Raw genomic sequence first — 230,686 nt, 5'->3', positions numbered from 1 at the left:
TGGCCGCCGATGTGGCCGGCGACGACGTGGCCGGAGGCGACACCGATGCCGGCGTCCAACTCCAACCCGTCGAGCTCCTGGCGCAGTTCACGGGCCGCCGTGAGGGCGTGGGAGGTGGAGTCGGTGACGGCGAGTGGTGCACCGAAGACGGCGAGGGCGGCGTCGCCCTCGAATTTGTTGATCACGCCTTTGTTCCGGTGGACGACATCGACGACGATCTCAAAGAATTCGTTGAGGGCGTCGACGACTTCCTCCGGAGTGTGGTTCACCGCGAAGTTGGTCGAGCCGATGACGTCGATGAACACGACCGCGACCTTTCGGTCCTCGCCGCCCAGCTCCGGCTGCTCCTCGAGGGCCTTCTGGGCGACTTCGCTGCCGACGTACTGGCCGAAGATGTCGCGGACGCGCTGGCGCTCGTTCAGGCCGCGCATCATCTCGTTGAAGCCGGCCTGCAGGACGCCGAGCTCGGAGGCGTCGTAGATATCCACCTGGGTGTCGGTCTCGCCGCGGCGGACGCGGTTGATGGCTTCCTGCAGCTCCTTGATGGGGTCGACGACGCTCATGGTGGCGAAGGCGGTGCCGGCCATGCCGGTCACGATGGCGGTGAGCGCTAGCGCGGACACCGACGGCATGAGCTCGCCCGCAGTGTCACCGAAAAAGCCGTTGCTCTGCGCCGCGAGGAGGAACAGAATGCCGATCAGCGGCACACCGGAAGACATGAACCACGTCATGTACAGGCGCTGCTTGATCGGCGGCTCGAGTGTCGTGTCCGCGAAGCGCTTGGACAAGGTGTTCGCCGCGACGGGGCGGACGAGACGTTCGGCCTGGACATAGGTGAGCACGCAGGTGACCAGGCCAGCCATGAGCGTGGACACGGCGACGACCAGGGCGAGCCTGCCGTTGACGCGTGACGCGGCGGCGGTGGCGATGAGGATGCCGATGAACCAGATGATGGCCACGATGAGCGTCTGCAGTGCCGGGATGCGCAGCACGAGGTTGCGCACCACGTACGGGTCGAAGTCGTCGGGCCTGCGCTGGTAGAGCAGCACAGACCTGAAGAGCAGGTACGACACGAGGCCGCCGATGAAGACCGCGAAGACCAGGTAGAGGATGCCCACCGGGGCGAAACCGGCGGCGACTTTGCCGAGTTCGCGCGCTTCCGGCATGGGGATGAGATAGCGGACGAAGGCCATGATCGCGATGGCGCTCGCCACGTTGGTGAACAGCAGCACGGATGCGTACAGGGGCCATGGGGTTCCCATGAGCCACCGGAGTCCGTGCCAGAAGTTCTTCACGTTGCACTACTCTACGTTGCCTGCTGTCGCAATAGTCTCAATAGTCGCAATGCGTGATGCCCGACCTGTTTTCCGCCGCGTGCGCCGTGGTCGGGGTGCCCCACTAGGCTAGGACGCGTGACTGCGCCGACGACCCCCTCAGACCCCGCCGGGAACACGCCTTTCCGCAGCGTGTCCGACCGGCTCGCGGACATTCCCACGGTCCGTTCCGTGATCATGGCGGCGGCTGCCGCGGCCCGCGGGGTGGAGGGCTCCGACCCGCACGCGATGACCCATTCGTGGCTGTTCACGGGTCCGCCGGGGGCGGGGCGCTCTACGTCAGCGCTCGCGTTCGCCGCGGCGCTCATGTGCACCGACCCCGACGAGATCGGGTGCGGGCGCTGCCAGGCGTGCCGCGATGCGCTGTCGGGCTCGCACACGGATGTCGTCCACATCGTTCCGCAGGAGTTGGGCATCAAGGTGGAGACGGTGCGCGGGATCATCCAGCAGGCCGCCCGGTTGCCGTCAGTGGCGAAGTGGCGGGTCGTGGTCATCGACGACGCGGACCGCTTTTCGACGGCTGCGGCCGACGCCTTCCTCAAAACCGTCGAAGAGCCTCCCGAATCCACCGTGATCATTATGTGCGCCCCCTCCACAGATCCGGAGGATTTCTCAACCACACTGAGGTCGAGGTGCAGGCATGTGTATGTGCCGGCACCGTCGACAAGCGAAATTGTGCGTTTGTTGATGAGCGAGGAAGGCGCCTCCGAAGCTGATGCGCGTCTGGCGGCCGCGACGTCGCTGCACCATGTCGGGCGTGCGCGACGGCTGGTGCGCAGCGAGGCAGCGCAGCGCAGGCGTGCGAGCGCGATCAACCTCGCAGAGCTCGTCTTCCACGGCGACCAGGCATTTCAAGCCGTCGCCGCCCTGGTGAAATCCGCTGACGCCGAAGCGAAAGACGCCTACGCCGAAGCCGACGAGGAAGAGCGCGTCAAACTCGAAAACGCCCTCGGCATGGGCGCGAAAGGCAAGGGTGCGGCGCGTGCGCTGAAGGGCGCGTCCGGGTCGCTGAAGGAGCTCGAAGCCAAGCAAAAAGCCCGCGGCACGCGCCGGCTCCGCGACGTTTTAGACCTCACTCTCGTTGACCTCGCCGGCATCTACCGCGACGCGATGGTCATCGGCGCTGAGAGCGGGCTTGAACTCATCCACCCGGACTACGAGGGTCTGTCGCGGGAGATCGCCGGCCGCGTCGACCTTGCTGGCCTCACCGAATGCCTCGACGCCATCGCGCAGTGCCGCGAGCGCCTCGACCAGTCCGTGCTGCCCGTCATCGCGTTCAACGGCATGCTCGGCCGCATCCGCAGGGCCTGCGACGTCAGCTGACCGTAACAGTATTCCTATCCGCGGTTTTTGCTGCGGCGCGCTCGTCGATTAAGCTATCCCCTCGGAACTAGACGCGTCCTAAGATGTGCGCTGGTCCGGCCGCCTTAGCTCAGTCGGTAGAGCATCTCACTCGTAATGAGAAGGTCGCGAGTTCGATTCTCGCAGGCGGCTCCACCGAAACCCCAACTCACCAGAGCTGGGGTTAATTCTTTTGGTTCAGGCGGTAGTACACCTGGCGCCGCACGTGCGCGACCGTGTCGCCTTCTTCGTCGACGATGTCGACGTCGAACCAGTGGAGGTACTTCTCGCCGCCGGCGGTCTTCTCCTTGATGAGCTCGTAGGTCTCGTTAGGGATGCGCATGTCGGCGGTGAGTGTGCCGCGGCCGGGCTTCACAAATTGGATTTCGCCGGCGGTGTCCCAGATCTTGTAGTCCTTGCCCAACCGGTGCATGGAGGCGAGCATGAAGAACGGGTCGGTCATGGCGGACATGGTGCCGCCGAAGGCGACGCCCATGGCGTTTTTGGTCAGCATGTTCGGCTTGTGGGTGACCACGACGCGGGTGCCGTCGTCGGTGAATTCCTTGATTTTCACGCCGGCGCCGAAAAGCGGGGGCCAGAACTGCATGAAATTCTTCAGCTGGCGGGCAGAGAAGTGGGCCACTGTCGGGTGCTCCTTTGCGTATGGGGCAAGTGTGCTCTAGTTCACGAACTTCCCAAACTATACGCTGCCCCCCGCCGCCGAACCCGCGGGCAGCTCAGCTGGTTGCGGCTAGTTGCCGCGGCGGGATTCGGGGAGGAACCGCGGCATGATTTTGCCGGTTGGGTTGCGGGGCAGGAAGTCGACGAAATTGACGTCGCGGGGGATGGAGTGGTGGGCGAGTTTGTCGCGGATCCAGTCGCGAACAGCATCGGCGGTGAGCGAGCGGCCGGCGGCGTCGTCGGAGCGGACGACCCAGACGGCGATGCGTTTGAAGGTGTCTTCGTCGGCGACGCCGCCCGCGTAGACATCGGCGACGCCGGGCATCGGTTCGAGGGTCTCGGTGACGGACTGGGGGTGGACGTTCTCGCCGCCGATGATGAGCATGTCGTCGTTGCGGCCGAGCACGTGGAGGCGCCCGAGTTCGTCGAAGTAGCCGCGGTCGCCCATTTCGATCAGGCCGTCGATCATGACTAGGGGAGTCTCGGGGTTGGAGTAACCCTTCAGCGCGGTCTCGTTGTTGAGGAAGATGCGGCCGGGTTCGCCTTGGGGGACTTCGTTGCCGGAGTCGTCGTAAAGCTTGATTGTGCTGCCGGGTACGACACGGCCCGCGGCGGTGGGGTGCGCGACGATATCGTCGGCGGTGGCCACGGTGGCGAGCGAGAGTTCGGTGGAGCCGTAAATATTCGCCAGGATGGGGCCGAAGCGTTCGTGGACGCGCGCGACGACATCGGGGGTCAGTGCGTTGCCGGACGAGGCGATCCACTTGAGCGTCGAGGTGTCCCACTGCTCGTTTTCGGGCAGATCGAGCATCTGCTTGTAGAAGATCGGGGACGAGATGAGCCCGTCGACGCGGAAGTCCTGGATCTGCTTCATTGCGGTCGCCGGGTCGAATTCACGCTGCGTGACAATCGTGGAGCGTGAACCAAGCCCCACCAGCAGCGTCGCCCAGCCCCACGTGTGGAACATCGACGCGGATTGCAGCACCGTCTGGTTCGCGTACCACGGCACGGCGGATAGCAGCCCGGTCAGCACGAACGGCATCTTCGGCTCATTGCGCAAAATGCCCTTCGGCACGCCGGTCGTGCCCGAGGACATCAGGACGATGTCGCCTTGAGTCGGGAGGAGCGGAAGTGTCGGCAGGTCAGCATCAGAGGCAAGCAGCTTATCGACGCTTCCCTCACTTTCCCCTCCATACCCCCACACCACAGCCACACCGTCCATGGCCGGGTGATCGGCCGGGAGGCGGTCGGCGAATTCGGCGTCGACGAACAAGACGTTGATGTCGTTTTCCTCGATGCAGCCCGCGAGCTGTTCCGGGGAGGAGCCGATGTTGAGCAGGAAGGCGGCGCCGCCGGCGTAGCTCTTGGCTGCGAAAGGAATGACGAAGTGGCGGCCGTTGCGCGCCATGATGCCGATGCGCAGCTCACGCAGGCTAGCGTCGCGCTTGTGCTTGAGCAGCCACCGGGCCAGCTTGCGGGAGGTGTCGCGGAGTTGCTGGTAGGTGAGGAGGCCAGAGTCGTCGATAAGCGCGGTGCGTTCCGGGCAGCAGCGTGCGCCTTGCTCGACCTCGCGGGCGGCGGTGATGCCCCAGCGCGGCAGATCGCCGAAGCCACGGAGGAAAACGCCCGGGCCACCCTCGAAGCTGACGATGCGGCGCTGCACGATCAGCGACGCCAGCTCTGCGAAGGCGCCCACGCGCTGGATGGGGGAGTAGCTGCTTTGATTCGCCATGGTTGCGTGTGTGTCCTTCGCTGTCGGGGTCGGGCGGCGGCCGCGGAAAACGTGCTCCGCTCAATTCCTGGTGCTAGGGGTATCACACTGTTATCGTTTTGACAGGGATATTTTGTTAGACCCAACCCAAAAACTAGTGAACAGAGTTAACAATGAGGTTATTGCGGCCTGTGTGGTAATTGGTTGTGTAACATACACTTCGGAAAATCCGACCACTTAACTGTGAGGCCATTTGCGCCGCCTGTGAAAAACACCTCCCGTCAACCACACCGACCAGCAGAAAGTAGATGGATGATGCTCACCCACACCCGCCGCCGCGTCACCGCCTTCGTTGTCGCCGCCTTGATGGGCGTCGGAATCGTCGCCGGGCCGGCCACCCCGAATGCTCACGCCGACAACGGCAACATGGTTATCTTCGGCGATTCCGTCGTCGCCGACGCCCCGTCGCTCGAATACCTCAGCGCCCGCGTCGGCACGCACCCGAACGGTAAGTCCGACCCGGCACGCTGGTGCCCCACGAGCGGCAACAACTTCGGCAAGCAGGCCGCCCGCCGCCTCGGTCTCCAGCCCCGCGACTTCTCCTGCCCGGGTGCTGTGACCATCTCCCGCGGCCCGAACGTGGTCACCCAGATCGACCGCGCTGTGCGCGAGCGCGGCCTCGACAGAAACACCAAGCGCGTCGTCCTGCAGGTCGGCTTCAACGACACCTACAATCACCGCGGCGAAGACCCGAAGAAGATCCGCCGCGACTACGTCAACTTCATGCGCCCGCAGGTGGACAAGATCCGCCGCGCTGCGCCGAACGCGCGCATCCAGATCGTCGGCTACCCGACGATCACCGGCGGCGACCGCGTCTGCCTCTTCCACGTCGGCCCGAACATGTACGATGCCACCCCGATCCCGGAGGTGCGCTACTGGGAGGATCTCGCGCAGTGGATGAACGTGGACCTCGCGAAAGCCACCGGCACCCAGTTCGTCGACTTCAAGCCGGGCACCCGCAACAACGGCATGTGCGCGCGCGACGAGGACCGCGAATTCGCCGGTCTCATCGACTTCTACGCTGGCCCCGGCAACATGCCGATCCACGTGACGCAGCGCGGCCACGCCCGCCTGGCAGGCCTCCTCGCAGCGTCCTAGCGCAGATTTCCCTACGCTCGGAGGCATGACGAATAGCGAGCAGCAAACCGAGCAAACAGTCAAGGGCGTCATCGCCCGCGAGAAGGGCGCCGAGGTGGAGATCGCGGATATCGTGATCCCCGCCCCGGGTCCCAACGATGTCGTTGTGAAGGTCCAGGCCACCGGTGTGTGCCACACGGACCTGGCGTACCGCGACGGCGATATCGAGGACGCGTACCCGTTCCTCCTCGGCCACGAAACCGCCGGCACCGTCGAGACAGTCGGAGAAGACGTCACGCACGTCGCCCCCGGCGATTTCGTCGTGCTCAACTGGCGTGCGGTGTGCGGCGAATGCCGCGCGTGCCGCAAGGGCGACACGAAGAACTGCTTTGCCACCCACAACGCCTCGCAGAGCATGACGCTTGGCGACGGCACGCCCCTCACACCCGCCCTCGGCATCGGCTCCTTCGCTGAGAAAACCCTCGTGCACGAAAAGCAGTGCACCAAGGTGAACCCCGATGAAGACCCCGCCGCCGCAGGGCTTCTGGGCTGCGGCATCATGGCGGGCCTCGGCGCCGCGGTGAATACCGGCGACATCCAGCGTGGCGAGACTGTCGCCGTCTTCGGCCTCGGGGGAGTCGGCTTGGCCGCCGTCGCCGGCGCCGCTCTGGCGGGGGCGCGGAAGGTGGTGGCGGTGGACGTCGACAAGCGCAAATGCGATGCCGCCACTGAGCGTTTCGGTGCCACCGACGCGCTCTGCAGTAAAGACATGAGCGAAGACGAGGTCATCGACCGCGTCCGCGAACTCACCGGCGGCTACGGCCCCGATGTCACCATCGATGCCGTCGGCATCCAGCCCACCTGGCGGCAAGCGTTCTACTCCCGCGACCTCGCCGGGCGCATGGTCATGGTCGGCGTGCCCAACCAGACCGACCACGTGGACATCCCCGCTATCGACCTCTACGCGCGCGGCGGCTCCATCAAGCCCGCCTGGTACGGCGACTGCCTGCCCGAACGCGACTTCCCCACCTACGTCGACCTCCACCTCGACGGAAGGTTCCCGCTCGGGGAATTCGTCTCCGAACGCATCGGCCTCGGCGACATCGAATCCGCCTTCACCAAAATGAAGCAGGGCGACGTGCTGCGCTCTGTCGTCGAACTCTAAGGAGCACCATGAAGATCGAGAACGTAGTCACCTCCGGCCTGTTCAAGCTCGACGGCGGCGAATGGGAAGTGGACAACAACGTCTGGATCGTCGGCGACGACTCCGAGGTCCTCATCATCGACGCCGCGCACGACGCCGAAGCAATCGCGAAAGCCGTAGGGGACCGGAAGGTCACAGGCATCGTCGCCACCCACGGCCACAACGACCATGTCGACGCCGCGCCGCTTTTGAGCAAGCTTGTCGACGCCCCCGTCTACCTCCACCCCGGCGACGACATGCTCTGGGGCGAGGCGAACCCGCAAGAACCTTTCGAGCCGCTTTCCGACGGCCAGATCTTCACCATCGCCGGCACCGAACTCAAAGTTCTGTCCACCCCCGGCCACTCGCCGGGCTCCGTGGTGCTCTACGCCGAGGAAGCCGGTGAACTCTTCTCCGGCGACACCCTGTTCCAAGGCGGCCCCGGTGCGACTGGACGGAGCTTCTCCTCCTTCGACACCATCATCGAATCACTGCAGAAGTCGGTTCTCGACCTGCCGCCCGAGACCCGAGTGCGCACCGGCCACGGCGACAGCACCACCGTCGGTGCGGAGGCGCCCCACCTCGAGGAGTGGATCCGGCGCGGCTACTAGGCGCCGATACTAGCCGCAGTTCCTAGCTCTGGACCGTCTTCTTCAGCTCGCTGTTGATGACCTTGCGGAAGTCCTCGATCGGCAGCGCGCCGCCGATGAACTCGTTGTTGACGATGAAGCCCGGTGTCCCCGTGATGCCCAGGCCCTGCGCGTAGTCGAGGGCTTCGTCGAGCGCCTTGTCGTATTTGTCGCTGGTGGCGTCGGCGCGGAATTTCTCGATGTCCGGCACACCCGCCGCTTCGGCGAAGCCCACGAAGTCCTCGATGTCGTAGCCCGGGTGGCCGTCCACCTTGCCCGCTTCGGCGAAGTACGCCTCCTTGTACTCTGCGAATTTGCCCTGTTCGGCGGCCGCACGGCCGGCCCGTGCGGCAGCTTCCGCCGAGTCGCCGTTGATCGGCATGTCGTTCCACTCGATGCGCACGTAGCCCTTATCGACGTACTCCTTCATCAGTTCCGGCTCCGTCTGGACCGTGTGGCGGATGCAGAAAGGGCAGTCCCAGTCCGTGAACTCGGCGATGACCACCGGGGCGTCCACAGCGCCGACTGCGAACGGGTCGTTCGGGTCGCGGCGGGCAGAATTGGAAATATCCTTGCGCGAGGTGACCTCCGCGCCCGGGCCGTGAATCATGGCGGCTTCTTCGTTGGCCTGTGCCTCGGTGAATTCGGTGCCCGGCTTGGCATCCTCCGGGATCTCGGTGACTGGCGCGGACGCGTCATCGGCTAAGTGCTGTCCGGAGGCGATCTCGTTCGTGGCACGCTCGTGGCCCTGGTGGTCGCCGATGATGTAGCCGCCCACACCGGTGCCCAGTGCCAGAACGGCGGTGAAAGCCCACATCACAGGGGGCACCTTCGACCCGCCGCGGCTGTTCTTGTTGTCCTCGCTCGAGTTCGTGCTCATGGGCACCAAGCTTAGTCGGCTGTTGCGTTAATTTTGCTGCGGCCCCTGCGAACGCGCATCCAGGGTACCCTGGGTGTCTTGGGTGCCTTGGGGGCCTTGAGCACCTTGCGCACCCTGTGCCCCCGGAAGCGGTGCCGGGGCGGCCGGCGGCACCGCGTTCTGCAGGGCTACCGCCCGGGCGAGGCGCGCGTAGCGGAGCTCCTGCTCGCGGAATCGCACCCACGTGGACATCGTGGTGAAGAAGAACGCGATGATCAGCGTGTACAGCATCAGGTCGGTGCCGCGGTCGACTCCGAGCCATTGCGCCAGGATGGTCAGGTCGTCGGGTCGCAGAATCGCCCACACCGCGGCGATCACCAGGACGAGGAAGCCGAGTTTCACCCACGCCTTCACGTTGGCCTTTTTGCGGTTGGTGAAGAAGTACAGGACTAATACTGTCGCGGCGATCAGCAAGAGAATCTGGATCATGGGAGCCTCCTGGCGACGAGTCCGTCGGCGAGAATATTCACGCCGTTGACCAGCGACTGCCCCTTGGACATGGAGTAGTCGGTGTAGAGGATGTCCACGGGTTCCTCGGCGACGCGCCAGTTCTGTTTGTCCATCATGGTGACGATCTCGGAGGCGTGGGACATGCCGTTCATGCGGATATTCATCTCGGATGCCACTTTGGAGTTGAAGGCGCGGAGACCGTTGTGGGCGTCGGTGAGCCCGAGCTTGCGGTTGCGCGGGGACAGGAACACGACGGTTTTGAGCACGATGCGCTTGATCCAGGGGACGTTGTCGGTGCCGGAGCCGTCGGCGAAACGCGTGCCGACGATGATGTCCACCGGTTCCGTCCTGAGCCTCTCCACCATGCGCACGACGTCGTGCACCTGGTGCTGCCCGTCGGCGTCGAAGGTGACGAAGTATTTCGCTCCCGGCTGCGCCCGCGCGTACTCGACACCTGTCTGGATCGCCGCGCCCTGGCCGAGGTTGACTGGGTGGTTGACCAGGTGCGCGCCAGCGGCGTGGATGTCGGCGGCGGAGTTGTCGGCGGAGCCGTCGTTGACGGCGACGATATTGGGGAAGGTCTGCAGGGCGTTCCGCAGCACATCCCCGATGACGGGTCCTTCGTTGTAGCAGGGTACGACGAGCCATGTGTCGTCGAAGGGGCGCTGCTGGGTCATGAACGGAACTCTAGTCCCCGCGGTGGAATAAGCGGGAGTAAACGCGCCGCATCGCGCTCAAGGGGAGGGCGCGGTAGAGGTTGCGGGCGAGGTAGTTCGCGGCGGCGCGCGGCTGCGAGATGAGCCCATAGCTGATGAGCGCGCGTTGCATTTCGCGTTCGGCGCGCCGCGTTTCGGGGGTGGTGCGGCGTTTGAGCTGGGCGTCGTTCACGCGGAAGTAGGTGAGGGGTTCAGGTAGGTTGTGGAGTTTCTTGCCGCCGGCGATGAGGCGCGCCCACAGGTCGTAGTCCTCCATGTTGTGCATGGGGCGGTAGCCCCCGACGTCGCGGATGTCGGCGACGCGCATGAGCACCGACGGGTGGTTCATGGGCGAGTTGATTTTCACGTACCGCGCGATCGCGTCGTTGTTTTCGGGGAGGCGGCGCACGCCGCCGAAGGAGTCGCCGTCGAATTCCTGCATGGCGGTTCCGAGCACGGAGATCTCGGGGTGCGCGGCCATGAAGGCCAGTTGCTTTTCCAGCCTCTCGGGGAAGGCGGCGTCGTCCGAGTCGAGCCGGGCGACGTATTCCGTGTCCACGTCCGCCAGTCCCGCGCGCAGCGCGATGCCGAGTCCGCGGTTGTCGGGCAGCGTCACGGTGTCCACGGACGACAGCAGCTTATCGACGTCCCCTTCCACCGGCCCGTCCTTCACCACCAGCACCCTCTCCGGCGGGCGTGTCTGGGCGGCAATGCTGTCCAGGGCGTGGGCGAGCTCCTCGGCCGTGGTGTTGCGGTAGACCGACATGAGGACGGTGACGGCACCGGAGCGGAGCTCACTCCGGTCGTTGTGCTCGGGTTGGTTGTTCACGTTCACTCCCGTGCTGCGTCGATGAGGTAGTGGCCGTAGCCGGATTTGAACATCGGCTCGGCGAGGTCTTCCAGGGCGGCGGCGTCGATGAAGCCTTGGCGGTAGGCGGCGACTTCGGGTGAGCCGATGACGGTGCCGGTGCGCTTCTGGATCACTTCGACGTACGAGCTGGCTTCACTCATGGAGTCGATGGTGCCGGTATCCAACCACACGTCGCCGCGGTGGAGCCGGTGGACCTTGAGGTCGCCGCGGCGCAGGTAGGTCTCGTTGACGCTGGTGATCTCGAGCTCGCCGCGCTCCGACGGGGTGATGGTCTTGGCGATGTCGACCACGTCGTTGTCGTAGAAGTACAGGCCCACCACCGCGAAATTGGATTTCGGTTCGGCAGGTTTTTCCTCGATGGCGGTTGCGGTGCCGTGCTCGTCGAAGCTGACCACACCGTAACGTTCAGGGTCGGAGACTTCGTAGGCGAAGATGGCGCCGCCGTCCGGGTCGTAAGCGTCGCCCATGAGGCGGGACAGTTCAGCACCATCGAAGATGTTGTCGCCGAGCACGAGGGCGACGGAGTCCCCGCCGATGAAGTCCTCCCCGATGATGAAGGCCTGGGCGAGGCCGTCGGGGGAGGGTTGGACGGCGTAGTCGAGCATGAGGCCCCAGGAGGAGCCGTCGCCGAGCAGGCGTTTGAACGCGTCCTGGTCCTCCGGGGTGGTGATGATCAGGATCTCCCGGATCCCCGCGCTGATCAGTGTAGACAGCGGGTAGTAGATCATCGGCTTGTCGTAGATGGGCATGAGCTGCTTCGAGATGCCCTTGGTGATCGGGTACAGCCGAGTGCCCGACCCGCCGGCGAGAATGATGCCCTTCATGGTTGGGATTCTAGCGGGGCCAGCAGCCTAACCGATGTACAAGGCGAGTGCCACGCGCCAGTTCGTCGGGGTGAACCCGGTGGCTTCGATCTTGTCCAGCGTCAGCGTGGACTCGGCCGGCCGCGGTGCTTCGGGGCCGAACTCGGCCTGGTAGTCGGCGGAGCTGACGGGGTGGACGTCGGCCGGGTCGGCACCGGTGGCGACGTACACGGCCATGGCGATCTCGTCGCGCGTGGCGGCATCGCCGGAGGAGGTGATGTTGTAGATGCCGTACTCCGCACCCGTCTCGAGGAGGTGCACGATCCCGCGTGCGAGGTCCTCCGCCCATGTCGGGCGGCCGCGCTGGTCGTTGACCACCTTCGGCGAGACACCCTCGCGCGCGAGCCGAGCCATCGTGGCCATGAAATTGCCGCCGTCGCCGAAGACCCAGCTCGTACGCACAATGTAGTGCTTGCGTGCCGCCGCAGCTGCGGCTTCGCCCGCGCTTTTCGACGCCCCGTACACCCCCAACGGACTCGGCACCTCAGCTTCGGTGTGTTCGGCCGCCGTGCCGTCGAAGACGTAGTCGGTGGAAACATTCACCAATGTCAGGTCGAACCGGTTTGCGACCTGCGCCAGCTTCGCCGGCCCAAGGGCATTGACCTCCCACGCAGCAGTCCTGCCCTCAGCGGTCTCAGCCCCGTTGACATCATTGAAAGCCGCTGCGTTGATGATCGCCGAGTACTGCGACCAATCGCGTGCCTGGAGCATCTTCTCCGCTGGCCAGGTCAGGTCGAAGTCCGTGTGCCCGCAGAAATCCGCGTCGGGCAGCAGCGCCCGCAAAGCGCGGCCCAACTGACCGTCCGCCCCGAGGATGAGGGGACGGCGGGGAGGGACAGGGGAGGCGTCGATAAGCGGCGGATGGGTGAGATCCTTGGGCGAAACTTCTGTGGGCTCGAGCGGCCAGTCGATCTCCTTGTACGAGCAGAACGCGTAACGAGCATCCGGCGACCAGCGCGCATTGCACAGGTAGATGTACGTCGTGGAGTCCTCGAGCGCCTGGAAGCCGTTCGCCACCCCGCGCGGCACGAAGACCGCCGTATCCGGGCCGATCTCGCAACCGAATGTCGCACCGTACGTCTCCGAACCCTCGCGCATGTCCACCCACGCGCCGTACACGCGCCCCGTGGCTACCGACACGTACTTATCCCACGGCTCCGCGTGCATCCCCCGCGTCGCTCCCCGCGACGCGTTGAAGCTCACGTTGTTCTGCTCCACCCGCAGCGTTGGTGTGCCCGCCCAATTCTCCTTGAACCACCCGCGGTTGTCGCTGTGGAGTTCAAGACGGTGGACTGTGAGGCCGTCGATAGGCGTGCTTGTGTCCGGCATGCCCAACACTCTACTGGCCGCGCGCGGCGTAGCCCTGCTCAACAGCATCCTTCGCGCCGCGCCACCACGCCTCGTTGTCGCGGTACCACGCGATCGTCTGCTCCAGGCCCTCGCGCATCGAGCGCGTCCGCGGCCGCCACCCGAGCTCCCGCGTAAGCTTCGACGCGTCCATCGCGTACCGCTGGTCGTGCCCCGGACGGTCGGCTACGTGCTCGTACTCGCCGCCCATCAGCTCGCAGATGAGCTCGATGATCTCCTTGTTCGAATGCTCCCCGTCGGCGCCGATGTTGTACGTCGCCCCTTTGCGGCCGCGGTTCAGGATCGTCAGGACCGCGTCGTTGTGGTCGTCGACGTGGATCCAGTCGCGCACCTGCTCGCCCGTGCCGTACAGCTTCGCCGGACGCCCCGTGAGCAGGTTCGTGATCTGCCGCGGAATGAATTTCTCCACGTGCTGGTACGGCCCGTAGTTATTCGAGCAATTCGAGATCGTCGCGTTGATCCCGAACGAGCGCACCCACGCCCGCACCAGGTGGTCCGACCCTGCTTTCGTCGCGGAATACGGCGACGACGGACGGTACGGGGTCTCCTCTGTGAACCGCGCTGGGTCGTCGACGGAGAGGTCGCCGAAAACTTCGTCCGTGGAGACGTGGTGGAACCGGTTGCCGTGCTTGCGTGCGGCCTCCAGCAGCGTGAATGTGCCCACCAGGTTCGTCTGCACGAACGGGGAGGGGTCGCGCAGCGAGTTGTCGTTGTGCGATTCCGCCGCGAAATGCACGACCGTGTCCGCCTCCGCGCACAGCTTATCGACGAGCCCCCCGTCCTCCACGCGTCCCTCCACCAGCTCCACAGTGCCCGTGTCTGGGCCTGGGCCCGTGCCGGTGCCGGCGAGTCCTGCGAGGTTGTCCGCGTTTCCCGCGTAGGTGAGGGCGTCGAGCACCACGATCTTCGTTTCCGGCTGTCGGTCGGCGACCATGCGCACGAAATTCGCGCCGATGAAGCCGGCGCCGCCGGTGACGAGCATGGTGGAGGACTGCGGATGCTGCGGGCACTTCGGGGGCTGGGTCATAGGGGTCATCGTAGTTGGGGGGGCTCTGTCAGGCATGGCGCGCTGCGCCCGCGAGCCCCGCCAGGTGGACTGCCGCGCCGACGAGAGGCCCGACAGTGAGCGCAAGGATCACAGTGGCGGTCACCCCTGTGCCGAGCGTTGCAGGCAGCGCGAAGAGAAGGCCGAAGGCGGCGGCCGCGCCGGTGACCCAGCCGGCGACGTACCAGGTGTGCTGTTCCAGCGCCAACACCGCTGTGCCCGTGATGATGAGGGCACCCATGATCGCGGAGGCGAAGGTCAGCAGCCCGAGGGGGACACCGGGGACGAACAGCTCGGGCGGGAAGAAGGCCCGCAGGATCCACGGCCCCACCAGCCACGCAGCCACGAAGCCGACCGAGCCGACGCTGAGGATCGCGCCGATGGGGACGGCCAGCGATGAATAGATGCGGCTGCGCTGTTCCACGAAACGCACCACGAGCGCGGACTGGAAGCGCTGCAGCGGGACGAGCACCGGGGCGCGGGTCAGCAGGACGGCCTGGTTGACGGCGGCGACTGCGGCACCAGTGACAGAGCCTGTGCCCGCGTCTGCGCCTACGCCCGAGCCCATGTCTGCCCCGGCACCGGCGGCGAACGCCGCGGTGGTCATGGCGGGGAAACCCGTGATCAGTAGGGCGGAGGCACCGGTGGCCAGGACGGCGGATAGGACGCGGCGGACGAAGACCGCACGGTCGACGTCGAGGGCTGCGCGGATCTGGCCGCGGGCCTGCCCCGACGAAGCCAGGACCGCCACCCACGAAGCCGCGCCGATCACAGTGATGGCCAAGAACGCGGGCAGACCCCAACCGGCGGCCCAGGCGACGCACGCGAGCACGAGACGGATCCCGGAGTCGAGGGCGACGAGGCCGGCGTACTGGTTCCACAGACCTGCGCCGCTCAGGATGCCGGAGAGGACAGCCTGAAAAACATAGCTGCCCAGGCCGAACACCAGCAGGGCGGTGGCCAGGCGGGGAGTCGGCGGAACAAGGTGCCCCATCGCGGCGACGCCGGCAGCCAGAGTCAACGCGGCGACCGCCGCAGCAGCGATCCCGGCGAGGAGCCACGGGCTCGCCGACCCGCGCACCCCGCGTTCGCGTGCGGAAGCGACAGCGCGGGTGGTCTCCTGCGTGATGCCGTCGATGAAGCCGGCCGACGCGAAGAATAAGCTCCAGTACGCCTGGAACAGCGGCATCTGGGTGCCCGCGTCGAGGGACCAGGATGCGACCCAGAGCACCACGAAGCCGGACAGCGCGGCGAACAGGGTCGCGAAGGAAAGCGATTTCATCGAGGGGTAACTCTACCCGCGCGCGCCGAAGAGGTCCTGCCCCCAGTATTCGCCGTCGGCGGTGCCGTGGGGGACGGCGAAGACGGCGGAGCCGATGTGGGTGATCCATTCGTTGAGCCGGTCAGCGCTATCGAGCCTTTGCTGAATGGAGTTGAACTGGGTGCGCGGGTCTTTTTGGAAGCAGATGAACATCTGACCCGCGTTGGACGTGCCGCGGGAATCGGGGCCCGGCGGCATGTCGTAGTTGTACGGGCGGCGGAAGATCCGCTCGGTGGGGTCGGCGGACTTGGCGCGCGCCATGTGCGAGTTGGGGTCGATGACGGGCAAGCCGTACTCGTCGCGCGCCTCCAAGTCGGGCGCGTCGAATTCGTCGGTGCCGCCCAGCGGGGCGCCGTTGTCGAGGCGCCGCCCGGAGACGACCTCGCGGGAGGGGCGGTCGAGGATGTCCCATTCGTCGAGAAGCATTGCTATTCGACGCACCACCATCGCCGTCCCGCCCTTCACCCACGCGGGGCCGTCGTCGATCCAGACGACGTCGTCGAATTCCTCGATGCTCGGGTTGCCGGTTCCGTCGAGTTGGCCGAAGAGGTTGCGCGGCGTTTCGCCTTGCTGGATGGAGCCGCGGGCGTGGAGGAAGCCGTCTTGAACCCATGCGACGTCCGTGTAGCTGCGCGCGCCTTTGACCATGAAGCGTGCAGCGTGGGCGACGGTGAAGCGGTCGTCGGCGCAGATCTGCAGGCAGATATCGCCGCCGGACCATTCATCGCGGAGTTCGTCGCGGCTGTATTCGGGCAGGTCCGCGAGCCATTCGGGCGCATCGCCCGTGAGGCCGAGCTTGTCGAGCAGGCTGCGGCCGTACCCGACGGTGATGGTGAGGTTCGCGGTCGAGCGCAGGTTCTCCGGCTCGAGGTCGGCGAGCCCTGCGCGGCCGCCGCACATGCGTCGTGCGTCGTCGGTCCACAGGCGCATGAGGCGCACCATGTCTTCCCGCGTGTTCTTACCGTCCTTGACGGTGAACGCGATGAGCTTGCAGAACGACTGCTCCGGCGTCGCAATTCCCGCCTGGTGCTCACCGTCGAACGCGACCGTCGCATTGTCGTCCGCGGTTCCTTGTCCGGGCCACGCGTCAGCAGGCTTATCGACGCCACCCTCATCCCCGCAAGCGCTCGCCCCCGCCGCAACCGCGGTCGCTGCGCCGGCGACTCCGACGCCGCGCAGGAACTGGCGGCGGGTGGGAGAGGGCGTGCCGGGGTCGAGGCGGCTAGTTGTGCTGCCCGTGGGAATCGTGCTCACCGCCTGCGTAGTCCTCTTCACCGGACGGCTGCTCGCGCACCGGGAAGTCGGCGGTGAAGTCAGAACCGTCGCCCAGGGAGAGGTTGAACGTCAACGTGTCGCCGGCCTGGATCGGGTCGGCGTAGTTCATGATCATCAGGTGTTCGCCGCCGGGGGCGAGCTCGAAAGAGCCGTTCGCCGGGATGGTGAAGCCACCTTCCTTCTGGCGCATTTTGCCGTCGATGACTTCGTGGAGCTCGGTGCTGGCGCCCTTCAGGTCGGGGGCGGTGAAGTACTCGACGGTGATCTCGGCCGCCGATGAGTTGGTCAGGGTGCCGAAGCAGGCCGTCATGTCGGAGTTATCCTCTTTTGCGCGGCAGTAGCCGTCGGCGAGCGCGATGGAAGAGGACTCGCGTTCGGGCTTCATCGCCTGCCCGGTGCTGGCGGCGCTGTCGGCGCTGCCGGAACCGTTGGCGGCGTCGGAGCTGTCAGAGCTGTCGGCGCTGTCGCTGGAGCAGCCCGCCAATCCGAGAACGCCTGCGCACAGGACTGCAGCGAGGGCCGTGATCTTTTTGTTCATGTTGTGTCCTTTTGTGTCCGTTCCCAGCTAATCCCAGAATTTCTTTTGTTTCAGGGGTAGTCGGAAGTTGGTGGTGATTAGTTCCCTGTGAGCTACCGAGCATCGCCGATGCGTGCGTCGAGCCAGCTGTAAATGAGGGATTCGACGCGGGCGACCTGCTCGTTGTCGGCGGCGCCGGCGTGGCCTCCGGCGGTGTTCTCGAAATAGTCGACCGGCTGGCCTGCCTTCGCCAAAGCGAGCGCGAAAGTTCGGGCATGGGCAGGGTGGACGCGGTCGTCGCGCGTGGAGGTGGTCACCAGCGCCGGCGGGTACTCGACGGCGGAGAAGTCCGCGATGTTGTGCAGAGGCGACCACTTTTCAATGGCAGCGCGCTCCTCAGGCACGTCGGGGTCGCCGTACTCGGCCATCCAGGACGCACCGGCGGAAAGTGTGTGGTAGCGCAGCATGTCGGTGAGGGGCACCTGAATCACCGCGGCACCGAAGAGCTCCGGGTACTGGACGAGGGCACCAGATGTGAGTAGCCCGCCGTTGGATCCGCCGCGAATGCCCAAGTGCTCCGGTGTGCTGTACCCGCGGGCCACGACGTCGTCGAGGACCGCGCGGTGGTCCTCCCACACCTTGTGGCGGTTCGTCTTCACCGCCTGGGAGTGCCACTCAGGCCCGAACTCGCCCCCGCCCCGCAGGTTGGGCTGCACGTAGAAATATCCTCGCTCCAACCACGCGGCGCCGCGGACAGCGGAATACGCGGGAGTCAGGGAGACTTCGAAACCGCCGTACCCGCCGACGAGGGTCGGGCGCGGGCCGCGTGAGAAGTCGCCGGTGATGAAGTACGGGATCGCGGTGCCGTCGGCGGAGGTGGCCCAGTGCTGGCGGGTTTCGAGGCGGGAGGCGTCGAAAAGCGCTGGTGCGCGGCGCACGACCTCGCCGTTGCGCAACAACGTCGCCGGGGTGGTGAACGACGACGCGTTGATCCAGACCTCGTCGCCGTCGAGGGGGCTGGTGCTCACAACGTGGGCGGTGGCGGCATCGGGCAGGTCAAGCTCCGTGCGCTCCCACGTGCCCAGGTCGAAAGAGCTGATGCGCGTCGTGACATCGTCGAGTGTGGTCACGAGCAGCGACGACGCGGTGAATGACAGATCCTCCACCGTCGTGCCGCTCACGAGGGTGCGCACGTCACGGTCGCCGGCGAGGAAACGCTCGAGCTCGATCACGCCGAGTTCACCGCCGGCCAGCCCCGCGAAATCGGTGCGCGGAAGCAGGAAGAGCCACTGGCGGTGGGGGATGGGGGTGCAGTCGGTGGGGACGTCGATAAGCGTGCCGTCGATGTATGTGCGCTGGTTGTAGAAATCGAGCGCGCGCGTGAAGATGGTGCGCTCGAAGCCCGGCGTGGGGTCGAAATGCGCTCCGACCGCGACGTCGCTGCGCTCGCCCCGGAATTGGACATCGGCGTCCCGTAGCTCGGTCCCGCGCCGCCAGAGACGCACCTCCGCCGGGTAGCCGGACGTGGTCAGCGAGTCGCCGCCGAGGTCCGTGCCGACGAAGAGTGTGTCGCGGTCGACCCAGCTGACCTCCGATTTTGCTTCCGCGAGCTCGAAGCCGCCGAATTCACGCGTGGCCAGGTCGAACACGCGCACGACCACAGCATCCGCGCCGCCACGGGAGAGTCGGACGAGCGCGCGGTCGCAGGCGATGGGGCGCACGGACGCACCCTTGAACACCCAGTCCTCGTCCTCGTCGGCGGCGAGCTTATCGACGTCGACAAGCACCTCCCACCCCTTGCCCCCCAAATAATCCTCGGTGGTGGTGCGTCGCCACAACCCGCGCGGATGCTCCCGGTCGCGCCAGAAGTTGTACAGGTAATCGCCGCGGCGCGAAACGTACGGAATGCGGTCGTCCGTGTCCAGAATGTCGCGGATACGCCCCGCGAGAGAAACTGTGCCGTGTTCCACGGCCGTGCGTTCCTCCGTCTCGCGCGACCAGCTCGTGGCCCAGTCGAGGGCCGCGCCGCCAGTGATGTCGTCGAGCAGATGCGGGTCGATAGTGAGGTCAGGCATACCCGAAAGCCTAACCCCGGGGTTTTACATATTGAAGGCGGGCTTCAACGTGCTGAACCAGGAAGTCTCCAGGTCCTTGCGCCACACCGGCCAAGAGTGGGTGCCCACGTTGCGGAACTCGTAGTGCGCCGGGATGTTCAGGCTGTTCAGCTTCGCCTGCAGGTCATGGTTGCAGCCATTGATGGCGGCCTCGATCACGCCACCCTCGGCTTGCAAAGTCAAAGCTGTGCCATATGCCTGACCCTGGGTTGCGCCCTTGCCGACGATGTAGCTGACCATGTCCTCCTTGGCGGCCAGGCCGGTCGCCGTGGAGACGTAGAGCTTGGTGCCGCGCAGCTTATTCGCGTTGACCAGCGCGTCGTTCGAGCGGTTGTACGGGCTGCCCATCGGGCCCCACATCTGCTCCGGGGTGACCGTCTGGAAATTCGCGGCCACGCCGGCGCCGCGGTTCACCGTCAGGCGTGCGAAGTTGTACGGCGCCGGGGTGGAGGTCGCCGCGCAGCCCGAGAAGGACGCGGCCGCGTCGTAGAAGCCCTGCGCCTTTGTCGGCAGCACCAGAGCCGAGGTTCCCGACATGGAAAAGCCGACGATCGCGCGGCGGTTATCCGCGCCGAGACGCTTCTCGATCGGACCCGGCAGCTCCTTCGTCAGGAACGTCTCCCACTTCTGCGGGCCCTTGAAGTAGGCGGCCTTTGGAGTGTTCAGCCAGTCGGTGTAGTAGGAGAACGCGCCCTCCATCGGGATGACCACGTTGACGCCCTTGTCCTTGTAGAAATTCGCCGTCTCCGCGTACGTCAGCCAGTCCGCATTCTGCTCCGCACCGCCAGCGCCGTTGAGGAGGTAGATCGTCGGGGCGTTCTTCACCAGCTCGCCCTTGCCATTGCGCGCCGGGATGACAGCGACCGGGATGTCGCGGCCCATCGAGGGGGAATTCACCCAGAACGCCCACACGTTCTTGTGGTCCACCTGGCCGACCCACTTGGCGGTCTCGCCTGTGGTCACGGCGGTGGGGGCGGGATGCGCGTTCCAGTTCTTCACGGTGCCCACCGGTGCATTGCCCGCGACTTGGGCCGCGGTGACCGGGGCGGCGTCCGCGGTGAGGGCCGGGACAGTGCTGAAAGCGAGTGCCGTTGCGGTGGTGAGTGCGGCGACTGTGCGGACGAGCTTCATGACGACATTCCTTAAGTTTGGTCTGGGAGCAGGGTCGCGCCGTGCGCCCCGGCGTTATGGTTCCATTCCGGTTTTTCGCTGAAAGTCAGCGTTGTGTTACCCGGGTGGGAGGCTGAGAGCAAACTTGACTCTATCGGTGGGAGCGCTGACCCACAACCGTTCATTCTGTTTCGGTTGTGAATCGAGTTAACCATGTTACGATCCGTCCTGCGAGTATTGTCGTCGGAAGTGCCGTGGGCGTCGCTGCCGAACGCCGCGGACGTAACGCGACCGCCCGCACTCCCGAAAAACCCCGTGAACAATTAAACAAGCACGACCAAGCGTCGCTGACCGGCCTTCCCCGCTGGAAAACCGGCAGGGGCATAATTCACAATCAGAAGCGCACGTGCACTAAAAGGAAGGAATATCCCACCATGCCGAACTACGGTCTTCACCCCGTCGAGCAGTTCCAGGTTGCCATCAACGAGTTCCTCGGCGGCATGCTGCACGGCCTGTCTTCGACCTCTTCCAACATCGCTCTCGGCCTGGGCATGTTCTAAACGCCTCTCTCGTTGATCACGAAATGATCAATCGCTGATTGCTCCAAGATGTTTCAAGATGCTTCAAGGTTCTTCCTGAGCTCTTGAGACAGCGATAGCGGGAATTCCACGTCGGCTCGTGCAGCCGGTTTTCGCATTCTTAGGGCATATACTTCCGAAATTCACCAAGGTCAGAGACCGGAAATCGTCAATTCCGGACACACATTTTGACCTTTATCCCGGACATGACGCATCTGGCGCAGACGGGCGCCGTTCGTTAGGCATGCTGAAGTGGGCCATCCCGCGTGGGTTTTGTGCGGGATCGCCTTGGTCAGCTTGTGGCCCTCCGGTCGGTGCAGCTAGAGCCAGTGACGGAACCGAGTTCGGTTTCGGAACCGGGGCCGGGGTGTGGGGGTTATTGGTTGAACAGTTGGTGCATGGCTCCGTAGGGGTGGCGGTCGTTTTTCACTGCTGCCCCGCCTGGGGAGACCCAGGTCGGGGTCGCACCCCTGATTGCTATTCGCCCCCTGTGCCTGTGTTTCGGGTCGTCGTCGTTGGTGCGGTTGTGGTACCTGCACAACACCGACAGGTTGGCCATGTTGGTTTCCCCGCCGTGTGCCCAGGCGGTGATGTGGTGGACCTCGCAGTTATCAGCGCCGTGCCGACACCCCGGTACCGGGCATGTTGTGAGCATCATGCGGGCAAGGTCGCGTTGCTTAGCGTTCGCGAAACGCCGCTCCCGGTACAGGTTGACCGCACCTTCCACCGCGTCGAACAGGCCGACACCGAGTTGTGCGCCGTGGACTTCGTTGAGGTACTGCGCCCCTGTCATCGTCGTGCCATCGGTAAGCCCCAGCACGACATCATCACCGTTACCGGCAAGGATTGTGGTGTAGTCGTCAAGGGCGATCAGCACCATCGGCCGGGCCACAGAGGCCCCCACACCACCACCGCCACTGCCGTCGTTGTCGGTGTCGGCTGTGATCAGGTCGACGAATGCTTCATACATCTGCGGGCCCGCCGGACGATCCGGGCTAAGACCGCGCCGCAGTGCGTACTCGAGGGCGGCCATGGTGTGCTCATCACCAGTAATGGTGCATGTGCGCATGTTTGTGCGTGACCCGGTAAACCGGACTGTGGCAGCCGGGGCGGGCCTGTCGTCACGATCCGGCACGATCTGACGTGCCTTACGCTTCAACGCCTCGTAGTCACCCCGGACCGATAGCAGGGCTAGACGTAGCGTCCATTTCTCGGCCGGGTCGGTGATCTTCTTCGTCCGGTCTTCAATCAGTGCGAGTTGGTCGAAGGTCTTTGCCGTTTCCCGAGCGATTGCCACAGCCTGGCGTTGCTTCTTCGTGAACCGGGTGGGCCCGAAGTAGGTCTTGTAGAGGGTGTCCCATTCGGTGATGGTGGCGGGTTTGATTCCGGCACGCATAGCTGCCTGACGGTCAAAGCCCGCCAGGATCATCAAAGGGTCAGCCAACGTAGAAATGAATGCATCGAAATCGTTCATGGCTTTGAGAGTAAAACCATGAAACGATCCCGGACGCCCCACCACCTCAAACCTGTGGATAAACAAAAGTTATCCACAAGGCAGATACGAGCGCGGGTGCGGGAAAGTGGCGTTGACGTGGGAAAAGGGGCCGGTTCCACGGTGCGCAAAAAAAGTTTTGCCGGGCGGGAAGAAAGCGCGAACACCGCCGCCGAACCAACTCGCGGCGCGCGAAGGGTTGGCAAAACGCCACGGCTAGGCAAAAGAAAAACCGCCCGCTTTCAGTCGTTCAGTGCAGTCGCTGCGTGGACCTAATTGCTAGATCCGTTCCACGTGAGGCGCACGGGGAGATCTTTGCCTCGTTCGGCCGGCACGAAGTTCTCGCCGACAAGGGCCGGGCCGAACGTGGTGTCCCAGGAGCGGTACATGTCGTCAGCCCAGAGTGCCCATGCGTGGGTGCCGGTCTTGCGGAGCTCGTAGTGGGCCGGAATGTTCTCGCTGTTCAGCTTGGCACGCAGGTCGTGGGTGCACGAGTTGGTCGCTGCCTCGATGACGCCGCCTTCGACGGTGGCGGTGAATGCGTCGTAGATGGCCGTGGACGAGCTCTGGCCATTCGCAACGCGGAAGCCGACCATGTCCGTCTGGGAGCTGGTGCCGGATCCATTAGAGATGTAGATGGCTTTGCCGCGCAGCTTCTCGGCGTTGACGGGGGCATCGTTGTAGCGGTTGTACGGGCTGCCCCTCGGGCCCCAGATGTGGGCCGGGGTGATGGATGCGTAGTTGGGCTCCTTCGCGGCGCGATTCACGGTCAATGCGGCGAATGCCCACGGTAACGGGGTGGAAGTGGCGGCGCAGCCGGAGAAGGATCCGACGGCGTCGAACTTGTCGGGGTAGTGCTCCGCGAGCAGGAGTGACGAGGTGCCTGACATGGAGAACCCGAGGGTGCGACGCTTGTCGTTCGCGCCGAGTTCCTTTTCGACGGCCGGAGGAAGTTCTTTGCCCAGGAACGTGGACCACTTCTGCTTGCCCTTGAAGTAGTCGGACTTCTCCTTCATGGTGTCCCCGTCGGTGAGGCAATCGACGTAGTAGGAAAAAGCGCCCTCCATTGGGATGACGATGTTGATGCCCTTGTAGAACTTCTCCGCCTCACCGACGGAAATCCAGTCTCCGCTCTGCTCGGAGCCGCCAGCGCCGTTGAGCATGTGAAGGGTGGGCGCGTTGTCGACCAGATTGCCCTCCTCATCAGTAGCGCGGACGAGAGCGACCGGGATGTCGCGGTCCATGGACTTGGAGTAGACGTACAAGCCCTCGACACTCTTGGTGCCGTACCAGGACTGTGGTGAATTACGGTCGCCCCACCGCTTCTTCGGAGCCTTCTCCCGGGCGGATGATCTTGCTCATCTTCGCGACCGTTTCCGGGGCGGTGCTGGGGTCCGGCACACTTGGGCACGAGCCGCGATCTCAGGATCCACGTCTTCCTGACCCTGTTGGGCGAGGCCGTTTACGAGCGCGTTGATGTCAGAGGCGGCCTGACCGGCGTCCGTTTTGGTGCCGATCTCATCCGCACCCTGAGGCGGGGCTGCAGCATCAGCACCCTCTGCGTCCGCAGCCGTGTCGGCAGCGGGGGTATCAGATGCCTCCGGGGCGGCAACCTCTGCAGGGGCGTCCTCATCGCTGAGGGGGCGGACTCGCCGACGATGGGGTCGTTTGCGCCGTCAATAAGCGTGCTCGGCGCTGTGGCCGTGTCGTTGTCCTGGGCGTTGACGACGGTGAACGACCCGGCGGCGATAGCGATCGCGGCGACGGACGTGAGAGCGGGGCGGGACAGCTTCATGCGTAGGGTTCCTTCGCTGATGAAGGAACGGAGACTGGGCACATCATGCTAAAAGAGCGTCGAACTTTGAAGCGGAAAGCACCCCCGCAGCGAGTTTGCGCAAGCGCACGTATCCTAGGGGTCGTGGCTAATGAACATTTTGACGTTGTAGTACTCGGCGCTGGCCCTGGCGGCTACGTCGCCGCAATTCGCGCAGCCCAGTTGGGCAAGAAGGTCGCGGTTGTAGAGAAGCAGTATTGGGGCGGTGTGTGCCTGAACGTGGGCTGCATCCCCTCGAAGTCGTTGATCAAGAATGCTGAAGTGGCGCACATTTTCAACCACGAGGCGAAGACGTTCGGCATCAAGGGCGATGTCTCCTTCGAGTACGGAGACGCGCACAAGCGCTCCCGCAAGGTCTCGGAGAAGATCGTCGGCGGCGTCCACTACTTGATGAAGAAGAACAAGATCACCGAGATCAATGGTCTCGGCACGTTCAAGGATGCGAAGACCCTGGAGATCACCGAGGGTGATGACAAGGGCAAGACCGTCACGTTCGACGATTGCATCATCGCCACGGGTTCTGTGGTGAAGACCCTGCCGGGCATCGAGCTTTCGGAGAATGTGGTCTCCTTCGAGGAGCAGATCCTCAACCCAGAGGCACCGGAGAAGATGGTCATCGTCGGTGCGGGCGCGATCGGCATGGAGTTCGCGTACGTGCTGTCCAACTATGGCGTGGACGTCACGGTCGTGGAGTTCATGGACCGTGTCCTGCCGAACGAGGACAAGGACGTTTCCAAGGAGATCGCCAAGGCGTACAAGAAGCTCGGCGTGAAGCTCCTGACGGGCCACGCGACGACGGCTGTACGCGACAACGGCAGCTCCGTCGAGGTGGACATCCAGAAGAAGGGCTCCGACGACACGGAGACGCTCACCGTGGACCGTGTCATGGTCGCTGTCGGCTTCCAGCCGCGCACCGAGGGCTACGGCTTGGAGAACACCGGCGTGAAGCTGACGGACCGCGGCGCGATCGACGTGGACGAGCGCATGCGCACCAACGTCGACGGCATCTACGCCATCGGCGACGTCACCGCCAAGCTGCAGCTCGCCCACGTGGCTGAGGCACAGGGCATTGTCGCGGCTGAGACCATCGCGGACGCGGAGACGATGGAGCTGGGCGACTACCAAATGATGCCACGCGCGACGTTCTGCAACCCGCAGGTCGCGTCCATGGGCTACACCGAGGAGCAGGCGCGCGAGAAGTTCGCGGACAAGGACATCAAGGTCGCCACCTTCCCGTTCTCGGCGAACGGCAAGGCGCTGGGTCTGGCGGAGTCGCAGGGCTTCGGCAAACTCGTCGTGGAAGGCGAGTACGGCGAGATCCTCGGTGCCCACCTGGTTGGCGCGAATGTGTCCGAGCTGCTGCCGGAGATCAACCTGGCGCAGCGCTTCGACCTCACCGCGGGTGAGATCGCGCGTAGCGTGCACATCCACCCGACGTTGTCGGAGGTGCTCAAGGAGATCGCGCACGGCGTTGAAGGCCACATGATCAACTTGTAGCCTCCCGCTTATCGACGGATGGGAAACGCCCCGAGCCCCTGCTCGGGGCGTTTTTCTGTGGTCTCCCGGCGGGTGGTTGGGGTATTGATTTTGAGAGGATAGCACGACGAAAGTTCATTTCGTCGTTAAAGTAAAGCGCAGCCAGTCTTTAAGGCGCATAGATCTGATCCGAAGCTCTCTCCAATAAAGGGGAGCCGATAACAAGGACGCTTCAAACGGTTACGGTCAGCAGGGCTACGACCAGCAGGGCTACGGCCAGCAAGGGTTTCAGCAAATGGGGGTGCCGTATGGCCAAGGTGGCCAGCAGAACGGCTCGGGCGGTGGCTCCGGCAAAGTGATCGGCATCATCGCCGGCATCGTCCTTGTTCTCGCGCTGCTCGGCGGTTTGCTCTATTTCCTTCTCAGCGGTGGCGACGAAGAGGGCTCCGGCGGGGGTGGCGGCGAAACCTCGACGGCGCCGACATCGGGCGCGGCCCCTAGTAGCGGCGGCGATACCGGCAACGGCAAAGGCAAGGACAAGGGCAAGGGGCAGGGTTCCTCCCGTGAAAACCCGTTGCCTGTCGGATCGTCGGTGGAGAACAAGGATTGGAAAATCACCCTGAACACCGTCAATCTGAACGCCAATGACGACGTGAAGAAGGCCAACGAGTACAACGATCCGCCGGAAGCGGGCAAGAAGTACATGATGATCAATGTGACGGCCGAGTATTTGGGCGACGACGCGCAGGGAAGTTCTCCGCTGCTCCAGGTTGAGTACATTTCTCCCGACGGGCAGACTGCGCGGGAGTACGACGCTCTCGTGCTGATCGACGATGACTTTGAGAGCGGCAAGACCCTCTATTCGGGTGCTTCGACGACCGGAAACATCGTCATCCCGATTCCGGAAGCAGACGGCGACAAGGGCACGATTTCCATCCAGCCGGCTGTGAGCAAGGAGAAGACGTTCTTCGCGGTTAAATAAGGAATAAGTGCCGCCAGCCATGCGCTGGAAAGCGAACCGTGAAAAGCGCCCCGCACTTTCCCGATTGGGAAGTGGTGCGGGGCGCTTTCGCTATAGGGGGCAGGAGTTCAGTTTCTGGCTCTTAGCCCTTCTGGGTGGGGTTGTCGGTGCCGTCGACAGCTGCGGCGAGCGCGGCGAGGGACTCTTCCATCGCTGCGTCGTCGAAGTTCTCGGACATCTTGCGGACCTCGTCGGACTCGATCTCGCTGCGGTCGTAGGTGAGTGTGACGGAGGTGCGGTCAGCGCCCTCGGAAGACAGCTCGTAGAGCCACTTCGCTCCGACCTCGACGTCGGCAGTGAGGTTCTTCAGGTTCTTCCAGCCGATGACCTTGTTCTCCTGGAAAGCGAAAACCTCGTTACGGGTCTGGTAATCGCCGTCCTCCTTGGTCATGTTCATGACGAAAATGTCGCCGACCTTCTCCAGCTTCGCGTCGGTGTCGGTGGAGACGACCATGCCGGAATTGTCGGTCTCGGCGTGGCGGGAGGGATCGGACAGGAGCGCGAAAATGTCGTTGGCGGATGCGTCGATGATTCGGGTTGCAGAATTCGTATCAGTCATGGGCCCCACTGTAACGAAGACTGCGGAGCTTCACCGCCGCGGAGATAAGGGACAGCTAACAAACCAAAGTTCGACACCCTTCGGGGTATTCAATGTGTAGTAGCCCGCTGAAAACGGGTGTGGGTGCGCTAATTCACATTTCCAGGTGAGGGGTGGGCGTCGAAAAGCTGGTGCTCATGTGAACTGCGATGTTGGCCGCGCGGCTGTGGGCGTGCGTCCAAAGTGGCGTCTGCGCCCCCTGTGGGTGGGGGTGACGGGCGGCTCCGACTAGTGGGGAACCTTCGGTTAATCGTAAAGTTGAATCGACACTGGAGGTGCCATGACTGTTCAACATGTAGATCGTGACGCAATACGTCACGGCAAGATCACTGAGGAGCCGCTGCGCGAGCGGCCCGGGGTGCCTACGTGGGCGCTCAAACTCACAATGGCTGTGACAGGCCTGTTCTTCTTCTTGTTCGTCATCGGCCACATGGTCGGCAACCTGAAGATCTTCATGCCCGACCACGGCCGTACCGCTGCCATCGATGAATACGGCGAGTTCCTGCGCGAGATGGGCCAGCCACTGTTCCCCGGTAGCTCGCTGCTGTGGATTATCCGCATCGTCCTGCTCGTCTGCCTCGTGCTGCACGTCTGGGGCGCACTCGCGCTGAAGGCGCGCTCGAAGCAATCCCGCGGCAAGTTCCGCCGCACCAACCTGATGGGCGGACTGCAGTCCACCGCGGCTCGCGCGATGATCGCTACCGGCATCATCCTGCTGCTCTTCATCATCTTCCACCTGCTCGACCTGACCATTGGTGAGGTCGTCGCATCCGACGCCTTCGTCGCAGGCGCGGTGAAGAACAATCTGCTGGCCACCTTCGCGCCGGCACGCTGGCCGGTGACCCTCTTCTACGTCATCGCGATGATCGCCTTGTTCTTGCACCTCACCCACGGCGTGTACTTGGCGGTGTCCGACCTTGGCTGGCTGGGTAAGCGTGGCAGCGCCATCATGGTCGTGCTCGCGTACTGGATCCCGGCCATCGTAGTGATCGGCAACATCGTGATGCCGCTGGCCATCGCATTCGGAATGGTGTCTTAGGAACGGCTGGAGGAACGTCAATGACTACTGCACACAACGCGGGCAACAACAAGCCCGGGAAGGCACCCGCACAACGCGTCGACGGCAAGGAGCCGACGCGCACCCAGGTCGCCCCGAACAGCGCCGACGCGAAGCCGATGAGCGATCAGGCCACCAAGGACCGTCCGGCCGAGGCTAAGGGTGCGACCAACACCCCGGCGGCCAAGAAGGACGAGAACAAGGACTTCACCAACCCGAAGTCCAAGGCCGCTGGCGTCACCCCGGGCAATATCCTTGAGAGCAACGAGCCCAAGGGTGTCCCGATGCGCGACATGTGGACCTACCAGAAGGACCACATGGAGCTCGTCTCCCCGCTGAACCGCCGCAAGTTCACCGTCATCGTTGTCGGCACCGGCCTCTCTGGCGGCGCGGCCGCAGCCGCCCTCGGCGAGCTGGGCTACAACGTGAAGAACTTCACCTACCACGACGCACCCCGTCGCGCGCACTCCATTGCCGCGCAGGGCGGCGTCAACTCCGCCCGCGGCAAGAAGATGGACAACGACGGCGCGTACCGCCACACCAAGGACACCGTCAAGGGCGGCGACTACCGCTGCCGCGAGTCCGACTGCTGGCGCCTCGCTGTCGAGTCGGTCCGCGTGATCGACCACATGAACGCCATCGGTGCGCCGTTTGCGCGCGAGTACGGAGGCGCACTGGCCACTCGCTCTTTCGGTGGTGTCCAGGTGTCCCGCACCTACTACACCCGCGGCCAGACAGGCCAGCAGCTCCAGCTGTCCACGGCATCGGCGCTGCAGCGCCAGATCCACCTGGGCAACGTGGAGATCTTCACGCACAACGACCTGGTCGACTTCATCATCACCGAGAAGGACGGCAAGAAGCGCTGCGAGGGCATCGTCACCCGCAACCTGATCACCGGCGAGCTCGTGCCGTTCACCGGCCACGCCGTGGTTCTGGCCACCGGCGGGTACGGCAACGTGTACCACAAGACCACCCTGGCGAAGAACTCCAACGCTTCGGCCATGATGCGCGCTTACGAGCACGGCGCATATTTGGCTTCCCCGGCGTTCGTGCAGTTCCACCCGACGGGTCTGCCGGTCAACGCCAAGTGGCAGGCGAAGACGACGCTGATGTCGGAGTCCCTGCGTAACGACGGCCGCATCTGGGTCCCCGAGAAACAGGGCGACGACCGCAACCCGGCCGACATCCCGGAGGAGGAGCGCGACTACTTCCTGGAGCGCCGCTACCCGGCATTCGGCAACCTGGTTCCGCGTGACGTGGCTTCCCGCGCGATCTCCAAGGAGATCAACGCCGGCCGCGGCATCGGCCCGCTCAACAACGCCGCGTACCTGGACTTCTCCGACGCTATCGAGCGCCTGGGCAAGGACACTATCCGCGAGCGCTACTCGAACCTGTTCGAGATGTACGAGGACTCTATCGGAGAGGACCCGTACGAGGTGCCGATGCGCATCGCCCCGACCGTCCACTTCACCATGGGCGGCCTGTGGACCGATTTCAACGAGATGACCTCCATCGACGGCCTGTTCGCCGCCGGCGAGTGCTCCTGGACCTACCACGGCGCTAACCGCCTCGGCGCGAACTCACTGTTGTCCGCTTCGGTCGACGGCTGGTTCACCCTGCCGTTCACCGTCCCGAACTACCTGGCCGGCCACCTCAACGAGGAGGTCCTGAGCCTGGAGTCCGCCGAGGTCAGCGCCGCTGTCAACCGCTCGCAGGAGCTCATCGACCGCTTGATGAACGTCAACGGCACCGACCCGCACGGACCGGACTACTTCCACGAGAAGCTCGGCGCGATTCTCTACGAATGCTGCGGTGTGTCCCGTAACGTCGAGCTCATGGAGAAGGGCCTCAAGGCTGTCCGCGAGCTGCGCCGTGACTTCTGGGCCAACGTGAACATCCCGGGCGAGGCGATGGACATGAACCAGACCCTGGAGAACGCGATCCGCGTCGCGGACTACATCAACCTGGGTGAGCTCATGATCATCGACGCTCTCGACCGCGACGAGTCCTGTGGCGCCCACTACCGCGAGGACCACCTCTCCGAGGACGGCGAGGCGGAGCGCGACGACGAGAACTGGTGCTTCGTCTCCGCATGGGAGCCGGGCGGCGATGACAAATTCATCCGCCACGCCGAGCCCCTGTACTTCGATTCGATCCCGCTGATGACAAGGAACTACAAGTAATGAAACTGACACTTGAGATCTGGCGTCAGGCCGGACCCGACTCCGAGGGCAACTTCGAGACCGTTCAGGTCGACGACGCTGTCGAGCAGATGTCGATCCTGGAGTTGCTGGACCACGTCAACAACAACCGCGTCGAGGCTGGCGAGGAGCCGTTCACGTTCGCGTCCGACTGCCGCGAAGGCATCTGCGGCACCTGTGGCGTGTCCGTCAACGGACGCCCGCACGGCGCCGGCCAGAACACCACGGCCTGCCTGCAGCGCCTGTTCAACTACAAGGACGGCGACACTCTGCGCATCGAGCCGTTCCGCTCCGCGGCGTTCCCGGTGATCAAGGACCTCACCGTGGACCGCTCGGCGCTGGACCGCGTGATGCAGCAGGGCGGCTACGTCTCCATCCAGGCCGGCACGGCTCCGGATGCCGACACCCTGCACGTCAACCACCAGACCGCGGAGAAGGCGCTTGACTTTGCTGCCTGCATCGGCTGCGGCGCGTGCGTCGCTGCCTGCCCGAACGGTGCTGCGCACCTGTTCACCGGCGCGAAGCTGACCCACCTGAAGCTCCTTCCGTTGGGACAGGAGGAGCGCGGTAGGCGCGCACGCCAGATGGTGGACGAGTTGGAGACCAACTTCGGCCACTGCACGCTTTACGGCGAGTGCGCGGATGTCTGCCCGGCGGGAATTCCGCTGGAGGCGGTCGGCGCCATCAACAAGGAGCGCGCACGCGCGGCCTTCCGCGGCAAGGACAATTAGCTCTTAGCCGGAGTCCGCGCGCGCATGAGAGCTCGCGCGACGCTGGGCAGGCTGGGACCGGGTTCGCGCCCGGCCGAGCGTGCCTATAATGAGAGGCGAGTCCGCGAAAGCGGAGGGCCACCACCGCCACGGGCACCCCGGTACAAGGATTAAGGAAAGAGAGACAGTTCCATGAGTGGACATGCAGGACCCGCACCTGTTGCGGATATTTCGGCCGAGAGCTTCCCGGAGTACGGCACGAGCATCCAGGACGGCTACCTCAACGGTTACGACCCGGTGTCGCTGGGTGCGCCGCACTCGTCGCTGGTCAAGAACATCACTTGGGTCGGCATGGCGCTTATCCTGGCGTCACTGGCTGGTATCGGCACCCTGGTGTACGGTGCGGCCACCTCAATCTGGGGTCACGGTGCCAGCGACGACATTACGCAGATCGTCCTCATCATCGGTGCTGTGCTGACCGCGGTGACGCTGATCGGTGGGTTCATCACTATCCGCGTCGGCCGTTCCGGTTACCGCCAGTACCGTAAGGCGACCGGCCGCCGTAACTAACCCCTTGTCCTTGAATTAGGGGCCCGCACTAGCCTCCTGCCCGCGCGCGAGCGTGAGTGGGAGGCTTTTTTGCGCTTTAATCGGCGTATGGGAAAGCACGATTTGGGGGAGAGGGAGGCGTCGGTAAGCGATCGGCTCGCCGTGCCCGGGCCCTCCCCGGAAGTGGAGGCGGAGCGCCGGCGCTCGCTGCGGATGCATAAGACGTGGGTGACGGGCCTGCTGGTGCTTGCGGCGCTCATTTATATCGCATGCGAGTGGTGGATCACGCGCGGCGCGGCTCCTGGCTGGGTGCCGTACGTGCGCGCGGCGTCGGAGGCCGGCATGGTCGGCGGGCTGGCGGACTGGTTCGCGGTGACAGCGCTGTTCCGCTACCCGATGGGTGTTCCGATTCCGCACACGGCGCTGGTGCCCAAGAAGAAGGACCAGATCGGCGGGGCGCTCAGCGAGTTCGTGGGCGAGAACTTCCTCAACGCGGAGCTGATCACGGAGAAGGTCGCGGAGGCGAATCTGCCGGAACGCACGGGCGCGTGGCTGTCGCAGCCGGATAACGCGGAGAAGGTCTCTGAGCAGGTAGGCCGTTTCACCGGCAACGCGATCGCGGCGATCGACCCGGAGGATGCGGAGGCCCTGATCAACCACCAGGTGCTTGACCGTCTCGCGGAGCCGGCGTGGGGGCCGCCTTTGGGGCGCATGTTCGACGGGTTGATCGCGGACGGCAAGGTGGAGCCTGTCGTGGAGGACATCATCTCCTGGGGGCGCGCGAAGGTGGGCACGATGGAGGAGTCGGTGGTCACGATGATCGATGAACGGATGCCCAGCTGGGCACCGCGTTTCGCGAAGGAGCTCGTGGGGGAGCGCGTTTACCGCGAGTTGGTGGAGTTCATGCGCGAGATTGACTCCGACCCGGACCACGAGGCGCGCCAGGCGATCCGCCGCACAATCGCGCAGTTCGCGTCCGATCTGCAGTTCGACCCCGAGATGATCACGCGCGTTGAGTCCATCAAGGGCGACATCATGGGATCCACGGCCGCTAAGTCCGTTGCGGGGGAAATGTGGGGCACCGTCTCGCAATCGGTTATCGACGCCTCCTTCGACCCCTCGTCGCCCCTTCGCCGCCGGGTCGCCGAATTGGCGCAGGAATGGGGCGGGCGCATCGCCACCGATGCTGAACTCCGCGCTTCGCTGGATCGCCGGATCCAGGGCGCGGCCCGTTTCATCGCGGACAACTATGCCTCCGACATCACCGCGATCATCTCCGACACCATCGAGCGGTGGGACGGGCGTGAAGCCGCCGACAAGATCGAGCTCATGGTGGGCAAAGATCTGCAGTACATCCGCGTCAACGGAACGATTGTCGGTGCGCTGGCGGGCCTGCTTATTTACACTGTGACGCAGATACTGTTCTAGATTCCGCCGCGCTTCACACCACCGAGGAGACGACACCGTGACCGATAATTCCGCCGCCGACGACAAGCGGCATGACGACGACAGCCTCATGAACTCCCTCAAGGGGGCAGGTGAAGCGTCCCTGAACGCATGGTCGCGTCTCGGGGACCTGGCTGGCGAGTTCGGCCGCAATTTCCGCGCGGACCGCGACGCAGAGACGACCGGCGGTGCGCACGCCGCCGACACTGAGGACCTGACCGACGACCACGCCGGATTCGGCGACCAGTTCAAGGCCGCTATCGCGAATGCCCGCGAGGCGTACGACGGTGAGGAGAACGACCGTGATTTCCGCGCCGCTTCCGCCTCACTGACCGGCGACGCCGGGTCGATCCTCCGCGACTTCGCTGGCAGTGTGACACGCGCCGCCGACACCGCCCGTGAGTCTGACGAGGCCGACAAGATGAAGTCCGCCCTGCGCGACGCCGCCGACGAGGTCCGCGGGACCTTCAGCGCAGCCGTCAACACGGTCCGCAACCGCGGAGACGAGGCTGACCGCTCGGACGCCTCCGATATCATCGACGGCGAGGTTGTCGGGGACAAGGATTCCGGCAACACCGACACGACCAACGACAAGTAGAACCCGGGCTCGGCGGTGACCGAGCTTTTTGGAAGGCAGGCACGATTCCGCGATGACGCTCATGAATCTGCAAAACATGTCACTGCAGGGCTGGATTATGCTCCTGCCGTCTCTGGTGCAGGCGGTGCTGCTGATGGCGGTGGGCGTTGCGGGGATCGTCGGTGCTGTGATGGCGGGCGTGACCCGGGCCGACGCCTTCGAGGCTGGCGACCGGATGCCGAAGTTGGTGTGGGTGGCCATCCTCCTCGTCAGCTCGATCGCGTGCCTGGTGGGTTTCCAGTTCCTGGCTTTGATCGGGTGCATTTTCATCGGTCTGTACTTCTTTGACGTGCGCCCGCAGCTGAACAATATCCTGCGCGGCAATTACGGCTGGTAACAGCTAGTAACGGGCGGTGACTTGAGCAGTGGCGGACAATCCACACACACCGGCGGGAGGCGGTGACGGCGACCTGTCGTGGCTCACGAGCCGCATCGGCCGAGCGGACTATACATGCCTGGGATGCCGCAGCGGTGGGGCTGAATCGCCTGACGCGGACTTCGCAGCACTCATCGCGGAAGCCGGCGCCGGCACCGTGTGCGAACCGACGCGTGTGGCGGAGGCCAGGCGCGCAGCCGGACCGCACGGGCGGGTCATTGCGCTGATCGGGTGGCCGACGGGGCGGCACCACAGCCTCATCAAGGCCGCCGAGGCGCGCATGGCGGTAGAAGACGGCGCCGATGAAGTGTGGGTGGCTGTCGACGCAGAAGCGCTCGCGGGGGAGCCGGGGCGCGACTCAGAAGCCGCCACCACAACCACCACAGCCGCTGTGAACGCAGCTCTCGCCGACATCATCGCGGTGAACCAGATGGTGGACGAGCCGACCCGATTCGGTGTCACCTGCCCGGACACTGTGGGGGAGCGCGCCCTGCAGGAGCTGGCTGACGCGGCGGTGAAGGTGGGGGTGGATGTGGTGGCGGTGGGCGTCGAAAAGCGGGATGCTGCCGCGCTGCCCGCCGTGGCGGAGAGATGCTCCCTGGCGGTGCACGGGCGGATCGATTCGCTCGACGCGGCGGCCGACGCGCTGCTGGAGGGGGCGGAGCGCGTGTACCCGGCGGGCTAGACCGGCAGCTGCTTCATGTGGACGTTCTCACCGGCAACGGTGATGCGGAAGCCGTTGTCCACGACCTGGAACTGCTGAATCTGCATTGGGCCGACGACGTCCTCGTTGAGGCCGTTCTCGAGGGCACTGCTCACAGCCTCGGAGAAGAAGTCCGGCAGGTCGCGCCCCAGGATCTGGGTGGATTCGGCGGCGAAGGTCATTTTGCCGTCGCTGACCTCCGGGCGCAGCTCCACGCCGAACGCGCCGTTGGAGAAGGTCACGTTGAACGTGCCCACTGCCGGGTTGGTGCGCACATCGGATACGGTGAGGATCCCGTCGTACTCGGCGAAGCGGCCGTTCTGAGCCTCGTCGAGGGAGCGGTGCAGCTCCTGCTGGAGCATGTCGCGCACCAGGGCCTGCGGCAACTCCGTGTGGAGGATGAGGGAGTCGGCGCTGGGGTCGTCCTGGTCGAGGACGAAGCCGGTCGCGTCGATGGTGGCCGGCGGGTTGCCCACGATCTCGTCGCTGTCGGGGACGAGGGTGGAGGGCACGTCGATGTTGATGTGCTGGAGTTTCCCGCGCGCGAGCCCGAGGAGGACGGGGGAGGCGCCGAAGTGGACGGAAGCGTCTTCGCGCATGTCCGCGGACTCAGGTGCGGAGTCGCGCACGCTCGCCCGGATCTGCTGCGCGATGAGGCCGCGAACGGCCACTTCGGCTACGAACAGCAGAATGACCAGGCCTGCGATGATGCCCAGGGCGATTTTCCAGCCCCGGCCAGTGGAAGAGCGCGTCATAAACGCCCATTGTGCGTGACAGCGCTTATGTTTGACAACCTCGACTATAAGCCTGCGCGGTGGAAATTAGCTGGTAGGCGCCACCGCGGTCCAATCCACAGTCAACGTGTTGTCGCGTATGCGGCGGCGCACAGGTTCAAGGGGCCATCCGGAGTCGATGAGTATCTGGTGGGCGTGGCGCCAGCGGACGCGCGGCCCGTGGGGCGCCCAGCCGGAGGAGCGCTCCCACGCGTCATCGGCGGCGGCGAGAAGCTCGTGGATCGGCTCGCCGGGGACGTTGCGGTGGATCAGTGCCTTCGGCAGGCGTTCGGCGACATCGCTCGGCTTGTCGACGTCATCCGGTGCCCACGCCAAGGTGAGGGTGCGGGGGCGGGCGGTGGCGTCGATAAGCAGCCATGCGGCGCGGCGGCCGAGTTCGTCGCAGGTGCCCTCGATGAAAAGCCCGCCGGGGGCGAGGCGCGCGGCGACGGTCTCCCACGCCACGGCGACCTCGGCCACGTCGTACTGGCGCAGGACGTTGAACGCGCGCACGAGGTGCGGCCGGTAGCCGGCGAGCTCGAAACCGCCGAGCTCGAAGGTCACGCCGTCGCGCGGCGGCAGGACACGGTCGGGGTGGATCTCCAGGCCCACCACACGTGTGCGCGGGTTGATCTGCCTCAGCCACCGCGCCCATTCGACGGTGGTGGTGTGGGAGGCGCCGTAGCCGAGGTCGATGGCTAATGGCCTGTCGGCGCCGCGCAGCAGTTCCTGCACATCGGGGTTGTAGCGGGTCCAGCGGTCGGAGCGCCGCAGCCGGTTGTAGCCGGTGGTGCCGCGGGTGATAACGCCGTACGGCCGGCCATTCCCGCCCTGCGAGCGCAGGTTGTGGGCATGATCGGCCATAGCTGAAAGGGGGGGTCGAGTTTAGAAGTTCTCAGTGATCCACTTGTCGGTGAGCTCGCCCTCCTGGGTGAACAGGTCCTCGAGCGCCTCGGCGACCTTCGGCTCGATGGCTGGGCCCATGAACGGGATGTTCACGGAGGTCTCGGTCTCGTAAGCCAGCTTGGTGGTCTCGCCCTCGCCGGTGAGCTTGATGGAGCCGCCGAAGTCGACCGGGGTGCCCTTGACATCCGCGGTGAAGGAGATGTCGGCGTTGCCGCCCTCGAGTGCACCGATCTTGATGACGCGCTTGACCTTCAGCGCCTGGGAGACCATGGCGCGCACGGCCTCGGGCAGGAGAGTCTGCGGGAGGACCTCGTAAAGGGTGACGGAGTTGTCGGTGAATTCGTTGACCTCGCCCGGCTCGGGGGAGAGGTGCGCGGCGATGTACTCCCAGTATTCGCGGGTGGAGTACGCCTTGTGCACCTTGTCGGCGGGCTGGTTGACGGTAACGGTGTTGTCGCTATGAGTAGCCATGCCACACAGACTACCGTTGTTGTCGTGGCTGAAACATCTGCGACTCAACTGGATTTGGAGCCCTTAAAGGGCGTGCGGCTGAAGGATTTGACGACGTTGCGCGTGGGCGGAACACCGCGTGCGGCGTGGCGCGCCCGTACCGCGTCGGAGCTGGCTTCGGCAGTGTCGCTTCTCGACGCCTCCCGCGAGCCCCTCCTCATCCTCGGCGGGGGGTCCAACCTCGTGGTGGCCGACGGCGACCTCGACCTGACGGTCGTGGTGGCGGGCAACGACGATATTTCCGTCCGCCCCGACGGTGTCGTGCGTGCCGGCGCCGGTGCCGTGTGGGACGACGTGGTCGCGGCGGCGGTGGGTGCGGGACTGTCGGGAATTGAGACCCTGTCCGGCATTCCGGGCTCCGCCGGTGCGACGCCGGTGCAGAATGTCGGTGCTTACGGTGCCGAGGTCGCCGATGTGCTCACCCGCGTGCGGCTGCACAACCGCGAGACAGGCGCTGACGAGTGGGTGCCGGCCAGGGACTTGGATCTGGCGTACCGCTACTCCAACCTGAAATTCACCGGCCGGGCCGTGGTGCTGGAGATCGAGCTGCAGCTCACCCCGTCCGAGTTGTCCATCCCTCTCCGGCACCTGGGCGGGAAACAGCTGCCTTTGGCTCAGGCCCGCGAGGAGATCCTGCGAGTGCGTGCCGCCAAGGGCATGGTGCTCGACCCGGAAGACCACGACACCTGGTCGGCGGGATCCTTCTTCACCAATCCCGTCGTCGCGCCCGAGCTGGCCGACCATATCGCCCGCACTGTCGAGGCGGAGCGGCCCGGTGAAGGGGAGACCATGCCCCGCTACCCGCAGGCCGACGGGAAGGTGAAGCTGTCCGCGGCGTGGCTCATTGAGCGCGCCGGGTTCAGCAAGGGATACCCGGACGAAACCGCCCCCGCACGTTTGTCCACCAAGCACACGTTGGCGTTGACGAACCGTGGAGGGGCGGCGGCGGGGGACGTCGTCACGCTTGCGCGCACGGTGCGTGACGGTGTGCGCGAGTGTTTCGACGTCGAGCTCGTGCCCGAACCCGTGTGGATCGGGCTGACTCTCGACTAGTTAGTTCTCCTCGTCGAGGCGGTGGCGGCCGGCATCGCCTTCGGTGGCATCAGCCTCGGCGTTGGCGCCGTCAGCCTCGGCCCCGGCGGAGTCCTCCGGTGCCTTCTCCAGCGACCAGCCGTTCTCCTTCGCGCCCTTTTCGATCTGCTCCTCGGTCGGCTCCTCCGGCGAGCCATCGGCATTCTCGCCGTCGGCAGCCGTGCCCGCGTTGAGGCGGTCGATGAGCGACTGCTGCACCTCGCGGCGGCGGATCTTGCCCGTCATGTCGCGCTGCAGCTCCTCGAAGTGGTAGAAAGTGCGCGGCACCTTGTACGGGGTGAGGCGCTCGCGGGCGAAATCCTGCAAGCCCTGCGGATCCAGCGCTGCACCTTCCTCGAGGGTGACACAGGCGACGACATCCTCGGAACCGTCCTCGCGCGGGCGGCCCACAACTGCGATGTCGGCGATGTCGCGGTGCGCGCGCATCACGTTCTCGACCTCGTCCGGATAGACGTTGAAGCCACCGGTGATGATCATCTCCTTGATGCGCGAGACCAGACGGATCCAGCCGTCTTCCTCCATGACACCCATGTCGCCGGTGCGGAAGTAACCGTCGACGAACGCCTTCTCGTTGGCTTCAGGCTTGTTCAGGTAGCCCTTCATCACCTGCGGGCCCTTGACCACGAGCTCGCCCGGCTCACCGTCCGGCATGAGTTCCGTCGGGTTGTCCGGGTCGACGATGCGCACGAGCGTGTTCGGGAACGGCACGCCGATGTAGCCCGGGCGGCGGCTGCCGTCCATCGGGTTCGCGGTGACGATCGGCGCGGTCTCGGTCAGGCCGTAGCCCTCCACCAGCTTGCCGCCGGTGATCTTCTCCCACGCCTCGACAGTGGAGACCGGAAGCGTCGACGCGCCGGAGAAGGAATTGCGGATCGAAGACAGCTTCTGGCCCTTCTCCGCCGCCGACGCGGCAATGCGCTGGTACAGGGTGGGCACGCCCGGGACGAAGGTGGGCGGATTGCGCTTCAGAGCGTCCTGGATCAGGTCCGGCTCCGGCGCCGGAAGCAGGGTGATCTCCGCGCCGACCAGTAGGCCCAGACCCAAGTTCAGGGCGAGACCGTAGACGTGGAACAGCGGCAAGATCGCCAGGACCTTCTCCTCTTCCTTGCCCAGGTCCTTCATCCAGGCGCGGCCGGCCTTCATCTGGTGGTTGAAGTTGCCGTGGGTGATCTGCGCACCCTTCGGTTCACCGGTGGTGCCTGAGGTGTACAGGATGACCGCGGTGGTGTCCTGCGTGATCTCCGGGGTTTCAAGGTTGTGGCCCTCACCGCCGAATGCGGCGGACAGGAGAGTCTCGAACGGGATGGTGTCCGGAGCCGGTCCGGAGAGCTTCTTGCGGGATTCGCGCAGTTTCTTCAGCGGCACGTACTTCAGCGCCAGCTCCATGTACTTCGGCATGGCCTTGGTCATGTCGACGGAGACGATGGTCTCCAGCGGAGTGTCGTTGCGCAGGGAGGCGAGTGCTTCGACCGACTTGTCCCACATGACGGCGACGCGGGCGCCGTGATCGTTGAACTGGCCGCGCAGCTCGTGCGCGGTGTACAGCGGGTTGTGCGCCACGACGGAAGCGCCGAGGCGCAGCGCCGCCAGGAAGGTGATCGCGAACTGGGGGCAGTTCGGCAGGACAATCGCCACACGGTCGCCCGGGCGGACACCGAATGCTTTCAGGCCGGCGGCGCAGCTGCGGACCTGCTTGTCCAGCTCGGAATATGTGATCGTGCGGCCGAAGAACCACATGGCGTTCTTGTAGGAATGCTTCGAAAGGGTGTCCTCATAGAGGTCCAGCAGGGTGTCGTCGCCCAGTTCGACCTCCGGCGGGGTCCACTCTGCGTAGCTTGACAGCCAGGCCTTTTCTTCGAATGCCGACAATGTTCTGCCCTCCGTTGAAGTGTCTCGTCGGTTGATCGTTCGGTGTTCAGTAAATTCCCCATTGATTTACTTCGACAAAGTATATAAGTGATTTGAGTGGGATGTCAGATAATTTATGATCTCGGTCACGAAATGGGGGTAATGAGGGGCGTTTCGCACCCGCGCGCCATGCAATGCGCACTGAAGTAGACATCGCTGGCCCCACAGGCGGTGCCCGCCCACGTAATGTCACGGAGTGAGTCACTCATCAGCGAGATGCCTTGGGGGAGGAAGACGTGACTGACATTCAATACCGCAGGTACGCCAACACCGGCCTCGGGGAGTGGGTGCCGGAAATGGGGGTGGGCCTGCACCGTGCGCCGGAGCAGGCGCACGCGGCGGTGCAGGCGCAAGCGCCTGGCCTCGAACCCGAGGCAGGGCCGGCACAGTCGGTTCAATCAACACTGCCAGTACCGCCAGCTCAGCCACCCCAGCTAGCGCCGCCGGCGCAACAGGCGCCCTTCCCGTCGCTGGAGCACATCGACATTGTGCGACCGGTCAAGGCGCCGCCGCGGCAGGGGTGGCGCAAGCTCGTGTACGGGGCGACGGGCGGGAAGGTGAACCCTGGGCAGTCGCGCCGGGAGGAGCGGCGGGCGCGGGTGACTGAGGCGATCCGGACGCCGCTGCGCGGGGACTACCGCATTGCGGTGATGTCGCTGAAAGGCGGAGTGGGCAAGACCACGACGACGGTGGCGTTGGGATCGGTGCTGGCGCAAACGCGCGGGGACCGGGTGATCGCGATCGACGCGAACCCGGACTTCGGCACCCTCGCCCAGCGCGTGGCGGCACCGGGGCCGGCGACGATCCGTGACCTGCTCACGGCGGAGGACACGGCGCGGTACGCACAGATCAAGGCGTTCACGACGCAGGGCGCTTCCCGGTTGGAGGTGATCGGCAGCGAGCGAGACCCGGCGGTGTCCGAGGCCTTTAGCGAATCGGACTACCGGCGCGCGGTGGATATCCTGCAGCACCACTACAACCTCATCCTGACTGACTGCGGAACCGGGTTGATGCACTCGGCCATGGCGGGGGTGCTCGACTTGGCCAACACACTGGTGCTGGTCAGCTCGCCGGCACTCGACGGGGCACAGTCGGCGGCGGCGACGCTGGATTGGCTGGAGCTGCACGGCTACGGCCGGTTGGCGGCGCATGCGGTGGTCGTGGTGTCGGCCCCGTCGTCGCCGAAACCGGCGGTCGACATGGATGCCGTAGTCGCGCATTTCGCGGCGCGGACCCGCGCGGTGCACGTGGTGCCGTACGACCCCCACCTGGCGGCGGGGGCGGTGGTGGACATTGACAGGCTGCGTCCCAACACGTTGCGGGCCTACCGGAATTTGGCGGCGACGATCGCGGCGGACTTCGGGGAGTGGCACAAGCACGCGCGCTGACCCCGGGGGAAGGTTCCTAGACTGTGTGTATGCGCGTCGCGATGATCTCCATGCACACCTCTCCGCTCGAGCAACCAGGTTCCGGTGACGCGGGCGGAATGAATGTCTATGTCCTCAATATTGCGCGGGAGCTCGCCGCCGCCGGGGTGGAGGTGGATGTGTTCACGCGCGCCACCCGCCCGAGCCAGGGCGAGGTCGTGCAGGTCACGGACAAGCTGCGGGTGGTCAATATTGTCGCTGGCCCGTACGAGGGGTTGGCGAAGGAGGAGCTGCCCACCCAACTCGCGGCATTCGCGGGCGGCATCGTGCAATTCACGCGCGACGAGGGGTGCAGTTACGACCTGATCCACTCGCATTATTGGCTCTCGGGCCAAGTGGGGTGGCTCTTGCGCGACCTTGTGCGGGTGCCGCTCATCCACACCGGCCACACGTGGGCGGCGGTGAAAAACGCTGCGCAGAAGAAGGTGGGCGGGGAATCGCCGGAAACGGAGGCGCGCCGGATCTGCGAGCAGCAGCTCGTGGACAACGCGGATGTTCTGGTGGTCAACACCGAGGACGAGATCGAGCAGTTGAGCTGGCATTACGACGTCGATCCGTGCCGCATCCGCGTGGTCACCCCGGGTGCGGACACGCGTTTGTACACCCCAGGGACGAACCGCAACACGGAGCGCACCCGCCGCCACCTGGGCATTCCGGTGGATAGCGAGGTCGTTGCGTTCGTGGGCCGACTGCAGGAGTTCAAGGGGCCGCAGGTGCTGCTGCGGGCGGTCGCGGAGATGGTGGAGCGGGACCCGGGGAGGAATCTGCGGGTGATTCTGTGCGGTGGGGCGTCGGGAAGCGATGCGTCGGTGGACTATTACCGTTCGTTCGCGCACAAGCTGGGGTTGAGCCGCACGGTGCGTTTCTTGGGGCCGCGTCCGCCGGAGGAGCTGGTGGCGGTTTATCAGGCGGCGGATATTGTGGCGGTGCCCAGCTACAACGAGTCTTTCGGATTGGTGGCGGTGGAGGCGCAGGCCACGGGCACGCCGGTGGTCGCGGCGCGCGTGGGCGGGTTGCCGCTGGCTGTCGCGGACGGGGAGACGGGGGTGCTGGTCGACGGGCACGATCCGGCGGCGTGGGCGGAGGCGCTCGGAGCTTTGCTTGACGACGACGCCCGCCGCATCTCCATGGCCGAAGCCGCCGTCGAGCGCGCCGCGAAGTTCAGCTGGTCCGAATCCGCGGCTTCGCTGACGCGGGTGTACGAAGAGGCCCGCGACGGGTTCGAACCCGCGACCGAGCGGCGCCACGCCACTGGCGACTAACCGCGCGACTGGCGCGCGGCCCGAGCACGACTAGTCCGCGGCGGGCGGCCGGCGGGCAGGCTAGTTGTAGCCGAATTCGTCCAGGGCCCAATTCAGACCCGCGGCCGCGACATTGTCCGCGTGGGCGGAAGCGTAGGCGCCCACGGCGTTGCCGAAGTGGTTGGCGGCCTCGCCGACTTCCTCTGGGCTGGCGGCACCCGTGGCCACTGCGACTGCGGCGCTGGCGGCGAAAGTCTGGGTGTCGCCGGCGATGGCCGCGGCGTCTCGCTGGGCCGCGCCGACCGCCGTGTCGAACTGCTGCTTCGGGGTGGGCGGAGTGAGCTGTTCTGCGGGGATGGAAGGGTTGTTGTCCACCAGGTACTGCTGGACTTCCTGCGTCTCCTCGTCGGAGGTGACAAAGTCGGCGCGCTTTTCTGCCGGTGCAGCCGGGGTGAATTTCTCGTTGACCTGGCCGTCGGCGATGCCGTAGCCCTCTTCGAGGGCGCGGTCGGCGCGCTGCGCGGTCCCCAACGGGCCGAGAGCCATTGACGTCATGCCGACGATCTCGCCCGACTTCGGGTCGTAGTTGACACCGCCAGAATCGCCCGGCGCGTAGTCGAGACCCCAGCTCCACACCGAGTCGGAGGTGTAGAGGATCTGGAAACCGCACTTACGCGCCCCCACGTCACCGTCTTTGCACAGCGGCTGACCGAAGTTGTCTAGGCGGAACTGGCCGGGCACCAGGGTGGGGTAGTCGCGCACACCGGTCAGAGGAACGGGGCTGCTGGCGTTGCCGCCGAAGCGGTCGCGGGAGGCGGAAGCGCCGTCAGCTTCGGCGGCGGGATCCAGCACCACGATGCCCCAGTCGGTGGAGTTGCGGGCCTTGCGGGCGGCCGTCGATAAGCTGTCGTACCCGCTGGGAACGTTGACAGTGCGCACCATTCCGGTCGTGCCCACGCGCTCGTACCCGCCGCGGACCGGGGCGTAGACGTCCTGGCCCATGATCACGCCGAAGTCGGACTCGCCCGAGACGCAGTGCCCCGCCGTGAGCATGACGCGCTGCTTCCCGCCGTTGTCGAGCGCGACCTCGCCGACCGGCCCCTGCGAGCACGACCGCGTGTACATCTCCGGGTGGGTGTGCACTCCCGTGAGCTCGTAGGTGTCCGGCTGATCCGGCCCGTACGGGTGCTCCACGTCGAACGGGCGCACACGCATGGGTGCACCCGGAGCTGCGATTGCGGCGGCAACCTGCTCAGCACCTCTCTCCGGAGCCGCCTGGGCGATCGGAGTGAGGCTCAGCGCGAGGCCGAGAATGGCAAATGGAGCAATAGTACGACGCGAAATCACACAAGTGAATGTAGAACACTTTCGTCCCTTCCGTGGCGCATCTCGTCTGTGAGTTCTGTTGCTCCTGTTGAACGCGTTCCACAGCGGACCAGAGACGAAACTGGCATGCTGGAACCATGAGCAACGGAAAGCTAATCCTTGTCCGCCACGGACAGAGCCAGTGGAACGAATCCAACCAATTCACCGGCTGGGTCGACGTCGACCTGACCGAAAAAGGCGAAGCTGAAGCCGTCAACGCCGGCAAGCTGATGAAGGAGAAGGGGATCCTCCCCGACGTCGTCTTCACCTCGCTTCTGCGCCGCGCCATCCGCACCGCCAATATCGCGCTGAACGAGGCGGACCGGCACTGGATCCCCGTCGAGCGCAACTGGCGCCTCAACGAGCGCCACTACGGCAAGCTGCAGGGCCTGAACAAGACTGAGATCCGCGAGGAATTCGGTGAGGAGCAGTTCATGGAGTGGCGCCGCTCCTACGACACTCCGCCGCCGGAGATCGACCCGGACAACGAGTACGCGCAGACCGACGACCCGCGCTACTCCTTCCTGCCCGAGGTGCCACGCACCGAGTGCCTGAAGGACGTCGTCGAGCGCTTCACGCCGTACTACATCGACTCTGTGCTGCCGGAGGTGCTCGCCGGCAAGTACGTCATGCTCGCCGCGCACGGCAACTCCCTGCGCGCGCTGGTGAAGTACCTCGACAACATCTCCGACGAGGAGATCGCCGGCCTGAACATCCCGACGGGCATGCCGCTGGTCTACGAGTTCGACGCCGACGGCAACGTCACCAACCCGGGCGGCACCTACCTCGACCCCGAGGCCGCCGCGGCCGGCGCAGCCGCCGTCGCCAACCAGGGGAATAAGTAGACCACTCCGTGAGTGCTGTCTACGCCTTCCTCGCGGGAGCGTTGGTGGCCGGCTTCGCCGCCGCCGGAACCGCCAAGTTCCGGCGGCAGCGGGGGCGCAGCCGTGCGCAGGCCGGCCCTGAAGAAACGAAGGTCCGCACGGTCAGCCAAATCCTGCACTTGGTCATCCAGGGTTCGCCGACGGGCATCACCGTCGTCGGGCGCAAGGGTGAAGTGATCCTGTCGAACGCCGCGGCGCACCACATGTCCATCGTCCACGACCGCACCTTGAACCCGGAGGTGCGGGGTGTGGGCAAGAAGGTCTTCGAGGACAAAGAAGCCCGCGTGCTGGAGATGGACCTGAAGCACCGGTCGACCGGTAGCCGCGTCAACAACGTCAGCGCTGTGGTGCAGCCGTTGACGTTGTCGGAGACCGACTACATCATTGTCTACTCCACGGACGAGTCGGAAAACGTGCGCATGGAATCGGCGCGCCGCGATTTCGTCGCTAACGTCTCCCACGAGTTGAAGACCCCGGTGGGCGGCATGTCGCTGCTCGCCGAGGCGCTGCTCGAGGACCCTGACGATCCGGAGCTGGTCACCTACTTCGGTGAGAAGCTGCTGGGGGAAGCGCACCGCATGGGCGCGATGATCGCGGATCTGATCAACCTGTCCAAGCTGCAGGGGGCCGAAGCACTCCCAGAGATGGCGCCGGTGCGCGTCGACGACATCATCGACGAGGCAGTGGAGCGCAACCAGCTCGCCGCCGAGGGGCAGGAGATCGAGCTCACCCGCGGGGAGCGCCACGACACCCACGTCATGGGCGACAAGTCCATGTTGGTCACCGCGCTGTCCAATCTGATTTCCAACGCGGTGAACTATTCGCCGAAGGGCAAGCCGGTCACCGTGACCCAGAAAGTCGTCCGCGATTCGGTGGTGCTGATCCGCGTCACCGACCGCGGCATCGGCATTGCCCCGGAAGACCAGAAGCGGGTCTTCGAGCGTTTCTTCCGCGTCGATAAGGCGCGTTCGCGGCAAACCGGGGGCACGGGGCTCGGATTGGCCATCGTGAAGCATGTGGTGGCAAACCATGGCGGTAATATCAAACTATGGTCGCGGCTCGGAACAGGCTCGACGTTCACGATCGAACTGCCGGTCTTCGCCCCAGAGAAGCTAGCTTCTGCGGTGGTACCGGCGGAGATCGCCGATCTCGGCAACCCCTCGAGCGGGGACGGTTCCGAAACGCAGCCGAACAAGTCGTTCCCGGTGGGACGCGTCGTGGCGCGCATCAGGGATAAAGAAGGCTAGAGAAGGTTAAGGACACGAACATGACATCGACCATCCTGATCGTCGAGGATGAGGAATCGCTGGCAGATCCGCTTGCTTACCTCCTACAGAAAGAGGGCTTCGAGGCGCTCATCGCCGCCGATGGCCAGGCCGCACTTTCTGAATTCGCCGCGAACGACATCGACCTCGTCCTTCTTGACCTGATGCTGCCCGGCATGTCCGGAACCGACGTGTGCAAGAAGCTGCGCGCGACATCCGACGTCCCGATCATCATGGTCACGGCGCGCGACTCGGAGATCGACAAGGTCGTTGGCCTCGAACTTGGCGCGGACGACTACGTGACCAAGCCGTACTCCACGCGCGAACTCATCGCCCGTATCCGCGCGGTGCTGCGCCGCCGCTCCGACGTGTCCGAGCCGGAGGCCGAGGCACAGTCGGAGAATGTTCTGGAGGGCGGCCGCGTCCGCCTCGATGCCGAGCGCCACACCGTCTTCGTCGACGGCACGCCCGTGCCGATGCCGCTCAAGGAATTCGACCTGCTCGAGTACCTGATGCGCAACGCGGGGCGCGTGCTCACCCGCAGCCAGCTCATCGACCGCGTCTGGGGCTCCGACTATGTCGGCGACACCAAGACGCTCGATGTGCACGTCAAGCGCCTGCGCACCAAGATCGAGCAGGAGCCGTCGCGCCCAGAGCAGCTGATTACCGTCCGCGGCCTGGGCTACAAATTCGAGGCCTAAACCCCGTCTGCGGCATCTTTTGCCGCAGTCGCGGGATGCACGGACTTTGCTTCCGTCGGCACCGCCGCGCGCGCTTCGCAATGCTTTGCGACGATCGCGTATGGTTTCTCGCCGATCAGCTGAACCAGCTCGTCCCGCATTGATTGCCACACCGGTGTGCTGTTGCCGGAATGGCAGGCGGGGTCGTTGGTGCACCACCAGTCGAAGTCCTCGCCACCGTCGCCCCACTGCCGGCGGTCGTATTCGCCGATGGTGGTGCGCAGGATCTCTTGGCCGTCGCTACGCTCCTGCCATTCGTCCTCGCGGGAGAACGGCACCTGCCAGCACACCTCCGGCTTCGAGCCGATAATGTTGCGCCCCTCCGCCATCGCCCACTGGTGCAGCGCGCACCCGGGTCCGGTGGAGTGGCCGTGGCGGTTGGCGAAGATGCATGCTCCGTCGACCACCGCGGTCTTCAGCGAGGGTTCCTCTTCATCGTCGTCCCACTCCAGCCACGGCTCGAGTTCCACTGGGTCGGCGGCGGCGATGTAGCTGTCGACGTCGTCGGGGCGCAGCTGCCAGAACTTCGCCGGCATTTCAGCCACAGCGTTGTAGAGGTCGTCGCGGTCGTGCTCGTCGGAAAGATAGGCACCGTGGATGCAGCAGCCGACGACAGGAAGGTCCTCGGAGATGCCGTGGCACTGCGCGGTGCCGAAGCGGCATGACCAGGTCGATTCCAGCCACGTCAGATCGATGCTGAAATAGTGGTGCGGGTCGTCGGGGTGGATGAATTCGAACCATTCGCGCGGAAAATCCGGCGGCAATTCACGTCCGGCGCGGATCGATTTTCCGGCGGGAGAATTCTTCGGAAACCCCAGAAACACAGGTTGATTCACACTGCACCACGGTAGACGGTCTAGGGTTGAGCCTGTGCGACTAGGTGTATTGGACGTGGGCAGCAATACTGTCCACCTCGTGGCAGTTGATGCCCGCAGCGGTGGACGTCCGACCCCCATGAGCGACTGGAAACAGCCCCTGCGGCTCGTCGAGATGCTGGACAAGAACGGAGCGATCGACGACAAAGGTGTCAAGAAACTGACCGACGCCGTGCAGGAGGCGGCCGATCTGGCCGACAACCTGAAGTGCGAGGAGTTCCTCGCCTTCGCAACTTCCGCAGTGCGCTCAGCCGCGAATTCGGACGACGTGCTCGACCATGTGGAGAAGAAGACGGGTGTCCGCCTGAAGGTGCTGTCCGGCAAGGACGAGGCGCACCTGACGTTCCTCGCTGCGCGCCGCTGGTACGGCTGGTCCGCGGGCCGCATCACGAACCTGGATATCGGCGGCGGCTCGCTGGAAATGTCCACGGGCACCGACGAGGTCCCCGACGTGGCAGTCTCGCTCGATCTGGGTGCGGGACGCCTCACCCACGAGTGGTTCGACACCGATCCTCCCGAAAAGAAGAAGGTCAACGCTCTGCGCGATTACATTGATGCCGAGCTCTCCACCGCCGCGGACGATTTCCTCGCCCAGGGCGAAGCCGGCCTCGCCGTGGGCACCTCGAAGACGTTCCGCACGTTGGCGCGCCTGACCGGTTCGGCGCCGTCGTCGGCTGGCCCGCACGTGAAGCGCACGCTGACCGCACCGGGTCTGCGCCAGCTGATCGCATTCATCACCCGCATGACCGCGTCGGACCGCGCCGAGCTTGAAGGCGTCAGCTCGGACCGCTCCCACCAGATCGTGGCGGGTGCCCTCGTTGCGGAAGCAGCGATGCGTGCACTTAATCTTGATAAGTTAGAAATCTGTCCGTGGGCTTTGCGCGAGGGCGTAATTCTCAGGCAGATCGATAAAGGGCAGAACTAAGGAGACGACGAGATGGCCGATAAGCAGCTGACTGTGGCCGAGTTGATGGCCCGGGCTCAGAAGGAGAACCCGGAACCCCAACCCCGGCGCCGTCGCCGCCGCAGCCTCGACGAGGGCGGCATCTCCGTCGCCGAGCTCACCGGCTCGCTCAAGGCTGTCGACGCCCGCCCCGCCGAGGTGAAGCACTCCTCCGTCCCGATCGATGAGGAGCCGGAGAAATCCGACACGCCCAAGACGCCTGCCCAGCCTAAGCCTGCCGAAACGGCCAAGAAGCCTGCTGTCACACCCGCAAAGCCTGCTGCAGCGGCCAAGCCCACCGAGGCCACCGCGAAGCCCGAGTCTGAACCCGAGGCGAAGCAGTCCACCTCCGTGAAGGTGGAGCCCGCCGCGCCCAAGCCCGCGACCACCTCCGCACCGAAGTCCGAGCCGAAGACTGAGTCGAAGCCGAAGGCACCGGTAAAGCCGGAGATGCCGGTGCAGAAAAAGCAGCCGAAGCCACAGGCCGAGGCCGCGACCCGCAGCAGCTTCACGGCGGTTGCCCCGCAGCCGAAGAAGACGGAGCAGACCGGCCCGATCACCCGTGTGGTCGACTTCGGTGACCGCCCGGACCGTGAAGTGAAGGAGGAGCGGGAGGACATCGATAAGCGTGCCGCCGCTGAGCCTTCCGACATCGAAGCGACGCAGGAAACCCCTGTCGTGCGCGACGAACACCTGCTGGAGGAAACCGTTCGCGCAGACGACGTGCACGAGGAGTACGAGGAAGACAACAGCGTCAACCCGATCATGCTGGTGCTGCTCGTCTTTGCCGGCCTGGTTGTCGGTGTGCTGGTGTTCCTGGGCTTCCAGTACCTGTGGACGTCGCTGAACCCGCTGCTTGTGGGTGTTCTGGCGCTCGCCGTGACGGGTGGCGTGGTGCTGCTCGTGCGCGCGATGAAGACCGGCCGTGACGCGCTGACGATGACGCTCGCTGCGCTCGCCGGCGCTGCCATGACCTTCGGGCCCGCACTCGTCTCGGTCGTCTAAACCTCTCCGCCCCAGTGGCCCGCTGCGGGGCTGCTGTGGCACTCTTGGGTGCATGAGCACCTCAATCGCAGTAATCGGTGCCGGAAACATCGGGGAAGCCCTGATTTCCGGCCTTGTTTCTTCTGGCGTCAACCCGGAGACCATCACGGCGACGAACCGCACGGAGGCCCGCCGTGAGGAGCTCGCGCAGCGCTACGGCATCATCACCACCGACGATAACGTCGAGGCGGTCACGGACGCGGAGGTTTGCTTCCTGTGCGTCAAGCCGTACGCGATCGCGGAGATGATCGAGGAATTGTCGGAGGCCATCGCGGCGAACGACACCTCGACGGTGCTCGTGTCCATGGCGGCGGGTGTGACGCTCGCGGCCATGTCGGACGCGGTGCACAGCGCGGGCACTCCGCTCGCGCGCGTCATGCCGAACACCCCGATGCAGGTGGGTAAGGGCGTGTGCGTGGTCTCTTTCGGCCGCTTCGTGGAGGAGGACCAGCAGGAGCTGGTCACGGATCTGCTGGGAGCGACCGGAGAGGTCGTCGTCGTGCCCGAGAAGCTTATCGACGCCGCCTCCGCCATCTCCGGCTCCGGCCCCGCCTATTTCTTCCTCATAGCTGAGGCCCTGGTTGACTCCGCGGTGAGTCTGGGCCTGCCGCGCGAGACCGCGACGGTGCTGGCATCCGCGACCGCGGAAGGTGCCGGAGCAATGCTGGCCCACTCCGGCAAGATGCCGGTGGAGCTGCGTGCCGGGGTGAGCTCCCCGGCCGGAACGACGGTCAAGGCGATCCGCGAACTCGAAGAGTCCGGTGTGCGCGGCGCGTTCTACCGGGCGACAGAGGCGGCGGCGAACCGCGCAGCGGAGATGGGCAAGTAGGCAGCGGCCCGAACGCGCCCACTCGCTAGAGCCGGGGCCGCAGCACCTTGTTGCGGCGTTGCGGCGGGCAATGAAATTTTTCTTCCCCACGGCCTCCTACGAGGTGTGTGGGGACATTTTTGCTGGCAGCGGAACTAGCGACACTAGGGGACCGAGAAAGACCTGTGAACAAAGTTAAAGTTTTCCAGCTTTTGAGTCGCATGTGGCACGGGTTTCACGCTAGGCTGTTCAAGGCACGTGCGTGTTCGTCCTGTGGGAGGGGAAGCCTACAGCGCGCCACAGTGCTGGAGGTAGATAAAACACATGGCAAATGAAGATAAAGGCAAGTTCCTGACCGTGGCCGAAGTTGCGGAAATCATGCGTGTTTCCAAGATGACGGTCTACCGCCTCGTCCACTCCGGTGAGCTGCCGGCAGTGCGCGTGGGCCGTTCGTTCCGCGTGAACGAGTCGGCTGTCAGCGAGTACCTGGAGTCCTCCGTCTACGACGTGGGATAACTTCACGGCCGTCCGGCCGAAAGGCGGCGGTCCGCGCCGACTCCTGAAGAAGTCGCTCAGCCCTTGCGGTAGCACTTTGCGCAAGTGCAGGTTGCGGGGTTTCCCGGATAAGACCGCGGGGAGTGCGACCGATTTTTTCAAGGCATCTGGTGCGGACCGCCGCTTGTGCATGTTCTGGGGCCGTGCCGGCGGGGTGGGAAGGGGCCGCTTTTTGGTTTCGCCTAGCCAGGCCGGTAGAATTTTCCAGGTATTCGTGCCGCGCACCGAGTGTTCCGCTCGGTCCTGCCCCGGGAGTGCACCCCAGGGCGCGCCCCTGAACAACATGTTGCAGGTGGCGGATGCGGTAGGGAACTGTACGTACGACAGACGAAAAGTGAGGAAACCTGATGGGTTCTGTGATCAAGAAGCGCCGTAAGCGCATGTCCAAGAAGAAGCACCGCAAGATGCTGCGTCGCACCCGCGTTCAGCGTCGCAAGCTGGGCAAGTAAAGCACGCCCACAGCTTCACTCAGCGCCCGCTCCGCCCAAGCCCCCGATACGGGAGATGGGGGTGAGAGCGGGCGCTTTGCGTTGTTCCGGTGTCAGCCGCGGCGCTTTTTGCGGCGCCACACGAAGGCTCCCGCGCCGGCCGCCGCGATGCCGGCGGGCGCGAGCCAGCTGAACAGCAGGCGGCGGACTGGGCGGTAGTCGCGGATCAGCCAGCCGTGCTCTTCAGCGTGCTTGCGCAGCTTGCGGTCGGGGTTGATCGCCACGGGCGTGCCCACCATCGACAGCATGGGGATGTCGTTGGCGGAATCGGAGTAGGCGGTGCACTCGGACAGGTCGAGCGCTTGGACCGCGGCGAGGGCGGCGACAGCGTGGGCTTTGCCGGGGCCGTGGAGAATGTCGCCGACTAGGCGGCCGGTGAATTTTCCGTCGGCTTCCTCGGCGACGGTGCCCAGGGCACCGGTGAAACCTAGGCGCACGGCGAGGAACTGGCCGATCTGCACTGGAGTGGCGGAGACGAGCCAGACTTGCTCGCCGGCGGCGATGTGCATCGCGGCGAGCTCCCGGGTGCCGGCGTAGGTGCGGTCGATCAGCCGGTCGTCGACGATATCGCTGCACATTTCCTTGAGCGCGTCGACCTGTTGGCCCTTGACGAAGTTGAGGGCCATTTCGCGCCCCGAGCCCATGGCGTCGGGCAGCTCCGAGCCGAAGACGCGGTAACGAATCTGCGCCACGAGGTACGGGAAAATCTCGCCCAGGGTCAGGAATTTCCGGCGGAAGAGCTCGTAGCCCAGCAGGATCAGGGAAGAACCTTGGATGAGCGTGTTGTCGACATCGAAGAATGCGGCGGCGCTCGTGTGTTGGGGGATGTTGGGATCGGGCTGGGTGAGGCGAATTCCGCCGGCGTTCTCGGCGGCGCCGGAGACGGAGTCGACTCCGGTGGCGAACTGCTCGATCCCGATCCCGAATGTCTCTTCGATGGCGGCTTCGGCGGCAGCTTCACCGGCGGCGCGCTGGTGGTCGTCGTCGATAGGCGGGAGTGCGGTCTCCTCGATGAAGCGGCGCAGATTGCCTCTGGAAATGGACCATTGCGCGAGGTAGTCGCGGCCGGGGAGGGAACCGTTGTCGGGGCTCACGGCGGGGTGGTCTCCTTGTCCAGGGGGTGGGCGGGTGCGCTTGGCAGAGTAGCCTGATTAACCATCGTAAGCCCTCGTGTCCGCCCTCCGAACGAAAGGAACCCCCTAAGATGACGCGCCTAGTCGAAGTGATGGTCCGGAAGACCTGCGGTTCGTGCTCGCGGGTGGTGGAGCAGATCACCCCCGTGGTGTCCGGTGCCGGGGCCCGGTTGGAGAAGGTCGACGTGGACACGGACACCGAGCTCGCCCTCGAATACGGGGACCGGGTGCCCGTGATCGTCATCGACGGAGAGGAATTCGCCTGCTGGGAAGTGGATAACGGTGAGCTTGCCGCGGAGCTGGGGGCGCATGCTGGGTGACCCCGCGGCGGCGGGGTGGTTGCGGCGTCTCCGGATGCCGGGGGTAGTCTTTGGGATGATTTGTGGCACGGCCGTTGCGCCGGATGCCCGGTGAACTGGTCTGGAGGAAGTATTCGTGAGTGTTCTCCTGGTGGGCATGTCCCACCGCTCGGCGCCTGTCGCGCTGCTGGAGCGGCTGAGCATGGACGACGCCGTGCAGAACGAGGCGGGCGAAGCCTTCACGCGGCAGCCGAGCCTGTCGGAGGCGATGATCATCTCCACGTGCAACCGCCTTGAGGTGTACGCGGTCACGAACGCTTTCCACACCGGCGTGAACGACGTTCTGCGCGTGCTTGAGCAGTTCTCCGGCGTTGATGTCGCTGAACTGCGTGGATACCTCTACGTCCGGTATGCCGACGCCGCCGCCGAGCACCTGATGAGGGTCGCCTCCGGCCTGGATTCGATGGTGGTGGGCGAGCAGCAGATCATCGGCCAGGTCCGCTCCGCCTACCAGTCGGCCACGGAGCGAGGCACGATCGGGCCCGCCCTGCACGCCTTGGTGCAATCCGCGCTGCACACCGGGAAGCGCATCCACACCGAGACGGCTATCGACGACGCCGGCGCGTCCATGGTCACCTTCGCCCTCGACGAGGCGATGAAAGAGATGGGCGTGGACACCCTCGAGGGACGCACAGCGCTGGTGCTCGGTGCGGGTGCGATGTCGTCGCTGGCGGCGACCAACTTGGGCAAGCGCGGTGTGGACAAGCTCATCCTGGCCAACCGCACGCGTTCTCGCGCCGAGCGTCTCGCCGAGCACTCCCGCGAGGCGGGAGTGGCGGCCGAGGTGGTGGATTTCTCCGCGCGCGCCGGGGCCCTGTCGCGGGTGGACATCGCTGTGTCCGCAACGGCGAGCGACGGGTTCACGCTCACACCGGAGGACATTTCGGGTGCGGCGACACTGGTAGATCTGTCGCTGCCGCGCGACATCGACGACGCGGTCGGGGAGATCGACGGGGTCACCCTGATCAATATTGAGGCTCTGCACGCGAAACTCGGGGATGACGAGGTCAACCCTGGTTCGACGGAGGAAGGCAGTCTCGCGCGCCGCCGCGCCGAGGAGATAGTCGCCCAAGAAATCGCGAATTTCACCAGCGAGCAGCGCGTCCGCGATGCCGCACCGATGGTCAAGCAGTTGCGCGTCAACGCGTCCGCGACGGCGAAGGCCGAGCTGGATCGTCTGCGCACGCGGCTTCCGCAGCTGGGCGACGACGAGTTCGAGGAGGTCTCCCGCACCGTCAAGCGCGTGGTGGACAAGCTCCTGCACCAGCCGACCGTGAAAATCAAGGAGCTCGCGGCGTCGTCCGACGAGGTCAGCTACGAGATCGCCATCGAGGAATTGTTCGGGCTCACCGGTGGCAGGGACACCACGACGGGCCTGGCGGCGGGGGACAGTACGGTGGGAATCAAATCCGCGGGCAGCTTCGAGAAGAACTCGCTTTCAGGGTTCTGCGAGAAAGGACACGAGCAGTGACAGACGCGACCGAGACCAACAGCCAGCGGACGTTGCGTGTGGCCACGCGCGGTTCGAAGCTGGCGCGTACACAGGCGGGGCACATCCGCGACGCGCTTATCGACGCCGGCTATCCCGCGGAGCTGACCATCGTCACCACTGCGGGCGACCTGAGCCAGGCACCGGTGGAGCGCATCGGTGTGGGGGTGTTCACGACGGCGATCCGCCAGTCCGTTTTCAACAACGAGGCGGATATCGCCGTGCATTCCTTCAAGGATCTCCCCACGGCGGCAGAGCCCCGCACCCACCTCGTGATCCCGGTGCGCGAGGACCGTCGGGAGGCACTGATCGCCCGCGACGGGATGACGCTGGCGGAACTGCCGGTGGGCGCGCGCGTGGGCACGTCGGCTCCGCGCCGCATCTCCCAGCTCAAGGCGATCCGCCCGGATCTGGATATCCGCCCGCTGCGCGGCAACATCGATTCGCGCATGGGGCGCGTCACCGACGGCGAGCTCGACGCAGTGGTCCTGGCCTTCGCGGGCTTGACGCGCGTGGGCCTGGGAGCCAAGGCGACGCAGGTCTTCGATCCGAACGAGTTCATGCCGGCACCCGCGCAGGGCGCTTTGGCTGTGGAGTGTAGGGCGGATGACGGGTACGCGCGGCAGGCCGTCGATAAGCTCGTGAGCGCCGACGACACGACATGCGCGATGGCGGAACGCACGGTGCTCGCTGTGTTGGAGGCGGGCTGCACCGCGCCCGTGGCCTCGACCGCGACAATCGACGGTGGCCGGATCACCCTGCGCGGCGGCGTGTTCGCACCCGACGGCTCCGCGCAGCTCGTCGAGGAGGCGGCCGGCACGGATCCCGTTGAACTGGGGAACGAAGTGGCGGAGAAGCTTTTCGCCGGCGGTGCCGCCCGCTTCCTCTGATCCGCCGCCGGCAGCTTTCCGCGACGGTAATTTCTGGAATTCGGCCTACTAAATTAAGGTGTAGTTACCATACGCCGTCGGCGCCGCTTCCCATCTGGTCCCCCTCGCGTGTTTCGGGGGTCCTCAGCAGGCGCGATGAGCACCTTTTGGAAATTATTACTGTCGCGATCTGGCTAGAAAAGATTTGAGTCAATGACGAGTGCCGCCATGCCGCTTCCCGCGGATGAAAACGCGTCTGCCGCATCTGTGCCCACGGGCAAGGTGATTTTTGTTGGCGCGGGTCCGGGCAACCCGGATTTGCTCACCATCCGTGCCCGCGAAGTCCTCGAGCGCAATGCTGTCGCCGTGGTCGACCCAGATGTCTCCGCTGGCGTGCGCGCTGTCGTGGGGTCCGCGCTTCCGGTGCCGGAGGACAAGCTGAAAGCCGCGGAAGAGGCCTACGAAGAAATGTGCGCCAAGGCCAAGGAGGCCGGAGCACGCCGCAAACCCCCGCGCCCCGCCGGCCCGACGGCCGCGGAGCTCAGCGAATCCGCCCCGCAGGGTGAGGGCATTGTGGCCCCGTTGGAGTCTGCCCTGGACGAGGCTGCCGCAGCCATCGGACGCGGAGAAGCGGGTGACGGCGATGTGATCCGTCTCGTGGCGGGCAACCCGCTGACCCGCAACGCGATCATGGAGGAGATTTCCGCCGTGGCGGCCGCCGGGCTTGAATTCCAGGTCGTGCCGGGCATGTCCCTGCCGTCGACTGTGCCGTCTTTCGCCGGCATCGGGCTGGGCTCCACCTACACCGAGGCCGATCTGGCCAACGAGCCGGTGGATTGGGATGGTCTCGCCGCCGCCCCGCAGCCCCTGGTGCTGCAGGGCGAGGCGCGCCACCTGCCCGTCATCGCGGAGGAGCTCACCGCCCGCGGCTACAGTCCGTCGACTCCGCTGACGGTCACCGTCAACGGCACAACCCGTCTGCAGCGGACTTTCGATGCGACCCTGGGGACCGTCGGCAAGCTCGATGCTGATTTGGACGGCACCCTCGTGGTCACGATCGGCACGGCTGTCGACGACCGTTCGAAATACTCCTGGTGGGAAAACCGCCCCCTGTACGGCTGGCGCGTGCTCGTCCCGCGCGCGAAGGGGCAGGCAGGCCCGATGAACGCCCGCCTGACGTCCTACGGCGCGATCCCGCAGTCGGTGCCGACGATCTCGATGGAGCCGCCGCGCAACCCGGCGCAGATGGACCGCGCGATCAAGGGCATCGTCGAGGGCCGCTACCAGTGGATCGTGTTCACCTCCGTCAACGGCGTCAACGCCGTGTGGGATAAATTCGAGGAGCTCGGGCTGGACGCGCGCTCCTTCGCCGGCGTGCACCTCGCCGCCGTGGGCGGCAAGACCGCCGAGGCGATCCGCGCGCGCGGCATGTTCCCGGAGCTGCTGCCGCACCGCACGAAGCAGAATGCGCAGGGCCTCGTGGACGTTTTCCCGGAGTATGTCGAGGAGATCGACCCGGTGGGCCGCGTGCTGCTGCCCCGCGCCGATATCGGCACCGACGTGCTGGTCGACGGCCTGGTGGAGAAGGGCTGGGAGGTCGACGACGTGGTGGCCTACCGCACTGTCCGCGCCGCCCCGCCAGCCCCGGAAGTGCGCGACATGATCAAGACCGGTGGTTTCGACGCGGTCTGCTTCACCTCCGCGTCCACGGTGAAGAACCTCGTGGGCATCGCGGGCAAACCGCACGCGCGCACCATCATCGCCTGCATCGGCCCGATGGCAGCCGCGGAGGCGAAGGAGCAGGGCCTGCGTGTCGACGTCGTGCCCGAGGCCGCCGACGTGCCCTCGCTTGTCGACGCTCTGGCTGAGCATGTCGCCGGCCTGCGCGCCGCCGGCCAGCTGCCGCCGCCGCGCAAGAAGCGCCGCTCCCGCCGTTCCTAGTCCCGCATAGGGCGGCTGGCGGGCGCTGTTTTTGCGTGCACCGCGAACTTCCTAAGATGGGGTGCGTGTCTGATTCAGCTCTAACCCCGCACAATGCTGGTCCCGTACGCCGTCCGCGCCGTCTGCGCCGCAGCCCCGTGATGCGCGCGATGGTCGCCGAGACCCAGCTCCACCCGACGGATTTCATTCTCCCGCTGTTCGTCGCCGACGACCTCGGCGAGAGCGGGCAGAGGCGCGAGATCCCCTCTATGCCCGGCGTGTACCAGCACAGTATGGACTCGCTGGTGGAGATCTGCCGTGAGGCAGTCGAGCTGGGGGTGCCGTGCGTGGACCTGTTCGGTGTGCCGCGCGACGAGGACAAGGACGCGCAGGGCTCCCAGGCTTGGGCCGCCGATGGCATCCTGAACCGCGCGCTTGCGCGCCTGCGCCGTGAATTCGGCGATGATCTGCTGATCATGGCTGACACCTGCTTAGACGAGTTCACCGATCACGGCCACTGCGGCGTGGTAGCCACGGACGCCCACGGCAACGACGTGGTGGACAACGATGCGACGCTGCCGCTCTACGCCAAGATGGCGGTCTCTCAGGCGGAGGCGGGCGCGCACATTGTCAGCCCGTCGGGAATGATGGACGGCCAGATCGAGGTCATCCGCGCCGCGCTCGACGAAGCGGGGTGGGAGGACGTGTCCATCATGGCGTACTCCGCGAAGTACGCCTCGGCCTTCTTCGGCCCCTTCCGCGATGCGGTCGGTTCCTCGCTGACCGGCGACCGCCGTACCTACCAGCAGGACCCGGCGAATATCCGCGAGTCTCTCCTCGAGGTGGAACTCGACCTCGCCGAAGGCGCGGATTTCGTCATGGTGAAGCCCGCGCTGCCGTACCTCGATGTCCTGGCCAAGATCGCCGAGATGTCCCCGGTGCCGGTGGCGGCCTATCAGGTTTCCGGCGAGTACGCGATGATTCAGGCGGCAGGCGCCAACGGCTGGACCGACCGCGACGCCACGATGATGGAGTCGCTGATGTCCATCAAGCGCGCCGGCGCCGACCAGATCTTCACCTACTTCGCCCTCGATGCCGCCCGCATCCTCGCCGGTAATGCCGCCGGCAGCAGTGAAACCGGGAAAGCGGGTCAGCGATGACGGCATTCGGGCCGGGCACTGGGCCGGTGAGGCCGGTGGAACAGGTGAACTCTGAGAAACCAGAGAAACCGGGGAAGCCCGGCAACGGCGACGGCGAGCGCCCGGAAGCGCTGCGGTACCTGCTGTTCGCGTGGGCGATCATGATCGGCGGGGAATTGGTCCACCAGCTCTTCGGTGTGGCAGTGGCGCTGTTCGACCCGTCGGCACTGATGGAGTCCGCCCGCGAGGCCAATAAGTCCATCGGCGGTGAGGCGGTCACGGAGGATCAGGTGAAGCTGATCGTGTATGTCTCCATTGTGCTGATGGGGCTGTTCGCACTTGCTGTGGTCCTGCTTTTGGCGTTGGCGCTGAAGGCGGTCGGGGAGCGGAAGACCTGGGTCCGCAACGCCGCGATGCTGCTGGTGGTCTTCTCTGTTTTCTTCGTGCTGCGCATGGTCACGGTGTTCCTGGTCGTCGGCGCGAACACCGAGGGGATCCCCACAGCCGTGGTGGCGCTCGACGGGGTGATCCAGATCATCGCCGGTGTGGCCGCCGTCTGCGGGTTGATCTTCGCCTACCAGGACGACGTGAAGCGGTGGACTGCCAAGCGAGATGCTAAAGACGGGCGGGGCAACCATAATGATTCACATCCTGTTGCCTAGCAACACAACCCACTGAGCGATCGGGAGTCCCACACCACCATGGCCGGAATGTTCCCCACGATGATCAGCCACCCAGACGATGCCAACCGCCGTTCGTCTGTCGAGGCTGGCGACGAGTGGCCGCGCACGCTGCAGATCGGTTTCTACCTTGTCTGCGCCGCGGCCGTGGTCATGCTGCTTCTCGCGATGCTGCTGCTCAGCCGGGGCTTCCCGGCGGGTCTGGACGAGTCGGTGCGCCAGCCTTTCATGGCTAACCTCCGGGTGACCGCCTTCGGCAACATCATCTTGGCGGTGGCGGTGGTCTCCGCTGCGTCGTATTTCCGGCAGGGCAGCCGCAAGGCCCGCCGGTGGGCGGCGGGGGCGACGGCCCTAGCGCTGTTCATCAACTTGGCGGCGTTCTTCACCCACGTTCTCTCGGTGTGGGCGGCGATGGCTGTCGTGATTCCGCTCGCTTTCGCGATGCTGTTCACCTTCCGGCCGGACTCCAACGCTTTCGTGGATAAGATGAGCCCGCGATTCTAAATCTTCAACCGCGGGGGCTGCAGTTGCCAGCCCGCGCAAATTTTCACGACTACGCGATGAACACGACTACGTGGAGAACACGGCGACCGCACGGAAAGGGGTGAGACTGTGGCCCAGGAACATGACGCAACGAATGTCAAGGATGACGAACGCGAAGAAGTAGACGCGGCTGAGGCATCCGGCACCGCCGACGACCCGGCTGACGGTGCCGCGACCCCGGCACCCCCGGAAGAGTCCACGGTCGATCCCGACGTGGCGGATGCGGTGGATTCAGAGGATGCGGCTGACAGCGCCGCGGGCTCGCTGGGCCGCTCCATCGAGGACGCGCATGAGGCCGCGCGCGAGGCTGGCTTCGGTATCGGCGAGGACGCGGACGATACGGACCACTCCGGGTGGGCCGCTGTCGGCGACCTTCCGGACCGCCCGCACGTGTCCTATTCTTTCCTGCTGGAGGAGCTTCCGGCGGTACCGGACGTGGACAAAGTCGAGGAAGCGGTGGAGGAGCTCGACGGTGTGCAGTGCCGCATCGTCTACCCGAGCTCCACGGCGTGGGTCACCGCGCCGGACACGACGAGCCCGGCGGTGATTCTGCAGGCTTTCACCGATTGCGGGATCACGGCGACGATGTCGGAGACATCCCTGCTGCGCTACGCGGCGCGGGCGCAGACAGCCGAGCACCATGCCCGCCGCAAGCCGGTCAAAGACTTGCCCAGCCGTATGCGCCGGCGGCAGCGCCTGGCGGCCCGCTCCCTGGATAAGGCCCGCCGAGCGGGTTACGGCCAGCCGCGCCAGCAACAGAAGCACGAGGACGTGCTCTACACCGCACGCGACATGGTCACCCCGGCCCGCATGTGGTTGGCGCTGGTGCTCACCATCCCGGTCTTGGTGATGGCGTATTTCGAACCCGCCCAGTTCGACGGCTGGCAGTGGGTGTCGCTGGCGTTGGCCACGCCCGTCGTCACGTGGTGCGCGTTCCCGTTCCACCGCGCGATGCTGGGCGGAGTGCGGCGGGGAATCGCGGCGCTCGACGGGGCGAGCTCGATTGCGGCGATCATCGCGTACGTGTGGTCAGCGGCGGTCATCGCGTTCGCGCCGACGGGTCACCGCGGTTGGCATTCAGCGTTCTCTTGGTTTGCCTCGACGCAGGGCACGGCCGACGGCCCGGAGCTCTTCCTCGATGTCGCATGCGGCATCACCTCGCTGCTGCTGATCGGCAGGAGGTACTCGATCCGTGCACGGACATTGCTTATCGACGAGCTCGACACCGAGGCCCTCGACCCCGACACCGAGTACGTCCGCGTCAGTAAGAAGCGCGGCGGGGCGGACTGCGACGAAGAGAGCATTCCTGTCTCCGAGATCAACCGCGGCGACGACATTGTCGTGCACCCCGGGGAGGTCATCCCCGTGGACGGCAAGATCATGGGCGGCCGTGCACTGCTCGAGCCGGGGCTGATCGACTTCCACGAACAGGTGGATGTGAAGGTCGGCTCCATCGTCCACGCTGGATCGGTGATTCGCGAAGGCGAGATCAAGGTCCGCGCCCAGCGCACCGGCCACGCCACGCGTTGGCAGGCAGTGCACCACTGGTTGACGGATGTGGACCGCCGCCAGCGCCATGCGTCGGTGCAGTACGCCCGTGGCGCTGCGTTGCTGTTGCCGATCGCGATGGCGGTTGCTTTCGCCAGTTTCATTCTGTGGGGCCTGATCGCCCGCGACTACAATGCTGCGCTGCGCACTGCCTTGGCGGTGCTGTCCGGTGTGGCCCCGGCGGCGTTGGCGCTGTCTCCCTCGCTCGCTTTGCGCTTGGGGGTGGAATCCGCGGCGCGCCACGGGATGCTCGTCCGCGACGGCGTGGTTCTGCGCAACTTGGAGGACATCGACACCGTCGTGTTCAACCGGGTGGGCACCTTGGCCGAGTCGAAGATGTTCGTCGAGTCCGTCACGGCGCTCGACGGGGAGAGCGAGGAGATGGTCCTGCGCATCGCCGGCGCGCTGTCAATGGAGTCCTCCCACCCGGCGACCCGTGCGCTGGTCCAGGGTGCGCGCGAGGCCCGTGCGCAGTCGGGCGGCGGCGACCCTTCTTCGCCGGTCCGCTACGAACTGGTCAGCATAGAAGAAGAGCCCTCCGGCGACGTGACGGGCCGGATTTCGCTGACCTACGTTGACGAGGAAGGCCACGAGACCGCCACACAGGTCGATGCCCGCCTGTGGCGGCCCGTGAACCTGTCGAACCTGCATGGCGCCCTTGCCGTGGCCGCCACTTCAGGCGGCACTCCCGTCGTCGTGGGGTGGAAGGGCAAGGACCGCGGCGTGATCACCTTGTTCGACCCGTACAAGGATGACGCGGACGAGGCGGTGATGGCGCTGGAGTCCAGGGGCTTGGAAACCGTGATGCTCACCCGCGACACCTACCCGGTGGCGCGCCGCATGGCCGACTACCTGGGCATCTCCACTGTGCTCGCCGGCATCACCAACGACCGCAAGCCGGGCGCGATCCGCAATTTGCGTGCTGGTGGCGCGCACGTGGCGGTGGTCGGCGACAACACCGTTGCCGACGCGCTCCGCGCGGGAAATGTCAGCATGATGTACGCCACCACCGAGGACATCGAGTCCGGTCAGCAGCGCCGCCGCAGGCTGTCCGCTGTCCTGCTGCGCAGCGACGTGATGGCGGTTCCGCAGCTGATCGTGCACGCGCAGCGGGTCGGGGCGATCATCGACAGGAACCAGTTCCTGGCCTGGGGGTACAACATTGCGGTTCTCGCTGGGGCGGCGGCAGGGGCGATCCCGCCGATCGCGGCGACGGTGCTGATGCTCGGAGCGTCGTTGCTCATCGAGTTTCTCTCCATGCGGGCACGCCGCTTCCCGCGGGTCGACCGGTTGTGACACCTGCGGGCCCGATGGGCCACAATGGACTGCATGACCCGACGTGAGCTGACTCAAGCCCCCATTGTGGAGGCCGCTTACGGCCGCACGCCGTCGCGAACCCCAGTGTGGTTCATGCGGCAAGCTGGCCGCTCCCTGCCGGAATACCGCGCCGCGCGCGAAGGCATCGCCATGCTGGATTCGTGCTTCATGCCGGAGTTGCTCGCGGAGATCACGTTGCAGCCGGTCCGCCGCCATGATGTGGATGCCGCGATCTTGTTCTCCGACATCGTCGTGCCGCTCAAGGCTGCGGGAGTGGACGTGGAGATCGTCCCGGGCCGCGGCCCGGTGCTGGCGCAGCCGGTGCGCACCAAGGAGGACGTGGCCAATCTGGCGGTCCTCGACCACGAGGTCGAGGAAGTCGCGCAGGGGATCAGCCACATCCTGGACGAGCTGAGCGACACCCAGGCGCTGATCGGCTTCGTCGGCGCACCTTTCACGTTGGCGAGCTACCTGGTCGAGGGCGGGCCGAGCAAGAACCACGAGAAAACCAAGGCCATGATGCACGGCGACCCGGACACGTGGCACGAGCTAATGCGCCGCCTGATTCCCACCATCACGGCGTTCCTGCGCACACAGGTGGAGGCGGGCATCGACGCGATGCAGCTTTTCGATTCCTGGGCGGGCTTTCTCACCGAGGCGGATTACCGCCGTCACGTGCTTCCGTACTCCACGGAGATCCTGGAGACGGTCCAAGGGGAGATCCCGCGCATCCACTTCGGTGTGGCCACGGGTGAGCTGCTCGGCGCTATGTCGGAGGCGGGCAGTGAGGTGATGGGCGTCGATTGGAGAGTTCCGCTCGACCGCGCCGCGGAGCGTTTCGCATCCCCGCGTGTGCTGCAGGGCAACCTTGACCCGGCGCTGTTGTTCGCCGGCGAGGGTGTCGTCCGCGAGGAGGTCGCCCGGATCAAGGCGGAGGCGGCCCGCGCGATCGATGCCGGCACAGCCACCGGACACATTTTCAACCTCGGCCACGGCGTGATGCCGGAGACCGACGCGGAAGCGATCACCGAAGCCGTCCACATCATCCACGAGGAGGCGTAACGGCGTGAAAATTGCGATCATCGGGGCTGGTCTTGCCGGGCTCACCGTGGCCTACGAGCTGCGTGGCACGGACGCAGAAGTCGACGTGTACGAGGCCACCGACAGGATCGGCGGCAAGTTGCACACCGTCGCCTTCGAGGGCGGCCCGACGGACATGGGCGCTGAGGCGTTCATGGCGCGGCGCCAAGATGCCGTGGACTTCTTCACAGAACTCGGCCTGGAAGATTCGCTCGTGGAGCCGTCCGGTCTGCGCTCGCTCGTGTGGGTCGACGCCGAGGCACGCCAGCTGCCCACCGGCGGCATCATGGGCATCCCCGGCTCATCGGAGACCGTCGCGCATTTGGTCTCGGAAGAAACAGCGAAGCGTATCGACGACGAATCCACCCGCCCCGGCTTCACCTGGCCCGCGGAAGGGGACCTGAATGTCGGCGCGCTGGTGCGTGAGCGCTACGGCGACGAGGTCGTGGACAATATCGTGTCTGCCTTGCTCGGCGGCGTGTATTCCTGCACGGCTGACGATCTCGGTGTGCGCGCGACAATTCCGCAGCTGGCGGCGGAATTCGACCGGTTGGCCGCCGAATCGGAGGGCCGGACGGTCCACCTGTCCACCGCAGTGAAGAATTTGGAGGAGCAGCAGGCCGCGAAGCGCAAGGAGCTGCCCACCGGCCACGGCGCCGTCTTCAACGCCTTCCGTGAGGGCTACCAGGAGGTCTACGAGACCCTCGCGGAGAAATCCGGCGCGGACATCTACATCGACGCGTTCATCTCCGGAATTGAACGGGTCGACACCGAGAGCGGGGAGAACAACAGCACAAACAGCGAGAACAGCACCGGCAGCACCGGCAGCTTCCGTCTCAAGGGCGGGGAAGACACTGGCTACGACCACGTCGTGCTCGCGGTTCCTGCGCCGACGGCGGCGTTGCTGCTGAAACAGATCGCGCCGGAGGCTTCCCAGTCGTTGTCGACGGTGAAGCTGGCCAACTCGGCCGTGGTAGGCATGCGGTTCGCCACCGATAAAGGACTACCGGAGAACTCCGGTGTGCTGGTGGCCACCGGCGCCGAAGACGTGCGGACGAAGGCGTTCACCTTCTCCTCCCGCAAATGGCCTCACCTGGCGGAACGCGGCGGGGCGCTGGTCCGCGCCAGCTTCGGTCGCTTCGGTGACGACATCGCCATCCGCGCCAGCGAAGACGATCTCGTGGACTGGGCGCTCGACGACCTGCAGACCATCACCGGTTTCGACGGCCGCGGGGCAGGTCTGGAGGAAATCTACGTGCAGCGCTGGTTCGGCGGTCTCCCGCGTTTCGACGAGAAGCATGTGGCGACGGTGGGGGACGTCGATAAGCGACTTGCCGCTGTCGACGGAATCTCCGTGACCGGTGCCTGGGCTGGCGGTGTCGGTGTGCCCGCGGTGATCGCGCACGCGCGCGGGGTGGCGCGGAAGCTCGCGCACTGAGACTCTGAGGCACTGAGACGCTGAGACTCTGTGGCGTCGACGCGGTAGGTTTATGAACCATGTCGCACGACAGCCGAGATGAAACCCAGCCGTTGCCCGGACACGAACCTGACGCCGGCCCCGAAACGGTGACGGACACGCCCTCCGCGAACGAAGCCGAACGCGAATGGTGGGAAGAGCCCGGCATGCCGTGGAACACCAAGCCCACCAAAGAGGACTACTGGTGCCTCGGCTGGTTCGGCTTCGTAGGCATCTTCGGCATGGCCCTCATCCCGTTCCGCGCGTGGTTGCTCGGCCTGGAACCGCCGATCCTGCTGGCGCTGACCGGCTCGCGCGTCGGTGCCGCCTCCACGGGCGCGCTTGTCTCGGAGGGGGAGGCCTCCGGCTGGATCTGGTACGTGCTCCTGGGCACCCTGATGGCCATCAAATTCGACTGGGTCTACTGGTGGGGCGGCAAACTCTGGGGCCGCGGCATGCTCGACGTGCAGGCGGAGAACTCCAAACGCATGGGCAAGAACATCGCGCGCGTGGAGGGCTGGTTCCACAAACTCGGCTGGCTGGCCGTCTTTCTGGCGTATCTGCCCATTCCGCTGCCGATCAAATTCGTGGTGCTCGTGCTCACCGGTGCCACGGGCATGTCGGTGAAGAAGATGCTCGTGCTGGACTTCCTGGCCAAACTGGCGTGGACGCTGTTGTACTTCTGGCTCGGCTGGATGATCGGCCACCCCGTCGTGTACGTGCTCGAGCAGTACGCGAAGGTGGCCAACTGGATCGCGATCGGCCTGCTCGTGGTCGTCTTCGTGGGAATCTTCCGCCGCCAGTCGAAGAACGCGCCGGCGGCGTAGGCGGGCGCCGCGTCAGGCACGCTTGCCGGGCTTCTCGCGCTTCCGCAGCATGCGCTGCCGGCTCGCGTAGCTCTGTGCCGGTGTCCGCATGAACTGAACGGCATGGACTGGACCACATGAATCGAGTGTGTTTCGGGTTTTCGAGTCGAGGCGGCGCGCGTCACCGCGTTGATGCAGGAATATCCATGCGGTTCAGTTCGTGCAGTTCAGTTCATGCGCGCGCCGCCGACTACTCCCGCCGACCGCTCCTGCCGACCGCTCCCGCCGACCGCCCGCACCGACCACCCCACCTCGAGCTCCCCGCCGGGGTCGAGGACGGCGAGGTCCTCGCCGGTGTTCAGCGCATCCGGGGGATCAGTCATCGGTTCCACTGCCAGGTGCCGCTGCGGCGAGGTGAACAGCTGGGTCCACGGCATATTCGGTGTGGCGGTCAGTTCGACGCCGGTGCCGGAGGCGTCGACAAGCCGGGCGAGGCGGGGGCGGTTGAGGGGGTCGTAGCCGGTGTCGTCGAGCTGCGTTCCGCGCATGGGGATGGGGCTGTGTGACCAGGGCTCGCGGGCCCCGGCGGGAACGAGGCGCTCGTTCACCGGCTGGCGCTCGGCGATGGTGTGGTGCAGAACGCACTCGTCCAGCGGTGCCCCTTGCGCGTCGAGGTAGGTGTGCACGCCGAGGGCGCACGGCGCCGGTTCATCGGCGAGGTTCACGGCGGTCATTGTCGATTCCAAGCCGGAATCGGTGAGGGCGTAGCGCACGGTCAGTTCAATCGGCCACGGCCATCCGGGTTCTGGGCCGAGCACTGTGCGCAAGACAGCGGCGGCGGCGGAGTGCCCGACGATGTCGAAGAGGCGCCAGTGCGTGAATCCGTGGATCGCATGCCCGCGGTCAGGCTCACTGACGGCGAGCTCATGGCGTTTGCCGCGGAAGGTGAACACGGCGTCGGCGACGCGGTTCGGCCACGGAGCCATCACGATGTTGGCGGCTTGCGGCGGGTGGGTGCCCTGCGCGAAGCTGCGCAGCAGGGGCCGGCCGTGAAAGGTCAGTTCACGGACCGCGGCGCTGGAGGCTGAGACGACGGCGCGCACGGCGCCGCGCGACAGAACGACTTCGGGGACTGGGTGGCCAACGCTCATGCAAGGATTATCGGTCGCCGGGCAGTCCCGCGGGAAATCCACCCGGCACCGCCGCGCTGCCCTCGGATGCGGAAAGGGCGGCGGCGGAACAGGGGCGATTCGTCACCGTGGGGCGCTGGCCTAGAATCGGGTCCATGACTTCTTCCGCATCGAGCTCGCCGTCCACCCCGACTTCGCAGAACACGGCCCGGTCTGCCGCGCTGTTCGAGCGCGCGAAGGCTGTCACGCCCGGCGGTGTGAATTCGCCGGTGCGGGCTTTCGGTTCGGTGGGCGGGCAGACGCGCTTCATCAAGGAAGCGCACGGTTCCACGCTTATCGACGTCGACGGGAACTCCTACGTCGACCTTGTCGGCTCCTGGGGTCCGATGATCCACGGCAACACCCACCCCCAGATCGTGGAGGCGGTGGAAAAGGCCCTGAAGGACGGCCTGTCCTTCGGTGCGCCGACGGAGGCTGAGGTGCGCCTGGCGGAGATGATCGTGGAGCGCACCAGCGTCGAGCAGGTCCGCATGGTCAATTCCGGCACCGAGGCCACCATGTCCGCGGTGCGGCTGGCGCGCGGCTACACCGGCCGGTCGAAGATCCTGAAATTCGAGGGCTGCTACCACGGCCACGTGGACGCGCTGCTGGCATCCGCCGGCTCCGGCGTTGCCACCTTCGCGCTGCCGGAGACTCCTGGAGTGACCGGCGCGCAGGCCGGCGACACGATCGTCGTGCCCTACAACGATCTGGACGCGGTGCGCGAAGCATTTGCCGCCCACCCGGGCGAGATCGCCGCGGTCATCACTGAGGCCGCCGCCGGAAACATGGGCACCGTCGCCCCGGAAGAGGGCTTCAACCAGGCGCTGAAGGACATCGCGCACGCCGATGGCGCGCTTTTGATCATCGACGAGGTCATGACCGGTTTCCGTACCTCCTACCGCGGCTGGTTCGGCGTTGACGGAGTGGCCGGCGACTTGACCACCTTCGGCAAGGTCGTCTCCGGCGGCCTTCCCGCGGCGGCTTTCGGCGGCCGCAAGGAGATCATGGAGAAGCTGGCCCCGACCGGCCCCGTCTACCAGGCCGGCACGCTTTCGGGTAACCCGGTGGCGATGGCGGCGGGGGAGGCGTCGTTAAGCATTGCGTCGGAGGAGATCTACCCGCAGCTGGGCGCCAACGCCGACCGCCTGGCGGACATGCTGCACGCAGCGCTCGACCGCGCGGGCGTTGCTCACAACCTGCAGCGCGCCGCGACGATGCTGTCGGTCCGTTTCGCCGAGGGGCAAGGCCGCAATTTCGCCGACATGAAGGCCGCGGACACGTTCCGTTACGCCCCGTTCTTCCACGCGCTTCTCGACGCCGGGGTGTACGCCGCCCCCAGCGCCTTCGAGACCTGGTTTGTGTCCACCGCCTTGACCGATGCAGACTTTGAGAAGATCGAAAAGGCACTGGACCCCGCTGCCGAAGCGGCTGCGGCGGCCACGCCGGACGCTTAAGGCGAGGGGAGCACATGGCTGAAACCGGGCAACGCACTGTCGTGCACCTTGTGCGCCACGGGGAAGTCCACAACCCGGGCAAGATCCTCTACGGACGCCTGCCGGATTTCCACCTGAGCGCGCGCGGACGCTCCATGGCGGCGCGCACCGCCACCAGCTTCACGGGCCGCGACATGACGTACCTGGCTGCCTCCCCACTGGAGCGCGTCCAGGAGACAGCCGCGCCGATCGCCGAGGTGACGGGCCTGGACATCCGCACCGACCCGGACTTGATCGAGGCCGGCAACATCTTCGAGGGGTTGCGCACCAAAGGCTTTCCATCCCAACTGATGAACCCGATCCGCTGGCGGCACATGACCAACCCGCTGCAGCCGAGCTGGGGTGAGCCGTACACGGAGATTCTCGAGCGGATGCAGCGCGCTATTGCCACAGCACGCACCGAGGCCAGAGGCCACGAGGCTGTCCTGGTGTCCCACCAGCTGCCCATCGTCATGGTGCAGCGCTGGGCCGACGACAAGCGGCTGGCGCACATGTCGCGGAACTGCGATTTGGCCAGTGTCACCTCGCTGACCTTCGACGGGGACACATTGACCGGCTGGACCTACGACGAACCGGCAAGGGATATCTAATGCGTTTGACCATGAGGACGACCACACGGAAAGCACTGGCCATTCTCACGGCGGGTGCGCTGTCCACGACGGCGCTGACCGCGTGCGTGACGACGAATTCTGGCGAGACTTTCTCCTTCCACTCACCGGGCGGGCAAGTGGAGATCTTCTACGAGGAGGACGAACGTGCCCCGCTGCAGGACTTCTCCGGTGAATCCCTGACGGAACCGGGAACGCAGATCTCCCTGTCGGATTTCGATGGGCAGATCGTCGTGCTCAACGCGTGGGGGCAGTGGTGCGCGCCGTGCCGCGCAGAAGTCGACGACCTTGAGGAAGTGCAGCAGCACTTCGCTGAAACCGCGGACGGCGGGGCACCTGCCGGTACGGTGCTGGGCATCAACGTGCGCGACCACCAGCCGGATATCGCCCGCGACTTTCTGAAGGACAACGGTGCGACCTACCCGTCGATCTACGACCCGCCATTCCGCACCGCGGGTGCTCTCGGCGGCATTCCCACCTCGGTGATCCCCACGACCGTGATCCTGGATAAGCAGCACCGCCCCGCAGCAGTCTTCCTGCGCGAGATCTCCGCCGATGACATCATCACGGTCACCGACCGCCTGGCGGCCGAGGCAGAGGCGTAGATGGGACAGACATTCGCTGACCTCGCCGCCTCCGGCCCGCTGCTGCTGGGAATTCTCGCGGCGGCGCTCGCCGGACTGGTCTCCTTCGCCTCACCGTGCGTGGTCCCGCTGGTGCCGGGGTATATGTCGTATCTCACCGGCATCGTGGGCGGGGAGGTGACACTGGACCGCGGCGAGCTGGCTGTGGGCCGCAAACGCAAATGGGCAGTAGTCGGCGCTGCAGGCCTGTTCATTCTCGGTTTCACCGTGGTCTTCCTGCTGGCCACCGTCACTGTCTTCGGCGCGATCAGCCTGATCAGGCTCAATGAGGAGACGCTCATGCGCGCCGGCGGTGTCATCACCATCCTCATGGGGCTGGTGTTCATGGGTAGTGTGCCCATGCTGCAGCGCGACACCCGCATGCAGCCGAAGAAATGGGCGACCTGGCTGGGCGCCCCCCTGCTCGGCGGGGTCTTCGCGCTCGGCTGGACCCCGTGTTTGGGGCCTACGCTCGGCGCGGTGATCTCCGTGTCAGTGGGCACCGAGGGCTTCACCGCAGTGCGCGGCATCATCCTGGTCGTCGCGTACTGCCTCGGCCTGGGAATTCCGTTCCTGCTCATGGCGCTCGGCTCCGCGCATGCGGTGGAGGCCATCGGTTTCCTGCGCAAGCACTCGCGTACTATCCAGATCATCGGCGGAGTGGCCATGATCGTGGTGGGCGTGCTGCTGCTCACCGGAGCATGGAACGTGTTCATCGGTTGGACCCTCCAATGGGTGGACGGCTACGGCACCACCCTGCTGTAGTTGTAACGGACGCGAATATGATTCGGAAACGACATGCTTAACACCGCGACGACGTGGGCGAAGAAACTCTGGCACTGGTTGACCAGCATGCGCACCGCGCTGATGCTGCTGTTCCTGCTCGCGCTCATCGCTGTTCCGGGAGCCCTGCTCCCGCAGCGCGAGATCAGTGAGAGCCAGGTCAACGAGTACCTCGACGCCAATCCAGTCATGGGCAATATCTACGACAAGCTCATGCTTTTCGACGTCTTCTCGTCCCCCGTCTTCGTCGCCCTGCTGACCTTGCTGGTCATCTCCCTGGTCGGCTGCATCATTCCGCGCTCCGTCGACCACTACAAGGCCTACAACGCCAAACCGACGCGTGCGCCGAAGTACCTGCACCGCATGCCGCACCACGCCTCCGCGACCACGGGGATGAGCGTGGAGGAAGCAACCGCCCGCACCGAGCGCACCCTGCGCAAATGGCGTGTTGCCCACTACAAGCCGGAAGAGGACCGCGCCGGGGTGCTGTCGATCTCCGCTGAGCGCGGCTACGCACGCGAGCTGGCGAACCTGCTGTTCCACATCTCCATCGTGGCCCTCATCGCGATCTTCGCCTACGGCCGCATGGTCTTCTACGAAGGCCAGGTCATCGTGGTCACCAACTCGGAGTCGGAATATGCCGTGCCGGTCGAGCAGTCGCGCGAATTCTGCAACACCTCGCCCGCGAACTTCGACACCTTCCGCGCCGGCCCGCTTTTCGACGGCACCGGGCTCACCCCCTTCTGCTTCATCTCCGAGAATTTCACCGCCAACTACCTGCAGAACGGCCAAGCGGACTCCTTCTCCTCAAAGGTCGCCTATGCGGACGAGAAGAAAATGACCTCCGACCCGGCCAGCTGGGACGAGTACACGCTGCGGGTCAACCACCCGCTGCGTATCGGCGGCGACCGTGTCTACCTGCAAGGCCACGGCTTTGCGCCGCAGATCACCGTCACGTGGCCGAACGGGGAGACCCGCACCCAGATGGTGCAGTACCGCCCGACGGACCTGACTTTCTTCCTGTCCAACGGCGTGATGCGCTTCGACCCGCCGGCGGGCATGTACCCGGACCTCGGTGAGCGCCGCAAGCACCAGCTGGCCCTCGAGGGTGTCTTCGCCCCGACAGCGCAGTGGACTGGCCCGAACGGCGACATGCTGCAGTCGGCGTTCCCGTCGATGAATGACCCGGCGGTCTCCCTCGATGTTTATGTCGGCGACGCGGGTCTTGACACGGGCCGCCCGCAGAATTTCTTCGCGCTCGACCAGACACTCATCGCCAACGGCCAGCTGGAGCGCGCTGACCGCGTGCACTTGGCCGCCGGGGAAGAAGTGGAAGTGCCTACCGGGGTGAAGGGTCTTGACGGTCAGGACGAGGTGGTCAAGGTGCGTTTCGACGGCGCCGCCGAGTACGCCAACTACCAGATCTCCCGCGACCCGACGCAGCTCTGGGCCCTGGTGGCCACCGTGGCCATGCTCGGTTCCCTCGTCGGATCACTGCTGATTAAGCGCCGCCGCATCTGGGTCCGCTTCACACCGGACACCGAGACCGGCGGGACGACCCTGGAGATCGCCGGCCTGGCCCGCACCGACCGGGCCGGGTGGGGCAGCGAATTCGACGACGTGGTCGACGAAATCCTCCACGGCCGTTCCGGCTCCAGCGTGGATTCCGGCGCCGAAGGGGCCGGCATCGATGTCGGAGGGGACAACTACGAAGAAGACGATGACGACGAAGAGGAATGGCACTAGCCGCAACCTCCCGCCCTTAGCGGATGAGCTGGGTTTTCACCCCCGTTAGAGCTTGCTGACCAGCGAAATCCTTGGTCGTGTAGGCGACGTGGAGTACCGTAACCTCCATGGATGTCAATACCTCCCTGGCCCAAGTGTCGGACCTGTCTCTGCGCACCGCCTTCGCGGTCTACATCGTGGCGCTGGTTCTCTCCTGCGTCCACTACATGCGCACGCAGGCCGTGATCGATTTGCGCCGCGAACAGAAGGCGGCGGCCAAGGACCGCGAGCTCGTCGCCGTGGGCGACGGTGGGCCGGAGGCGGTGTCGGATGTCGATAAGCCTGGCGTCGACACCGCTGAGCTCGACGCCGCCCGCGAACGCTCCCGCAAAATGGCGGGTGCCGCGCAGGGCCTGATCTGGGTCGCGATCGCGTTCCACGTGGTGGCCACGGTGACCCGAGGTATGGCCGTCAGCCGTTTCCCGTACGGCAACATGTATGAGTTCGTGCTCACCACCACCGCCATCGCGATGGTGGTGGCCGCCGTGATCATCCAGACCAAGCGCTGGCACACGATGTGGCCGTGGCTGCTCGCCCCGGTGATTGTGCTGATCTTCCTTGACGCGACCGTGCTGTACGCGGAAGCCGCCCCGCTCGTGCCGGCGCTGCGTTCCTTCTGGTACCCATTCCACGTCTCCACCGTGTCTATTGGCGCGTCCCTAGGCCTGATCTCCGGTATGTTCTCCCTGCTGTACCTGCTGCGCCTGCGCCATCCGCGCGGTCAGGAGAAGGGCTTCTTCGGTGCCATCGCGAAGCCGCTGCCGACCGCGAAGAAGCTCGATTCCTACGCCTACAAGACCGCGATTATCACCCTGCCGGTCTTCGGCATCGGCATCATGCTCGGCGCGATCTGGGGCGAGGTGGCCTGGGGCCGCCCCTGGGGCTGGGACCCGAAGGAGACCGTCGCCCTGATCACCTGGATCCTGTACGCCGCCTACCTGCACGCCCGCGCGACGGCGGGCTGGCGCAACGCGTTGGCTGCGTGGATCAACGTGGCTGCCTTCGCCACCGGTGCGTTCAACCTGTTCTTCATTAACCTGGTGGCCTCCGGTCTGCACTCCTACGCCGGCCTGAACTAATTCCCAGCACTTTCAATAGTGCATTGACGGGGTTGAACAACACACGTGTGTTGTAGTAACAATTATTGACACTCACGTTCAATAAGAAGGAGTCTGTGCGGTGCCTTCACCCCGGAAAAAGCTCGGCAAACCGGCAAGCGACATCCCCGTCCTGATCAAGCTCGGCGAGGCCCTAGCGCAGCGCCGCCGCGAGGCGGGCCGCCTCCAGCAGGAAGTCGCCGCCACGGCCGGTGTGTCCCGCTCCACCCTGCACACCATCGAGCACGGCGGTGCCGGTGTGCGCTGGGAGAAAGTCGCGGCTGTCGCTGAGGCGCTCGGCCTGAGCATTGAGTGGGTGGAAACCCTCGACACGCAAGACTGACCCCTCGGCCTCAGCGGGGGCTACGGGGGTAGGTGCCCGGTGTTTCTAGGTGCTGGGGGTACCTGGTGCGTCCGGTCCGGCACTGCCGTCGCCGTTACCGGGCCGGTTTCCGCGCTCGCGCCGCAAACGGCGCTCTTCCTCCTCGCGCGCTTTGCGTTCGGCCTCTTCCTTCGCGCGTCGCTCCTTGAAGCGGTTTTTCTCGATATTCCAGAGGAATTCCTCGTCATCGTCCGGTCCCTTGATCACCGGGGTCTGCTGCTGGCTCTTGTCGGGGCGGAGTGAGCCGTAGCGCTCGCTGCTTCCCGGCCCGAACGCGCGCCACAGCAACCACACTGCGACGATGATGAGAACAAGAAGGATAAGGCGTCCCATACCTTCACGATACTGGTTCGCCTGCGGCCCTTTGAGCCGGGTACGCTCTACAACCGTGACGGACCCAGCAGCACCCCAGACAAGCCGTGAGCCCGGCCGGACGCCGGGAGACAACAGCGCCCCCGCACTGGACGCGGGCGCGCGCAAGCGGGCCAACCGCGCCGCGCTGGTATACGGCGGGCTGCGCCTTGGCCTCTTTATCGTTCTCACGGTCGTGATTCAAGCAATCGCCGTGCTTATCGGCGCACCCGTCCCCCTCGTCATGTCCGCCCTCCTGGCCTTGATCGTGGCGTTCCCTCTGTCCATGCTGATCTTCTCGAAGCACCGTGTGGCCGCCACGGAGGCCATGGCGACGTGGAACGAGCAGCGCCGGGCCCGGAAGCAGTGGGTCAACGACGAGCTCGCCGACCGGTGAGCCCTAGAACCCTTTGCCGAACAGCAGCGCGATGGCGATCATCGCGGGCAGGGACGCGAATGTGGTGATGAAGACGGTGTCGCGGGCCACCGTCTCGCCCGCGCGGTAGTTCGCCGTGTAGTTGTACACGTTCTGCGCCGTGGGCAGAGCCGACAGGATCACCGCCGCGTAGAGAGCCGTACCGTCGAGCCCCGCGAGCAGCCCCAGCACCCACGCTGCAGCGGGCATGAAGGTCAGCTTCAGTGCGGATGCCGTGATCGTCGCGGGACGGTCGGGCCCTTCAGCGAGCACCCCGCCGCCGCGCAGACTGGCACCGAAGCTCATGAGGATCATCGGGATGGATGCCCCGCCGAGGATCTCCAGCGGCTCCATCACCGGGGCAGGCACCGTCCATCCCGCCGCGGAGATGACCAGGCCGATCAGCGGGGCGACGACCACCGGTGCCGTCAGTCCCGATTTCACCGCCTTGAGCGCGTTCTGGGCGCGTGATTCGCGGGAATCCGGGTTGACGTCCAAGCCGCCGATGACGATGGGGGAGACGATCACCATCTGCATCAGCAGCACCGGCGCCACATACGTCGCGTCGCCGATGACGTATACCGCGATCGGAAGGCCGATATTCACCGAGTTGAAATAGCTTGCCGACGCCGCCCCCGCCATCCGCGTCGGCACATCCGCTCTGAAGAACACCGCGGAGATGATCCAGAACACCGCCATCGTCACCGCAGTGGCTGCAAAGACCACGCCGACGACGGGGGAGAGGAATGTCGACGTGTCGGACTCCGCCACCGTGGTGAACAGCAGGGACGGCGACGCCACCCAATAGGCGACGCGGTTGAACATCAGGCGTTGCTCGCCTTCACCGATCACACCGCGGTGGGCGAGCACATAGCCCGCGCCGATGACGACGAAGATGATGGCGAAGCCGGTCAGGACATCAAGCACAGGACTAGCTCTACATCATCGCGTCGGGGACGTACATGGTCCAGCCGAAATCGCTGTACGGCACCGCATCGCCCAGAGTGAGGAACGGTGAACCCGCGATCAGGGCCCCGGCCATGATGACAGCCCAGATCAGCAATGCCCGGCCGTTGGAGCCCAGCACGGGAATGAGATCGGCGCCAGCCGCGCCGCGCCGCACCTTCAGCACCGAGCTGAGCGCCAGCGGCAACGCGGCGAGCGCCAACAGCGTGGGTGCGTAGGCGGCACCGATGAACACCGTGATCACGAACGGCGTGAGGGTGAGCACGGTGAAGAGGCGGCGGGCGCGTTCGTCGCCAAGCATCACGGCGAGCGTGCGTTTACCGGCCTCGGCATCGGTGGGAATATCGCGGATATTGTTCGCTAGATTGATCGCCGCGGAGATCGCGCCAACCGATACAGCGCAGCCGAGGCCCACCCACGAAATAGTGCCTGCCTGTGTGTACTGGGTGCCCAAGACAGCGACGAGACCGAAGAACACGAAAACGGACAACTCCCCGAAACCCCGGTAGCCGTACGGGTTCTTCCCGCCCGTGTAGAACCACGCGGCGAGAATGCACGCCGCACCCACAAGGATCAGCCACGGTGCACTCACCGCGGCCAGCAGCAACCCGGCCAAGGCGGCGACCCCGAAGGAGAGGAACGCCGCCAGCTTCACCTGCTCCGGGCGGGCCAGACCGGAGGCCGTCAGACGGGTCGGACCGGTGCGCTCGTCGTCGGTGCCGCGGATACCGTCGGAATAGTCATTGGCGTAGTTGACGCCGATGATCATGCCCATGGCCACGATCAACGCGAGGACAGCCAGCGGGATACTGCACCAGAATTCGAAGGCGGCCGCACCCGTGCCCACGATCACCGGGGCAGCGGCATTGAACCATGTGTGGGGGCGGGCGGCCTCCCACCAGTCCTTCGCGGTAGCCCCGCCGGGAGCAGTTTCCGCGCGGGTGTCGGCGCTGTTCACGCCGTCGTTGTCGCTGGATTCTCCGGGGGTCGGGGTCGATTCGTCACTCGCGCTCATACACACCATGATGCACTCAAAGCTTCGAAAACGTGAAGCTCGACTAAAGTAACGCTTCATGTGGATCGACTATGCCGTCCGCCAGGTGTTGCATACTGCCGGAACGCTCGCCCGCCAGCCGGCCTTGCTTTTGGCTACCCGCGCACGGCGGCTGTCGTTTCCTGAACTGGGCCAAGCCGGTGAGGACGGCGGCCACAACACAGTCATCTCCTTGACCACCCACGGCAAGCGCCTGTCCACCTCCGTCTACTGCATCGCTTCCCTCCTCGTCGGCAGCCGCCGCCTGCCGGTGATCCTGTGGCTCGACGAGGAGGACTACCACGGCACATGGCCGAAGGGGCTGCACCGCCTGCAGGAACGCGGCCTGACCATCCGCTGCTCCGACGGCAAATACGGACCGCACACGAAGTACTACGGCACATTCCAGGAATTCGCCGGGACGGGCACCCGCGTCATCACCGTCGACGACGACATGATGTACCCGCGCTGGTTCGCCGAGAAACTAGTGAATTCCGCCGATGCGGACCCCGACTGCGTGGTCGCGTACCGGGCCCACACGATCACCCTCGACGCTGGCGGCATGCGCCCTTACAAGGAGTGGAAGGCGACGCGTTCAACGGCACCGTCGCCACGCCACTTCGCCACAGGAGTGTCTGGTGTGGCGTACCCGGCGTCGATGGTCGATTACGTCGCCGGTCTGGGCACCAGCTTCCAAGACAAAGCCCCGCGCGCCGACGACGTATGGCTCAACCACTGCGCGCTGCGCTCCGGCCACCTCGTGCGCCAGGTCTACCCGCACCCGCGCGAGTTCTCCGTCATCCCGGCCAGCCAGCGCGAGGCGCTCGTGCACCACAACCACTGGCGCGGCGGCAACGACGTGCAGATCTCGGCGACCTACGCCCAAGAGGATGTGGAGACTCTCCAGGCTTCCGTTCCTGTGGAGTAGAGCTCGACGAACCGCCCCGCCGACTGGGGTCTCAGATCGCTCGGACCGCCCACCGACCGCCCGGACCGCCAACAAACCGGGGCCCGGATTACTTGGTTCGGACCAACCGGTGAATCTGTTTGCATTTTCCGTATGCCTGAAGCTTTATAAGCACTGGTAGGGCAGTTTTGGGTATCGGCGTGAAAGGCACCGAACACAAACAGATTCACCTGTGGGTGAGCACCAACGAATCGGTGGCGCGGTCAACGTGATGCTCAGGGCCAACTTGATGTTCAGAACAACTCGCGCACCGCGATTCGGTCCACCTTGCCGGGACCGGTGACGGGCATCTCCCTGACATGGCGCACGTCCTTCGGAATCTGCCAGCGGGGCAGGTCGTCGAAGGCTTCCATGAGGTCGCTGACGGCGGCGGACCCGGAGTAGGCGGCGCAGATCCGCTGGCCGAGGCGCTCGTCGGGAACGCCCACCACGCAGGCGGCGGTGATGCCACCGAGAGAGAGCATGAACTCTTCGAGGACTTCCGGCTGGAGCTTCAGGCCACCGGTTTCGATGATGTTGTCGAGGCGGCCGGTGACGCGTAAAACACCGTTGTCCAGCTCACCAGCATCGGAGGTGGCGTACCACCCTTCTTCGGCGAAGGCGGGATGGTCCGGAATATTGCGGTAGCCCCGGGCGACCATGGGGCCGCTGAGGTGGATCCGGCCCTCGTCGCCCACCACGCGCACCTTCGCGCCAGCCAGGGGAGTGCCGTTGTAGACGCAGCCGCCGGAGGTCTCGGAGGAGCCGTATGTGGTCACTACGTTGATCCGGAGTTTCGATGCGGAGTCGAGCATTTTCGGGTTGATACGCCCGCCACCGACGAGCACTGCGCTGAAAAGGCGAAGCGCTTCAATTCCGGCGAGTGTGCTCATTGCCTTGTTGAGCTGCATCGGAGTCAGGGCCGTGTACATGCGTTCGTCTGTGGCGGCGAGCTCGTCGGCGCGTGTCGCGAATTCACCGGTGCTGAAGCCTCTGGTGAGGTCGACGAAGGCGGGTTCGACACCGGCGACCATGCTGCGCACCAACACTTGCAGGCCCGCGATGTGGTGCGCCGGCATCGCCAGCAGCCACTGGCCCGGCCCACCGAGGAACTGGTGCGTGGCGTCGGCGCTGGCCACAAGGTTCAACGGGGTGAGCTCCGCGCCCTTTGGCGTGCCGGTGGAGCCCGAGGTGGCAACAACGACCGCGACGGAATCATCGATGGGCTGCCCGGCCCGCATCGTGGTGCGCAGCGTTTCCGCACGGTGTCTGTCGGCCTTCGGCACCGGAAGCACCGCGCACTGGCCGGCGATCGCGGCTTCCAAGTCCGGCATGATTGCCAGCGGGTCGGCAAGGTCGACGGGGAGCAGTTCGAGCATGTTCGGCACGCGCGTCATATTAGCGCGGGCCAGTCTCCTCCCGTGGGAGGAGGAGCGGACGGACACGGGCGGTTAGGCTCGATCGCGTGCGTATGAGATCCGGTGAGGTTGTGGTGTCCCTGCTGGGTGCCGTTCTCGCGACGGCGTACACGGCGATGCTGTTCACTGGGCGCGTCGGTGCGACAGATTGGATTCAAGCGGCGTTGTCGTGGGCGTTCGTGGGGGCGTTGGCGCAGTGGCAGCGGCGGCCAGCGTTGGTATCCGCGCTCATGGTGGGGCTGAACATTGCGTGGTCGGTTCTCTGGGTCATCGCGCCGACGAATATCGGATACACGCTGTGGGTCGTGCTCGTGCCGTTGGCGGTGTACCTCGCACGGCGGAAGGTGGGCGGCAGATTCGCCTGGACCATCGCGGGTGCGGCTGCGGCGTGGTCGGTCGCTTCTCCGTTCATGTGGACGTGGGATGACCGGCTTGTGCTTTTCTACCGTAGGCCGGTCGATGCGGCTCTCATGCTGGCGTTGCACTGGGCGGTTCTTGCGGTCGCGTACCTCATGGCGGCGAACGGGGCGGCCGAAGAAGCGGCGAAGGCGAACGAGGCGCGTAGGCGGGAAGAGAAGATCGCCGCTGCGCGGGAGGAGGAGCGGCTGGACACCGCACGTGAGATTCATGATGTGCTCGGGCATTCCCTGACGTTGATCAAGGTGCAGGCGAATGCTGGGCTCGCCGCGGGCACCGAGCGGGAGTCGCTGGAGCTCATCCGTAATGTTGCGGCTGAGTCGCTCAGGGACATCCGGTTGCTGGTCAAGGGCCTGCGCGACGAGGGGCCGGGGTTAGCTCCGGCCGGTGGTGCGGACAGTATTCCGGCCGTCGTCGACCGGTTCCGTTCCACCGGCATGGAGGTTGCGCTGGACATGCCGGACTCGTTGAAGATGCCGGCAATCACGGAGCAAGCGGCGAACCGCATCATCGGTGAGTCGTTGAACAACGCTGTGAAGCACCAGGACAAGCCCGCAGCCCGCGTCACCATCGCGCAGGAAAAGGGCAATATCGTCGTGAAGATCGCGTCGACGGGGCGGCCGTCACCTAACCCGGGCGCGGGTACGGGCATTGTCGGCATGCAGGAGCGCGCACGAGCCACAGGGGGCCATCTGGATTTCACGCAGGACAGCAACACAGTCACCGTGACCGCGACGTTGGGGGTGTGAGATGCGCATTTTGCTTGCCGACGATCAACCCATGCTCCTGTCCGCCCTCACCACCATCTTGAACACGCAGCCGGACATCGAAGTGGTGGCCACCGCCCGAAACGGCGCGGAGGCGGTGACCCAAGCGGAGGCAAGCTGCATTGGTTCTGCCCCCGGCACCGGCAGCGATATCGATGTGGCAGTTCTGGATATCCGGATGCCGGTGCTCGATGGGATCTCCGCAGCACGCCAGATCATGCCTTTGGGTCCGAAGGTGATCATGCTGACCACCTTCGACGACGACGCTCTCGTGCAGGAGGCGATCGAGGCCGGAGTCCACGGATTTCTGCTCAAAGACGCTGAACCGGACGCGCTTGCCGACGCCGTCCGCACCGTTGCTCGAGGCGATTCCGTCCTGGCAAGTGGTGTGACGGGGAGGGTGCTGGAATGGGTGCGGGGCGGCGTCGATAAGCGAAATGCGCTGAATGATTTTGAGCGCCAGGCGATGTCGCTGCTCACCGGCAGGGAGCTGGAGGTGCTCGCGGAAATCGCGGATGGGGCGACGAACGCGGAGATCGCGCAGCGGCTGTTCATCGCGGAAACCACAGTGAAAACGCATGTGAAGAATTTGCTGCACAAGCTCGGCGCGCGCGACCGCGTGGCACTGGTGCTGATCGCGCAACGGGCGGGAATCGCTGAGTAGAAATTCCTCCCGCAGGAGGATCACAGCGCTGACCTGGCGCTGAACAATGGTGCGCATGATCAACTCGCACCTTGCCTGCAAAGACGTTTCCGTCGCTTTCGGCGACCACCGTGTACTGGACGGAGTGTCGCTGACGACCGTTCCCGGGCGCGTACATGCGCTGCTCGGGCCGAATGGCGCCGGCAAGTCGACGCTGATGTCCGTGCTGCTGGGACTCGTTGAGCCGGACAGCGGCGCGGTGACGCTGATGGGGCAGCCGTTTGAGCGTTCGCGGCTGCGCTTTGTCGGTGCGTCGATCAACGACCCGGCGTTCTACGGGCACCTCAGCGCTCGCGACAACCTGCGGGTGCACACCACGCTGCTCGGGTTGCCGGATTCGGAGGCGGACCGGGTCATTGAGCTCGTCGGGCTGGGCACCGCGGGCAAGAAGAAGGCGTCGAATTTCTCCACCGGCATGAAGGGGCGCCTCGCACTGGCGCAGGCGCTGCTCGGCGAGCCGCCAGTGCTGGTGCTCGACGAACCGCAGAACGGCCTCGACCCGGAGGGGATCGCGCACCTGCGTGGGTATTTGCGGGACTATGCCCGCGCCGGGCGCACGGTGCTGGTCAGCTCGCACCAGCTCGGTGAGGTGCTGCACCTGGCCGACGATGCGACCGTGATCGCCGACGGCACTGTGCGCTTCGCTGGTGAGCTGCGCGAACTCGGGCCGAATCTGGAGGAGTCCTTCTTCCAGCTCACCCGCGGCACCGCCGCGGCGGGGGAGGTGCGCTAGCCACGATGCGGGAATTGCGTGCTGAATGGATCCGCGCGAAAGGATCCGTTGTGTGGTGGCTCGCCGTCGGCGGGCTGGTGCTGGGTGTCGTCCTATCGGGGATGTCGCTGGTGGGCAGCATTGACGACGCCACCGACCTGCTCAACTGGCAGGCATTGCTGGTCACGGGCATGCTCGCGCCGATCGCCGCGCTGTACGCCGGGCTGGCGGAACAACGGGAGAAACAATCCCGCTCCGGCGGGACGTTGTGGCGCCCGGCATCACGGCATGCGACGCGTACCGCACGCTTGCTGGTCGTGTGGGCCGCGCTCGGGCTGTTCTTCCTGCTGGATTTCGGTGCGACGTGGGCGTTTGCCGCGCTCTTCGGCCTGGATCATGCTCCACGCGTTTTGCTGATCGCGTTTTTCACGTGGGTCGGCTCACTCGGCGCGGCCGGTCTCGCCGCCGGGATCAGCCGCCGCTATGGTCTGCTCGCGGCGCTTGGCTTCGCAGTCGTGTGGCAGTTCGGCCTCGGCTTCCTCGCTGAGCGCGAATGGTGGTGGCTCAACCCCGGCGCCTGGCCGATGCGTCTGGTCGTGCCGGCGATGGGGCTCCACATCAACGCAACCCCGCTGGAACCGGACTCGCCGTTGCTAAACGAGTCGCCGTGGCCGGCTTTCGCCCTGTGCGGGTTGCTCGCCGCGGCGGGCATGGCGTGCGCAGTGGCAGTGCCGCCGCGCACGACTCCTCTACGCCTGCCCCGCCGGACCGTCCATGCGGTGACCGCGCCTGTGACCGACAATCCCGCATTTCCCGCGGTGAACCGCCCGGCTGCCGTGCCGCGCCTGGCTGCGCTACGCGGCATCCACCGCGCCGCGCTGAACCCGGCTGTGACCGCGTGCGTGATCCTGTCCGTTCTGGTCATGCTCTTCGCCCTGCGCTACGACCCGTCCGTGCGCACTGGCCTGTTCACCTACGCGATCCTGCCTGTCGGCGCGGGCCTCTTACCGGTGCTCGTGTGGCCGCAGTTGCGCCACGCCTGGCCGCTCATGCAGATTGAGCACCCCCGCGTCCGCGCAGCACTGCTCGGATGGCTGCTCATTGTGGTCACGCTTGTTGCGCTCGTCGCGGCAGTCACCAGCGGGGCCACGCTTATCGACGCCGCCCGTCGCCTCCTTCTCGCCGTCCTCATCGGCGGCGCGATGGCATTCTTTTCGCTGGCTGTCACTGTCCGCTGGGGCGTGGGCTGGGCGCTTGCATGGACGCTGTTCGTGACCATTTTCTCCGTCACCATTGGCGGTGACGTCCTCGCTCAGAGCGCACTTTGGATCATCGCGCCGACCGCCTGGCCGGAGACTGCCACGACTGCGACGCGGTTCGTCGTCGCTGCGGTTATTGGTGCGTTGCTATTCGCTGGCAGCGCAGTGCTAGCTCATCGGCTGCTGCGCGGGCCGCAGGTGCGGGGATAAGAGCCACTAGCAACAGTTAGTAATAGAACGGAAACTCGTCCCAGTTCGGCGGGCGCTTCTCCAGGAAGGAGTCGCGGCCTTCCACAGCTTCGTCGGTCATGTACGCCAGTCGGGTGGCTTCGCCGGCGAAGACTTGCTGGCCCATGAGGCCGTCGTCAAGCAAATTGAATGCGAATTTGAGCATGCGCTGGGCGGTGGGGGACTTGCCGTTGATTTCGCGGGCGACCTGGATGGCTTCTTCTTCGAGCTCGGCGTGGTCGGCGACGATATTCACGGCGCCCATGCGGTGCATGTCCTCAGCGGAGTAGGTGCGGCCGAGGAAGAAGATTTCGCGGGCGAATTTCTGGCCGACTTGTTTGGCCAGGTAGGCCGAGCCGTAGCCGCCGTCGAAGGAGCCGACATCGGCGTCGGTCTGCTTGAAGCGGGCTTCTTCGCGGGAGGCGATGGTCATGTCGCACACGACGTGGAGGGAGTGCCCGCCGCCGGCGGCCCAGCCGCCCACCACGGCGATGACCACCTTGGGCATGGTGCGGATGAGGCGCTGGACTTCGAGAATGTGCAGTCGGCCGCCCTCGGCTTTGACGCGGGCTTCGTCGACATGGTCGGCGGTGGCGGCTTCGACATCGCCGTCGTGGCTGGTCGCGTACTGGTAGCCGGAGCGGCCGCGGATGCGCTGGTCGCCCCCGGAGCAGAACGCCCAGCCGCCGTCTTTCGGCGACGGACCGTTGCCGGTGAGCAGCACGACGCCCACGGACGGATCGCGGCGCGCGTGGTCGAGCGCGCGGTAGAGCTCGTCGACGGTATGCGGGCGGAACGCGTTGCGCACCTCTGGCCGGTCGAATGCGATGCGCACGATGCCGTCGGCGCGGCTTTCGCCGACGTGGCGGTGGTAAGTGATGTCGGTGAAGTCGAAGCCGTCGACGGGTTTCCATTGGGAGGCATCGAATGGCTGGGCGGTGGAATAAGTCATGCCTACACTTTGCCCCATGAGCCTGACCGCCGACGACATTCTCGACCGCGCCCACGTTGTCGCCTTGCCGATGGTGGTGCCGTTCCGCGGCATCACCACGCGGGAGGCGTTGCTGATCGAGGGGCCGGCGGGCTGGGGCGAGTTCGCCCCGTTTGTCGAGTACGGCGACGCGGAGGCGGCGACGTGGTTGAAGGCGGGCCTAGAGGCGGCGTTCACCGGGTACGCGGACGTGGACACCGGCGACGGCTGGGTCGAGGTCAACGGCACGGTGCCCGCTGTGTCGCCGGATGAGGTGCCGGGCGTGCTCGCGCGCTACCCGTCGGCGCGCACGTTCAAGATCAAGGTCGCGGAGAAAGGGCAGACGCTTATCGACGACGCGGCCCGCGTCGCCGCCGTCCGCGCCGCGCGGCCGGATGCGGTGCTGCGTGTGGATGCCAACGGCGGCTGGAGCGTCGACGAGGCGGTCCGCGCGGCGGAGACGCTGGGGGAGCTGGAGTACATCGAGCAGCCCTGCGCCACGGTGGAGGAGTTGGCTCAGGTGCGTCGGCGGGTGGCAACCCCGATCGCGGCGGATGAGTCGATCAGGAAAGCCGCTGATCCGTACCGCGTGGCGGAGCTGGCGGCCGCGGATGTGGCGGTGGCGAAGGTGGCGCCGCTCGGTGGGGTGCGGCGGTTGATGCAGATCAGCTCCGATCTGGGGTTGAGGTTGACCGTCGCTTCAGCGCTCGACACCGCGGTTGGGATTCGCGCCGGTTTGATCGCGGCGAAGGCGACGCACTCCCAAGCTGCAGGGCTAGCCACGCAGCGCCTGTTCGCCGAGGACGTGGCTGGCCCGTTCGAGTTCGTCGGCGGACGCATGCGCATCGCCGATGCCGTGCCCGATCCGGACCGGCTGGTCGGGTTGGCTGCGCCGGGGGAGCGGAAAGACTGGTGGTTCGAGCGGCTTCGCCGTTGCCTGACGTATCTGGGGGATTGAAACGGGCATTGCGAGCGTCCGGTTGGGGTGATTCGGGGGTGATTTTTTCGTTGCCCCCGGAGGTGTGTCTTATGTTGTTGATAGGAAACTTATAGCCCGTATACAGGAAGTAAGGTCCCTCTCTCATGACCACAAGCTATTCCACTGCCGTGACACAGGACACGGCGGAATTGTCCGACGGCGATCTCGGCACCGCACCCGAAAAGGGTGTGTGGCGCCGTCAGCTCATCGGCTTGGTTCTCGGCATTGTCGCCGCGGCTGTCGTCTACTTCATCTTCCCGTCCGGCGCAGCCGACGTCGTCCGCGAGTCCTCCGGCGCCGACCCTGATACGGAGTACAGCGCGCAGACCATGCGTGTTGTCGCCGCCGTTGCGGTGTGGATGGCTGTGTGGTGGATGACCGAGGCGATCCCGCTCGCCGCGACAGCACTGATTCCGCTGGCTGTTTTCCCGTTGGCGAACGTGGCCAAGTTCAAGGAAGTCAGTGCGCCGTACGCGTCGTCCACGATCTTCCTGTTCATGGGCGGCTTCCTCTTGGCCCTGGGCATCCAGCGCTGGAACCTGCACCGCCGCATGGCGTTGTGGGTGGTCAAACTCATCGGCACCAGCCCCCGCCGGATCATCCTCGGTTTCATGCTGGCCACCGGCTTTTTGTCCATGTGGGTCTCCAACACGGCGACCGCGGTGGTCATGTTGCCGATCGGTGTGTCAGTCCTGACTTTGACTGCCGACCATGTCGGGGGCATGGACAAGCAGAAGAGGTTCGCCACTGCGCTTATGCTCGCTATCGCGTACGCGGCGTCCATCGGTTCGCTGGGCACGCTCATCGGTACCCCGCCGAACGCGCTTCTGGACGGCTACATGAAGGAAGCCCACGACATTGAGATCGGCTTCGGCAAATGGATGCTCGTCGGTGTCCCGGTCGCCGTGCTGTTCCTGCTCATCGCGTGGATTGTGCTGATCAACGTGTTCAAGCCGGAGATCGACCAGATCCCGGGCGGCCGCGAGCTCATCCGTGAGGAGCTGGACAAGCTCGGCGGGTGGACCTCCGGCCAGATCCTGTCGGCGATCATCTTCGTCGCCGCGGCGCTGTCCTGGGTCTTTATCCCGCTGGGTATCGACTACTTCGGCTGGGAAATCGGCTACGACGATGCTGCTGTGGGCATCATCGCCGGCCTGCTCATGTTCACCATTCCGGCGAAATCCAACGGCACCCGAATCCTGGATTGGGAGACCGCCAAGGACATTCCGTGGGATGTCCTGCTGCTGTTCGGCGGCGGTCTGTCCCTGTCCGCGATGTTCTCCCAGTCGGGTCTGTCCCTGTGGATCGGTGAGGCATCCAAGAACCTCGCTGGCCTGCCAGTGATCCTGCTGATCGGGGCTGTGGGCGCGCTCATCCTGCTGCTGACGGAGCTGACCTCCAACACCGCCACCGCGGCGACCTTCCTGCCGATCATGGGCGGTGTCGCCGTGGGCATCCGGCTTACCGCGGCCGGCGACATCAACGTGCTGCTGCTGACCATTCCGGTGGCACTGTCCGCGACATGCGCGTTCATGCTGCCGGTGGCGACCCCGCCGAACGCGATCGCCTACAGTTCCGGTTATGTGACCATGGGCGAGATGATCAAGGGCGGAATCTGGCTCAACGTCATCGGCCTGGTCCTGGTCACCGCCGCCACCTACCTCATCGCTGTCCCGGTCTTCGGCCTCACGCTTCCTTAATGGGCGTGGTTTCCTGCGGGGACTAGACTGACCCCCATGGATAACGAGACCCGACAGTTTGGGCGCCACGGTGACGACATCTCCGACGCGAGCACCCGTTACCTGTCCCCGTCCCAGTCCCCTTCGTCCGCGGGTGGCAGCGGCCAGTCCGCCCCGCACCAGTACATGCCGGGGGAGGGGGATTCGCGCTATGCGCAGTCGAGCTACCCCGAAACCCAGTACGGCGGCAGCTACGATTCGGGCGGCTACGAGCCCTACGAGGAGCCGTACCGTCCTGAGCCGCAGAATTCCGGCTCTTCTCGCGGCGGGTCGGGCTCGATCGTGCTGGCGGTGCTGGCCCTCTTGCTGGGTCTGGCCGCTATTGGAATGTTCTTCTTGTGGCGTGGCGCCGAGTCCCGCGCGAATAAGCCCGAACCGGCCCCGGTGACCATCACCCAGACAGAAACGGTGACCACCACGCCGTCCGGCATTCTGGACGACCTGCTGGGGCGCGACCGCAAGAAGGACGACAACGGCGGCGAGTCGGGCGAGCAGGGCCAGCAGGGCGGCGGCGAAGATGCGCCACCGTCGCTGCCGGAGGATCTACCCACTGAGCTCCCGGACGATCTTCCGGATGAGTACCGCCAGGGTGCCGAGGACCTTTTGAACCAGCTCGACGGAATCCTCAATGCCGGATAGCCGCATGGAGAGCCCAGAGAACCCGGCGAGCGATTCAATGCAGCTGGCCGCCCATGTGGCCGAGGTGGTCGCGGAGCACGTCACGGATGTCGTGCTGTGCCCGGGTTCGCGCAATTCGCCGCTGGCGTACGCGCTGCTCGCCCGCCGCGACATCACGGTGCACGTGCGTATCGACGAACGCGCGGCCGCCTTCACCGCCCTCGGCATCGCACGCGTGCAGCGCCGCCATGTCGGCGTGGTCATGACGTCCGGGACTGCTGTGGCGAACACGTTCCCGGCTGTGATCGAGGCACACATGTCCCACACGCCGCTGGCAGTGATCAGCGCGGACCGGCCCGAGCGTCTCGTGGGCACCGGGGCCTCCCAGACGATCTGGCAGCAGGGCATCTTCGGCCGCTACGCCGCCACCCAGCAGGTCACGCAGGTCGGCGACGCGGTGAGCTTCGATGCCGACCAGGTGCACATCAATGTCGCCTTCGACACACCGCTCGTGCCCGAGGCGCTCCCGGAACCCGTGGGCAGCCCGCGCCGAGTGGGGCCGGGCCGCCTGCGTCTGGCAGAGGGGCGGGGGCATCGTGCCACCGACACTGGTCCGGCAGGTGCTGTCGACCATGGCGTGGTGGATGTGGACTTGACTAGGAACACCCTCGTCATCGCCGGCGACGAGGCGTGGGAGGTGCCCGGACTCGAGCATGTGCCCACCATCGCCGAGCCGACAGCGCCGACGCCGTTCCACCAGGTCCACCCGCTGGCCGCCCGCTTCTTCGCCCAGGACGAGGTGGCGGTCAGCCACGACGGCGGCGACTTCGCAGCGTCCACGAAGCCGGAGCAGGTGATAGTGGTCGGCCACCCGACTCTTCACCGCGACGTGATGGCGTTGATGGCTGACAGCACGATCGAGGTCATCGGCATCACCCGCACCGGGACGGTCACGGGCCACCCGGACCGCGTGGGCAGCCGCGTCAACGCCACCGGGCAGCCCACCGACACGTGGTTGAAGATCTGCGAGGCCGCCGGGGATGTCGGCGCGGAAACTGTCCGTAAGGCGCTCGAGGACGACACGTTCGGCTTCACCGGCCTGCACGCCGCTGCGGCGGTGTGCGATTCGCTTGGGATGGGGGACACTCTGGTCCTCGGTTCGTCGAACCCGGTGCGCGACGCGAGCCTGGTGGGCATGCCTTTCGACGGTGTGAGCACCTACTCGGCCCGCGGCGTCGCCGGCATTGACGGCACGTTGTCGCAGGCCACAGGCATCGCCTTGGCGACGCAGGCGCTGCACCCGGACGAGATCCGTGCCCCGCGCACCGTGGCGCTCGTGGGCGACCTGACCTTCCTGCACGACGCGGGCGGGCTGCTCATCGGTCCGGACCAGCCGACCCCCGGCAACCTCACCATCGTGGTGGCCAACGACAACGGCGGCGGTATCTTCGAAACACTCGAAGTCGGGGCGCCAGAGCTCCGCGGCAGTTTCGAGCGGGCCTTCGGCACGCCGCACGACGCGGATATCGAGGCCCTCGCCGCAGGCTACGGTGCTGCCTACCGCAGGGGCACTGGGATCGGTGAGTTGACGGAGGCGCTGTACGAGGGCGTCGATAAGCCTGCTCCCGTCACCGTGATTGAGGCCGTGACCACGCGCACTACCCGCCGGGCGCTGTCCGAGCGGCTGAAGAAGTAGAAGCGGCGGGGGAAACAGTGGCTCCGACTGTCCGCCGACGCCTCCACCAGCTCATCATCGTGCTTTACGCGTGCGCGATACTGGGCAGCGTGGCCATGGTCGCGGGGCCGGCGTACAACGACTTCACCATCTCGCGCGACCCCGGACGCGGCATCGCCACCGTCACCGGTGTGGGGTTGACGCGCACCTCCGTCGATTACCAGGACGAGTCCGGCGAATTCCACTCCCCGCAGCGCGGCCTGCTCTACCCCTCGGGACTCGGCGACGGGCAGCAGGTGTGGGTGACCTACGCGAAGAGCAACCCGGAGATCGTCAAAGTGGAGGGGCGCGGCTGGACGCTCGCTATCGTTCCCGCGCTGTCCGTCGGCGCGGTGGCCACCCTCATCGCGGCGGCCGCCTGGCTGGGGGTCAGCGCTTTAGGTAAGAAGTCCCGGACACCGGGCGGAAAGTTCACCTCTCGTTCCCGTGAAAGCAAGGACTAATTAGCGCTGGTCCTGAATAATGCTCGCATGCGTGTTGCCATTGTCGCCGAGTCTTTCCTGCCCAACGTCAACGGAGTGACCAACTCGATCCTCCGGGTTCTGGAGCATCTCCAGCGGACAGGCCACGAAGCGATCGTGATCGCGCCGGGTGCGCGCGCCAACCAGGAGGAGATCGCCGAGTACGCGGGCTTTCCCGTTGTGCGCGTGCCCACGGTCATGGTGCCGCTGGTGGACTCTTTGCCCATCGGTGTGCCCAACGGCACGATCACGCGCGTGCTGCGCGAATTCAAGCCCGATGTGGTGCACTTGGCCAGCCCTTTCGTCCTCGGCGGTGCGGGCGCCGTGGCGGCGAAGCGCCTCAAGCTTCCAGCGGTCGCGCTGTTCCAGACGGATGTGGCCGGCTACACCGCCCGCTACCACGTCGGCTTCCTCGAGTCCGCGGCGTGGGTGTGGGCGCGGAACCTGCACAACATGACCCAGATGACGTTGGCGCCGTCGTCGGTGACAATCGGGGAGCTCGAGGCCCACGGAATCAAGAACATCCGCCGCTGGGGCCGAGGCGTCGACTCTGAGCTGTTCCGCCCGGACCGCCGCTCGCAGAAGCTGCGCAAGAAGTGGGACCCGACGGGGCAGAAGAAGATCGTCGGCTTCGTCGGCCGCCTCGCGTCGGAGAAGGGTGTGGAGCGGCTCACGGTCCTCCACGGCGACCCGGATATCCAGCTCGTCATCGTCGGTGACGGACCGCTGCGCCGCACCCTGGGCAAGCGCATGCCTACCGCTGTGTTCACCGGGCAGTTGAGCGGCAAAAAGCTCGCCGCCGCCTACGCCAGCTTGGACCTGTTCGTGCACACGGGCGAATTCGAGACCTTCGGGCAGACCATCCAGGAGGCGCAGGCTTCCGGCACCCCCACCATCGGCCCGCGTGCCGGTGGCCCGATCGACCTGATCGAGCCCGGCTACAACGGCGACCTGATCGACGTGGACACCTTCGAGCGCGATCTGCCCGCCTCCGTCGCCGCTATTCTGCAGCCCGGGACGCTGGAGCAGATGCGGGTCAACGCCCGCGCGTCTGTCGCCGACAAGACCTGGCCTGCCCTGTGCGACCAGCTGCTCGGCTACTACGGCGAGGTCATCGACGGCTACCCGAAGAAGCGCCGTCGCCCGCTCCGGCGATAGCGGGGGACGTCGGGGCTTCAATGTGGTCGAGGTATCGCGGTGGCCTAGACTCGGGTGCTATGGCCAAGGCGAACCTGGAGAAGAACCCGCTGGATGTCGCGGGAATGTTCGATGAAGTAGGGAAGAACTACGACATCACCAACACAGTCATGACGGGTGGCCTGGACCGCTACTGGCGCAAGCGCACCCGTCAGCGCCTGGACCTGAAGCCAGGGGAGAAGGTCCTCGACCTTGCGGCCGGCACGGCGGTGTCCACGGTGGAGCTGACCAAGTCCGGCGCATGGTGCGTGGCGTGCGATTTCTCCCAGGGCATGCTGGCCGCCGGCAAGCACCGTGACGTGCCCAAAGTCGTGGGCGACGCGATGCACCTGCCGTTCGCCGACGAGACCTTCGATGCCGTGACCATCTCCTACGGCCTGCGCAATGTCCACGATTTCGAAGCCGGCCTGCGCGAGATGGCTCGCGTGACCAAACCGGGCGGCCGCTTGGTGGTCAACGAATTCTCCACCCCCGTGGTCCCGGTGTTCTCCACCATCTACCGCGAGTACCTGCCCCGGGTGATTCCTCTCCTGGGCAAGGTGTTCTCCTCCAACGCGGAGGCCTACGAGTACCTGGCGGAGTCGATCCGCGCCTGGCCCGACCAGGAGGACCTCGCTGCGGCGGTCAACGCCAACGGGTGGGAGGACTGCGGCTGGCAGAACCTCGCCTTCGGCATTGTCGCCCTGCACGGGGCGGTCAAGCGCTAGAGCCTCCTCCGGGGCCTAGTCCACGGACCACAGCGGGCTGTCCGCGCGCGTGCGGGAGGCTCGGGAGACTCGAGAGGCCATGGAACCGGCCAGGCGCCACACGCGTGCGACGAGGTCCCGGTCTTCCTCGGTGACGAGGTTGCCCATCAGGCGTGCCGCCGCGGGCATGAGGTGGCGTCCGCCGGGGCCGCGCAGGGCCAGCGGGCCCGCTGCGGGCAGGAACTGCGGGTACGTGAGCACACGGGCGAGTGTGCGGGCCAGCACGAACGCTTCGCCGTACGCGCGGCGCAGTTCATGTGGCCAGACCAACGTCAGATCGGGGTGGGTTCCGGCGGCATCCGCGATCAGGTCCACCGCCATGATGGCGGTCTCCAGCCCGTAGTCGATGCCCTCGCCGTTGAGGGGGTTCACGCAGGCTGCCGCGTCGCCGATGAGCATCCAGTTCGGCCCGGCGACGTTGGACACCGCGCCGCCCATCGGCAACAGGGCGGAGGTGATGTTCTCCGGCTGGCCCAGCTGCCACTCGTCTCGGACCTGGTCAGCGTACTGGAGCAGCAGCTTCTTCGTGTTCACCTTCGCAGGGCGGGCGTCGGTGGACAGGGCACCGCAGCCCAGGTTCACTGTGCCGTCGCCGAGCGGGAAGATCCACCCGTAGCCGGGCTGGATCGCACCCGCCCCGTCGCGCAGCTCCACGTGGGAGTGCATCCACGGTTCACCGCTGAACGGAGTGGCGCAGTAGGAGCGCGCCGCGATGCCGTAGACCTGACCGCGGTGCCATTTCCGGCCGAGCTGCTTGCCGAAGGGGGAGCGCACCCCATCGGCCACGATCACCCACTTCGCGCGCAGCGTCCCCTGAGAGGTGACCACGCCGGTGATCGCGCCGCTGTCATCGAATTCGGCGCCGATGGCGGGGCAGCTGTAGAACATCTCGGCGCCGAGGGAGGAGGCAAGGTCGGCCAAGGCGGCGTCGAAAAGCGAGCGCGGCGAGGCGGAACCTTCCGTGCCGTAGTGGCCCTCCGGCCACGGCGCGGTCACGGAACCGCCGTAACCATGCAGCTTGAGCCCCCTGTTGCGGTAGGTGGGGAGCGCGGCGGACAGCCCCAACTCCCGCAGGGCGTGCACCGCGCGGGGAGTCAGCCCGTCGCCGCATGTCTTGTCGCGGCCGGCGGGGGCGGCATCCACAACCGCGACCTCGAAACCGGCGCGCCGGGCGGCAATGGCGGCGGCAGAACCTGCGGGTCCCGCACCGACAACGACGCACTCGAACGATTTCACCGAACTTATTGTGCCAGATGGCTCAGGGGTGGACTACGGTTAAGGGGACGCAGACCCCGCACGACCCCGCAAGGACGATAGATGACCAACGGCACTCCCACGTCGCCCGCCGTCGACAACAAGCTCGATCTCGGCGACGAGGACTTGGCGCAACGCGTCACGGACGGGTTGAACCGGGTGGAAGAGCTCATGTTCGAGCGGCTTTCCGGCGGCGAGGATTTCCTCAGCGAACAGGTCACCCACCTGGCCAAGGCTGGCGGCAAGCGCTTCCGTCCGTTGATGGCGGTGCTGGCGAGTGAGTTCGGGCCGACCCCGCAGGCGGACAATGTGATCCGCGGCGCGGCGATCGTGGAGCTGGTCCACCTGGCCACGCTGTACCACGACGACGTGATGGACGAGGCCGCGAAGCGCCGCGGTGTGGAGTCCGCGAATTCCCGCTGGTCCAACACGGTCGCGATCCTCTCCGGCGACTACCTGCTGGCGGAGGCCTCGCGGTTGATGAGCGAGATCGACACCGCCACCGTCCGCCACTTCGCGGAGACGTTCAGCGACTTGGTCACCGGCCAGATGCGCGAGACCGTCGGCGCGCGCGGCGGCGACCCCGTCGAGCATTATCTCGAAGTCATCCGGGAAAAGACCGGTGTGCTCATCGCGTCCGCCGCCTACCTGGGTGCCACGCACTCCGGCGCGGACGAGGCCACGGTGCGCACCATCAAGGAGCTCGGCGAGGCGATCGGTATGGTCTTCCAGATCGTCGACGACATCATCGACATTTTCTCCGACTCCGATCAGTCCGGGAAGACCCCGGGCACGGATCTGCGCGAGGGCGTGTTCACCCTCCCGGTCCTCTACGCGCTGCAGGACGAAGGGGACGCGGGCGAGGAGCTCCGCGGCCTTCTCACTGGCCCGCTCACCGAGGACGCCGACGTGGAGCGCGCCCTCACGCTCATCGCCGAGACGGACGGCCGTGCACGCGCGCTTGACGACGTCCACCGCTACCTCTCCATCGTCGACGCTCGCCTGGACGAGCTGCCTGACATCCCGGCGAACGGTGCGATGCGCCAAATCGCGCGCTACACAGTCGAGCGCGTCGGCTGAAAACCAACCTTCAGCAGCTGATTTGTTGTTTCTGTGACCCGCTGCTGTAGAGTAGTCCAAGCACGCCAGGTTGCCCGAGCGGCCAAAGGGAGCGGACTGTAAATCCGCCGGCATTGCCTTCAGAAGTTCGAATCTTCTACCTGGCACCACTGACAACGCGTACCGCGGACAATTTCCCGCGGTGCGCGTTTTTGCATTTCCCCTTTTCATTTTCCGGTCACGCGGACGTCACTTTCAGGCCAGTGCCCGTTAAAAGAGCGGGGCTAGCGTCTCACGGGTACGTCACTGTTTCCAACGCATGAAGGGTTTTCCTGTGTCCCGTTCCCGCTTCCGCGCCGCGCTCGCTCTGCCGGCCGCCGCATCCCTGGCTCTGTCTGCTTTCGCCGTTCCGGTGGCCACCGCCGCCGAGACGGTCTCCTCCCCGGTGGTCCTCAACGAGATCGAGTCCAACGGTGACTCGGTCGGCGACTGGGTCGAGCTGGCTAACACGGACAACAACCAGAGCATCGACATTTCCGGCTGGAAGATTCTTGACGACGATGACAAGCACGCCCCGATCGTCATTCCGGACGGCACGAAGATCGAGTCTGGCGGCTACAAGGCGTTCTACACCGATACGCAGACGATTGACGGCTCCAAGGGCTTCGGTCTGGGCGGCAAGGACACCGTCCGCATTTTCGATGCCGAGGGCAACCTCGTCGCCGAGCAGTCCTGGACCGAGCACTCGCCGACCACTCTTGGCCGCGTCCCGGACATGACCGGCGACTTCACCGACACTGCCGAGCCGACGATGGGGCTCAAGAACAAGGGTGCCGGCGACGCGGGGGAGACGACCCCTGCGGGGGCGGTTGAGCCGTGGCCGTACGACAACGTCTACAACGTCGACCTGGGTGGCGATTTCGCGGGCGAGGACATGTCCGGTGTCGACTTCGACGACAAGGGCCGCGCATGGGTGGTCAACAACGGCACCGGCAAGCTCTACGCCCTCGACTACGACGAGGCCGCCAAGAAGTACTCCGTGGCCGGCACGTGGACCCTGAAGTACGCCGACGGCACCGGAAAGCTCGACACCGAGGGCGTCACCGTCGGCCCGGACGGCGCCATCTACGTCGCCACCGAGCGCAACAACGAGGACAAGAAGGTCTCCCGCCCGTCCGTGCTGCGCTTTGAGGTGAAGGAAGGGGAGGAGGAGCTCAAAGCCACCCACGAATGGAACCTGAAGGATGTCGCCGGCGAGATCGGCGCCAACGCGGGCCTGGAAGCGATCTCCTACATCCCGGAGCAGAAGCTCTACGCGGTCGGCGTCGAGGCTGACGGCAAGGTCCACTTCCTCGACCTGAAGGACGACGGCACCTACGAGCTCAAGCAGACCTACCAGTCGCCGTTCTCCGGCGTCATGGCGCTCGACTACCGCCAGCAGGACAAGCAGCTTCGCGTGCTTTGCGACGAAGCGTGCGACGGCCAGTCCATCCTCCTCGCCCACAACGGCACCGAATTCGCCCCGGCATCCGAGATCCAGGCCCGCCCGGCTCACTTCGCCAACCTGGCCAATGAGGGCTTCGGCTCCTATACCTCCACCAGCGAGTGCGTGGGAGGCAAGGCCACTGAGGTCACCCGTTTCCTGTGGGCTGACGACGGCGTGAGCGAGGGCATCTCCCTGCGTGGCGCGAACCACGAGCAGACCGTCGACTGCACGGACAGCAACGGCGATGCCGGCAGCGGCAAGGGCGGATCCAGCGATCAGGCAGGCCAGACCAGCGGGCAGTCCAGCACCGGCGGCGTCGTCGCCGCAGTCCTCGGCGCACTGCTGGCCTTCATCGCCGGCGTGATTTCCGCGGGCCCGATCATGCAGTGGGTCAAGGACAACAGCAACCTGGACATCAAGCTGCCGTTCTAGCAGGTCCGGAATAATTCCATAGCGGTGTTCCACCGCGTACGCCGTAGCCACCCTCCGCGCCCTGCCCAACGTGCTGCGGTACGGGTGGTGAAACGGTGGCGTCGATAAGCTATAAAGCTCTCAAAAAAGTATTCTAGCCTGGCGATTTGTACGTTATGCATGTGCCGGGTTAATCTTTTCAAGGCTTCAAACGAGCGGGTAACGCTTAAGAGGCTTAAGCCCCCTTAGCTCAGTCGGCAGAGCGTCTCCATGGTAAGGAGAAGGTCAGCAGTTCGATTCTGCTAGGGGGCTCTGTTGTTTGCTAGCGGCGGACATGATTGGTTTACTCTTCTCATGTGCACTCGTTAGTGAGCACATGGCGGTGTAGCTCAGTGGTAGAGCAAGCGACTCATAATCGCTGTGTCGAGAGTTCAATTCTCTCCATCGCTACTCATCGATCCGACCCCGGTCGGGGAGATGTGCTCGCCCTCTCCGGGACTGTGAAGGTGCCGTGGTAGGGTTGGCGTACTGTCAGCCGGAACACCGAGAAATCGGTCGCCCGGCAGTGGAAAACAGTGCACCTAGGGGCGTGGCGCAATTGGTAGCGCAACGGTCTCCAAAACCGTAGGTTGCAGGTTCGAGTCCTGTCGCCCCTGCCATATAGACCAACTCGAGGAGAGCTGTGACTGATAACCAGCCTGGACGGAATGCCGCAAAGCCGACCGGTAAGCGCCAGCGCAGCGGCGCTAGCTCCGTCACCTCTGAGTCCTACCAGGAGAAGCGCGTAGAGAAGACCTCCCCGGAGGACCAAGGCAACGCCGGTAACGGCGTCGCCGCATTCCCCGGTGAAGTTGTCGGCGAAATGCGCAAGGTCGTGTGGCCGACCAGTTCGCAGATGGTCAACTACACGCTCATCGTCTTCGGCTTCCTCATCGTCCTGACCGCGCTGGTGTGGGGTGTCGACCACCTCGCGGCTTGGGGAGTTGAAAAGATCCTCGTCCCTTAAGCTATACTCGCGCAGTAGAGAAAATATCCCGCCTCCCAGCACACTGGGTAAGGCGGGATAAGTTTTTCGCCTAGCTGAGTAAGCTGGGCACTGATCAAAGACGTTAAAACACCAATAGCCATCGCGCCCCACCACAGTGCGGCGCGTGCCAACTGCAAGGAGCGGACATGGCCGAGGACAACGAATACAGCGTAGAAGCCAACGAAGCCGAGATGGTCGGCGAGGGCGGTGCCGTGCAGGAATCCACCGACCCGGCAGTGCCTGAAACGGATGACGCGGATGCCACCGCGTCTTCTGACGAGAATGCCGAGGATAACGCCGAGCTGCAGAATGAAAAGATGGTCGCTGAAGGCGGTGCTGTGCAGGAGGCGACAGATCCGGAAATTCGCGACGCGGAGGAAACGGACGGCACCTCAGCTCCCGCTGCGATGACTGAGTCCGAAAACTCGGACTCGGATAGGGACGCTGCCGACGACACCACCGAGCAGCAGAGCGAAGAGATGGTCGCTGAGGGCGACGTCCCGGAGCAGCCGGTGCAGGAAGCCGACGCTGAGGGCGTGACTGACCCGGAGGCCGCTCTGGCCGCTGAGCCGGAGGAATCCGCCGACGCCGAGTACAAGGCGCGCCTGCGCAAGTACACCCGCGAGCTGAAGAAGCTGCCAGGCCAGTGGTACATCATCCAGTCCTACTCCGGCTACGAGAACAAGGTGAAGACCAACCTGGACATGCGCATTCAGACCCTCGAGGTGGAGGACTCCATCTACGACGTGGTCGTGCCCATCGAGCAGGCCATCGAGCTCAAGGACGGCAAAAAGAAGTTGGTCAAGCGCAAGCTCCTGCCGGGCTACGTGCTCGTCCGCATGGACATCAACGACGCCGCCTGGTCCGTGGTCCGCGAGACCCCGGGCGTGACCTCCTTCGTGGGCAACGAGGGCAACGCCACCCCGGTCAAGCACCGCGACGTGGCCAAATTCCTCATGCCGAAGGAGCCGAAGGTCGACGAGGACGCCGCCAAGACCGAGGCGAACGCTGAGGGCGAGACCGTCATTGCCATGCCGGAGCAGGAGGAGAAGCCGAAGGTCGCGCACGACTTCGAGGTCGGCGAAGCGGTAACCATCCTCTCCGGTGCCCTGGCCAGCGTCTCCGCCACGATCAACGAGATCGACCCGGAGACCGGCAAGATCCAGGCGCTCGTGTCCATCTTCGGTCGCGAGACCCCGGTCGAGCTCACCGCCGACCAGATCGAGCGCATCATGTAGCGCTCGACTCCCCTTTGCGCACCAAGACCCGGCTCCGGCCGGGTCTTTCGCGATTTGGGGCAGGGCAGCGTGGTGGCATACACTTGTCGGTCGTGCCTGCGGCATCGCGGGCACGTGAACACGTTCGTCCCCGGTGGCTGCGTCGATAAGCGAAAAGTGTCGATGCGGCATCCGGAAGGCCCAGTTAAACATCGTGGCTGGGGCCTGTACCTAGGAAAGAGGTAATCCGATGGCTAAGAAGAAGGTCACCGGCCTGATCAAACTGCAGATCGAGGCTGGTATGGCTAACCCGGCACCGCCGGTCGGTCCGGCTCTCGGTGCGCACGGCGTCAACATCGTCGAGTTCACCAAGGCCTACAACGCTGCGACCGAGTCCATGCGCGGCAACATCGTCCCGGTGGAGATCACGGTCTACGAAGACCGCTCCTTCGACTTCATCCTGAAGTCCCCGCCGGCCGCGAAGCTTCTCCTCAAGGCTGCTGGTCTGCAGAAGGGGTCCGGCGTTCCGCACACTGACAAGGTCGGTTCCGTGACCTGGGAACAGTGCAAGGAAATCGCTGAGACCAAGAAGAAGGACCTCAACGCCCGCGACATCGAGGCAGGCGCCGCCATCATCGCCGGCACCGCCCGTTCCATGGGCATCGACGTGAAGAAATAAAACTCCTTCATGTCCTCGGCTACGTCCCGCCCGGGACCTAGCCAGTGGGAGGGTCTGGTCTGACCCGCACCACACTTCCACATACTGACACGTCATTATCTGACAAGTAAGGAAACCAACATGGCCAAGAAGCACTCCAAGGCATACACGGAGAAGCTGGCAAAGGTTGACCGCAACAGCGTGTACTCCCCGCTCGAGGCAGTCAAACTCGCCAAGGAAACTGCATCCGACAAGTACGACGCAACCATCGACGTGGCTATGCGTCTCTCCGTCGACCCGCGCAAGGCTGACCAGCTGGTCCGCGGCACCGTCAACCTGCCGAACGGCACCGGTAAGACCGTCCGCGTGGCTGTCTTCGCCGAGGGCGAGAACGCCACCAAGGCTCAGGAAGCCGGCGCCGACATCGTCGGTTCCGACGAGCTGATCGAGCAGATCAACGCCGGCAACATCGACTTCGACGTCGCTATCGCCACCCCGGACCAGATGGCCAAGGTCGGCCGCGTCGCCCGCGTCCTCGGCCCGCGTGGCTTGATGCCGAACCCGAAGACCGGCACCGTCACCCCCAACGTGGCTAAGGCCGTCTCCGAGTCCAAGGGCGGCAAGATCGCCTTCCGCGTGGACAAGGCCTCCAACCTCCACGCCCTCATCGGTAAGGCATCCTTCACCCCGGAGCAGCTCGCCGAGAACTACGGCGCTCTCCTGGACGAGGTGCTGCGTCTCAAGCCGGCATCCGCGAAGGGCATCTACCTGAAGAAGATCACCATCTCTGCAACCCAGGGCCCCGGCATCCCGGTGGACACCAACGTGCAGAAGAACTACACCGAGGCTTAAATGGTGTGAGGCGTAAGCCTCCCCACCGTCTCGTGCATCTGACCCCGCTCCGGCGGGGTCTTTTGCGTTGGTCGGACAGGCTTTTGTGCCGTGCGGGAGCGGGAAAGATTGCCGTGCATGAACCGCTGCTCATGATCCCACCTTCGATCCGCCGGTCTTAAACCCGATCCATGCAGGAACGTTCATCGCATAACAGATACAACCCGCGCATCCCCGCTACCCCACCACCGCCCGAACCTCCTAGGGCGCGATTTGGTGCGGAACGGCACCCTGCACTAAGGTTCATCATCGAAGTTTGAACGGCCCACACAAAGGGCCGAGCTCAAGTTTCACCGAAGACCGTCGGTCACTCGACCGGAGAAGTTCCGGAAGAGTCGAAGGAATCCCCCAGGGATCGGCCCACGCAGGAGAAACGTGGCATTCCTCCGCGCTTTGCGCGCTTGTGCCTCGTGCTTCTGCACGGGGCAATTTTCATTGCTCCGGGCGGACAAGACATGAAGTAATGGGAAGGAGGCGTGTGTCATGGCAAACCCGAAGAACACGGCTGAGCTTGCTGCCTTGAAGGAGAAATTCGAGGGCGCTAGCTCTGTCTTCCTCACCGAGTACCGCGGCCTGACCGTGGGTCAGCTGCAGGAGCTGCGCGGTGAGCTCGGTTTTGACGTTGAACTGCACGTCGCCAAGAACACCCTCGTTAAGATCGCTGCCAACGAGCACGGCATCGAGGGTCTCGATGATCTTCTGACCGGCCCGACCGCAGTCGCCTTCATCAAGGGCGATGCAACGGTCGATGCTGCGAAGGTCATGAAGAAGTTCGCCAAGGGTAACGAGGCTTTCGTTATCAAGGGCGGCTACATGGACGGTAACCCTCTCGACGCAGCCCAGGTGGATGCTGTCGCAGAGATGGACAACCGCGAGACCACTCTTTCCAAGCTCGCCGGCGCATTCCAGGGTTCTCTGGCGAAGGCTGCTGGCCTCTTCGAGGCTCCGGCATCCAAGACGGCACGACTCGTTGCCGCACTGCAGGACAAGCAGGAAGCCGCGTAAGGCGACTTCCACCACTAGTACGCACACCAAACATCTGGCCGCATAAGGCCACAACAGAAAGGAAGCCACCATGGCTAAGCTCTCCAAGGATGAGCTCATTGAGCAGTTCAAGGAAATGACCCTTATTGAACTTTCCGAGTTCCTGAAGGAATTCGAGGAGGTCTTCGACGTGACCGCTGCCGCTCCGGTCGCTGCTGTTGCAGCTGCTCCGGGCGCTGCTGGCGATGCCCCAGCTGAGGAGGAGAAGGACGAGTTCGATGTCGTTCTCGAGGCTGCTGGCGACAAGAAGATCGGCGTCATTAAGGCTGTCCGCGAGATCGTCTCCGGCCTGGGCCTGAAGGACGCCAAGGAGATGGTTGAGGGCGCACCGAAGGCCATCCTCGAGGGCGCTAACAAGGACGACGCTGAGGCTGCTAAGGCCAAGCTCGAAGAGGCTGGCGCTACCGTCACCCTCAAGTAAGCACTTTTCGCTTATCGACGGCACCCCCTTCAGTCGCATCCGCGACCGAAGGGGGTGTTTCGCGTTTCCGGAAGACCCCTGCCCTGCGTGAAGAGCCGGCGCTATCTTGTGGAGATGAGTTCGCAATTCGGGTTTCAGATGGATGTAAGGAGGTTGTCTTAGTGGGTGGTTTGACTCGTAGGCAGTTGGTGGAGCGGTGGGAGGATTCGTGTTCTCCGGAGATGTTGGTTGGTCCGTCTCCTTTTGGTCTGGTGGATGGTCGCGAGGATTTTCGTGGTTTTCATTGGACGTGTCCGTTGGATAAGTGGGGGTTTCCGAAGCGGGTTTTCTCGGTTAGTGGTCAGAGGGTTGAGAATGTTGATCTCAGTTATGCGGAGATCAGTCCGTTGACTGCGCGGGAATTCACGCTGACTAATAGTTACGCTAAGCGGGCGAAGATCTTCGTGGCCGACTGGACGTATGGCAGTGTGACTGATTGCGAGTTTGATCGGTGCGCGATCAAAGGTTCTATGCCGTGGCGCCTAGTTGCTGTGGAACGGTGCGTGTTTCGTGGGTGCACGTTTCCAAAGCTTTTTGCCTTCGGGGCGCGTTATGAGGACTGTCAGGCGATTGATATGCGTTTTAATGGGCCGTTGGGTGGATCAAAAGATTATCCGTTGTTGAGGAATGTGACGGTGAGCGGCAAGTGGAAAGAGTTTTGCGTCGAGGAGACCGTTGAGGGGGATCAGCTTGTTGGTTGTGATTTCAGTGGTGTCGAGTTCGAGACTTTTGCGTTTTTGTATGGCGATGTCAGGAAGGTGAAGCTTCCTGAGGGGATGCAGCGTTTTGTTGTTGTGAATTGGGGGGATGTTCGTGACAGCATCGCGCAGAAGTTGGAGGCGTTGTATGAATCGAGCTCGCGGGGGGAGTCGGCGTTTCGGCAAGCGAGTTATGCGCGGATCCTTTTGGAGCGGGATTTGAAGGGGCGGCATGATTCGGCGCCGAGGGCTCGTGGTGCCCGTTATTGTGATGAGCTGAAGGTCGTGGTCGATTGGGGGTACAGTCGCAATTATCTTCTGGAAATTTATGAGGACGCGGGGGCTGAGTTCATGGTTGATCCTCGTGTGAACGAAAGGCATGTAGATGAGTCTTAACGCTGGTTTTGAGTACCTTGACGGCGACTGGGTGGTCGGGGATCCGGGGATTGGTCCGGAGAAGGACTGGTTGATCAGTGTTGCTGATGGGGATATGTGTTTTATCACTGTCAGTACTGATGAGGGGGGACGAGAGTTCTTCTTCGGTGCTAATCCCACGATTGTGTTCGATGTTGATCCGGAGTTGGTTCCGGATTATGACGGTGAGGTTTTCCGTTCCTTTTTCGCCGGTCGTTATCCGGAGGCGGAAGAAAAAATTGTGGAGTTTGCGGAGACGTACCGGATCATGGCTGGTGATACGGAGCCGACTTATGATGCTGAGGTGCGTGAGGGCGGCGATCTCGTCATTAAGTGGTGTTCTGTTTTGGGGATCCCGAGCCCGCTGGAACCGATCGAATAACCGGTGCGAGTCAAGACGGGTTTCAGGAATGACTGTGCGCTGAATCCGTCGTTAGCCTGGTCCACCTAGGGGTAACTAGTGGCAGGCTGAAGAATCGTTTGTCGGTGGTGAAAGTGAGGGAGTACCTGAATGGCTATTGAGGGTGCGTCTGCTAAAGGGGAAGGAAAGCTTATCCCCTGGCCCTTTGACGCCGATTCTGATGTGTTGTCGTTGGGTTTGGCGTGTGTGCCTGAGTGGGTTCCGTCGGAGTACCGGGAGTTTTTCGATAGTTATGCCGCGTTTGGAGTTGAGGGTGCGGTGTGGTTCTCTCCGTTCTATGCGCCGAGCGATACCTTTAGTGTCCAGTCCGGTTATGCCAGCATGCGTCAGGCCGCTGAGGCGTTTGGTGGGGACCCAGATGCGTGGTTTCCGGTCGCTGATCGGGACGATTTCGAGTATGTGGTGTATCACCGCAAGGACGATGATTCGGTCGAGTTCGGCAGCTACCATTTTGAAGATCAGGAGTTCTTGGATGGGCCGTATCCGAGTATGAGGGCGTGGATGCGCACCTACGGGGTGGATCTTTAACAGTATGGAAGTGTCGAGTACGAGGTTCGATGACCGTTCTTTTGATCGGGTGTGTGTCGATGGGCTGAGTTTGTCGACGGTGTGGTTTGAAAACTGCACCATTACTCGCCCGTATGGGACGCCCAGTGGTGTGTCGGGTGTGTCGTTGGTCGATTCGGAACTGGTTTGTCCGGAGTTCGGGTTGCGTGCGGACTGGTTTGCCACCGTTGCTGGATCCTCGTTGCGTGATGTGGTGCTTGAGGGAAGCGGTGCGCAGTTTCCGATCTTGGCCCGGGTGATGGGGTCGACGGTCACTGGTGAGATCCGGAATGTGGGTTTTGCTGAGCATCGTCGGTATGACCAGCTCGATGGTGTCGATTTGTCGGGGTGCGCGCTGGAGAACGTGAGTTTTCTGGGGATTCCGATGGAGCGGGTCGTGTTGTCGCCTGAGGACAAGGCGCTTGTGGTCGAGGATTGGGCGGCTGTCGCCGATGATGTGCATGCTGTTGCTCGCGAGGGGATGTCGAGCAGCGACGGCAAGGTGAACCTCGCGGCTGGGGAACTGCACGAGTTTATTGAGCGTGATGCGTCGTTGTTCCGATCAGCGCACGGGCTCGGGCGCCCGGATGGGTCGTTGGGGTACGACGAGCGGCGTGGTTCGCGGTATGTGCATGAGGTTGTGTCGGCGGATAAGCCTGAATGGTTTGTTGAGGCGATCCGGTCGTTGTACCGCGAGGTCGGTGTTGACCGGCTGCTTCCGCAAGGGCTCTGATCGGGGAGGAAGTGCTGTAGCCTCTAGCGCGGGCTGAGACTTGGACGGTTCCGTTGGCTTGAGTCTGGGGGTGTGCGATCTGTTCGTCGTGCCTCACACTGCGTTCACTGTTCCGGTGCGGTGGCATGGCCTGGTTCCAGTTAGGCTCTATGAGCGTAAGTGATATTTCGCCAAGGTGAAAGGGCACTGCGTCTCAATGGATTTCGGCATTGATGCACCGATTGCGTTTGATCGGGTGCTCTGCGAGCTTGAGGGCGTTCGTTCGTATCCGTCGATGGTCACTCCGGGTGTCACTATCCACAACGGGAAACTGGGGATCGGTGGTTGTGAATTCCATGTTCGCGCGACCGAGACTCCTGACGGTGTCTTGGAGTATTCGATCGCTATGCCGGGCGAGAGCGGGAGCACGTTTTTGGGGATTCCGCTTTTGACGTCGACTGCGCGTTTTACTGAGGCGTTGGATGAGAAAGGCATTCCGTGGGCCGATGATGGGAAGTCGGACATCGTGTTGTACGAGCATTGGATGGCGTTTTTCGACGATGTCGGGGAGATCACCCATGTGCTGTGGTACAACCGCGAGTTGATGACGGACGTGGAGTTACTGGACGCTGCGTTTCCGCCGAAGCAATGACAGGCACTGCGTGCGTTCGCGTCTCGATTCGTGGCGGCGAAACCGGAATCGCGGTTAGCATTTGGCAGACAAGGCCATCAGAAGATTGAGCAATGCCGAGGTACGCGATGGATTTCACTGTGCGCCCGCCTGAGGGGTTCGAGTTGGGGCATACGCAGGACTACTACGAGGGGAAGGTGCCGCAGTTCTTTCTGACTGATGCGGTGTGGGGCAAGACTTTCAGGGGCGGTGTCGTCGAGAAGTTCGGGGAGTTGGCGAATGTCTCCGGCGAGTTCACGGGCGATATCGTTACGGCATTGTCGATTGGGATCAGTGAGGATTCCACGTTGTGCGGGGTTCCGCTTGCCCAGCCGTTGGACCGGGTGGCTCTCCAACTTGAGAGTCAGGGCTTTGCGGTCGAGGGGTGGGAGCAAATCGATGATGACGTAACGGTCCTCCACCTGATCACTGATAACGGGAAAATGCAGGTCACTGCAACGCACGGGAAGCCCACAGCTGTTGTCTGGGCGATGGGCGCCCAGGGCGCGAAGCAGTAGCAGGCAGTGATGAAGACGCCGAATTGCGAGCCTCTGGCCTGCTTCCTAGTGGCAAGTGGCTGGGAGCGTGAGAACGAGACTTCGTTCTTGCTCAAGGGGCCGTCGCTGGCATCGCTGTTGGTGCTCGAGCCGTCGCATCCTCTGGGCGATCCTGGAGGTGAGTCGGTGGTGGCGCACATCAGTGTGCTCGACCCAGCGTTGCGCACGGCATCCAATGACGGGGTGATCTACCGGGGCGCGCCGCAGTCGCTGTTCAACGCGGCGTTGATCGGCAAGGCTTCGAATGCATTGACTACGGCTATCCGGCTGCAGCGTGACGGCGCGCCGGACACTGAGCGTTTTGCACAGTTGCAAGTTGATATAGCGGGCTTCACCAATGGTGTGTCTGCACCGTGGATTGCGCAGTGTATTTCTGCCGGTGAGCGCTGCGGAAGCGACCACAGTGAGGCAGATGCGCGGAATTTGGCCGCGTCGTTGCGTTCGTTGGGGGAGGACAGTCTTGCGGCGGAGGTTGAGAAGGACTCCGCTAGGTTCCATTCGGAGCGTGGGTCAGCGGTGCCCGCATGCACTGTTGCGGTCTTCATTCCGTCTGGTTGTGCCGGCGCCGACACGATTTTCAGCATTGTCGAGGCGTCGAGCACGGATAGCGCTCCAGATCCGCGACTCGAAGATTACGTGGAGGTTTGCGCGCTTATCGACGGCTTGTCTACCCCACGTGTCCGTAATTCCCGCCTAGTGACTGTGGAGGTTGCGTGGAGCCATTCGGTTCCGGAGGAACTGCTTGAGGCTGCGGCGCGTGATGGCTTGGGTGTCTGCAATCTGACGACGGGTGAGTTCTATCTGGCTGGCGATGAGGACCCGCGTTTCACATCTGAGATCACTTATCGGCTTGCGTGTGCGTCGCCGACGACGGCTGTGCGGGCGTTGAGGCTGATCCGTCGGGAGAGCATCATTGCTGGCGCTGATGCTGATACTGCTGTTTTTCTTCTTGACGATGCGAGCGGGGATGCACTCACGGTCGAATACGACTTGCTGAGCGGCTCCTACCAGGTTGACCACCGCGCCACCTCGGATAAGAGCGCGCTGCCTGCGCGTTTTTCCTGCGGTTACGAAGAAGCCGTCCAACTGGTGGAGGCGTTCCTCGCATGACCTGAGTCGGTTAGGAATTACTTGTAATCGAGCGCTAGTCGGGTTTTTCGTAGACGATGGAGGACATGACTAAGTTTCCTTCGGAATATTGGGGGCTCAGCAGACCACGTGGATTTGATCGAAAGACTGGCGAGATAAGCGACTTGCATCAAAGTGGTCGCCTCTTGTCCGATTTCGCATAGCCAAGGTAGAGGAGTTAATTAGTGATTTGTTACGAGATTTTGCATGCGATTCGTACGGCCATGTTTCAGTATGACGGGTCTTTTCATATGTTGAAGATGACTGAGACCCAGGATTTCAACGAGTTCGACGGCCGGAAATTTGAAGTAATGGAGGACCGTAGAGAGGTCGACGGATCACTGATGCCGCAATATGGTCTGACAGAGGCTTTGGGGGCGCTGGTGGCTGAAAGCGAGATGGCTCCTGCGATTCGTGAGGCGTTGAATCAGGGTGGGGCGAGGATTGCTGAGGCGACGTTTGTCAGCCAGTTTGGGACCTACCACGGTTTTCGTGCTTTCAATTTGTATGAAGATACGCCGCAGGCTCCTGTGTTTAGGACTCGTACTACTCCGTCTAATCCTGATCTGTGGAGAAAGCAATTTTATACGCCTCAGTTTGCTGAGTGGTTGCAGGCGAATTTCGATACTCGTGGTGTGAGGATTACTCGTGTTGAGCGGGATCCGTATTTCTATCTGCCGGATCGGAAGTAGGAGGGGGAGTGTGTTGTGGTTGTTGAGCTTCCGCGGTTGATTTCTGTTGAGGATTTTCTTTCTGGTGTTGATCTGGTGCCGTTGCCGGATCTGACGTGGGGTCAGGCTAGGGAGGTTTTGGCTGGTTCCGGGGATGCGGAAACGCATGTGACGGTGGTTGGTGCGCTTGCGCGTAATTTGATTAATTCTTGTAGTGTTCCCGGGCGGGAAGGCAATGCGATTCCTGGTCGTGAAGCTAATGAGGTGCTTGCTGGTTCGCCGGTGGCTCGGTGGGCGGCGATGACGCTTCTTGATTACGATGCCGCGGCGTATGCGCCGTTGGATGTGCACCGTTTCGTTGCAGCTACTGATACTCCGCGTGGGGGTGATGCGTTGGTGGCTATGCATTTGTGGGGGACGGCTGGGTTGTGTCATGAGGGGATCCAAGATCCGTTTGGTGCGCTTGACGCGTGTGGGGCTTTTTTGGAGTTGAGTCAGGGGCGTGGGTGGACGCGCCCGGATTTCGATATTGCTCGGATCGTGCTTGATGCGGCTGTTGAGGGGCAAAGTGGGCCGATTGGTCCGGTTGGAGAGGAGTTGATGCGCAAGTGGGAGCAGCGTCTTGTGGGGGCGGTGGAAGGTGTTGATCCTGATTTCGCGTACACCGAACACCAGCTTTTGAGGGCGTGGCGGAGTTAGCGTCAGGCCCTACTGTAGAAGCGCAGAGACACTGATTTTGGGCGTCGCTACGCTCAACTACGATCTGGCCTGAGTCCTCAGGTTCGCACGCAAGGGGGTTAGCTGTGTTTGTGAAGTTTGATCCGGAAAACCAAATTAAAGCTGCCAACGCTGAGGTTGTGCGGGTTGTAGAAGCGGTCAATCCGGAGTTGTTGGGTTCGCTCGATATGGAGGGGCCGTGGAACAAGCAGTTGAAAGAACAGGCCTCGCGTACGGAGCTCGACCAGATCCGTGAGGGGCTGCGTCCGCTGGGAGAGCGTTCTTTTGATGACCCGATTGCACGCTATATGTTCAGCTATCTTCCGGATTTGGGCGTGAAGAACCCAGACATCACCTACGTCATTGATGAGTTTGAGAGGCTCAAAGACGAAGAGTGGAGCTTCGATTTGGAGCGTGTGCTGGACTTCGATGCGACCATTTTGTGCAAGGCGATGTCGGCGCGCAACGTTGATCAGCTTGACAGGCTGCTACGGATTGAGTCGGACACGATTGCAGGGCAGCAGTCCGTGGTGATCCAGGAGGGGGTAGGGAAGAAATTCTTCCGCGAAGCCCCGGAGTTGAGTTGGTTGGCGGGTTCGCGCTTTCGGGGCAGAGATAAGTATCTTGATGCTGCTCTTGATCGGATGGTGTCTGTTTCTGGTGAGGGTGTCGCGGCGAAGGCTGTGGGGGGTGCTTCGGCGGGCACAGAGACGCTGGGTGTGGAGTCGCTGGATGATGCGGCGGTGAGTGGTCCGATTCCGATCTATGTGTCGGTGCCGGCGGAGGAGTATTCGGCGCTTGTGTCCGCTGATGCGCAGGTTCGGGCGGATGCGGTGTTTGAGGCGATGGAGGAAGAGACGTACCCGGTGGGGGATGTCGATAAGCTTCATGCGGCGACTCATCGCGTGCTGGTCGAGCTTGTGGGGGAGAAGGACGCGGAGGCGATTGTCTATGGCGGCACCGATTTGGATCCGCAGCAGGACACGGACGGGTTGAGGGGGAATGAGGCGGGGTCGTCGATAAGCTCGCGTCCGTGCTCGCTGGTGTTGAGCTGGGGGCGGTGGAGAATTCGTATGCGGTGGGGGAGTTGGCCGCGATCTACGCTGCGGCGGCTGAGCGCGGCGACGCGATCGCGGTGCTGATGAACTAGCGCGGCGTGGTGACCGTGTGCCTGGGGCGGGTTGGCTTGTAGACTCGCTCGCATGCTCCCTAAATCCCGCATCGCGTCGGCCCTGCTCGTCGGGCTCGGTCTGGCGTTGATCGTTGCGGGGCTCATCGCGCCGCGGTTTCTCAACGGTGATGCGCGGTTCCCGCTGAACCTGGAGAACACCACGTGGACGCTCCACGACCCGGAAGCGACGGTGGGGGAGGCCAAAGACGACGGCACGGCGAAGGACGTGACGGTGCCGCTCACGCGTCAGCTGCACATGACGGTGCAGAACCCGGCGACGGACAAGACCGTGGCATTGCGCGTGGGCGACTCCTTGCTGCGCGGGGACAAAGAATCGGATTTCGAGAATCTGGTCACAGCCGCGACCTGGTCGGCGGAAATGGACCGGAAAACAGGCCGTTTCGACGCGCCGGCACGAGTGAACACAGTGATGGCGCTGCCCGAAGAAACAGTCGACATCGACGGCGTGTGGCTGAAATTCCCGTCGGATGTGCAAAAGGAGAGCTACCCCGTGTTCGACCCGACGCTGCGCGCTGCCGTCGACGCGGAATTCACCGGTGAGAGCCAGCTGGCCGGACGGACGGTCTACACCTTCACGCAGACCGTCCCCGACACCAATGTCGCGGAGCTCTACCCAGGTGAGCAGAACTCGCTGATGGTGCCCGGGCCCGACGGGGAAGCGAAAAAGGCGTTCAAGCACCACGCGGCCGCGCGCGAAATCACTGTCGACCAGATCACGGGCCTGGTCGTCGGGATCAACGAGAAGGTCGACGACTACTACGCGGACCGTGCGGGCGAGCGCGTGCGCGGAATCTACTCCTACGACGCGGCAATGGACCAGCAGCAGGTTGAGAATCTGGCCGGCCAGTTGCCGACAGTCACCCAGGGGCTGTCGCGCACCGTGACCTATGCCGTACTCGGGGTGGGCGGTCTACTGGTGCTGGCCGGACTGATCGGGGCGTTCCGTCTGGGTGGGCGCCGCCGGGCGACATCGCACCGCGCGTAGACGCACCACGTGCTGTGGCGTTACGGCGGGTGGGCCTCGCGGTGGTATGGTTTGCGGCGAGCGACGGTAGCTATTGGTAGGTATCGGTACATTTCGGCCGGCATCGCTTTACAAGCGGGCAGTGGGGGTATAAGCTGTCTCCTTGCGCTGGAAGCCGTCGCCAGTGTGTATGAGGAAAACCTTGGATCAATGCGAAAACATTGATTTGACAAGGTGATTTTGTGCATTCTGGACATCCGGGGGCTTCCACAGCTGTCGCAGCTAACATTAAACGCTAATTATCCAGCGGGTGACCAGTGCATATGCGCCGTGTACGGGCCCCGCGTGAGGTGCTGGAAGGACCCATCTTGGCAGTCTCCCGCCAGACCAAGTCAGTGGCCACGATTCCCGGAGCTCCGGAGCGCTACTCGTTCGCGAAGATCGACGAGCCGATTGCGCTTCCTGGGCTCCTCGATGTTCAGTTAGAATCCTTCGCCTGGCTCGTCGGCACGCCCGAGTGGCGTGAGCGTCAGGCAGAACAGCGCGGCGACGATGCCCGCATTACATCCGGTCTCGAGGACATCCTGGAAGAAATCTCCCCGATCCAGGATTACTCGGGCAACATGAGCCTGTCTCTGTCTGAGCCGCGCTTCGAAGATGTCAAGTACACCATCGACGAGTGCAAAGACAAGGACATCAACTACTCCGCACCGCTGTACGTGACCGCGGAGTTCATCAACAACGACACCCAGGAGATCAAGTCCCAGACTGTCTTCATCGGCGACTTCCCGCTGATGACCGACAAGGGCACGTTCATCGTCAACGGCACCGAACGTGTCATTGTCTCCCAGCTGGTGCGTTCCCCGGGCGTCTACTTCGACGAGACGATCGACAAGTCCACCGAGCGTCCGCTCCACGCCGTGAAGGTCATCCCTTCCCGTGGTGCATGGCTCGAGTTCGACGTCGATAAGCGTGATACCGTCGGTGTGCGCATCGACCGCAAGCGCCGTCAGCCCGTGACCGTCCTGCTGAAGGCCCTCGGCTGGACCGAGCAGCAGATCAAGGACCGCTTCGGCTTCTCCGAGATCATGATGTCCACGCTGGAAAACGACGGCGTGGCCAACACCGATGAGGCGCTCCTGGAGATCTACCGCAAGCAGCGCCCGGGCGAGCAGCCGACGCGTGACCTTGCGCAGTCGCTGCTCGAGAACGCCTTCTTCCGCGCGAAGCGCTACGACCTCGCACGCGTCGGCCGCTACAAGGTCAACCGCAAGCTCGGTCTCGGCGGCGACCACGAAGGCCTGATGACCCTGACTGAAGAGGACATCGCCACCACGCTCGAGTACCTCGTGCGCCTGCACGCCGGCGAGCGCGAGATGACCTCCCCGGAGGGCGTTGTCATCCCGATCAACACCGACGATATCGACCACTTCGGCAACCGCCGCCTGCGCACCGTGGGCGAGCTGGTGCAGAACCAGGTCCGCGTCGGCCTGTCCCGCATGGAGCGCGTCGTGCGCGAGCGCATGACCACCCAGGACGCGGAGTCGATCACCCCGACCTCCCTGATCAACGTCCGCCCGGTCTCCGCGGCGATCCGAGAGTTCTTCGGAACCTCCCAGCTGTCGCAGTTCATGGACCAGAACAACTCCCTGTCCGGCCTGACCCACAAGCGCCGCCTGTCGGCGCTCGGCCCGGGCGGCCTGTCCCGTGAGCGCGCCGGCATCGAGGTCCGAGACGTCCACCCGTCCCACTACGGCCGCATGTGCCCGATCGAGACTCCGGAAGGCCCGAACATCGGCCTGATTGGCGCACTGTCTTCCTACGCACGTGTGAACCCGTTCGGCTTCATCGAGACGCCGTACCAGAAGGTCGTCGACGGCAAGATCACCGACGAGATCGACTACCTCACCGCCGACGAAGAGGACCGCTACGCCATCGCCGAGGCGGCCACCGAGCACGACGAGGACATGAATATCACCGCCGAGCGCATTGAGGTGCGCCTCAAGGACGGCGATATCGGTGTCGTGGGCGCCAAGGATGTCGACTACGTGGATATCTCTCCGCGCCAGATGGTCTCCGTCGCCACGGCGATGATTCCGTTCCTCGAGCACGACGACGCGAACCGTGCCCTCATGGGTGCGAACATGCAGAAGCAGGCTGTGCCGCTGCTGCGTTCCGACGCCGCGTACGTGGCCACCGGCACTGAGCTGCGCGCCGCCTACGACGCAGGCGACATCGTCATCGCCAGGCAGTCCGGTGTCGTTGAGGACGTCACCGGTGATGTCATCACGATCATGGACGACGAAGGCCAGCGCGAGTCCTACCTGCTGCGCACTTTCGAGCGCACCAACCAGGGCACTTGCTACAACCAGACCCCGATCGTGTCTGCGGGCGAGCGCGTCGAGGCCGGCCAGGTCATCGCCGACGGCCCGGGCACCAAGAACGGCGAGATGGCGCTGGGCACCAACCTGCTCGTGGCATTCATGCCGTGGGAGGGCCACAACTACGAGGACGCCATCATCCTCAACCAGCGCGTGGTGGAGCAGGACATCCTGACCTCCGTGCACATTGAGGAGCACGAGATCGATGCCCGCGATACCAAGCTGGGCGCCGAGGAAATCACCCGCGAAATCCCGAACGTCTCCGAGGACGTGCTGAAGGACCTCGACGAGCGCGGCATCATCCGCATCGGTGCGGACGTCCGCGACGGCGACATCCTCGTCGGCAAGGTCACCCCGAAGGGCGAGACCGAGCTGACCCCGGAGGAGCGCCTGCTGCGCGCCATCTTCGGCGAGAAGGCCCGCGAGGTCCGCGACACCTCCCTGAAGGTGCCGCACGGTGAGACCGGCAAGGTCATCGCTGTCCGCCGCTTCTCCCGCGAGGACGACGACGATCTGTCGCCGGGCGTCAACGAGATGATCCGCGTCTACGTCGCCCAGAAGCGCAAGATCCAGGACGGCGACAAGATGGCCGGCCGCCACGGCAACAAGGGCGTCGTGGGCAAGATCCTCCCCGAGGAGGACATGCCGTTCATGGCTGATGGCACCCCGGTGGACATCATCCTGAACACCCACGGTGTGCCGCGCCGTATGAACATCGGCCAGGTCCTCGAGGTTCACTTGGGCTGGCTGGCACACGCCGGCTGGACCGTCAACCCGGACGACCCGAAGAACGCGAAGCTGCTGGAGACCCTGCCGGAGCGCCTCTACGACGTTCCGCCGGAGTCCCTCACCGCCACCCCGGTGTTCGACGGTGCCACCAATGACGAGATCGCGGGCCTGCTGGCCAACACCAAGCCGAACCGCGACGGCGAGGTCATGGTGGACGGCGACGGCAAGACCGTGCTTTTCGACGGCCGCTCCGGCGAGCCGTTCAAGTACCCGATCTCCGTCGGCTACATGTACATGCTCAAGCTGCACCACCTCGTGGACGAGAAGATTCACGCTCGTTCCACCGGCCCGTACTCCATGATCACCCAGCAGCCGCTGGGCGGTAAGGCGCAGTTCGGTGGCCAGCGCTTCGGCGAGATGGAGGTGTGGGCGATGCAGGCGTACGGCGCCGCCTACACCCTGCAGGAGCTCCTGACCATCAAGTCCGATGACGTGGTGGGCCGCGTGAAGGTGTACGAGGCGATTGTCAAGGGTGACAACATCCCGGATCCGGGCATCCCCGAGTCCTTCAAGGTGTTGCTCAAGGAGCTGCAGTCGCTGTGCCTCAACGTCGAGGTGCTGTCCACCGACGGCACTCCGATGGAGCTGTCCGGCGACGACGACGAATACGACCAGGCAGGATCCTCGCTGGGCATTAACCTGTCCCGCGACGAGGGTTCCGCAGCCGACACGGCATAAGCGCTTCCAAGCGCTTCTGCCGTGCGTCGGCAAGCAAATAAGACTTAATACGAAGAACTAATTCAACTTCAATCCTCCCGCGAAATGGGAGGTGAAAGGGCATTTACGTGTTTGACGTAAACCTCTTCGATGAGCTCCGCATCGGCCTGGCCACCGCCGAAGACATCCGCCGTTGGTCGCACGGCGAGGTGAAGAAGCCGGAGACAATCAACTACCGCACCCTCAAGCCGGAGAAGGACGGCCTGTTCTGCGAGCGCATTTTCGGCCCGACCCGCGACTGGGAGTGCTCCTGCGGCAAGTACAAGCGTGTCCGCTACAAGGGCATCATCTGTGAGCGCTGCGGCGTCGAGGTGACCAAGTCCAAGGTGCGCCGCGAGCGCATGGGCCACATCGAGCTGGCCGCCCCGGTCACCCACATCTGGTACTTCAAGGGCGTCCCGTCCCGCTTGGGCTACCTGCTGGACCTCGCGCCGAAGGACCTTGAGCGCATCATTTACTTCGCCGCGAACATCATCACGTCCGTCGACGAGGAGGCACGTCACAACGACATGTCCACCCTCGAGGCGGAGATGATCCTGGAGAAGAAGGAAGTCGAGCAGGACACCGAGGCGGAGATCGCCGACCGTGCCCAGAAGCTCGAGGAGGACCTGGCTGAGCTCGAGTCCGAAGGCGCCACCGCCGCCGCGCGCAAGAAGGTGCAGAACGCCGCCGACAAGGAAATGCAGCACATGCGCGAGGCCGGCGAGCGCGAGATCGAGCGCCTCGACGAGATCTGGAACACCTTCATCAAGCTCGCCCCGAAGCAGATGGTCATCGACGAGAACCTCTACGAAGAGCTCGTCGACCGTTACGAGGACTACTTCACCGGCGGCATGGGCGCTGAGGCGATCCAGACCCTAATCCGCAACTTCGACCTCGACGCCGAGTCCGAGGAGCTGCGCACCATCATCGCCGAGGGCAAGGGCCAGAAGAAGGTCCGCGCCCTGAAGCGCCTGAAGGTCGTCGCTGCCTTCCAGCGTTCCGGCAACGACCCGGCCGGCATGATCCTCGACGCTATCCCGGTGATCCCGCCGGAGCTGCGTCCGATGGTTCAGCTGGACGGTGGCCGCTTCGCCACCTCGGACCTGAACGACCTGTACCGCCGCGTGATCAACCGCAACAACCGCCTCAAGCGCATGATCGACCTCGGTGCGCCCGAGATCATCGTGAACAACGAGAAGCGCATGCTGCAGGAGTCCGTTGACGCGCTGTTCGACAACGGTCGTCGCGGCCGTCCGGTCACCGGTCCGGGCAACCGTCCGCTGAAGTCCCTGTCCGACCTGCTCAAGGGCAAGCAGGGCCGCTTCCGTCAGAACCTGCTTGGTAAGCGTGTGGACTACTCCGGCCGTTCGGTGATTATCGTCGGTCCGCAGCTCAAGATGCACGAGTGCGGTCTGCCGAAGCTGATGGCTCTCGAGCTGTTCAAGCCGTTCGTGATGAAGCGCCTGGTGGACAACGACTACGCGCAGAACATCAAGTCCGCCAAGCGCATGGTCGAGCGCCAGCGCCCCGAGGTGTGGGACGTGCTCGAAGAGGCGATTGCCGAGCACCCGGTGCTGCTCAACCGTGCACCGACGCTGCACCGCCTTGGTATCCAGGCCTTCGAGCCGGTTCTGGTGGAGGGCAAGGCCATCCAGCTGCACCCGTTGGCATGTGAGGCGTTCAACGCTGACTTCGACGGCGACCAGATGGCTGTGCACCTGCCGCTGTCCGCTGAGGCACAGGCTGAGGCGCGTGTGCTCATGCTGTCCTCGAACAACATCCTGTCCCCGGCATCCGGTAAACCGCTGGCTATGCCGCGCCTGGATATGGTCACCGGCCTGTACTTCCTGACCATGGTCAAGAGCGAGGGCGAGATCGGCGGCGAGGGCGCTTACGCACCGGGCGACGAGAACGGCCCGGCTCGCGGCTACTACTCCGACTACCGCGAGGCCATCATGGCCTACGACCGCGGTGTCCTGGGTCTGCAGGCCCCGATCAAGGTGCGCATCAGCCACCTGCGTCCGACGCGCGAGATCGAGGCGGAGCAGTTCCCGGACGGTTGGGAGAAGGGGCAGACCTGGACCGCCGACACCACGCTCGGCCGCATCATGTTCAACGAGATGCTGCCGTTCAACTTCCCGTACCAGGAAGGCGCAATGGTGCGTAAGGGCGGCGGCTCCGGCAAGGTGCTGCTCGGCGACATCATCGCCTCCATGGTGGAGAAGTACCCGATGATCACCGTCGCGCAGACGATGGACAAGCTCAAGGACGCCGGTTTCTACTGGGCGACTCGCTCGGGCATCACCATCACCATGTCCGACGTGCTCGTGCTCCCGAACAAGACCGAGATCTTGGACGAGTATGAGAAGGAAGCCGCGGAGATCGAGCGCAAGTTCTGGGAGAAGGGTGCTCTTACTGAGGAGAACCGTTACGACCGTCTTGTGGAGCTGTGGCAGGACGCCACCAACAAGGTCGGCCAGGCTGTCGAGGACCTGTACCCGGACGACAACCCGATTCCGATGATCGTGAAGTCCGGTGCTGCCGGTAACATGCGCCAGATCTGGACCCTGGCCGGTATGAAGGGCATGGTCGTGAACTCCCGCGGTGAGTACATCACCCGTCCGATCAAGACCTCCTTCCGCGAGGGCCTGTCCGTGATGGAGTACTTCAACAACTCCCACGGTTCGCGTAAGGGCCTGGCGGATACCGCTCTGCGTACCGCTGACTCCGGTTACCTCACCCGCCGTCTGGTGGACGTGGCGCAGGACGTCATTGTCCGCGAGGAAGACTGCGGCACCCACCAGGGCGTCAAGGTTCCGGTGGCCGAGGAAGTGGGCGGCAAGTTCGTCCGCCACGACTTGGTGGAGACCTCCGTGTCCGGCCGCGTGCTGGCATCGGACGCCACCGACGCCGATGGCAAGGTCATCCTCGAGGCGGGCAGCGACCTGTCCGAGGAGCGCATCGACACCCTGGTCGAGGCCGGCGTGGCCGAGATCAAGGTCCGTTCCGTGCTGACCTGCCAGACGCCGACGGGTGTGTGCGCGAAGTGCTACGGCAAGTCCATGGCCACCGGCAAGCTGGTGGACATCGGCGAGGCTGTCGGCATCGTGGCCGCACAGTCCATTGGTGAGCCGGGTACCCAGCTGACCATGCGTACCTTCCACCAGGGTGGTGTCGGCGGCGACATTACCGGTGGTCTGCCGCGTGTCCAGGAGCTGTTCGAGGCACGTGTGCCGAAGAACCGCGCCCCGATCGCGTCCGTGGCCGGCGAGATCTCGCTGGAAGACGAGGGCAACTTCTGGACCCTGACCATCCACCCGGAGGACGGCTCCGACGACGTGGTCTACGAGAAGCTGTCCAAGCGCCAGGGTCTGGCCCAGGTGCGCCGCCCGATGGAGTCCAACCCGGACGCCATGATCGAGCGTTCCCTCAAGGACGGCGACAAGGTCAAGGTCGGCGACCGCTTGCTGCGCGGTGCGGCGGATCCGCACGACGTGCTCGAGGTCCTCGGCCGCCGCGGTGTGGAGAAGCACCTCATCGACGAGGTTCAGGCTGTCTACCGCACCCAGGGTGTGTCGATTCACGACAAGCACATCGAGATCATCATCCGCCAGATGCTGCGCCGCGGCACCGTCATCGACGCGGGTGGGACGGAGTTCCTGCCGGGCACCCTGGTCGACCTGTCCGAGGCGCGCCAGATCAACAGCCAGGCTGTCGCCGAGGGTGGCGAGCCGGCTGAGCTGCGCAGTGAGATCATGGGTATCACGAAGGCGTCGCTGGCGACCGAGTCGTGGCTGTCTGCCGCTTCGTTCCAGGAGACGACGCGTGTGCTTACCGACGCCGCGATCAACAAGCGCTCCGATAAGCTGATCGGCCTGAAGGAGAACGTGATCATCGGTAAGCTCATCCCGGCTGGTACCGGTATTTCCCGCTACCGCAACATCTCCGTCAAGCCGACGGAGGCCGCGCGTTCCGCCGCGTACTCGATTCCGTCTTTCGGCGATTCGATCTACGGCGACGAAGGCTACGGCGAGTTCACCGGCGCATCCGTGCCGCTGGATGAGTACGGCTTCGACCAGTTCTAAGCGCTAACGGCTGAGAAACCCGCGCTTAACGACGAGCCCGGCTCCCCTCCCACCCCGCTTTTCACGCGGGGTGGGAGGGGAGCCGGGCTTTTGTATTCGGCCAACGGTGCGTGACCTACGCGCATCGCACCGTTGGCGTTGAAATTGGCGCCTCATCGCCATTCGTCTTCATGACCCAGGGGTGTGGGGTGTACTCCGCAGCGATCGCATTGTCATTTGAGCACGAAAGTCATATTCTTTTCAGTTCAGCCTGACGAATCCTGAGATCTCGGTAAAGTACAGGGCGGAAAGTGCGCTGTCCGTGCGAATCTCTTGGGCTCCTCCTCTACGCCCGGGGTGTTCGCGCGGTTCAGCGCTTTGTAGAGGAGGCATGAATGACCAATCAGCAGCCACCATTCGGCGGCGGATTCCCGCAACCGGGATCCGGGAACTCAGATGCGGGCGGATCCAGCGTATGGGGATCTGGTGCGCCGTCCGGCTCCTCCGCGGGAAGCTCGCCGTGGGGCAGTACCGGTGCAGGCGGTTTCGGCGAGGCGCCGCAGTCCTCCCCGTGGGGCAATCCCGGCGATGCCGGTTCGTCCGGCGGGCAGTCTGATCCCTTCGCCCCGGCGCCGGCTGCGGGGGACAGCTTCGCCTGGCCGGGCAGCACAAGCGCCCCGAGTGCTCCTGCGCCGGGTGGGGGCACTGGCTCCTCCACAGCGGAGCCGTCCTCAGCGCCGACGACGTGGCTTGTTCCGGGCCTGGTGCTCGGTGTCGCCGCAGTGGTGATGACGCTGATCCTGCTGTTCGGCAGCATTTCCCCGGTCTCCGGGACGTATGCTGGCATGGCCTTCGGCGCTTGGGCGCTGGCTGGTCTGCTGGGAGTGTCCTCCCTGGCCTTCTACTTCTCCGAGGACACTCGCCGCCGCGCCAACGGCATGTACTCGATCGTCGGCTGGAAGCAGGGGCTGTACTGGGCCACCTTGGCGGTGCTGTTCATCGCCATCATTTTGTCGTCGCTCTGCATCGCCCTGTGGGTGGGCAGGCTCTAAGCGCCGCGAGGAGAACATGACCATGAAGAAGACAATCGCGACCACAGCCCGCCGCGCCACCGCCGTCGGTGCCGCCGCCTTGCTCGCCCTGGGCACCAGTGCCATGGGCGCCTTCGGCGGGGATGCCTCCGCCCAGCAGCCCGTTCAGCCCGCCCCGATGAAGCCGCTCGACCCGGCCACGCCGGACAAGCCCGATGGGCAGGATAAACCTGACAAGCCGCAAGCACCAGCCAAGCCCGGCGGGCAGGACAAACCAGAGAAACCCGGAGCGCAGCCTAAGAGCGAGCAGATCGCCGGTAGCGAGAACCCGCTCGGCCAGCTCGGTGCCTGCATGGCCAACAACGATGAGTTGGACGTCCTGCTGCTCATGGACGAGACGAACAGTCTGACCAACCTGTGGAACGACGGCAAGAAGGTCGAAGGCAAGCCGGGTGCGGACCCGGAAAACTTCCGCATCCCGGCCGCGCAGGACTTCGCCAAGGTCCTGCTGCAGAAGAGCCAGGACCAGAAGCTGAACACGAACATCAAGATCGCCGGCTTCGGCACCACCTACAAGAACAACGTCAACAACCCAGGCGAAGGCTACGAGGACTGGACGGAGCTCACCGTCGACAGCCAGGAAGACGTGCTGAAGCAGATCCAGGCCTTCGAGAAGCGCACCGAAGAGACCAAGGGCACCGACTACAACACCGCCCTGGAGGGCGCGAGCGAGGACCTGCTGAATTCCCCGGGCGAGGACCCCTGCCGCCTGCTGGTCACCTTCACCGACGGCAAGCTGGCCACCGCCGACGATAAGGGGGCGGAGGACAACCTGTGCCGTCCGAACGGTGTCGCCGACCGCCTCCGCGCGGCGGGCATCACCCACGTGGGCATCGGCCTGACCAACCCGGAGATCAACGAGAACTTCGACCTGTTCCAGGCCATCACCGAAGGCAAGGGTGGAAGCACCAGCTGTGGTGAGCAGGACCCGAACGGCGCGTTCTACCCGGCGAACAAGGTCGGCGACCTCTTCGCCGCATTCCGCTCCGCACTGGATACCGGCGGTTCCGTCGGCGGCACCACCACCGCGGACAAGCCCTTTGCGTTCGTGCTGGACAACTCGATCAGTTCCGTCCGCTTCAGCGCTGTAGGCCGCGACGATCTCGGCCCCGACGCGAAATTGGAGATGACCGCGCCGAACGGCGACAAGGTGGTCATGTCCGGCAACGGCGAGAAGAACGCCGGCGGCGGCAAGCTCACCTGGGAAGCACGCGGCGAAGCGGTGCAGAGCACCGAGGGCTCTCTGAACAAGTCCAGCGACAAGGACTGGGCCGGCGAATGGTCGATGCGCTTTATCGACGTCGACCCCGAGGTGGCGAAGAAGGGCGAGGTCGCTGTCCTCGTCGAGATGGTCCCGGACCTCAACGTCACCTTCGCCGCGGACGGCGCCGACGATGCGGCGAAGACTGATGGTGAAGCTGGCAAGAACGACCTCAAGGTCATGGACGACGGCACACTCGTCGTCGAGCTCACCGATTCCGAGGGCAAAGTCGTCGATCCTGAGGGCAAGGCCGAAGGCAAGGTCGAGTTCGTCCCAAGCGGAGGCGGCGAACCTGTCGTGCTCGAGGAGAAGGCGGACTTCTCCTCCGGCCGGGTCGAGATCCCGGCGGAGAAGATTCCGGACGCGCCGGTGTCCGGCCGTGTCAAGGCTGACGTGACCATCACCACGGCAGGGGCCAAGGGCAAGCCGGGCACGACGCTGTCCCCGTTGCAGGGCGACAGCGCTGTGAGCGTTGCGGTGCAGAACCTGCCGCAGCTACCAGGTCAGATCGACGTCACCACCGAGGGCGACGAGGTCACCGTGAACGTTCCGGTCTCCGGCCCGGGGCGCATCTGGGTCGAGGGCGGTCAGCAGGTCGAGCACGGCATGGATGACCTCGGGGCGGTGACGGTGGAATCCGAGCACAACTCCAAGGATTCGGCGCTGACCGTCGGCCGCGGCGAGACCGCAGAATTGCCGCTGACCTTCTCCTTCGAGAAGCGGGCGCAGCTCGTCGCCAACGGCACCCTGCCGGTCCACATCGCCGACGAGAACGGCGGCGAGGAGCGCGTGGTCGACGTGGCCGCCAAGATCGACTCGAAGGTGCCGGTGTCCAAGGGCGTCGCCGCGGTGACCTTCATCCTCGCTTTGCTGTTGGGCCTGCTGCTCCCGCTGCTGCTGCTCTACCTGGTGCGCTACCTGACCTCCAAGATCCCGGGTGATCCGCCGGTCGGCCCGGTGGTGCTGCGCATGAGCCGCGGTGCAGGCGGGTGGACCTTCGACGGCCAGCCGCACCCGCAGATCGACCCGACCGATGCGGCGGCACGCCAGATGCGTCCGGGTCCGCGCACCGTCCAGGCGGGCCGCGCCCAGGCGCAGGTGGAGAGCTTCTCCATCAACCCGCTGTCCGCGGCGAATGTCATCGTGTCCACCCCGTCCATTGCCGGCGACGGCAAGGAGAAGGACGGCCATGCGGTGCTGCCGCTGGCAGTGCAGGACTCCTGGTTCGTCCACGCGCCGAGCCAGAACGTCGACGACCTCGAAGTCGTCGCGTTCCCCCGCATCCCGCTCGCACCGGCGGCCCAGGAGCAGCTGCAGAACGAGATCGCCGCCGAAGCGCCCGCGCTCGCGGATGCACTGGCGGAACGTCTGCCGTCCGCCGAGCCGACCCCGGGCCAGTTCGACCAGGGCGGCGGCTTCGCGCCTCCGGGCGATGCAGGTTTCTCCGGCGGCGGTGGTTTCGCACCGCCGCAGAGTGGCGGTCAGGGATTCGGCCCTGCAGCCGGTGGCGCTGGCGGATGGAACCCGCCGGCGGGTCCCTCCGGTCCTGCTGGTCCGTCCGGTCCGTCCGGTCCGGCTGGCGGGGCGGAGCCCGGCGGCTCGTCGCCATGGGGGCCGCCGAGCTCAGGGCCGCAGTCGAGCCCCTGGGGCCCGCCGCCCCAGTAGCCTGCGCATGGAACGGGCCCGTCGGGCTGCGGGATCACCGCACAACGGCCATGATTGATGTCACAACCGAATAGCACCAACTAACCAAGCAGTGCCGGGGAGGAAGCTTCACCGAGACGCCCCGGAAACTGAACCTCAGAAGGAGCACCACTTCATGGAAAGAGTCCTCGTCGTCGGTTGCGGCGGTTCGGGCGCCAAAACGCTGGCGTTCATGATGGACCAGCTGAAGACGATGTTGGCGGAGCGCCTCCCCAACGAATACGTCTCGCCGAAGGATGTGAAGCTGCCGGACGCTTGGCAGTTCGTATCCCTCGACGTGCCCACCAAGCCGGAGTCTGCCGGTAAGAACCTGCAGAACGTGCAGGAAGCGGGCGGGCGCTATATTTCCGTGGGTTCCTCCGGGCGCTACGCCAACGTCGACGCGGCGGTCTCCGCCCGTTTGGCCAGCGGCAAGAAGCTCGGCACCGTGTCCTCCTGGGCGCTGCGCAACCCGGGGGCGGAGACCACCCCGATTTCCGCCGGTGCCGGCCAGTACCGCGCCATTGGCCGCATGCTCACCTTGAGCAAGCTCCGTGAGGTGCAGGACGAGCTGGAGAAAGCGTGGGCGGCACTCAACCAGCCGGGCACGGCGAGTGAGCTCAGCCGTCTGCAGACAGCGCTGACCGGCCGCGCATCATCCGCCGTCAACGCGGGCAAGGACGTGCCGCTGATCATCGTGGTCACCTCCATGTCGGGCGGTGCTGGCGCATCCATGGCCATCGACGTCTGCCGCCTGCTGACCTCCCTGGACAAGGCCAGCGTCGGCCGCAACTGCATGTTCGCCTTCACCCCGGACATCTTCAGCGGCATCCCGCAGGACCAGGTGATGGGTGCGAACCCGAACGCGATGGCGATGTTCGGTGAGATGGCCGCCGCCCAGATGGGTTCCGCCACCGAGACCGACCGCCGCCTCTTCGAACAGCTCGGTGTGAACTTGGGCGACGAGAGCGTGCCCATTTCCCGCGTGTTCCCGGTCGGCGCCCACGCCGGCGCGGAGGGCGCGCAGCTCGGCGACGGCAAGCCCGGCACCGTCTACCGCGCGCTCGGCCGCGGCCTGGCCTCCTTGCTCATGGACGAAGCGGCGATGGGCCGCTTCACCCAGTTCAACCTCGGCAACCAGGGCGGCCTCCAGGTGCGCGACAACACCTACGGCTGGGGTGTGCAGAACAAGAACAACCTCCCGTGGGGTTCCTTCGGCTACGCGCAGCTGTCCATGGGCCGCGACCGCTACGCGGAATACTCGGCGCAGAGGCTGGCACGTTCGTCCGTCGATAAGCTTGTGCACGGGCACATTGACCCGACGAATCCGGCGTCCGGCGATGAGCAGATCAAGCAGCGCGTGGATACCAACTGGCGCCAGATTCAGGCGCGCACCACGGTGATTCCGTTCGGCGACAATGTGCGCGACTGGCTGTGGGGCACCTTCGGAGCGGAGATGAACCGCTGGGCTGACAGGTACGCGGACAGCCTGCGCCACCAGATCCCGCAACCGAACAACCGCCGCGGCCGCGACTGGGCACCGGAAGTCATCAGCGCCCTCAACGTCCTCGACCAGCAGGTCAGCGCCGACAACGGTGCGGACTTTTACGCCGCCGCCTTCAACTGGGCTCGCGTGCGCAACCTGCAGGAAGGCTTCCTGGACATCATCCGCCGCGAAGTGGGTAATTTCGGCCTGCCGTACGGCGGCGCGGTGCTCGACGCGATCAAGAACATGCTCGTCCGCGACGTTCTGCCGCAGCTGGAGCAGGCCGCCCGCTCGCAGCAGCGCCTCGTGCTCCACCCGGAGACCGAACGGGCAATGATGAACGCGCGCGGGAAGATCGTCAGCGCCGACCAGTACATGGAAGACATCGTCCGCGACGTGCGCACCCAGCTGCAGATCCGGGCTTCGAGCCGCATGGCGGACTTCGTGCTGGGGACGCTGACGGACTTCATCGACCGCTTCATCGGCCCGCTGCAGAAGGCGATGACCACCGAGCACACCGACCTCGAGCACGAGCTGTCGCTCAACAACGACAAGGATCTCGGTGTCGCGCAGCTGAAGACGAACGTTCCGCAGCTGTGGCCGGAGGACACCGACATGGTGCCGCCGCGTTTCGCGCAGGCCGCGAACGAGATCTTCCTCACCGAGATCAGCGATTTCCCGCGCCAGTACGTCCACGACATCCAGAACGCCACCAACGCCGATTCGTACGACAACGCGATTTCCAGCGCCGCGTCGTCCGTGGTCAGTGGCTCCTGGTCGGCACTGGAGGGCGCGGAGCAGGCCCCGGAGGACCTGATCGTGCTCACCGGCCCGTGGGTGCCCATGAACTTCACCCGCGACCCGAATAACCCCACCGAGTTGCTCGACCCGAAGCTGGGCCAGTTCTCCGTGCGCATCGGCGCCGAGGAGGTGCTGGAGCGTTCCCGCATGTACATCCAGCGCCGTGGCTTCTCCTTCTACGACTTCATCTCCACCTCGCTGCGCAGCTACGTCACCGCGCCGAGCCTGCAGGACCACGAGCGCCGCGCACGCCAGCAGCGCCTGGCCTCCAAGTTCACCGAGGCGATGAAGAACGCTCTGCCGCTCGCGCAGATCGACGACAATCTGGTGCGCAACCTCTACGGCGACGAGGTGGGTTACGCCTTCAACTTCTCCAAGATCCCGCTGGAGGGCGACGAGTCCGCGCGCTTGCTCGCCGACGAAGTGGTCAACTTCCCGAACGTGAAGCTGCCGGACCCGATGAAGCCGCTCGGCGAAGCGCTGGAGAACCAGGGCGAGGAGCGCTCCATCGACATCTTCGGCTCCTACCCGAACTACGTGCCGGTCGTCTTCGGCTCCCTGCTGCGCCCGATGCGTGACCAGTGGGACAGCCTGAAGGACTCCCGCAAGGAGTTCTGGCGCGCTAAGCGCGCCCGCCCGATCCAGGCCGCCACCCCGATGAGCGACGCGGAGCGCCGCGCATTCATCGGCGGCTGGTACATCGGCCGCATCATCGGCTACATGGACTTCCCGGCCACCCTGGACACGCCGGACAACAACAGCCCGGTCAAGGTGTACGACGACACTGAGGGCAACCACGGCTGGCTGTCCTTCCCGGATCCGCTTTTGACGCCGCCGTCGAACTTCCGCAACGTGTTCGACTGGCTGCCGGCCGTCGTCGAGTCGGCTTCTTTGGCGTGGACGAGGGCGGGCGTGACCCCGCTGCTGGACAGCTACCGCCCGTACCGTGTGATGCGCGGCCTGTACGATGACGCGGACAACCCGTCGGAGATCGGCCGCACGCTCAAGGGCACGCGCCTTCTGGCCAAGTGGCTGGCCAGCGGCGAGCGCAAGAGCGGCGACCGGCTGAGGATCAAGGGCACCGGCCCAGAGGTCACCCCGGAGGAGCGTCTCGCAGCCGTGAAGACGTGGCTGTCGCGCCAGCGCGAGATCGCCATGGAGTATGTCCCGACGGACAGGCTCCTGCGCGACCAGCTCTCGGTGCAGGCGTCCCGCCCGGTCGCCGATATCGATTCGCGCGAGCTGGCCTCCCGCATCCCGCTGTTCGCGGATGTGGCGCTCGACGTCTACGAGGTCATCGACCAGATTCTGCGGATGCTCGACGAGGCTGACCGCCTGAAGCACACCGCGCTCGACGAAAGCCCGGAGCTGGACTTGGGTTCCGTGTCGCGTCCGGTGAGCATGCCCACCATGCCGGGAGAGGATGACATTTAATGGCTGACCGCTTCGGGGGCACCGCCGTGCAGGCGTGCGTGCCCATCTTCGTGGGGCGCGGGCGCTTCGGCGCCGCTCTCCGCCAAGCACTTCAGGACCTGGAGGCGCTGCACCTGATCGGCCGCGCGATCTGGGTCGACCTGGACGCCTTCACCGGGCCAATGGATCATGCGCTGCTTATCGACGGCCGCGTGGACGGCACCCCGTCCACCACCGACAGCTTCGCGCGCCTGCTGGCGAGCGGCTACAACGAGCGCTTCGCGCTGTGCGTGGTCAACGCTCAAAACGGTGAGGACAACATCCGCGAAATGGACCTCCAAGTGGTGGCGGACACCGTGGCGGAGCTCAACCCGCTGCCCGTCAACGTGCTCGCCGGCCGGGCGGGGGAGTCGACCTCGCCAGAGGTGGACATTGTCCGCGGTTACGTGAATCTGTTCATCGCCCCTGAGGAATCGGACGCGCCGTCCGACCACTCGGTGCCGGTGTCCGCCGGAGAGCGCGAGAACACCTTCACCCTCTTGGTGGCCACGACCTTGTGCTCCCTGTTCGGCCTGTGGGACGGCGCGTCCGAGTGCCCGGTGGAGCAGCTGCGCGGCACCGCCTCGCCGATCCACTTCCGTCTCACCCGCGCCTACTTCCGCCGTGTCGACGGAGAGGAGGTGCAGAACCAGCTGCGCCAGGCCCTGTTCGACACGGAGGTCAATCCGACTCCGCGCCTGTATCGCGCCGACGGCGGCACGGCTGTGGTGGAGCACCCGCAAAACCGCGAGCAGTTCTCCCGCGCCGCGGCCGATGAATTCCTCGGCCTGTACCGCGACGGCCTCATGCCCAAGCGCGTGGCGGCGAAGACCGACCGCGACCGCGAACTGAGCAACAAGGAAGCGTCCCGCGAGCTGCGGGGTGTGTGGTGGAAGACGCTGATCAACACCCCGGCCAATTCCTTCAACGATCTGCGCGGCGGTGCCTCCGACCAGATTTCTGCGAGCCTGCAGAGGGTCTACGGCGCGGATTCCTCCGCTGTCATCGGCAGCATGCGCAACCTGCAGGGCGCCCCGGCTCAGATTTCGCAGGAAGCGCAGCAGATCGACCGAAATAAAGTCGCGGCCGAGATGCAGCCGATGTGGAACGGCTACAAGAATTTCGCGCTGACCATGCTGGACGCCAAGCCGCGTCCGCTGGCCCCGATGGCGCGCGATTCCGCCACCCCGCAGGTGGTGCGCCAACTCGCCTCCGACCACGTGACTGTCGCCGCGAGCGCCCGCGACGTTATTCCGGCGCCCGAGCAGGCGATGCGTATCGACGACCCGAGTCTCCGCGACGTCATGGGCGCCGATTCCCTCGCCCCGTACGACCCGGAAGCGATCGCCACGTATGAGCAGCGCCTGAATTCCGCCGACACCAACGGCGTCTTCGACACCGGCAAGCTCCACAACGATTTCGAGCGGTGGAGGAGCACGGAGCGGGGCAGCTTCGCCCGCTATATCGGTGACGAGCTGCGCAATATCCGTGTCCAATGCGAGCAGCAGGTCGCCGCCGCGCGTGCGGAACTCGAGCGCCTCAGCCGGGGCGTGAAGGCCCCGGAGACCGGTGCCGCTGCCCGCACGTGCCGTTTCCTGGGGTGGGTGACCACCACGTCGCTGTTCTTCTTCCTGATCTTCTGGCTGATCGGCCACTTGGTGATGAAGAACGCCCAGGACAAGGTCGCTAGCGGCGAGGGCTCCTTCACCGACCTGGTGTTCTCGCAGATGTGGTGGGTGCAGAACCTCAACAATGCTTCCGGCTCTACCTTGGCGTGGATGTTCGGCATCTGGGTGTTCATCTGGCTCATCTTCTTCCTGCTGCAGGTCAGTTTTGAAACTCGCGACCAGGTGCAGCTGGCAAATCTGCGGAAGGGGCAGCGCGCACGGATCGAGGCAGCCCAGCAGACGCTCCGCAACGCCGAGGTGTCGTTGGTGCGGCTCGAGGAGGCGTACCCGCAGTTCCTCTCCGTCACCCAGCTGCTCGGCGAACTGGTCAACCGCCCGTTCGGCCGCGTGAAGACGGAGCGCAATATCGCCGCACAGCCCAGCAACCGCATGCCGCGCAACGTGGTCTTCGCCGACGCGGCCCCGGAGGCGGGCGCCGTGTCGAATGTAGTGGCGCATTACAAGAACGGCCTCTACCACGAGGGCTGGTTGGGCGACGCTGTCTCCGCGGGCCTGACCCGCGCTTACGGTGAGTTGTTCCAGCCGGGCAACGACGACCGGTGGGAGTACCTGTCCGCCCAGCGTGGCAAGCACTCGAGCTCGCCGCTGGACCGCATCGCGCGTTACGTCACTTCGCCGGAGTTCTCCTCCAGCGACCGCACCGGCGACAAGTGGCGGCCGGTGGCCGAGGAGCTGCGCGCCAGCAACAACCCGTTCAGCGGGCAGCTGCTGGGCACTGTGTCCTCCGGTGACAGCGGCCATGCCCGCGCGCTCGAAGGCGAGCTGCTTGGCGACGCCGCGCACGGCACCTTCAGCAGCCACTTCCTGGCGTCCGCCAGCCGCGGCCGCGCCGCCTCAGCGGTGGACGGAGACCTGAGCATCCACCGCGTGTCTTCCAGCCCGCGCGACCCGATCGGCCGCACGGAGGTGCTCGTCCAGGTCGGCGGCAATGCGCAGGCCCAGGACATCACGCTGTCCTCCGCCGGCAGCGCAGCCACCGACCACAGCGACGACATCGTCCTGCCTGGTTCCGGTTATGTCGAAGACAACTACGGCACAGGACGTGAGATGCCCGCGGCGGAGGGTCACTCCACTGGAGTGTCTTCCCGGTGGACCCCGGGCCCGGACGGTTCCTCAGCCGTCGACTTCCCCGGTGAAGGTGATATTTAATGTCGCTTCCAGAGATGGCAGCCACGTGGCGCGCCGCCGTCCAGCAGCAAACCGGCCTGCCTGTGCCGAGCGAGGAAGAGCTGATCCAGCACCTCGTCTACGGCGAGTCCAACCCCCACACCCGTGTGTGGGCGGAAGCGCTCGACCTGCTGGTCATGCTCGACGGTGCCGGCCTGCCCCTGCAGACCCCACTTAGCCCCGACCTGGTCACTCCGAGTCAGCCGTTGCCGCAGAATCCCGGCGGCGCGCCGGCCGCGCAGCAGCCACAGCAGCCCCGCCCGCAACAGCCCGAACCGGAGCGGCTGGCGCAAGCACAAGCCCAGTCACAGCCACAGTCACAAACGCCGCCGCAGCCTGAGCAGGCCTCCGCGCCGCGCCACGTCAAGCCGGAGGGACAGCCCGCGCAGCACTTCCGTACCGAGCCAGTCCAGCAGCCGGCACCCCAGCCGGTTCCGCCGCGGGAGACGGCTCAGCCGCTGGACCTGGCCGAGGACGATTTCGAGGAACTGGACCTGCTGGAGGATCTCACGGTCATCTCCGGTGGTGCCGTGCGCGCGAAACTGAACGACGAGGGCGCGATCCACGTCAGGTGGGCCCTGCCGGAGGACTACGACGCGCAGCCAGTGCAGATCTTCCGTGTGGTCAGCGACGAGGAAGTCTTCGACCGCGACCCGGCCGAAGGCATCCTGCGCACCACGACGAGCGGCACGTTCTTCGACGACGCTGACCCGCTGTCTTTTTCCTACCGCTACTACCAGGTGTGGCTGAACGAGGGGTCGAACGAGCTCGATGCTCTGCGCAACCAGCCGAAGCTCGTCGGTGCCGATGTCTACGTCCGCCCGGTGGAACACATCGAGCTCAACTTCGACGGCAGCGAGGTCAGCGGCAAGTGGGAGGAATTCCGGCACACTGACCGCGTGAACGTCTACATCGCGCCGGAGGAAGAACGGCGCCGCCTCACGCGCCGCGCGCACGAGGTCAGCCAGTCCAGCCGCAACGTCAACGGCTTCCGGTGGACACCGCCGCAGCGCGGCCTGACCTACGCGGTGCAGGCGGTGCGCGAGGTCAACGTCAACGGGAATGTGGAGCGAAGCGCCCACTCCGAGGTATTCACCATCGACATCACCGCCGAGGTGGTCGAGGTCCACGCGGACGTCCACCTGGACCAGTCGGTGGGCAACGGCCTGTTCACCGTCCAGTGGGAGCTGCCCAATTCCGGAGAGGTGCGCATCTACCGCACCCGCGACCTGCCCGCGGAGGGCCTATCCGACAAGGTCGTCGAGACCGACCAACTGGAAGGCTTCGGCCTGCCGCTGGCCGCCTGGGTCAACGACATCGCCGAGGCGAAAGACGCCGCCGATTTCGCGTGGCCCGACGACTGGTACTCCATCGCCATCACCCCGGTCAGCGTGGTGGGCAACAAGGCGCGCGTCGGTACGTCGTCAAGCTTCGTGCGCGTGGGCGGCATCCCCTCCGCCCGTATTGAGGAGCGCGTGATCGCCCAGTTGATCACCTTTGGTTGGCCGGAGCAGGCCCACGAAGTGGCCGCCTTCCTGGCAGAGCCGGGCCAGGGCAGCCAGATCGACCCGCGCCGCGGCGACGCCAAACCGATGGCCACCATCGACGAAGAGGAATACCGCAGCGAGGGCGGAATGCGCGTGCACATGCGCGGCGCCCGCGATGTGGTGCTCATTCCCAGCCGCATGCACGCGGGCCTGCGCGAGTGGGGCGGAGCCACGATCATCCCGTACCGCGGGCTGCGCCACTTCCGCTACATGCTCACACCGGGCCCGGACAACGGCCTCTACCTCTTCGTCAACGCGGAGAACGAGGAGACCCGGCACCGCCGCTTCACCCTGCGCTACCACCCGGAGCGCCTGCCACTCGAGCCGAACGACGGCGAGCCTGTCCGCGTGAGCAAGATCAACGGTGGCCACGTCGAGGACTACAAACCGATCATGACCTCGGACCACCTGTACCCGGACAACCTCGCGCCGGGCACCCCCGGCTTCGAGTACTGGCGCGTCGACCCCGAGCTCGTCTCCCGCGGCTACGGGTGGCTCCGCCTGTTCATGGCGGATGCTCCCGAAGACGGGGAATCCGAGGTGGCCCTGCGGGACCCGAATGTGGTGTCGCTGTGGTTCATGAATAACTTCCAGCAGCCCGGAGGAATGCACTGATGGCACGTTTCGCGCACGCGACCTACGCGTCCTTTTCCAACACGTCCAGCTCCGGCGGCTGGTCCATCGGGCCGACCGTCAACGCGGACCCGAACGACATCGAGCTGATCCGCTCGGCCGCCGCGATCTCGCTGACCCCGATCCAGGAGGTCAACGAGTTCATCGGCGGCGAGGAGATCGAAGCCCTGCCGCGCCGCTTCGAGTACATCCCGGACGCGCGCAACGGCGTGTACGTGCAGTCCGTTCCGGCGGGTAAGGACGCGACGGGCCGCCCGGGCAACGTGTTCACCCACGGCGTGGTGGACCACGCACCGCAGCAGCCGCTCGCCGCCCAGTACCCGATCGCGCTGTTCCGTTCCCCGGACCTGGCCGCGCCGTTCCGCGCCCCGGTGGTCAACTCGGTGCAGTTGGACGGCAACCTCGCCGAGCCTGCCCGCGGCCCGCTGCCCGACGTGGAGAACCTGTGGAAGCTCATCTGCGAGCTCCAAGGCGACCGCCGCGGCGTCGTGTACGCGATCCAGCAGGCGCTGGAAGACCCGGATACTATTCCGGTGCTGGTCACCACCTCGGACACGCAGGCCGCCTTCTGGATCTATGCCGTGTCCACGACCATGACGCCGCAGGCCGCGCGCCGGGCGCTGCGCGTGAGCACCTTCGAGCGCGCCCGTTCCGTCGATGCTGCGAAATGGGCCTCAAACCAGCAGGGCTACGCCGCGCTACTGGCGGGCCCAGTCGAGGACGCGGAACTGTTCGCCGCCAACCCGGCCTTCACCGTCATCGACCCGGAAAAAGACGCCGGGGCGGCACCGCGGACCGAATGGTCGCGCATGACCGAGGAACTGTACCGGTCGGGGAGTGGGGCGGCGGAGGCCGTCGACAAGCTCGCCGCCCTCGATGACGTGCACGGCGGCTTCGGCGCGGGACTCGCCCAGCTCGCGCTCGCGCACCGTCGCAAGAGCATCGAGCCCGAGCTGAACCAGCTGGCCATCGACATCACCGAGCCGAATGAATTCGTCGGCGAGGAGTACCCGACGCTGATCAACAAGGAGCTTATCGACGAAACCCGCCTCGACGAGCTCCGCGGCTCCGTCTACGAGACGCTGCAGAACTGGGAGAGCGACGGGCCGCTGCTTATCCAGTACGTCACCGATGCCGAAGCCATCGGCGCATTCGACCGCGACATGCTCGTCGACGGACTGGGCAGCCTGGGCAACCTCGAAGGCCCCATCGTGGACGTCATGCAGGGCGGCAACCTGAACCTCGCGCCGGATTCCGCCGCCGCGGGACTGGTCAGCCTGGTAGCCAACAAACAGCTTGAAAGCCTCTTCGCCGGCGACGACATCACCGAACTGCTGGAGAAACTCGGCGACGGGAAGATCAGCCAGCAGCTGCGCTACGCCGGCCACCCCGGTGTGGAGAAGCTCGGCGCCGACACCGCCTGCTACCTCATCGGCGCGGCCCTGGCCACCGCCGCGTTCAACCAGTTGCGCTACCCGGTGATCACCGCGGATGCTCAGCGGCGCACGGAGGTCATCCACGACCTCGTGGCGCTGGCGAACCGCATCGCCGCACGTGCCGTTCCCAACCAGCCCAACGTGGATGCCGTGGCGCGCCGGGCGTGGGAGGACTTCTTCGCCACCGCCCCGGAGAACCAGCGCGACACCGCGCTAGCCGCGCAGGCTGTCAGCGTCCTGCCCGCGGCATTCGCGGAGCTGCGTGTCGAGCGCACCGAACAGTTCCTGAGCCGGGTGATTCAGAGGCTGGTGCAGAACACCCGCGGTCCGGCAAACCAGAAAGGAGAGCACTAATGGCTCTTGAAAAACGCATGGGGCACGGTGAGGAATTCAAGTTCACCACCGATGCTTTCCGCGCCATCTTGGTCATGGAGCTCACCGACGGCGGCCGTTTCCGCGCCTTCAACGGCGATGCGGAACTGCCCCGCACCGGCGACCGCTACGCGCTGCGGGAGCTCAACGGGCCCGCGACGATCGAGGTCCGGCCCGATAACGAGGTCTTCGGCAACCGCGCCGAACTCTACGTCCGCGTCCAGGCGCGCGACGCCGTCTCCGGCCTGGTGGACCTGAACCTTCCGCCGTTCAAGGTCGCCGCCCGCGACACATTCACCCCGCTGACGCTGATCCCCACGGACACCGGCGTGCGCGTCATCGCCGGCGACGCCGGAACTGTCGTGCCCGTGAGCCCCGTTGGCGGCAGCGGCACGTCCGCGGAAACTGCTTCGGAGAGCACCACGCCCGCGGCAACGGCGGGTTCCCCGGGTGCTGATTCTGTGCACATCGTCGTGGACTCCAGCGCTTCGATGCTGCGTAGCGCCACCGCCGACCAGACGGACGCGATGCTCAGCTTCGCGGTCAATGCAGTCTCGGGAATGCGCTGCGCGAAGCGCCTGACCACCTCGTCCGGCCGGGAAGTGCCCGGACTCGTGGACACCCTCGAGGTTCCCGCGGGCACGACCGAATCGTTGCGCGGCAACGACATCGGGTGGGAGCTCGGCGCCGCCGATTTCTCCCCGACGGCCGCCGTGATCGCTATTTCCGACGATGTGCCGGCCTGCCTGCTGGGCCGCGGCGCCGCAGTCCACGTCATCTCGACCCGCCCCGTCGCCACAGCGCACGGCGTCACGTCCACGCTTTTCGACGAGCGCCTCCACCGCGCCGTCGCCGAAGGCGATGCCCGCGGCTACCGCGACGCCATCCACGACCTGCGCGGAGCGATTGATGCGGGGGTGAACAGCTAGTGAACGCGCAACCCCCGGCATACCTGATCCCGCCGAAAGACCCGGTGACCTTCGAACTGCTCGACCCGGCGGGCACTGCCCCGCAGCACCCCGGCATCGAGCTTCCGGAGGACTGGATGCGCTCCGGCACCCTCACCGTGGCGATGGCCGGTGCCCGCTCCTCGGGCAAGAGCCTCTACATCGCCGTCGTGGTGAAGCTGCTACGCGACATGTTGGCGGCGAACCACGGCTTCCTCAACGCCGCTGACGAATACACCCGCCGCACCTACGAGGAGAATTACGAGACCCCGCTGTTCGAGGAGATGGGGCTCATGCCGCCGACCCCGCCGTCGGCGAACCCGGAGGCCTACCAGAACCGCCCGCTGATCTACGACCTGGGATTCCACGTCCGTGTGAATCCCGCCGACAACGAAAAGGTGAGGCAGAAGGTCTACCTGGTGCTCCAGGACGTCGCCGGCGAGGACCTCCGCGAGGAGGGATTTGCGGAGCGCGCCCCGAAGCTCGGTTTCTTCCGCAACGCCGACCGCATCGTGTTCCTCTACGACCCGATGGCGGTCAACCGCATCCGGCAACTGCTCGAGGGCACCGTGTCCACCAACGAGGTCGGCCGGGAGAACCCCGCGATGATCCTGCAGAATATTCTGCGCCTGATGTCCCCGGAGCACATGCCCACGGTCGCGCTGACTCTGTCCAAATTCGACATGCTGCAGCGCCTCGCCGACGTCGACCAGGTGGGCAGCGGCGGCATTCAGGGGCAGACGGTGGACTGGCAGGCCGCCATGAGCAATTACGGCGCTTCCTTCCGCCGCGAATCCAACCCGCCGAACCAACGGTTCGACAGGGCGGACCGCGCCTCCATGCACTTTGAAATCCGCAGCATGCTGAGCGCCCTCGGCGCCATGGAGATGCTCAACCTGTTGGAAACCCAGTCGCCGACCGGCACCCCTGTCCCGTACAGCTGCCATGCCGTGTCCGCCCTGGGCGATTCCCCGGAGGGGGACAGCGTGTCCAGGATGGGCATCGCCCCGTTCCGTGTCCTTGACCCTATCCGCGAGATGTTTTCCAGCTACGGCCTCTTCGAGGGAGGAATGTGATGTCCCACCACAACCAGGGTTGGCTCGCCCGCGAGCAACGCCGCCTGACCCAGGCGGCCGCCCCGCAGCAGCCCGCGACTGAGCCGCGGCAACCTGCCGCGCCCGCGACTGAGCCGCGGCAACCTGCCGCGCCCGCGACGGAGCAGACGCAACCGGCGCAACAGGCGAACCCGTACGCGCCGCAGCCGCAGCAAAGCAACCAGTACGCGCAGTACCTGCAGGGGCAGCAGCCTTATCAGCAACTGCAGACCGACCGCCACTACGGGGCACCGCACGGATTTGAGGCCGTGGAAGCCCCGCGAGAAGAAGGGCCGCAACGATGACCAACGGCACGCATCCAACACCGCAGCAAGGCTTCGGCCAGGGGTGGCCGCAGGCGCCCGGCCCGTCCGGCCCTGTGCCGCAGTTCCCGCCGCAGGCGTACCCCGGCCAGCCGGGCATGCCGGGGCAGCAGACAGCCGGCCCGGGAGACAACCAGTTCGGCGGTGCGCGCCCGTTCCAGCAGGCAGAGCACAACGACCCCGCGCAGATCTCCACCGACGAGGCTGAGAACATCGCAGCCCAGCGCGGCGAGAAGGTGCAGCAAACGGAAGAGCGCCGCTCACGTATCTGGAGCAAGATCCTCGGTGTGATCGGCCTGGCCCTGCTCATCGCCTTCATCGCCGTGATCGCGTGGACGTACTTGCCGGAACCGTCGACGGATACCACCGCCGCACCGGCACTGCTGACGCAGATCACCTTCGACGCGCCGGGCACCGCGCCCGCACAGTACCTCTAAGGACGGTAAGGGACAGTGAACATGCCTGGCGAGAACCCGACAGCAGCTGGTGCGGCCACCGGTTTCAACGGCGGCCGCGGACAGGAAGACCAATACGATTTCACCGACGTCGCACCGTTCGCGGCCCTTCCGGGCGCAACCCCGGCGGCGCAGGCGTCGCAGGCTGCACCGGTGACGCACCACGCGGTGCCGCAGCAGCCAGCTGACCCGCAGCCGGCGGGCCAGCACCCACGCACCCCGCAGAACCCGCCGCTAGCCGGCCACGGGGAGCACCGCGCCGATTACGGCGCAGACCAGCGTTCCGGCTACCGCCAGGATCCGGTGCCGTCGTCCTACGGCCAGGGACAGTACGGGCAGCCGCACGAGCAGCGGGGGCAGCACGCGGACCGCGGAGAGCGGGTGCGCAGTACCCCGGAGCCGAGGCAGACCCCGCCTGTGCGCGGCCAGGCGGCAGGCAACCCGTACGGTGAGCCGCAGAAAGCGAAGAAGCGCGAGCAAATGGCACGCCGTGAGGGCATAGATGTCCGCCGTGCGGACGCCGCAGGGGAGAAGAAACCAGGCAAAGGCAGCTTGGCAATGCTGATCGCGATCTCTGTCGTGCTGCTGATCATCCTCGTGATGATCCTTCTCATTCTCACGAACGTGCTGCCGTTCCCGAGCTTCTAGGACGGCAAACGCGAGCACGACGAGCGCGACTACGACAAGGAGGCGCAATGGCGGACAAGCAGAACTCGATCAACTACTTCGGCCTGGAGGACTGGTGGGAGCGCACCCTGACCCCCGAGGAGCGCACGCTCCTCGACCGCGCTTACGGGGAAAAGAAATCGCGTCCGAAGCAAGGCCCCGCGCAGCTGCAGCGCGACCGTTACATGGATGTCGCCTTCCTGTCCGACTTGTTCATCCTCGTCAACAAGGAAAGCGGGCTGCAGGCGAAGATCGTCGATAAGCTCATGGAGCGCTATGGGCGGCTCCCTGCCCCGAACGACCTCGTCGACGACGCGCTCGTCGAGCTGCACCACACGCAGATCCGGCTGATGAACTACTTCTACGGGCAGCGCAACTACTCCTCGCAGGCCTTCGACATGGTACTGCGCATCGCCCAGGACAATATCAACATCGAAGCCCGGGTGATGCGGCTCAAACGCGACCGCATCAAGCGCGCCGCCGAGCGCACAGCCCGGACGATCGAGGACAAGGCGCTCGAAGCACAGAGGAAAGGCGATGTGCGGCGGGCGGCGGAGCTCCACCTCGAGGCGCGGAAGAAGCGCGTCGAGGGCATGCACCAGAGCTGCGCGTACAGCGAAGAACACCCGTGCTTCCGCCAGCTGGCCATCATCGCGGAGAAGAACAACGACTTCGACCTCGCCCTGCGCATCGCCGTGGACGCGCGCCGCGCCGGCTGGATCGACCGCAACGAGGACTGGACGCGTCGCGTCAACCGCCTGATGTCAAAAATCAGCGAGCGCGACAAGGAACGCCTCGTTGAAGACCCCGGCCCCTTCGACGGGTACCTCGGCGCATTCAGCCTCACGGGCTTCTTCCGCACCGAATTCGCCCCGGAAGAACAAGAACTCATCATCAACGCGCTCACCGACGAAGGCAAAGCCAAGCATCCGCTTATCGACGGCACCGCCAGCCCCGACGGCCACACCGCCCGCACAGTCTTGGTCATGCTGGCGAGGACCGCAGTGACCGTGCTCCCCGAAAACGACCGGCTCAACGCGCATCTGGATGCCATCCAATCCCACCTGGACCGCTACCCAGCGGACGCGGACGGTGACATGTGGGAACGCCACCTCACCATGGGGGAAAGGGCACTCGAATGCCTCGCGGTCGTGCAGAACCGCGCGCGCTCCACGCGCCCGTGGGCCGGAACAGTCGATCCACTCGAGATGTTGGACTGGTACACCCTCAGCGCCATCGAGTTCGAGGAAATCGCCCGCGAGGAATTCAACGATGTCCACCGCGACGCGTCCGGCATCGAGCCGACCCACACCGCCCGCAGCGCCATCCTCTTCCTCGCGGAAGCCATGGGGCTCGACGAAGACGTGGTGTCGATGGCGAAAGAAGGCCTGAAAGCCGGCTGGGCCGGGCCGTGGGAAGCCATCCTCGCACGCCACCAGCAGTAGCGTGGTCAGCGGCGATTTGCATTTGAGCCGCCGAGGGGTGTAATTTTTCTACCGATTCCGCCCCGCACGCCGGGGATGGGAAACCATTGAACTCCACGCGCCCCTCCGGGGTGGCGGAGGTAGTTCATGCAATTACGGTAGGGCCCCGAAAAAGAGCCCCCATTTTTGCATGTTTGACCGCCTCCCAGTCCGCGCCGGAGGAGTGCGAACCCGAACAGAAAGAGTTGGTATGCCAACTATCCAGCAGCTGGTCCGCAAGGGCCGTCACGACAAAAGCAAGAAGGTGGCGACTGCTGCGCTGAAGGGCTCCCCGCAGCGCCGCGGCGTGTGCACCCGCGTGTACACCACCACCCCGAAGAAGCCGAACTCCGCACTCCGCAAGGTCGCCCGTGTTCGCCTGACCTCCGGCATCGAGGTCTCCGCCTACATCCCGGGTGAGGGCCACAACCTGCAGGAGCACTCCATGGTGCTCGTCCGCGGCGGCCGTGTGAAGGACCTTCCGGGTGTCCGCTACAAGATCATCCGCGGCGCACTGGACACCCAGGGCGTCAAGGACCGCAAGCAGGCTCGCTCCCGTTACGGCGCGAAGAAGGGACAGTAAAGAACAATGCGTAAGCAGCAAGCTCCGAAGCGTCCCGTTGTCAAGGACCCGGTTTACGACTCCGAGCTGGTCACCCAGCTGATCAACAAGATCCTCCAGGACGGCAAGAAGTCCACCGCCCAGCGCATCGTCTACGGCGCGCTCGAGATGTGCCGCGAGAAGACCGGCACCGACCCGGTGGGCACCCTGGAGAAGGCACTGGGCAACATCCGCCCGGACCTCGAGGTCCGTTCCCGCCGCGTCGGCGGTGCGACCTACCAGGTCCCGGTCGAGGTCCGCCCGGGCCGCTCCACCACCCTCGCCCTCCGCTGGATGGTGACCTTCACCCGCCAGCGCCGCGAGAACTCCATGACCGAGCGTCTCGCCAACGAGATCCTCGACGCGTCCAATGGTCTCGGCGCATCCGTGAAGCGCCGCGAGGACACCCACAAGATGGCAGAGGCCAACCGCGCCTTCGCCCACTACCGCTGGTAGTTTCCCGCTGCGCTGTACCCGGCGGGGCGCTCCCTTGGTCCCCGCCGGTTCTGGCCCGAGGTTTTCCGGCCTCGTAATGCCAGATCAGCGATAAAGTGGCACAATCGACCAAGGAAAATATCCGCCAAGGCGTCTCAAGTCGCTCCGCTTCCACGGGGATCACGGCTCAGGGCGTCGACGACACATGAGTTGGGGTACACAACGTGGCACAAGAAGTGCTTAAGGATCTGAACAAGGTCCGCAACATCGGCATCATGGCCCACATCGATGCCGGTAAGACGACCACGACCGAGCGCATCCTCTTCTACACGGGTCTGAACCGCAAGGTCGGCGAGACCCACGACGGTGGCGCAACCACCGACTGGATGGAGCAGGAGAAGGAACGCGGCATCACCATTACGTCCGCTGCCGTGACCTGTTTCTGGAACAACAACCAGATCAACATCATCGACACCCCGGGCCACGTGGATTTCACCGTTGAGGTGGAGCGCTCTCTGCGCGTCCTCGACGGCGCTGTCGCCGTCTTCGACGGCAAAGAAGGCGTTGAGCCGCAGTCAGAGCAGGTGTGGCGCCAGGCCGCAAAGTACGACGTTCCGCGTATCTGCTTCGTCAACAAGATGGACAAGCTCGGTGCCGACTTCTACTACACCGTGCAGACCATCATCGACCGCCTTGGCGCGAAGCCGTTGGTCATGCAGCTCCCGATCGGTGCCGAGGATGACTTCGACGGCGTCGTCGATCTGCTGCAGATGAAGGCCATCACCTGGCGCGGCAAGGTCGAAATCGGCGCTGAGCCGACCATCGAGGAGATCCCGGCTGAGCTCCAGGAGAAGGCGGAGGAGTACCGCGAGAAGCTGCTCGAGACCGTCGCTGAGTCCGACGAAGAGCTCATGGAGAAGTACTTCGGTGGCGAAGAGCTGACCATCGACGAGATCAAGGGCGCCATCCGCAAGATGACGGTCGACTCGGAGATCTACCCAGTCTACTGCGGTACCGCATACCGCAACAAGGGCGTCCAGCCGCTTCTCGACGCTGTCGTCGACTTCCTCCCGAGCCCGCTGGACATCGGCGAGGTTCACGGCACCGCCATGGACTCCGACGAGCCCATGACCCGTAAGCCGTCCGTCGAGGAGCCGTTCTCCGCACTGGCGTTCAAGATCGCTGTGCACCCGTTCTTCGGCAAGCTCACCTACGTGCGCGTCTACTCCGGCCAGGCAATTCCGGGCGAGCAGATGCTCAACTCCACTAAGAACAAGAAGGAGCGCGTGGGCAAGCTCTTCCAGATGCACGCGAATAAGGAGAACCCGGTCGAGCACGCCGATGCCGGCAACATCTACGCGTTCATCGGTCTGAAGGAGACCACCACCGGTGACACCCTCTGCAACCCGGACCACCCGATCATCCTAGAGTCCATGGACTTCCCGGATCCGGTGATCCAGGTCGCCATCGAGCCGAAGACTAAGGCCGACCAGGAGAAGCTGGGCGCCGCCATCCAGAAGCTCGCTGAAGAGGATCCGACCTTCACCGTCAAGCTCGACGAAGAGTCTGGCCAGACCGTCATCGGCGGCATGGGCGAGCTCCACCTCGACGTCCTCGTCGACCGCATGAAGCGCGAGTTCAAGGTCGAGGCGAACATCGGTTCCCCGCAGGTGGCATACCGCGAGACCATCCGCAAGAAGGTCGAGTCCCTCGACTACACCCACAAAAAGCAGACCGGTGGTTCCGGCCAGTTCGCGAAGGTCATCGTCACCATCGAGCCGTACGAGCCGGACCCGGAGGCCCTGGAAGAGGGCGAGACCGCAACCTACAAGTTCGAGAACGCCGTCACCGGTGGCCGCGTGCCGAAGGAGTACATCCCGTCCGTCGACGCCGGTATCCAAGACGCCATGCAGTACGGCTACCTCGCCGGCTACCCGCTGGTGAACATCAAGGCCACCCTCGAGGACGGCGCTTACCACGATGTCGACTCCTCGGAGATGGCGTTCAAGCTCGCTGGTTCCCAGGTGCTGAAGGAAGCCGTCGCCAAGGCGAAGCCGGTCCTGCTCGAGCCGATGATGGCCGTCGAGGTCGTCACCCCGGAGGAGTACATGGGTACCGTCAACGGTGACATCAGCTCCCGCCGCGGCCAGGTCTTCGCAATGGAGGACCGCTCCGGCGCCAAGGTCGTCAAGGCGAAGGTCCCGCTGTCCGAGATGTTCGGCTACATCGGCGACCTCCGTTCCTCGACCGCGGGCCGCGCGAACTTCACCATGGTGTTCGACTCCTACGCCGAGGTTCCGAGCAGCATCGCTCAGGAGATCATCGACGAGCGCAACGGCAACGCCTAAAACGCGCTGCCAACGGTGCTCCCCTAGAACCCAGTGCCACTAGGGGAGTGCGGGCGCCGCGGTAGCGGTCGCGCTGAGGGTTCCACCCCAGGAGGTGGAACTTTGAGCCGGCCGTTACCACTAGGTGGGTCCACCAAGAGTGGGTCGCCCGATTGACCGCGAGCGAGGGTTGAAATACTCCCCGCCATGGTTTGAAAAACGGCGTTAACAAATCTAGGATCATGTAACTGGCACATTGTGAAATGGCCATTGTTTCCATGCCCGACGCACCGGTTCGCTACACCTGAATGGTGGACCACGGTGGACCGCGTGCTAGGAAATGAAAGCAAGGCAGAAGTAAACCACGTGGCTGCGAGAGTCGTAGTCACATGCACGTCCAGGAGGACAAACAGTGGCAAAGGAAAAGTTCGAGCGCTCTAAGCCGCACGTGAACATCGGCACCATCGGTCACGTCGACCACGGCAAGACCACCACCACCGCCGCTATCACCAAGGTGCTGGCTGACCAGTACCCGGAGGAGAACAAGGCTTTCGCTTTCGACTCGATCGATAAGGCTCCGGAGGAGCGCGAGCGCGGCATTACCATCAACATCTCCCACGTGGAGTACAACACCCCGAAGCGCCACTACGCTCACGTTGACGCCCCGGGCCACGCCGACTACATCAAGAACATGATTACCGGTGCTGCTCAGATGGACGGCGCGATCCTCGTGGTTGCTGCTACCGACGGCCCGATGCCGCAGACCCGCGAGCACGTGCTGCTCGCCCGTCAGGTCGGCGTTCCGTACATCCTCGTTGCACTGAACAAGTGCGACATGGTCGACGACGAAGAGATCATCGAGCTCGTCGAGATGGAGATCCGCGAGCTGCTCGCAGAGCAGGACTACGACGAGGAAGCTCCGATCGTCCACATCTCCGCTCTCAAGGCTCTCGAGGGCGAGGAAAAGTGGGTCCAGTCCGTCGTGGACCTCATGCAGGCTTGCGACGATTCCATCCCGGATCCGGAGCGCGAGACCGACAAGCCGTTCCTGATGCCGGTCGAGGACATCTTCACCATTTCCGGCCGCGGTACCGTTGTTACCGGCCGTGTTGAGCGTGGTGTCCTGAACCTCAACGACGAGGTCGAGATCATCGGTATCCGCGAGAAGTCCCAGAAGACCACCGTCACCTCCATCGAGATGTTCAACAAGCTTCTCGACACCGCTGAGGCCGGCGACAACGCTGCTCTGCTGCTCCGTGGTCTCAAGCGCGAGGATGTCGAGCGTGGTCAGGTCGTCATCGCACCGGGCGCTTACACCCCGCACACCAAGTTCGAGGGTTCCGTCTATGTCCTGTCCAAGGACGAGGGCGGCCGCCACACCCCGTTCTTCGACAACTACCGTCCGCAGTTCTACTTCCGCACCACCGACGTGACCGGTGTTGTGAAGCTGCCGGAGGGCACCGAGATGGTCATGCCGGGCGACAACGTCGACATGTCCGTCGAGCTCATCCAGCCGGTCGCCATGGACGAGGGCCTGCGCTTCGCTATCCGCGAGGGCTCCCGCACCGTCGGCGCTGGCCGCGTCACCAAGATCCTGGACTAGTCACTAGCTAGGTTCTAGAGAAGCCGCATCCCTTTAAGGGGGTGCGGCTTTTTGCTTGCTTATCGACGTCTCGTGCTCTCTCTTTTCCCGCCCGTTGAGACTTTGTGGGCGCTGCGGTTTTTCCGTGTCAGCGGGGATTCTGGGCAGCGTGTTGGTGTTGGCCTTGTGGATAAGTTGTGTTTGTCCACAGGTTTGAGCCGGTGGGGTGTCGGGGATGCTTTTGTGGGTTTAGCGTTTGGGGCATGAACGATTTCGACGCATTCATCACGACGTTGGCTGACCCTTTGACCATTTTGGCGGGTTTTGACCGTCAGGCAGCGACGCGTGCCGGAATCAAGCCCGCTACCGTCACCGAGTGGAATACCCTCCACCGGATTTATTTCGGGCCTTCCCGGTTCAGGAGGAAGCAACGTCAAGCTGTGGCGATCGCCCGGGATACGAAGAAGACTTTTGACCAGCTGGCGCTGATCGAGCACCGGATGAGGAAGATCTCTGACCCGGCTGAGAAGTGGGCGCTTCGTGTGGCCCTGTTGTCGGTGCGGGGTAACTACGAGACGTTGAAGCGTCAGGCACGCCGGATTGTTCCGGATCGTGACGATCGGCCTGCCCCTGCTGCCACGGTCCGGTTTACCGGGTCACGCAAGAATATGCGCACCTGCACTATCACAGGTGATGAGCGCACTATGGCTGCTCTTGAGTATGCGTTGCGCCGTGGTGTTGCACCGGATCGTGCGGCGGGCCCGCAGATGTATGAGGCATTCGTCGATGTGATCGCTGCCAACGGTGACGGCAACAGCAGCAGTGGTGGTGTGGGGGTGTCTGTGGCGCGGCCGATGGTGCTGATTGCTTTGCCTGACTACACCAAGATCCTCGCTGGTGAGGGTGATGACGTTGTGTTGGGGTTGAGCAATGGCACCACGATGACAGGGGCGCAGTATCTCAACGAGGTCCACGGTGCGCAACTTGGTGTCGGTTTGTTTGCCCCGGAGGCTGGTGCGGTCAACCTGTACCGGGAGCAGCGTTTGGCTAATGCCAAGCAGAGGGATTTGGCCCGTTTGATGCTTACGACGTGTCCGGTGCCGGGGTGCCGGCATGCGGCGGATAATTGCGAGGTTCACCATGTCACTGCGTGGTCGCAGGGTGGGGAGACGAATATGGCGAATTTGAGTGTTTTGTGCCGGTATCACAACCGCACCAACGATGATGACCCGAAGCACAGGCACCGGGGGCGAATAGAGATCAGGGCGGCGACCCCGACGTGGGTGTCCCCGGGCGGGGCGGCAGTGAAAAACGACCGGCACCCCTACGGGGCAATGCACCAACTCTTCGGGGCATAAGCAACATCCCGGCGCTGCCCGGCTGAGGACACGAACCCGACTGATGGGACGTGACCGACTACTGGCGCATGCCTGAATGCTGGCACATAGCCACCTACTCGTCGGCTGATACGGCGATCCCGCACAAACACCCCGCGGGACCGCCCACTGCAGCACGCCCGAAAACGGGAGGCGCACGGTGACAGCAGTGCTACGGGGATGCGTAAACTCGCTGGGGTGGAAGACCCGACTCGTATTCCCCGGATTCTCGACCGGTTGCGCCAGACATGGGAGGGCCAACCGGATGTGCCGCTGGCGACGCTGTTCGGAATCCTCGCTAACCGCGGCGCGGGCTGGGGAACGGTGGACGAAGAACTAGAGGAACTGCTCGTCGCCGAGGCTCAAGCGCACCCGGCAGAACTTCCACGAACCGAATCCGGGCTAGTCGAGTCCAGCTTTCTGGTTGAGACCACCTCGCCGCACCACCGCGTGACCCTCACGGAGGGCGGCGATGTCGTGGTGCGCGCAATGGGGGACCGAGAGAGGCAACCCAGTGTGTGGTCGTACAGCACTGTGCGGCCGACGGGGCCGGGACGGATGCTCGTTGTCGCCGACAGTGAAGGTATGGAGCACCGGCTCGGAGTGATCACACTGATTTCCCGGCTGGACGACGCCGCCCACCACAGCGGAGGCGGCGCGGGCCCCGAAAGCGTGGAGCGCGAGGACATAGGCAACAACGTCTGGCTGGCCGTCCTCGAGGGTGGAACGCGGGTGCTGATCACGCAGCGCTTGCACATCTGGCAGGTGGAGGGTCGCACCGTGAAAAAGACAACGCACGCCTGGAACCAGGTCGTGCGTTGCCGTGTCGGCGAGAACTTCGTCTACGTGCCGTCGGGTGGGGGAGATGGGGTGCTGGGGGTCGTCGATAAGCTTCTGCTCGTGGAAACTTAAGCGGCGACCTTGTCCAGGTGCAGCTTGAACACGGTGTCGATGTCCATCGTGTCCACCGCGTCGCGGAAGTCCGCGTCCATCTGCTCGACGTAAGCCACGACGGTCTCCAGCGGGAAATCCGGGTTGGCCGTGACCGTGAACGTCGCTGTGGGGCGGTCGCCGACGATCGCGACGGACGGCTTAGCGGAATTCACGATCTCCGTCTGCTCCGCGTGGGCGCACGCCGCCTGCGCGATGCGGGCCACGTTGATGCGGGTTTCACCCAGCTCGGGCTGCTCGGGCTCGATGAAGCGGTTGTTGAAGCTGCGGTTGCGGATATTCGGCATGATGATCCACAAGCCGAGGATCAGCGCACCGATCAACGTGCCCACAAGGGCGCCGGTGTACCAGTTCATTCCCGGCACGTCGGTCAGTAGCGAGCGGTTGATGCCCCGCACGTACTCGGAGACGTACGGGATGTCCCAGTACAGCGCCGCGGGGATCAGCCCCCCGACGAGCAGGAGCAGCCCCAGCAGGAAGATGATCAGCCGGTCGAAGAATGCGAGTGTGCGTGTCATGCCAGCTCCTCAGCTTGGGTCGGACGGTGGACGTTGACGCGGACTTTCGGCGTGCGGGTGAGTCGCTGCATTTCGCCGTTGAGCACCTCGGTGAGGCGCTGGTCGATGCCCGGTGAGCCGTCGTCTTCGACGTTCACGGTGAGCTTCTTGCGGGTTGCGCGCGACGCGATATTCGCTCGTCCCAGCTCCGAGCGCGCGGACGCGGTGGCCTTGCGTGCAATGTCGACGGGCCGCATCCAGATGGAGGAGGCGGAGTTGACCTGCACGTAGCGGCGCGGCCGCGGCTTGAGCGCGGCGATGACCAGCCAGAGGCCGACCAGCGCGACTACGATGCCGATCGCGACACCAGCCGGGTTGACGGCGGCGGTGCCCAGCCAGTCGAGCACGGGGCGCACCCACGAGTTCTCCGGGTCGTTCTCCTGGTAGCGGTACCACAGATCGCGGCCGATGATGCCGGACAGGGCGAGCAGCAGAAGCCCGAGGAGGACGGTCAGCCACCTCACCGACGGGGTGCCTTTGGGCTCAGCGCCGGAGCGCGGGCCGGTGAATTCCTGTGTTTCTTTAGCCACGGTCCTGCGCCTCCTTGATCGTGACCGGGTCGAGCGGACGCTGCGCCGGAATGTGCGGTGTGACGACGTCCAGCTTCGGAACGCTGATCGCGCGGAGCGGTTCGGGCATTGGCTTGACGACGTCCACATGCCGCGGCCTGCGCACCTCAATCTGCGTCAGCGGACGGCGTGCCGGCAGTGAGACCTGCTCGAGGCGTGCGGGCCGCGACACCTCGATGAGCCGCAAGGGCTGCTGGGCGGGGACCTCCACTGGGATGCGCGGAGCGAAGCGGTTCAGGCCGATTTTCTTCAGCGGTGCGGGCACCGGCGGTGCGATGTGGCGGACTGCGGTCGGATTCTCGATGCCGACGGCACGCAGCGGTGCCTGCTCCGGCACACCGGGCGCGGACGGGCGGATCGGCTCGGGGGCATCCACGCGGCGCACCCGGAGCGGGGCTGGGAGTTCCACCGGCCGCGGGTGCGGCGGCAGAGGAGCGGTGGCGTGCCGGACGGCCACTGGCTCCGGCGTTTCGACGGAAGCGATGCGGTTGTACGTCGAGTCATCCACAGCGATCTCGGCGAGACGGATCGGGGGCTTCACGGACGGGGAGACAACGCGCGACTGCGCGACGCGGATCGCCGCCGGGGCGATGCCGGACGGGTGGTGCAGGAGCTCGTCGCGGGTGACGCGGGTGCCCGTGTCCGCGGACTCGGCGTCCACAACGACAATATTGACCTTCTGCACCGTGAGACCCGTCAGCGTTTCCACGTGGGACCCCACGGTCTGGCGCACCTCGTCGGTGATCGCGCCGACCGGGGCCGGATACGAGCTGACGAGCTCCACGTCGAAGATCACGGAGCCGGCCGGACGGTCGATCTGCGCGCTGACGCGCGGGAAGCTCCGGCCCGCCAAACCGGCGAGCTTCGCGTCGATCTCGCGCACGCCCGGGACGGACAGCACCGCGACCTCGGCGACGCGCTCGACGGCCTTTTCGCTAATGCGGTACGAGGCTGGATCCATTACCCACGACCCCGCCCAGAGGTTGTGCTGACCAGCTCAGCCAGGTCGATGCGGCCCTCCAGCTGCGCGCCGACGACGCCGCCGATGGCGCCGAACAGCAGCGTGAAGAAGAACCCGAGCCAGCCTCCGAAGATCAGGGCGAACGCCAGCACGACACCGATGACGGCACCGAGGACGGTCTTGTTAGAGAACATGTTCATGTGAATTCCACATTTCTTGAGCGTTGATGATGACGCGGTTCATTGCACGGATCATTGCGTGGCTAATCACGCAGCCGATCACGCGGCGTCATCGAATACGACGTCGATGCGCGGATCAGCGTCCGTGTCCGCGAAAGCGGGCAGGGAGGTCACCGCGGTGCGGACATCTGCCACGATCGCGGGGATCTGGCGGCGGGAGGACAGGTCGTAGGTGAGGTGGAGGGCGAGGTGGGGGACGGTGACGTCGATAAGCTCAATGCCCTCGATCAGTGCGCCGTCGACCCGCAAAAACGCCCGCCCCATTCGACCGCCGGACACTCCCGCCACACCGTCGACTGACAGCGCCGCACCGCAGATCGCTTCCGCGGCATCACGGGTGACGGAGAATGCGGCCATTCTTACTGGTCCAGAGCCTGCTGGTTGGACTTCTCGGAACGGGCCTGCTCCGTCTCAGCAGCGTCCTCCGGCAGGTTCACGTCGTGGACGGTGACGTCGACGCGGTCGACGATCAGGCCGGTCATGCGGGTGATCGCGATGGTGATGTTCTCGCGGATCGCGTTCGCCAGCTCGTGGATGGCGACACCGTACTCGGCGATGACAGCGACGGCGACGCTCGCGTGGCCGTTCTCCACAGCGACGTTGACGCCTTGCTGGACGTTGGTGGAGGACGTCAGGGACTCGCGCACAGCACCCCACATGCGGGCGGCGCCGCCACCCAGGTTGTGCACACCGGACACCTCGCGCGCGGCAATGCCGGCGATTTTGCCCACCACATTGTCGTCGATGACTGTGGTGCCGTGCTCGGTCTCCAGGACCTCGTTGCGCGACTGGTTCTGCGCTTCGACGGTGGTGGAGCCGTCGTTGCCCGGGGTGGTGTTGGTCTGGTCAGCCTTCTTGTCAGCCATGGCAATCCTTTCGCTGGAAGATTTCTGGTTTTAGCGAGTGCAGTGGATCCGCCGGTAAAACCGACCGGCGTAACAAAAACCCATCTTATGTGGAAAAACCCGGCCGGGCCATGAACGGCGACAATCGACACCATTTCGATACAATAAGATGTCCTCCAAGAAGACGTCCTCCAAGGCAGTTTGCCTTTTCGCCGACCTGTGTGTTTGAATACTCGGGTTGCTTTAACACGGCGCATCAGCGCTGTTGGTAAGGCGAACATGACACCTTTGCACGATAGGCTTCATGCTTATCGACGAAGGACCCGCGATCGGGCACAGGCCACCAGAAGAGTCGGCACTCTCGAGACCGGGGACCGGAGAAGGGGCATGGCAAATAAACAGCGGCAGTACGTAAGGGCCACGTAGGTGTGATCGTCGATAGGCGGTTGCCCCACATGACCCCTTCCGAGCCTGACGATGGGGACTCGTTCCCAGCGGAAGCACTGACAAACGCGTTGTTTATTCGCGTGCGCACCTTCCGCCGATTGTCATGGCGGTCATTCGTTTGAACAGACACTGGCGTTGGTGCCGGCCCACAAACCGGACAACGTTATAGAGAAACAGCAAGCTAACCAACCCACCTCTTTTCGTCGGACAACCTTGAAAAGGGAATTAACGACAAAACGTGGGAAGCGAGGAAGAGGTTAACGTGGCGGGACAGAAGATCCGCATTCGGCTCAAGGCCTACGACCACGAAGCGATCGACGCATCCGCGAAGAAGATCGTTGAGACGGTCACCCGCACGGGTGCCCGCGTCGTTGGACCGGTGCCGTTGCCCACTGAAAAGAACGTGTACGCCGTTATTCGTTCTCCCCACAAGTACAAGGACTCGCGCGAGCACTTCGAGATGCGCACCCACAAGCGCCTCATCGACATCCTCGACCCGACGCCGAAGACGGTTGATGCCCTCATGCGCATCGACCTCCCCGCGAGCGTTGACGTGAACATCCAGTAGGGAGAACCAGACATATGACTAACGAGATCAAGGGCATTCTGGGCCGCAAGCTCGGTATGACCCAGATCTTCGACGAGGAGAACCGGGTCATTCCGGTCACCGTCGTCGAGGCTGGGCCGTGCGTTGTCACCCAGATCCGCACTGAAGAGACCGATGGCTATTCCGCCATCCAGATCGCCTACGGCGAAATTGACCCCCGTAAGGCAAAGAAGCCGCAGGCGGGCCACTACAAGAAGGCCGGCCAGAACCCGCGCCGCCACGTGGCAGAGATCCGCATGGACGACACCTCTGCTTACGAGCTCGGCCAGGAAGTGACCGTCAACATCTTCGAGGGCGATACCGTCGTCGACGTTGCCGGCACTACCAAGGGCAAGGGCTACGCAGGCGCCATGAAACGCCACGGCTTCGCAGGCCAGGGTGCCGCTCACGGTAACCAGGCTTCGCACCGCCGCGTCGGCTCCATCGGTGGCTGCGCCACCCCGGGCCGCGTGTTCAAAGGCACCCGCATGGCTGGCCGCATGGGCGGCAACCGTGTGACCACCCAGAACCTCAAGATTCAAAGGATCGACGGCGACTCGAACCTGCTCCTGATCAAGGGCGCCATCCCTGGTGCCAAGGGCAGCCTGGTCACCGTCAAGACCGCAGTGAAGGGCGGTGCTCACGCATGACACTGACACTCGATGTCCACACCGCTGATGGAGCCACCAAGGGTTCCGTCGAACTCCCGGCCGAGTTCTTCGACCGCGAGGCATCCGTGCCGCTGATGCATCAGGTTGTCATCGCGCAGCTCGCTGCTAAGCGCCAGGGCACCCACGCCACGAAGACTCGTGGCATGGTCGCCGGCGGCGGCAAGAAGCCGTTCCGCCAGAAGGGCACCGGTCGCGCCCGCCAGGGCTCGATCCGTGCGCCGCACTTCACCGGCGGCGGCACCGTCCACGGTCCGCAGCCGCGCTCCTACGCCCAGCGCACCCCGAAGAAGATGATCAAGGCAGCTCTCGCCGGCGCCCTGACCAACCGCGCCCAGAACGACCGCATCCACGTGGTCGAGGAGCTCGTTCCTGGCCAGACCCCGTCGACGAAGTCCGCACGCGCTTTCATCGAGCGCCTCACCGACCGCAAGTCGGTGCTGCTGGTCATCGGCCGCGAGGACGCCAACTCCCGTCTTTCCGCACGGAACCTGCCGGGCGTGACAATCCTCGAGCCGGGTCAGCTGAACGCGTACGACGTGCTCAACGCAGACGATGTCGTCTTCTCTGTCGAGGCTCTGCACGACTTCGTCAACCGCGCTGACGCCGCCGTGGCCGCAGCCGCAGAAAGCGAGGAGAACTAATGGCTAAGACCGCTAACTCGCGCGACATCATCATCGCCCCGGTCGTCTCCGAGAAGACCTACGCGCTGATGGAGCAGAACACCTATACGTTCTACGTCAACCCGAACGCGAACAAGACCCAGATCAAGATTGCCGTGGAGGATATCTTCGGCGTGAAGGTCGCATCCGTGAACACCGCCAACCGCGAGGGCAAGCGCAAGCGTTCCCGCACCGGCTGGGGCAAGCGGAAGGACACCAAGCGCGCCTACGTCACCCTCCGCGAGGGCAGCGACTCCATCGACATCTTTGGCGGCGCTACTGCCTAAGGGCAGACAGCACCCCCAAAGGTGGCCTGATTGAAAAGGACACACTATGGCTATTCGTAAGTACAAGCCGACAACTCCGGGTCGCCGCTTCAGCTCCGTTTCCGAGTTCGAGGAGATCACTCGCTCGACTCCGGAGAAGTCGCTGGTGCGCCCGCTCCCGAAGAAGGGTGGCCGTAACTCCCACGGCCACATCACCACCCGTCACCGCGGCGGTGGACACAAGCGCCAGTGGCGCGTGATCGACTTCCGCCGCTCCGACAAGGACGGCGTGCCGGCGAAGGTCGCACACATCGAGTACGACCCGAACCGCACCGCCAACATCGCGCTGCTGCACTACGCAGACGGCGAGAAGCGCTACATCATCGCACCGAAGGGCCTGACCCAGGGCACCGTCGTCGAGGCTGGCGCCAACGCCGACATCAAGGTCGGCAACAACCTGCCGCTGCGCAACATCCCGACCGGTACCACCATCCACGCTGTGGAGCTGAAGCCGGGCGCAGGTGCGAAGCTGGCACGTTCCGCCGGCGCGTCCATCCAGCTGCTGGGTAAGGAAGGCAGCTACGCAGTCCTGCGTATGCCGTCCTCCGAGATCCGCCGCGTGGACATCCGCTGCCGCGCGACCGTCGGTGAGGTCGGCAACGCTGACCAGATCAACATCCGTTGGGGCAAGGCCGGCCGTATGCGCTGGAAGGGCTGGAGGCCCACTGTCCGTGGTGTTGTCATGAACCCGGTCGACCACCCGCACGGTGGTGGCGAGGGCAAGACCTCCGGTGGCCGCCACCCGGTTTCCCCGTGGGGCCAGAAGGAAGGTCGCACCCGCAACCCGAACCGTTATTCCAACAACATGATCGTGCGCCGCCGCCGCCCGAACAAGAAGCGCTAAGAGGAGGTAAATTCACATGCCACGCAGCCTGAAGAAAGGCCCGTTCGTCGACGAACACCTCCTCAACAAGGTGGACGCACAGAACGAGGCTGGCACCAAGCAGGTCATCAAGACCTGGTCCCGCCGTTCGACCATTCTCCCCGATTTCATCGGTCACACCTTCGCCGTCCACGACGGCCGCAAGCACGTGCCGGTGTTCATCGACGAGTCCATGGTCGGCCACAAGCTCGGTGAGTTCGCACCGACCAAGACCTTCAAGGGTCACGTCAAGGAAGAGAAGGGGCGTCGATAAGCGATGAGTGAAACGATCACTTCCGCACGCGCAACCGCGAAGTACGTGCGCACTTCCCAGATGAAGGCGAACCGCGTCCTCGACCTCGTCCGCGGCAAGTCCGTGTCCGAGGCCCTGGCGATCCTGAAGTACGCGCCGCAGTCCGTGTCCACCCAGGTGGCCAAGGTCGTCGCGTCCGCAGCAGCGAACGCCGAGAACAACTTCGGTCTTGACCCGCGCACGCTGGTCATCTCCGAGGCATACGCCAACGAAGGCCCGACGATGCGCCGCTACCAGCCGCGCGCCCAGGGCCGCGCCTTCCAGATCCGTAAGCGCACCTGCCACATCACCGTGGTAGTTGAGAGCCAGAAGGAGGCTTAAACAATGGGTCAGAAAATCCACCCGCACGGCCTCCGGCTGGGCATCACTTCCGACTGGAAGTCCCACTGGTACGCCGACAAGTCCTACGCGGACTACGTCGCTGAAGACATCAAGATCCGCGAGTTCCTGACCAAGAACCTGCAGCGCGCCGGCATCGCCGACGTCGTCATCGAGCGCACCCGCGACCGCGTCCGCGTGGACATCCACACAGCACGTCCGGGCATCGTCATCGGCCGCCGCGGTGCTGAGGCTGACCGCATCCGCCGTGAGCTGGAGAAGCTCACCGGCAAGATGGTCGCCCTCAACATCCTCGAGGTCAAGAACGTCGACGCCAACGCCGCACTGGTCGCACAGAACGTGGCTGAGCAGCTTGTCAACCGTGTGGCCTTCCGCCGCGCGATGCGCAAGGCTATCCAGTCCGCCATGCGCCAGCCGCAGGTCAAAGGCATCAAGATTCAGTGCTCCGGCCGTCTCGGCGGTGCCGAGATGTCCCGCGTCGAGCGCTACCACGAAGGCCGTGTCCCGCTCCACACCCTGCGTGCGGAGATCGACTACGGCATTGCAGAGGCAGAGACCACCTTCGGCAACATCGGTGTCAAGGTGTGGATCTACAAGGGCGACGTCGTTGGTGGCGTGCGTGAGTCCGAGCTGAACGCTCCGGGCAACGACCGCCGCGGCCGCGGTGACCGCCGTCCCCGCCGCGGTGGCCAGCGCCGCCAGCGCGCAGAGCAGAAGAAGGAGGGCTAAGACTCATGCTTATCCCTAAGCGCGTCAAGTACCGTCGCCAACACCGTCCGAACCGTACCGGTGTGTCCAAGGGCGGCAACACCATCAACTTCGGTGATTTCGGCCTGCAGGCTCTCGAGCCGGCTTACATCACCAACCGCCAGATCGAGGCAGCTCGTATTGCCATCAACCGCCACGTCAAGCGCGGCGGCAAGGTCTGGATCAACATCTTCCCGGACCGTCCGCTGACCCAGAAGCCGCTCGGCGTGCGTATGGGTTCCGGTAAGGGCCCGGTGGAGAAGTGGGTGGCCAACGTCAAGCCTGGCCGCATCCTGTTCGAAATGTCTTACCCGAACGAGGCTGTCGCTCAGGAAGCTCTGCGCCGCGCTGGCGCTAAGCTCCCGTGCAAGACTCGTATCATCTCGAAGGAGGACCAGTTCTAATGGCTACTGGAACCCCTGCGCACGAGTTCCGCGAGCTCAGCGACGCTGAGCTGAACGACCGCCTGAGCGCCGCCAAGGAAGAGCTGTTCAACCTGCGCTTCCAGCTGGCGACCGGTCAGTTGACCAACAATCGCCGTATCGCGGCGGTCAAGCGCGACATCGCACGTATCTACACCGTGCTGCGTGAGCGCGAGCTCGGCCTGTCCACCGTCCCTGGTGCTGAAGGAGCTAACTAATGTCTGAAGCAACGAATAAGGGCCTGCAGAAGCGCCGCCGCGGCTACGTGGTCTCGGACAAGATGGACAAGACCATCGTTGTCGAGATCGAGGACCGTAAGTCCCACGCGCTGTACGGCAAGATTGTCCGTAACACCAACCGTGTGAAGGCGCACGACGAGGAGAACACCGCCGGCATCGGCGACCTCGTCCGCATTGAGGAGACGCGCCCGCTGTCCAAGGACAAGCACTTCCGTCTCGTCGAGGTCATCGAGAAGGCTCGCTAAGCTAGCACGCTTATCGACGCCTCCACCACGCCCGCCCCCAATCCATCCACTGGATTCGGGGGCGGGCGTTTGCTGTGCCGCATTAAAGTGAGCCGTATGGCGCGCAGAATTCTCCTTGGTGTGGTCGGTGCTCTCGCCTTGCTGCTCGGGGCGTGTGCGGAGCCCGTGAAAGACGAGGTGGCTGCGTTGGCGGGGTGGGCTGAGTCGGATCCGGTGATGCGGGACCTGACGTTCACGCGCGTGGTTGCGGGCGGGTTCGAGTCCTCGGATGTCTCGGTTGGAGGAGAGCTCAACGTCGACAGCGTGCCTGCCTACATTGATGCCCTGGTGGTGCTGCGCGGCAAGGAGAAGGAGGCGACTAAGGGCGCGATCATAGCGTTCACCTCCCACGTCTCCGCGGATATCGGCGGGACGACCTTCAGCTGGGAAGGGCCTTTCCCAGAGGAGGCCTTCGGGGCGGAATCGGCGGAGATGCTGGCTCCCTTCGCCGCGCCGGCTGTGGAGAAAGTCGAGGTGACGGCATCGGGGAGCGACGGGGGATTCGCGGGGAGGGTGTACAGGGAGGCGTCGATAAGCGACGGCGAAGCGCGCGACTTCCGTGACGCGGCGTACCAGCATCTCGGTGCGCACAGACGGAGCTTCACGTTGAGCGGTTTTCCGCCCGCGGGGAGGCTGCTCCTCGACTCGGAATCCGCGACGCATGCTGAGCTGCTCCCTCACATCGACCGTGTCGCTGCGGCGAGCTGGATGCGTCTCGACGCCGTCGACAGCCACGGCCCCAATTCCGTCTGGGATTTCTACACAGAAGAACTTTTCGACGACGCTGGCGTGCGGGCTGTCGTCGAACTGCTCGCCTCGCCTGTCGACGGCCAAACCGCCACCCTCGTCATTCACGGCCCCGACGGCAAACTCGGGACGGCCTACGTCGGGCAGCCCCGTGACGCGCAGCCCGCCGGCGACGAACCGTGGAACGCGCAACTGCAGGAAATCGCAGCTAGTTAGTGCAGGTTGCCGCCAAAGTCCCGCATTGTGGATCAGAAAACGGCGCCGGTGCCGTGCGCGGCGTGCGTTACGCTGGGTGGTGTAACCGCATGATGCCTGCCGATGTGAGGAGACGCACAGCATGAAGAAGAGGATTATCAGCCGTAGCAGCGCAGCCGCCGCAGCCGCCGTCGCAGCGGTGACCGTTGCGGCGCCAGCCGCCCACGCGATCACCCCGCCGCCGCCCGGTACCGAGCTCCCGTACTGGGACGAAGCCCAGTTCACGCAGTGGACGGAGACGCCGGTGGTCCGCCCAGGCGACGAGGCGTTCGGTGACCCGTACGGCCGTGGCCTGAAGGTTCTCGGCCAGGCCGACGCGGACACCGCCGTGTGCTCCTACAACAAGCCGGGGCGCGGTGCCTGCTTCGTCAACGGTGAGCAGGCGGTGGGGATGGGGTATGAGTACTACTCCGTCGATAAGCGGGTGTCTGCGTTCGCCCCCGTGACGCGTCCGGTGCTGGACTTCTACGGCGCGGCGAAGCAGACCCTGTCGTCGCACCGCTACTAGGAGCTGCTAGGAGCCGCTGGCGGCGGCGATGCGCTCGGTGAAGCGACCGTAGTCGTCGCGGACCGCCCCGAGCGGCTCCACCACGGCGGACTGGGAGGCCACGGCGATTTCCTTGCGCAGTGCCGCGCGCGTTCTGCGTTTGACGCTGCCGCCGATCACCCCGCCGAAAACGGCGGTGACCAAACCCAGCACCAGTCCGGTGAGCAACCCCGCCATGATGAGCAGGGTGGGGATGGGCCAGCCTTCCACGTCCGGGACGAGGTCGCCGCCGAGCAGCGGCGTCAGCGCACCAGGTATGAAGGCGACGAGCAGGTACCACAGCACCCCGACGAGTGCGGCGAGCAGCGCCAGCCACTGGACGACGGTGAGTAGCGCCCAACCTTTCGACGGCTCCGCGGGGAGCCGGGTGCGGGCGACAGCGCGGTCAAGTTCGGCGGGCAGGGTTCTGGAGACCTCGTCGGCGCGGTCAGAGACGGCGGAAGCCCATTGCGGCGGGAGGTCGGCGGCGACGGCGGAGGCGTAGTCGCGCACACCTTTGTTCGCGACGGCTTTCGAGGCCGCGGACAGCTCCGGTAGGGAGGAGCGGTGCACGCCCACGGAATCAGCGTCCTCCCGCAACCCCATGCGTTTGAGGGGGTCGGGTCGGAAACGGGTCACCCACGAGGTGAGCAGCCAGCCGGTGCGCTCGTGGAGTCGCTTGCGGTACGCGGCGACCGTCGACTCAGCCACCCGGTCCGCGCCGGCTGCCTGAGCGAGCACGGCATCGAGTTCGCGCTTCGCACGCTTATCGACATCCCCCGTCTTCGCCCCGTCCCCGTATTCCCCGGTCACGGACGCGATGTCGGCTTCGATGCGGGCCGACTGGGCGGTGTGGGCCTTGGCGACGCGGGCGATAGCGCCGCGGAGATCGTCGATACCCGCTGTGGTGTAGGTGGAAGTGGGAATGACGCTGACGTTGGTGAGGCCATCTTCGCGCAATAGCTGCGCGAAGGACTGCGACACCGTCGGAACGTCTGCTTCCCCGAGCAGGTCCGCCTTGTTGAGCACCGCGAGGGTGACCGCGGAGTGGTTTGCGTGGGGGCGGATGAACTGGTCGTGAATCACGCTGTCGGCGTATTTCTCCGGGTCGGACACCCAGACCAGCACGTCGACCTGGCCGGCGAGGCGTTCGGCGATGGTACGGTTGGATGCTTCGACGGAATCGAAGTCCGGGAGGTCCAGCAGGATCAGCGGGCCGGCCCCGGGGGCGAATTCGCCGGCGCGGACCCGGCGGTCCTCCACATCCAGCCAGTCGAGCAGTTCCTCCGAGCCGTCCGGCCCCCAAATCGCGGCCAGCGGCGACGAAGTGGTGGGGCGGCGTGCGGCCGCCTTGCCAAGATCCTCGCCAACGACGGCGTTGAACAAGGACGTCTTCCCGGAGCCCGTGGCGCCGAAGAATCCGACGACGGTGTGCTCCGCCGACAGGGCGCGGCGCTCAGCACCGGCGCGAGCGATCTGCTCCAGGTGTTCGCGCTGGCCGGACGTCAGGTAGGGAGCGCCGATTTCCGCGGCCTCTGCGAGCGCAGTCAGGCGTTCCCCGAGGCTTGCGGTGTTTCCGCGTTTAAACAGAGCCATCGCTACCTCCCCTGAACCCGCCGCGGAGCTGGGCGAACAGGTCGCGCAACGGGCCGCTCGAGGCGCTGGACTCGAGGCTCTGGGTGGCCTGGCTGTTCTGGCTGTTCTGGGCGCTTTGTGCGACGGATGCGGCGGCACCGGACGGGAGCGACGACTGGCGGGTATCGCCGGCCAGCTCCGGGAAGCGCTCGGCGACAGCTGCGCGGGCGTCCTCGGCGGCTGAGGCCAGGTCCTCTGCTGTGGTGCCCTCCAGAAGCGGGTCGGTGACGGGGTAGAAGCGTTCGCGCTCGCTCTGCAGCAGCGCGTGGAGGCGCTCGTTCAAGTCGTTGCGGGCGTCGGCGGCCATGCGGCGCACGGTATCCTCGCCGAACATCGTTTCCAGCAGCTTCTGGCCCAGGACAGCCGAGCCGCCGGCGATGGCGACCTCGCCGCCCGTGATCCCGGCGGTGGAGGCGAAAACGACGAGCATCAGCGCGACCGTGAGCACATTCAAGCCGAAGGACATGGCTCGGGCGCGCTGGCGCTTCGACCCGGCGGTCTCCTGGATGCGCTCCAGAAGGGCGGTCTGCCATTCGCGGACGAGGGCTGCGGCCTTGTCGTCGATATCCGCGCTGGAGCGGGCCAGCGCGGGGTCGGCCGCGGCACGCAGGTCCGGCGCGACGGCACCGATGTGGGACCAGGAGCGCGCGGCAGCGGTGTCGGCTGCATCCACGATGACGGCGTGCAGGCCGCTTTCCAGCTCCGTCTCCACCTCGCGCAGGGGAGCGGGTTCGCCGGTGAAGAAACTGCCCACCCGATCCACTGCCTGGGAGAACCAGCGCTCGAAGCCTCGGGCCACATCGGAGGTGCCCACGACATCCTGCCACCGGTCCATGACCTCGGTGCGCAGGAGCTTGCCGTCGGATGTCGCGTCGATCACGTGGCTGTGGGCGGCGGAGTACTGCTCGCTGATCGCGCTGTCCAGCTGGGAGGCGAAAGCTTCTTGGCGGGAGCGGGCGTCGATAAGCTTCTCGACGCGCGAAAGCGCCCCCGTCGCCGCCCCCGCCACCGTCTTGCCCGCGACGGCGCGGCGCGCGGCGGAATCCTCCGCCAGGCCGGTCAAGTAGGAGCGCAGCTCAGAAACGAGGGTGTCCTGCAGGAATTCCTCGCCGCTGTCGCCGCCCAGGCCGGGGACGAACGGGACGGTGAAAACGGTCGCGCCTGTCAGTCCCGCCTCGTCCATCATGCGGCGGAGGTCATCCGGGACAGTGGCCGCGGAACTGTCGTCGAGACGGTTGAGCACCACCACGACCTCGATGCCGCGGCTGGCGGCGTCATTGAGGAAATTCCACACCAACTGGTCCGCGTAGCGTGCCGGTGTGGTCACGAAGACCCACAAGTCCGCCGCGGCGAGAAGCTGGGAAGCGAGGGCCCGGTTGCGGTCGTCGATCGAATCAAAGTCCGGGGCGTCCAGTAGCGCCAGGCCCTCCGGGACGCTACCGGTGGCCACGATGCGCAACGTGGTGGACTGCTCGTCGCCGGCTCCGTGCGAACGGGCCAGGCCGGGCAGCACCTGCGGGGAGTTGAACCAGTCCGCGTCCGCCGGGTTGGCCACCAGCACCGGCTGTCGCGTCGTCGGGCGGATCACTCCCGGGTTGGACACCCCGCTCGCGCAGCACGGCGTTCACCAATGTGGACTTCCCGGAACCCGTGGAGCCGCCGATCACCGCCAAAAGTGGGGCGTCGAGGTTGGCCAAGCGCGGCAGTACATAGTCGTCGAGCTGGTTGACGATGGAGCGGGCATCACCGGACGCCTCCCCGTCGAGGCGGGTCCCGTCGACAGCGTCGCGCAAAAGACGCACGGCGTCGAGCATGTCGTTATTAGGTGTACTCACCTAAGCCATTTTGGCAGACAGCTCGACGCCGTGCGTTAGCAGTGTGAAAAGGACAATGGCGCCGACCTTCGGCGCCGTGCAAAGGGTGGACGTGGAGGTTTAGTCGCGGTAGTTGGTGCGGGTGCGGTTGAGCCAACCGTAGATGCCGCCCATGATCAGACCGCCGCCGACGAGGTTGCCCAGCCAGACGATCGTCCAGTTGCGCAGGACGTTGCCGATGGTGAAGCCGTCGATGGAGGCCGGGTCGAACATGAAGCCGGCGAGGGTGGTCAGCACGAAGTTCGCGATCGAGTGCTCGTAGCCCATGGCCGCGAACGCCGGAATGATGATGGCCACTGCCCAGATCTTGGCGCTGTGGTCCTTACCGGCCTGGGCGGTCAGGATGAAGCCACAGTTGACGACCATGTTGGCCAGGATGGCCTCGATGAACAGGGTGAAGCTCGGTTTGGCCAGCTTGGCTTCCCACAGGTTGGCCAAGAAGGGGAGGGTTGTCTCGGCGTGTTGACCGGTGGTGGTCAGGGAGATGAGGAACGAGATGATCGCGGCGCCGATGAGGTTGAAGAACGTCACGAACAAGATGACCATGAGCCCACGCGGGATCTTAGTCAGCCTGTGGACGACGCCGTAGGTCATGAACATCATGTTGCCGGTGGCGAGCTCCGCTTGCATGACGACCATCATGTAGAGGGTCACCGCGAAGATCATGGCGAAGGGGTACTTGCCCCAGCCGGGGGCGTAGGACTCGGTCAGGGTGGCGGTCGCTGCGGCGAAGGCAGTCATGATGCCGAGGAGCACGCCAGCCATGATGGCGCGCAGCGCGAAGCGACCGGGTTCGCGTCCGAACAGGTCTAGCTTGTTCTGGATTGATACGGGGGCCTTTTCACTGAAACTCACGCCTCCAAACTAAAGCATTCCGCGAAAGGTGGCGAACCGTGATTCCGGCCCCGGAAGGGGCTCCGGACGCTAGCTTCGGGAGGCCTGATCGAAGAATTCGCGTTCGTAATAGCAGGCGTACATGAACGCCTCGAGGGCGTCCGCGCGCTGCTTCTCGCTCGCGCCCGAGAGTGCCTTTTCTACCGATTGCAGCGCCATACGCACGGCATCTGTGAAATCGTCGCCTCCGTACATGGACAGCCACGCGTTGTAGGGGTGCTCCGAACTGTTGCTCTCCGCGAGGTGCAAACCGACTTCCGCGTAGAGCCAGAAGCACGGCAAAACTGCCGCGGCGCCGACAACATAGTCCCCCAAAACAGCTTTAGATGTGAGCATATTCACGTAGCCGAGGGTGGTCGGCGAGGGGGGAGTGTCTGCTTCGACGGTGTGCTGGGAGATCCAGGAACGGTGCAGGTCCGATTCGGCTTCGATCGCGACGGTTGCGGACTGCGACCACCACACCTGGTCCTCCGCATCGGGCGCCTTGGCGCTCACGGTTGCCAGGGCGCGGGAGTACTCGCGCAGGTAGTAGGCGTCCTGCACGAGGTAGAAGCCGAACTGCTCCTCCGGCAGGGTGCCGTCGCGGAGCGCACGGATGAACGGCAGCTCCAGGGTCTCCGGCCACACCTTGCGCGCCGCGGCGTCCCAGAGCTCGCGCGTGAAGGGGCCGGCGGCGGGAATCTTGGGTTCGACGGCGGCGGCAGGGAAGGCGGCGGCGGTCCAGTCGTCGCTAAGCTTCCACGGCGTTGTCGACGCTGCCGCCGCGAGGCGCCGCGAACGGTGAAAGTGGTCGACGGGCCCGTGTCCCGTTCCGACGTTGAGCTCGTCGGCGTGCGCGATTGCTTCATGCAGCCAGCTGGACGTCCACGCGAGCGCGCTGTCCGAGTCAATGGCCAAGCGCGCGGCGAGCGCGGACGACAAGGAGCAGCCCGTGCCGTGCGTGTTCTTCGTGTCCACGCGGGGCACGTGCGCGATCTCGACGTCGCCGTCGGGCGTGACTAGTGCGTTCGACGCGTACCCCTCCTTGAGATGTCCGCCCTTGACCACGACGTTCACGTCAGCCGCCTTCGCGTAGGCGCGGCCCTGCTCGAGGGCTTCGTCGAAGGTCTCCGCGGGAGTCGTGCCGGCGAGCACAGCCAGTTCCGGGATATTCGGCGTGACGACGCTCGCGTGGTCCTTCACGAACTGCCTCATCGCATCTTCCGCGTCCTCGGTGAGCAGGCGGTCCCCGCTGGTGGCGACCATCACCGGGTCCACCACAACGATCGGCACGGGGTGCGCCGCCAAAAAGTCGGAGACCGTCTGCGTGGTGTCGACGTCGCCGAGCATGCCGATCTTCACCGCATCCACCTGGACGTCGTCGAAAACGGCGTTGAGCTGCGAGACCAGGAAGTCCTGCGGCGGGACGTGAATGTCGCGGACACCGTGGGTGTTCTGCGAGACCAGCGCCGTGACCACGCACATCGCGTAACCGCCGGCCGCCGAGATGGACTTTAGGTCCGCCTGGATGCCGGCCCCTCCGGTCGGGTCCGTGCCGGCGATGGACAGCACGTTCGGGATGTTCGGGATGGCGCTCGCCGCGCCAGACAAAGAAGTCATCAGACAATTCCTCCGCGAATATTGGTTCGTTCAGGTTCGACGGGTGTGATCTCAGCGTTGCGCCCGGCCGCCGTGAACTGCAGTTCCGCTGCTCCGGTGAGCTGCGGCGGCAGGCGGCGGCGATGGGTGCGTGGCACCCCGTGTCTTGCCCCGACATGCTACGTGAAACGCACCGGCCGGGGGCTGCGGGGATGGCTCCGGTGAAGCGGAAGCCGAGCAGGGGCCGGAGATTTGGGGTTCGTGCAGGCGGCGTGGTTTAATACCACAGTTGTCTAGCGCTGGTCGCAGCTGACGCGCGTTTCCGAGTTGAGGCTGCGAGACCCTTCGACGGTGGCGGCACTGTGGGTGCCGGGGCACTGTTCGTCGATAAGCGGATAGGCACTGATAAGACATTGACCACGTGCGTGCAGGACGGAAATCTGGCGCACATTGATCCAGGTCAGGAGACCAAAGTGATTCAGAAAGAATCGCGTCTGAAGGTCGCCGACAACACCGGTGCACGCGAAATTCTGTGCATCCAGGTGCTCGGCGGTTCTGTCCGACGCTTCGCCGGCATCGGCGACACGATTGTCGCCACCGTGAAGGAAGCCGCCCCCGGCGGCAACGTCAAGGAGGGCGAGGTTGTCCGCGCCGTCATCGTGCGCGCCAAGAAGGAGACCCGTCGTCCGGACGGCTCCTACATCGCTTTCGACGAGAACGCAGCTGTTCTGATCAAGAACGACACCGAGCCCCGCGGCACCCGCATCTTCGGCCCGGTCGCCCGCGAGCTGCGCGACAAGAAGTTCATGAAGATCGTGTCTCTCGCACCGGAGGTGATCTAGTTGAAGATCAAGAAGGGCGATATGGTCCAGGTCGTCGCTGGTAAGGATAAGGGCGCGCAGGGCCGCGTCATCGAGGCTTACCCGAAGCGCGACCGCGTCCTCGTCGAGGGCGTCAACCGTGTGAAGAAGCACGTCGCAAACTCCTACAACGAGCGCGGCGCCGAGTCCGGCGGCATCGTTACCCAGGAGGCCCCGATCCACGTGTCCAACGTGATGGTCGTCGACTCCGAGGGCAGCCCGACCCGTGTGGGCTACCGCTTCGATGAGAACGGCAAGAAAGTCCGCGTTGCCAAGTCGAACGGGAAGGACATCTAATGACCGAGAGCACCACCAACTACACGCCGCGTCTGAAGACGCGTTACAAGGACGAGATCCGCGGCAAGCTCTCCGAGGAGTTCGGCTACGACAACGTCATGCAGATCCCGGGTCTGACCAAGATTGTGGTCAACATGGGTGTCGGTGACGCTGCCCGCGATTCCAAGATGATCAACGGCGCGCTCGAGGACCTCACCGCGATCACCGGCCAGAAGCCGCAGCTGCGTCGCGCGAAGAAGTCCATCGCTAACTTCAAGCTCCGTGAAGGTATGCCGATCGGCGCGAAGGTCACCCTGCGCGGCGACCGTATGTGGGAGTTCCTGGATCGTCTGCTGACAGTCGCTCTCCCGCGTATCCGCGACTTCCGCGGCCTGTCGGACACCCAGTTCGACGGCAACGGCAACTACACGTTCGGCCTGTCCGAGCAGACGATGTTCTACGAGATCGACGTGGACAAGATCGACCGTCCGCGCGGTATGGACATCACCGTTGTCACCTCCGCAGTCAACGACGAGGAAGGCCGTGCGCTGTTGCGCCACTTCGGCTTCCCGTTCAAGGACAAGGACGGCAAGATGCAGCGCGCATAAGCATCTCGCTTATCGACGAATAACCCCACCCGCCCCACGCCTCAATAAGATGCCTACCGTTTAGATAGCAGTCGGTGATGGGTGGGCCCAGAAGACCTCAATGGCCTGATTCCGATACTGCATCGGGATCAGGCCGTGTAGTCGTTTGGGGCTGAAACGCTCCGCGAATTCAATTTTGTGTTCCCCCTTCTTTGCCACGGGCGAACTCAGTCCTGTGGTAAAGCTTCGTCTACTGTCGGCCGAAGACATCCTACTTCATAGCGTTCCCATAGCAGGTCTTCTAGCAGCGTTTCGATTTTTCGTGCACGGCGCTCCGCTAGAAATCTTCGTTTTCGTCCTCGCCGTTTTCATGATAGTCCGCCGCTTCTTCGTGGCTATATTTATCGGCGTAAGCTATGGCATCTTCATAAGCATCTTGAAGTCCGTCGCCACTAGCATCAAGAATGCTTTCCCAATCGAAGCCCATTCTATTATCCCCTTTCCTTCAAGGATCACTTCTAGTCCAATGGTATCTTACGACAGGGGCTGGGGGTTCCCCTGGGATTCAAGGCTGTGCATTACAAGTTGCGGTAGTTGTCCTTGGTGCGGAGGATCGAAAATCTGGGTCACTCTGCTTTTTACTGCTGCCGAGTGGTGTGTGGGCCGGTCTAAGGCCATTGGGGCAGTCTAACTTGGTAGATTGATTTTGCCGATCGCATTTTCGAGTCTCTTAGCCATGGTTGAGTCTTTCTTGGCTATGAGCGATAAAGATTGCCGTGCACAGGTAACGGCTATGTATAGAAGTTTCTTGTTCCAATCGAAGGTGCCGGACAGTGCAAGGTGGTCGAGCCCAACAATAATGGCGGCTTCCGATTCCAGGCCTTTAAAGGCCCGCGAGGATGGTGCGCATGCCGGCTTCGAGGCCGGCTTTGACGTCGGTGTCCATGCGGTCGCCGATCATGATGGTGTTCTCGGAGTGGGCGCCGATATTGTTCAGGGCGGTGCGCATCATCACCGGGTTGGGTTTGCCGACGTAATAGGGGTGTTTCCCGGTCATTTCGGTGATCATCGCGGCGACTGCGCCGGTCGCCGGGATGACTCCGTTCGGGCCGGGCCCGGTCACGTCCGGGTTGGTGCCGATGAACCGGGCACCGTTCATGATCAGGTTTGCCGCCGTCGAGATGGCTTCGAAGGAGTAGGTGCGGGTTTCGCCCAGCACCACGAAATCGGGGTCGGCGTCGGTGAGGATCCAGCCTTGCTCGTGGAGAGCCGTCGTCAAGCCTGCTTCCCCGATGACGTATGCGCTTGATGAGGAACCCGCCTGTTGCGCGAGGAAGCGCGCGGTCGCGGTGGCGGATGTCCAAATCCGTTCGGGTTCGATGTGCAGGCCCATGCGCACGAGTTTCGCCGAGAGGTCCCGTGGTGTCTGCATCGAGTTGTTCGTGAGCACCATGAACGGGATCTCCTCCTCCCGCAAAGCGGTGATGAATTCCTCGGCGCCTGGGATCACGGAACCTTCCCGGTGGAGTACACCGTCCATGTCGGTCAAGTAGGAAATCATGTCTTTTCTCCTTCAGCTTGTCGGTGTGAAAGCAGACGCTTGACGAAGAACACCCCCTGTCGCGCGCCCTCTCGTGGGCGAGGTCAGGGGGTGTGAACGCGTCCGTCAGGAAGCTCCTAGTCCGTGAGCTCCGCCTGGTTCATGACGTCGCGCAGGACCTTGGAGGAGTGTGCGAATTGCTCGGACTCGTGCTCGTCGAGGGAGAGCTCGACGACCTCCTGGATGCCGTTGCGGTTGATCACGGCCGGGGTGCCGATGTAGATGTTCTCTTCACCGTACTGGCCCTCGAGCAGCGCGCTGACAGGCAGGACAGCTCCCTCGTTCTTCAGCACAGCGCGGGTAATGCGGGCCAGGCCACCGCCGATGCCGTAGCTGGTGGAGCCCTTGGCGCGGATGATGTCGTAGGCCGCGTCGCGGGTCTTGACAAAGATCTCCTCCATCTTGCTGGAGGTGTCCGCGTCGGTCTCCGCCAGCTTCTCCAGGCGGTCCTTCAGCGGGATGCCCGCGGCGGAAGCGGAGGAAGTTACAGCCAGCTCGGTGTCGCCATGCTCGCCGATGACGTAGGCGTGGACGTTGGTGGCGGAGACGTCGAAGTACTCGCCGAGCGCGTAGCGGTAGCGGGCGGTGTCCAGCACGGTGCCGGAGCCAATGACGCGGTTGGACGGCAGACCGGAGAACTTCCAGGTCGCGTACGCGAGGACATCGACTGGGTTGGTGGCGACGACAAAGATGCCGTTGAAGCCGTGGTCCATGACCTCGTCGACGATGGACTTGAAGATCTTCACGTTGCGGCCGACCAGCTCGAGGCGGGTCTCACCGTCGCGCTGTGCGACACCAGCGCAATTGACGACGACAGCAGCGTCACGGCAGTCCTCGTAGGTGCCCTGGGTGACGCGGGTGTTGTGGCCCGACCACGGCACAGCGTGGTTCAGGTCTTGGACTTCGCCCCAGACCTTTTCCTCATTCAGATCGATGATGGCCAGGTGGTCGCACAGACCCTGGTTGACAATGGCGGATGCGTAGGCCATTCCGACATCACCGGCGCCGATCAGCACGACCTTGTTACCGGGAGTGGGGTTTTCTGCGTCGACGTCGACCTTGCGCGATGCGTTCGGATGGATCATTGATGCTCCTTCGCTCGTGTTCGCTGCTTCAGCTTTGTCGCAGCCTTGGTACCGAGACTAGCCCCGAAATTCAGGTCGTGCCCGCGACGGAGTTATCCACAGGTGCCTGTTCGAATCCGGCAGGTGGGGGTGACCGTGCGCGGTAGAACCAGCGGTGTACCTTCCAGACACAAAACCAAGGGGGAAACATGGGTACGACGAACATCGACAAGATCAAGGAACGCGTGCAAAAGCTGCTCAATCAGGCTGCGGACCGGGCGGGGACCGCCGAGGGGGAGGTTTTTTACCAGAAGGCCTTCGACCTCATGGCGGCCTACGGGTTCGAGGAGAGGGACCTGCGCAACCACTCCGATGCGGACGAGGTGATTATGCGCACATTCGCGCTCAGCGGGGCTTACACGGACATGCAAGCGTCGCTTCTGTTGAACGTTTGCTCCGCCTTGCACTGCGTGGCGTACATGGAAAGTGCGCGGCGCTCCCGGAAGGTCTCGGCCGTCACGGCATTCGGTCTGCGCCGGCACGTGGAGCGCGCGGAGATGCTCTACGCCGTCCTGAACCCGCAGATGGCTGCTGGAGCGCAGCAGGTCAGCGGCAACCGTGTGCTCGGGGTGGCCACGGTGGTGGCGCGCCGGTCCTACATGGGCGGGTTCATCAGCGTGGTCGCGGACCGGCTCCAGGCCGCCGAGGGGTCTGTCGCCGCCGGGAAAGGGGAGTACGCGCTCGCGCTCATGGACGACCGCGATAAAGCCCAGGACGCCATGGATGCTTTCGCCGCGGAGCAGGGCATCATATTCACCAACCGCGCATCCAAGGCCACCGTGCACGGCGATTCGTTCCACCGCGGCGCCAGCGCCGGGGAATCGAGCGATCTCGGCCAGACCCGGGTGCGCGCCCGCCCGGCCCTGCCGTGCTAGCTGCTGGGGCACCGTAGGCCCACATGCGTTTGTGTATGAAACTACATAAATTTCAGCACCTAATAACCAATCTCCAGCTTCCGCCCAATGCGCGTCTTAATGTTTCGCAGGACACATTATTTGTTTTCGGGATGGAGTTTCAGTGGCGTACAGGGTGAAAAAGACGAAAAGACTGGGGGCAGTTCTCGTGGCCGCGGCTCTTGCGGCGGCATCTGTGGGGGGGAAATCCTTCGGGGCCGGCGGGAGGCGTCGATAAGCAATTTGTGCCTTCCGTGCCCTGACCTGTATTGTTTAGCAACGGTTCTGCGCGCGCTGAGCGTGCGCACGACCCGCATTGAACGTAAACATCCAACTTTGTTGCAGGCCCCCCGCCGAAATGCGGACCGTATGAAGGGTGGCGGCGAGCACCTTCCGTTACTGAGCGGCAAGGAGCGCCACTGTCTTGAGTCCGGAAAAGTGCCGGTCAGGTGCAGTCCGGACTCGTAGTAGCCCCCGACAGAACACACGGATAACGCGAGTCCCCCATGCCCCGGAGGTGTGGAGGACAAGGTGGGTAACGGGAACCGCAACGAGAAAGGTAAGCGGTCAACCATGACCATGACAGATCCCATTGCGGACATGCTGTCTCGCGTGCGCAACGCAAACAACGCGCACCACGAGACCGTGTCCATGCCCTCCTCGAAGTTGAAGGTCAACATCGCGGAGATCCTCAAGCAGGAGGGCTACATCACTGACTACAAGGTCGAGGAAGAGAAGGTCGGCAAGACCTTGTCCCTGGACCTCAAGTACGGACCGTCCCGTCAGGCCTCCATCGCAGGTCTGCGCCGCGTGTCCAAGCCCGGTCTGCGTGTCTACGCGAAGTCCAACGACCTGCCGCAGGTTCTCGGCGGCCTGGGCGTGGCCATCATCTCCACGTCCCACGGCTTGCTCACCGACCGTCAGGCCCAAGAGAAGGGTGTGGGTGGGGAAGTCCTCGCCTACGTCTGGTAAAGGGAGGTTGAACAGATATGTCTCGTGTAGGTAACGCACCTATCGCAATCCCCAACGGCGTCGAAACCAAGATTGACGGCCAGCACGTCGAGGTGAAGGGCCCGAAGGGCACCCTGACCGTCGATGTTCCGACACCGATCACCGCCGCCGTTGAAGAGAACCAGATCGTGGTTTCTCGCCCGAATGACCACCGCGACAACCGCTCGCTCCACGGCCTGTCCCGCTCGCTGATCAACAACTGCGTTGTCGGCGTGACCGAGGGCTACAAGATCAACATGGAGATCTTCGGTGTCGGCTACCGTGTCCAGCTGAAGGGCAAGAACCTCGAGTTCTCCCTCGGCTACTCGCACCCGGTCCTCATCGAGGCTCCGGAGGGCATCACGTTCGCCGTCGACGGCAACACGAAGCTCTCCATCGAAGGCATTGACAAGCAGCAGGTTGGCCAGGTTGCCGCGAATATCCGCCGCCTCCGCAAGGATGACCCGTACAAGGGTAAGGGCATCCGCTACGAGGGCGAGCAGATTCGCCGCAAGGTCGGAAAGACGGGTAAGTAAACCATGAGCACTGAAGAAAAGACTACTCAGAAGCGCACCCCGGTCGGCCGGGACATTGCTACCCGCCGCCGTGAGGCCCGCGTCCGCCGCCACAACCGCATCCGCAAGACCCTGCGCGGCACCCCGGAGACCCCGCGTCTCGTTGTGCACCGCAGCTCCCGTCACATGCACGTCCAGGTGATCGACGACCTGGCCGGCCACACCCTCGTGGCCGCTTCCTCCATGGAAGATGCAGTGCGCACCCTCGATGGTGACAAGAAGGCTAAGGCAGCCAAGGTGGGCGAGCTCATCGCGGAGCGCGCCAAGGAAGCCGGCATCGAGACGGTCGTCTTCGACCGTGGCGGCTACAAATACCACGGCCGCGTCGCCGCGCTTGCCGACGCCGCCCGCGAAGGTGGTCTGAAGTTCTAATGACCACCGCAAACGATACTCAACGGAAGGATCGCGACATGGCCGAGCGTGAACGGCGTGACGGCGGAGCATCCGCCGACGACCAGAACAAGCAGAACAACAACGGACGCAGCGGTCGCAACGACCGCGGCGGCCGCAACGAGCGTGGTGGCCGCGGCCGCCGCGACGACCGCCGTGGCGGTGCCCAGGACGAGCGCGACAAGTACATCGAGCGCGTTGTCACCATCAACCGTGTCGCCAAGACCGTCAAGGGCGGCCGCAACATGTCCTTCACCGCGCTCGTCGTGGTCGGCGACGGCCAGGGCATGGTCGGTGTCGGCTACGGCAAGGCGAAGGAAGTCCCCGCCGCTATCCAGAAGGGTGCAGAGGAAGCCCGCAAGAACTTCTTCCGCGTCCCGATGATCGGCGGCACCATCCCCCACCCGGTCCAGGGCGAGGATGCCGCTGGCGTGGTCATGCTGCGCCCGGCTGCTCCCGGTACCGGTGTCATCGCCGGCGGCGCTGCCCGTCCGGTGCTCGAGTGCGCCGGCGTCCAGGACATCCTGGCCAAGTCCCTGGGTTCCGACAACGCCCTCAACGTGGTTCGCGCCACCGTTTCGGGCCTGAAGGAACTTGTGCGCCCCGAGGAAGTTGCTGCCCGCCGCAGCAAGTCCATCGAGGAAGTCGCCCCCGCACGTATGCTGCGTAAGCGCGCAGGACAGGAGGCTTAAGCACAATGGCACTGAAAATTACACTTCACCACGGAATGGTCGGCGAGAAGCCGGCCACCCGTAAGAACCTCGAGGCTCTCGGCCTGCGCAAGATCGGGCAGTCTGTTGTCAAGCAGGACAACGGCGCGACCCGCGGCCAGATCCTCAAGGTGGCCCACCTGGTCACCGTTGAAGAAGTAGCAGGGGAGTAGGTACTGACATGGCTGACATCATTAAGCTCCATGATCTGCGCCCGGCTGAGGGTGCGAACAAGGCCAAGACCCGCGTCGGCCGCGGTGAGGCTTCCAAGGGCAAGACCGCTGGCCGCGGTACGAAGGGCACCAAGGCTCGTAAGCAGGTTTCCGCCGCTTTCGAGGGTGGCCAGATGCCGCTGCACATGCGTCTGCCGAAGCTCAAGGGCTTCAAGAACAACAACAAGATCGTCTACCAGGTGGTCAACGTTTCCGACCTGGCCAAGGCGTTCCCGGAGGGTGGCTCCATCACCTCCGCAGACATCGCTGCCGCTGGCCTGGTCCGCAAGAACCAGCCGGTGAAGGTGCTGGGCGACGGCGAGATCTCCGTCAAGCTCGACATCACCGCAGAGAAGTTCTCCAAGTCCGCCGCCGAGAAGATCTCGGCAGCCGGTGGCTCGATCACCGAGGCTGCTCCGAAGGTCGAGAAGGCTGACAAGGCTGAGGAGGCCAAGGAGGACTAGTCCTACCTTGAACTGAAACTCCCCGCCGGGGTGCGCGAGAGCGCTTCCCGGCGGGGAGTTTTGGCGTTCCGTGCCTCCCCGACGTGGTTCTTCCGCGGTGGGCCGCGCGGAAGCTTGCCGGGGGAATCGTAGTTTCGCATACCCACCTGGTAGGGTGGACGAGTCAAAATATGTCCACCGTTCCGGTATGACACGGCGCGGCCGGGCATCAACCTACGTTATCTACTGTCCGCTACTTCCTTCGCTGGGTGCGGCGCCGTTATGGGGTTGGCGTACACAGTGGGCGGGAAGAGCCAGGAGGCCACGTGTCAGCCATTGTTCAGGCGTTCAAGGACGCCGATCTACGCAAGAAGATTTTGATCACCATTGCGCTGATCATCCTGTACCGGATCGGTGCGCAGATCCCGACCCCGGGTGTCGACTACGGAGTAATCGCCGAGCGCCTCAGCGCGCTCACCAAGGACAACGACGCCAATATTTTCTCGGTGATCAGTCTCTTCTCCGGCGGCGCGCTGCTGCAGCTATCGATCTTCGCCATCGGCATCATGCCGTACATTACTGCGTCGATCATCGTGCAGCTGCTCACCGTCGTCATCCCGCGCTTCGAGGAGCTGAAGAAGGAAGGACAGTCCGGCCAGGCGAAGATGACGCAGTACACGCGTTATCTCACCGTGGCGCTGGCGCTGCTCCAGTCTTCCGGCATCGTGGCGCTGGCGGACCGCGAGCAGCTGCTCGGCCAGGGTGTGCCCGTCCTCGTTGAGGACCGCAACCTGTGGACCCTCGCGATGATGGTGATCGTGATGACCTCCGGTGCTGTTCTGATCATGTGGCTCGGCGAAATCATCACGGAAAAGGGCGTCGGCAACGGCATGTCCCTGCTCATCTTCGCCGGTATCGCGACCCGCTTGCCCACGGACGGCGCGAATATCTTCCGCCAGTCCGGCCCAGTCGTCTTCGCCGTGGTCATCGCAGCGGTGATCCTGCTTGTCGTCGGCATCGTCTTCATCGAGCAGGGCCAGCGCCGCATCCCGGTGCAGTACGCCAAGCGCATGGTCGGCCGCCGCCAGTACGGCGGAACCTCGACTTATCTGCCGCTCAAGGTCAACCAGGCCGGCGTTATCCCGGTGATCTTCGCGTCCTCCCTGATGTACGTTCCGGTCCTGATCACCCAGATCATCAACTCCAACAAGCCCACGCCGCCGGACAACTGGTGGATGTCCACCGTCATCGCGTGGCTGCAGAACCCGGCTTCGTGGCAGTACATCCTGATTTACTTCACGCTGATCATCTTCTTTGCGTACTTCTACGTCTCCATCCAGTACGACCCGTACGAGCAGGCGGACAACATGAAGAAGTACGGCGGCTTCATCCCGGGCATCCGTCCGGGCCGCCCGACGGCCGAGTACCTGGCGTTCGTGATGAACCGCCTGCTCTTCGTCGGCGCCATCTACCTCGGCCTCATCGCGATCCTCCCGAATATCGCTCTGGACCTGGGTATTAGCGGCAGCGGCAAGGGGGGCAGCATGTCCGCGTTCGGCGGCACGGCTATCCTGATTATGGTCTCCGTGGCCCTGACCACGGTGAAGCAAATTGAATCCCAGCTACTGCAATCCAACTACGAAGGACTGTTGAAATAATGCGTCTCGTTCTCCTCGGCCCTCCCGGTGCCGGTAAAGGTACCCAGGCAGCGATCCTCTCGGAGAAGCTGAACATCCCCCACATCTCAACGGGCGATCTGTTCCGCGCCAATATCGGCGAGGGCACCCCGCTGGGCAAGGAAGCCAAGGAGTACATCGACGCGGGCAAGCTCGTCCCGACCGATGTCACCGCGCGCATGGTGGAGGAGCGCCTGAACGAGGAAGACGCCGCGAACGGCTGGCTCCTCGACGGCTTCCCGCGCACCGTTGAGCAGGCCGAGATCCTCGAGGATCTGCTCAAGCGCAACGACCAGAAGCTCGACGGCGTCCTCAACTTCAAGATCAACGAGGACGTTGTGGTTGAGCGTATGCTGGCCCGTGGTCGCGCCGACGACAACGAGGACACGATCCGCACCCGTCTGCAGGTGTACCGGGACGAGACCGCGCCGCTGATCGACCACTACGGCGATGCGATCATCAACATCGACGCCGAGGGCGATGTCGACGAGGTCAACGCCCGCGCAATGGAGCAGCTGGGCAAGTAGCCGCCGCCCCACTGCACCAATGACCGCGCTGGCCTTAGCTAGGCCAGCGCATTCTTTATTCATGGAGGCAACCGCATGATGCTGTTCGGCCGTAAGAAGTCCCTTCCCGCAAAGTCACCGGGGGAGCTCGACGCGATGGAGGAAGCCGGCCGCATTGTCGGCATTGCGCTGCAGGAAGTGCGTGAAGCGGCGGCACCCGGTGTGACAACCGCTGACTTGGACGAGGTCGCCGAAGAAGTGATCCGCCGGCACGGCGCGACCCCTACTTTCAAGGGGTACCAGGGCTTCCCAGGCAGCATTTGCGCGTCCGTGAACGAAGTCGTGGTCCACGGCATCCCGAGCACCAAGACGGTCCTCAAGGAGGGGGACTTGGTGTCCATCGACTGCGGGGCGACCCTCGAGGGGTGGGTCGGCGACTCGGCCTGGAGCTTTGGGGTGGGGGAGCTGGCGGGGGACGTCGATAAGCTCAACCGCGCAACCAGGCAAGTGCTACTCGAAGGCCTCCAAGCGATGGTGCCCGGCAACCGGCTCACCGATATCTCCCACGCGCTCGAGGTGGCGACCCGCGAGGCGGAAGAGGAGTTCAGCATCAAGCTCGGCATTCTCGCCGGATACGGCGGACACGGCATCGGCCACGAGATGCACGAGGACCCGTACCTGCGCAACGAAGGACATCCGGGCCGCGGCCCGCTTATCGACGAAGGCTCCGTCCTGGCCATCGAACCGATGCTGATCCTCGGCGGTGAGACCGGCTCGACCGTGCTCGACGACGACTGGACAGTCGTCACCGCTGATCATTCCCCCGCCGCGCACTGGGAGCACACTGTCGCCGCGACCGCTGACGGCCCCCGGATTCTCACTCCACGGGTCGGGTAGACAAGCCTGGGGAAATTGCCGGTTGGCTCACCGTTTTCCGGCATGGGGCGTTATACTTTCCACCATGTCCTTCACACCGCGCCACGCGCTTGAAACCAAAACCTCCCGCTTTGCCCGCCGCGCAGGTTCGCTGCTGGCTGGCGCGGGCATCGTCGCCGCTATCGTCGCAAGCCCCGCGACCGCCGAGGCCGCGCCTGCTCCGGCCCTGCCGAACCTGACTGCGTCGAGCTCCTCGGCGTTCCTGCAGCAGGCCGAGAAGAACCTGCAGGCCGCATCCATGCAGCTGAACACCAACGCACGCAACGCCGTGTGGGACGCACGTAACGCTCTGCGCGCCCAGGCGACCGCGCTCGCCGGTGCCAACAAGGCCTTCGAGAAGCAGCTTCACGACGGCATCGACGGCCTCGTCGAAGCTATCGCTCCCGGCCTGATCGCGGAGCACACGCCGAAACCGAAGCCGAAGCCCGCGCCGAAACCGGCCCCGAAGCCTGCACCGCAGCCGAAGCCCGCGCCGAAACCGGCCCCGAAGCCGCAGCCTGGTGGTTGCGCCCCGTCGGCACGCGCCTGCGTCGACCTGAAGAATCAGCGCACCTGGCTGCAGAGCAACGGCAAGATCACCTATGGGCCGGTCCGCATGGCGTCCGGCAAGCCGGGGCAGGAGACACCGAAGGGCTTCCACTACGTCAACCGCAAGGTCAAGGACGAGATCTCCTACGAGTTCAACAACGCCCCGATGCCGTACGCGACGTACTTCACTAACAACGGCATCGCCTTCCACCAGGGCGACCCGTCCATCAAGTCGGCCGGCTGCATCCGCATGTACCGCCAAGATGCCCAGACCTACTTCAACAACTTGCAGATCGGCGATCAGGTCCACGTCTTTTAAAGGCGCGCCTCAAGGCCACGCGCATCCTCCCATCCGACCCCAACGGGCCGGGCTGGGAGGATTTTGCTTTCCCGCAGGTAGATGGCTAAAGTGGTCACGTGGTGTGCGGGGAAAACCCAGCGCACCGCAAGCAATTGACTCAAATACGTTAGGCACCAGCAGTTTTGCCGGTGCCGGGAAAGCGGAGTGTATGGCTAAAGAAGGCGCAATCGAGGTCGAGGGCCGCATTATCGAGCCCTTGAAGAACGCGATGTTCCGTGTCGAGCTCGACAACGGTCACGAGGTTCTCGCACACATCAGCGGCAAGATGCGCCAGCACTACATCCGCATTCTCCCCGAGGACCGCGTCGTCGTGGAACTGTCCCCGTACGACCTGGACCGCGGACGTATCGTCTACCGCTACAAGTAAATTCACCCCCTAGGGGTGGGACAGCTTGTTCGGCTCGGTAGCCGAGTCAAAAGCACCAGAACAGAAGCCTCCTTACTCTCGGATCGGATGCCGCACAGCACCGACGATCCATGCAACCTCCGGCTGCGGTGGCTGGAGCCACGTGAATCACGGCCCAATAGTCCGGTACGGACCGGACACAAGTGCCGCTTGGCGTGGACGAGTGGGGAGAAAACCACCGAAACAACCCGAAAGGCACGTACCACATGGCACGTCTAGCTGGTGTCGACCTACCGCGCAATAAGCGTATGGAGGTCGCACTTACCTACATCTACGGAATCGGCCCGGCCCGTTCCAAGGAGCTGCTCGAGAAGACGGGCATCTCTCCTGACCTGCGCACCGACAACCTGACCGACGATCAGGTCGCCGCTCTTCGTGATGTCATCGAGAACTCGTGGAAGGTTGAGGGCGACCTCCGCCGCGAAGTTCAGGCTGATATCCGCCGCAAGATCGAAATCGGCTCTTACCAGGGCCTGCGTCACCGTCGTGGACTCCCGGTCCGCGGCCAGCGCACCAAGACCAACGCGCGTACCCGCAAGGGACCGAAGAAGACCATCGCAGGAAAGAAGAAGTAACCTATGCCACCGAAGACTCGCTCCTCCGCTGCGCGCCGCTCCGGTCGTCGCGTAGCCAAGAAGAATGTGGCCGCTGGCCACGCGTACATCAAGTCCACCTTCAACAACACCATCGTGTCCATCACGGACCCGAACGGTGCTGTGATCTCGTGGGCGTCCTCCGGCCACGTCGGCTTCAAGGGCTCCCGCAAGTCCACCCCGTTCGCTGCCCAGATGGCCGCCGAGAACGCTGCCCGCAAGGCAATGGACCACGGTATGAAGAAGGTCGACGTTTTCGTCAAGGGTCCGGGCTCCGGCCGCGAGACCGCCATCCGTTCGCTCCAGGCCGCCGGCCTGGAGGTGTCCTCGATCTCCGACGTGACGCCGCAGCCGTTCAACGGCTGCCGTCCGCCGAAGCGTCGTCGCGTTTAACTGGTGAGAAAGGAAAAGAGGTAATACATCATGGCTCGTTATACCGGCCCTGCTACCCGTAAGTCTCGCCGCCTTCGCGTCGACCTTGTCGGCGGCGACATGTCCTTCGAGCGTCGTCCCTACCCTCCGGGGCAGGCTGGCCGCGCCCGCATCAAGGAATCTGAGTACCTGCTGCAGCTCCAGGAGAAGCAGAAGGCCCGTTACACCTACGGTGTGATGGAGAAGCAGTTCCGCCGCTACTACGAGGAGGCCAACCGCCTCCCGGGCAAGACCGGCGACAACCTGCTCATCCTGCTGGAGTCCCGTCTGGACAACGTCGTGTACCGCGCCGGTCTGGCACGTACCCGCCGTCAGGCCCGTCAGCTGGTGTCCCACGGCCACTTCACGGTCAACGGCAAGAAGACCAACGTGCCGTCCTACCGCGTGACCCAGTACGACATCATCGATGTGCGTGACAAGTCCCGCAACATGCTCTGGTTCGAAGAAGCCCAGGACGCGCTGGTCGACTCCGTCGTCCCGGCGTGGCTCCAGGTCGTTCCGGAGACCCTGCGCATCCTCGTGCACCAGCTGCCCGAGCGCGCTCAGATCGACGTCCCGCTGCAGGAGCAGCTCATCGTCGAGCTTTACTCGAAGTAAGGTAGGAGTTCCGCGGTTAGCGGAGCCCCCTTCAATTGTCATCCGTGTTGGCGGCACTGGCCGCTGGCACTCTCTACGGCGTCATATAGCGGTCGCCGGAAAAGGAGAAGTCCATGCTCATCTCTCAGCGTCCTCAGCTCACTGAGGAGTACATCGACACCAACCGCTCGAAGTTCGTCATCGAGCCGCTCGAGCCCGGTTTCGGTTACACCCTCGGTAACTCTCTCCGCCGCACGCTGCTGTCGTCCATCCCGGGCGCAGCCGTGACCTCCATCAAGATCGAGGGTGTGCTCCACGAGTTCACCACGATCAACGGTGTCAAGGAGAACGTCTCTGAGATCATCCTCAACGTGAAGGACCTCGTGCTGTCCTCCGACTCCGATGAGCCGGTGGTCATGTACCTGTCCAAGGAAGGCCCGGGCGAGGTCACCGCAGCAGACTTCGATCTGCCGGCTGACGTCACCGTGCACAACCCGGACCTGCACATCGCCTCGCTCAACGAGCAGGCGCGCCTGGAGATGGAACTCGTTGTCGAGCGCGGCCGCGGCTACGTTCCGGCGATGCCCAACTCCGGCGGCGAGATCGGCCGTATCCCGGTCGACCAGATCTATTCGCCGGTGCTGAAGGTGTCCTACAAGGTTGAGGCGACGCGTGTCGAGCAGCGTACCGACTTTGACAAGCTGATCATCGATGTGGAGACCAAGAACTCCATGACCGCCCGCGACGCTCTCGCGTCCGCAGGTTCCACCCTCGTGGAGCTGTTCGGCCTCGCACGTGAGCTGAACACCGCCGCAGAGGGCATCGAGATCGGCCCGTCCCCGCAGGAGACGGAGTACATCGCCGCGTACAACATGCCGATCGAGGACCTGAACTTCTCCGTGCGTTCCTACAACTGCCTGAAGCGCCAGGAGATCCACACCGTCGGTGAGCTTGCCGAGTGCACCGAATCCGACCTGCTGGACATCCGCAACTTCGGCCAGAAGTCCATCAACGAAGTGAAGATCAAGCTCGCTTCTTTGGGCCTGACTCTCAAGGATGCCCCGGAAGATTTCGATCCGACCCAGCTTGAGGGCTACGACGCAGAGACCGGCGACTTCGTCGACGGCTCCATGGATGACGCCGAGTAATCAACGCGCACTGACACTGACGTTTCAATGAACACCGTTTCCGCAGGCTCCCGCCCATAAGCGATAGAGTCCGCGAAACAACATGAGGAGTACAACAATGCCTACCCCGAAGAAGGGCCCGCGTCTCGGCGGTTCGGCTGGCCACCAGAAGCACATTCTGTCCAACCTGGCCAGCCAGCTGTTCGTGAACGGCTCCATCAACACCACCGAGGCCAAGGCCAAGGTGCTGCGCCCGTACGCAGAGAAGCTGATCACCAAGGCCAAGTCCGGCTCGGTCGCTGACCGCCGCGCCGTGGCCAAGGACATCCCGAACAAGGACGTCGTGGCGTACCTGTTCAACGAGCTCGCCCCGAAGTTCGAGAACCGTGCAGGTGGCTACACCCGCACCATCAAGCTCGAGAACCGCAAGGGCGACAACGCTCCGATGGCCAACATCTCCCTCGTTCTCGAGGAGACCGTGACCTCCGAGGCGACCCGTGCAGCACGCGCCGCCGCATCCCAGCAGAAGGCTGCTGAGGCTGAGGAGAAGGCCGAGGAGACCAAGGCTGAGGCTCCGGCCGACGCCGAGTCCAACGACGACGCTGTGGCCGAGGACACCGCTGAGGCTCCGGAGGTCCAGGAGACGACCGCCGAGGACGAGAAGTAAGCATCTCGCCCAGCTAGCCTGAAGCGCTGAAACGCCCGTTCCCCGAAATTGGGGAGCGGGCGTTCTTGCTAGCGTATGGAGAATCATGAGCACTGAAGAAACCCGCACCAACGTGCCCTCCAGCGGGGGAGAAATGGTTCGCCTGCGGTTCGATATCGCCTACGACGGCACCGACTTCCACGGCTGGGCACGGCAAAAACCGGCGGGCGGGGAGGAACTTCGCACAGTGCAGGGCGACATCGAGGACACGTTGAGCCTGATTCTGCGTCACCCGGTGGAGTTGACCGTGGCGGGGCGCACCGACGCCGGGGTGCATGCAGCAGGCCAGGTCGCGCACGCGGATGTTCCTGCGGCGTCGCTGGACCAGAGGTCGATTGAGGGGGATCCGGGGAGGTTGGTGCGCAGATTAGCGAAAATGCTCGAACCCGACATCCGGGTGGCGGACGTGGGCTTCGCGCCCGACGGCTTCGACGCGCGGTTCTCCGCGCTGACGCGCACGTACCGCTACCGGGTGACCACGGCGGCCGGGGGAGCCCTGCCCACCCGCGTCCGCGACACAGCGGTGTGGCCGCGGAGAGTCGACCTAGACGCCATGCAGGAGGTGGCTAACGCGGTAGTCGGGCTGCACGACTTCGCTGCGTTCTGCAAGGCGCGCCCGTTCGCAACGACGATCCGGGAGATCGTGTCCTTCGAGTGGCACGACGTGTCCACCGCCGAGGAACCAGAACTGTATGAAGCGGTGATCGTGGCCGACGCCTTTTGCTGGCACATGGTCCGCGCATTGGTAGCCACATGCCTTGACGTGGGCTCCGGCAAGCGGGCGGCTCGTTGGGCGGCTGGGTTGCTGGGGGAGAAGGAACGCTCCAGTTCCGTACGGCTGGCCCCCGCGAACGGGTTGACCCTCATCGCCGTCGATTACCCCGATGTAAGCGAACTTGCAGCTCGCGCGGCCCACACCGCGCAACGCCGGGATCTTTCGGAGGTGCACTCCGAGACATCCGGGACGAAGGAATAGAATTCTTGGGCAGGTAAATTCGAACGGATCTCCACGGAGGTGGGACGCATGGACGCAGTCGGTGCCGTGTGGTTGGCGATCGCTGTGTTCACCTTGCCGGGACTCTTGTTCGCGTGGGTGGCGGGGGCCAAACTGCCCGCCGCCGCTGCCGCCTCCCTGCCGGCGACCTTCGGCATCGTCGGGCTTGCCAGCTGGATGTACGGGGCCATGGGCATCCGCTTCGGCTGGACGTCCTTCGTCGTCTTCCTGATACTCATGCTGTGCGCGGCGGGTGGTTGGCGCTACGCCTTCGCCCGCCGCGCGAAGCGCAGGGGCGCGGCGAGTTGGCGGCGGGCGCTGTGGCCGGGGGACTGGCGGAAGGGCAGCATCGCCGACCCGTCGTGGGTGCTGCCCGGCGCCGGCGTCGCCGTCGGCGCGTGGATGCTCATCGCCAAACAGCTGGAGCTCCAGTCGCAGGTCCCCGGCCAATTGAAGAATGTCGTCCAGGGCTGGGACACACAATGGCACGTCAACGCCGTCCGCTTCATCATGGATGAAGGCATCGCTTCGCCGACCCGGATGGGCGAGCTGCAGAACCCCCAGACGCATCTCGACCTGTTCTACCCCTCCGCTTTCCATGCGGCGACAGCCCTCTTCGGCCATGCCGCGGGCTTGGAGCCGGTGGAGGCGCTGAATCTGGCGTCGATAGTTCTGCCGAGCCTGGCGCTGACGGCGGGGGCTGCAGGTCTCGCGTGGGCGATGGCGCGCGGGCACGGGATGGTCGCGCAGATCGCCGCCGGTCTAGCGGGCATCGCTGTGTATGCCTCCCCGGTGCTGGTGTGGATCCCGGACTTCGTGGGCATGCGCCCCTACATCGTGGCGATCGGGCTATCCGGCATCGCCATTGCTTTGTTCATGCAGGTGCCGCGCTACCGCGCCCTGGCCTTGCCGACGCTCTTCGCATTCCTCGGCATGATGCAGGTGCACCCGTCCGCTGTTCTCGTCGTCGTGCTGGCGGTGGCGCTGTACTGGCTGACCTACTTGCTGTGGCACCCGGACCGCTCTCGTGTCGGTGATCTGCTGTGGCTTGCCATCCCGGCGATCGGCGCGCCCGCGGCATTCCTGCCGCAGCTGCTCGCCGGCAGCTCGCAGGCGGAAGAAGTGAACACCTGGGACGCCCAGGAGAGCGTCACCGCGGCGGAGGCCTGGGAGAAGGCGTTCATGATGCGCACCCGCCACGTCGGCGAATTCTTCCCCGACTTCGACCCCACCGTCCTGCTGTGGCTCGCCGGCTTCGGTGCCGTGGCGGTGGTGGTGTGGCGCGGCCAGGTGTGGGCGCCGGTCTTCTACGGGATCATGGTGGCCTGCACCGCCCACGCCCTGCGCCCCTTCGAGGGCATGTGGGAGCCGCTGTTGACGGCGCTCGGTGCGCCACACTACAACTCGGCGCACCGCATTGTCACCGTGGTGGCCATGACGGTCATCGCCGCCGCAGCCGTGGGCGTGGCTGTGATCATCCGGGTGTTCGCGCTGGCGCCTATCGCGGCCCGCTACGGCACCCGCCCGTGGGTGTGGGGCACATCGGCCGCCTCGGCGGTCCTGGCCGTCTTCGCTGGGTGGGGAACCGGCGCGTGGGCGTCGACGGTGGCTGTCGACGGCGCCGGGCTCGCCTTCGACGCTTCTCGCGTGAACGACCGCATGGTCGACGACGACCAGCTGAAGGCGTACCAGTGGCTCGCTTCCCGCCCCGAGACCAAGGAGGGACTTGTTATGGGCGAGTCCACCGACGGGTATTCGTGGGCGTACGGCCTCTACGGTGTGCCCACCGTCGCCCGCCACTACCTGTGGCCCTCCGGCGGCATGGGCACCGACTCGATCGTCCTCGGGGGGCGCGCCGGCCAACTCGGCGCCGGCGAGAAGGGGCACCCGGATGCGGTCACGCCCGTCGACGAAGCCGCCGCGGACCTCGGCGTGCGCTTCATCGTCTCCTCCGGCAACACCTTCTGGAACGGCCCGCGCAACTGGCAGGTACACAAGGCTCTCTGGTCCACCCCCGGAGTGACACCCGTTTACCAGCGCGGACAGGTGACGATCTTTGCCGTCGACAAGCAGTTCACCGACAGTGAGCTCGCCGAACTGCAGAAGGACGCCGTGGCCAACGGCGGTTCCACCGAGATCCCGGAGCTGCGGCCGTTGACGGAGGAGCTCGCGGCAGTCGACGAATAACCCCCGTTGCGCATTTCAGTGCGCATTCCCGGTTTGAACAGCACCGCGGCGGAATCAAGCGGTGGATGCGCCACGCTTGAATAGTTCGTTAAGTATTTCACGTGGGGTTGCGCCGCCGAGGATTTGTCGGGGTGTTTCGTTGAGCTCATTTTGCACCCACGCGACATGTTCGGGTGTGACGGTGGCAAAGTCGGTGCCCTTTTTGTAGAACCTGCGCCTGATCTCGCCGTTGGTGTTCTCGTTGGTTGGTCTCTGCCACGGTGAGTGCGGTTCACAGAAAAACACCTGGCAGCCGTCTTTAATCTGGACTTGTGCTGTGACAGCCATTTCTGCGCCTTGGTCCCATGTGATGGTCTTTAGCTGCTCGGTGTTGAGGTCTTTGACCATGTCCTGCAGGGTTGCGACCACGGTGTGTGAACTGTGCTCATCGGGAAGGTGTCCAAGCAGGGTGTAACGGCTGGTGCGCTCTACTAGGGTAATCAGCGCGCTTTTGCCACCTTTACCAATAACAAGGTCGCCCTCCCAGTGCCCGGGAATAGCCCTGTCATCAGCTTCCGGGCTGCGGTGGGTGATCTCAGCACCTTTGATCCAAGGGCGACCGGTTAACACGCCAGCGTTTCGGGCACGACGCTTGCGTGTTGAGCCGCCGCGGATAAGTACGTCTTTAGTCTTCATGACTTCTTCAAGCTCGGCTCGCAGGCTGCCTTTGCCTTGAATGTATAAGGCACTGTAGATCGCTTCGTGGGAAATACGCATGCTTTCATCATCGCTGAAAGCATGGAGGGTGTCAGGAAGTTTGTGTGTGAGGCTCTGATCTGAAGGAGTTTCACTGATAATGACTGCTGTGTCACCGAAGAAAGGCCATGACCCGGCGAGGGTCAACGAGATCAGCGAGAAGCTGATGGAAAATCCTGAGCTGGCCAGCCTGATCAGCGAGCTGTCGGCCTCTGCTGATGATGCAAGCGACCTGGTTAAAGGCCTGTTGCAGGCATCGATCAACGCTGGTCTGCAGGCGGAGATGGATGCGCATTTGGGCTACGGCCATGCCGACCGTAAGGCGAAGGCCCGGGTGGAAACCGCACAGGAGAGCAATCACCGCAACGGGTCGTACACCAAGACCGTCAATTCTGGGTATGGCGCGTTGGAAGTGACTATGCCGAGGGATCGTGCTGGCACGTTTGTTCCAAAGATGGTGCCGAAGGGATCCCGTCGGCTGACAGAGCTCGACGACATGATTATCTCGTTGTACGCCGGCGGGATGACCGTGCGCGATATTCAGCACCATCTCGCCGGCACCCTGGGGGTGGATATGAGCCCAGATACGATCAGTACCATTACCGATGCGGTGTTGGATGAGGTGCTGATCTGGCAGAACAGGCAACTCGACGAGTTCTACCCAGTGATCTTCCTTGACGCGCTGCGAGTGAAGATCCGCGATGGTCACCGGGTGGTCAACAAAGCCTGCTACATAGCCATCGGTGTGGATATCGACGGCATCAAGCACATTTTAGGATTGTGGATCGCAGACAATGAAGGTGCCGCATTCTGGGCATCAGTCTGCGCAGATTTGGCCAACCGTGGCGTCCAGGACGTGTTCATCGTGTGTTGCGACGGGCTCAAAGGCCTGCCGGAAGCCGTGGAGGCAACCTGGCCGAATTCGATGGTGCAGACCTGCATCGTGCACCTGATTCGAGCTGCGAACCGGTGGGTGTCCTACCAAGACCGCAAACCCGTATCGAGGGCGCTACGTGAGATCTACACGGCCGCCAACGAGGACGCCGCCCGTGCCAGCCTGGATGCTTTCGAGGCCTCAGAGTTGGGCCGTAAATACCCGCAGTCGGTCAAAGTCTGGCGCGACGCCTGGGACCGGTTCGTGCCGTTTTTGCAGTTCCCGCCGGCGGCCCGGCGGGTGCTCTACACCACCAATTCGATCGAATCGCTGAATGCTGAACTGCGTAAAGCTACCCGTAACCGGGGCCAATTCCCGAACGATACCGCGGCGCTGAAGACCCTATGGTTGATGATCTGCAACATCGAAGACAAGCGCGCCGCCCAGCGAGCGAAGAAGGCGAAGCGCGACATCGAATGCAACGGCTATATTGAAGGAGCGAAAGCCAACGGGTGGAAACAAGCCATCAACCAACTAGCCGTGGCGTACCCCGACCGATTCGCGGACTACTTGTAAACCAAACCCCGCACACAAACAATCGGACACTCTCAAAGCATGCTCAAGCCATGCACTAATGCGCCCAGGTGACCACCTGCGGGCAAGGCAATCGACTACTACACCCCGAAGCGTTGGGCTTTCATCGAGCTTGCGTAGTTTTGGCCGCACCATCCGACCAGCAGTAGAAACAGCAGCGTTGTGGGCGTTATACCGCAGCTGCTCTGTGCCGTCCTCATCGACGATCTTCCAACCATTACGGGTGATTTCACGAGCGACGACACTGTGGTGCCTATTTATTTTCTGCGCGATGGCTCGTGCCGAATCACCGACACGACATCCCGCTTCAATAGCAACACGGTCTTCAACAGTAAGCCTGCGACCACGCCCTACTAAGGCGTGTTTGTCGAATACGCCGCTAGGAAATCCATCAACGGCTTGAGTTTTCATCGGTGCTGGCATAACAGAATCTTTACCCAGCTTCTTGCCTGTATCTGGCAAAGACACCACCGCCTCATCAGGCGTTCGACGATGTCGCTGCCGGCGTAACTTCGCATACCGCTGCTTCCTTATCCACCCATACACGGTAGAAGGATGCACACCGATAGCATCAGCCACTGTCTGACAGCTCTCACCAGCAAGCACTCGCTCCACGGCCTGGGCACGTTCATCAGGTGACAAGTGGGCGCGTCTAGGCCGCACTTCGATTACACCAGCTTTCTTTAACCTGCTGTGAAGCAAGCCAGTCGATATTCCAACAGTCTGTGCTGCTTGACTGATCGACATACCTGCACGCACCAACCCAACAGCCTCACGGACAAACGGATCACGCAAACGACTCGCACGCCTGCCTGGAGGTTCGACACCTCTTACCCTCAACCAACCGTAAACCGATTCGGGGCCTACACCCACATCACGCGCGACCAGGCTAACTGCCTCGCCTGCCACCACGCGCTCAACAGCAGCATCCTTAACATCCTTCGGAGTCCAACGCGTCACAACTACCTCCCGGTCGAAGTGGCGCATTCACCCCTTGACAGCACGCTTTACTGCAAGACCCTCAAGATTTCTGTTCTTGAGAAAGTTGTACACCTTCTGCAGGCTGTATGCTTTTGCGTCCTGGAGACCGTAGATACCGTCGGGGAGGGGTACGTGAGCATCTGCCATACCCAGCTGCTTCCACAACACATCCTTTGAGTCTTCTAGGTCCAACTGTTCGCCAATGGAGCTAATGATCCGTTCGATATCCCACGCGCGGAAACCGTCCTCAAAGTCGTAAAACTCATTGTCCTGCACATACTTGTAAAGCCAGTGAAGGTGCTGGATATCGGCGATTTCGCCATCATTACGCTCACGACGCTGCTCCTCAATGTCCGCGAAAAAGTCCTCGAAGCCCGCGTGGACAATCACTCCTCCAACGACCTGATACCACTTTTCAAAACTGCCTTCGGCTCTTCCAGACGGAGGCTTCGGCTTGTCTGCTGCTATCCACGACTGGATGATCGTGAGCAGTGCAGTCATCAGCGGGCCACGGTTTTCCAGCACCCAATCCTCTAGCGGACTGTGCTTAAAATCTGACCTCGTCTCCGCGTAATCTACGTCTGTTGATAAGCGGCAGTAGTAGATGCGGCGAGCCATGTCGCGAGAAAACCGCACGTTATTGCCGGTAAAGGCCATCATCAGAATGTTGCGAACGGCAATTTGTCGTGACTCGCCGAGTACACGGCCCGAGTAGGTCTTATTCGTGATCGCAGATCGAAGGTATCGAGAATCAATCTCGCGGGGAGGCTCATCGAAATGCACGTGGGAATGACCAGCCGCATAAACCGACGTGAGCACCTTCCCCCACTCTTCGTCGTTGTTAGGGCACGTAGAAACGGGAAGCGCGTCACCTGTGAGCAGAATAGCCGCTGCCTTCAGGAGCTTTTCTTTACCCACCGAAGGACCGCTACCCGTAATGGCCAAGGCAGGTACCGCGTCAAGCCAGAGACGCACGATACTTGTAATCATCCAGGCCAACACGTGAAAAAAGTCAGACTCGTCTTCAAACGGAAAGTCGCAAAACATCTCGCGAAGAAGCTCAAGTGCCTTGTCCGCCTCTTGTTCAGTCGGGTTGGCTGGTACATCCAAACCCTCAACAGCTGGATCGAGGTCAAACTCCAACCCAGTTTCAACGTCATATCCAGAGTGGAGAATCATCCGTCCGCTCTCAGTAACAACCGGCGAATGCACAACACCGTTGAGCGGAGGCAAGTTCTTTACAGACTCGCTTTGAAAAATGTTGTCAACTTCAGAGCCAGGGAGACTGACACTTCTCGGGCCGTTTTTCATCATCATAAACGTCGTAACCGAGCGACGAATGATACTCATACCGTTCGAGCGTGTGACAGGCACAACGTCACAACGACGATTATCTGAAGCAGACGTTGCAGGCCTATGCAGCATCTGGACAGCCCGTTCTCCCTGAGAAAACAGTGTCTCGCCACCAAACTTCTCGTTGACAATCTCGAAGATCTTCTCGTTGCGAACCTCATCATTACCTTCGTGGATATCCATCACCTCAGACCCGGGATAACGAATCGTTTCCATCAGAGCGTCCAACTCACTCTCATTAGCTGCACCACCGGGAAGCTCAGGCATTTTCGGCATCTTCCGAGCAGGCTTGTCCTGGGCCTTGCTGATCCACAGCTCAAGCATCTCCGCACGCTTGTCTTCAGGCAGAGAAGCCAGCACGTCATCGAGACCTTGCTTACCCTGACCGGGTACCTGTACAAAGCGCACCGGTGTTGCACCCCACTGGACAAGCAGTTCACGAAACTCGCGCGCGCCGTCATAGACGTACCGGTTCTCACTGGCGTCTGCATCAGGGACGATACAGACGTACAGGTCCATGAACTGCGAGAGTACAGCGTAATTCTGCAAGCCCTTCCAGCCCCAGATGCCCGTGACGCGGTAAACAGCAACCGTGTCGTCCGTGTTCGACAGGGCGGCGAGGGCTTGCTTCGTGCCCTCCACGATAAGTACATACTTCGTCTCATCAGTAACAGGGCGCAGCACTGTTAGCGCAGGCGGAGGGGTACCCCACTCATTGTCCTTGGTCGGGCAGACGTACTTCATCGGCCGACCCTTACTGTCGCACACCGATCCAGGCCGAGGCTTGACTTGGTACGTGGTTTCACCGCTGATCTCTTTCATTGGAAAGACGAGAGACGGCAGCGCATCAGGACCGATCCACTGCAGTTCCTTGGGCACAGCCTCAATGGTGCGTGCTGTGTACACACCGCAGGACGCAATAACCTCATCTGAGATCGCGCTCGCGTACAGCTCTGCACGGTGCTCATCGGTGAGTTTCGGAGTCACGGTATGGACAGGCGAAGAAGTTGTATCTCCCGGTTGACCGAGTGATACCACGGTGGTATCATTGAGGTCAGAAACCGCAGCATCCTGACCCGTTGTTGTTTCTTGGCCCCCGGTAGCTACGGGGGTCTTTTTCTTTGCCTCCATGGTTACGCCGCACCTCCGGGTTAAGTAAAGAAAAGTGTGTCTTTTCCGGGCGTGTTGCGGTTATTTGATCCAGCCTTTTTGGATGCCGAGGTTGTGTTGGTAGCTGGTGTCGATGGCGGTGTCGTATTCTGCTGGTGCACCGATGTCATTGGTAGTGGCTGTGGTGTTGTGGGTGATCAGGTCTGTTGCTGTGGAAAGTGCGTCTTGACCCCATCGTTGGTCCCTGGCGATCTTGACCGGATCGTCAGGGACTTCTGTATGTAGATACAGCCACCAATCCATCACTGTGCGTTGATGCGGTAGTGATAGTCCGCGGTGTCTGCGGGCTAGTTCTTTTATGGGGGCGTTGATGCCACCTTCGAGGCTGTTTGTTGTTGCTGCAAGGTTGTCGGGGTCGATGGTTGTTGGTGGGGGTTGCAGGTAGGTAAACAGCAGGTCTCTGCGGTGCAGAGATAGCAATGATTGATAGGCCGCTCGGACGCGTTGGTGGGTGTAGACCTTGGTGTAGGCGCCGGTAACGGGGTCTTTGGTGGTGGTTTTCTCGTTCATCCATTCCCGGTAGGTGTGGTCGAATTCGTGCAGGTGGGCGACCCATGTGGATGCTTGGTCAAGGTCGGTGATGCGAGTGAGTTTCAGGGCTAGGCGGTAGAGGGTTTTGCCGGCATCGGTGCGGGGGTTGCTGGTGGTGTGGCGGCGGACTGTTCGTTGGGCGTGGACGAGGCAGCGTTGGATGCGTGTTGTTGGCCAGCAGTGGTGGATGGCTGATTGGGCACCTTGTCCGCCGTCTGTGACTGCGATTAGTGGTGCGGCAATGGGGCGTAGGAGTTCGGTGTAGGCGGCGGTGGTTTCGTGTCTGGCCCAGGTCCAGTTGATGACGTGGGTTTTACTGGCTGCGATCAGGAGGCATCCGGACTTTAGATAGGTCGCGTCGAGGAAGATTTGGTCATGGATGCGGAATGGGTCGATGGTGGGTGTGGGGATGATCCACCAGCACCATCGGAATCGGTGGTGCATGGTTTGCCTGGTTACGCCATGGTGTGCGGCGAAGGTGGTTAGAGATTGGGTGCCGGTGGCCCATTGGATGAACAAAGCCATGGTGGCGGTGTTTTTGTTGTGGGTTTGGGTGTTGCGGGTAAAGGAGTGTCCGCAGTGGGTGCAGCGCCAACGGGTGGTTGATTTGCTGGTGGTGCCGTTTTTCTTTGTGTTGTTGCCGCATAGTGGGCAGCTGGGGCGGTTGGTGGTCATCCTTTAATCCAACCGGTGTGCGGTTAGCACAAATGTGGCCGGAGGTGCGGGATGGTGTGGGTAATAGCTTTCGGGGAGCTATTCTTTGGTGATTTGTGGTGTGTGGTCTGGGGTTATGGTGGCATGCGGACACACTTTTCTTTACTTAACCCTCAAAAGCTGCATATTAGGTTATGCTAAGTTAATTCACGCTTGCTGCACTTGTGCCACCACTTTGGCCAACGCAGCCCATAAACCCGTTATTTCCGCATCATGAGACAAGGAGCGCGTGTTGTCTAGCAACCCGTTTGATGACGAACAGGGCAGCTTCTTCGCCCTTATCAACGACGAGGGACAGTACTCGTTGTGGCCTACGTTCGCCGCCGTGCCAGACGGATGGACCGTGGCTCTGGGAGACCCTTCCCGTGGCGTAGACGGCGGGGTATCGCGGGACGAGGCGATGGAGTTCATCGACCGCGAGTGGACCACCTTGCAACCGGCAGGAAAGTCTCACGCTTAAGTGAGTGCCGTACTTCCCACTGCTTCGCCTGGTGAGTCCGCTGCGGAGATTGGCCGCCTGCTCCGTCGCACCGCAACTCCAGCAATTAGTGCGGTGCTGTTCACTTTCGCCGGTGCCTTGCTCTCTCTGGCGCCCATTTATCTGCTGGCCAGCGTCATCGATGCGGTAGCCGCCGGTGACGGCAAGTCTGGCGTGCTGAAGGTGATTGTGTGGGCTGCCGTGGCGTGTGTTGGTACTGCCGTTGTCGCTGGCCTTGCGGAGGCGCTGACGGGTGTGACGATTGCCCAGGTAGTTGCGAAGTTGCGTGAGCGCGCCGTCGCCGCGGTGCTGAATCTGCCTTCCACCACGGTGGAGTCCCTGGGCCGGGGAGAGGTGCTGGGCCGAGTTGGTGCGGATGTCGCCGCGCTGGTGAGCAGTGCCCGCAAGTCGGTTCCATCGACCCTCAGCGCGCTGGTGATGGTCGTGGTGGCCAGCGCTGGAATAGCGGGGTTGGATTGGCGCCTCGCGTTGGCGGGGCTGTGCGGGATTCCGTTCTATGCGCTGGGGTTGCGATGGTATCTTCCTCGTTCTGCCCCTTTGTATCGACGCCAACGCGAATTAGAAGCCGGTGTCATCGGTTCCTTGCAAGGTTCTATGGAGGGCATTCGTTCGGTTCGTTCGCATCGGCTGGTGGATAGCCGCCAAGGTCTCACCAGGCGCTACGCGCAGGCTTCGCGGGACGAATCAATCGCTGCGTTTCGTGTGTTTTCCGGGCTGGTGGCGCGGGAGAACTTCGCGGAGTTCATGGGGTTGTCAGCCCTGTCTGTCGTAGGCTGGTTGCTCTTCCGCGAAGATGCGGTGACGGTGGGCGAGATCTCGGCAGCGTTGATTCTGTTCCACCGTCAGTTCGTGCCGATCGGCACGATTCTGTTCACCTTTGATGAACTGCAGCGCAGCGGGGCGGCCTTGGGGCGCATCGTGGGACTCATTCGCTCCGCGGGTGCGGATACGCCACAGCCGATTGATGACTACTCCTCGCATCGGCAGAGTCCAGCTGTAGAGGTCAAGGGCCTGAATTATCGGTACGAGGATGGCCCAGAGATCTTGCATGACTTGGCGTTCCACATCCCTGCGGGGTGCACGGTATGCGTGGTCGGCGGATCGGGAGCTGGCAAGTCCACGGTTGCGGAAATTGTCTCTGGAACCCTCGAGATGGCAGAGCCGGGTGTGATCACCGTTGGGGGGTGCGACGTGGTGGGAATGAGTGCGCAAGAAAGAAGCTCGATCTTTTGCGTTGCCTCCCAGGAAAACTACGTCTTCGCGATGAGTTTGCGCGATAATCTCCTGCTGGCAGCCGAAGGTGCCAGCGACGCAGAAATATGGGATGCGCTGCGCCGAACCGGTGCGGAAGATTGGTGCACATCCTTGTCCCATGGCGACAAGCAGGGCTTAGACACAATGCTGGGCGAAGGGGGCCTGCACGTAGATGCGGTGGCGGCACAGCGTCTGGCGCTGGCCAGGGTGGCATTGTCTCGGGCTGGCGTCGTCATTCTTGACGAATCAACGGCCGAAGATGACGGTGACCTCGAGGAAACACAGCAATCACACGAGGCCTTTTCGATGTCCTTGGAGGACGCTGCCCGCGCGGCGATCCGCGGACGGACGGCGATGGTGATTGCGCACCGGCTCAGCCAAGCAACCTCCGCCGATAGCGTGGTGGTGATGGAGCGCGGGCGCGTGGTGGAAACAGGTACGCACGAGGAGCTGGCAGCAAGAAACGGAACATATGCCGATATGTGGACCGCCTGGAATGAGCAGGGGAGGCAGGCGCGTGTCTGACAACAAGGTGGTGACGCTGCGCGGGCTGGTCAGAAAAAATTCTCGCGCGATGGCTCTGAGTGGCTTGTTGCTGAGCATCTACCACGTGGCAGAAGCCATGATTGCGGTGTTACTGGGATGGTTGGCGCACAGTCTTATCGCTAGCGAGAATGTGTGGCACCTGGTGGGTGGAATCGCAGCCTTAGGCGCTACGCTGGCGACGGTGTCTGTGAGCTGGCAGACAGGGTTCCGGATACTGCAGGCTACGTCGGCTCGGAACGTATGTGAATTGCGGGCAGGCATCACCTCGCAGGTGGTGAGCCATGGTGGGCATTCCGACGATGCGGACAGTCTGCCTCGCCAGGAATTGCCCACGGTGGTGGGTGAAGACGTGGTGCAGGCGGTAGACATCATCGAAGTGGTCCCGGTGGGGATCAGTGCGCTGGTGGGAGCCATTTTCTGCACGATTGTTCTGGCGCTGATTGATCTGCCACTGGGAGTGGTGGTGTTGGTGCTCAGCGCGGTGGTGTTGATAGTCCTGCACCGGCTGTCTCAGATCATTGAACGCCGCGCGGAGCGGCAACAAACTCTGCTCGCGCGAGTGACCGCGCGCATGACCGACATTCTGCAGGGGCTGCCGGTGATCTCGGGAGTGGCTGGCGCGCATCCGGCCTACCGTGGATATGCGCGTAAATCTGAAGAGGCGTGTGCGGATGCTCGGAAGCTCGCGTGGGTCAGCGGAGGTTATGAAGCCGTGGCGATGGGCAGCAATGTGCTGTTGCTGAGTGCGGTGGGCCTGTACGCGGGCTATCGAACCATTTCCGGCGATGTGACGTTGGGGGAGTTGGTCACCGTGGTGGCGCTGTCACAATTTATCGCGGAGCCGATGCGGCAGTGCAGCAGAATGCCGCGCTTCATTGGATTGGCGAGGGCTTCCGTTCGGAGGCTGCAGCGCGTGGCGGAAGCTCAGCGGCTGCGTGAGGGGCAGGGCGTGCCATCTGCTCAGATTGGCACGCCTGCCATTTCCATGCGCGGTGGAGACGGTGAGGCCGAAGGAGACGGCGAGGTCGAGGGATCAGAGCAGGCTTCCGTGGCGTTCGCAGAGGGGCGACTGACGGTGGTGCACTGTTCAGCCGCATGGGCAGATGCTCTGGTGGATGCGTTGGTCGCGGGGGAGTCGATGGAGCTTGGCTCCCTGACTAGGCCACAAACTCAACAACTGTGGATCCGGGGGCGCGATATTTGCGAGATCTCGGTAGACGATGTGCGTTCCGCTGTGCTTGCCGAGCCTCGGAAGCCGGCATTGTTTGGGGACACAGTGGGGCAGGCGGTGCTGCGGAGCTCTGGAGAGGGCAGGGCGGAGGATGCAGTAGACATTCTTAACGCCTTAGGGCTCGATGAACTGGCGCCGGGGGCGGCTCATTCAGCCGGGGTATTGGATCACGAGCTGACCGAAGGTGCGCGCAATCTTTCCGGTGGTCAGCGGCAGCGGCTGGGATTGGCACGAGCGCTACTGGCTGAGCCGGAGATGTTGGTGATGGTTGATCCGGTCTCGTCAGTGGATTCAATGACGGGCATGAAAGTGGCGCGTGCGGTGAGAGATATTCGCCGCGGGCGTACCACGGTGGTCCTGTGTGTGGGGAGGGCCTTCCAGTCGGTAGCCGAGGACGTAGTTGATGTGAAGCCTCTAGCTGGGAGTTTGCGGACGCGGGGTGAGCAATTCCCGCTAGGGGGTTGTTGAGCAATAGAAGATAGGTTAGCCTACCCTTTGCATTGCCTACCCTAAGAAGTTGGTTGGCGCATCCTACAGAGAGGCCATAGTGACCATCATCGATCGTCAAGCTCAGACATCCGCAGAGCGCAGTACCCACGAAAATTCCGTCCGCGACATCGTCGGGATCGGCATCGGCCCCGGAAACCTCGGGCTCGCGGTAGCTATCGAAGAGCAAGCTCCAGAACTCGATGCACTCTTTGTGGAAGCCCGCCCGGAATTCAACTGGCACCCAGGCATGCTCCTCGAAGGATCCAACATGCAGATCAGCTTCCTTAAAGACCTGGTTACGGTGCGCAATCCGCAGAGCCGCTTCAGCTTCATCAACTACTTGCATCACAGCGACCGCTTGATTGATTTCATTAACCGCCAAACCTTCACCCCGGAACGCGTGGAATTCGCCGATTACCTCCGATGGATCGCGGATCACATCACCGTGGACACGCAGTACAACACCACCGTGACGTCCATCGAGACGCTTCCGGAACTGGCCGCAGACGGAGCTCGTTTTGTGGTGCACGTCCGCAGGAAGTTAGGAAGCGGTGAGTCCGAAGGGCAGCGAGCTCAGCAGTCGGAGTCCATTCGCTGCCGCAACGTGGTGGTTGCCCGCGGTCTGGAAGCCAAGATGCCTGCGTGGGCAGAGGACAGCTCCTTGGACACCTCGCGCATCTTCCACAACATCGATTTGCTCCCGCGCACCAAGAAGCTGCTGAACAGTGGGTGGGATATCCGCCGAGCTTTGGTGATCGGCGCGGGCCAGTCCGCAGCCGAGGCCATCCGGTACTTCCACGATTGCCCGCATATCGATACCGTCACGGGCAGCTTGAACAGCTACGGCTTCATCCCCGCCGATGACAGCCCCTTCGCCAATCGGGTGTTCGACCCGGAGGCCGTTGATGACTTCTTCCATGCGCCCGATGCGATCCGCAACGAGCTGTTGATCCGCCACCGGTACACCAATTACGCCTGCGTGGAATCTGAGCTCCTCGATGAGCTCCACGACCGTCAGTATCGGGAAAGCGTCACCGGGCGTCAGCGGCTCGATATTCGCCGGACCACGGAGGTGCTCGGTGCGCGTAATTGTTCCGACGGCAGCGTCGACGTGGACATTCGCCACCGAGTAACCGGAGACGTGGTGACAGAAAACTTTGACGTGGTGGTGTGCGCCACGGGCTTCCGATCTCGCGGTCTTGCGGGGATTTACGCTGATAGTCACGGCAGTGAAGAATTCACCGTCACTAGGGATTACGGCGCCGTGCTCAATGGCGAGCGCGTGCCAGGACTCTTCGTGCAGGGAGCAACTGAGGCCACGCATGGACTCGGTTCCACGTTGCTCTCCAACATCGCGACCCGCTCCGGGGAACTGGTGGAGGCCATCACGGGTCAGCAACGCACGCATCGTGCGCCGGCGGATGAAGATCTCCGCTCCGAGCAACATCGGGATTCTTCGCACCTGATCGCAGGCTGATTTTCCCGAGCCGTGCTCCGCTTGAGGTTGGCTGACACCTAGCCCGACGTCCGCCATCCGCGTCTGATTCCCTGTTTCCCCATCAACCGAAAGGCTCTTTGTGCCCACCCGATCGTCTGCTCACACTCCGTTTTCCTCTGGCGATACGCTTGCTTCTCGAGATGGCGGCGCCGTCATCGGTCATGGCCGCAGTGAACAGGATCGGATCGCCCAGCAGCGCATATGGAATGACACGGATCAGGATCGCGATCGCCCGGACCTGATTAGCCTGCTCCTGCAGCATGCGCAGGAGACCCCGGATGCGCTCGCAGTGGTGGATGACCGGCACAGACTGACCTATGCGCAGCTCGTCGCCCATGCAACTGCTGTAGCGCGAAATTTGCGGGAACACGGTATTGACGCTGGTCAGAGTGTGGGAATCTCCCTGCCGCGCAGCGCGGAGATGGTGGTGGGTATCGTCGCCACGTTGCTCGCCGGTGGCAGTTTTGTCCCGCTAGACCCCTCGTGGCCGCAGGCGCGCCGGGAATCCGTCACCCACGATGCCAGCCTGAGCTTCGTACTCACGCCGGACAACTGCGCGCTCACCGAAGACGCGCTATTCGACCTCGATGCCACCCGCGAGCTGTTCACCCCGCCGTCCACGGACAGCGTTGCGTACGTCATCTTTACCTCTGGCAGCACCGGCCGCCCAAAGGGCGCAATGATCCGCCACGGTGCGATCGTGGAGCGCTTGCTCTGGCAGCGCGATCAGATCCTGTTCTTCGGCCGCGATGATGCCTCCCTGTTCAAGGCACCGCTGGCCTTTGATATCTCCATCAATGAGATCTTCCTGCCGCTGGTTTGCGGGGGCCGCGTGGTGGTGGCCGCGCCGGGCGTGGAGCAAGACCCCCAACGCTTGGCCCGCCTCATCCATCGCGAGGGCGTGACGTTTGCGTATCTGGTTTCGAGTGTTCTCGACGTCATGCTCAAACAGGCCGAAGGCACGAATCTATTAGACAGCTTGCGGCATGTCTGGTGTGGCGGAGAGATGCTCACCCAGGCGCTGTTCCGTCGCTTTCGCCAGCAGCTGGCCATCCCGCTGTACCACGGGTACGGGCCAGCGGAAGCTACCATCGGTGTCTCCCACGTCATCTACCGTGACGACGAGGATCGCCTCAACACGAGCATCGGTGTGGCCAATCCCAACTGTCGGCTCTATGTGCTCGATGAGCACCTGCGGGTGGTTCCAGACCAAGAAATTGGTGAACTCTATGTGGCCGGATTCCTGCTGGCCAAGGGGTATATCAATGCCCCAGGACTCACGGCCAGCCGCTTTGTTGCGGATGTGTTTGCGTCGGACGGAACCCGGATGTACCGCACGGGAGACCTGGTGCGCCGGCACAACGACGGCTCGCTGGAATTCGTGGGGCGGGCCGATAATCAGGTGAAAATCCGTGGCATGCGTCTGGAGTTGGAGGACGTGGAATCTGCGCTGGTGGGACACCCAGATGTGGAGGCGGCGAGCGTGATTGCTCGGGAGGGGCGACTGCTGGGCTACGTGACGGTGACTGCGGGCCTCGTGGGTGCTGCGATCCGTAGTTGGTGTGCCGAGGTACTGCCCGAATACATGGTGCCCGCGATTATCACCGTCATGGATGAGTTGCCGCGGACGGCCAACGGAAAAGTGGATCGGAAGGCACTGCCGGAACCTGATTGGAGCTCGCTCACTGATGCCCCGGCCGATGCTGAACGTGACGGGGAAACCGTTGCTCTGCTCGCGGAGGCAATGGCTGAAGCATTGGGGGTTAGCGCGGTGGGTGCGGAGACGGACTTCTTCGATATCGGTGGCGATAGCCTGCGGGCCATCACCCTGGTCTCGGCTCTGGGACGGCGCGGGGTGGAGGTGAGTGTGGGAGATATTTTCTCTGCGCGCACTCCACAGCAACTGGCTCGGTGCGCCGAAGAGCGCGGAACCTTCGTGCAGGATCCAGACGATGAACCAACCGGTGAGGTGCAGTCGCTGCCGATTCTGCGCTGGTTCGATTCCATTACTGATCACGTGGACGGCTTCATTCAGTCCGTGGAGTTTTCAGTTCCAGAAGATGTGGATGCGCAGCTGGCCGGGCGAATGGTGGCTGACGTGCTGCAGGCGCACCCTGCACTGCGGGCCCGTGTGCAGCGGAATCCCTTGCGGCTGGAACTCCCGGAGGGTCCTGGCGAAGAAGCGGTGGCGATCCACCCCACCACGGACATCGCTGCGCTTTCTGAACTGCTGGATCCGGCAGTCGGAGTGGTGGTAGCGGCTGGGCTGGTGCCCGGAAGATTGCGCCTGGTGGTGCATCACCTGGTGGTCGATGGCGTGTCATGGAACATTATCGGCGAGGACCTCGCCGCGGCGTATCGCGGGGAACAGCTCGCGCCGGAGCGGACGTCCCTGCGCCGATGGACGCAGCTGCTGCAACAGGCCGTTGATACTGGCGAATTCGCGGAGGATGCCAATAGTTCCCTGCCCCCATTGCCGAGTGCGGATGAACCTCTGCGGGACCCGCAGGTGCCAGCGCTTGCTGATAGTCCCGAGAAAGCGCCCACAGTCCGTGAGGAGCGCAGCGTGGTACATGAGGCATCAGTGCAGATCACGGACGAATTACTGGGTGCGGTGCCCCACGCTTTCCGCACGGGGGCGAATTCCGTATTGCTTACGGCATTGAGCGTGGCGTTGGCGCGTTGGCGTCGAAACAAACAAACATGGACCCTGGTGGAGATGGAGGGGCACGGCCGCGAAACCCGATTCGTACCCGGGCCACAGGGCAGGGAAGCGGACCTCTCACGCACCGTGGGCTGGTTCACCTGCCTATATCCCATGCTGATCGACCCCACCCGGGCGGCAGTGCAGGAGGCTTCCGCGGCGACCGAGGGCCACATCGCGCCGCTAGCGCTGGCACTCAATGCAGTGAAAGACCAGCTCGCGGCCATCCCCGGCAACGGCGTTCCTTACCAGGCCCACACCTGGTTGCATCAGTCCGCGAAGACCCCTCCGCAGGCACAGGTGCTGTTCAACTACTTGGGGCGCGTATCCGCAGGAGCACAAGATTTCGCTCCCGCGGGTTCCACCGGCCAACTCGGCGAGCAACGCGACCCGGACCAGCCGTTGGTCCGCGAGCTGGAGTTCAACGCGATCGCCGAAGACACCGGCGAGGGATACGTCCTGCGCACCACGATCTCCTGGGCGCGCGGCAGGATCTCCCCCGAACGGATCGACGAATTGGTCGCGCACTGGGATGTGGCATTGCGCGAGGTGGCAGCGCTTGCCGATCACGGCGTGTTGTCCGTGGGCGACGTTGCCCCCGCAACCGTGAACTCTGCGGACCTGGCACGAATCACTGCACAGAGCTCCGCGGAGCTGCAGGACGTGCTGCCGCTGACCCCGCTGCAGCACGGCATGTACTTCCACTCGCTATTCGAGGAATCGGCCAGTTCGTATGTGGAGCAACAGGTCTTGCGGGTGGAATGCAGCGAACCGTTTGACCGGGAGCGATTCGCTCGCGCTGCGCGTAATTTGATCCGACGCCACCCCGCACTGAGCACCCGCCCTTGGGAAACTGACGGTGGCGATGTGGTTGCCGTGATTGATCCGGGGATTGCCGAGCATCTGCGGGTGGACTTTCGGGAGGTGACGGTGCCTGCTGAGTTGGCTGAGGCTGGATTGGAGGGTTGGCTCGCGCAGCGTGCGGAGGAGATTGCCGCTGACGACATCTCGCGGGGAATCTCCTTGCAGCCGCCCGGTGATGCCGCGCCCGAGCCGCTCATGCGATGGACCGTTGTGCTCCCGACCAGTGTCGATGGTGCGGTGTGTGGCCAGGACATCGCCGTGATCCAGACGGTGCATCACCTGATCGCCGACGGATGGTCCGTGCCCATCATGCTGCGGGATCTCCTGGAGATCTACCGGGATGACGATGCCCGGATCCCGCGCTACGACCCGGACGCCGGAATGGCCGGCAGCGTGCGATGGGTGGCGCGCAGAGACGCGGAAGCCGATATGTCCGTCTGGCGCGAGGAAATGCGCGAGGTACGCCCCACGGTGCTGTGCCCTAATCCTTCGAGTTCGCTCGAGCGCCGGGAGTTGCTGGTAGACGATCCGCGGACTGTTGGCTTGTCTGAGCGTGCTCGGGCAGCGGGTGTGGGCCTGCCGGATGTGGTGCACGCGGCGTGGGGGCTGGTCCTTCGCACCTTGGTGGGCTGCGAACCTGGGGCTGACGTGGTGTTTGCCACTTCCGTTTCCGGCCGCGACATTCCCGTTCCTGGCGTGGCCGATGCCGTGGGCATGCAGCTCAACACCATCCCGGTGGTCGCGCCGGGGCAATCTGATCCCACCCTGCCGGTGACCAGCATGCTGCACGCCATGGTCCATCACAACAATCAGGTCCGCGATGTGCAGCACGTCAGCCTGGCTGATATTGCCCGCGACCTGGGAACCAACGCCAGCGAACTGCTGGATACGTTGATGGTGGTGGAGGTGCCGCTATCTCCACAGGACGTGGGCTGCCCCGGCTCGCCACTACAGGTTGCTGACGTGCGCAACAATGGCGCGCCGCACTTTCCCCTGTCCGTCGTGGTCAACCCTTCCGCTGAGCACCCACTGCGCCTGATCTACGATCCGCAGCGAATCACCGAGGTACGTGCCGAAAGGATCGCGCAGATGCTCGCGGTGAGTGTGGATTCTTTGCTGTCTGAATCCGGTGCGGTGGCGACCGTGGGTGAGGTTGCAGAGGCGTTGGGTGCGGTATCTGGTGTGGACACGCTTCCTTCTTTGTGGCGACGCAGCTTCGAACATTTCCGCGACCGGCCCGCCCTGACCAGCATCGGAGAAGACGGTGCTGCGGAGCATTGGACCTACGAAGAACTAGACGACGCCGCTCAGCGTATACGCGCTGTGCTGGACCGGAAGGTTGCCATCCACACCCCGAGAGTAGCCCTGCTCATGGAGCGCGATGCGTGGCAGGTTGCGGCCATTCTGGCGACCACGATGTCCGCCGGCACCTACGTTCCCGTGGATCCGTTGTCCCCGCAAGCGCGGGTGGAATTGATCCTGGAGGATTGCCAGCCCGATGCCGTGCTGGTGTCTCCCAGCGCGGAAAAAATGGTCTCTGAGCTGGTAGATTGTCCCGTCCTCGTGGTCAGTGAACAGACGATGAGCGGGGAAGCGAAGCCGCCTGCGGGCCGGTCGGCAAGCGTGGCCCGTGCCAATGACATCGCCTACGTGATCTACACCTCCGGCTCCACAGGGCGGCCGAAGGGCGTGGCCGTCACACACGCCAACGTGACCGCGATGCTGGGCAATGCTCGCAGCCACGTGGAGTTTTCGCAGGAGGACGTGTGGTCGATCAGCCACAGCTTCGCCTTTGACTTTTCGGTGTGGGAGATGTGGGCAGCGCTGAGCTCCGGCGGGCGTGCCGTGGTGATGCCGTATGCGCTGATGCGCTCGCCCGAGGATGCCGCAGAGGTGTTGCGTGCCGAAGCCATCACGGTGCTGAGCCAGACCCCAACCGCCTTTGCCGCGTTGGAGCCGCACCTCGGGCAGGACTCTGCGGTGCGCACGGTGATCTTCGGCGGCGAGGCCTTGGAGGCCCGCGCAGAGGCTGCCTACTGCAGTGCTCATCCGAATGTTCGGTTTATCAACATGTATGGCATCACGGAGACGACAGTGCACGTCACAGCACACGAATGCTCCGAGAATGCAGGGGAGGCCCGCAGCCCGATCGGCCGCCCGATGGACGGGTTGCGTACCTATGTTCTGGACGCGCAATTACAGCCGGTGCAGCCTGGAGAGACCGGCATGATGTACGTTGCCGGGCCGCAGGTCACCGCGGGTTATTGGGGGCTTGCTTCTACCACGGCCTCCCGCTTCGTGGCCGATCCTTTCGTTGGCGGCGGCGCGCGGATGTACTGCAGCAATGACATGGCAAAGGTGCTGAACAACGGTCATCTGGATTACGTGGGCCGCGCCGATAGGCAGGTGCAGCTGCGCGGTTATCGCGTGGAGCTGGGGGAGATCGAGAGCGCGCTGGAGAAGGTCAGCGGTGTGCGGGAGGCCACCGTGGTGGTCGTCGATCTGCCCGAAGGCCAGGTGCCGGGTGCGTTGTTGATTACGGATTCTCGTGCCGACGCAAAGGCGATCACCTCCCGAGCTGCCGCAGCGGCCCGAGACGCGCTCCCTGCCTACATGGTTCCGCAGCTATTCGCGGTGAGTACGCAGGTGCCGCAGACCATCAATGGCAAGCGGGATGAGCGCGCGATCCTGGACCTTCTGGGTGAGATTCCTACTGCTCAGGAGGCTTCGGGCACCTCGGATCTGGTGGAGGCGATCTCGCAGGCAATTGCTGATGCACTTCGCTTGGACCGCGCCGAGGTGGAGCCGGACTCGGACTTCTTCCGCTTAGGTGGAGACAGTATTCTTGCCATCCGCGTTACTCACGCGCTGGCGCGCGCTGATCTCAACGTGACTCCGCGGGACTTCTTCTTGGGCCGCACGCCACGCAAGATTGCCGAGCGGGTCACGCCGCAGGCCACCCAGCAGAAAATCCAGGAAACAAGGCAGAGCCAGGAAGAAGCCCTGCCCAAGGACGGGCACCAGGAGATCTCGGGGGCTTTCCCCATCCCGGCGATGCTGCGCAGGCAGATGGAAAGAGGCATGAGCGACCGCTTTGTGCAGGCGCGCCGCTTGGATCTGGGGCCAGTCGCTGTGGAGGACTTGGAACAGGCCCTGCAGCAGGTAGCGCAGGCACATCCGATGCTTCGTACGCGCGTGGACACCAGTTCTGCGTTCGCGCACTTTGTTGGTGCCGAGGGAGACGGCCCTATGGTTGTGCGGGCTTTGGACGTGGATGCATTGATCGATCACATCGATATTGCTGCTGGTCGTAGCGTGGTGCTCGGGTGTGTGGATGGGTACGTCAAGGCCGTTGCTCATCACGCGGTGATCGATAGCGCCAGTTGGATGATTCTGGAAGACGATCTGCGCGATGCGCTCGCAGGGCGCAGGATTCTCTCCGGGCAGGCGAGCTACAAGGATCTTTGCCTGCAAGAACTGCACGATGCTCACACCGCAGCAGCTCAGGATGCCCTGCACTGGAGTGAACTGGCTACGCTGCCACGGCCCGTCGAGGACTCGAACCAGTGGAGTACGGATCATGTGAGCACGCTCGAAGTGAACATTGACGGACAGACCGCGCAGGTCCTGCAGAGCGTTGCACCCGACGTGATGGGTGTGGACGTTCAGGACCTCGTGGCAGGACTGGTGACCGTCGCGGTGGCTCGAACAATGGGCACGGACGCGCGGAGCTGGGCCGTGGACGTAGAAGGCCACGGACGTCCGGCTGATCATTCCTATGGTCGAACCCTCGGATGGTTTACCACCATCGCGCCGGTGGAAATCCCGTTGGCTGATCCAGCGGATGCAGCACGTGCCGCAGCGGAAATGCGCGCGCTCCACGAGGACGGCACAGCCCCGGACCGCCGCACTTATCAGGCACTGCGATACACACACCCGCAAGGGCAGCGAACCCTGGCCCATGGGGCACAGATCCTGGTCAACTACCTCGGACGGGGAGAGACTGGCGCTGTCCTCCACGCGCCGGGCGATGCCGCCTGCCAGTGGACGGATTACCTGGTGGAGGCCGATGTGTGGTCTAGCGAGCGGGCCGTAAGCATGGAGCTGTCCGTGGTGAATGCGGTGATTTCCGCCGAGCGTTTGCGCAGCGCCATCGGCGAGGTTGCTCGCGAGTTGCAGGAGCACGTCAGCCGCGAGCAATCCTCAGGACGCCGCGCTCCGCTGAGCGTGCTGCAGCGCGGAATCTGGTTCCAGTCACAGGTGGCAGCACCGGGTGCCTACGTTGCACAGACTGCGTTGACGTTTGACCGGAGACTGGATGCCGAGGCCGTGGTGGAAGCCTTCCGGGACACAGTGACCGTGCATCCAGCCATGGGCGCGGAGTTCCACACCGATGCTTCCGGCCAACCCGTGCAGAACTTGCCGTGGAGTGGACAGGGCATTGACCTCCCCGTCGAGACCACCGAAGGGGATCTCGAGGCGATCATGCACGCTGATCGCAGCGCGGGCATCGATCTCGCATCCGTGCCGCTGGCGAAGGCAACCATCGTCACCGGCCGAAGTGACGGACAGCCTGGCGACACGCTGCTTCTTACCTACCACCTGGTTCTGGTCGATGGTTGGTCGCGTGCAGTGATGCTGCAAACCTTCCTCGAGAGGCTGACGTTGAGGTCCGGCCAGGCCCGCACGCAGGGTGCGGGAGAGTTGGTTCCTCGCGGTTGTTCTATTGCTGACGCCCTGCTCGAGTCCGTTGACACTCGCAAAGAGCAGGCAGATAGCGACTATTGGGTACATCGCCTAGAGACGTTGTCTCAGCCCACGCTCGTTGCCCCGCAGGCCGCGGATATCTCTTCAGAGCACGCTGGTAGCGAGTTGCCTCGCCAGGTGTTTGCCGAGGTCAGCGAGCAGCTGACCGGCGCACTGCAGGAAAAGATCCGGGCGCAGGCCGTGACGTTGACCTCCGTGGTCAACGCAGCCGTGGCCGTGGCCTTGGGTGCTGTCACAGGGGATTCGGATGTGGTGTTTGGTCAGTCTGTCAGTGGCCGCGATGCCTTGAGCGACCCCGCCATGTCTGATGTGGTGGGAGTGCTGCTCAACACAGTGCCAGTGCGAGTGACAGCTCGGCCCGGCCAGAGCATAGAAGAACTGGTCCAGGATGTTTATCGCCAGCGCATCGAGGATATGGACCACGATTCCGCGGACCTCGGCGCCATCCAGCGGCAGCTGGGGGTAGGCACGCTGTTCGATTCCATGGTGGTGGTGCAGAACTTCCTCGATCCGCAGGCAGCAGCGGAACTTCGGGAACGCCACGGGGTTGTGGAGGAGCGCGCGGAAGATTCCACGCACTTCCCTCTGACCTGGGTATTCACTCCGGGGCCGAAGCTGGGCATCAAGCTGGAATTCCGCCACGACGTGGTGGACGAGTCCCTCGCACATTCCGTGCTCAAGGCCGCGACCGAAGTCCTGACCGCGTTTGTGGACACACCAGAGGTCCCGCTCGCTCAGCTGGCCCAGTTGGCGCCAGCCCGAGCGGAGGATTCTTCCCCGCAAAGCACGACGGAGCAGATGGCTTCCTGGCAGAAGGCCGAAGGCATTGACCGCACCATTGCGGATGAGCTCAAGGACACCGCCCAGCGCTTCCCAGATCGCATCGCGCTAGCGGATGACGCACAGCAGTGGACGTTCGGTGAGCTGATTGCTCGCTGTTCCGACATTGCGGAAAAGATCAAGAATTGCGGCGTGACCAGCGGCGATACTGTCGCCATTGCGGTGGAGCGCTCCGCGCATTCGGTGGTGGCTCTGCTGGGAGCCCTGTGGGCAGGGGTGCGCTACGCGCCGCTTGATCTGACGCACCCCGATGGGCGGCTCCGGGTCCTCGTGGAGGACAGCCAGCCCGCAGCCGCGCTGGTGGACTCGAGTTCTCGGGAGCGCATGGAGCGGATCGGTGCGCTTCCTTGCGTCGACGTCACCACTGCCGATTCCCACGCCACCACCCACACGCCTGCGGCGGTGCCCGGGGACGATGCCTACCTGATGTACACCTCCGGATCGACCGGCAAGCCCAAGGGCGTGGTGATCAAGCATCGCGGGCTGCACAACATGCTGGACAATCACCGGCGCAAGATCTTCGCCCCAGCTGCTGCCGATGGGCGGACGTTGCGGATCGCGCATGCCATCAGCTTCGCCTTCGATATGTCGTGGGAAGAGCTGTTTTGGCTGGTGGAAGGCCACGAGGTGCGGATCTTCTCCGAGGATTTGCGACGCGATGCTGTGGCCATGGTTGAGGCCATTCGCGCGCATCAGGTGGATGTCATCAACGTCACCCCGACCGTTGCCGAGCAGCTGCTCGCGGAGGGGATGCTGGAATCCGGCGCGCATCGCCCGCGGCTGGTGCTCTTGGGCGGCGAGGCTGTCTCGCACGGCGTGTGGGAGACCTTGCGAAAGGCCGATGACGTGCGCGGATACAACCTCTATGGACCCACCGAGTACACCATCAACGCCCTGGGTGCTGGCACGGATGAGAGCGCCACGCCCGTGATCGGAATGCCGGTGGATCGCACGGCGGCGTTCGTTTTGGACCCGTGGTTGCGCCCCGTTCCTACAGGAGCGCCGGGTGAGCTCTACCTCGCGGGCAGCGGCTTAGCGCAGGAGTATCATGGGCTCGCGGCGCGCACCGCCAGCTCCATGGTCGCCTGCCCGTGGGGCGCCCCGGGTGAGCGGATGTATCGCACGGGAGACATCGTCCGCGTGCGTGCGGATGGCATGTTCGAGTACCTCGGACGCAGCGACGATCAGGTGAAAATTCGTGGTCACCGCGTGGATCCCGGCGACGTCTCGGCCGCCGTGTCCCGCGGCGTTGATCCCCGCATCCTCCACTGCGTGACCGTTCCTGTTCGTATATCCGACGCCACACTCCTGGCCTGTCACCTCGTGGCCCCACAACTGCGCGATGCGGACCAGGGGGTGCGGCAGAGTTTCCTGACTGGCGTGCGTAATGCATTGCGCGAGGAACTGCCCAGCTACATGATCCCGGATCGATGGTCGATCGTGGATGAGTTGCCGGTGACGTCGAATGGAAAGACCGACCTTGCTGCACTGGGTGAGGGAGAAAGGATCACGGAGAAGGGCCGCGAACCGGCGAACGAAACCGAGGAGATCACGGCGGAGCTGTTTGCCGAATCGCTAGATATTGAGCCCGAGGACGTGCCGGTGGATGCTGATTACTTTGACATGGGTGGGCACTCCATGGCGGTCATCAAGCTCTGCGCACTGCTGCGTGGAGAGCTGGGAGTGGAGGTTGGCGTGCGCGAATTCTACGGTCTGCGGACAGTCGAGCGCGTGGCGGAGTTTGTGGAGGCGCGCTCGTAGATTCAGCCCAGCAATTCGGCGAGTGCCGGGATGATCCCGTGGCGCCACATCGCAGGGTCGTGGCCACCGGGCGTGCGGTGATTGGTGGTGGGAAAGCCGCGGCGTGTCAGGGCATCGGCCACTGCATCCACGTGTCGTTGCATGGGCGGCTCTTCTGCACCGCACGTCAGTACGATGCGTGCCAGACCGGAGCCACTGTGAGCCGCAGGATTTTCGAGTGAGGGGCCAGTGAGCTGTGCGGCAATGTCGCCTCCTGCGGGCCCGTCCGAGAGCGTGTCCGCGAGCTCTGCAGAACGGTCAGCGGACCACCAGACGGCAGGGGACTGGGCGATGGCTCCTTTGATTGCAGGCGTGGTTTCGGTGGAAGCCGTAAGAGCTGCGCGCAGGGCGGAGAGACCGCCGAAGCTTTGCCCCACCAGGACTATGTGGCTGCTGTTGATGATCGGCGGAAGCTCGGTGGCCAGTGCGCTGGCGAATGTTTGGGAGGTGTACTCCTCGCTGCGGTCTTTGGCTGCCGGCAGGAAGACGCGGTTGATCTGGGGGATAAGCCCTGCCGTGACTGCCCGGTCCAGTGCGCCCGTGAGGTCATGCAGATGGATCCAGTCATCGCCATCCAAAAACACCACGGTGGTATCCGCACCGCGGTCATCGAGGCGCGCGGTGCAGCGCCTGCCGAATACCTTCCGGTCGATGGACAGGCGTGCGCCGGGCAAGTCCGCGATGACTTCTGGGGAGCGAGGCGGCCAGAGTGTCTGGTCCACAGAATCGCCGCTCAATAGGCTCGCCTGTGGGCCTGCGCCGTGTGCGTTATGTGGATCGGGATATTTCAGCTCGCCGGATTGAAAGCTATAGGTCACTGCTGAGTGCGCCGGGATGCGCACATCGACGGTGGACATCGATTCGGTGAGCTCGACGTTCGAGCGGTAGGGGTCCGGGAAAACGAGGGCTTCCGCATCCGCGGGCACCGAGATTCGGTGAAGGGTGGTCACGTCCGGGGAGTCTGGCATGAAAATTGCGCCACTTTCATCATTGACTACATAGGTAAACCTAAGCTAACATCCCCTGCATGCGAGTTGCTGTTTTCGGCTATCAGTCGTGGGGACACCGGACGTTGTCTGCGGTCATCAATGCTGGTCATGAAGTAGTTTTGGTAGTTACGCACCCTGCCAGCGATCACCCTTATGAGCAAATGTGGGCAGACTCCGTTGAGGAGCTCGCCAGCGAACATGAGCTCCAGGTGTGTGTCACTGAGCGCGTGGGTCAAGACGTCATTGAGGCGTTGCGCGATGCTGCACCAGACATCATCGTGGCCAACAATTGGCGAACCTGGCTTCCTCCCGAGGTTTTCAGCCTGGCCAAGCACGGCGCATTGAATGTCCACGATGGTCTCCTGCCCGAGTACGCCGGATTTTCGCCCATCCTGTGGGCGCTGTTGAACCGGGAAACTCACGTGGGCGTCACTGTGCACGAGATGGATGAAGTGCTGGACGGCGGACCCATCGTTGCCCAGCGCGCGATCCCCGTGGGTCCGCAGGACACCACCACGGATCTCGTGGCCAAGACCATCGACCTCATCGAGCCCCTCGTGGAACGCGCATTGAGTGACGTCGCCCAAGGCACCGCCACTGCGCAACCTCAAGATCCCACCCGCGCTACGTACTTCCACAAGCGCGGCGAGCAGGAATCTCGCATAGATTTCACCCAACCTGCGGAAGATATCGCCTTGCTGGTCAGGGCGCAGTCCGACCCGTACCCCAATGCTTACTTTGAATTCCGAGGCCAGCGCGTCCGCGTGCTTTCCGCGCACGTCTCGCAGGGCCGCTTCGGCGGAACCCCCGGCCGAGTCACCATCCCTCACGAGGGAGGAATCGCGGTGGTCTGTGGATCGCCCCGTGCCAACGTGCCGGCGCCGGCGATTGTTCTGGATCGTGTTCGTCTCGACGACAACTCGGAACTGACCGCCACCGAATTCTTTGGACATAGGGCTGGATATATCCAACCAAAGGTTTGACCTTTCCCTTTTGTGTACGGGCCACGCCTCGCGCGGAAATCCGTCACCAGTAACAACGGAGAAAAATGACACTCAAGAAGATTCTCGTTAGCACCGCTGCTGTGCTGACCTTGGGCGCGGCACTGACCGCTTGCTCGACTGATGACCAGTCCGGAAATTCCGGGGACTCCCAGGCAGTCAACGCCGAGCAGGGCGCATTCCCCACCACCATCGAGCACCGCTACGGCTCCACCGAAATCAAGGAAGCCCCGCAGCGCGTGGTCTCCTTGGGCTACACGGATCAGGACGCACTGCTGGCGCTGGGAGTTACTCCTGTCTCCGTGAAGTACTGGGACGGAATGACCCCGGATGGTCAGGCTGCGGGCAACTGGTCCAATGACAAGATCGAGGGCGACACTCCTCGGATCGACAAGGACACAGAAGTCAACGCGGAAGCCATCGCCAAGGACAATCCAGACCTCATCGTGGCCGTGTACTCGGACATCGATGAAGACACGTACAAGAAGCTGTCTGAGATCGCCCCTGTCGTCGTACAAAAGGGCGAATACGAAGAACTACAGCAACCATGGGACGTGACCACGGAAGAGATCGGGCAGGCCGTGGGCAAGCCTGAAGAGGCAAAGCGCCAGGTGGAGCAGGTCAAGGAGAAGTTCGCAGAGCTCAAGGGCCGCCACCCAGAATGGGCCGAAAAGGAACTCGGCGTGGCCACTGTCTCCGACGAGAGCCTGGCTGTCTTTGCCGAGGGCGATCCGCGTAGCCGCTTCTTCACCGAGCTGGGATTCAAGATCAACCCGGCCTACGCGGGCATCACCAAGGACAAGTTCTACGGTGAGGTCTCCAAGGAAAACGCAGACCAGATCAACTCTGACGTGCTGGTGTGGGATCAACTGTCTTACTCTCCGAAGCAGAGCAAGGCTTCTGTGACCGAGGATCCGATCGTGGGCAAGCTGCCCGCCGTGAAGGACGGACACAGTGTCTACCTGGAAGGCGACCTGGAAAAGGCCTTCGGATGGCAGACCGTGCTGAGCCTGAACTACCTGCTGGACAAGATCGAGCAGCCGTTGGCAGACGCCACGAAGTAGTCTGAATCAACCGCCGAACCGCCCCGCATGAACGTGCTGGGGCGGTTTTGCTGTTGCTGGCTAGGGGACGGGCACTCACGGGGATAACGGATGCACGCTAGGGGCGAGCCTTGCCGACGAACCAATAAGGGCACCACAGGATGTTGTCCTTGTTGAGCTGCCAAGTCTTGATGGCGTGGGAGCGCACCACCTTGCAGAAATCCCCCTCCCCGGCGACCCACACATAGTCCACGTCTGGGTGGGGCTTGTGCTGTCGATTGCGCGAGGACTCAACGTCAATGTTGGCGAGATGCTCGGCGATGGCCTGCGCATAACCGTCAGAAGGTGCGGAGATCCGGGTGAGGCTGCTTAGACGGTTGCGCCAATCTTCCAGGTGGGGCTCTGAATCGGAATCGGTACTGGTGACCGCGATGACGTGCGTGGAAGCGAGCTGTTCGGGATAGAGCGTGGCGAGGTACTCTAGGATCGCGCGCATGGAAGGCAGGGAGGTGGGATCTGCCACCAGTAGTTGTGTGCGGTGCTCGCGATGCCACAGGCCTTGGCAAGTCCACAAGCCAGCAGGGTCGCCCGGCTGTGCGGACAAACACCACGAGAGCCCTGGGCCGGAGGTGGAGTGGACATCTTCCGCAGACACCCCGTGCGTAGCGACGTCAAACGCCAGCAAGCCGCGGGCTTTGTCGAGGTGGCGCACGGTGTACCACCGCAGGTTGGGCCGCACTTCGGGAGGCATTGCTGCCACGGCAGCCCGTATGTTCAGGCCCTCGATGGGTGTGGCGGCGAAGTCCTCCGGAGAACTAAAGGGCTGATTCGGTGGCGGCATCAGTAGACCGAAAAACTCATCCGGACCCGGGAAGGACATCTAACGATGAGCGAAAACTACACTCCACGCCTCAAGTCCGAGTACCGTGCAGAAATCCGCGAGAAGCTGAACTCTGAGTTCAACTACGACAACGTCATGCAGATCCCAGGCGTCACCAAGGTGGTCGTCAACATGGGTGTCGGCGACGCTGCTCGCGATTCCAAGCTGATCAATGGTGCGATCGAAGATCTCACCCTGATCACCGGTCAGAAGCCACAGATCCGCGTTGCGAAGAAGGCTATCGCTAACTTCAAGCTCCGCGAAGGCATGCCCATCGGCGCTCGCGTTACCCTGCGCGGCGACCGCAAGTGGGAGTTCCTGGACCGTCTGCTGACCGTCGCGCTGCCACGTATTCGTGACTTCCGCGGCCTGTCTGACCAGCAGTTCGACGGCCACGGTAACTACACCTTCGGCCTGAACGAGCAGTCCATGTTCTACGAAATCGACGTAGACAAGATTGACCGTCCACGCGGTATGAACATCACCGTGGTCACCACTGCGACCAACGATGATGAGGGACGCGCCCTGCTCCGCGAGCTGGGCTTCCCATTCAAGTCCAAGCAGGGACTCCGGCGAGTAATTCCCGCTTCTGTTTGAACGCCGGGCCTCTCGGCGACTTGGCTTAGAAAACCCGCACACTTCTTTGTTTGAACTGCTCCCCATTAGTTGGACTGAGAAATCAGTTATCGACTAGTGGGGAGTAGTTTTCGTTGAGAGCACGAAGTTCGCTGAGTGAGCATCAGCGCGAGCAGTTGGTTGAACTATTTGAGCAAGGCATGGGCTATAGAGCCGCTGCCATTGCTCTTGGTGTCTCCAGATACGCCGCCCGTATGCTCTATCGTCGGTTTACGCTGCATGGCAGGCTATGTCTTGTGGAGAAACCGACTAAGCAGCAGTATTCGTTCGAAATCAAGAAGGAAGTTGTCCAACGCCACCTTGCCGGTGAGACGGCGATGGATCTTGCGCGTGAGTTTGGCCTGTCATCAGACCAGCTAGTTAAAGGGTGGTCGTGGAAATGGCGTAAAGGTGGCGATGAGGCGCTAAAACCGAAGCCGAAGGGTAGGCCCAAAGGCTCGGTCGCACCGAAGCCGCTCTCGGAGGAAGAGAAGCTGCGTCGCCAGATCGCACGGTTGGAAGCGGAAAACGCCTACTTAAAAAAATTGCGGGACTTGAGGAACCAGGGACGCGCCTGAAAGTTCAGGCGATTGTCATCCTCAAGTCGCACCACCGCTTGGAGTACCTCTTGGATGCGGCGGGTATGCCACGGTCGACGTTCTTCTACCACCAGAAACGCCTGCGCGAGCCGGATAAGCACGCTGCGCTGAAGCAAGCAATCCGGGAAAGTTTCGAGCGTAATAAGCATCGCTACGGTTACCGGCGGGTGCTGCTGGACCTGCGCAACCAGGGCTGGGTGGTCAACCACAAACTTGTCTTCAAGCTCATGCGCGAGATGGGACTTCGAGCCAAGGTCCGCCAGCGCAGGCCCTATGTTTCCTACGCTGGGACGATCAGCCACATCGCTGACAACAAACTTGACCGCAAGTTCACTCCGGACAAGCCCAACACCTTCTTTGTCAGCGACGTCACCGAGTTCAGGGTCGCAGGCAGCAAGGTATATCTGTCCCCGGTGATGGATCTGTTCGACCGCTCAATCGTTGCCCACAGCGTGGCTACATCGCCGTCGACAGCATTTACCGCCGCTTCTTTGACCAACGCAATCGTAAATTGTGCACCTGAACCCGGGTGGATGATGCACACCGATCAAGGCTTTCAGTACCAGCATGCCTCCTGGCGTGACCTGATCGGCGATAACGGTGGTGTTCAGTCGATGTCGCGTAAAGCCAACTGTTACGACAACGCGGTCATGGAGAATTTCTTCGGGCACTTGAAAGCCGAGATGTACCACGGAGAAATCTTCGACACCGTCGCAGAGTTCAACCAGGCGATCGACGAGTACATCCAGTGGTACAACACCGAACGCATCCAACAACGACTCAAGGGCCTGACCCCGATGCAATATCGAAATCAGACCCTTGAAGCCCTAACCGCCTAGAGTTAAACCAGTCCAACTTTCGGGGGCCAGTTCAGTTGAAGTTGGTGCGGGTTTTTCTGTGCAATGCCTGCGTTTCATGCTGACTATCTATGAACCAGGCGCAATCGGGCACGCCTGCCTGTATTCCGGTCAGAAACCGGGGTAAGAATAGACCAGTTGTTTTCTAGAAGGGATTCCCTGTGCACTTAAGCGACCTCATGGACGCCACCACCCTGCTCCAGAACTTTGGCGGCTGGGCGCTCGGCGGCATTGCGCTGATTATCTTTATTGAATCCGGCGTGCTCTTCCCGTTCCTCCCCGGCGATTCCATGCTGGTCACCGCGGCAATCTTGCGCGATCAGCTGGGCTTGAACGTTCCGATTCTGGTGGGCGTGGCCATCGTCGCGGCGTTCTTGGGCGACCAGGTAGGTTTCTGGCTCGGCCACCGCTTTGGCCGCAAGTTGTTTAAGCCCGACGCCAAGATCCTCATAACCGAGCACCTCGAACAAGCCGAGGCTTTCTTCCTGAAGTACGGGCCGTTGGCTCTGGTACTGGGGCGCTTCATCCCGATCGTGCGTACCTACATTCCCGTGGCCGCTGGTACCGCGGAGATGCCGTACAAGAAGTTCGTGGGATGGAACGTCACGGGTGCAGTGCTGTGGATTGTCAGCATGGTCGGCATTGGCGTGCTGCTGGGGGATATCCCGGGCATTGCGGATCGCATCGACATGATCGCCATCGTCATCGTGCTGGTGTCTGTGACTCCGGTGGTGATTTCCGCGATGATCAACTGGCGGAAGTCCAAGAAGACTCCCGCCCAGGAGCTGATGGAGGACTAAGCCCTGATCGTCACTTGGGGACGATCAGCGGACCGCCGGTGACAGGATCCTCGATGACTAGCGCGTTGAGGGCAAACGCCTCGAGCAGTAGCTCTGGGGTAATGACCTCGCTGGGACGCCCGGTGGCGAGGACCTGTCCATCCTTCATCACCACGAGATTATCGCTGTAGCGTACAGCCAAGTTGAGATCGTGCAGCACCATCACCACAGTCCGATCCAGCTCTCGGCGTAGACGCTGCACCAGCTCCAAAATCTCTACCGACGTGGCCAGATCCAGGTAGGTGGTGGGCTCGTCCAGGAACAGGATGTCCGTGTTCTGCGCAAGAACCATGGAGATCCACACACGCTGCCGCTGCCCTCCGGACAGAGAATCCAGGGTGCGCTCCGCCAGCCCCATCGAGCCAGTCATTTCCAGCGCCTTGTGCACCTCGGCTTCGTCCGTGGACGACCACTGACGGATCCACGATTGGTGTGGGTGCCGACCGCGCGAGACGAGATCAGCCACGTTGAGTCCCTCCGGGGCGGTAGGGGTTTGTGGCAGCACGCTGATGGTCCGTGCGAGGTCCTTGCGCCTGATGGATGAGATATCGGCGCCGTCTAACAGCACTTCGCCCTCATTCGCCGGAAGGAGACGAGACATGGCTCGCAACAACGTGGATTTGCCGCAGCCATTGGGGCCGATGATTGTGGTGATCTGCCCGCGAGGAAAGTCCACGTCCAAGCCTTCGATGACCGTCCGGTCGCCGTAGCCCACGGCGAGGCCGCGTGCGCTCATGCTGTGCTTCTGAGTCATGTGTCCTTCTTTGTTCGCGGCACTGCTAACTTCCAGGGTGGGATCTTTTCTCATGCCGTGGTTGACCTATTCCGTTGGACCAGCAAATAAATAAGGAACGCACCGCCGATTGCCGAGGTGAGAATGCCCACCGGCAGCTCTACGGGCAGAAGAGTTTGGGTGCTGATATCTGCCAGCAGGAGTAGCGCAGCGCCGGTCAGCGCAGAGGCCAGAAGCGGTGGTGCAGAGCAGTTGCACAAGCGCAGCGCCACCTGTGGGGCCACGAAGGCGACGAACCCGATGGGGCCAGCGGCCGAGACCGCCACTGCTGCCAAAGCCACGGCAGCGGCGAGCAGAAGCACCTGCACACCCTGGACGTTTTGTCCCAAAGCCCGTGCAGTATCCGAGCCCAGCAAGGTGGCTAAAAGTTGGTGACCAATCCAGGCCAGCAGCGGTGTAAACACCAACACAACAATGGCGATGGGCCACATCTTGGACCAGTCCGCAGTGCTCAGGGAGCCAGTAAGCCAGAACTGCGCGGCCGCGGCATCGCGCAACTCCGTGCGGATCATCAGGAAGTTGATATACGAGGTCAACAGAGCAGAGATGATGATGCCGAACAGCACTAGCCGGAAGGAATCAGTCGATCTCCTCCACGCCAGAGCCCACATCACCGTTGCGGTGACAGCCGCACCAAGCACCGCGGCCAAGGGAATGCCGATGCTGCTGAGCCAGCCGAGGAAACCACCAGCGCCACCACCCAGAGTGATGACGGTGACCGCGGCCGCGGACGCGCCCGTAGTGAAGCCCAAGATATCCGGGCTGGCCAGCGCATTGCGAGTCACGGACTGAGTGAGGGCTCCGGATAATCCCAGCGCACAGCCCACCAGAATGGCCGTCAGCGCACGAGGCATGCGCCAATCCAAAACCACCAGACGCTCAATGCGGGTGCCCTGGCCGGTGAACAGCACCTCCAGCACACGAGCCGGGGACACAGGATAGTCACCCAGGCCGATGGAGACCGCCGCTAGCAAGACGATCGCCACGAGCAGCAATAGAGACACCGTCAACGCGCGAGGGCGCCAGACCACAGAAAATGAGCCCACGCGGAATGGCGGGCGCCCAGGGATAGTGGAAGAGGTAGGGCGGGCAAGGAGGGAACTCATTAAATGGCCACCACCCGGCGTCGATAAATAAGGGCGATGAAGAACGGCGCGCCCACGAACGCGAGGATGATGCCTACTTGCAACTCGCCCGGACGAGCGATCAGACGGCCCACCACGTCTGCGAACAGCATCATCACCGCACCCGTCAGGGCAGAGTAAGGGAGGATCCAGCGGTAATCAGGGCCCGTGATGGCGCGCACGAGGTGCGGGACCACCAGGCCGATGAAGGTGATGGGGCCGGCGGCAGCTGTCGCGGCACCGGCCAGCAGTGCGATCAGAGCCATGCCAATCAGGCGGGCGCGCTGGGTGTTGATGCCCAGTCCGGAGGCGATGTCATCGCCCAGATTCAGGAGGTTTAGCTGCGGTGCCGTGATGAACGCCAGCAGGAGGCCCACCAGGATAAACGGCAGCACGCCGTAGAACACGGTGAGATCCCGGCCCGCGATGGAGCCGACGGTCCAGAAGCGCATGCGATCCAGATTGGCATCGTCAGTGAGGATAAAACCGCTGATGATGGCGCTGAGGACCGCGGACAAAGCCGCGCCGCCGAGGACCAGCGTCATTGGATTGGCCTGTCCTCCTCCTATGGACGCCAAACTAAACACCAACGCAGTAGCAGCGATGGCCCCACCGAACGCCCACATGCTGGTAGCCCACACGGGCGTCACACCCAGCAAGGAGAAGCTGGCAACCACGGCCAGGGACGCACCGTAGTTGATGCCGAGAATGCCCGTGTCCGCGAGAGGGTTGCGCGTGTGCCCTTGGATCAATGCACCGGAGGCGCCAAGGGCAGCACCGGCGACTAGGCCCAACAGGGTGCGGGGAATGCGGAGCTCGACGATCACGCGCTGATCCACATTCAGCCCCTCCGCGTGGCCGAACGCCGTGCCGAGATCGCGGAACACGGCGGACACTTCTCCAAAAGGGATCTGCCGTGATCCAAACACGATGCTGGCAACGATGCTGGCGAGCAATAGGAGGAAAAGGACGCCGAGGCCGACGAGGCGACGCGGGATTTTACCTGATGGAGCGCTGGCAGAAGCGTCCGCAGTAGCGTCCGCGCGAGACCCCAGGTGTGATTGAGAAGGGGATTGCGCATGCGGGGTAGAGATAGCCATGCATCCCTCCTTGACGCGTGAAAGTCCATGATCTTAACGTGAGCAAGCTTATATGAACAAGGTAAGCCTAATCAAAGTCCTACAAGGAGGGATTGTGGAGCTGTGCAGGTGAGTGTGTGAGTCATGGATATGGCTGGCGGGATCGGCTCTGAGTGGCGCCGACCCTACACCTCAGCTCCAAGCTTGTGAGCAGGGATTTGGACATGTTTTAGCTGGTTGCTAGGCTGGTCAGGTCTTGCCGTAGGTAGGTACCCCCATGTTCTTTTTTCGACGCCATCGCGTCAAAATCCCGGGAATGCCACATGACCTGCGGAAAGAGTCTCCCGCTACAAGGGAGAAAAACTGTACATCCACTTTGTGGGTTAAGTAAAGAAAAGTGTGTCTTTTCCGGGCGTGTTGCGGTTATTTGATCCAGCCTTTTTGGATGCCGAGGTTGTGTTGGTAGCTGGTGTCGATGGCGGTGTCGTATTCTGCTGGTGCACCGATGTCATTGGTAGTGGCTGTGGTGTTGTGGGTGATCAGGTCTGTTGCTGTGGAAAGTGCGTCTTGACCCCATCGTTGGTCCCTGGCGATCTTGACCGGATCGTCAGGGACTTCTGTATGTAGATACAGCCACCAATCCATCACTGTGCGTTGATGCGGTAGTGATAGTCCGCGGTGTCTGCGGGCTAGTTCTTTTATGGGGGCGTTGATGCCACCTTCGAGGCTGTTTGTTGTTGCTGCAAGGTTGTCGGGGTCGATGGTTGTTGGTGGGGGTTGCAGGTAGGTAAACAGCAGGTCTCTGCGGTGCAGAGATAGCAATGATTGATAGGCCGCTCGGACGCGTTGGTGGGTGTAGACCTTGGTGTAGGCGCCGGTAACGGGGTCTTTGGTGGTGGTTTTCTCGTTCATCCATTCCCGGTAGGTGTGGTCGAATTCGTGCAGGTGGGCGACCCATGTGGATGCTTGGTCAAGGTCGGTGATGCGAGTGAGTTTCAGGGCTAGGCGGTAGAGGGTTTTGCCGGCATCGGTGCGGGGGTTGCTGGTGGTGTGGCGGCGGACTGTTCGTTGGGCGTGGACGAGGCAGCGTTGGATGCGTGTTGTTGGCCAGCAGTGGTGGATGGCTGATTGGGCACCTTGTCCGCCGTCTGTGACTGCGATTAGTGGTGCGGCAATGGGGCGTAGGAGTTCGGTGTAGGCGGCGGTGGTTTCGTGTCTGGCCCAGGTCCAGTTGATGACGTGGGTTTTACTGGCTGCGATCAGGAGGCATCCGGACTTTAGATAGGTCGCGTCGAGGAAGATTTGGTCATGGATGCGGAATGGGTCGATGGTGGGTGTGGGGATGATCCACCAGCACCATCGGAATCGGTGGTGCATGGTTTGCCTGGTTACGCCATGGTGTGCGGCGAAGGTGGTTAGAGATTGGGTGAAGTGTCCTGGGTTTAGTTCCGATCATTTCTAGAGAAGGATTGGAATCATGCCAAGGAAGTACAGTGACGAGTTCAAGGCCAAGGCAGTGCGTTTGGCTGAGGACCTCGTTGAGCTCGAAGGGTGTTCGAAATGGGGTGCAGCCGTAGAGATCGGTGAAAAGCTCGGCATTCCAGCGCACACGCTCAACGATTGGCTGAAGCCGAATATGGTCTCATCCGATGTTGAGATTGGCGCCGGCGAGTCAACGGCTGACGAACTGAAGCGGCTGCGGAAAGAGATTAAGGAGCTACGCAGGGCTAATGAGATCTTGAAAACCGCGTCAGCTTTTTTCGCGGCGGAACTCGACCGTCCCACCAGAAGATGATCGAATACATCGATGCGTATCGCGATCGCTTCGGGGTCGAGGCTATCTGTCGCACATTGAAAGAGACAGAATGTGGGTTCATCACCTCTCGCGGTTACCGAGCAGCGAAAACACGAGCACCGTCGGCGAGAAGTTTGTCAGATGCGCTGCTTATTCCTGAATTGGTGAGGGTCTACGAGGACAACTTCAGCGTCTACGGGATCCGCAAGATGTGGAAGGCCATGCAGCGCGCCGGCTGGAACATCGGTCGTGATCAGACCGCGCGTTTGATGAAGCAAGCTGGCATTTACGGCCGCAGGCGTGGCCGCACACCGATGACAACGCTTCGGGCCAACGTGCCAGATTGCCGCCCTGACCTGGTCAACCGTGATTTCACTGCCCCCGCACCGCACCGGTTGTGGGTCGCTGACATTACCTATGTACGCACCTTGTCTGGTTTTGCCTACACCGCGTTTATCACCGATGTGTACTCCAGAAAGATCGTCGGTGTCGCGACCCGGGCGAGCATGCGTACCGATGAACTGCCGCTGGAGGCCTTTGAGCACGCCCTGTATCACGCTGGTGATCTTCGCTCAGAAGGGCTTGTCCACCACAGTGACCGCGGCTCGCAGTATGTGTCGATCCGTTACGGTGAAGCGCTCGCCCAGGCCGGTATCGATCCGTCTGTCGGCACCGTTGGCGACTCCTATGACAACGCGTTGGCTGAAACGGTCAACGGGCTCTACAAAACAGAGCTGATTTATCCCCACCGGCCGTGGGCATCGGTCGGTGAAGTCGAGATTGCCACCCTTCGCTGGGTGCACTGGTGGAACAACCAGCGACTTCATCAATCCCTAGGATATATCACTCCACAGGAGATGGAGGACGCTTACTATCAACGATCAGGCGCTCAAACGTTGGGCGTTAAATAAGCGGAACGAAAACCAGGACGCTTCAGGGTGCCGGTGGCCCATTGGATGAACAAAGCCATGGTGGCGGTGTTTTTGTTGTGGGTTTGGGTGTTGCGGGTAAAGGAGTGTCCGCAGTGGGTGCAGCGCCAACGGGTGGTTGATTTGCTGGTGGTGCCGTTTTTCTTTGTGTTGTTGCCGCATAGTGGGCAGCTGGGGCGGTTGGTGGTCATCCTTTAATCCAACCGGTGTGCGGTTAGCACAAATGTGGCCGGAGGTGCGGGATGGTGTGGGTAATAGCTTTCGGGGAGCTATTCTTTGGTGATTTGTGGTGTGTGGTCTGGGGTTATGGTGGCATGCGGACACACTTTTCTTTACTTAACCCGCACCTCCGAGCACTGTCACGAGCTGCTGACGCTGCTCATCGCTGAGCTTCGGTGCAGCATCAACGACAGCATCAACAAAGTTGTCAAACATATGTGGCGACGGCACACGCGCAGCATCGAGATAGAGGTCGAGATCTTCCTGGCTGACGCGGTAGGCAGAACCGAAACGGTGAACGGCAAGTCGGCCTTCTTTAATGGCCTTACGCAGTAGAGACTCCGAGCCGAGGCCAAGTTCGTTGAGTTCTTGCAGAGAGTAGAAGCGACGTTCAATAGTCGGGGTAGCGGTGTCTTGTGCAGACATAATAAAACGCTCCTGAGCAGTGTTAACTACCCGGAGCGGGGTGCTTTTCCGGCTATATTCAGGCGGCGTGGAGAGCCGTGCATAACTCGCTAGAACGGTGGTCAGCCGATCCATTGCTTTACCAGAGCGCTAACTCTGTACCTGACCGCTTTTGTGGCCGGTAATGCCGTTACCAGCCGGTCAATCTCGTTGGAGGAACCGTGCTTATCTCGGTCGAGATGCTATCTTTTTACGTCATATCCTCGGAGTTATCCCTTGTCCGTGGCTAGCAAGACCAGAAAGTATGGAACGTCACCACGTGCAATCTGCTGTACATCTTACAGCAGTAACGCGACCCGCACAATACCTTTTGTAACTAACAATTCACAACGCGGTTCAACGCAGTCCTGCAGTCTGTGTGCGGTAACCATACGGTGAGTGTCAATACATCCGTACCTCAAATGGCAATGAGCAGCCTGTGCGCCAAATAGGTAGTTTGCAAAAGGTCGCCCGCTGGATCAGGGTGCCGCCCTATTGAAAAATAATGGAAAAAAATGATTAATGGGTATATACCAACCTTTCATTTTTTTCTACTTTTATCAGTGCCTTAGGTTCAGAACTGTGGAGAGGCCGTTCGGCGAATACCCCCTGTTTGCCGCACACAGTGGTAATTAGCTACTTACCTCGCAACCGTTCTACTTCCCTCATATGCTTGCCGCGCACAGTAGTTATCGCTGTCGTACGGTAACTGCGTTGGATGGATGGTACCCACAACCCATGTTCGTTTAAGTCGGAGCTGTTGAGAACGCTCGTCGCTGCGCTCGCCGCCACGCACTCGCCGGACGAGCTCAACCTGGTGCTCGTGGATTTCAAAGGTGGCGCGACCTTCCTCGGGTGCGAGGGCCTGCCGCACACGTCGGCGGTGATCACCAACCTGGAGGACGAGGCGTTCCTGGTGGAGCGCATGTTTGACGCGATCTCCGGCGAGATGAACCGCCGCCAGGAGCTGCTGCGCGCAGCCGGGAATTTCGCCAACATCACCGACTACAACGATGCCCGCTCCAGCACCCGCCCGGACTTGGATCCGCTGCCGTCGCTGCTCATCGTGGTCGACGAGTTTTCCGAGCTGCTCGGCCAGCACCCGAATTTCGCGGACCTCTTCGTCGCGGTCGGCAGGCTGGGAAGGTCTCTGGGGGTGCACCTCCTGCTCGCCTCGCAGCGCCTGGAGGAGGGGAAGCTGCGCGGTTTGGATTCGCACCTGTCGTACCGCATCGGCCTGCGGACATTCTCGGCCGCGGAATCACGCCAGGTTCTCGGTGTCCCGGACGCGTACGAGCTACCGGCGGATCCGGGGGCGGGCTATATCAAGGCGGCATCGACGCAGCTCACGCGGTTCAAAGCGTCGTATGTCTCGGGGCCGCTCATGCGTCCGGCCGAGGCGCAGTCACCGCGCCACGCGCCGCAGGTCCGCCTCTTCAAAGGCTGGGATGTCATCGACGCACCATCAGCCGCGGCCGTGCCGGACCCGTCGACGACGCTGCTCGCGGAAGTCGTCGCCGCAGCCAAGACGACGGCGGCGGCGCGCGGCCAGAAAGCGCACACCGTGTGGCTCCCGCCGTTGCCGCCGCGCGTGGACCTGCCCGCCGTGTGCGAAGACGCAGGAGAGATCAAGGCGAGCATCGGGCTTATCGACGACCCCTACCACCAGCGCCAGCACCCCCTCCTCGTCGACCTGGGTGTCTCCGGCGGCCATGTGGCCCTGGCTGGCGGCCCGCAGACAGGCAAGTCGATGGCGGTGCGCACCATCATTTCCTCGCTCGCGGCGACGCACACCACGGACCAGCTCGGCTTTTATGTCATCGACGCTGGCGGCGGGGACTCGGAGGTGCTGGAGTCCCTGCCCCATGTGGCGGGCGTGGCTGCGCGCACGGACGGGGAGAAGGTGAGAAGGGTGGTGGATGAGGTGCTGGGGATCGTCGATAAGCGCCGTGCGTTCCCCGCGCGGACCGTGCTGGTCGTGGACGGCTGGCACTCGCTCGTCGCGAACGACTCGAAGCTCGAGGACGTGAAGGATGCGCTGGCCACGATCGCGGCGGAGGGGCCCGCCGCCGGTGTGCACATGGTGGTGACCACGCAGCGGTGGAACGCGATCCGGCCGAATGTGCGCGATCTCATTGGCACACGCCTGGAGCTGAAGCTGACGGAACCTATGGATTCACTGCTGGACCGGAAACTGCAGGAGAAGCTGCCCGCCGCGCCGGGCCGCGGCATCACCGCCGGCGGGAAGAGCATGCTCATCGCCGCGACGGCGAAGGAAGACATCGCGCACATCGCGGCGCAGGCGGCGGGGCAGACACCGGTGCCGCGGCTGAAGGTCCTGCCGGAACGTGTGGCGGTGGACGAGCTCGCCGCCGTGGTTCCGGAGGCGCGGCGCGGGCGCATCGTGCTCGGCATCGGCGGCCGCGACGTGGAGCCGATCACCCTCGACCGCCAGCATCTCCTCGCGGTGGGGGCTTCCGGTTCCGGCAAGTCGACGCTGGTCAACACTGTGGTCGCGACGCTGGCGCGCATGCCACGGGAACAGAGCCGCATGGTCGTCATCGATCCGCGCCGCGCCCACCTCAGGTGCGCGGACCACCCGATGGTGGCGGCGTACGGCGGTTCCACGGACGCTGCGAAGGCGGCGCTCGCGGACACCGCGACGACGCTCACCGCCCGTCTCCCCGGACCCGACACCACCGCCGAGCAGCTCGCCGCGCGCAACTGGTGGCAGGGCCCGGACATCTACGTCGTCATCGACGACCTCGAGCTCGTCGGCGAGGACAACCTGCGCCCATTGCTGCCGCTCATCCCGCACGCGCACGACATCGGCCTGCACATCATCGCGGCCCGCAAATTCGGCGGCACCGGCCGCGCCCTTCTCGGGCCCTTCCTTAGTTCGCTCAAAGACCAGCTCCCGGATGTGGTGCTCATGTCCGGCACGAAAGAAGAAGGCGCCCTCTTCGGTGTCCGTCCCATGCCGCTGCGCCCGGGCCGCGGCGTTCTCGTGCGCGACAACGAGCAGTTCGGCCCGATCCACATCGCGGAAAGCCCGCTTATCGACGTTCCCCGCCACCCCACACCCGCAACCCCGGAGGAGACCCCATGACCGCAACAGATGTAGCCGCCCTGCTCACCGTCACCGTCGACGACGAGAGCACCATTTTCAGCGGCCTGGCCAATGTGCACCGCTACGACCAGCCGACACCCGCCGACATCGTCTCCTACGTCCGCAGCGTGCTCGGGGACGACCCCCAGTGGGCACCGGTCCACCTGGTCGCCGATGAATCCACGCTCGCACAGCTCATCGAGGCATTCGGGGACTACGAAGTGGAGCTGAGCTGCGAGACAGCGCCCGGTGGCGAGGTAGAGGAACCTGCGGACACTCACCCCGCCACAAGCGAGTGGGAGGAAATCGCCGACATCCCCGTGCGCCGCCCCGTGCTGGAGCCGCGTGCGGAACGCTTCGGCAGATCCGGCTACATGCTCATCGGCGCAGTCGCGCTCGTGGTGCTCCTATGCGCCGCCGCCATCTGGTTCGTGGCAGGGCGGGGCAGCGGGGAAGAGCGCACGGAGGCTACGGCGCAAGCAGAAGCAGAAGCCCCGGCAGCCGCTCCGGCGCCTCCCGTCGAAGCGGAAGAACCTTCGGAGGAAGAACAGCCCTCCCTGCCAGAACCGCAGAAAGTCGTCCTTGAGCAGGACGGACTGAGCGTGGAATTGCCCGCCGGATTCCATCTGGAGCCCGACGGGGACATGTGGCGCGCAACCGGCCCCGACCCGGACTTCCGGCTGCAACTCGCGGTGGACCCGCTCTACGGCGTCGCGCCCGACGCAGTCATGCGGCAGGTGGAAAAAGACATCGAGAACAACCCGGAGCTGCGCCACACCGGCGGTGGCGACGACGGCAACTCCGTCACCTACGAGCACGACCTTCCCGACGGATCGCACGCCCTCTGGCGGACATGGACCGACCGCGACGTGCAGATCTCCATCGGCTGCCACACCCGGACTGCACCCACCACCGTCCAGTTGGCCGCCTGCACCATGGCCAATGAATCCGCCCGCTTCACCCCGCCCGAGTAGAAAAACAAGAAAAATCCGGTCCGCAGGGAACCGAAGCGGGGAAAGAGCAGTCCAATAAAGGTGGAAAGGCCACGAACGGCTCGCGCCGCGTGCCCCGTCCATTTACAAGCACAGACAACACTATCGGGGGAGGAAACATGAGCAACGCTCATTTCCGTACAGAAGCCGACGTTATGCGTAACGCGGCGAACAAGGTAGACGACACCAACGACTCGGTGAACGCCGAGCTCAACCGCCTGCAGGATGTCGCGCAGTCCACGCGCGACTACTGGTCCGGCAGCGCCCAGGCCAGCTTCGACGATCTGATGACGCGCTTCGACGACGCAGAGCGGCGTCTCGGGGAAGCACTCACCGACATCGCGACGAATATCCGTGACAACGCCGGCAACTTCGAGGACGTTGAGGCGGCGAACTCCGATGCATTCGCCACCATCGCGCCGGCCGGTGGGCTGGCCCTCTAAAGCAGAAATTCAGCACAAGCAGAACACAGAACAAGGGAGAACAACGTGACAGTGATCAAGTACGGATTCGGTTCCCTCGCAGACGCCGCCTCCGATATCCAGAACTCTTCCCGCAACATTGGCACCCAGCTCGACGACCTCAAGTCCCAGTTGCAGCCAATGGTGGACTCCTGGGAAGGCGAAGCAGCCGAGCGCTACCAAGAGCACCAGCGCAAGTGGGACACCGCCGCCGGGGAACTCAACGAGATCCTCTCCACCATCGGCCGCGCGGTTGACGATGGCAACGACCGTATGCAGGCCGTGAACACGGCAGCCGCGAACAGCTGGGGGTAGACCACACACCAACACGCACCAACAGACCTGCGCAGCAACGCCGGCCAAGGCTGAAACACCCGCGGACCACCTTGACACATTTCGCCCGCATCCCTGGGGGCAGACGCGGTGGAGGTCCACGGTAGCCACAGCACACGGCACATCTGTTCAAGGCACCACCTGGGGCTGGTGGCGCCTTGAGCCACGGGCACGCCGCCTACACGGGACTCGCGCACCGCACGCGCGAAGAACGTGCAGGCGGCGTTTTGGTGTCTCGACAGCGCGTGCTCTAAGGTTAATGCCCTGTGTGTTTTGCCTCCCGGGCGAAGCTGCGGGCCGAATCATCCAGATGCCGGCGCGCGAGGTTTCCCCGGGCCACCCCACCGGGTCTCCACCGGCCGCCGGAACAGGGGAGGGATAGGTGAGCGCGCCCTGGCCGGCAGCCTCTAGATAAAGACTTCAAGGAGTCATACATGTCTACCTACCACCCGAAGAGCGGTGACATTACCCGCAAGTGGTACGTCGTCGACGCTACCGACGTGGTGCTGGGCAAGCTTGCTTCCACCGTCGCAGACCTGCTGCGCGGTAAGCACAAGCCGCAGTACGCACCGAACGTTGACACCGGCGACCACGTCATCGTCATCAACGCCGACAAGGTCCACATTTCGTCCAACAAGCGCGACCGCGAGATGCGCTACCGTCACTCCGGTTACCCGGGTGGCCTGAAGTCCATCACCCTGGGCCGCGCTCTCGACGAGCGTGCGGACCGCGTGATCGAAGAGGCTGTGAAGGGCATGATGCCGCACAACCGCCTCTCCCGTCAGTCCATCAAGAAGCTTCACGTTTACACCGGCTCCGAGCACCCGCACGAGTCGCAGAAGCCCGAGAACTTCGAGTTTAAGCAGGTGTCGCAGTAATGACCGAGCCGAACAACATCACCGAAGAGACCACGAACGCCGCTGACCAGACTGAGGGCGTCGAGGCAACCCAGACCGACATTGACGCGGCTACCGCTGCCACCGAGGAGTTCAACTACACCATCGGTGACGCAGTCGCAGTCGAGGACGAGACTCAGGAGGAGACCGTCGAGGTCGCATCCTTCCACGAGGGTCCGATCCAGACCGTGGGCCGCCGTAAGCGCGCCATCGCACGCGTGACCGTCGTCGAGGGCGAGGGCAAGATCACCGTCAACGGCCGCGAGCTGGAGGACTACTTCCCGAACAAGCTGCACCAGCAGGACATCCTGGCCCCGCTGACGCTGCTCGAGCGCGAGAACCAGTTCGACATCAAGGCCAACATCGGCGGCGGCGGCCCGACCGGCCAGGCAGGCGCACTGCGTCTGGCCATCGCCCGCGCGCTGAACATCTACAACCCGGCTGAGCGCCCGACCCTGAAGAAGGCCGGCTACCTCACCCGCGACGCTCGTGCCGTGGAGCGCAAGAAGGCTGGTCTGCACAAGGCCCGTCGCGCACCGCAGTACTCCAAGCGTTAAGCGTCGCTTTCACATCGCGTCTCGCCGCTGCTCCCTGTTGTGGGGCGGCGGCGTTTCCGCTTTTCTGGGGCGTGGAGAAAGGTAGCTTGCCGTCGTTTCGAGCGTCCCGCCCGTGAACAACCCCCACCGAGCGGATCCGTGGCGCTAGGGCATAATTGTCTTCCATGACTCGACTCTTTGGAACTGACGGTGTGCGTGGCCTCGCCAACGAGGCACTGACAGCACCGCTGGCCCTGAAGCTGGGGCAGGCGGCGGCGACGGTGCTGACGCAGAATAAGCGTTCGGAGCAGCGCCGGCCCACAGCGATCATCGGGCGTGACCCGCGCGTGTCCGGCGAGATGCTTGCGGCCGCGATGGCGGCGGGAATGGCGTCGAAGGGCGTGGATGTGCTTCAGGTGGGTGTGATTCCCACTCCTGGCCTGGCGTTCCTGACCGACGATTACGGCGCCGACATCGGTGTGATGATCTCAGCGTCCCACAACCCGATGCCCGATAACGGCATCAAGTTCTTCAGCGCCGGCGGCAAGAAGCTCGCCGATGCTGTGGAGGACGAGATCGAGCGCGCCATGGATGAGCGCGACGAAGGTGGCCCGACCGGCACCGGCATCGGCCGCATCATCGAGGAGTCCCCGGACGCACACGGGCGCTACCTGGACCACCTGGCGGAGTCCGTGACCACGCCACTCAAGGGAATCAAGGTCGTTGTGGACTGCGCGAACGGCGCGGCGTCCAAGATCGCGCCGGAGGCGTATGCCGCCGCCGGTGCTGAGGTCGTAGCGATTTTCAATGAACCAAACGCCTACAACATCAACGACAACGCGGGTTCCACCCATATCGGGCAAATCCAGAGGGCCGTCGTGGAGCACGGCGCGGACCTGGGACTCGCGCACGACGGTGACGCGGACCGCTGCCTGGCCGTCGACGCCGGGGGCAAAGTCGTCGACGGCGACCAGATCATGGCGGTGCTGGCGCTGGGAATGAAGGAGAAGTCGTCGCTGCGCGAAAACACGCTGGTGGCGACTGTGATGAGCAACCTCGGCTTGAAGCTCGCGATGCAGCGCGAGGGCATCGAGGTCCGTGAAACGAAGGTCGGCGACCGTTATGTGCTCGAAGAGCTCAATGCGGGCGATTTCTCGCTCGGCGGCGAGCAGTCGGGCCACATCGTGGTTCCGGCGCGCGCGACGACGGGCGACGGCACCCTCTCCGGCCTGCTCCTCATGGAGCGCATGGCGGAGACGGGCAAGACGCTCAAGGAGCTCGCGTCGGTGATGACGGTTCTTCCGCAGGTGCTGATCAACGTTCCTGTCTCCGACAAGTCCCTTATCCTGGGCGACCAGGCCGTGCAGGAGGCCATCGCGGAGGCCGAGAGCGAGCTCGGCGGTGACGGCCGTGTCCTGCTGCGCCCCTCCGGAACCGAGGAACTGTTCCGCGTGATGGTGGAAGCCTCCGAGGAAGAGCACGCCCGCAAGGTCGCGGGGCGTCTGGCCGCGGTGGTCGCTGCGGTCTAGGAAATTTTTTCGCCCGGCGGGGAACCGATCTGGGCCGGCGGCAGTCTAAGTCTGTGGAAGATGAAGGCTGCCGCTTTTTGCGGCTTCAACCATGCTGGGGGAAGTGATGAGTGTGGGCGACCAGCTGCACCTGGAACCGGATGAACTCCGGGCGCTATTGAAATCGAAGATGAATAGCTACAACGAGGCGATCGACAGGCTGAAAGAAAAAGTGCCGGAGGTGGACACGGCATCTTTTGGGGAGGGTTTTGCCGAGCAGGGGGAAAAGCTCGCCTCGGCGATGGAGCGAGTCCACGGGCAGACGGTCGACCGGTTCAAGGCGCGCGTGGATCAGTTCGAAGAAATACTGCGGTTGATCGCCGACATCGATGAAACGGACGCGCAGAATGCGGAGGGGTTGCGCGGCCATGTCTAACACCAAGCTCAAGGAAGGCCTCGGGGAGATCGCCCGCGAGGTGGCCGTGCTACCCGGCATCAGCTTCGCTGACGCGGCGTACGTGGGGCAGAAAATCATGTCTATTTCCGCCAAGATCGACATGACGAATGGGCTGGACACATCCGCCTGGACGAACGAGTTCGCCGCGTTGAACCCGAAAGCCAGCTCGTCGGCTGCGTCCGGTGCGGCCCCGGAGGGGATCGTCGGTTTGCTCGCGGCCTTGCCTGTGCTGGGGCAGTTGGCGCCCGGGACACACGACTGGCTGAGCACCATCGGTATCGGCGGACACGAGCAGGAGCTGGACGAGGAGCAGGGATCCCATTCCGACACGTTGGACGGCCTCCACGACAATTCCTGCGACTGCGCTGATTCCGTGAACACGATCGATGAGACCGCCGACAACGGTATGCAGAGCACGATCGATGTCATTCTCGATCTCATCGCCGCGTTGAAGGACTGTCCGCTCGTCGAACTGGGATCTGTGGTTCTGACACCGATCGTGGAGGGCCTGCTGTCAATCGAGGGCACGGTCGACGACCGCAACGATGCTATCGGGGAGTGCTACGACGGCATGAAGCAGCTTTGCGACGACGCCGAAAACGCCCAGCCGCCGGCCCCCAAGCAATATGCCCCGCCAGCGGCGTCTCCGGCCGCGGCCCCAGCGTGTCCGGTAGCGGCGGCTGAGCCTGCGTCAGCGCCGGCGGCCGCTCCGGTTCCTGCTCCGGAACAGGCTCACGTGCCGTCCCCAGCACCAGCACCGGAACCAGCAACGGCACCGGCGCCTACCCCGCCCGAGGTGCCCACTGCACCTGCGATGGCGGCAGCTGGGGGTGGGGGAGTGAACATCACGGTCAATGTGGACGTGAATATGGATGTGGGATGCGCGCAGGCGGAGAGCCAGATGCCGCCTGTTGGGACGTTGCCGGCGCAGTGCCTGAATCCGGCGATTCCAGCTCCGCCCGCGGTGCCGCCTGTGGGGCCGGCGGGCGATTGCGTGGTCAAGCAGGTCGTTGCCGGTCTCGAGGCCTTCGGCCAGATGGCGGCGGAATGCCTGGAACAAGTTGAGTGCCCGGTCGAGCCGGAACCCGAGCAGGATTGCCCGGAGGAACCGCCCGTCCCGGAACCGGAACCTGCCCCGGAGCCGGATCCAGCGCCGGAACCCGCCCCGGAGCCGGATACGGAACCGGTGTCGCAGACCGAGTGCCCAGAAGACGAAGGCACGATCACCCCGCCGCCTGAGCTGGCTGAGGTGAAGGAGCCGCCGCCACCTCCGAAGAAGGGGCTTGTGGAGCCGATGGCGGTCAGCGGTGCAGAGCCGGTGGAACAGGCGCCGGTGCAGGTTGAGCAGCCGGACGAGCAAGACGATCAGCAGCGGGCCCGTACGACAGGGGGATGGTAATGGATTTTCACCAGTACGCGGAGCAATTCAAAGAGCGCACAGCCAAGCGCATGGCCGAGTTTGAGCGGGTTCTGCAGGAAAGCCAGCGGCAAATGGAGCAGTCGGCCCGGCAGCAGGCGATGGTGCGGGAGCTGAACATACAGAAACCGCCCGCGCAGACACCGCGCGGAACATACCGCGGGGTCAGGCACGGGCGGGTGCAGGGGGTGCTCCGGAAAGAGGGGCCGACGGAGCAGCCGAGAGCCTAGAAGATGCTCTTTTTGTCCGAGCGGGCGAATTCGGCCCGGTCGGCGAGATCTTTGCCGAAGAGGGACTCGACGGCCTTGCCCTCAGCGTCGATCTCCGAGTAGGCGGCGTAGGCCTTGTCACCGTTGAGCTGGTGCAGCAGGAACCCGGTGAGCAGGCCGCGGACCGGCTCCTGGACGCTCGCCTTGGAACGGCCCTGGCCCAGCAGGAACTTCTTCATGCCGTCCTCGCTGAAGGACTTCTGGTTGCCGTCCTTCACCGTGCGGTAGGCGACGGGGCCGGACCAGTTGAACGCCAGTTTGGCCGGGTTGCCCGGATCGAAGATGGCGTCGGCGTCCTCATCGGGGCCGATGACCAGCCCCGGCAGGAACAGGCTTCGGGCGGCGTTGTCCGCCGACGGGGCGACCGATGCGGGGTAGAGCGAAGCGACGGCTTTGACCTTCTCGTTGTTCACACTCGCGAGAACCGCGCAGCCACCGCCCATGCCGTGGCCGACAATGCCGAGCTTGCCGGGGGAGACGGTGACGTTGCCGTTGCCCATTTTCACGCCGCCGAGGATCTGCAGCGCAGTCTCGAGGTCGGCGGCGAAGCCGGCGTGGTTCGGGTTGAAGCCGCGCTCAGTGTCGGGAGCGGCCACGGCAATGCCCCAGCTCGCCAGGTGGCGCAGGGTCTTCGTGTAATCACCGGCGCTCTTCATCCAGTCGTGGCCGAATGCCACACCGGGCACGGCTGTGCCGTCGGCCGGGACGTACACCTTGCCGGGCAGACCGGTGTAGCCGAGGTCGCCTTCCATGACCCGGTGCGGGCCACGCTTGGACAATTCGCTGAGCTTCTTCAACTTCGCAGACACGTCGATCAGGATACTGCATGGATGCAGCGCGGTGCGGCAGATCGTGAGGTGAGTACCGGGCGTGAGGACCCAGTGCACGTGGTGCGGGAAAGAACGGGCACGTGCATTATCCTTGTGCGCATGTGTGGAATCGTGGGATACGTAGGACAGCAGCAGGGGCTGCCGATCGCGCTTGAGGCTCTGCGCCGGATGGAATACCGCGGGTACGACTCGGCGGGAATCGCAGTTGCGGGCGGGGGCGAGATCAACGTCGCCAAGCGTGCAGGCAAGCTGCAGAACCTCGAGGACAAGATTGCCGAGCTCGGCGACGGCGCGCTGAGCGGCACCACTGCCATCGGCCATACCCGCTGGGCAACCCACGGACGCCCGACGAACGAGAATGCCCATCCGCACATGTCCTACGACGGTCGTGCTGCGATCGTGCACAACGGCATCATCGAGAACTTCGCGCCGCTGCGCGAGGAGCTCGAGGGTGCCGGCATTGAGATGGCGTCCGACACGGACTCCGAGGTCGCCGCGCACCTGCTGGCGCGCGCCTACAACGGCGAGGACGAGGGCAGCACCAAGGGTGATTTCCAGGCTTCGGCCCTGAAAGTGCTCAACCGCCTCGAGGGCGCTTTCACTGTCCTGTTCACCCACGCGGACCACCCAGACACGATCATTGCGGCACGCCGCTCCACCCCGCTGATCGTGGGTGTCGGCGAGGGCGAGATGTTCCTCGGCTCCGACGTTGCCGCGTTCATCGAGTACACCAAGAACGCCGTCGAGCTCGAGTCCGACTCCGTAGTGGTGATTACTGCAGACGACTACTCGGTCCTGAACTTTGACGGCACCCCGGGCACAGGCAAGCCTTTCACCATCGACTGGGATCTGGAGGCCGCGGAGAAGGGCGGTTTCGATTCCTTCATGATGAAGGAGATCTACGAGCAGCCCGCCGCTGTCCGCGACACCCTCGCGGGCCACTGGGACGGCCAGCGCGTCGTGCTGGACGAGAACTCCATCACTGAGCGTGAGTTGAAGTCCTTCGACCAGGTCTTCGTCGTGGCCTGCGGCTCTGCCTACCACTCCGGCCTGGCCGCGAAGTACGCCATCGAGCACTGGGTGCGCATCCCGGTACAAATCGAGGTGGCGTCCGAGTTCCGCTACCGCGACCCGGTCCTGGACGAACGCACACTGGTTCTGGCCATCTCCCAGTCCGGCGAGACCGCGGACACCCTCGAGGCGGTCCGCCACGCCAAGACCCAGGGCGCGAAAGTGCTTGCAGTCTGCAACACCAACGGCTCCCAGATCCCGCGTGAATCCGACGCGGTGCTCTACACGCACGCCGGCCCGGAGATCGGAGTCGCCTCCACGAAGGCGTTCCTCGCGCAGGTCGCGGCGAACTACATCGTCGGCCTGGCACTGGCTCAGGCGAAGGGCACCAAGTACCCGGATGAGATCGAGGCGATCTGGAACGAGCTGGAAACCATCCCCGAGAAGATCGAAGCGGCACTGGCCAACCACGATGAGTGCCAGCACATCGCCGAGACTCTCGGCGCGGTGCAGACGATGCTCTTCCTCGGCCGCGGAGTCGGTTTTCCGATCGCTCTCGAGGGCGCGCTGAAGCTTAAGGAGCTCGCCTACATCCACGCAGAGGGCTTCGCCGCCGGCGAGCTCAAGCACGGCCCGATCGCCTTGATCGAGGACGACCTGCCGGTTGTCGTCATCGTGCCCAGCCCGCGCGGTGTGTCGCAGCTGCACTCGAAGATTGTCTCCAATATCCAGGAGATCCGTGCCCGCGGCGCGAAGACGATCGTCATTGCGGAGGAGGGTGACACCGCCGTCGAGCCGTACGCGAACTGGCTGCTGCGCATCCCGCAGACCCCGACGATCATGCAGCCGCTCCTGGCGACGGTCCCGCTGCAGTTCTTGGCCGCGTTCATCGCGGAGAAGTGCGGTAACGAGGACATCGACAAGCCGCGCAACCTAGCCAAGTCGGTCACCGTCGAGTAGGACGCGGTCCAGAAGAAGT

209 protein-coding genes, 5 tRNA genes, 6 pseudogenes and 1 riboswitch (1 of these 221 cut by a window edge) are annotated in these 230,686 nt (G+C 64.1%); of the genes and pseudogenes, 160 read left to right on the top strand and 60 right to left on the bottom strand.

What is annotated here, in order from left to right; genetic code table 11:
- Window positions 1-1,262, bottom strand: the 5' portion of a protein-coding gene (locus tag QYR03_RS07300) for an adenylate/guanylate cyclase domain-containing protein (RefSeq protein ID WP_301712627.1). 232 nt of this gene lie to the left of the window's left edge; the window shows 1,262 of its 1,494 coding nt (coding positions 1-1,262); its start codon is at window positions 1,260-1,262; its stop codon lies off the left edge, out of view.
- Window positions 1,263-1,511: 249 nt separating this feature from the next.
- On the opposite strand from QYR03_RS07300, the gene QYR03_RS07295 reads away from it, so the two are divergent.
- Window positions 1,512-2,657 carry a DNA polymerase III subunit delta' gene (locus QYR03_RS07295; RefSeq protein ID WP_301712626.1) on the top strand — a complete coding sequence of 382 codons (1,146 nt, stop codon included), beginning with the start codon at window positions 1,512-1,514 and terminating at the stop codon, window positions 2,655-2,657.
- A 98-nt stretch (window positions 2,658-2,755) separates the two neighbouring features.
- Window positions 2,756-2,831, top strand: a tRNA-Thr gene (locus QYR03_RS07290).
- Window positions 2,832-2,859: 28 nt separating this feature from the next.
- Here the strand turns inward: QYR03_RS07290 and QYR03_RS07285 are convergent.
- Window positions 2,860-3,318, bottom strand: a complete 459-nt coding sequence (locus QYR03_RS07285) for a DUF4442 domain-containing protein (protein WP_301712567.1) — start codon at window positions 3,316-3,318, stop codon at window positions 2,860-2,862.
- Window positions 3,319-3,426: 108 nt separating this feature from the next.
- Window positions 3,427-5,088 carry an AMP-binding protein gene (locus QYR03_RS07280; RefSeq protein WP_301712566.1) on the bottom strand — a complete coding sequence of 554 codons (1,662 nt, stop codon included), beginning with the start codon at window positions 5,086-5,088 and terminating at the stop codon, window positions 3,427-3,429.
- A 291-nt stretch (window positions 5,089-5,379) separates the two neighbouring features.
- On the opposite strand from QYR03_RS07280, the gene QYR03_RS07275 reads away from it, so the two are divergent.
- From QYR03_RS07275 to QYR03_RS07265, 3 genes are read left to right on the top strand one after another with little or no spacing between them, the layout of a single operon-like run.
- Window positions 5,380-6,225: a GDSL-type esterase/lipase family protein gene (locus QYR03_RS07275; protein ID WP_367620395.1), complete on the top strand. Its 846-nt coding sequence runs from the start codon at window positions 5,380-5,382 to the stop codon at window positions 6,223-6,225.
- A 25-nt stretch (window positions 6,226-6,250) separates the two neighbouring features.
- Window positions 6,251-7,369, top strand: coding sequence for an S-(hydroxymethyl)mycothiol dehydrogenase (locus QYR03_RS07270; protein ID WP_301712565.1), 1,119 nt, complete (start codon window positions 6,251-6,253; stop codon window positions 7,367-7,369).
- Window positions 7,370-7,377: 8 nt separating this feature from the next.
- Window positions 7,378-7,998, top strand: a complete 621-nt coding sequence (locus QYR03_RS07265) for an MBL fold metallo-hydrolase (RefSeq protein WP_301712564.1) — start codon at window positions 7,378-7,380, stop codon at window positions 7,996-7,998.
- 22 nt (window positions 7,999-8,020) lie between these two features.
- Here the strand turns inward: QYR03_RS07265 and QYR03_RS07260 are convergent, their stop codons facing one another.
- The 12 genes from QYR03_RS07260 to QYR03_RS07205 form a co-directional block, all read right to left on the bottom strand.
- Entirely contained in the window at window positions 8,021-8,896 is an 876-nt protein-coding gene (locus QYR03_RS07260; protein ID WP_301712563.1) for a thioredoxin domain-containing protein, read from the bottom strand.
- A 27-nt stretch (window positions 8,897-8,923) separates the two neighbouring features.
- Complete coding sequence (locus QYR03_RS07255; protein ID WP_301712562.1) at window positions 8,924-9,364, bottom strand: DUF2304 domain-containing protein; 441 nt, start codon at window positions 9,362-9,364, stop codon at window positions 8,924-8,926.
- Window positions 9,361-10,062 (bottom strand): glycosyltransferase family 2 protein, encoded by a 702-nt coding sequence (locus QYR03_RS07250; protein ID WP_301712561.1) that lies wholly within the window; start codon window positions 10,060-10,062, stop codon window positions 9,361-9,363. Before QYR03_RS07250 ends, QYR03_RS07255 begins: the two co-directional genes overlap by 4 nt.
- 10 nt (window positions 10,063-10,072) lie before the next feature.
- On the bottom strand, window positions 10,073-10,909 hold the full coding sequence (locus QYR03_RS07245; RefSeq protein ID WP_367620394.1) for a glycosyltransferase: 837 nt from the start codon (window positions 10,907-10,909) through the stop codon (window positions 10,073-10,075).
- A 2-nt stretch (window positions 10,910-10,911) separates the two neighbouring features.
- Entirely contained in the window at window positions 10,912-11,775 is an 864-nt protein-coding gene (gene rfbA, locus QYR03_RS07240) for a glucose-1-phosphate thymidylyltransferase RfbA (RefSeq protein ID WP_301712560.1), read from the bottom strand.
- A gap of 27 nt (window positions 11,776-11,802) precedes the next feature.
- The gene (locus QYR03_RS07235; protein ID WP_301712559.1) at window positions 11,803-13,143 is read right to left on the bottom strand and encodes a sugar nucleotide-binding protein; all 1,341 of its coding nucleotides are present in this window, start codon (window positions 13,141-13,143) and stop codon (window positions 11,803-11,805) included.
- Window positions 13,144-13,153: 10 nt separating this feature from the next.
- The gene (rfbB, locus tag QYR03_RS07230) at window positions 13,154-14,209 is read right to left on the bottom strand and encodes a dTDP-glucose 4,6-dehydratase (RefSeq protein ID WP_259848957.1); all 1,056 of its coding nucleotides are present in this window, start codon (window positions 14,207-14,209) and stop codon (window positions 13,154-13,156) included.
- Between the two features lie 28 nt (window positions 14,210-14,237).
- On the bottom strand, window positions 14,238-15,509 hold the full coding sequence (locus QYR03_RS07225; RefSeq protein ID WP_301712558.1) for a hypothetical protein: 1,272 nt from the start codon (window positions 15,507-15,509) through the stop codon (window positions 14,238-14,240).
- A 12-nt stretch (window positions 15,510-15,521) separates the two neighbouring features.
- A complete protein-coding gene (locus QYR03_RS07220; RefSeq protein ID WP_301712557.1) occupies window positions 15,522-16,802 on the bottom strand; it encodes a Dyp-type peroxidase in 1,281 nt (426 codons plus the stop codon).
- A complete protein-coding gene (locus tag QYR03_RS07215) occupies window positions 16,771-17,361 on the bottom strand; it encodes a copper chaperone PCu(A)C (RefSeq protein ID WP_301712556.1) in 591 nt (196 codons plus the stop codon). The genes QYR03_RS07220 and QYR03_RS07215 overlap by 32 nt, the downstream gene beginning before the upstream one ends.
- Before the next feature lie 92 nt (window positions 17,362-17,453).
- Window positions 17,454-19,415 (bottom strand): prolyl oligopeptidase family protein, encoded by a 1,962-nt coding sequence (locus QYR03_RS07210; RefSeq protein ID WP_301712555.1) that lies wholly within the window; start codon window positions 19,413-19,415, stop codon window positions 17,454-17,456.
- A 24-nt stretch (window positions 19,416-19,439) separates the two neighbouring features.
- Complete coding sequence (locus tag QYR03_RS07205) at window positions 19,440-20,585, bottom strand: alpha/beta hydrolase family protein (protein ID WP_301712554.1); 1,146 nt, start codon at window positions 20,583-20,585, stop codon at window positions 19,440-19,442.
- 413 nt (window positions 20,586-20,998) lie between these two features.
- Here QYR03_RS07205 and QYR03_RS07200 point away from each other — a divergent pair, with 413 nt between their 5' ends.
- Window positions 20,999-21,124 (top strand): hypothetical protein, encoded by a 126-nt coding sequence (locus QYR03_RS07200; protein WP_259848951.1) that lies wholly within the window; start codon window positions 20,999-21,001, stop codon window positions 21,122-21,124.
- A 394-nt stretch (window positions 21,125-21,518) separates the two neighbouring features.
- On the opposite strand, the gene QYR03_RS07195 is transcribed toward QYR03_RS07200, so the two are convergent.
- Window positions 21,519-22,616: an HNH endonuclease gene (locus tag QYR03_RS07195; protein ID WP_301712553.1), complete on the bottom strand. Its 1,098-nt coding sequence runs from the start codon at window positions 22,614-22,616 to the stop codon at window positions 21,519-21,521.
- Between the two features lie 290 nt (window positions 22,617-22,906).
- Window positions 22,907-23,899, bottom strand: a complete 993-nt coding sequence (locus QYR03_RS07190; RefSeq protein WP_301978497.1) for an alpha/beta hydrolase family protein — start codon at window positions 23,897-23,899, stop codon at window positions 22,907-22,909.
- A 138-nt stretch (window positions 23,900-24,037) separates the two neighbouring features.
- Between QYR03_RS07190 and QYR03_RS07185 the strand changes: the two genes are divergently transcribed.
- The 3 genes from QYR03_RS07185 to QYR03_RS07175 all read left to right on the top strand — a co-directional run bounded on the left by QYR03_RS07185 (window position 24,038) and on the right by QYR03_RS07175 (window position 26,926).
- Complete coding sequence (locus QYR03_RS07185) at window positions 24,038-24,481, top strand: hypothetical protein (RefSeq protein WP_259848947.1); 444 nt, start codon at window positions 24,038-24,040, stop codon at window positions 24,479-24,481.
- Window positions 24,482-24,552: 71 nt separating this feature from the next.
- Complete coding sequence (gene lpdA / locus QYR03_RS07180) at window positions 24,553-25,965, top strand: dihydrolipoyl dehydrogenase (RefSeq protein WP_301712551.1); 1,413 nt, start codon at window positions 24,553-24,555, stop codon at window positions 25,963-25,965.
- Window positions 25,966-26,239: 274 nt separating this feature from the next.
- Window positions 26,240-26,926: a hypothetical protein gene (locus QYR03_RS07175; RefSeq protein ID WP_301712550.1), complete on the top strand. Its 687-nt coding sequence runs from the start codon at window positions 26,240-26,242 to the stop codon at window positions 26,924-26,926.
- A gap of 121 nt (window positions 26,927-27,047) precedes the next feature.
- Here QYR03_RS07175 and QYR03_RS07170 read toward each other — a convergent pair whose 3' ends face one another.
- The gene (locus tag QYR03_RS07170; protein ID WP_301712549.1) at window positions 27,048-27,524 is read right to left on the bottom strand and encodes an SRPBCC domain-containing protein; all 477 of its coding nucleotides are present in this window, start codon (window positions 27,522-27,524) and stop codon (window positions 27,048-27,050) included.
- A 319-nt stretch (window positions 27,525-27,843) separates the two neighbouring features.
- Here QYR03_RS07170 and QYR03_RS07165 point away from each other — a divergent pair, with 319 nt between their 5' ends.
- From QYR03_RS07165 to QYR03_RS07130, 8 genes are all read left to right on the top strand, one after another.
- Entirely contained in the window at window positions 27,844-28,602 is a 759-nt protein-coding gene (locus tag QYR03_RS07165) for a succinate dehydrogenase cytochrome b subunit (protein ID WP_259848943.1), read from the top strand.
- Window positions 28,603-28,622: 20 nt separating this feature from the next.
- Window positions 28,623-30,803 (top strand): fumarate reductase/succinate dehydrogenase flavoprotein subunit, encoded by a 2,181-nt coding sequence (locus QYR03_RS07160; RefSeq protein ID WP_301712548.1) that lies wholly within the window; start codon window positions 28,623-28,625, stop codon window positions 30,801-30,803.
- A complete protein-coding gene (locus QYR03_RS07155; protein ID WP_301712547.1) occupies window positions 30,803-31,552 on the top strand; it encodes a succinate dehydrogenase/fumarate reductase iron-sulfur subunit in 750 nt (249 codons plus the stop codon). Before QYR03_RS07160 ends, QYR03_RS07155 begins: the two co-directional genes overlap by 1 nt.
- Window positions 31,553-31,723: 171 nt before the next feature.
- The gene (locus QYR03_RS07150) at window positions 31,724-32,101 is read left to right on the top strand and encodes a hypothetical protein (RefSeq protein WP_259848940.1); all 378 of its coding nucleotides are present in this window, start codon (window positions 31,724-31,726) and stop codon (window positions 32,099-32,101) included.
- Between the two features lie 87 nt (window positions 32,102-32,188).
- On the top strand, window positions 32,189-33,508 hold the full coding sequence (locus QYR03_RS07145) for a DUF445 domain-containing protein (protein WP_301712546.1): 1,320 nt from the start codon (window positions 32,189-32,191) through the stop codon (window positions 33,506-33,508).
- Window positions 33,509-33,545: 37 nt separating this feature from the next.
- On the top strand, window positions 33,546-34,124 hold the full coding sequence (locus QYR03_RS07140; RefSeq protein WP_301712545.1) for a CGLAU_01105 family protein: 579 nt from the start codon (window positions 33,546-33,548) through the stop codon (window positions 34,122-34,124).
- 97 nt (window positions 34,125-34,221) lie between these two features.
- Window positions 34,222-34,500, top strand: coding sequence for a DUF2516 family protein (locus QYR03_RS07135; protein WP_301712623.1), 279 nt, complete (start codon window positions 34,222-34,224; stop codon window positions 34,498-34,500).
- Window positions 34,501-34,528: 28 nt separating this feature from the next.
- The gene (locus QYR03_RS07130; RefSeq protein WP_301712544.1) at window positions 34,529-35,224 is read left to right on the top strand and encodes a hypothetical protein; all 696 of its coding nucleotides are present in this window, start codon (window positions 34,529-34,531) and stop codon (window positions 35,222-35,224) included.
- Here QYR03_RS07130 and QYR03_RS07125 read toward each other — a convergent pair.
- The 3 genes from QYR03_RS07125 to QYR03_RS07115 all read right to left on the bottom strand — a co-directional run bounded on the left by QYR03_RS07125 (window position 35,221) and on the right by QYR03_RS07115 (window position 37,392).
- Window positions 35,221-35,997: a DUF2993 domain-containing protein gene (locus tag QYR03_RS07125; RefSeq protein ID WP_301712543.1), complete on the bottom strand. Its 777-nt coding sequence runs from the start codon at window positions 35,995-35,997 to the stop codon at window positions 35,221-35,223. The genes QYR03_RS07130 and QYR03_RS07125 overlap by 4 nt on opposite strands.
- Before the next feature lie 66 nt (window positions 35,998-36,063).
- Window positions 36,064-36,879 carry a class I SAM-dependent methyltransferase gene (locus QYR03_RS07120; RefSeq protein WP_301712542.1) on the bottom strand — a complete coding sequence of 272 codons (816 nt, stop codon included), beginning with the start codon at window positions 36,877-36,879 and terminating at the stop codon, window positions 36,064-36,066.
- Window positions 36,880-36,900: 21 nt separating this feature from the next.
- Complete coding sequence (locus tag QYR03_RS07115; RefSeq protein ID WP_301712541.1) at window positions 36,901-37,392, bottom strand: DUF2505 domain-containing protein; 492 nt, start codon at window positions 37,390-37,392, stop codon at window positions 36,901-36,903.
- Between QYR03_RS07115 and QYR03_RS07110 the strand changes: the two genes are divergently transcribed.
- Window positions 37,381-38,484, top strand: a complete 1,104-nt coding sequence (locus QYR03_RS07110; protein WP_301712540.1) for a UDP-N-acetylmuramate dehydrogenase — start codon at window positions 37,381-37,383, stop codon at window positions 38,482-38,484. The two genes, QYR03_RS07115 and QYR03_RS07110, sit on opposite strands and share 12 nt — an antisense overlap.
- Here QYR03_RS07110 and QYR03_RS07105 read toward each other — a convergent pair whose 3' ends face one another.
- Entirely contained in the window at window positions 38,485-40,392 is a 1,908-nt protein-coding gene (locus QYR03_RS07105; protein ID WP_301712539.1) for a long-chain-fatty-acid--CoA ligase, read from the bottom strand.
- Between the two features lie 275 nt (window positions 40,393-40,667).
- On the opposite strand from QYR03_RS07105, the gene QYR03_RS07100 reads away from it, so the two are divergent.
- Together QYR03_RS07100 and mshA are read left to right on the top strand one after the other, a co-directional pair.
- Window positions 40,668-41,819 carry a MinD/ParA family protein gene (locus tag QYR03_RS07100; RefSeq protein WP_301712538.1) on the top strand — a complete coding sequence of 384 codons (1,152 nt, stop codon included), beginning with the start codon at window positions 40,668-40,670 and terminating at the stop codon, window positions 41,817-41,819.
- Between the two features lie 29 nt (window positions 41,820-41,848).
- Entirely contained in the window at window positions 41,849-43,120 is a 1,272-nt protein-coding gene (gene mshA, locus QYR03_RS07095) for a D-inositol-3-phosphate glycosyltransferase (RefSeq protein WP_301712537.1), read from the top strand.
- Window positions 43,121-43,180: 60 nt separating this feature from the next.
- On the opposite strand, the gene QYR03_RS07090 is transcribed toward mshA, so the two are convergent.
- Entirely contained in the window at window positions 43,181-44,446 is a 1,266-nt protein-coding gene (locus tag QYR03_RS07090) for a hypothetical protein (protein ID WP_301712536.1), read from the bottom strand.
- 116 nt (window positions 44,447-44,562) lie between these two features.
- Between QYR03_RS07090 and QYR03_RS07085 the strand changes: the two genes are divergently transcribed.
- Genes QYR03_RS07085 through QYR03_RS07075 form a run of 3 tightly spaced genes read left to right on the top strand, consistent with a single transcriptional unit; the run spans window position 44,563 to window position 47,314 of the window.
- On the top strand, window positions 44,563-45,309 hold the full coding sequence (locus QYR03_RS07085) for a phosphoglyceromutase (RefSeq protein WP_301712535.1): 747 nt from the start codon (window positions 44,563-44,565) through the stop codon (window positions 45,307-45,309).
- A gap of 8 nt (window positions 45,310-45,317) precedes the next feature.
- Window positions 45,318-46,595, top strand: a complete 1,278-nt coding sequence (locus QYR03_RS07080; RefSeq protein WP_301712534.1) for a cell wall metabolism sensor histidine kinase WalK — start codon at window positions 45,318-45,320, stop codon at window positions 46,593-46,595.
- 20 nt (window positions 46,596-46,615) lie between these two features.
- Entirely contained in the window at window positions 46,616-47,314 is a 699-nt protein-coding gene (locus tag QYR03_RS07075) for a response regulator transcription factor (protein WP_301712533.1), read from the top strand.
- On the opposite strand, the gene QYR03_RS07070 is transcribed toward QYR03_RS07075, so the two are convergent.
- The gene (locus tag QYR03_RS07070; RefSeq protein WP_301712532.1) at window positions 47,311-48,189 is read right to left on the bottom strand and encodes a hypothetical protein; all 879 of its coding nucleotides are present in this window, start codon (window positions 48,187-48,189) and stop codon (window positions 47,311-47,313) included. The genes QYR03_RS07075 and QYR03_RS07070 overlap by 4 nt on opposite strands.
- A gap of 34 nt (window positions 48,190-48,223) precedes the next feature.
- Between QYR03_RS07070 and QYR03_RS07065 the strand changes: the two genes are divergently transcribed.
- The 5 genes from QYR03_RS07065 to QYR03_RS07045 all read left to right on the top strand — a co-directional run bounded on the left by QYR03_RS07065 (window position 48,224) and on the right by QYR03_RS07045 (window position 52,027).
- Entirely contained in the window at window positions 48,224-49,153 is a 930-nt protein-coding gene (locus QYR03_RS07065; protein WP_301712531.1) for a Ppx/GppA phosphatase family protein, read from the top strand.
- Between the two features lie 12 nt (window positions 49,154-49,165).
- Window positions 49,166-50,176: a hypothetical protein gene (locus QYR03_RS07060; protein WP_301712530.1), complete on the top strand. Its 1,011-nt coding sequence runs from the start codon at window positions 49,166-49,168 to the stop codon at window positions 50,174-50,176.
- A gap of 52 nt (window positions 50,177-50,228) precedes the next feature.
- Entirely contained in the window at window positions 50,229-51,044 is an 816-nt protein-coding gene (gene proC, locus QYR03_RS07055; RefSeq protein ID WP_301712529.1) for a pyrroline-5-carboxylate reductase, read from the top strand.
- 303 nt (window positions 51,045-51,347) lie between these two features.
- Window positions 51,348-51,539: a helix-turn-helix domain-containing protein gene (locus QYR03_RS07050; RefSeq protein ID WP_259851717.1), complete on the top strand. Its 192-nt coding sequence runs from the start codon at window positions 51,348-51,350 to the stop codon at window positions 51,537-51,539.
- 386 nt (window positions 51,540-51,925) lie between these two features.
- On the top strand, window positions 51,926-52,027 hold the full coding sequence (locus tag QYR03_RS07045; protein ID WP_003855542.1) for an AURKAIP1/COX24 domain-containing protein: 102 nt from the start codon (window positions 51,926-51,928) through the stop codon (window positions 52,025-52,027).
- A 92-nt stretch (window positions 52,028-52,119) separates the two neighbouring features.
- On the opposite strand, the gene QYR03_RS07040 is transcribed toward QYR03_RS07045, so the two are convergent.
- Window positions 52,120-53,160 (bottom strand): HAD-IB family hydrolase, encoded by a 1,041-nt coding sequence (locus QYR03_RS07040; protein ID WP_301712528.1) that lies wholly within the window; start codon window positions 53,158-53,160, stop codon window positions 52,120-52,122.
- 110 nt (window positions 53,161-53,270) lie between these two features.
- Here QYR03_RS07040 and QYR03_RS07035 point away from each other — a divergent pair, with 110 nt between their 5' ends.
- The 11 genes from QYR03_RS07035 (at window position 53,271) to QYR03_RS06985 (ending at window position 66,426) form a co-directional block, all read left to right on the top strand.
- Window positions 53,271-53,519: a glutaredoxin family protein gene (locus QYR03_RS07035; protein ID WP_259851715.1), complete on the top strand. Its 249-nt coding sequence runs from the start codon at window positions 53,271-53,273 to the stop codon at window positions 53,517-53,519.
- A gap of 136 nt (window positions 53,520-53,655) precedes the next feature.
- Window positions 53,656-55,029, top strand: coding sequence for a glutamyl-tRNA reductase (locus tag QYR03_RS07030; protein WP_301979018.1), 1,374 nt, complete (start codon window positions 53,656-53,658; stop codon window positions 55,027-55,029).
- Window positions 55,026-55,937, top strand: coding sequence for a hydroxymethylbilane synthase (gene hemC / locus QYR03_RS07025; protein WP_301712526.1), 912 nt, complete (start codon window positions 55,026-55,028; stop codon window positions 55,935-55,937). The genes QYR03_RS07030 and hemC overlap by 4 nt, the downstream gene beginning before the upstream one ends.
- Before the next feature lie 207 nt (window positions 55,938-56,144).
- A complete protein-coding gene (locus QYR03_RS07020) occupies window positions 56,145-57,857 on the top strand; it encodes a uroporphyrinogen-III synthase (RefSeq protein WP_301712622.1) in 1,713 nt (570 codons plus the stop codon).
- A gap of 140 nt (window positions 57,858-57,997) precedes the next feature.
- Entirely contained in the window at window positions 57,998-58,996 is a 999-nt protein-coding gene (hemB, locus tag QYR03_RS07015; RefSeq protein WP_301979015.1) for a porphobilinogen synthase, read from the top strand.
- Complete coding sequence (locus tag QYR03_RS07010) at window positions 58,993-59,637, top strand: hypothetical protein (RefSeq protein ID WP_301712525.1); 645 nt, start codon at window positions 58,993-58,995, stop codon at window positions 59,635-59,637. Before hemB ends, QYR03_RS07010 begins: the two co-directional genes overlap by 4 nt.
- 48 nt (window positions 59,638-59,685) lie before the next feature.
- A complete protein-coding gene (locus tag QYR03_RS07005) occupies window positions 59,686-60,159 on the top strand; it encodes a hypothetical protein (protein WP_301712524.1) in 474 nt (157 codons plus the stop codon).
- 108 nt (window positions 60,160-60,267) lie between these two features.
- The gene (locus tag QYR03_RS07000; protein ID WP_301712523.1) at window positions 60,268-63,042 is read left to right on the top strand and encodes a cation-translocating P-type ATPase; all 2,775 of its coding nucleotides are present in this window, start codon (window positions 60,268-60,270) and stop codon (window positions 63,040-63,042) included.
- Between the two features lie 33 nt (window positions 63,043-63,075).
- Window positions 63,076-64,125 carry a uroporphyrinogen decarboxylase gene (gene hemE, locus QYR03_RS06995; protein WP_301712522.1) on the top strand — a complete coding sequence of 350 codons (1,050 nt, stop codon included), beginning with the start codon at window positions 63,076-63,078 and terminating at the stop codon, window positions 64,123-64,125.
- Window positions 64,126-64,129: 4 nt separating this feature from the next.
- Window positions 64,130-65,581, top strand: a complete 1,452-nt coding sequence (locus QYR03_RS06990) for a protoporphyrinogen oxidase (RefSeq protein ID WP_301712521.1) — start codon at window positions 64,130-64,132, stop codon at window positions 65,579-65,581.
- A 59-nt stretch (window positions 65,582-65,640) separates the two neighbouring features.
- Complete coding sequence (locus QYR03_RS06985) at window positions 65,641-66,426, top strand: DedA family protein (protein WP_259851706.1); 786 nt, start codon at window positions 65,641-65,643, stop codon at window positions 66,424-66,426.
- Window positions 66,427-66,632: 206 nt separating this feature from the next.
- On the opposite strand, the gene QYR03_RS06980 is transcribed toward QYR03_RS06985, so the two are convergent.
- Window positions 66,633-67,556, bottom strand: a complete 924-nt coding sequence (locus QYR03_RS06980; RefSeq protein ID WP_301712520.1) for a hypothetical protein — start codon at window positions 67,554-67,556, stop codon at window positions 66,633-66,635.
- A gap of 134 nt (window positions 67,557-67,690) precedes the next feature.
- On the opposite strand from QYR03_RS06980, the gene hemL reads away from it, so the two are divergent.
- The 7 genes from hemL (at window position 67,691) to QYR03_RS06945 (ending at window position 74,309) form a co-directional block, all read left to right on the top strand.
- Window positions 67,691-69,031 carry a glutamate-1-semialdehyde 2,1-aminomutase gene (gene hemL / locus QYR03_RS06975; RefSeq protein ID WP_301712519.1) on the top strand — a complete coding sequence of 447 codons (1,341 nt, stop codon included), beginning with the start codon at window positions 67,691-67,693 and terminating at the stop codon, window positions 69,029-69,031.
- Window positions 69,032-69,045: 14 nt separating this feature from the next.
- On the top strand, window positions 69,046-69,660 hold the full coding sequence (locus QYR03_RS06970; RefSeq protein ID WP_301712518.1) for a histidine phosphatase family protein: 615 nt from the start codon (window positions 69,046-69,048) through the stop codon (window positions 69,658-69,660).
- Between the two features lie 11 nt (window positions 69,661-69,671).
- Window positions 69,672-70,283, top strand: coding sequence for a TlpA disulfide reductase family protein (locus QYR03_RS06965; protein WP_301978489.1), 612 nt, complete (start codon window positions 69,672-69,674; stop codon window positions 70,281-70,283).
- Window positions 70,284-71,066: a cytochrome c biogenesis CcdA family protein gene (locus QYR03_RS06960; RefSeq protein WP_301712516.1), complete on the top strand. Its 783-nt coding sequence runs from the start codon at window positions 70,284-70,286 to the stop codon at window positions 71,064-71,066.
- A gap of 33 nt (window positions 71,067-71,099) precedes the next feature.
- The gene (locus QYR03_RS06955; protein ID WP_301712515.1) at window positions 71,100-72,830 is read left to right on the top strand and encodes a cytochrome c biogenesis protein ResB; all 1,731 of its coding nucleotides are present in this window, start codon (window positions 71,100-71,102) and stop codon (window positions 72,828-72,830) included.
- Between the two features lie 107 nt (window positions 72,831-72,937).
- Window positions 72,938-73,948 (top strand): c-type cytochrome biogenesis protein CcsB, encoded by a 1,011-nt coding sequence (gene ccsB, locus QYR03_RS06950; RefSeq protein ID WP_301712514.1) that lies wholly within the window; start codon window positions 72,938-72,940, stop codon window positions 73,946-73,948.
- A 100-nt stretch (window positions 73,949-74,048) separates the two neighbouring features.
- Window positions 74,049-74,309 (top strand): helix-turn-helix domain-containing protein, encoded by a 261-nt coding sequence (locus QYR03_RS06945; protein WP_259851698.1) that lies wholly within the window; start codon window positions 74,049-74,051, stop codon window positions 74,307-74,309.
- Window positions 74,310-74,354: 45 nt separating this feature from the next.
- On the opposite strand, the gene QYR03_RS06940 is transcribed toward QYR03_RS06945, so the two are convergent.
- Window positions 74,355-74,681: a hypothetical protein gene (locus QYR03_RS06940; protein WP_301712513.1), complete on the bottom strand. Its 327-nt coding sequence runs from the start codon at window positions 74,679-74,681 to the stop codon at window positions 74,355-74,357.
- 127 nt (window positions 74,682-74,808) lie between these two features.
- Here QYR03_RS06940 and QYR03_RS06935 point away from each other — a divergent pair, with 127 nt between their 5' ends.
- Window positions 74,809-75,096, top strand: coding sequence for a DUF4229 domain-containing protein (locus QYR03_RS06935; protein ID WP_301712621.1), 288 nt, complete (start codon window positions 74,809-74,811; stop codon window positions 75,094-75,096).
- Window positions 75,097-75,099: 3 nt separating this feature from the next.
- On the opposite strand, the gene QYR03_RS06930 is transcribed toward QYR03_RS06935, so the two are convergent.
- Together QYR03_RS06930 and QYR03_RS06925 are read right to left on the bottom strand one after the other, a co-directional pair.
- A complete protein-coding gene (locus QYR03_RS06930; RefSeq protein WP_259851696.1) occupies window positions 75,100-76,041 on the bottom strand; it encodes an AEC family transporter in 942 nt (313 codons plus the stop codon).
- A gap of 10 nt (window positions 76,042-76,051) precedes the next feature.
- Window positions 76,052-77,095 carry a 1,4-dihydroxy-2-naphthoate polyprenyltransferase gene (locus QYR03_RS06925; RefSeq protein WP_259851695.1) on the bottom strand — a complete coding sequence of 348 codons (1,044 nt, stop codon included), beginning with the start codon at window positions 77,093-77,095 and terminating at the stop codon, window positions 76,052-76,054.
- A 58-nt stretch (window positions 77,096-77,153) separates the two neighbouring features.
- Here QYR03_RS06925 and QYR03_RS06920 point away from each other — a divergent pair, with 58 nt between their 5' ends.
- Window positions 77,154-78,041: a glycosyltransferase gene (locus QYR03_RS06920; RefSeq protein WP_259851694.1), complete on the top strand. Its 888-nt coding sequence runs from the start codon at window positions 77,154-77,156 to the stop codon at window positions 78,039-78,041.
- Between the two features lie 272 nt (window positions 78,042-78,313).
- Here QYR03_RS06920 and menE read toward each other — a convergent pair whose 3' ends face one another.
- Complete coding sequence (gene menE / locus QYR03_RS06915; RefSeq protein ID WP_301712620.1) at window positions 78,314-79,456, bottom strand: o-succinylbenzoate--CoA ligase; 1,143 nt, start codon at window positions 79,454-79,456, stop codon at window positions 78,314-78,316.
- A gap of 74 nt (window positions 79,457-79,530) precedes the next feature.
- Between menE and QYR03_RS06910 the strand changes: the two genes are divergently transcribed.
- The 4 genes from QYR03_RS06910 to QYR03_RS06895 are packed head-to-tail and all read left to right on the top strand — an operon-like array spanning window position 79,531 to window position 83,545.
- On the top strand, window positions 79,531-80,643 hold the full coding sequence (locus tag QYR03_RS06910) for a sensor histidine kinase (RefSeq protein ID WP_301712619.1): 1,113 nt from the start codon (window positions 79,531-79,533) through the stop codon (window positions 80,641-80,643).
- Between the two features lies 1 nt (window position 80,644).
- Window positions 80,645-81,325, top strand: coding sequence for a response regulator transcription factor (locus tag QYR03_RS06905; protein ID WP_301712512.1), 681 nt, complete (start codon window positions 80,645-80,647; stop codon window positions 81,323-81,325).
- 58 nt (window positions 81,326-81,383) lie between these two features.
- Window positions 81,384-82,097 (top strand): ATP-binding cassette domain-containing protein, encoded by a 714-nt coding sequence (locus tag QYR03_RS06900; RefSeq protein WP_301712618.1) that lies wholly within the window; start codon window positions 81,384-81,386, stop codon window positions 82,095-82,097.
- 5 nt (window positions 82,098-82,102) lie between these two features.
- Window positions 82,103-83,545 (top strand): hypothetical protein, encoded by a 1,443-nt coding sequence (locus tag QYR03_RS06895; protein WP_301712511.1) that lies wholly within the window; start codon window positions 82,103-82,105, stop codon window positions 83,543-83,545.
- A 16-nt stretch (window positions 83,546-83,561) separates the two neighbouring features.
- On the opposite strand, the gene QYR03_RS06890 is transcribed toward QYR03_RS06895, so the two are convergent.
- Window positions 83,562-84,515: a 1,4-dihydroxy-2-naphthoyl-CoA synthase gene (locus QYR03_RS06890; RefSeq protein ID WP_301712510.1), complete on the bottom strand. Its 954-nt coding sequence runs from the start codon at window positions 84,513-84,515 to the stop codon at window positions 83,562-83,564.
- A 16-nt stretch (window positions 84,516-84,531) separates the two neighbouring features.
- Between QYR03_RS06890 and QYR03_RS06885 the strand changes: the two genes are divergently transcribed.
- From QYR03_RS06885 to QYR03_RS06855, 7 genes are all read left to right on the top strand, one after another.
- A complete protein-coding gene (locus tag QYR03_RS06885) occupies window positions 84,532-85,491 on the top strand; it encodes an o-succinylbenzoate synthase (protein WP_301712509.1) in 960 nt (319 codons plus the stop codon).
- Between the two features lie 125 nt (window positions 85,492-85,616).
- A complete protein-coding gene (locus tag QYR03_RS06880; protein WP_301712508.1) occupies window positions 85,617-87,212 on the top strand; it encodes a DASS family sodium-coupled anion symporter in 1,596 nt (531 codons plus the stop codon).
- A gap of 36 nt (window positions 87,213-87,248) precedes the next feature.
- The gene (locus QYR03_RS06875) at window positions 87,249-87,890 is read left to right on the top strand and encodes a hypothetical protein (protein ID WP_259851685.1); all 642 of its coding nucleotides are present in this window, start codon (window positions 87,249-87,251) and stop codon (window positions 87,888-87,890) included.
- The gene (gene menD, locus QYR03_RS06870; RefSeq protein ID WP_301712507.1) at window positions 87,880-89,565 is read left to right on the top strand and encodes a 2-succinyl-5-enolpyruvyl-6-hydroxy-3-cyclohexene-1-carboxylic-acid synthase; all 1,686 of its coding nucleotides are present in this window, start codon (window positions 87,880-87,882) and stop codon (window positions 89,563-89,565) included. The genes QYR03_RS06875 and menD overlap by 11 nt, the downstream gene beginning before the upstream one ends.
- A 17-nt stretch (window positions 89,566-89,582) precedes the next feature.
- Complete coding sequence (locus QYR03_RS06865) at window positions 89,583-90,047, top strand: DUF3592 domain-containing protein (protein WP_301712506.1); 465 nt, start codon at window positions 89,583-89,585, stop codon at window positions 90,045-90,047.
- A gap of 27 nt (window positions 90,048-90,074) precedes the next feature.
- Entirely contained in the window at window positions 90,075-91,223 is a 1,149-nt protein-coding gene (locus QYR03_RS06860) for a glycosyltransferase family 1 protein (RefSeq protein ID WP_301712505.1), read from the top strand.
- A gap of 59 nt (window positions 91,224-91,282) precedes the next feature.
- Window positions 91,283-91,969: a demethylmenaquinone methyltransferase gene (locus tag QYR03_RS06855; RefSeq protein ID WP_301712504.1), complete on the top strand. Its 687-nt coding sequence runs from the start codon at window positions 91,283-91,285 to the stop codon at window positions 91,967-91,969.
- Between the two features lie 15 nt (window positions 91,970-91,984).
- Here the strand turns inward: QYR03_RS06855 and QYR03_RS06850 are convergent, their stop codons facing one another.
- Window positions 91,985-93,244: a geranylgeranyl reductase family protein gene (locus QYR03_RS06850; RefSeq protein ID WP_301712503.1), complete on the bottom strand. Its 1,260-nt coding sequence runs from the start codon at window positions 93,242-93,244 to the stop codon at window positions 91,985-91,987.
- Window positions 93,245-93,325: 81 nt separating this feature from the next.
- Between QYR03_RS06850 and QYR03_RS06845 the strand changes: the two genes are divergently transcribed.
- From QYR03_RS06845 to QYR03_RS06635, 43 genes are all read left to right on the top strand, one after another.
- On the top strand, window positions 93,326-94,342 hold the full coding sequence (locus tag QYR03_RS06845; protein WP_301712502.1) for a polyprenyl synthetase family protein: 1,017 nt from the start codon (window positions 93,326-93,328) through the stop codon (window positions 94,340-94,342).
- A gap of 64 nt (window positions 94,343-94,406) precedes the next feature.
- Window positions 94,407-94,491, top strand: a tRNA-Tyr gene (locus tag QYR03_RS06840).
- Between the two features lie 149 nt (window positions 94,492-94,640).
- Window positions 94,641-96,239, top strand: coding sequence for a lamin tail domain-containing protein (locus QYR03_RS06835; protein ID WP_301978488.1), 1,599 nt, complete (start codon window positions 94,641-94,643; stop codon window positions 96,237-96,239).
- A 218-nt stretch (window positions 96,240-96,457) separates the two neighbouring features.
- Window positions 96,458-96,530: transfer RNA gene (locus tag QYR03_RS06830), tRNA-Thr, on the top strand.
- Between the two features lie 66 nt (window positions 96,531-96,596).
- Window positions 96,597-96,668: transfer RNA gene (locus tag QYR03_RS06825), tRNA-Met, on the top strand.
- Between the two features lie 133 nt (window positions 96,669-96,801).
- Window positions 96,802-96,877 (top strand) — tRNA-Trp (locus QYR03_RS06820).
- Between the two features lie 23 nt (window positions 96,878-96,900).
- The gene (gene secE, locus QYR03_RS06815; protein WP_301712499.1) at window positions 96,901-97,224 is read left to right on the top strand and encodes a preprotein translocase subunit SecE; all 324 of its coding nucleotides are present in this window, start codon (window positions 96,901-96,903) and stop codon (window positions 97,222-97,224) included.
- Between the two features lie 428 nt (window positions 97,225-97,652).
- Window positions 97,653-98,483 carry a transcription termination/antitermination protein NusG gene (nusG, locus tag QYR03_RS06810; protein WP_301712617.1) on the top strand — a complete coding sequence of 277 codons (831 nt, stop codon included), beginning with the start codon at window positions 97,653-97,655 and terminating at the stop codon, window positions 98,481-98,483.
- A gap of 229 nt (window positions 98,484-98,712) precedes the next feature.
- Window positions 98,713-99,141: a 50S ribosomal protein L11 gene (gene rplK, locus QYR03_RS06805; protein WP_076598047.1), complete on the top strand. Its 429-nt coding sequence runs from the start codon at window positions 98,713-98,715 to the stop codon at window positions 99,139-99,141.
- Window positions 99,142-99,261: 120 nt separating this feature from the next.
- Window positions 99,262-99,972, top strand: a complete 711-nt coding sequence (gene rplA / locus QYR03_RS06800) for a 50S ribosomal protein L1 (protein ID WP_301712498.1) — start codon at window positions 99,262-99,264, stop codon at window positions 99,970-99,972.
- A 522-nt stretch (window positions 99,973-100,494) separates the two neighbouring features.
- Window positions 100,495-101,016: a 50S ribosomal protein L10 gene (gene rplJ / locus QYR03_RS06795; RefSeq protein ID WP_301712497.1), complete on the top strand. Its 522-nt coding sequence runs from the start codon at window positions 100,495-100,497 to the stop codon at window positions 101,014-101,016.
- Between the two features lie 70 nt (window positions 101,017-101,086).
- Window positions 101,087-101,476: a 50S ribosomal protein L7/L12 gene (gene rplL, locus QYR03_RS06790; protein WP_076598042.1), complete on the top strand. Its 390-nt coding sequence runs from the start codon at window positions 101,087-101,089 to the stop codon at window positions 101,474-101,476.
- A gap of 161 nt (window positions 101,477-101,637) precedes the next feature.
- Complete coding sequence (locus QYR03_RS06785; RefSeq protein WP_301712496.1) at window positions 101,638-102,609, top strand: hypothetical protein; 972 nt, start codon at window positions 101,638-101,640, stop codon at window positions 102,607-102,609.
- Complete coding sequence (locus QYR03_RS06780; RefSeq protein ID WP_301712495.1) at window positions 102,599-103,009, top strand: hypothetical protein; 411 nt, start codon at window positions 102,599-102,601, stop codon at window positions 103,007-103,009. Before QYR03_RS06785 ends, QYR03_RS06780 begins: the two co-directional genes overlap by 11 nt.
- Before the next feature lie 129 nt (window positions 103,010-103,138).
- Entirely contained in the window at window positions 103,139-103,576 is a 438-nt protein-coding gene (locus tag QYR03_RS06775) for a hypothetical protein (RefSeq protein WP_301712494.1), read from the top strand.
- 4 nt (window positions 103,577-103,580) lie between these two features.
- Window positions 103,581-104,327, top strand: coding sequence for a hypothetical protein (locus QYR03_RS06770; protein ID WP_301712493.1), 747 nt, complete (start codon window positions 103,581-103,583; stop codon window positions 104,325-104,327).
- 196 nt (window positions 104,328-104,523) lie between these two features.
- Window positions 104,524-104,958: a hypothetical protein gene (locus tag QYR03_RS06765; protein WP_301712492.1), complete on the top strand. Its 435-nt coding sequence runs from the start codon at window positions 104,524-104,526 to the stop codon at window positions 104,956-104,958.
- A gap of 107 nt (window positions 104,959-105,065) precedes the next feature.
- Window positions 105,066-105,494: a hypothetical protein gene (locus QYR03_RS06760; protein ID WP_301712491.1), complete on the top strand. Its 429-nt coding sequence runs from the start codon at window positions 105,066-105,068 to the stop codon at window positions 105,492-105,494.
- A gap of 9 nt (window positions 105,495-105,503) precedes the next feature.
- Window positions 105,504-106,643, top strand: a complete 1,140-nt coding sequence (locus tag QYR03_RS06755; protein ID WP_301712489.1) for a hypothetical protein — start codon at window positions 105,504-105,506, stop codon at window positions 106,641-106,643.
- Between the two features lie 278 nt (window positions 106,644-106,921).
- The gene (locus QYR03_RS06750; protein WP_301712488.1) at window positions 106,922-107,353 is read left to right on the top strand and encodes a hypothetical protein; all 432 of its coding nucleotides are present in this window, start codon (window positions 106,922-106,924) and stop codon (window positions 107,351-107,353) included.
- A 15-nt stretch (window positions 107,354-107,368) separates the two neighbouring features.
- A complete protein-coding gene (locus QYR03_RS06745; protein WP_301712487.1) occupies window positions 107,369-108,031 on the top strand; it encodes a hypothetical protein in 663 nt (220 codons plus the stop codon).
- Between the two features lie 104 nt (window positions 108,032-108,135).
- Window positions 108,136-109,191 carry a hypothetical protein gene (locus tag QYR03_RS06740; protein WP_301712486.1) on the top strand — a complete coding sequence of 352 codons (1,056 nt, stop codon included), beginning with the start codon at window positions 108,136-108,138 and terminating at the stop codon, window positions 109,189-109,191.
- 60 nt (window positions 109,192-109,251) lie between these two features.
- The gene (locus QYR03_RS06735) at window positions 109,252-110,226 is read left to right on the top strand and encodes a DUF3068 domain-containing protein (protein WP_301712485.1); all 975 of its coding nucleotides are present in this window, start codon (window positions 109,252-109,254) and stop codon (window positions 110,224-110,226) included.
- A 329-nt stretch (window positions 110,227-110,555) separates the two neighbouring features.
- Complete coding sequence (locus tag QYR03_RS06730; RefSeq protein WP_301712616.1) at window positions 110,556-114,053, top strand: DNA-directed RNA polymerase subunit beta; 3,498 nt, start codon at window positions 110,556-110,558, stop codon at window positions 114,051-114,053.
- A gap of 107 nt (window positions 114,054-114,160) precedes the next feature.
- Window positions 114,161-118,159, top strand: coding sequence for a DNA-directed RNA polymerase subunit beta' (locus QYR03_RS06725; RefSeq protein ID WP_301712484.1), 3,999 nt, complete (start codon window positions 114,161-114,163; stop codon window positions 118,157-118,159).
- A 374-nt stretch (window positions 118,160-118,533) separates the two neighbouring features.
- Window positions 118,534-119,190, top strand: coding sequence for a hypothetical protein (locus QYR03_RS06720; protein WP_301712483.1), 657 nt, complete (start codon window positions 118,534-118,536; stop codon window positions 119,188-119,190).
- A gap of 22 nt (window positions 119,191-119,212) precedes the next feature.
- Window positions 119,213-122,155, top strand: coding sequence for a vWA domain-containing protein (locus QYR03_RS06715; RefSeq protein WP_301712482.1), 2,943 nt, complete (start codon window positions 119,213-119,215; stop codon window positions 122,153-122,155).
- A 154-nt stretch (window positions 122,156-122,309) separates the two neighbouring features.
- Window positions 122,310-125,894, top strand: coding sequence for a tubulin-like doman-containing protein (locus tag QYR03_RS06710; protein WP_301712481.1), 3,585 nt, complete (start codon window positions 122,310-122,312; stop codon window positions 125,892-125,894).
- Window positions 125,894-128,749, top strand: a complete 2,856-nt coding sequence (locus QYR03_RS06705) for a stage II sporulation protein M (protein ID WP_259851759.1) — start codon at window positions 125,894-125,896, stop codon at window positions 128,747-128,749. Before QYR03_RS06710 ends, QYR03_RS06705 begins: the two co-directional genes overlap by 1 nt.
- Complete coding sequence (locus tag QYR03_RS06700) at window positions 128,749-130,929, top strand: hypothetical protein (RefSeq protein ID WP_301712480.1); 2,181 nt, start codon at window positions 128,749-128,751, stop codon at window positions 130,927-130,929. Before QYR03_RS06705 ends, QYR03_RS06700 begins: the two co-directional genes overlap by 1 nt.
- Window positions 130,929-132,737: a hypothetical protein gene (locus QYR03_RS06695; RefSeq protein WP_301712479.1), complete on the top strand. Its 1,809-nt coding sequence runs from the start codon at window positions 130,929-130,931 to the stop codon at window positions 132,735-132,737. Before QYR03_RS06700 ends, QYR03_RS06695 begins: the two co-directional genes overlap by 1 nt.
- Complete coding sequence (locus QYR03_RS06690; protein ID WP_301712478.1) at window positions 132,737-133,684, top strand: hypothetical protein; 948 nt, start codon at window positions 132,737-132,739, stop codon at window positions 133,682-133,684. Before QYR03_RS06695 ends, QYR03_RS06690 begins: the two co-directional genes overlap by 1 nt.
- Window positions 133,684-134,778, top strand: a complete 1,095-nt coding sequence (locus QYR03_RS06685; RefSeq protein WP_301712477.1) for a hypothetical protein — start codon at window positions 133,684-133,686, stop codon at window positions 134,776-134,778. The genes QYR03_RS06690 and QYR03_RS06685 overlap by 1 nt, the downstream gene beginning before the upstream one ends.
- The gene (locus tag QYR03_RS06680; RefSeq protein WP_301712476.1) at window positions 134,778-135,101 is read left to right on the top strand and encodes a hypothetical protein; all 324 of its coding nucleotides are present in this window, start codon (window positions 134,778-134,780) and stop codon (window positions 135,099-135,101) included. The genes QYR03_RS06685 and QYR03_RS06680 overlap by 1 nt, the downstream gene beginning before the upstream one ends.
- Complete coding sequence (locus tag QYR03_RS06675; RefSeq protein WP_301712475.1) at window positions 135,098-135,556, top strand: hypothetical protein; 459 nt, start codon at window positions 135,098-135,100, stop codon at window positions 135,554-135,556. Before QYR03_RS06680 ends, QYR03_RS06675 begins: the two co-directional genes overlap by 4 nt.
- Before the next feature lie 21 nt (window positions 135,557-135,577).
- On the top strand, window positions 135,578-136,222 hold the full coding sequence (locus QYR03_RS06670) for a hypothetical protein (RefSeq protein WP_301712474.1): 645 nt from the start codon (window positions 135,578-135,580) through the stop codon (window positions 136,220-136,222).
- Between the two features lie 47 nt (window positions 136,223-136,269).
- Window positions 136,270-137,685 (top strand): hypothetical protein, encoded by a 1,416-nt coding sequence (locus QYR03_RS06665; RefSeq protein ID WP_301712473.1) that lies wholly within the window; start codon window positions 136,270-136,272, stop codon window positions 137,683-137,685.
- Window positions 137,686-137,914: 229 nt separating this feature from the next.
- Window positions 137,915-138,286: a 30S ribosomal protein S12 gene (rpsL, locus tag QYR03_RS06660; protein ID WP_076598032.1), complete on the top strand. Its 372-nt coding sequence runs from the start codon at window positions 137,915-137,917 to the stop codon at window positions 138,284-138,286.
- Between the two features lie 6 nt (window positions 138,287-138,292).
- A complete protein-coding gene (gene rpsG, locus QYR03_RS06655) occupies window positions 138,293-138,760 on the top strand; it encodes a 30S ribosomal protein S7 (protein ID WP_210574927.1) in 468 nt (155 codons plus the stop codon).
- Between the two features lie 203 nt (window positions 138,761-138,963).
- On the top strand, window positions 138,964-141,087 hold the full coding sequence (gene fusA / locus QYR03_RS06650; RefSeq protein ID WP_301712472.1) for an elongation factor G: 2,124 nt from the start codon (window positions 138,964-138,966) through the stop codon (window positions 141,085-141,087).
- Between the two features lie 391 nt (window positions 141,088-141,478).
- Window positions 141,479-142,669, top strand: coding sequence for an elongation factor Tu (gene tuf, locus QYR03_RS06645; protein ID WP_259851770.1), 1,191 nt, complete (start codon window positions 141,479-141,481; stop codon window positions 142,667-142,669).
- A gap of 242 nt (window positions 142,670-142,911) precedes the next feature.
- Window positions 142,912-144,006, top strand: a complete 1,095-nt coding sequence (locus tag QYR03_RS06640; RefSeq protein WP_301712471.1) for an HNH endonuclease signature motif containing protein — start codon at window positions 142,912-142,914, stop codon at window positions 144,004-144,006.
- Window positions 144,007-144,222: 216 nt separating this feature from the next.
- Window positions 144,223-144,936, top strand: coding sequence for a hypothetical protein (locus tag QYR03_RS06635; protein WP_301712470.1), 714 nt, complete (start codon window positions 144,223-144,225; stop codon window positions 144,934-144,936).
- On the opposite strand, the gene QYR03_RS06630 is transcribed toward QYR03_RS06635, so the two are convergent.
- The 6 genes from QYR03_RS06630 to QYR03_RS06605 form a co-directional block, all read right to left on the bottom strand.
- Window positions 144,933-145,493, bottom strand: a complete 561-nt coding sequence (locus QYR03_RS06630; protein ID WP_259851942.1) for a hypothetical protein — start codon at window positions 145,491-145,493, stop codon at window positions 144,933-144,935. The genes QYR03_RS06635 and QYR03_RS06630 overlap by 4 nt on opposite strands.
- Window positions 145,490-146,062: a DUF6286 domain-containing protein gene (locus tag QYR03_RS06625; RefSeq protein WP_301712469.1), complete on the bottom strand. Its 573-nt coding sequence runs from the start codon at window positions 146,060-146,062 to the stop codon at window positions 145,490-145,492. Before QYR03_RS06625 ends, QYR03_RS06630 begins: the two co-directional genes overlap by 4 nt.
- Complete coding sequence (locus tag QYR03_RS06620; protein ID WP_301712468.1) at window positions 146,055-147,062, bottom strand: Asp23/Gls24 family envelope stress response protein; 1,008 nt, start codon at window positions 147,060-147,062, stop codon at window positions 146,055-146,057. The genes QYR03_RS06625 and QYR03_RS06620 overlap by 8 nt, the downstream gene beginning before the upstream one ends.
- On the bottom strand, window positions 147,062-147,262 hold the full coding sequence (locus QYR03_RS06615; protein ID WP_301712467.1) for a hypothetical protein: 201 nt from the start codon (window positions 147,260-147,262) through the stop codon (window positions 147,062-147,064). The genes QYR03_RS06620 and QYR03_RS06615 overlap by 1 nt, the downstream gene beginning before the upstream one ends.
- A gap of 78 nt (window positions 147,263-147,340) precedes the next feature.
- On the bottom strand, window positions 147,341-147,658 hold the full coding sequence (locus QYR03_RS06610; RefSeq protein ID WP_301712466.1) for a hypothetical protein: 318 nt from the start codon (window positions 147,656-147,658) through the stop codon (window positions 147,341-147,343).
- A 2-nt stretch (window positions 147,659-147,660) separates the two neighbouring features.
- Window positions 147,661-148,167: an Asp23/Gls24 family envelope stress response protein gene (locus tag QYR03_RS06605; protein ID WP_301712465.1), complete on the bottom strand. Its 507-nt coding sequence runs from the start codon at window positions 148,165-148,167 to the stop codon at window positions 147,661-147,663.
- Window positions 148,168-148,855: 688 nt separating this feature from the next.
- Between QYR03_RS06605 and rpsJ the strand changes: the two genes are divergently transcribed.
- The 13 genes from rpsJ to QYR03_RS06540 all read left to right on the top strand — a co-directional run bounded on the left by rpsJ (window position 148,856) and on the right by QYR03_RS06540 (window position 155,551).
- On the top strand, window positions 148,856-149,161 hold the full coding sequence (gene rpsJ / locus QYR03_RS06600; RefSeq protein WP_003848085.1) for a 30S ribosomal protein S10: 306 nt from the start codon (window positions 148,856-148,858) through the stop codon (window positions 149,159-149,161).
- Window positions 149,162-149,175: 14 nt separating this feature from the next.
- Complete coding sequence (rplC, locus tag QYR03_RS06595) at window positions 149,176-149,829, top strand: 50S ribosomal protein L3 (RefSeq protein ID WP_259851936.1); 654 nt, start codon at window positions 149,176-149,178, stop codon at window positions 149,827-149,829.
- Window positions 149,826-150,491 carry a 50S ribosomal protein L4 gene (gene rplD, locus QYR03_RS06590; RefSeq protein ID WP_259851935.1) on the top strand — a complete coding sequence of 222 codons (666 nt, stop codon included), beginning with the start codon at window positions 149,826-149,828 and terminating at the stop codon, window positions 150,489-150,491. Before rplC ends, rplD begins: the two co-directional genes overlap by 4 nt.
- Window positions 150,491-150,796, top strand: coding sequence for a 50S ribosomal protein L23 (gene rplW, locus QYR03_RS06585; protein ID WP_259851934.1), 306 nt, complete (start codon window positions 150,491-150,493; stop codon window positions 150,794-150,796). Before rplD ends, rplW begins: the two co-directional genes overlap by 1 nt.
- Window positions 150,797-150,842: 46 nt before the next feature.
- The gene (gene rplB, locus QYR03_RS06580) at window positions 150,843-151,679 is read left to right on the top strand and encodes a 50S ribosomal protein L2 (RefSeq protein ID WP_259851933.1); all 837 of its coding nucleotides are present in this window, start codon (window positions 150,843-150,845) and stop codon (window positions 151,677-151,679) included.
- Between the two features lie 16 nt (window positions 151,680-151,695).
- The gene (gene rpsS, locus QYR03_RS06575; RefSeq protein WP_005286746.1) at window positions 151,696-151,971 is read left to right on the top strand and encodes a 30S ribosomal protein S19; all 276 of its coding nucleotides are present in this window, start codon (window positions 151,696-151,698) and stop codon (window positions 151,969-151,971) included.
- Between the two features lie 3 nt (window positions 151,972-151,974).
- Window positions 151,975-152,331, top strand: coding sequence for a 50S ribosomal protein L22 (rplV, locus tag QYR03_RS06570; RefSeq protein ID WP_259851932.1), 357 nt, complete (start codon window positions 151,975-151,977; stop codon window positions 152,329-152,331).
- A 3-nt stretch (window positions 152,332-152,334) separates the two neighbouring features.
- Window positions 152,335-153,078, top strand: a complete 744-nt coding sequence (gene rpsC / locus QYR03_RS06565; protein WP_259851931.1) for a 30S ribosomal protein S3 — start codon at window positions 152,335-152,337, stop codon at window positions 153,076-153,078.
- A gap of 5 nt (window positions 153,079-153,083) precedes the next feature.
- Window positions 153,084-153,500 (top strand): 50S ribosomal protein L16, encoded by a 417-nt coding sequence (gene rplP, locus QYR03_RS06560; protein ID WP_259851930.1) that lies wholly within the window; start codon window positions 153,084-153,086, stop codon window positions 153,498-153,500.
- Window positions 153,500-153,736, top strand: a complete 237-nt coding sequence (rpmC, locus tag QYR03_RS06555) for a 50S ribosomal protein L29 (RefSeq protein ID WP_259851929.1) — start codon at window positions 153,500-153,502, stop codon at window positions 153,734-153,736. The genes rplP and rpmC overlap by 1 nt, the downstream gene beginning before the upstream one ends.
- On the top strand, window positions 153,736-154,002 hold the full coding sequence (gene rpsQ / locus QYR03_RS06550) for a 30S ribosomal protein S17 (protein ID WP_259851928.1): 267 nt from the start codon (window positions 153,736-153,738) through the stop codon (window positions 154,000-154,002). The genes rpmC and rpsQ overlap by 1 nt, the downstream gene beginning before the upstream one ends.
- A gap of 96 nt (window positions 154,003-154,098) precedes the next feature.
- On the top strand, window positions 154,099-155,004 hold the full coding sequence (locus tag QYR03_RS06545) for a hypothetical protein (protein WP_301712464.1): 906 nt from the start codon (window positions 154,099-154,101) through the stop codon (window positions 155,002-155,004).
- Between the two features lie 121 nt (window positions 155,005-155,125).
- Window positions 155,126-155,551: a hypothetical protein gene (locus tag QYR03_RS06540; protein WP_301712463.1), complete on the top strand. Its 426-nt coding sequence runs from the start codon at window positions 155,126-155,128 to the stop codon at window positions 155,549-155,551.
- Between the two features lie 6 nt (window positions 155,552-155,557).
- On the opposite strand, the gene QYR03_RS06535 is transcribed toward QYR03_RS06540, so the two are convergent.
- The 5 genes from QYR03_RS06535 to QYR03_RS06515 form a co-directional block, all read right to left on the bottom strand.
- Complete coding sequence (locus QYR03_RS06535; RefSeq protein ID WP_301712462.1) at window positions 155,558-157,165, bottom strand: GTPase family protein; 1,608 nt, start codon at window positions 157,163-157,165, stop codon at window positions 155,558-155,560.
- Window positions 157,152-158,759 carry an ABC transporter gene (locus QYR03_RS06530; RefSeq protein WP_301712461.1) on the bottom strand — a complete coding sequence of 536 codons (1,608 nt, stop codon included), beginning with the start codon at window positions 158,757-158,759 and terminating at the stop codon, window positions 157,152-157,154. The genes QYR03_RS06535 and QYR03_RS06530 overlap by 14 nt, the downstream gene beginning before the upstream one ends.
- On the bottom strand, window positions 158,641-159,039 hold the full coding sequence (locus QYR03_RS06525) for a hypothetical protein (RefSeq protein ID WP_301712460.1): 399 nt from the start codon (window positions 159,037-159,039) through the stop codon (window positions 158,641-158,643). The genes QYR03_RS06530 and QYR03_RS06525 overlap by 119 nt, the downstream gene beginning before the upstream one ends.
- Window positions 159,040-159,138: 99 nt before the next feature.
- Window positions 159,139-159,933 carry a formate/nitrite transporter family protein gene (locus QYR03_RS06520; protein ID WP_301712459.1) on the bottom strand — a complete coding sequence of 265 codons (795 nt, stop codon included), beginning with the start codon at window positions 159,931-159,933 and terminating at the stop codon, window positions 159,139-159,141.
- Between the two features lie 69 nt (window positions 159,934-160,002).
- Window positions 160,003-161,571 carry a bifunctional hydroxymethylpyrimidine kinase/phosphomethylpyrimidine kinase gene (locus tag QYR03_RS06515; RefSeq protein ID WP_301712458.1) on the bottom strand — a complete coding sequence of 523 codons (1,569 nt, stop codon included), beginning with the start codon at window positions 161,569-161,571 and terminating at the stop codon, window positions 160,003-160,005.
- Window positions 161,561-161,722: riboswitch (TPP riboswitch) on the bottom strand. (Overlaps the previous gene by 11 nt.)
- Window positions 161,723-162,023: 301 nt before the next feature.
- On the opposite strand from QYR03_RS06515, the gene rplN reads away from it, so the two are divergent.
- The 3 genes from rplN to rplE (QYR03_RS06500) are packed head-to-tail and all read left to right on the top strand — an operon-like array spanning window position 162,024 to window position 163,294.
- Window positions 162,024-162,392, top strand: coding sequence for a 50S ribosomal protein L14 (gene rplN / locus QYR03_RS06510; protein ID WP_210575002.1), 369 nt, complete (start codon window positions 162,024-162,026; stop codon window positions 162,390-162,392).
- Window positions 162,393-162,707 carry a 50S ribosomal protein L24 gene (gene rplX / locus QYR03_RS06505; RefSeq protein WP_301712457.1) on the top strand — a complete coding sequence of 105 codons (315 nt, stop codon included), beginning with the start codon at window positions 162,393-162,395 and terminating at the stop codon, window positions 162,705-162,707.
- A complete protein-coding gene (rplE, locus tag QYR03_RS06500) occupies window positions 162,707-163,294 on the top strand; it encodes a 50S ribosomal protein L5 (protein WP_259851921.1) in 588 nt (195 codons plus the stop codon). Before rplX ends, rplE (QYR03_RS06500) begins: the two co-directional genes overlap by 1 nt.
- A 316-nt stretch (window positions 163,295-163,610) precedes the next feature.
- On the opposite strand, the gene QYR03_RS06495 is transcribed toward rplE (QYR03_RS06500), so the two are convergent.
- From QYR03_RS06495 to QYR03_RS06485, 3 genes are all read right to left on the bottom strand, one after another.
- Window positions 163,611-163,760, bottom strand: a complete 150-nt coding sequence (locus tag QYR03_RS06495; RefSeq protein ID WP_259851920.1) for a hypothetical protein — start codon at window positions 163,758-163,760, stop codon at window positions 163,611-163,613.
- 396 nt (window positions 163,761-164,156) lie between these two features.
- Window positions 164,157-164,834 carry an HAD-IIA family hydrolase gene (locus tag QYR03_RS06490; protein WP_259851919.1) on the bottom strand — a complete coding sequence of 226 codons (678 nt, stop codon included), beginning with the start codon at window positions 164,832-164,834 and terminating at the stop codon, window positions 164,157-164,159.
- A gap of 116 nt (window positions 164,835-164,950) precedes the next feature.
- Window positions 164,951-165,958 carry an L-lactate dehydrogenase gene (locus tag QYR03_RS06485; protein ID WP_259851912.1) on the bottom strand — a complete coding sequence of 336 codons (1,008 nt, stop codon included), beginning with the start codon at window positions 165,956-165,958 and terminating at the stop codon, window positions 164,951-164,953.
- A gap of 188 nt (window positions 165,959-166,146) precedes the next feature.
- On the opposite strand from QYR03_RS06485, the gene QYR03_RS06480 reads away from it, so the two are divergent.
- The 19 genes from QYR03_RS06480 (at window position 166,147) to QYR03_RS06390 (ending at window position 181,238) form a co-directional block, all read left to right on the top strand.
- Window positions 166,147-166,872, top strand: a complete 726-nt coding sequence (locus QYR03_RS06480; protein WP_301712456.1) for a DUF2786 domain-containing protein — start codon at window positions 166,147-166,149, stop codon at window positions 166,870-166,872.
- 591 nt (window positions 166,873-167,463) lie between these two features.
- Window positions 167,464-167,862 carry a 30S ribosomal protein S8 gene (gene rpsH, locus QYR03_RS06475; protein ID WP_301712455.1) on the top strand — a complete coding sequence of 133 codons (399 nt, stop codon included), beginning with the start codon at window positions 167,464-167,466 and terminating at the stop codon, window positions 167,860-167,862.
- 17 nt (window positions 167,863-167,879) lie between these two features.
- Window positions 167,880-168,416 (top strand): 50S ribosomal protein L6, encoded by a 537-nt coding sequence (gene rplF, locus QYR03_RS06470; protein ID WP_259851908.1) that lies wholly within the window; start codon window positions 167,880-167,882, stop codon window positions 168,414-168,416.
- A gap of 3 nt (window positions 168,417-168,419) precedes the next feature.
- Window positions 168,420-168,827, top strand: coding sequence for a 50S ribosomal protein L18 (gene rplR / locus QYR03_RS06465; RefSeq protein ID WP_259851907.1), 408 nt, complete (start codon window positions 168,420-168,422; stop codon window positions 168,825-168,827).
- Between the two features lie 38 nt (window positions 168,828-168,865).
- Window positions 168,866-169,537, top strand: coding sequence for a 30S ribosomal protein S5 (gene rpsE / locus QYR03_RS06460; RefSeq protein WP_301712454.1), 672 nt, complete (start codon window positions 168,866-168,868; stop codon window positions 169,535-169,537).
- Between the two features lie 5 nt (window positions 169,538-169,542).
- The gene (gene rpmD / locus QYR03_RS06455; protein WP_259851906.1) at window positions 169,543-169,728 is read left to right on the top strand and encodes a 50S ribosomal protein L30; all 186 of its coding nucleotides are present in this window, start codon (window positions 169,543-169,545) and stop codon (window positions 169,726-169,728) included.
- A gap of 8 nt (window positions 169,729-169,736) precedes the next feature.
- The gene (rplO, locus tag QYR03_RS06450) at window positions 169,737-170,231 is read left to right on the top strand and encodes a 50S ribosomal protein L15 (RefSeq protein ID WP_301712453.1); all 495 of its coding nucleotides are present in this window, start codon (window positions 169,737-169,739) and stop codon (window positions 170,229-170,231) included.
- Between the two features lie 305 nt (window positions 170,232-170,536).
- Window positions 170,537-171,868: a preprotein translocase subunit SecY gene (gene secY / locus QYR03_RS06445; RefSeq protein WP_259850039.1), complete on the top strand. Its 1,332-nt coding sequence runs from the start codon at window positions 170,537-170,539 to the stop codon at window positions 171,866-171,868.
- Window positions 171,868-172,413: an adenylate kinase gene (locus QYR03_RS06440; protein ID WP_259850038.1), complete on the top strand. Its 546-nt coding sequence runs from the start codon at window positions 171,868-171,870 to the stop codon at window positions 172,411-172,413. Before secY ends, QYR03_RS06440 begins: the two co-directional genes overlap by 1 nt.
- A gap of 75 nt (window positions 172,414-172,488) precedes the next feature.
- Complete coding sequence (gene map / locus QYR03_RS06435) at window positions 172,489-173,289, top strand: type I methionyl aminopeptidase (RefSeq protein ID WP_301712452.1); 801 nt, start codon at window positions 172,489-172,491, stop codon at window positions 173,287-173,289.
- A 64-nt stretch (window positions 173,290-173,353) separates the two neighbouring features.
- Complete coding sequence (locus tag QYR03_RS06430; protein ID WP_301712451.1) at window positions 173,354-174,175, top strand: L,D-transpeptidase; 822 nt, start codon at window positions 173,354-173,356, stop codon at window positions 174,173-174,175.
- A gap of 190 nt (window positions 174,176-174,365) precedes the next feature.
- Window positions 174,366-174,584, top strand: coding sequence for a translation initiation factor IF-1 (gene infA, locus QYR03_RS06425; RefSeq protein ID WP_259850028.1), 219 nt, complete (start codon window positions 174,366-174,368; stop codon window positions 174,582-174,584).
- 245 nt (window positions 174,585-174,829) lie between these two features.
- The gene (rpsM, locus tag QYR03_RS06420) at window positions 174,830-175,198 is read left to right on the top strand and encodes a 30S ribosomal protein S13 (RefSeq protein ID WP_005286639.1); all 369 of its coding nucleotides are present in this window, start codon (window positions 174,830-174,832) and stop codon (window positions 175,196-175,198) included.
- Window positions 175,199-175,201: 3 nt separating this feature from the next.
- Complete coding sequence (gene rpsK, locus QYR03_RS06415; RefSeq protein ID WP_301712450.1) at window positions 175,202-175,609, top strand: 30S ribosomal protein S11; 408 nt, start codon at window positions 175,202-175,204, stop codon at window positions 175,607-175,609.
- A gap of 30 nt (window positions 175,610-175,639) precedes the next feature.
- Window positions 175,640-176,245: a 30S ribosomal protein S4 gene (rpsD, locus tag QYR03_RS06410; protein ID WP_076599145.1), complete on the top strand. Its 606-nt coding sequence runs from the start codon at window positions 175,640-175,642 to the stop codon at window positions 176,243-176,245.
- A gap of 113 nt (window positions 176,246-176,358) precedes the next feature.
- On the top strand, window positions 176,359-177,372 hold the full coding sequence (locus QYR03_RS06405) for a DNA-directed RNA polymerase subunit alpha (RefSeq protein ID WP_301712449.1): 1,014 nt from the start codon (window positions 176,359-176,361) through the stop codon (window positions 177,370-177,372).
- 97 nt (window positions 177,373-177,469) lie between these two features.
- The gene (gene rplQ, locus QYR03_RS06400; protein WP_259850017.1) at window positions 177,470-178,018 is read left to right on the top strand and encodes a 50S ribosomal protein L17; all 549 of its coding nucleotides are present in this window, start codon (window positions 177,470-177,472) and stop codon (window positions 178,016-178,018) included.
- Between the two features lie 85 nt (window positions 178,019-178,103).
- Window positions 178,104-179,033, top strand: a complete 930-nt coding sequence (truA, locus tag QYR03_RS06395; RefSeq protein WP_301712448.1) for a tRNA pseudouridine(38-40) synthase TruA — start codon at window positions 178,104-178,106, stop codon at window positions 179,031-179,033.
- Window positions 179,034-179,081: 48 nt separating this feature from the next.
- On the top strand, window positions 179,082-181,238 hold the full coding sequence (locus tag QYR03_RS06390; RefSeq protein WP_301712447.1) for a DUF6541 family protein: 2,157 nt from the start codon (window positions 179,082-179,084) through the stop codon (window positions 181,236-181,238).
- A gap of 54 nt (window positions 181,239-181,292) precedes the next feature.
- On the opposite strand, the pseudogene QYR03_RS06385 reads toward QYR03_RS06390, so the two are convergent.
- Window positions 181,293-182,018 (bottom strand): annotated as a pseudogene (locus QYR03_RS06385) (IS30-like element IS1513 family transposase); the annotation flags it as partial.
- Between the two features lie 55 nt (window positions 182,019-182,073).
- Between QYR03_RS06385 and QYR03_RS06380 the strand changes: the two are divergent.
- Window positions 182,074-183,423: an IS256 family transposase gene (locus tag QYR03_RS06380; RefSeq protein WP_301713562.1), complete on the top strand. Its 1,350-nt coding sequence runs from the start codon at window positions 182,074-182,076 to the stop codon at window positions 183,421-183,423.
- Window positions 183,424-183,459: 36 nt separating this feature from the next.
- Here the strand turns inward: QYR03_RS06380 and QYR03_RS06375 are convergent.
- The 4 genes and pseudogenes from QYR03_RS06375 to QYR03_RS06360 all read right to left on the bottom strand — a co-directional run.
- A pseudogene (locus QYR03_RS06375) lies at window positions 183,460-183,959 on the bottom strand (IS30-like element IS1513 family transposase); the annotation flags it as partial.
- 55 nt (window positions 183,960-184,014) lie between these two features.
- Window positions 184,015-184,188, bottom strand: a pseudogene (locus tag QYR03_RS06370) (hypothetical protein); the annotation flags it as partial.
- A gap of 240 nt (window positions 184,189-184,428) precedes the next feature.
- Window positions 184,429-186,906 (bottom strand): hypothetical protein, encoded by a 2,478-nt coding sequence (locus tag QYR03_RS06365; protein WP_301713560.1) that lies wholly within the window; start codon window positions 186,904-186,906, stop codon window positions 184,429-184,431.
- 60 nt (window positions 186,907-186,966) lie between these two features.
- Window positions 186,967-188,151, bottom strand: a complete 1,185-nt coding sequence (locus tag QYR03_RS06360) for an IS256-like element IS3503 family transposase (RefSeq protein WP_301978467.1) — start codon at window positions 188,149-188,151, stop codon at window positions 186,967-186,969.
- Window positions 188,152-188,422: 271 nt separating this feature from the next.
- Here QYR03_RS06360 and QYR03_RS06355 point away from each other — a divergent pair, with 271 nt between their 5' ends.
- The 5 genes from QYR03_RS06355 to QYR03_RS06335 all read left to right on the top strand — a co-directional run bounded on the left by QYR03_RS06355 (window position 188,423) and on the right by QYR03_RS06335 (window position 204,643).
- A complete protein-coding gene (locus QYR03_RS06355; protein WP_011274127.1) occupies window positions 188,423-188,650 on the top strand; it encodes an MbtH family protein in 228 nt (75 codons plus the stop codon).
- A gap of 93 nt (window positions 188,651-188,743) precedes the next feature.
- On the top strand, window positions 188,744-190,468 hold the full coding sequence (locus QYR03_RS06350; RefSeq protein WP_019176099.1) for an ABC transporter ATP-binding protein: 1,725 nt from the start codon (window positions 188,744-188,746) through the stop codon (window positions 190,466-190,468).
- On the top strand, window positions 190,461-192,188 hold the full coding sequence (locus QYR03_RS06345) for an ABC transporter ATP-binding protein (RefSeq protein WP_011274125.1): 1,728 nt from the start codon (window positions 190,461-190,463) through the stop codon (window positions 192,186-192,188). The genes QYR03_RS06350 and QYR03_RS06345 overlap by 8 nt, the downstream gene beginning before the upstream one ends.
- A gap of 79 nt (window positions 192,189-192,267) precedes the next feature.
- The gene (locus QYR03_RS06340; protein WP_301713485.1) at window positions 192,268-193,686 is read left to right on the top strand and encodes a lysine N(6)-hydroxylase/L-ornithine N(5)-oxygenase family protein; all 1,419 of its coding nucleotides are present in this window, start codon (window positions 192,268-192,270) and stop codon (window positions 193,684-193,686) included.
- A 100-nt stretch (window positions 193,687-193,786) separates the two neighbouring features.
- Window positions 193,787-204,643, top strand: a complete 10,857-nt coding sequence (locus tag QYR03_RS06335) for a non-ribosomal peptide synthetase (protein WP_301713484.1) — start codon at window positions 193,787-193,789, stop codon at window positions 204,641-204,643.
- Window positions 204,644-204,645: 2 nt separating this feature from the next.
- Here QYR03_RS06335 and QYR03_RS06330 read toward each other — a convergent pair whose 3' ends face one another.
- A complete protein-coding gene (locus QYR03_RS06330; protein ID WP_224784305.1) occupies window positions 204,646-205,632 on the bottom strand; it encodes an esterase family protein in 987 nt (328 codons plus the stop codon).
- A gap of 77 nt (window positions 205,633-205,709) precedes the next feature.
- Here QYR03_RS06330 and QYR03_RS06325 point away from each other — a divergent pair, with 77 nt between their 5' ends.
- A complete protein-coding gene (locus QYR03_RS06325; protein WP_005325328.1) occupies window positions 205,710-206,654 on the top strand; it encodes a methionyl-tRNA formyltransferase in 945 nt (314 codons plus the stop codon).
- 65 nt (window positions 206,655-206,719) lie between these two features.
- Window positions 206,720-207,736: an iron-siderophore ABC transporter substrate-binding protein gene (locus QYR03_RS06320; protein WP_005291893.1), complete on the top strand. Its 1,017-nt coding sequence runs from the start codon at window positions 206,720-206,722 to the stop codon at window positions 207,734-207,736.
- A gap of 97 nt (window positions 207,737-207,833) precedes the next feature.
- Here the strand turns inward: QYR03_RS06320 and QYR03_RS06315 are convergent, their stop codons facing one another.
- A complete protein-coding gene (locus QYR03_RS06315; RefSeq protein WP_141750574.1) occupies window positions 207,834-208,556 on the bottom strand; it encodes a siderophore-interacting protein in 723 nt (240 codons plus the stop codon).
- A 45-nt stretch (window positions 208,557-208,601) separates the two neighbouring features.
- Here QYR03_RS06315 and rplE (QYR03_RS06310) point away from each other — a divergent pair, with 45 nt between their 5' ends.
- From rplE (QYR03_RS06310) to QYR03_RS06300, 3 genes and pseudogenes are all read left to right on the top strand, one after another.
- Complete coding sequence (rplE, locus tag QYR03_RS06310) at window positions 208,602-209,192, top strand: 50S ribosomal protein L5 (protein ID WP_096883488.1); 591 nt, start codon at window positions 208,602-208,604, stop codon at window positions 209,190-209,192.
- Between the two features lie 258 nt (window positions 209,193-209,450).
- A pseudogene (locus QYR03_RS06305) lies at window positions 209,451-210,648 on the top strand (IS3 family transposase); the annotation flags it as partial.
- A gap of 179 nt (window positions 210,649-210,827) precedes the next feature.
- On the top strand, window positions 210,828-211,466 hold the full coding sequence (locus QYR03_RS06300) for a DedA family protein (RefSeq protein WP_005325329.1): 639 nt from the start codon (window positions 210,828-210,830) through the stop codon (window positions 211,464-211,466).
- A gap of 10 nt (window positions 211,467-211,476) precedes the next feature.
- Here QYR03_RS06300 and QYR03_RS06295 read toward each other — a convergent pair whose 3' ends face one another.
- The 4 genes and pseudogenes from QYR03_RS06295 to QYR03_RS06280 form a co-directional block, all read right to left on the bottom strand.
- A complete protein-coding gene (locus QYR03_RS06295) occupies window positions 211,477-212,259 on the bottom strand; it encodes an ABC transporter ATP-binding protein (RefSeq protein ID WP_019176090.1) in 783 nt (260 codons plus the stop codon).
- Window positions 212,260-212,309: 50 nt separating this feature from the next.
- Window positions 212,310-213,404 carry an iron chelate uptake ABC transporter family permease subunit gene (locus QYR03_RS06290; protein ID WP_005325330.1) on the bottom strand — a complete coding sequence of 365 codons (1,095 nt, stop codon included), beginning with the start codon at window positions 213,402-213,404 and terminating at the stop codon, window positions 212,310-212,312.
- Window positions 213,404-214,522: an iron ABC transporter permease gene (locus tag QYR03_RS06285; RefSeq protein WP_019176088.1), complete on the bottom strand. Its 1,119-nt coding sequence runs from the start codon at window positions 214,520-214,522 to the stop codon at window positions 213,404-213,406. Before QYR03_RS06285 ends, QYR03_RS06290 begins: the two co-directional genes overlap by 1 nt.
- A 402-nt stretch (window positions 214,523-214,924) precedes the next feature.
- Window positions 214,925-215,896: pseudogene (locus QYR03_RS06280) on the bottom strand (IS256-like element IS3503 family transposase); the annotation flags it as partial.
- Between the two features lie 82 nt (window positions 215,897-215,978).
- Here QYR03_RS06280 and QYR03_RS06275 point away from each other — a divergent pair.
- Window positions 215,979-217,207 (top strand): IS3 family transposase gene (locus QYR03_RS06275; protein ID WP_301978463.1). Its coding sequence is split into 2 segments (ribosomal slippage): window positions 215,979-216,252 and window positions 216,252-217,207, totalling 1,230 coding nucleotides; the frame shifts between segments, so codons are not numbered across the junction.
- On the opposite strand, the gene QYR03_RS06270 is transcribed toward QYR03_RS06275, so the two are convergent.
- Both QYR03_RS06270 and QYR03_RS06265 read right to left on the bottom strand, forming a co-directional pair.
- Window positions 217,186-217,416: a hypothetical protein gene (locus QYR03_RS06270; protein WP_301713395.1), complete on the bottom strand. Its 231-nt coding sequence runs from the start codon at window positions 217,414-217,416 to the stop codon at window positions 217,186-217,188. The two genes, QYR03_RS06275 and QYR03_RS06270, sit on opposite strands and share 22 nt — an antisense overlap.
- Before the next feature lie 145 nt (window positions 217,417-217,561).
- Window positions 217,562-217,870 carry a helix-turn-helix domain-containing protein gene (locus QYR03_RS06265; protein ID WP_301713392.1) on the bottom strand — a complete coding sequence of 103 codons (309 nt, stop codon included), beginning with the start codon at window positions 217,868-217,870 and terminating at the stop codon, window positions 217,562-217,564.
- Window positions 217,871-218,636: 766 nt separating this feature from the next.
- Between QYR03_RS06265 and eccCb the strand changes: the two are divergent.
- From eccCb to QYR03_RS06215, 10 genes and pseudogenes are all read left to right on the top strand, one after another.
- Window positions 218,637-220,997 (top strand): annotated as a pseudogene (eccCb, locus tag QYR03_RS06260) (type VII secretion protein EccCb); the annotation flags it as partial.
- The gene (locus QYR03_RS06255) at window positions 220,994-221,971 is read left to right on the top strand and encodes a type VII secretion-associated protein (protein WP_259850006.1); all 978 of its coding nucleotides are present in this window, start codon (window positions 220,994-220,996) and stop codon (window positions 221,969-221,971) included. The pseudogene eccCb and the gene QYR03_RS06255, both read left to right, overlap by 4 nt.
- A gap of 137 nt (window positions 221,972-222,108) precedes the next feature.
- The gene (locus QYR03_RS06250) at window positions 222,109-222,432 is read left to right on the top strand and encodes a WXG100 family type VII secretion target (protein WP_259850004.1); all 324 of its coding nucleotides are present in this window, start codon (window positions 222,109-222,111) and stop codon (window positions 222,430-222,432) included.
- Window positions 222,433-222,477: 45 nt separating this feature from the next.
- On the top strand, window positions 222,478-222,765 hold the full coding sequence (locus QYR03_RS06245) for a WXG100 family type VII secretion target (RefSeq protein WP_259850002.1): 288 nt from the start codon (window positions 222,478-222,480) through the stop codon (window positions 222,763-222,765).
- 452 nt (window positions 222,766-223,217) lie between these two features.
- Window positions 223,218-223,661, top strand: a complete 444-nt coding sequence (gene rplM, locus QYR03_RS06240; RefSeq protein WP_259850000.1) for a 50S ribosomal protein L13 — start codon at window positions 223,218-223,220, stop codon at window positions 223,659-223,661.
- Window positions 223,661-224,236: a 30S ribosomal protein S9 gene (gene rpsI / locus QYR03_RS06235; RefSeq protein WP_259849998.1), complete on the top strand. Its 576-nt coding sequence runs from the start codon at window positions 223,661-223,663 to the stop codon at window positions 224,234-224,236. The genes rplM and rpsI overlap by 1 nt, the downstream gene beginning before the upstream one ends.
- A 164-nt stretch (window positions 224,237-224,400) precedes the next feature.
- A complete protein-coding gene (glmM, locus tag QYR03_RS06230; RefSeq protein WP_301713391.1) occupies window positions 224,401-225,744 on the top strand; it encodes a phosphoglucosamine mutase in 1,344 nt (447 codons plus the stop codon).
- A 112-nt stretch (window positions 225,745-225,856) separates the two neighbouring features.
- The gene (locus tag QYR03_RS06225) at window positions 225,857-226,159 is read left to right on the top strand and encodes a hypothetical protein (RefSeq protein ID WP_301713390.1); all 303 of its coding nucleotides are present in this window, start codon (window positions 225,857-225,859) and stop codon (window positions 226,157-226,159) included.
- Window positions 226,152-227,579 carry a hypothetical protein gene (locus tag QYR03_RS06220; RefSeq protein WP_301713389.1) on the top strand — a complete coding sequence of 476 codons (1,428 nt, stop codon included), beginning with the start codon at window positions 226,152-226,154 and terminating at the stop codon, window positions 227,577-227,579. Before QYR03_RS06225 ends, QYR03_RS06220 begins: the two co-directional genes overlap by 8 nt.
- Complete coding sequence (locus tag QYR03_RS06215; protein WP_301713388.1) at window positions 227,579-227,827, top strand: hypothetical protein; 249 nt, start codon at window positions 227,579-227,581, stop codon at window positions 227,825-227,827. Before QYR03_RS06220 ends, QYR03_RS06215 begins: the two co-directional genes overlap by 1 nt.
- Here QYR03_RS06215 and QYR03_RS06210 read toward each other — a convergent pair.
- A complete protein-coding gene (locus QYR03_RS06210) occupies window positions 227,824-228,675 on the bottom strand; it encodes a dienelactone hydrolase family protein (protein ID WP_301713387.1) in 852 nt (283 codons plus the stop codon). The two genes, QYR03_RS06215 and QYR03_RS06210, sit on opposite strands and share 4 nt — an antisense overlap.
- Before the next feature lie 120 nt (window positions 228,676-228,795).
- Between QYR03_RS06210 and glmS the strand changes: the two genes are divergently transcribed.
- On the top strand, window positions 228,796-230,667 hold the full coding sequence (gene glmS / locus QYR03_RS06205; protein WP_301713386.1) for a glutamine--fructose-6-phosphate transaminase (isomerizing): 1,872 nt from the start codon (window positions 228,796-228,798) through the stop codon (window positions 230,665-230,667).
- Window positions 230,668-230,686: the final 19 nt, after the last annotated feature.

Source organism: Corynebacterium sp. P4-C1, assembly GCF_030503595.1.
GTDB lineage: Bacteria > Actinomycetota > Actinomycetes > Mycobacteriales > Mycobacteriaceae > Corynebacterium.
Note: the sequence above shows the minus strand (reverse complement) of the source record. Positions and strands in the feature narration are given on the sequence as shown.

Bases quoted from the DNA above. Each gene is read 5' to 3' on its own strand.
- QYR03_RS06545 (WP_301712464.1), top strand. From the start codon at position 154,099: ATGGCGCGCAGAATTCTCCTTGGTGTGGTCGGTGCTCTCGCCTTGCTG.
- rplE (WP_259851921.1), top strand. From the start codon at position 162,707: ATGACCGAGAGCACCACCAACTACACGCCGCGTCTGAAGACGCGTTAC.
- hemE (WP_301712522.1), top strand. From the start codon at position 63,076: ATGACCCGACGTGAGCTGACTCAAGCCCCCATTGTGGAGGCCGCTTAC.
- QYR03_RS07050 (WP_259851717.1), top strand. From the start codon at position 51,348: ATGGCAAATGAAGATAAAGGCAAGTTCCTGACCGTGGCCGAAGTTGCG.
- QYR03_RS07225 (WP_301712558.1), bottom strand. From the start codon at position 15,509: ATGAAATCGCTTTCCTTCGCGACCCTGTTCGCCGCGCTGTCCGGCTTC.
- QYR03_RS06965 (WP_301978489.1), top strand. From the start codon at position 69,672: ATGAGGACGACCACACGGAAAGCACTGGCCATTCTCACGGCGGGTGCG.
- glmM (WP_301713391.1), top strand. From the start codon at position 224,401: ATGACTCGACTCTTTGGAACTGACGGTGTGCGTGGCCTCGCCAACGAG.
- rplM (WP_259850000.1), top strand. From the start codon at position 223,218: ATGTCTACCTACCACCCGAAGAGCGGTGACATTACCCGCAAGTGGTAC.
- QYR03_RS06515 (WP_301712458.1), bottom strand. From the start codon at position 161,571: ATGACTTCTTTGTCTGGCGCGGCGAGCGCCATCCCGAACATCCCGAAC.
- QYR03_RS07115 (WP_301712541.1), bottom strand. From the start codon at position 37,392: ATGGCTACTCATAGCGACAACACCGTTACCGTCAACCAGCCCGCCGAC.
- rpsI (WP_259849998.1), top strand. From the start codon at position 223,661: ATGACCGAGCCGAACAACATCACCGAAGAGACCACGAACGCCGCTGAC.
- QYR03_RS06770 (WP_301712493.1), top strand. From the start codon at position 103,581: ATGGAAGTGTCGAGTACGAGGTTCGATGACCGTTCTTTTGATCGGGTG.
- QYR03_RS07035 (WP_259851715.1), top strand. From the start codon at position 53,271: ATGACGCGCCTAGTCGAAGTGATGGTCCGGAAGACCTGCGGTTCGTGC.
- QYR03_RS06695 (WP_301712479.1), top strand. From the start codon at position 130,929: ATGGCACGTTTCGCGCACGCGACCTACGCGTCCTTTTCCAACACGTCC.
- infA (WP_259850028.1), top strand. From the start codon at position 174,366: ATGGCTAAAGAAGGCGCAATCGAGGTCGAGGGCCGCATTATCGAGCCC.
- QYR03_RS06885 (WP_301712509.1), top strand. From the start codon at position 84,532: ATGAGCCTGACCGCCGACGACATTCTCGACCGCGCCCACGTTGTCGCC.
- QYR03_RS06715 (WP_301712482.1), top strand. From the start codon at position 119,213: ATGAAGAAGACAATCGCGACCACAGCCCGCCGCGCCACCGCCGTCGGT.
- rplL (WP_076598042.1), top strand. From the start codon at position 101,087: ATGGCTAAGCTCTCCAAGGATGAGCTCATTGAGCAGTTCAAGGAAATG.
- QYR03_RS06605 (WP_301712465.1), bottom strand. From the start codon at position 148,167: ATGGCTGACAAGAAGGCTGACCAGACCAACACCACCCCGGGCAACGAC.
- QYR03_RS07005 (WP_301712524.1), top strand. From the start codon at position 59,686: ATGTTCCCCACGATGATCAGCCACCCAGACGATGCCAACCGCCGTTCG.
- truA (WP_301712448.1), top strand. From the start codon at position 178,104: ATGAGCACTGAAGAAACCCGCACCAACGTGCCCTCCAGCGGGGGAGAA.
- nusG (WP_301712617.1), top strand. From the start codon at position 97,653: ATGACTGAGTCCGAAAACTCGGACTCGGATAGGGACGCTGCCGACGAC.
- QYR03_RS06265 (WP_301713392.1), bottom strand. From the start codon at position 217,870: ATGTCTGCACAAGACACCGCTACCCCGACTATTGAACGTCGCTTCTAC.
- rplW (WP_259851934.1), top strand. From the start codon at position 150,491: ATGGCTAAGACCGCTAACTCGCGCGACATCATCATCGCCCCGGTCGTC.
- QYR03_RS07170 (WP_301712549.1), bottom strand. From the start codon at position 27,524: ATGACTGATACGAATTCTGCAACCCGAATCATCGACGCATCCGCCAAC.
- QYR03_RS06360 (WP_301978467.1), bottom strand. From the start codon at position 188,151: ATGACCACCAACCGCCCCAGCTGCCCACTATGCGGCAACAACACAAAG.
- QYR03_RS06485 (WP_259851912.1), bottom strand. From the start codon at position 165,958: ATGATCCATCCGAACGCATCGCGCAAGGTCGACGTCGACGCAGAAAAC.
- QYR03_RS06630 (WP_259851942.1), bottom strand. From the start codon at position 145,493: ATGACACGCACACTCGCATTCTTCGACCGGCTGATCATCTTCCTGCTG.
- rpsS (WP_005286746.1), top strand. From the start codon at position 151,696: ATGCCACGCAGCCTGAAGAAAGGCCCGTTCGTCGACGAACACCTCCTC.
- QYR03_RS06675 (WP_301712475.1), top strand. From the start codon at position 135,098: ATGACCAACGGCACGCATCCAACACCGCAGCAAGGCTTCGGCCAGGGG.
- QYR03_RS06910 (WP_301712619.1), top strand. From the start codon at position 79,531: ATGAGATCCGGTGAGGTTGTGGTGTCCCTGCTGGGTGCCGTTCTCGCG.
- QYR03_RS07255 (WP_301712562.1), bottom strand. From the start codon at position 9,364: ATGATCCAGATTCTCTTGCTGATCGCCGCGACAGTATTAGTCCTGTAC.
- QYR03_RS07165 (WP_259848943.1), top strand. From the start codon at position 27,844: ATGACTGTTCAACATGTAGATCGTGACGCAATACGTCACGGCAAGATC.
- QYR03_RS06670 (WP_301712474.1), top strand. From the start codon at position 135,578: ATGCCTGGCGAGAACCCGACAGCAGCTGGTGCGGCCACCGGTTTCAAC.
- QYR03_RS06490 (WP_259851919.1), bottom strand. From the start codon at position 164,834: ATGATTTCCTACTTGACCGACATGGACGGTGTACTCCACCGGGAAGGT.
- rpsL (WP_076598032.1), top strand. From the start codon at position 137,915: ATGCCAACTATCCAGCAGCTGGTCCGCAAGGGCCGTCACGACAAAAGC.
- rpsM (WP_005286639.1), top strand. From the start codon at position 174,830: ATGGCACGTCTAGCTGGTGTCGACCTACCGCGCAATAAGCGTATGGAG.
- QYR03_RS06215 (WP_301713388.1), top strand. From the start codon at position 227,579: ATGGATTTTCACCAGTACGCGGAGCAATTCAAAGAGCGCACAGCCAAG.
- QYR03_RS06540 (WP_301712463.1), top strand. From the start codon at position 155,126: ATGAAGAAGAGGATTATCAGCCGTAGCAGCGCAGCCGCCGCAGCCGCC.
- rplQ (WP_259850017.1), top strand. From the start codon at position 177,470: ATGCCTACCCCGAAGAAGGGCCCGCGTCTCGGCGGTTCGGCTGGCCAC.
- QYR03_RS06365 (WP_301713560.1), bottom strand. From the start codon at position 186,906: ATGGAGGCAAAGAAAAAGACCCCCGTAGCTACCGGGGGCCAAGAAACA.
- QYR03_RS06380 (WP_301713562.1), top strand. From the start codon at position 182,074: ATGACTGCTGTGTCACCGAAGAAAGGCCATGACCCGGCGAGGGTCAAC.
- QYR03_RS06405 (WP_301712449.1), top strand. From the start codon at position 176,359: ATGCTCATCTCTCAGCGTCCTCAGCTCACTGAGGAGTACATCGACACC.
- QYR03_RS06610 (WP_301712466.1), bottom strand. From the start codon at position 147,658: ATGGCCGCATTCTCCGTCACCCGTGATGCCGCGGAAGCGATCTGCGGT.
- rplC (WP_259851936.1), top strand. From the start codon at position 149,176: ATGACTAACGAGATCAAGGGCATTCTGGGCCGCAAGCTCGGTATGACC.
- QYR03_RS07030 (WP_301979018.1), top strand. From the start codon at position 53,656: ATGTCCCACCGCTCGGCGCCTGTCGCGCTGCTGGAGCGGCTGAGCATG.
- QYR03_RS06735 (WP_301712485.1), top strand. From the start codon at position 109,252: ATGCTCCCTAAATCCCGCATCGCGTCGGCCCTGCTCGTCGGGCTCGGT.
- QYR03_RS06295 (WP_019176090.1), bottom strand. From the start codon at position 212,259: ATGACTCAGAAGCACAGCATGAGCGCACGCGGCCTCGCCGTGGGCTAC.
- QYR03_RS06780 (WP_301712495.1), top strand. From the start codon at position 102,599: ATGAGTCTTAACGCTGGTTTTGAGTACCTTGACGGCGACTGGGTGGTC.
- QYR03_RS06940 (WP_301712513.1), bottom strand. From the start codon at position 74,681: ATGGGACGCCTTATCCTTCTTGTTCTCATCATCGTCGCAGTGTGGTTG.
- QYR03_RS06875 (WP_259851685.1), top strand. From the start codon at position 87,249: ATGGATAACGAGACCCGACAGTTTGGGCGCCACGGTGACGACATCTCC.
- QYR03_RS06775 (WP_301712494.1), top strand. From the start codon at position 103,139: ATGGCTATTGAGGGTGCGTCTGCTAAAGGGGAAGGAAAGCTTATCCCC.
- QYR03_RS07160 (WP_301712548.1), top strand. From the start codon at position 28,623: ATGACTACTGCACACAACGCGGGCAACAACAAGCCCGGGAAGGCACCC.
- QYR03_RS06285 (WP_019176088.1), bottom strand. From the start codon at position 214,522: ATGGCTATCTCTACCCCGCATGCGCAATCCCCTTCTCAATCACACCTG.
- QYR03_RS07045 (WP_003855542.1), top strand. From the start codon at position 51,926: ATGGGTTCTGTGATCAAGAAGCGCCGTAAGCGCATGTCCAAGAAGAAG.
- rplF (WP_259851908.1), top strand. From the start codon at position 167,880: ATGTCTCGTGTAGGTAACGCACCTATCGCAATCCCCAACGGCGTCGAA.
- rplJ (WP_301712497.1), top strand. From the start codon at position 100,495: ATGGCAAACCCGAAGAACACGGCTGAGCTTGCTGCCTTGAAGGAGAAA.
- QYR03_RS07210 (WP_301712555.1), bottom strand. From the start codon at position 19,415: ATGCCTGACCTCACTATCGACCCGCATCTGCTCGACGACATCACTGGC.
- QYR03_RS06905 (WP_301712512.1), top strand. From the start codon at position 80,645: ATGCGCATTTTGCTTGCCGACGATCAACCCATGCTCCTGTCCGCCCTC.
- QYR03_RS06765 (WP_301712492.1), top strand. From the start codon at position 104,524: ATGGATTTCGGCATTGATGCACCGATTGCGTTTGATCGGGTGCTCTGC.
- QYR03_RS07110 (WP_301712540.1), top strand. From the start codon at position 37,381: ATGAGTAGCCATGCCACACAGACTACCGTTGTTGTCGTGGCTGAAACA.
- QYR03_RS07200 (WP_259848951.1), top strand. From the start codon at position 20,999: ATGCCGAACTACGGTCTTCACCCCGTCGAGCAGTTCCAGGTTGCCATC.
- rpsC (WP_259851931.1), top strand. From the start codon at position 152,335: ATGGGTCAGAAAATCCACCCGCACGGCCTCCGGCTGGGCATCACTTCC.
- QYR03_RS07120 (WP_301712542.1), bottom strand. From the start codon at position 36,879: ATGGCCGATCATGCCCACAACCTGCGCTCGCAGGGCGGGAATGGCCGG.
- QYR03_RS06690 (WP_301712478.1), top strand. From the start codon at position 132,737: ATGGCTCTTGAAAAACGCATGGGGCACGGTGAGGAATTCAAGTTCACC.
- ccsB (WP_301712514.1), top strand. From the start codon at position 72,938: ATGGATGTCAATACCTCCCTGGCCCAAGTGTCGGACCTGTCTCTGCGC.
- hemB (WP_301979015.1), top strand. From the start codon at position 57,998: ATGCGCGCGATGGTCGCCGAGACCCAGCTCCACCCGACGGATTTCATT.
- rplK (WP_076598047.1), top strand. From the start codon at position 98,713: ATGGCTAAGAAGAAGGTCACCGGCCTGATCAAACTGCAGATCGAGGCT.
- QYR03_RS07175 (WP_301712550.1), top strand. From the start codon at position 26,240: ATGGGGGTGCCGTATGGCCAAGGTGGCCAGCAGAACGGCTCGGGCGGT.
- QYR03_RS06720 (WP_301712483.1), top strand. From the start codon at position 118,534: ATGACCAATCAGCAGCCACCATTCGGCGGCGGATTCCCGCAACCGGGA.
- QYR03_RS07145 (WP_301712546.1), top strand. From the start codon at position 32,189: ATGGGAAAGCACGATTTGGGGGAGAGGGAGGCGTCGGTAAGCGATCGG.
- rplP (WP_259851930.1), top strand. From the start codon at position 153,084: ATGCTTATCCCTAAGCGCGTCAAGTACCGTCGCCAACACCGTCCGAAC.
- rpsH (WP_301712455.1), top strand. From the start codon at position 167,464: ATGACCATGACAGATCCCATTGCGGACATGCTGTCTCGCGTGCGCAAC.
- QYR03_RS06220 (WP_301713389.1), top strand. From the start codon at position 226,152: ATGTCTAACACCAAGCTCAAGGAAGGCCTCGGGGAGATCGCCCGCGAG.
- QYR03_RS06855 (WP_301712504.1), top strand. From the start codon at position 91,283: ATGGCCAAGGCGAACCTGGAGAAGAACCCGCTGGATGTCGCGGGAATG.
- QYR03_RS06665 (WP_301712473.1), top strand. From the start codon at position 136,270: ATGGCGGACAAGCAGAACTCGATCAACTACTTCGGCCTGGAGGACTGG.
- QYR03_RS06835 (WP_301978488.1), top strand. From the start codon at position 94,641: ATGAAGGGTTTTCCTGTGTCCCGTTCCCGCTTCCGCGCCGCGCTCGCT.
- QYR03_RS07075 (WP_301712533.1), top strand. From the start codon at position 46,616: ATGACATCGACCATCCTGATCGTCGAGGATGAGGAATCGCTGGCAGAT.
- rplV (WP_259851932.1), top strand. From the start codon at position 151,975: ATGAGTGAAACGATCACTTCCGCACGCGCAACCGCGAAGTACGTGCGC.
- menD (WP_301712507.1), top strand. From the start codon at position 87,880: ATGCCGGATAGCCGCATGGAGAGCCCAGAGAACCCGGCGAGCGATTCA.
- QYR03_RS06760 (WP_301712491.1), top strand. From the start codon at position 105,066: ATGGATTTCACTGTGCGCCCGCCTGAGGGGTTCGAGTTGGGGCATACG.
- QYR03_RS06925 (WP_259851695.1), bottom strand. From the start codon at position 77,095: ATGAGCGCGAGTGACGAATCGACCCCGACCCCCGGAGAATCCAGCGAC.
- rpmC (WP_259851929.1), top strand. From the start codon at position 153,500: ATGGCTACTGGAACCCCTGCGCACGAGTTCCGCGAGCTCAGCGACGCT.
- QYR03_RS06255 (WP_259850006.1), top strand. From the start codon at position 220,994: ATGACCGCAACAGATGTAGCCGCCCTGCTCACCGTCACCGTCGACGAC.
- QYR03_RS06895 (WP_301712511.1), top strand. From the start codon at position 82,103: ATGCGGGAATTGCGTGCTGAATGGATCCGCGCGAAAGGATCCGTTGTG.
- QYR03_RS07060 (WP_301712530.1), top strand. From the start codon at position 49,166: ATGGCCGATAAGCAGCTGACTGTGGCCGAGTTGATGGCCCGGGCTCAG.
- menE (WP_301712620.1), bottom strand. From the start codon at position 79,456: ATGACGCGCGTGCCGAACATGCTCGAACTGCTCCCCGTCGACCTTGCC.
- QYR03_RS06480 (WP_301712456.1), top strand. From the start codon at position 166,147: ATGGGTACGACGAACATCGACAAGATCAAGGAACGCGTGCAAAAGCTG.
- QYR03_RS06495 (WP_259851920.1), bottom strand. From the start codon at position 163,760: ATGGGCTTCGATTGGGAAAGCATTCTTGATGCTAGTGGCGACGGACTT.
- QYR03_RS07155 (WP_301712547.1), top strand. From the start codon at position 30,803: ATGAAACTGACACTTGAGATCTGGCGTCAGGCCGGACCCGACTCCGAG.
- rfbB (WP_259848957.1), bottom strand. From the start codon at position 14,209: ATGACCCAGCCCCCGAAGTGCCCGCAGCATCCGCAGTCCTCCACCATG.
- rpmD (WP_259851906.1), top strand. From the start codon at position 169,543: ATGGCACTGAAAATTACACTTCACCACGGAATGGTCGGCGAGAAGCCG.
- QYR03_RS06700 (WP_301712480.1), top strand. From the start codon at position 128,749: ATGTCGCTTCCAGAGATGGCAGCCACGTGGCGCGCCGCCGTCCAGCAG.
- rpsE (WP_301712454.1), top strand. From the start codon at position 168,866: ATGGCCGAGCGTGAACGGCGTGACGGCGGAGCATCCGCCGACGACCAG.
- rplB (WP_259851933.1), top strand. From the start codon at position 150,843: ATGGCTATTCGTAAGTACAAGCCGACAACTCCGGGTCGCCGCTTCAGC.
- QYR03_RS07265 (WP_301712564.1), top strand. From the start codon at position 7,378: ATGAAGATCGAGAACGTAGTCACCTCCGGCCTGTTCAAGCTCGACGGC.
- QYR03_RS06985 (WP_259851706.1), top strand. From the start codon at position 65,641: ATGTCGCACGACAGCCGAGATGAAACCCAGCCGTTGCCCGGACACGAA.
- QYR03_RS07295 (WP_301712626.1), top strand. From the start codon at position 1,512: ATGGCGGCGGCTGCCGCGGCCCGCGGGGTGGAGGGCTCCGACCCGCAC.
- QYR03_RS06890 (WP_301712510.1), bottom strand. From the start codon at position 84,515: ATGACTTATTCCACCGCCCAGCCATTCGATGCCTCCCAATGGAAACCC.
- QYR03_RS07020 (WP_301712622.1), top strand. From the start codon at position 56,145: ATGCCGCTTCCCGCGGATGAAAACGCGTCTGCCGCATCTGTGCCCACG.
- QYR03_RS07150 (WP_259848940.1), top strand. From the start codon at position 31,724: ATGAGTGGACATGCAGGACCCGCACCTGTTGCGGATATTTCGGCCGAG.
- QYR03_RS06535 (WP_301712462.1), bottom strand. From the start codon at position 157,165: ATGGCTCTGTTTAAACGCGGAAACACCGCAAGCCTCGGGGAACGCCTG.
- rpsD (WP_076599145.1), top strand. From the start codon at position 175,640: ATGGCTCGTTATACCGGCCCTGCTACCCGTAAGTCTCGCCGCCTTCGC.
- map (WP_301712452.1), top strand. From the start codon at position 172,489: ATGATGCTGTTCGGCCGTAAGAAGTCCCTTCCCGCAAAGTCACCGGGG.
- QYR03_RS06315 (WP_141750574.1), bottom strand. From the start codon at position 208,556: ATGCCGCCACCGAATCAGCCCTTTAGTTCTCCGGAGGACTTCGCCGCC.
- proC (WP_301712529.1), top strand. From the start codon at position 50,229: ATGAGCACCTCAATCGCAGTAATCGGTGCCGGAAACATCGGGGAAGCC.
- QYR03_RS07270 (WP_301712565.1), top strand. From the start codon at position 6,251: ATGACGAATAGCGAGCAGCAAACCGAGCAAACAGTCAAGGGCGTCATC.
- QYR03_RS06980 (WP_301712520.1), bottom strand. From the start codon at position 67,556: ATGAGCGTTGGCCACCCAGTCCCCGAAGTCGTTCTGTCGCGCGGCGCC.
- QYR03_RS06710 (WP_301712481.1), top strand. From the start codon at position 122,310: ATGGAAAGAGTCCTCGTCGTCGGTTGCGGCGGTTCGGGCGCCAAAACG.
- QYR03_RS06250 (WP_259850004.1), top strand. From the start codon at position 222,109: ATGAGCAACGCTCATTTCCGTACAGAAGCCGACGTTATGCGTAACGCG.
- rpsK (WP_301712450.1), top strand. From the start codon at position 175,202: ATGCCACCGAAGACTCGCTCCTCCGCTGCGCGCCGCTCCGGTCGTCGC.
- rplA (WP_301712498.1), top strand. From the start codon at position 99,262: ATGGCCAAGAAGCACTCCAAGGCATACACGGAGAAGCTGGCAAAGGTT.
- QYR03_RS07195 (WP_301712553.1), bottom strand. From the start codon at position 22,616: ATGAACGATTTCGATGCATTCATTTCTACGTTGGCTGACCCTTTGATG.
- QYR03_RS06970 (WP_301712518.1), top strand. From the start codon at position 69,046: ATGGCTGAAACCGGGCAACGCACTGTCGTGCACCTTGTGCGCCACGGG.
- QYR03_RS07275 (WP_367620395.1), top strand. From the start codon at position 5,380: ATGATGCTCACCCACACCCGCCGCCGCGTCACCGCCTTCGTTGTCGCC.
- QYR03_RS06880 (WP_301712508.1), top strand. From the start codon at position 85,617: ATGACCACAAGCTATTCCACTGCCGTGACACAGGACACGGCGGAATTG.
- rplE (WP_096883488.1), top strand. From the start codon at position 208,602: ATGAGCGAAAACTACACTCCACGCCTCAAGTCCGAGTACCGTGCAGAA.
- rpsQ (WP_259851928.1), top strand. From the start codon at position 153,736: ATGTCTGAAGCAACGAATAAGGGCCTGCAGAAGCGCCGCCGCGGCTAC.
- QYR03_RS06270 (WP_301713395.1), bottom strand. From the start codon at position 217,416: ATGACCACCAACCGCCCCAGCTGCCCACTATGCGGCAACAACACAAAG.
- QYR03_RS06325 (WP_005325328.1), top strand. From the start codon at position 205,710: ATGCGAGTTGCTGTTTTCGGCTATCAGTCGTGGGGACACCGGACGTTG.
- QYR03_RS06920 (WP_259851694.1), top strand. From the start codon at position 77,154: ATGTGGATCGACTATGCCGTCCGCCAGGTGTTGCATACTGCCGGAACG.
- QYR03_RS07125 (WP_301712543.1), bottom strand. From the start codon at position 35,997: ATGACGCGCTCTTCCACTGGCCGGGGCTGGAAAATCGCCCTGGGCATC.
- QYR03_RS06845 (WP_301712502.1), top strand. From the start codon at position 93,326: ATGACCAACGGCACTCCCACGTCGCCCGCCGTCGACAACAAGCTCGAT.
- QYR03_RS06390 (WP_301712447.1), top strand. From the start codon at position 179,082: ATGGACGCAGTCGGTGCCGTGTGGTTGGCGATCGCTGTGTTCACCTTG.
- QYR03_RS06955 (WP_301712515.1), top strand. From the start codon at position 71,100: ATGCTTAACACCGCGACGACGTGGGCGAAGAAACTCTGGCACTGGTTG.
- rplR (WP_259851907.1), top strand. From the start codon at position 168,420: ATGAGCACTGAAGAAAAGACTACTCAGAAGCGCACCCCGGTCGGCCGG.
- QYR03_RS07205 (WP_301712554.1), bottom strand. From the start codon at position 20,585: ATGAAGCTCGTCCGCACAGTCGCCGCACTCACCACCGCAACGGCACTC.
- QYR03_RS06960 (WP_301712516.1), top strand. From the start codon at position 70,284: ATGGGACAGACATTCGCTGACCTCGCCGCCTCCGGCCCGCTGCTGCTG.
- QYR03_RS07235 (WP_301712559.1), bottom strand. From the start codon at position 13,143: ATGCCGGACACAAGCACGCCTATCGACGGCCTCACAGTCCACCGTCTT.
- QYR03_RS06640 (WP_301712471.1), top strand. From the start codon at position 142,912: ATGAACGATTTCGACGCATTCATCACGACGTTGGCTGACCCTTTGACC.
- QYR03_RS06290 (WP_005325330.1), bottom strand. From the start codon at position 213,404: ATGAGTTCCCTCCTTGCCCGCCCTACCTCTTCCACTATCCCTGGGCGC.
- QYR03_RS06750 (WP_301712488.1), top strand. From the start codon at position 106,922: ATGACTGAGACCCAGGATTTCAACGAGTTCGACGGCCGGAAATTTGAA.
- QYR03_RS06860 (WP_301712505.1), top strand. From the start codon at position 90,075: ATGCGTGTTGCCATTGTCGCCGAGTCTTTCCTGCCCAACGTCAACGGA.
- QYR03_RS07260 (WP_301712563.1), bottom strand. From the start codon at position 8,896: ATGAGCACGAACTCGAGCGAGGACAACAAGAACAGCCGCGGCGGGTCG.
- QYR03_RS06320 (WP_005291893.1), top strand. From the start codon at position 206,720: ATGACACTCAAGAAGATTCTCGTTAGCACCGCTGCTGTGCTGACCTTG.
- QYR03_RS06680 (WP_301712476.1), top strand. From the start codon at position 134,778: ATGTCCCACCACAACCAGGGTTGGCTCGCCCGCGAGCAACGCCGCCTG.
- rfbA (WP_301712560.1), bottom strand. From the start codon at position 11,775: ATGAAGGGCATCATTCTCGCCGGCGGGTCGGGCACTCGGCTGTACCCG.
- QYR03_RS06755 (WP_301712489.1), top strand. From the start codon at position 105,504: ATGAAGACGCCGAATTGCGAGCCTCTGGCCTGCTTCCTAGTGGCAAGT.
- QYR03_RS07215 (WP_301712556.1), bottom strand. From the start codon at position 17,361: ATGAACAAAAAGATCACGGCCCTCGCTGCAGTCCTGTGCGCAGGCGTT.
- QYR03_RS07135 (WP_301712623.1), top strand. From the start codon at position 34,222: ATGCTCCTGCCGTCTCTGGTGCAGGCGGTGCTGCTGATGGCGGTGGGC.
- QYR03_RS07250 (WP_301712561.1), bottom strand. From the start codon at position 10,062: ATGACCCAGCAGCGCCCCTTCGACGACACATGGCTCGTCGTACCCTGC.
- QYR03_RS06430 (WP_301712451.1), top strand. From the start codon at position 173,354: ATGTCCTTCACACCGCGCCACGCGCTTGAAACCAAAACCTCCCGCTTT.
- QYR03_RS07010 (WP_301712525.1), top strand. From the start codon at position 58,993: ATGACGGCATTCGGGCCGGGCACTGGGCCGGTGAGGCCGGTGGAACAG.
- rplO (WP_301712453.1), top strand. From the start codon at position 169,737: ATGGCTGACATCATTAAGCTCCATGATCTGCGCCCGGCTGAGGGTGCG.
- QYR03_RS07085 (WP_301712535.1), top strand. From the start codon at position 44,563: ATGAGCAACGGAAAGCTAATCCTTGTCCGCCACGGACAGAGCCAGTGG.
- QYR03_RS06440 (WP_259850038.1), top strand. From the start codon at position 171,868: ATGCGTCTCGTTCTCCTCGGCCCTCCCGGTGCCGGTAAAGGTACCCAG.
- mshA (WP_301712537.1), top strand. From the start codon at position 41,849: ATGCGCGTCGCGATGATCTCCATGCACACCTCTCCGCTCGAGCAACCA.
- rpsG (WP_210574927.1), top strand. From the start codon at position 138,293: ATGCGTAAGCAGCAAGCTCCGAAGCGTCCCGTTGTCAAGGACCCGGTT.
- QYR03_RS07280 (WP_301712566.1), bottom strand. From the start codon at position 5,088: ATGGCGAATCAAAGCAGCTACTCCCCCATCCAGCGCGTGGGCGCCTTC.
- QYR03_RS06620 (WP_301712468.1), bottom strand. From the start codon at position 147,062: ATGGATCCAGCCTCGTACCGCATTAGCGAAAAGGCCGTCGAGCGCGTC.
- hemL (WP_301712519.1), top strand. From the start codon at position 67,691: ATGACTTCTTCCGCATCGAGCTCGCCGTCCACCCCGACTTCGCAGAAC.
- QYR03_RS06705 (WP_259851759.1), top strand. From the start codon at position 125,894: ATGGCTGACCGCTTCGGGGGCACCGCCGTGCAGGCGTGCGTGCCCATC.
- rplD (WP_259851935.1), top strand. From the start codon at position 149,826: ATGACACTGACACTCGATGTCCACACCGCTGATGGAGCCACCAAGGGT.
- glmS (WP_301713386.1), top strand. From the start codon at position 228,796: ATGTGTGGAATCGTGGGATACGTAGGACAGCAGCAGGGGCTGCCGATC.
- QYR03_RS06615 (WP_301712467.1), bottom strand. From the start codon at position 147,262: ATGAACATGTTCTCTAACAAGACCGTCCTCGGTGCCGTCATCGGTGTC.